General features: G+C 60.8%; 195 protein-coding genes, 2 tRNA genes and 1 pseudogene (2 of these 198 only partly in view). 83 read left to right on the forward strand and 115 right to left on the reverse strand.

Annotated features, from left to right (window positions below; genetic code table 11):
* Window positions 1-1,181: the 3' portion of a T9SS type A sorting domain-containing protein gene (locus IPJ76_12465; GenBank protein QQR85419.1), read on the forward strand. The gene continues 1,039 nt to the left of window position 1, outside the view; only the last 1,181 of its 2,220 coding nucleotides appear in the window; its start codon lies off the left edge, out of view; the stop codon is at window positions 1,179-1,181.
* 75 nt (window positions 1,182-1,256) lie between these two features.
* Window positions 1,257-2,336: an RluA family pseudouridine synthase gene (locus tag IPJ76_12470; protein QQR85420.1), complete on the forward strand. Its 1,080-nt coding sequence runs from the start codon at window positions 1,257-1,259 to the stop codon at window positions 2,334-2,336.
* Window positions 2,337-2,666: 330 nt separating this feature from the next.
* Here the strand turns inward: IPJ76_12470 and IPJ76_12475 are convergent, their stop codons facing one another.
* The 8 genes from IPJ76_12475 to IPJ76_12510 all read right to left on the reverse strand — a co-directional run bounded on the left by IPJ76_12475 (window position 2,667) and on the right by IPJ76_12510 (window position 10,573).
* Window positions 2,667-3,737, reverse strand: a complete 1,071-nt coding sequence (locus IPJ76_12475) for an AMP-binding protein (GenBank protein QQR85421.1) — start codon at window positions 3,735-3,737, stop codon at window positions 2,667-2,669.
* Window positions 3,738-3,740: 3 nt separating this feature from the next.
* Complete coding sequence (locus IPJ76_12480; GenBank protein QQR85422.1) at window positions 3,741-4,796, reverse strand: o-succinylbenzoate synthase; 1,056 nt, start codon at window positions 4,794-4,796, stop codon at window positions 3,741-3,743.
* Window positions 4,793-5,767, reverse strand: a complete 975-nt coding sequence (locus tag IPJ76_12485; protein ID QQR85423.1) for a 1,4-dihydroxy-2-naphthoate polyprenyltransferase — start codon at window positions 5,765-5,767, stop codon at window positions 4,793-4,795. The genes IPJ76_12480 and IPJ76_12485 overlap by 4 nt, the downstream gene beginning before the upstream one ends.
* Window positions 5,704-6,237, reverse strand: a complete 534-nt coding sequence (locus IPJ76_12490) for a hypothetical protein (protein QQR85424.1) — start codon at window positions 6,235-6,237, stop codon at window positions 5,704-5,706. The genes IPJ76_12485 and IPJ76_12490 overlap by 64 nt, the downstream gene beginning before the upstream one ends.
* A 232-nt stretch (window positions 6,238-6,469) precedes the next feature.
* A complete protein-coding gene (menB, locus tag IPJ76_12495) occupies window positions 6,470-7,291 on the reverse strand; it encodes a 1,4-dihydroxy-2-naphthoyl-CoA synthase (GenBank protein QQR85425.1) in 822 nt (273 codons plus the stop codon).
* A gap of 51 nt (window positions 7,292-7,342) precedes the next feature.
* A complete protein-coding gene (gene menD / locus IPJ76_12500) occupies window positions 7,343-9,037 on the reverse strand; it encodes a 2-succinyl-5-enolpyruvyl-6-hydroxy-3-cyclohexene-1-carboxylic-acid synthase (protein QQR85426.1) in 1,695 nt (564 codons plus the stop codon).
* A 19-nt stretch (window positions 9,038-9,056) separates the two neighbouring features.
* Window positions 9,057-10,157 carry a chorismate-binding protein gene (locus IPJ76_12505; protein ID QQR85427.1) on the reverse strand — a complete coding sequence of 367 codons (1,101 nt, stop codon included), beginning with the start codon at window positions 10,155-10,157 and terminating at the stop codon, window positions 9,057-9,059.
* Window positions 10,154-10,573: a hotdog fold thioesterase gene (locus IPJ76_12510; GenBank protein QQR85428.1), complete on the reverse strand. Its 420-nt coding sequence runs from the start codon at window positions 10,571-10,573 to the stop codon at window positions 10,154-10,156. Before IPJ76_12510 ends, IPJ76_12505 begins: the two co-directional genes overlap by 4 nt.
* A gap of 40 nt (window positions 10,574-10,613) precedes the next feature.
* Here IPJ76_12510 and IPJ76_12515 point away from each other — a divergent pair, with 40 nt between their 5' ends.
* From IPJ76_12515 to IPJ76_12525, 3 genes are all read left to right on the forward strand, one after another.
* On the forward strand, window positions 10,614-11,315 hold the full coding sequence (locus tag IPJ76_12515) for a response regulator transcription factor (protein ID QQR85429.1): 702 nt from the start codon (window positions 10,614-10,616) through the stop codon (window positions 11,313-11,315).
* Between the two features lie 378 nt (window positions 11,316-11,693).
* Window positions 11,694-15,005: a PQQ-dependent sugar dehydrogenase gene (locus tag IPJ76_12520; GenBank protein ID QQR85430.1), complete on the forward strand. Its 3,312-nt coding sequence runs from the start codon at window positions 11,694-11,696 to the stop codon at window positions 15,003-15,005.
* 10 nt (window positions 15,006-15,015) lie between these two features.
* Entirely contained in the window at window positions 15,016-15,783 is a 768-nt protein-coding gene (locus IPJ76_12525; GenBank protein ID QQR85431.1) for a T9SS type A sorting domain-containing protein, read from the forward strand.
* Between the two features lie 49 nt (window positions 15,784-15,832).
* Here the strand turns inward: IPJ76_12525 and IPJ76_12530 are convergent, their stop codons facing one another.
* The gene (locus tag IPJ76_12530) at window positions 15,833-18,568 is read right to left on the reverse strand and encodes a PD-(D/E)XK nuclease family protein (protein ID QQR85432.1); all 2,736 of its coding nucleotides are present in this window, start codon (window positions 18,566-18,568) and stop codon (window positions 15,833-15,835) included.
* A 30-nt stretch (window positions 18,569-18,598) separates the two neighbouring features.
* Here IPJ76_12530 and IPJ76_12535 point away from each other — a divergent pair, with 30 nt between their 5' ends.
* Both IPJ76_12535 and IPJ76_12540 read left to right on the forward strand, forming a co-directional pair.
* Window positions 18,599-18,865 carry a hypothetical protein gene (locus IPJ76_12535; GenBank protein QQR85433.1) on the forward strand — a complete coding sequence of 89 codons (267 nt, stop codon included), beginning with the start codon at window positions 18,599-18,601 and terminating at the stop codon, window positions 18,863-18,865.
* Window positions 18,866-18,919: 54 nt separating this feature from the next.
* Entirely contained in the window at window positions 18,920-21,049 is a 2,130-nt protein-coding gene (locus tag IPJ76_12540; GenBank protein QQR85434.1) for a gliding motility-associated C-terminal domain-containing protein, read from the forward strand.
* 3 nt (window positions 21,050-21,052) lie between these two features.
* Here the strand turns inward: IPJ76_12540 and IPJ76_12545 are convergent, their stop codons facing one another.
* Genes IPJ76_12545 through IPJ76_12555 form a run of 3 tightly spaced genes read right to left on the reverse strand, consistent with a single transcriptional unit; the run spans window position 21,053 to window position 24,840 of the window.
* Window positions 21,053-21,502, reverse strand: a complete 450-nt coding sequence (locus IPJ76_12545; protein QQR85435.1) for a GNAT family N-acetyltransferase — start codon at window positions 21,500-21,502, stop codon at window positions 21,053-21,055.
* A gap of 2 nt (window positions 21,503-21,504) precedes the next feature.
* Window positions 21,505-24,639 carry a UvrD-helicase domain-containing protein gene (locus IPJ76_12550; GenBank protein ID QQR85436.1) on the reverse strand — a complete coding sequence of 1,045 codons (3,135 nt, stop codon included), beginning with the start codon at window positions 24,637-24,639 and terminating at the stop codon, window positions 21,505-21,507.
* Window positions 24,640-24,687: 48 nt separating this feature from the next.
* On the reverse strand, window positions 24,688-24,840 hold the full coding sequence (locus tag IPJ76_12555) for a hypothetical protein (protein ID QQR85437.1): 153 nt from the start codon (window positions 24,838-24,840) through the stop codon (window positions 24,688-24,690).
* Between the two features lie 481 nt (window positions 24,841-25,321).
* Here IPJ76_12555 and gcvP point away from each other — a divergent pair, with 481 nt between their 5' ends.
* Window positions 25,322-28,180, forward strand: a complete 2,859-nt coding sequence (gene gcvP / locus IPJ76_12560; GenBank protein QQR85438.1) for an aminomethyl-transferring glycine dehydrogenase — start codon at window positions 25,322-25,324, stop codon at window positions 28,178-28,180.
* Between the two features lie 3 nt (window positions 28,181-28,183).
* On the opposite strand, the gene IPJ76_12565 is transcribed toward gcvP, so the two are convergent.
* Genes IPJ76_12565 through IPJ76_12575 form a run of 3 tightly spaced genes read right to left on the reverse strand, consistent with a single transcriptional unit; the run spans window position 28,184 to window position 33,031 of the window.
* Window positions 28,184-29,311 (reverse strand): amidohydrolase, encoded by a 1,128-nt coding sequence (locus tag IPJ76_12565; protein ID QQR88459.1) that lies wholly within the window; start codon window positions 29,309-29,311, stop codon window positions 28,184-28,186.
* A gap of 50 nt (window positions 29,312-29,361) precedes the next feature.
* Window positions 29,362-29,730 (reverse strand): sulfite exporter TauE/SafE family protein, encoded by a 369-nt coding sequence (locus tag IPJ76_12570; protein QQR85439.1) that lies wholly within the window; start codon window positions 29,728-29,730, stop codon window positions 29,362-29,364.
* A gap of 52 nt (window positions 29,731-29,782) precedes the next feature.
* Complete coding sequence (locus IPJ76_12575; GenBank protein ID QQR85440.1) at window positions 29,783-33,031, reverse strand: PD40 domain-containing protein; 3,249 nt, start codon at window positions 33,029-33,031, stop codon at window positions 29,783-29,785.
* A 77-nt stretch (window positions 33,032-33,108) separates the two neighbouring features.
* Here IPJ76_12575 and IPJ76_12580 point away from each other — a divergent pair, with 77 nt between their 5' ends.
* On the forward strand, window positions 33,109-33,792 hold the full coding sequence (locus IPJ76_12580; protein QQR88460.1) for an MBL fold metallo-hydrolase: 684 nt from the start codon (window positions 33,109-33,111) through the stop codon (window positions 33,790-33,792).
* 102 nt (window positions 33,793-33,894) lie between these two features.
* Here the strand turns inward: IPJ76_12580 and IPJ76_12585 are convergent, their stop codons facing one another.
* The 6 genes from IPJ76_12585 to IPJ76_12610 form a co-directional block, all read right to left on the reverse strand.
* Entirely contained in the window at window positions 33,895-34,737 is an 843-nt protein-coding gene (locus IPJ76_12585) for a hypothetical protein (protein ID QQR85441.1), read from the reverse strand.
* A gap of 73 nt (window positions 34,738-34,810) precedes the next feature.
* The gene (locus tag IPJ76_12590) at window positions 34,811-35,110 is read right to left on the reverse strand and encodes a type II toxin-antitoxin system RelE/ParE family toxin (protein ID QQR85442.1); all 300 of its coding nucleotides are present in this window, start codon (window positions 35,108-35,110) and stop codon (window positions 34,811-34,813) included.
* Window positions 35,111-35,115: 5 nt separating this feature from the next.
* Entirely contained in the window at window positions 35,116-35,370 is a 255-nt protein-coding gene (locus IPJ76_12595; protein QQR85443.1) for a hypothetical protein, read from the reverse strand.
* Window positions 35,371-35,779: 409 nt separating this feature from the next.
* Complete coding sequence (locus IPJ76_12600) at window positions 35,780-37,129, reverse strand: FAD-dependent monooxygenase (protein ID QQR85444.1); 1,350 nt, start codon at window positions 37,127-37,129, stop codon at window positions 35,780-35,782.
* Window positions 37,126-38,400: a kynureninase gene (kynU, locus tag IPJ76_12605; protein ID QQR85445.1), complete on the reverse strand. Its 1,275-nt coding sequence runs from the start codon at window positions 38,398-38,400 to the stop codon at window positions 37,126-37,128. Before kynU ends, IPJ76_12600 begins: the two co-directional genes overlap by 4 nt.
* Before the next feature lie 71 nt (window positions 38,401-38,471).
* Window positions 38,472-39,104, reverse strand: a complete 633-nt coding sequence (locus IPJ76_12610; protein QQR85446.1) for a hypothetical protein — start codon at window positions 39,102-39,104, stop codon at window positions 38,472-38,474.
* A 74-nt stretch (window positions 39,105-39,178) separates the two neighbouring features.
* Between IPJ76_12610 and IPJ76_12615 the strand changes: the two genes are divergently transcribed.
* Genes IPJ76_12615 through IPJ76_12635 form a run of 5 tightly spaced genes read left to right on the forward strand, consistent with a single transcriptional unit; the run spans window position 39,179 to window position 44,242 of the window.
* Complete coding sequence (locus tag IPJ76_12615; protein ID QQR85447.1) at window positions 39,179-39,760, forward strand: DUF479 domain-containing protein; 582 nt, start codon at window positions 39,179-39,181, stop codon at window positions 39,758-39,760.
* Window positions 39,761-39,786: 26 nt separating this feature from the next.
* The gene (locus IPJ76_12620; protein QQR85448.1) at window positions 39,787-41,253 is read left to right on the forward strand and encodes a transglycosylase SLT domain-containing protein; all 1,467 of its coding nucleotides are present in this window, start codon (window positions 39,787-39,789) and stop codon (window positions 41,251-41,253) included.
* Between the two features lie 29 nt (window positions 41,254-41,282).
* The gene (locus IPJ76_12625; GenBank protein QQR85449.1) at window positions 41,283-43,046 is read left to right on the forward strand and encodes an agmatine deiminase family protein; all 1,764 of its coding nucleotides are present in this window, start codon (window positions 41,283-41,285) and stop codon (window positions 43,044-43,046) included.
* A 60-nt stretch (window positions 43,047-43,106) separates the two neighbouring features.
* Window positions 43,107-43,487 carry a DUF1883 domain-containing protein gene (locus IPJ76_12630; protein ID QQR85450.1) on the forward strand — a complete coding sequence of 127 codons (381 nt, stop codon included), beginning with the start codon at window positions 43,107-43,109 and terminating at the stop codon, window positions 43,485-43,487.
* A 38-nt stretch (window positions 43,488-43,525) separates the two neighbouring features.
* Entirely contained in the window at window positions 43,526-44,242 is a 717-nt protein-coding gene (locus IPJ76_12635; GenBank protein ID QQR85451.1) for a hypothetical protein, read from the forward strand.
* Here IPJ76_12635 and IPJ76_12640 read toward each other — a convergent pair.
* The 8 genes from IPJ76_12640 to fahA form a co-directional block, all read right to left on the reverse strand.
* Window positions 44,235-44,459 (reverse strand): hypothetical protein, encoded by a 225-nt coding sequence (locus tag IPJ76_12640; protein QQR85452.1) that lies wholly within the window; start codon window positions 44,457-44,459, stop codon window positions 44,235-44,237. The two genes, IPJ76_12635 and IPJ76_12640, sit on opposite strands and share 8 nt — an antisense overlap.
* Before the next feature lie 68 nt (window positions 44,460-44,527).
* Window positions 44,528-45,274, reverse strand: coding sequence for a hypothetical protein (locus IPJ76_12645; GenBank protein QQR85453.1), 747 nt, complete (start codon window positions 45,272-45,274; stop codon window positions 44,528-44,530).
* A gap of 32 nt (window positions 45,275-45,306) precedes the next feature.
* Window positions 45,307-46,629, reverse strand: a complete 1,323-nt coding sequence (locus tag IPJ76_12650; protein QQR85454.1) for an rRNA cytosine-C5-methyltransferase — start codon at window positions 46,627-46,629, stop codon at window positions 45,307-45,309.
* 6 nt (window positions 46,630-46,635) lie between these two features.
* Complete coding sequence (locus IPJ76_12655; protein ID QQR85455.1) at window positions 46,636-47,898, reverse strand: adenylosuccinate synthase; 1,263 nt, start codon at window positions 47,896-47,898, stop codon at window positions 46,636-46,638.
* A 2-nt stretch (window positions 47,899-47,900) separates the two neighbouring features.
* Entirely contained in the window at window positions 47,901-48,269 is a 369-nt protein-coding gene (locus IPJ76_12660; protein QQR85456.1) for an STAS domain-containing protein, read from the reverse strand.
* A complete protein-coding gene (locus IPJ76_12665; GenBank protein QQR85457.1) occupies window positions 48,266-48,751 on the reverse strand; it encodes a transcriptional repressor in 486 nt (161 codons plus the stop codon). The genes IPJ76_12660 and IPJ76_12665 overlap by 4 nt, the downstream gene beginning before the upstream one ends.
* Window positions 48,752-48,816: 65 nt before the next feature.
* Window positions 48,817-51,042, reverse strand: coding sequence for a bifunctional (p)ppGpp synthetase/guanosine-3',5'-bis(diphosphate) 3'-pyrophosphohydrolase (locus IPJ76_12670; protein QQR85458.1), 2,226 nt, complete (start codon window positions 51,040-51,042; stop codon window positions 48,817-48,819).
* Window positions 51,043-51,072: 30 nt separating this feature from the next.
* A complete protein-coding gene (gene fahA / locus IPJ76_12675; protein ID QQR85459.1) occupies window positions 51,073-52,353 on the reverse strand; it encodes a fumarylacetoacetase in 1,281 nt (426 codons plus the stop codon).
* Between fahA and IPJ76_12680 the strand changes: the two genes are divergently transcribed.
* From IPJ76_12680 to IPJ76_12690, 3 genes are read left to right on the forward strand one after another with little or no spacing between them, the layout of a single operon-like run.
* Window positions 52,352-52,852: a hypothetical protein gene (locus IPJ76_12680; GenBank protein QQR85460.1), complete on the forward strand. Its 501-nt coding sequence runs from the start codon at window positions 52,352-52,354 to the stop codon at window positions 52,850-52,852. The two genes, fahA and IPJ76_12680, sit on opposite strands and share 2 nt — an antisense overlap.
* Window positions 52,849-53,643: an HTTM domain-containing protein gene (locus IPJ76_12685; protein QQR85461.1), complete on the forward strand. Its 795-nt coding sequence runs from the start codon at window positions 52,849-52,851 to the stop codon at window positions 53,641-53,643. The genes IPJ76_12680 and IPJ76_12685 overlap by 4 nt, the downstream gene beginning before the upstream one ends.
* 25 nt (window positions 53,644-53,668) lie before the next feature.
* The gene (locus tag IPJ76_12690) at window positions 53,669-54,340 is read left to right on the forward strand and encodes a YdcF family protein (protein ID QQR85462.1); all 672 of its coding nucleotides are present in this window, start codon (window positions 53,669-53,671) and stop codon (window positions 54,338-54,340) included.
* Between the two features lie 12 nt (window positions 54,341-54,352).
* Here IPJ76_12690 and IPJ76_12695 read toward each other — a convergent pair whose 3' ends face one another.
* The 5 genes from IPJ76_12695 to IPJ76_12715 are packed head-to-tail and all read right to left on the reverse strand — an operon-like array spanning window position 54,353 to window position 58,920.
* Complete coding sequence (locus tag IPJ76_12695) at window positions 54,353-55,708, reverse strand: hypothetical protein (GenBank protein QQR85463.1); 1,356 nt, start codon at window positions 55,706-55,708, stop codon at window positions 54,353-54,355.
* 31 nt (window positions 55,709-55,739) lie between these two features.
* Window positions 55,740-56,573, reverse strand: coding sequence for a hypothetical protein (locus tag IPJ76_12700; GenBank protein QQR85464.1), 834 nt, complete (start codon window positions 56,571-56,573; stop codon window positions 55,740-55,742).
* Window positions 56,567-57,871 carry a serine hydroxymethyltransferase gene (locus tag IPJ76_12705; GenBank protein QQR85465.1) on the reverse strand — a complete coding sequence of 435 codons (1,305 nt, stop codon included), beginning with the start codon at window positions 57,869-57,871 and terminating at the stop codon, window positions 56,567-56,569. The genes IPJ76_12700 and IPJ76_12705 overlap by 7 nt, the downstream gene beginning before the upstream one ends.
* 54 nt (window positions 57,872-57,925) lie before the next feature.
* Entirely contained in the window at window positions 57,926-58,384 is a 459-nt protein-coding gene (locus IPJ76_12710; GenBank protein ID QQR85466.1) for a hypothetical protein, read from the reverse strand.
* Window positions 58,381-58,920 carry an archaeosortase/exosortase family protein gene (locus tag IPJ76_12715; GenBank protein ID QQR85467.1) on the reverse strand — a complete coding sequence of 180 codons (540 nt, stop codon included), beginning with the start codon at window positions 58,918-58,920 and terminating at the stop codon, window positions 58,381-58,383. The genes IPJ76_12710 and IPJ76_12715 overlap by 4 nt, the downstream gene beginning before the upstream one ends.
* A gap of 446 nt (window positions 58,921-59,366) precedes the next feature.
* On the opposite strand from IPJ76_12715, the gene IPJ76_12720 reads away from it, so the two are divergent.
* The 8 genes from IPJ76_12720 (at window position 59,367) to IPJ76_12755 (ending at window position 67,207) form a co-directional block, all read left to right on the forward strand.
* Window positions 59,367-61,811: a polysaccharide biosynthesis tyrosine autokinase gene (locus IPJ76_12720; protein ID QQR85468.1), complete on the forward strand. Its 2,445-nt coding sequence runs from the start codon at window positions 59,367-59,369 to the stop codon at window positions 61,809-61,811.
* A gap of 18 nt (window positions 61,812-61,829) precedes the next feature.
* Complete coding sequence (locus tag IPJ76_12725; GenBank protein QQR85469.1) at window positions 61,830-62,693, forward strand: ABC transporter permease; 864 nt, start codon at window positions 61,830-61,832, stop codon at window positions 62,691-62,693.
* Entirely contained in the window at window positions 62,690-63,949 is a 1,260-nt protein-coding gene (locus IPJ76_12730) for an ABC transporter ATP-binding protein (protein ID QQR85470.1), read from the forward strand. The genes IPJ76_12725 and IPJ76_12730 overlap by 4 nt, the downstream gene beginning before the upstream one ends.
* Complete coding sequence (locus tag IPJ76_12735; protein ID QQR85471.1) at window positions 63,931-64,740, forward strand: sulfotransferase domain-containing protein; 810 nt, start codon at window positions 63,931-63,933, stop codon at window positions 64,738-64,740. The genes IPJ76_12730 and IPJ76_12735 overlap by 19 nt, the downstream gene beginning before the upstream one ends.
* Window positions 64,741-64,800: 60 nt before the next feature.
* The gene (locus IPJ76_12740; GenBank protein QQR85472.1) at window positions 64,801-65,949 is read left to right on the forward strand and encodes a DegT/DnrJ/EryC1/StrS family aminotransferase; all 1,149 of its coding nucleotides are present in this window, start codon (window positions 64,801-64,803) and stop codon (window positions 65,947-65,949) included.
* Between the two features lie 106 nt (window positions 65,950-66,055).
* Window positions 66,056-66,469 carry a 30S ribosomal protein S6 gene (locus tag IPJ76_12745; GenBank protein QQR85473.1) on the forward strand — a complete coding sequence of 138 codons (414 nt, stop codon included), beginning with the start codon at window positions 66,056-66,058 and terminating at the stop codon, window positions 66,467-66,469.
* 5 nt (window positions 66,470-66,474) lie between these two features.
* Window positions 66,475-66,741 (forward strand): 30S ribosomal protein S18, encoded by a 267-nt coding sequence (locus IPJ76_12750; GenBank protein ID QQR85474.1) that lies wholly within the window; start codon window positions 66,475-66,477, stop codon window positions 66,739-66,741.
* Between the two features lie 19 nt (window positions 66,742-66,760).
* Complete coding sequence (locus IPJ76_12755) at window positions 66,761-67,207, forward strand: 50S ribosomal protein L9 (protein QQR85475.1); 447 nt, start codon at window positions 66,761-66,763, stop codon at window positions 67,205-67,207.
* 63 nt (window positions 67,208-67,270) lie between these two features.
* Here IPJ76_12755 and IPJ76_12760 read toward each other — a convergent pair whose 3' ends face one another.
* Window positions 67,271-68,290 carry a multidrug transporter gene (locus tag IPJ76_12760; GenBank protein QQR85476.1) on the reverse strand — a complete coding sequence of 340 codons (1,020 nt, stop codon included), beginning with the start codon at window positions 68,288-68,290 and terminating at the stop codon, window positions 67,271-67,273.
* Between the two features lie 56 nt (window positions 68,291-68,346).
* Between IPJ76_12760 and IPJ76_12765 the strand changes: the two genes are divergently transcribed.
* Window positions 68,347-69,474, forward strand: coding sequence for a dipeptide epimerase (locus IPJ76_12765; protein ID QQR85477.1), 1,128 nt, complete (start codon window positions 68,347-68,349; stop codon window positions 69,472-69,474).
* Window positions 69,471-70,778, forward strand: a complete 1,308-nt coding sequence (locus tag IPJ76_12770) for a threonine/serine exporter family protein (GenBank protein QQR85478.1) — start codon at window positions 69,471-69,473, stop codon at window positions 70,776-70,778. The genes IPJ76_12765 and IPJ76_12770 overlap by 4 nt, the downstream gene beginning before the upstream one ends.
* Here IPJ76_12770 and IPJ76_12775 read toward each other — a convergent pair whose 3' ends face one another.
* Window positions 70,779-71,000, reverse strand: coding sequence for a hypothetical protein (locus IPJ76_12775; protein ID QQR85479.1), 222 nt, complete (start codon window positions 70,998-71,000; stop codon window positions 70,779-70,781).
* Between the two features lie 185 nt (window positions 71,001-71,185).
* Here IPJ76_12775 and IPJ76_12780 point away from each other — a divergent pair, with 185 nt between their 5' ends.
* A complete protein-coding gene (locus IPJ76_12780) occupies window positions 71,186-73,459 on the forward strand; it encodes an aconitate hydratase (protein ID QQR85480.1) in 2,274 nt (757 codons plus the stop codon).
* Here the strand turns inward: IPJ76_12780 and IPJ76_12785 are convergent, their stop codons facing one another.
* From IPJ76_12785 to IPJ76_12800, 4 genes are all read right to left on the reverse strand, one after another.
* Window positions 73,460-74,140, reverse strand: coding sequence for a hypothetical protein (locus tag IPJ76_12785; GenBank protein ID QQR85481.1), 681 nt, complete (start codon window positions 74,138-74,140; stop codon window positions 73,460-73,462).
* Window positions 74,124-74,501, reverse strand: coding sequence for a hypothetical protein (locus tag IPJ76_12790; protein QQR85482.1), 378 nt, complete (start codon window positions 74,499-74,501; stop codon window positions 74,124-74,126). Before IPJ76_12790 ends, IPJ76_12785 begins: the two co-directional genes overlap by 17 nt.
* A gap of 22 nt (window positions 74,502-74,523) precedes the next feature.
* Window positions 74,524-74,793, reverse strand: a complete 270-nt coding sequence (locus IPJ76_12795; protein ID QQR85483.1) for a hypothetical protein — start codon at window positions 74,791-74,793, stop codon at window positions 74,524-74,526.
* 65 nt (window positions 74,794-74,858) lie between these two features.
* Window positions 74,859-75,596, reverse strand: coding sequence for a PorT family protein (locus tag IPJ76_12800; protein QQR85484.1), 738 nt, complete (start codon window positions 75,594-75,596; stop codon window positions 74,859-74,861).
* Window positions 75,597-75,726: 130 nt separating this feature from the next.
* On the opposite strand from IPJ76_12800, the gene IPJ76_12805 reads away from it, so the two are divergent.
* The 3 genes from IPJ76_12805 to lhgO all read left to right on the forward strand — a co-directional run bounded on the left by IPJ76_12805 (window position 75,727) and on the right by lhgO (window position 79,603).
* Complete coding sequence (locus tag IPJ76_12805) at window positions 75,727-76,902, forward strand: OmpA family protein (GenBank protein ID QQR85485.1); 1,176 nt, start codon at window positions 75,727-75,729, stop codon at window positions 76,900-76,902.
* 81 nt (window positions 76,903-76,983) lie between these two features.
* Window positions 76,984-78,333, forward strand: coding sequence for an MFS transporter (locus IPJ76_12810; GenBank protein QQR85486.1), 1,350 nt, complete (start codon window positions 76,984-76,986; stop codon window positions 78,331-78,333).
* A 40-nt stretch (window positions 78,334-78,373) separates the two neighbouring features.
* On the forward strand, window positions 78,374-79,603 hold the full coding sequence (lhgO, locus tag IPJ76_12815) for an L-2-hydroxyglutarate oxidase (protein ID QQR85487.1): 1,230 nt from the start codon (window positions 78,374-78,376) through the stop codon (window positions 79,601-79,603).
* Window positions 79,604-79,671: 68 nt separating this feature from the next.
* Here the strand turns inward: lhgO and IPJ76_12820 are convergent, their stop codons facing one another.
* Complete coding sequence (locus IPJ76_12820) at window positions 79,672-80,214, reverse strand: hypothetical protein (protein QQR85488.1); 543 nt, start codon at window positions 80,212-80,214, stop codon at window positions 79,672-79,674.
* A 114-nt stretch (window positions 80,215-80,328) separates the two neighbouring features.
* On the opposite strand from IPJ76_12820, the gene IPJ76_12825 reads away from it, so the two are divergent.
* A complete protein-coding gene (locus IPJ76_12825) occupies window positions 80,329-80,814 on the forward strand; it encodes a DinB family protein (protein ID QQR85489.1) in 486 nt (161 codons plus the stop codon).
* A 3-nt stretch (window positions 80,815-80,817) separates the two neighbouring features.
* Here the strand turns inward: IPJ76_12825 and purB are convergent, their stop codons facing one another.
* Window positions 80,818-82,185, reverse strand: a complete 1,368-nt coding sequence (purB, locus tag IPJ76_12830; protein QQR85490.1) for an adenylosuccinate lyase — start codon at window positions 82,183-82,185, stop codon at window positions 80,818-80,820.
* A 152-nt stretch (window positions 82,186-82,337) separates the two neighbouring features.
* Between purB and IPJ76_12835 the strand changes: the two genes are divergently transcribed.
* The 3 genes from IPJ76_12835 to IPJ76_12845 all read left to right on the forward strand — a co-directional run bounded on the left by IPJ76_12835 (window position 82,338) and on the right by IPJ76_12845 (window position 87,520).
* Entirely contained in the window at window positions 82,338-83,192 is an 855-nt protein-coding gene (locus tag IPJ76_12835; protein QQR85491.1) for an EI24 domain-containing protein, read from the forward strand.
* A 129-nt stretch (window positions 83,193-83,321) separates the two neighbouring features.
* Window positions 83,322-84,785, forward strand: coding sequence for a vanadium-dependent haloperoxidase (locus IPJ76_12840; GenBank protein QQR85492.1), 1,464 nt, complete (start codon window positions 83,322-83,324; stop codon window positions 84,783-84,785).
* 122 nt (window positions 84,786-84,907) lie between these two features.
* Window positions 84,908-87,520 (forward strand): response regulator, encoded by a 2,613-nt coding sequence (locus tag IPJ76_12845; GenBank protein QQR85493.1) that lies wholly within the window; start codon window positions 84,908-84,910, stop codon window positions 87,518-87,520.
* A gap of 12 nt (window positions 87,521-87,532) precedes the next feature.
* On the opposite strand, the gene IPJ76_12850 is transcribed toward IPJ76_12845, so the two are convergent.
* The 6 genes from IPJ76_12850 to IPJ76_12875 all read right to left on the reverse strand — a co-directional run bounded on the left by IPJ76_12850 (window position 87,533) and on the right by IPJ76_12875 (window position 100,038).
* Window positions 87,533-88,597: a T9SS type A sorting domain-containing protein gene (locus IPJ76_12850; GenBank protein ID QQR85494.1), complete on the reverse strand. Its 1,065-nt coding sequence runs from the start codon at window positions 88,595-88,597 to the stop codon at window positions 87,533-87,535.
* Window positions 88,598-89,061: 464 nt separating this feature from the next.
* Complete coding sequence (locus tag IPJ76_12855) at window positions 89,062-91,098, reverse strand: hypothetical protein (protein ID QQR85495.1); 2,037 nt, start codon at window positions 91,096-91,098, stop codon at window positions 89,062-89,064.
* On the reverse strand, window positions 91,095-92,258 hold the full coding sequence (locus IPJ76_12860; protein ID QQR85496.1) for a T9SS type A sorting domain-containing protein: 1,164 nt from the start codon (window positions 92,256-92,258) through the stop codon (window positions 91,095-91,097). Before IPJ76_12860 ends, IPJ76_12855 begins: the two co-directional genes overlap by 4 nt.
* Window positions 92,259-92,623: 365 nt before the next feature.
* Window positions 92,624-94,150, reverse strand: coding sequence for a T9SS type A sorting domain-containing protein (locus IPJ76_12865; GenBank protein ID QQR85497.1), 1,527 nt, complete (start codon window positions 94,148-94,150; stop codon window positions 92,624-92,626).
* A 201-nt stretch (window positions 94,151-94,351) separates the two neighbouring features.
* The gene (locus IPJ76_12870; protein QQR85498.1) at window positions 94,352-95,875 is read right to left on the reverse strand and encodes a T9SS type A sorting domain-containing protein; all 1,524 of its coding nucleotides are present in this window, start codon (window positions 95,873-95,875) and stop codon (window positions 94,352-94,354) included.
* 2 nt (window positions 95,876-95,877) lie between these two features.
* A complete protein-coding gene (locus IPJ76_12875) occupies window positions 95,878-100,038 on the reverse strand; it encodes a hypothetical protein (protein QQR85499.1) in 4,161 nt (1,386 codons plus the stop codon).
* A gap of 357 nt (window positions 100,039-100,395) precedes the next feature.
* On the opposite strand from IPJ76_12875, the gene IPJ76_12880 reads away from it, so the two are divergent.
* A complete protein-coding gene (locus IPJ76_12880) occupies window positions 100,396-100,617 on the forward strand; it encodes a hypothetical protein (protein ID QQR85500.1) in 222 nt (73 codons plus the stop codon).
* A gap of 966 nt (window positions 100,618-101,583) precedes the next feature.
* Entirely contained in the window at window positions 101,584-102,708 is a 1,125-nt protein-coding gene (locus IPJ76_12885) for a hypothetical protein (protein QQR85501.1), read from the forward strand.
* Window positions 102,709-102,800: 92 nt separating this feature from the next.
* Here IPJ76_12885 and IPJ76_12890 read toward each other — a convergent pair whose 3' ends face one another.
* From IPJ76_12890 to IPJ76_12910, 5 genes are all read right to left on the reverse strand, one after another.
* Window positions 102,801-103,478 carry a response regulator transcription factor gene (locus IPJ76_12890; protein QQR85502.1) on the reverse strand — a complete coding sequence of 226 codons (678 nt, stop codon included), beginning with the start codon at window positions 103,476-103,478 and terminating at the stop codon, window positions 102,801-102,803.
* A 231-nt stretch (window positions 103,479-103,709) separates the two neighbouring features.
* The gene (locus IPJ76_12895) at window positions 103,710-105,911 is read right to left on the reverse strand and encodes a S46 family peptidase (protein QQR85503.1); all 2,202 of its coding nucleotides are present in this window, start codon (window positions 105,909-105,911) and stop codon (window positions 103,710-103,712) included.
* A gap of 222 nt (window positions 105,912-106,133) precedes the next feature.
* Window positions 106,134-106,637, reverse strand: a complete 504-nt coding sequence (locus IPJ76_12900) for a hypothetical protein (GenBank protein QQR85504.1) — start codon at window positions 106,635-106,637, stop codon at window positions 106,134-106,136.
* A gap of 31 nt (window positions 106,638-106,668) precedes the next feature.
* Window positions 106,669-108,576, reverse strand: a complete 1,908-nt coding sequence (yidC, locus tag IPJ76_12905; protein QQR85505.1) for a membrane protein insertase YidC — start codon at window positions 108,574-108,576, stop codon at window positions 106,669-106,671.
* 117 nt (window positions 108,577-108,693) lie between these two features.
* On the reverse strand, window positions 108,694-109,203 hold the full coding sequence (locus tag IPJ76_12910) for a metallophosphoesterase family protein (GenBank protein ID QQR85506.1): 510 nt from the start codon (window positions 109,201-109,203) through the stop codon (window positions 108,694-108,696).
* 139 nt (window positions 109,204-109,342) lie between these two features.
* On the opposite strand from IPJ76_12910, the gene purL reads away from it, so the two are divergent.
* Together purL and IPJ76_12920 are read left to right on the forward strand one after the other, a co-directional pair.
* The gene (gene purL / locus IPJ76_12915) at window positions 109,343-111,604 is read left to right on the forward strand and encodes a phosphoribosylformylglycinamidine synthase subunit PurL (GenBank protein ID QQR85507.1); all 2,262 of its coding nucleotides are present in this window, start codon (window positions 109,343-109,345) and stop codon (window positions 111,602-111,604) included.
* Window positions 111,605-111,736: 132 nt separating this feature from the next.
* A complete protein-coding gene (locus IPJ76_12920) occupies window positions 111,737-112,120 on the forward strand; it encodes a hypothetical protein (GenBank protein ID QQR85508.1) in 384 nt (127 codons plus the stop codon).
* Between the two features lie 5 nt (window positions 112,121-112,125).
* On the opposite strand, the gene IPJ76_12925 is transcribed toward IPJ76_12920, so the two are convergent.
* On the reverse strand, window positions 112,126-113,331 hold the full coding sequence (locus IPJ76_12925) for a proline dehydrogenase family protein (protein QQR85509.1): 1,206 nt from the start codon (window positions 113,329-113,331) through the stop codon (window positions 112,126-112,128).
* Window positions 113,332-113,414: 83 nt separating this feature from the next.
* On the opposite strand from IPJ76_12925, the gene aroB reads away from it, so the two are divergent.
* The 4 genes from aroB (at window position 113,415) to IPJ76_12945 (ending at window position 117,701) form a co-directional block, all read left to right on the forward strand.
* Window positions 113,415-114,497, forward strand: coding sequence for a 3-dehydroquinate synthase (gene aroB, locus IPJ76_12930; protein QQR85510.1), 1,083 nt, complete (start codon window positions 113,415-113,417; stop codon window positions 114,495-114,497).
* A 4-nt stretch (window positions 114,498-114,501) separates the two neighbouring features.
* The gene (locus IPJ76_12935; GenBank protein ID QQR85511.1) at window positions 114,502-115,800 is read left to right on the forward strand and encodes a hypothetical protein; all 1,299 of its coding nucleotides are present in this window, start codon (window positions 114,502-114,504) and stop codon (window positions 115,798-115,800) included.
* Between the two features lie 99 nt (window positions 115,801-115,899).
* Window positions 115,900-116,994 carry a histidine kinase gene (locus IPJ76_12940; GenBank protein QQR85512.1) on the forward strand — a complete coding sequence of 365 codons (1,095 nt, stop codon included), beginning with the start codon at window positions 115,900-115,902 and terminating at the stop codon, window positions 116,992-116,994.
* The gene (locus tag IPJ76_12945; protein QQR85513.1) at window positions 116,991-117,701 is read left to right on the forward strand and encodes a response regulator transcription factor; all 711 of its coding nucleotides are present in this window, start codon (window positions 116,991-116,993) and stop codon (window positions 117,699-117,701) included. Before IPJ76_12940 ends, IPJ76_12945 begins: the two co-directional genes overlap by 4 nt.
* A gap of 75 nt (window positions 117,702-117,776) precedes the next feature.
* Here IPJ76_12945 and IPJ76_12950 read toward each other — a convergent pair whose 3' ends face one another.
* Window positions 117,777-118,133: a hypothetical protein gene (locus IPJ76_12950; protein ID QQR85514.1), complete on the reverse strand. Its 357-nt coding sequence runs from the start codon at window positions 118,131-118,133 to the stop codon at window positions 117,777-117,779.
* A 186-nt stretch (window positions 118,134-118,319) separates the two neighbouring features.
* On the opposite strand from IPJ76_12950, the gene IPJ76_12955 reads away from it, so the two are divergent.
* Window positions 118,320-118,880, forward strand: a complete 561-nt coding sequence (locus tag IPJ76_12955) for a sigma-70 family RNA polymerase sigma factor (protein QQR85515.1) — start codon at window positions 118,320-118,322, stop codon at window positions 118,878-118,880.
* A complete protein-coding gene (locus tag IPJ76_12960) occupies window positions 118,859-119,248 on the forward strand; it encodes a hypothetical protein (GenBank protein ID QQR85516.1) in 390 nt (129 codons plus the stop codon). The genes IPJ76_12955 and IPJ76_12960 overlap by 22 nt, the downstream gene beginning before the upstream one ends.
* 102 nt (window positions 119,249-119,350) lie before the next feature.
* On the opposite strand, the gene IPJ76_12965 is transcribed toward IPJ76_12960, so the two are convergent.
* From IPJ76_12965 to tsaE, 4 genes are all read right to left on the reverse strand, one after another.
* The gene (locus tag IPJ76_12965; GenBank protein QQR85517.1) at window positions 119,351-119,653 is read right to left on the reverse strand and encodes a GIY-YIG nuclease family protein; all 303 of its coding nucleotides are present in this window, start codon (window positions 119,651-119,653) and stop codon (window positions 119,351-119,353) included.
* 161 nt (window positions 119,654-119,814) lie between these two features.
* Entirely contained in the window at window positions 119,815-120,300 is a 486-nt protein-coding gene (tpx, locus tag IPJ76_12970; protein QQR85518.1) for a thiol peroxidase, read from the reverse strand.
* Window positions 120,301-120,354: 54 nt separating this feature from the next.
* A complete protein-coding gene (locus tag IPJ76_12975) occupies window positions 120,355-121,581 on the reverse strand; it encodes an alanine dehydrogenase (GenBank protein QQR85519.1) in 1,227 nt (408 codons plus the stop codon).
* Window positions 121,582-121,607: 26 nt separating this feature from the next.
* Window positions 121,608-122,036, reverse strand: coding sequence for a tRNA (adenosine(37)-N6)-threonylcarbamoyltransferase complex ATPase subunit type 1 TsaE (tsaE, locus tag IPJ76_12980; GenBank protein QQR85520.1), 429 nt, complete (start codon window positions 122,034-122,036; stop codon window positions 121,608-121,610).
* Window positions 122,037-122,218: 182 nt separating this feature from the next.
* On the opposite strand from tsaE, the pseudogene IPJ76_12985 reads away from it, so the two are divergent.
* From IPJ76_12985 to IPJ76_13000, 4 genes and pseudogenes are all read left to right on the forward strand, one after another.
* Window positions 122,219-123,415 (forward strand): annotated as a pseudogene (locus IPJ76_12985) (IS256 family transposase).
* Window positions 123,416-124,027: 612 nt separating this feature from the next.
* Window positions 124,028-125,860, forward strand: a complete 1,833-nt coding sequence (locus IPJ76_12990; GenBank protein QQR85521.1) for a T9SS type A sorting domain-containing protein — start codon at window positions 124,028-124,030, stop codon at window positions 125,858-125,860.
* 228 nt (window positions 125,861-126,088) lie between these two features.
* Window positions 126,089-127,981, forward strand: a complete 1,893-nt coding sequence (locus IPJ76_12995; protein QQR85522.1) for a T9SS type A sorting domain-containing protein — start codon at window positions 126,089-126,091, stop codon at window positions 127,979-127,981.
* A gap of 175 nt (window positions 127,982-128,156) precedes the next feature.
* Window positions 128,157-129,968: a choice-of-anchor J domain-containing protein gene (locus IPJ76_13000; GenBank protein QQR85523.1), complete on the forward strand. Its 1,812-nt coding sequence runs from the start codon at window positions 128,157-128,159 to the stop codon at window positions 129,966-129,968.
* Window positions 129,969-130,034: 66 nt separating this feature from the next.
* Here the strand turns inward: IPJ76_13000 and recQ are convergent, their stop codons facing one another.
* The gene (gene recQ / locus IPJ76_13005; protein ID QQR85524.1) at window positions 130,035-132,233 is read right to left on the reverse strand and encodes a DNA helicase RecQ; all 2,199 of its coding nucleotides are present in this window, start codon (window positions 132,231-132,233) and stop codon (window positions 130,035-130,037) included.
* Between the two features lie 199 nt (window positions 132,234-132,432).
* Between recQ and tatC the strand changes: the two genes are divergently transcribed.
* From tatC to IPJ76_13025, 4 genes are all read left to right on the forward strand, one after another.
* On the forward strand, window positions 132,433-133,338 hold the full coding sequence (gene tatC, locus IPJ76_13010) for a twin-arginine translocase subunit TatC (GenBank protein ID QQR85525.1): 906 nt from the start codon (window positions 132,433-132,435) through the stop codon (window positions 133,336-133,338).
* 2 nt (window positions 133,339-133,340) lie between these two features.
* Complete coding sequence (locus IPJ76_13015; protein ID QQR85526.1) at window positions 133,341-135,836, forward strand: carboxypeptidase-like regulatory domain-containing protein; 2,496 nt, start codon at window positions 133,341-133,343, stop codon at window positions 135,834-135,836.
* A 231-nt stretch (window positions 135,837-136,067) separates the two neighbouring features.
* Window positions 136,068-136,802, forward strand: coding sequence for an LPS export ABC transporter ATP-binding protein (gene lptB, locus IPJ76_13020; GenBank protein ID QQR85527.1), 735 nt, complete (start codon window positions 136,068-136,070; stop codon window positions 136,800-136,802).
* Window positions 136,803-136,850: 48 nt separating this feature from the next.
* Window positions 136,851-137,240, forward strand: a complete 390-nt coding sequence (locus IPJ76_13025) for a four helix bundle protein (protein ID QQR85528.1) — start codon at window positions 136,851-136,853, stop codon at window positions 137,238-137,240.
* Between the two features lie 89 nt (window positions 137,241-137,329).
* Here IPJ76_13025 and purS read toward each other — a convergent pair whose 3' ends face one another.
* Window positions 137,330-137,584, reverse strand: a complete 255-nt coding sequence (gene purS / locus IPJ76_13030; protein ID QQR85529.1) for a phosphoribosylformylglycinamidine synthase subunit PurS — start codon at window positions 137,582-137,584, stop codon at window positions 137,330-137,332.
* A gap of 87 nt (window positions 137,585-137,671) precedes the next feature.
* Window positions 137,672-138,466, reverse strand: coding sequence for a CDP-alcohol phosphatidyltransferase family protein (locus IPJ76_13035; GenBank protein ID QQR85530.1), 795 nt, complete (start codon window positions 138,464-138,466; stop codon window positions 137,672-137,674).
* Between the two features lie 104 nt (window positions 138,467-138,570).
* Between IPJ76_13035 and IPJ76_13040 the strand changes: the two genes are divergently transcribed.
* The 3 genes from IPJ76_13040 to lnt are packed head-to-tail and all read left to right on the forward strand — an operon-like array spanning window position 138,571 to window position 146,476.
* Window positions 138,571-139,644, forward strand: coding sequence for a PorV/PorQ family protein (locus tag IPJ76_13040; GenBank protein QQR88461.1), 1,074 nt, complete (start codon window positions 138,571-138,573; stop codon window positions 139,642-139,644).
* Window positions 139,641-144,788 (forward strand): hypothetical protein, encoded by a 5,148-nt coding sequence (locus IPJ76_13045; GenBank protein QQR85531.1) that lies wholly within the window; start codon window positions 139,641-139,643, stop codon window positions 144,786-144,788. Before IPJ76_13040 ends, IPJ76_13045 begins: the two co-directional genes overlap by 4 nt.
* A 23-nt stretch (window positions 144,789-144,811) precedes the next feature.
* Window positions 144,812-146,476 (forward strand): apolipoprotein N-acyltransferase, encoded by a 1,665-nt coding sequence (lnt, locus tag IPJ76_13050; GenBank protein QQR85532.1) that lies wholly within the window; start codon window positions 144,812-144,814, stop codon window positions 146,474-146,476.
* 52 nt (window positions 146,477-146,528) lie between these two features.
* On the opposite strand, the gene IPJ76_13055 is transcribed toward lnt, so the two are convergent.
* Entirely contained in the window at window positions 146,529-147,869 is a 1,341-nt protein-coding gene (locus IPJ76_13055) for a hypothetical protein (protein ID QQR85533.1), read from the reverse strand.
* Between the two features lie 247 nt (window positions 147,870-148,116).
* On the opposite strand from IPJ76_13055, the gene IPJ76_13060 reads away from it, so the two are divergent.
* The 8 genes from IPJ76_13060 (at window position 148,117) to IPJ76_13095 (ending at window position 156,609) form a co-directional block, all read left to right on the forward strand.
* The gene (locus IPJ76_13060; GenBank protein ID QQR85534.1) at window positions 148,117-149,373 is read left to right on the forward strand and encodes an anthranilate synthase component I family protein; all 1,257 of its coding nucleotides are present in this window, start codon (window positions 148,117-148,119) and stop codon (window positions 149,371-149,373) included.
* Window positions 149,351-150,679 (forward strand): tRNA lysidine(34) synthetase TilS, encoded by a 1,329-nt coding sequence (gene tilS, locus IPJ76_13065; GenBank protein QQR85535.1) that lies wholly within the window; start codon window positions 149,351-149,353, stop codon window positions 150,677-150,679. Before IPJ76_13060 ends, tilS begins: the two co-directional genes overlap by 23 nt.
* 47 nt (window positions 150,680-150,726) lie before the next feature.
* Complete coding sequence (locus IPJ76_13070; protein ID QQR85536.1) at window positions 150,727-151,017, forward strand: hypothetical protein; 291 nt, start codon at window positions 150,727-150,729, stop codon at window positions 151,015-151,017.
* A gap of 110 nt (window positions 151,018-151,127) precedes the next feature.
* Window positions 151,128-151,601 (forward strand): sugar transporter, encoded by a 474-nt coding sequence (locus tag IPJ76_13075; GenBank protein QQR85537.1) that lies wholly within the window; start codon window positions 151,128-151,130, stop codon window positions 151,599-151,601.
* A 119-nt stretch (window positions 151,602-151,720) separates the two neighbouring features.
* Entirely contained in the window at window positions 151,721-153,667 is a 1,947-nt protein-coding gene (locus tag IPJ76_13080) for a thioredoxin family protein (GenBank protein QQR88462.1), read from the forward strand.
* 77 nt (window positions 153,668-153,744) lie between these two features.
* Window positions 153,745-154,320, forward strand: a complete 576-nt coding sequence (gene lpcA, locus IPJ76_13085; GenBank protein QQR85538.1) for a D-sedoheptulose 7-phosphate isomerase — start codon at window positions 153,745-153,747, stop codon at window positions 154,318-154,320.
* Window positions 154,317-155,855: a YifB family Mg chelatase-like AAA ATPase gene (locus tag IPJ76_13090; protein QQR85539.1), complete on the forward strand. Its 1,539-nt coding sequence runs from the start codon at window positions 154,317-154,319 to the stop codon at window positions 155,853-155,855. Before lpcA ends, IPJ76_13090 begins: the two co-directional genes overlap by 4 nt.
* A gap of 91 nt (window positions 155,856-155,946) precedes the next feature.
* Window positions 155,947-156,609, forward strand: coding sequence for an energy transducer TonB (locus IPJ76_13095; GenBank protein ID QQR85540.1), 663 nt, complete (start codon window positions 155,947-155,949; stop codon window positions 156,607-156,609).
* A 76-nt stretch (window positions 156,610-156,685) separates the two neighbouring features.
* Here the strand turns inward: IPJ76_13095 and secA are convergent, their stop codons facing one another.
* The 27 genes from secA to IPJ76_13230 all read right to left on the reverse strand — a co-directional run bounded on the left by secA (window position 156,686) and on the right by IPJ76_13230 (window position 178,846).
* Window positions 156,686-160,057 carry a preprotein translocase subunit SecA gene (gene secA / locus IPJ76_13100; GenBank protein QQR85541.1) on the reverse strand — a complete coding sequence of 1,124 codons (3,372 nt, stop codon included), beginning with the start codon at window positions 160,055-160,057 and terminating at the stop codon, window positions 156,686-156,688.
* 234 nt (window positions 160,058-160,291) lie between these two features.
* The gene (locus IPJ76_13105; GenBank protein QQR85542.1) at window positions 160,292-160,513 is read right to left on the reverse strand and encodes a DUF2795 domain-containing protein; all 222 of its coding nucleotides are present in this window, start codon (window positions 160,511-160,513) and stop codon (window positions 160,292-160,294) included.
* A 126-nt stretch (window positions 160,514-160,639) separates the two neighbouring features.
* Window positions 160,640-161,191 carry a cob(I)yrinic acid a,c-diamide adenosyltransferase gene (locus IPJ76_13110; GenBank protein ID QQR85543.1) on the reverse strand — a complete coding sequence of 184 codons (552 nt, stop codon included), beginning with the start codon at window positions 161,189-161,191 and terminating at the stop codon, window positions 160,640-160,642.
* Window positions 161,191-161,979, reverse strand: a complete 789-nt coding sequence (locus tag IPJ76_13115; protein ID QQR85544.1) for a class I SAM-dependent methyltransferase — start codon at window positions 161,977-161,979, stop codon at window positions 161,191-161,193. Before IPJ76_13115 ends, IPJ76_13110 begins: the two co-directional genes overlap by 1 nt.
* Window positions 161,980-162,054: 75 nt before the next feature.
* A complete protein-coding gene (locus IPJ76_13120; GenBank protein QQR85545.1) occupies window positions 162,055-162,747 on the reverse strand; it encodes a lycopene cyclase domain-containing protein in 693 nt (230 codons plus the stop codon).
* Window positions 162,748-162,751: 4 nt separating this feature from the next.
* The gene (locus tag IPJ76_13125; protein ID QQR85546.1) at window positions 162,752-163,234 is read right to left on the reverse strand and encodes a sterol desaturase family protein; all 483 of its coding nucleotides are present in this window, start codon (window positions 163,232-163,234) and stop codon (window positions 162,752-162,754) included.
* Window positions 163,231-163,701, reverse strand: a complete 471-nt coding sequence (locus tag IPJ76_13130) for an SRPBCC family protein (protein QQR85547.1) — start codon at window positions 163,699-163,701, stop codon at window positions 163,231-163,233. The genes IPJ76_13125 and IPJ76_13130 overlap by 4 nt, the downstream gene beginning before the upstream one ends.
* Window positions 163,701-163,865: a hypothetical protein gene (locus tag IPJ76_13135; protein QQR85548.1), complete on the reverse strand. Its 165-nt coding sequence runs from the start codon at window positions 163,863-163,865 to the stop codon at window positions 163,701-163,703. The genes IPJ76_13130 and IPJ76_13135 overlap by 1 nt, the downstream gene beginning before the upstream one ends.
* A 5-nt stretch (window positions 163,866-163,870) precedes the next feature.
* On the reverse strand, window positions 163,871-165,217 hold the full coding sequence (locus IPJ76_13140) for a deoxyribodipyrimidine photo-lyase (GenBank protein ID QQR85549.1): 1,347 nt from the start codon (window positions 165,215-165,217) through the stop codon (window positions 163,871-163,873).
* Complete coding sequence (gene idi / locus IPJ76_13145; protein ID QQR85550.1) at window positions 165,214-165,747, reverse strand: isopentenyl-diphosphate Delta-isomerase; 534 nt, start codon at window positions 165,745-165,747, stop codon at window positions 165,214-165,216. Before idi ends, IPJ76_13140 begins: the two co-directional genes overlap by 4 nt.
* Window positions 165,747-166,589 (reverse strand): phytoene/squalene synthase family protein, encoded by an 843-nt coding sequence (locus tag IPJ76_13150; GenBank protein ID QQR85551.1) that lies wholly within the window; start codon window positions 166,587-166,589, stop codon window positions 165,747-165,749. The genes idi and IPJ76_13150 overlap by 1 nt, the downstream gene beginning before the upstream one ends.
* Window positions 166,586-168,070, reverse strand: a complete 1,485-nt coding sequence (crtI, locus tag IPJ76_13155) for a phytoene desaturase (protein ID QQR85552.1) — start codon at window positions 168,068-168,070, stop codon at window positions 166,586-166,588. Before crtI ends, IPJ76_13150 begins: the two co-directional genes overlap by 4 nt.
* A gap of 75 nt (window positions 168,071-168,145) precedes the next feature.
* The gene (locus IPJ76_13160; GenBank protein QQR85553.1) at window positions 168,146-169,294 is read right to left on the reverse strand and encodes a DUF2029 domain-containing protein; all 1,149 of its coding nucleotides are present in this window, start codon (window positions 169,292-169,294) and stop codon (window positions 168,146-168,148) included.
* 102 nt (window positions 169,295-169,396) lie between these two features.
* Window positions 169,397-169,663, reverse strand: coding sequence for a GIY-YIG nuclease family protein (locus IPJ76_13165; protein ID QQR85554.1), 267 nt, complete (start codon window positions 169,661-169,663; stop codon window positions 169,397-169,399).
* 90 nt (window positions 169,664-169,753) lie between these two features.
* Window positions 169,754-170,020 (reverse strand): GIY-YIG nuclease family protein, encoded by a 267-nt coding sequence (locus tag IPJ76_13170; protein QQR85555.1) that lies wholly within the window; start codon window positions 170,018-170,020, stop codon window positions 169,754-169,756.
* A 54-nt stretch (window positions 170,021-170,074) separates the two neighbouring features.
* Window positions 170,075-170,149: transfer RNA gene (locus IPJ76_13175), tRNA-Val, on the reverse strand.
* Between the two features lie 138 nt (window positions 170,150-170,287).
* Window positions 170,288-170,362 (reverse strand) — tRNA-Val (locus tag IPJ76_13180).
* Between the two features lie 283 nt (window positions 170,363-170,645).
* Window positions 170,646-171,863, reverse strand: coding sequence for a bifunctional folylpolyglutamate synthase/dihydrofolate synthase (locus IPJ76_13185; GenBank protein QQR85556.1), 1,218 nt, complete (start codon window positions 171,861-171,863; stop codon window positions 170,646-170,648).
* Window positions 171,864-171,865: 2 nt separating this feature from the next.
* Window positions 171,866-172,642: an energy transducer TonB gene (locus IPJ76_13190; GenBank protein ID QQR85557.1), complete on the reverse strand. Its 777-nt coding sequence runs from the start codon at window positions 172,640-172,642 to the stop codon at window positions 171,866-171,868.
* The gene (locus IPJ76_13195) at window positions 172,639-173,091 is read right to left on the reverse strand and encodes a biopolymer transporter ExbD (protein ID QQR85558.1); all 453 of its coding nucleotides are present in this window, start codon (window positions 173,089-173,091) and stop codon (window positions 172,639-172,641) included. Before IPJ76_13195 ends, IPJ76_13190 begins: the two co-directional genes overlap by 4 nt.
* A 1-nt stretch (window position 173,092) precedes the next feature.
* Window positions 173,093-173,488, reverse strand: coding sequence for a biopolymer transporter ExbD (locus IPJ76_13200; GenBank protein QQR85559.1), 396 nt, complete (start codon window positions 173,486-173,488; stop codon window positions 173,093-173,095).
* Between the two features lie 4 nt (window positions 173,489-173,492).
* The gene (locus IPJ76_13205; protein ID QQR85560.1) at window positions 173,493-174,197 is read right to left on the reverse strand and encodes a MotA/TolQ/ExbB proton channel family protein; all 705 of its coding nucleotides are present in this window, start codon (window positions 174,195-174,197) and stop codon (window positions 173,493-173,495) included.
* A 50-nt stretch (window positions 174,198-174,247) separates the two neighbouring features.
* Window positions 174,248-175,471 (reverse strand): Glu/Leu/Phe/Val dehydrogenase, encoded by a 1,224-nt coding sequence (locus IPJ76_13210; protein QQR88463.1) that lies wholly within the window; start codon window positions 175,469-175,471, stop codon window positions 174,248-174,250.
* A 100-nt stretch (window positions 175,472-175,571) separates the two neighbouring features.
* Window positions 175,572-176,639, reverse strand: a complete 1,068-nt coding sequence (locus IPJ76_13215) for an anhydro-N-acetylmuramic acid kinase (protein QQR85561.1) — start codon at window positions 176,637-176,639, stop codon at window positions 175,572-175,574.
* A gap of 23 nt (window positions 176,640-176,662) precedes the next feature.
* The gene (locus IPJ76_13220; GenBank protein ID QQR85562.1) at window positions 176,663-178,228 is read right to left on the reverse strand and encodes a hypothetical protein; all 1,566 of its coding nucleotides are present in this window, start codon (window positions 178,226-178,228) and stop codon (window positions 176,663-176,665) included.
* Between the two features lie 95 nt (window positions 178,229-178,323).
* Window positions 178,324-178,698: a type II toxin-antitoxin system VapC family toxin gene (locus IPJ76_13225; protein QQR85563.1), complete on the reverse strand. Its 375-nt coding sequence runs from the start codon at window positions 178,696-178,698 to the stop codon at window positions 178,324-178,326.
* Window positions 178,688-178,846, reverse strand: coding sequence for a hypothetical protein (locus IPJ76_13230; GenBank protein QQR85564.1), 159 nt, complete (start codon window positions 178,844-178,846; stop codon window positions 178,688-178,690). Before IPJ76_13230 ends, IPJ76_13225 begins: the two co-directional genes overlap by 11 nt.
* Before the next feature lie 121 nt (window positions 178,847-178,967).
* On the opposite strand from IPJ76_13230, the gene IPJ76_13235 reads away from it, so the two are divergent.
* The 3 genes from IPJ76_13235 to IPJ76_13245 are packed head-to-tail and all read left to right on the forward strand — an operon-like array spanning window position 178,968 to window position 182,918.
* The gene (locus IPJ76_13235; GenBank protein ID QQR85565.1) at window positions 178,968-179,369 is read left to right on the forward strand and encodes a hypothetical protein; all 402 of its coding nucleotides are present in this window, start codon (window positions 178,968-178,970) and stop codon (window positions 179,367-179,369) included.
* On the forward strand, window positions 179,366-180,976 hold the full coding sequence (locus IPJ76_13240; protein QQR85566.1) for a CotH kinase family protein: 1,611 nt from the start codon (window positions 179,366-179,368) through the stop codon (window positions 180,974-180,976). Before IPJ76_13235 ends, IPJ76_13240 begins: the two co-directional genes overlap by 4 nt.
* The gene (locus IPJ76_13245; GenBank protein QQR85567.1) at window positions 180,954-182,918 is read left to right on the forward strand and encodes a right-handed parallel beta-helix repeat-containing protein; all 1,965 of its coding nucleotides are present in this window, start codon (window positions 180,954-180,956) and stop codon (window positions 182,916-182,918) included. Before IPJ76_13240 ends, IPJ76_13245 begins: the two co-directional genes overlap by 23 nt.
* A 185-nt stretch (window positions 182,919-183,103) precedes the next feature.
* Here the strand turns inward: IPJ76_13245 and IPJ76_13250 are convergent, their stop codons facing one another.
* Window positions 183,104-183,772: an OmpH family outer membrane protein gene (locus IPJ76_13250; protein QQR85568.1), complete on the reverse strand. Its 669-nt coding sequence runs from the start codon at window positions 183,770-183,772 to the stop codon at window positions 183,104-183,106.
* 118 nt (window positions 183,773-183,890) lie between these two features.
* Entirely contained in the window at window positions 183,891-186,011 is a 2,121-nt protein-coding gene (locus IPJ76_13255) for a T9SS type A sorting domain-containing protein (GenBank protein QQR85569.1), read from the reverse strand.
* A 119-nt stretch (window positions 186,012-186,130) separates the two neighbouring features.
* Between IPJ76_13255 and IPJ76_13260 the strand changes: the two genes are divergently transcribed.
* Together IPJ76_13260 and IPJ76_13265 are read left to right on the forward strand one after the other, a co-directional pair.
* A complete protein-coding gene (locus tag IPJ76_13260) occupies window positions 186,131-187,054 on the forward strand; it encodes an isoaspartyl peptidase/L-asparaginase (protein QQR85570.1) in 924 nt (307 codons plus the stop codon).
* A gap of 93 nt (window positions 187,055-187,147) precedes the next feature.
* Window positions 187,148-187,579 (forward strand): DUF2141 domain-containing protein, encoded by a 432-nt coding sequence (locus IPJ76_13265; protein ID QQR85571.1) that lies wholly within the window; start codon window positions 187,148-187,150, stop codon window positions 187,577-187,579.
* Window positions 187,580-187,584: 5 nt separating this feature from the next.
* On the opposite strand, the gene IPJ76_13270 is transcribed toward IPJ76_13265, so the two are convergent.
* The 9 genes from IPJ76_13270 to recR all read right to left on the reverse strand — a co-directional run bounded on the left by IPJ76_13270 (window position 187,585) and on the right by recR (window position 198,033).
* Window positions 187,585-188,280 carry a phosphatase gene (locus IPJ76_13270; GenBank protein QQR85572.1) on the reverse strand — a complete coding sequence of 232 codons (696 nt, stop codon included), beginning with the start codon at window positions 188,278-188,280 and terminating at the stop codon, window positions 187,585-187,587.
* Window positions 188,281-188,286: 6 nt separating this feature from the next.
* On the reverse strand, window positions 188,287-189,309 hold the full coding sequence (locus tag IPJ76_13275) for a CBS domain-containing protein (GenBank protein ID QQR85573.1): 1,023 nt from the start codon (window positions 189,307-189,309) through the stop codon (window positions 188,287-188,289).
* A 51-nt stretch (window positions 189,310-189,360) separates the two neighbouring features.
* Window positions 189,361-190,206 carry a 3-deoxy-8-phosphooctulonate synthase gene (kdsA, locus tag IPJ76_13280; GenBank protein ID QQR85574.1) on the reverse strand — a complete coding sequence of 282 codons (846 nt, stop codon included), beginning with the start codon at window positions 190,204-190,206 and terminating at the stop codon, window positions 189,361-189,363.
* A 15-nt stretch (window positions 190,207-190,221) separates the two neighbouring features.
* Entirely contained in the window at window positions 190,222-190,842 is a 621-nt protein-coding gene (locus IPJ76_13285; GenBank protein ID QQR85575.1) for a fumarylacetoacetate hydrolase family protein, read from the reverse strand.
* Between the two features lie 3 nt (window positions 190,843-190,845).
* The gene (locus IPJ76_13290; protein ID QQR85576.1) at window positions 190,846-191,613 is read right to left on the reverse strand and encodes a 3'-5' exonuclease; all 768 of its coding nucleotides are present in this window, start codon (window positions 191,611-191,613) and stop codon (window positions 190,846-190,848) included.
* 90 nt (window positions 191,614-191,703) lie between these two features.
* Window positions 191,704-193,929 (reverse strand): PD40 domain-containing protein, encoded by a 2,226-nt coding sequence (locus IPJ76_13295; protein ID QQR85577.1) that lies wholly within the window; start codon window positions 193,927-193,929, stop codon window positions 191,704-191,706.
* 83 nt (window positions 193,930-194,012) lie between these two features.
* Window positions 194,013-195,353 carry a 2-oxo acid dehydrogenase subunit E2 gene (locus tag IPJ76_13300; GenBank protein QQR85578.1) on the reverse strand — a complete coding sequence of 447 codons (1,341 nt, stop codon included), beginning with the start codon at window positions 195,351-195,353 and terminating at the stop codon, window positions 194,013-194,015.
* Between the two features lie 80 nt (window positions 195,354-195,433).
* Window positions 195,434-197,341, reverse strand: coding sequence for a glycosyltransferase (locus IPJ76_13305; GenBank protein ID QQR85579.1), 1,908 nt, complete (start codon window positions 197,339-197,341; stop codon window positions 195,434-195,436).
* Between the two features lie 68 nt (window positions 197,342-197,409).
* Complete coding sequence (recR, locus tag IPJ76_13310) at window positions 197,410-198,033, reverse strand: recombination protein RecR (GenBank protein QQR85580.1); 624 nt, start codon at window positions 198,031-198,033, stop codon at window positions 197,410-197,412.
* A 131-nt stretch (window positions 198,034-198,164) separates the two neighbouring features.
* Between recR and IPJ76_13315 the strand changes: the two genes are divergently transcribed.
* Together IPJ76_13315 and IPJ76_13320 are read left to right on the forward strand one after the other, a co-directional pair.
* Window positions 198,165-198,875, forward strand: coding sequence for a hypothetical protein (locus IPJ76_13315; GenBank protein ID QQR85581.1), 711 nt, complete (start codon window positions 198,165-198,167; stop codon window positions 198,873-198,875).
* A gap of 46 nt (window positions 198,876-198,921) precedes the next feature.
* Window positions 198,922-199,866 (forward strand): hypothetical protein, encoded by a 945-nt coding sequence (locus tag IPJ76_13320; protein QQR85582.1) that lies wholly within the window; start codon window positions 198,922-198,924, stop codon window positions 199,864-199,866.
* On the opposite strand, the gene IPJ76_13325 is transcribed toward IPJ76_13320, so the two are convergent.
* Window positions 199,845-201,851, reverse strand: a complete 2,007-nt coding sequence (locus tag IPJ76_13325) for a KUP/HAK/KT family potassium transporter (protein ID QQR85583.1) — start codon at window positions 201,849-201,851, stop codon at window positions 199,845-199,847. The two genes, IPJ76_13320 and IPJ76_13325, sit on opposite strands and share 22 nt — an antisense overlap.
* A 126-nt stretch (window positions 201,852-201,977) precedes the next feature.
* Window positions 201,978-202,928, reverse strand: a complete 951-nt coding sequence (gene trxB, locus IPJ76_13330) for a thioredoxin-disulfide reductase (GenBank protein ID QQR85584.1) — start codon at window positions 202,926-202,928, stop codon at window positions 201,978-201,980.
* A gap of 168 nt (window positions 202,929-203,096) precedes the next feature.
* On the opposite strand from trxB, the gene IPJ76_13335 reads away from it, so the two are divergent.
* A complete protein-coding gene (locus IPJ76_13335; GenBank protein ID QQR85585.1) occupies window positions 203,097-204,956 on the forward strand; it encodes a T9SS type A sorting domain-containing protein in 1,860 nt (619 codons plus the stop codon).
* 22 nt (window positions 204,957-204,978) lie between these two features.
* Here the strand turns inward: IPJ76_13335 and IPJ76_13340 are convergent, their stop codons facing one another.
* Window positions 204,979-205,287, reverse strand: coding sequence for a rhodanese-like domain-containing protein (locus tag IPJ76_13340; protein QQR85586.1), 309 nt, complete (start codon window positions 205,285-205,287; stop codon window positions 204,979-204,981).
* A gap of 384 nt (window positions 205,288-205,671) precedes the next feature.
* Here IPJ76_13340 and IPJ76_13345 point away from each other — a divergent pair, with 384 nt between their 5' ends.
* The 4 genes from IPJ76_13345 to IPJ76_13360 are packed head-to-tail and all read left to right on the forward strand — an operon-like array spanning window position 205,672 to window position 208,795.
* Window positions 205,672-206,661: a hypothetical protein gene (locus IPJ76_13345; protein ID QQR85587.1), complete on the forward strand. Its 990-nt coding sequence runs from the start codon at window positions 205,672-205,674 to the stop codon at window positions 206,659-206,661.
* 21 nt (window positions 206,662-206,682) lie between these two features.
* Entirely contained in the window at window positions 206,683-207,330 is a 648-nt protein-coding gene (locus tag IPJ76_13350) for a hypothetical protein (protein QQR85588.1), read from the forward strand.
* Window positions 207,331-207,333: 3 nt separating this feature from the next.
* Window positions 207,334-208,125, forward strand: a complete 792-nt coding sequence (locus IPJ76_13355; protein ID QQR85589.1) for a sensor histidine kinase — start codon at window positions 207,334-207,336, stop codon at window positions 208,123-208,125.
* Window positions 208,100-208,795, forward strand: a complete 696-nt coding sequence (locus IPJ76_13360) for a response regulator transcription factor (GenBank protein ID QQR85590.1) — start codon at window positions 208,100-208,102, stop codon at window positions 208,793-208,795. Before IPJ76_13355 ends, IPJ76_13360 begins: the two co-directional genes overlap by 26 nt.
* A 3-nt stretch (window positions 208,796-208,798) precedes the next feature.
* Here IPJ76_13360 and IPJ76_13365 read toward each other — a convergent pair whose 3' ends face one another.
* The 6 genes from IPJ76_13365 to IPJ76_13390 all read right to left on the reverse strand — a co-directional run bounded on the left by IPJ76_13365 (window position 208,799) and on the right by IPJ76_13390 (window position 213,662).
* Complete coding sequence (locus IPJ76_13365) at window positions 208,799-209,329, reverse strand: hypothetical protein (GenBank protein ID QQR85591.1); 531 nt, start codon at window positions 209,327-209,329, stop codon at window positions 208,799-208,801.
* Between the two features lie 70 nt (window positions 209,330-209,399).
* On the reverse strand, window positions 209,400-209,678 hold the full coding sequence (locus IPJ76_13370) for a hypothetical protein (protein QQR85592.1): 279 nt from the start codon (window positions 209,676-209,678) through the stop codon (window positions 209,400-209,402).
* A 68-nt stretch (window positions 209,679-209,746) separates the two neighbouring features.
* Window positions 209,747-210,508: a hypothetical protein gene (locus tag IPJ76_13375; GenBank protein QQR85593.1), complete on the reverse strand. Its 762-nt coding sequence runs from the start codon at window positions 210,506-210,508 to the stop codon at window positions 209,747-209,749.
* A 264-nt stretch (window positions 210,509-210,772) separates the two neighbouring features.
* Complete coding sequence (locus IPJ76_13380) at window positions 210,773-211,510, reverse strand: hypothetical protein (protein ID QQR85594.1); 738 nt, start codon at window positions 211,508-211,510, stop codon at window positions 210,773-210,775.
* Window positions 211,507-211,884: a hypothetical protein gene (locus IPJ76_13385; GenBank protein QQR85595.1), complete on the reverse strand. Its 378-nt coding sequence runs from the start codon at window positions 211,882-211,884 to the stop codon at window positions 211,507-211,509. The genes IPJ76_13380 and IPJ76_13385 overlap by 4 nt, the downstream gene beginning before the upstream one ends.
* A 5-nt stretch (window positions 211,885-211,889) precedes the next feature.
* On the reverse strand, window positions 211,890-213,662 hold the full coding sequence (locus tag IPJ76_13390; GenBank protein ID QQR85596.1) for a hypothetical protein: 1,773 nt from the start codon (window positions 213,660-213,662) through the stop codon (window positions 211,890-211,892).
* 147 nt (window positions 213,663-213,809) lie between these two features.
* On the opposite strand from IPJ76_13390, the gene IPJ76_13395 reads away from it, so the two are divergent.
* From IPJ76_13395 to IPJ76_13405, 3 genes are all read left to right on the forward strand, one after another.
* Window positions 213,810-213,977: a hypothetical protein gene (locus IPJ76_13395; GenBank protein QQR85597.1), complete on the forward strand. Its 168-nt coding sequence runs from the start codon at window positions 213,810-213,812 to the stop codon at window positions 213,975-213,977.
* Window positions 213,978-214,434: 457 nt separating this feature from the next.
* Complete coding sequence (locus IPJ76_13400) at window positions 214,435-215,976, forward strand: hypothetical protein (GenBank protein ID QQR85598.1); 1,542 nt, start codon at window positions 214,435-214,437, stop codon at window positions 215,974-215,976.
* A gap of 228 nt (window positions 215,977-216,204) precedes the next feature.
* On the forward strand, window positions 216,205-216,663 hold the full coding sequence (locus tag IPJ76_13405) for a thioesterase family protein (protein ID QQR85599.1): 459 nt from the start codon (window positions 216,205-216,207) through the stop codon (window positions 216,661-216,663).
* Here the strand turns inward: IPJ76_13405 and IPJ76_13410 are convergent.
* Complete coding sequence (locus IPJ76_13410; GenBank protein ID QQR85600.1) at window positions 216,660-218,639, reverse strand: T9SS type A sorting domain-containing protein; 1,980 nt, start codon at window positions 218,637-218,639, stop codon at window positions 216,660-216,662. The two genes, IPJ76_13405 and IPJ76_13410, sit on opposite strands and share 4 nt — an antisense overlap.
* 268 nt (window positions 218,640-218,907) lie before the next feature.
* On the opposite strand from IPJ76_13410, the gene IPJ76_13415 reads away from it, so the two are divergent.
* A complete protein-coding gene (locus IPJ76_13415) occupies window positions 218,908-220,050 on the forward strand; it encodes an acyl-CoA dehydrogenase (protein QQR88464.1) in 1,143 nt (380 codons plus the stop codon).
* Here IPJ76_13415 and IPJ76_13420 read toward each other — a convergent pair.
* From IPJ76_13420 to IPJ76_13430, 3 genes are all read right to left on the reverse strand, one after another.
* A complete protein-coding gene (locus tag IPJ76_13420) occupies window positions 220,047-221,348 on the reverse strand; it encodes a UDP-N-acetylmuramoyl-tripeptide--D-alanyl-D-alanine ligase (protein QQR85601.1) in 1,302 nt (433 codons plus the stop codon). The genes IPJ76_13415 and IPJ76_13420 overlap by 4 nt on opposite strands.
* Window positions 221,349-221,416: 68 nt before the next feature.
* Window positions 221,417-223,171, reverse strand: coding sequence for an SUMF1/EgtB/PvdO family nonheme iron enzyme (locus IPJ76_13425; GenBank protein QQR85602.1), 1,755 nt, complete (start codon window positions 223,169-223,171; stop codon window positions 221,417-221,419).
* A gap of 24 nt (window positions 223,172-223,195) precedes the next feature.
* The gene (locus tag IPJ76_13430; GenBank protein QQR85603.1) at window positions 223,196-224,182 is read right to left on the reverse strand and encodes a type IX secretion system membrane protein PorP/SprF; all 987 of its coding nucleotides are present in this window, start codon (window positions 224,180-224,182) and stop codon (window positions 223,196-223,198) included.
* A 177-nt stretch (window positions 224,183-224,359) separates the two neighbouring features.
* On the opposite strand from IPJ76_13430, the gene porU reads away from it, so the two are divergent.
* From porU to IPJ76_13445, 3 genes are all read left to right on the forward strand, one after another.
* Window positions 224,360-228,268 (forward strand): type IX secretion system sortase PorU, encoded by a 3,909-nt coding sequence (gene porU / locus IPJ76_13435; protein ID QQR85604.1) that lies wholly within the window; start codon window positions 224,360-224,362, stop codon window positions 228,266-228,268.
* Window positions 228,269-228,331: 63 nt separating this feature from the next.
* Window positions 228,332-229,642 (forward strand): type IX secretion system outer membrane channel protein PorV, encoded by a 1,311-nt coding sequence (gene porV, locus IPJ76_13440; protein QQR85605.1) that lies wholly within the window; start codon window positions 228,332-228,334, stop codon window positions 229,640-229,642.
* Entirely contained in the window at window positions 229,642-230,121 is a 480-nt protein-coding gene (locus IPJ76_13445) for a 2-C-methyl-D-erythritol 2,4-cyclodiphosphate synthase (GenBank protein QQR85606.1), read from the forward strand. Before porV ends, IPJ76_13445 begins: the two co-directional genes overlap by 1 nt.
* Here the strand turns inward: IPJ76_13445 and IPJ76_13450 are convergent.
* A protein-coding gene (locus IPJ76_13450) for a DUF4956 domain-containing protein (GenBank protein ID QQR85607.1) crosses the window boundary here: on the reverse strand, window positions 230,118-230,686 show its 3' portion. It continues 88 nt past the right edge of the window; the window shows 569 of its 657 coding nt (coding positions 89-657); the start codon falls outside the window, past its right edge — the gene reads right to left on this strand; its stop codon occupies window positions 230,118-230,120. The two genes, IPJ76_13445 and IPJ76_13450, sit on opposite strands and share 4 nt — an antisense overlap.

The raw sequence follows: 230,686 nt of genomic DNA on the forward strand, positions 1-230,686 counted from the left end.
ATGTGCGCCTCGGCCGTCAGCGCGCATACGACGACACTGTCCTCGTGGACGTGACACATGTGATGCCGGAGAGCACGTTGCTCGGTGCGTATACCAGCATGCCTTACTCGCATTTCGCGGCGAGCCCCAGTGCCTACATGGCCAGTAGTCTTACCGCGAGCCAGAAGAACAACCGGTTGGATCCTGCTTTCGTCACCTACGGCTATCAGGTGTTCGATGCGGACGGAAACCTCATCCACGATTACGACCAGGGAACCAACACCGCAGCACCGCCGACTTCATCCTTTCCTGTGAATTACCCGGTGACGAACGACGGGTTCACTTACCCCGCACCGGTCACGGACACCTGTGCATACTTCGACGTGCACTTCTGGACGAACGCTACGCCCGACATCAACCGCTGCAACGACACCATCCGGTTCAAGCAGGAGTTCACCAGCTACTACGCGTATGATGATGGCAGCGCCGAGGCCGGCTACTTCGTGAATACGGCTGGAGCCAGGATCGCCCACCGGTTCGACATGAACGGCAGCGACACGTTGCGCGCCGTGCGCATCTACTTCGATCCCATCTTCGAGGATCCCAGCAACAGTTCGTTCCTGCTCACCGTGTGGAGCAGCGTGAGCCCCGAGACCGTTCTCTTCCAGAACGTGAGCTTCAGCAACCCGGAGTACGTGCGTTGGGGCCCGAACAAGTTCGTTGAGTACCCGTTGGACCAGGAGGTCGTGGTCAGCGGCACGTTCTATGTCGGCTTCGTGCAGTCGGCGGCCACCAAATTGAACGTGGGCTTCGACCGCAATCGCGACTTCGGAGACAAGGTGTACTACAAGGTGAGCGGTGCTTTCCAGCAGACCACTCAGGAAGGCGCGCTGATGCTCCGTCCGGTGTTCAAGGCGAAAAAGGACCCGTTCCTGGGCATCGAGCAACCGGTTGCTTCAACCACCACCGTGCATGTGTTCCCGAACCCTGCACAGGATGTGTTGAACGTGACCTTGACCGGCGTCAACAGCGGTGTACAGTTGCAGGTCGTGGACGCCACTGGTCGCGTTTTGATCACCGAAAGCGGCTCGCGCATGGCATCCATTGCCACCAGCACCTTCGCTTCAGGCCTGTATGTGCTGCGCGTGCGCGACTTGTCCGGTGCATTGCTGGCGACGGAGCGGTTCATGGTGCAGCGTTAGTGTTCAGCCCGGATCGTTCGTGCCTGCCTAGCGCGGTGTTGGCGACATTTGCCGCCCCTGCACACCTGGGCATCCATGACCACTGACGCCAACGAGGCCACCATCGGCGAGAGCCCGGACGAACAAGAGCTCTTCGAGCATCATCGCATCGTATGCGATCCCGGGCAGTCGCTCATGCGGTTGGACAAGTTCCTGGGCGAACGCTTGGCCAACACATCGCGCACCCGCGTGCAGGCTGCTGCCAAGAGCGGCAACGTGCTGGTGAACGACAAGCCCGAAAAGCCGAGCTACAAGGTGAAGCCCGGCGATGTGATCAGTGTGGTGCTGCCGTATCCGGTGCGGGAAGTGGAGATCCTTCCGGAGGACATCCCGCTGGAAGTGCTGTACGAGGACGATGACCTGCTCATCATCAACAAGCAACCCGGATTGGTGGTGCACCCCGGTCACGGCAACTGGACCGGCACATTGGTGAACGCGCTGATGTTCCACTTCGGGAAACTGCCCAGTGCGAAGAACCAGCCCACGCCACGGCCCGGTCTTGTGCACCGTTTGGACAAGGACACCAGCGGTGTGATGGTGATCGGGAAGACCGAGGAAGCCCTGACGCACCTTGCGCGCCAGTTCTATGACCGCACGAACGACCGCCGCTACTACGCATTGGTATGGGGCGACTTCGCCGAGGACGAAGGCACCATTGAAGGGAACCTCGGCCGCTCCTTGAGGGATCGTACCGTGATGCAGGTGTTCCCGGAGGGCGACCAAGGCAAGACGGCCATCACGCACTGGAAAGTCGTTGAGCGCTTCACGTACGTGACCTTGGTGGAGTGCAAGCTGGAGACCGGCCGCACCCACCAGATCCGAGCGCACATGCGGTGGATCGGCCATCCGCTCTTCGGTGATGCCGACTACGGGGGTGATCAGGTGTTGAAGGGCACCGTGTTCACCAAGTACAAGCAGTTCGTCATGAACTGCTTCAAGGCCCTGCCCCGGCAAGCCCTGCATGCTCGCATGCTGGAACTGGACCATCCCACTACCGGCAAACGCATCGTGTTCGAGAGCCCTCTGCCCGCCGATATGCAAAGCGTGCTGGAGAAGTGGCGCACTTATGCGAATGCGCGGCCGATGGTGGAGGAGGAGGAAGGGGAGGAGGAATAGGCAAGGCTATGGGACTACTTGTTCTTGCATTGCTGGCCGCCTACTGGTATTCTTTCTCCAAGGTGTGGCGGGGAGGGTTTGCTGCCAGTGGCTGGATTCGCGCGAACGGGCTCGTAGCCCTTGTTCTGTTGGTGCCGGCCCCGATCGTATTGGCCGGTATCTACTACTTCATGATCATGGATTGGCCCATGAACATTGGCGGCAAACCGAACTATTCGCTCTACCACAACCTGCCGATTTGGCCTGTTGTACTAGTGGCTTGGGTCGGTGTACTTCCGTCTTGGTGGTACCTACGGAGGCGCATCCGTAGAGCCCGACGGAACGGGAACCTCACACCGCCCTGATCACTTTGCCGTTCGGCGTGCGCTCGAACAAGCGCCGCGCCATGACCCGTCGTGGTAGCTCGTGCTCATCGAGGACATCCTTCAGGATATCGAGCACCTCCTGCACCACCTTCTCATCGGGATCGCTCATTTCCAGCACGAGCATCACGCCCTCGCCCAGCTTGTCATCGGGGAAGGCAGCGAAGAAGTGCGGGTAGGGCACGAGCCCCGAGGTCTTCGCCTCCAGTTGCTCCGGGTAGATCTTCTTGCCCCCACTGAGGATCACGTTGTCGTGGCGCCCGAGCCAGCGGAAGTGGCGGTTGTCCAGCAGGTCCACCATGTCGTTCGTCACGTGCTCCTTTACGGTAAGGTGCGGCGTATGCACGATGAGGCATCCGCGTTCGTCACGAGCGAAGGTGATGTCGCCCAATGCAGTGAACATGGTGCTGCGCTCCGGGCCGTTCAACTGCCGCAGGGCCACGTGTGTGATAGTCTCCGTACTGCCGTAGCCCAGATACACACGTGTGCGCAGTCCTTGTAGATCCTCGATGAGCGCATCGCTTACGGGACCACCGCCGAGCAGTACGGTATCGAACTGGCGCTCCACGCGGGCTTTGTCTTCTTGGATAGCACGGTAGAGTTGTAGAGGCACCATGGCCGTGAAACGGAAGCGGTCCTCGGTGCGCAGGTTCTCCAATACTGCCCCGCGCGGATCCACGATATGCAGGTCGAGGCCGATGACGAACGCGCGCACCACCATCATCTTTCCCGCGATGTATTCGCACGGCAGGCAGAGCAACGACCGGTCACCCTCGTGCAGCTTGAAGGCTTCGGCCGTGAGGCGCGCGCTGGCGATGAGGTCGCGGCGCGGAATGGAGAGGGCTTTGGGCGGGCTTGTGGTGCCACTGGTGCGCACGGCGAGCGGCCCCTTGTGCAGGCTCAGGTCGGTGAGCAGTGTTTCGAGGATCACGCTCCAGCTCGCGCCGCCCGAAGCGGCATGCAGTTCCGTGGCCTTGCGCCGGACCGCTGCCCCTTCATAGGCCGTACCGTCGATGATGATGCGGTGGAAGCGGTCCATGGTTCAGGAGATGATGCGCGACAGGTCCCACTCGAGCTCGGGCCGGTATCGCAGCTCGCCGCGCGCTGCCACCAGCGGGCAAGGGATGTTGTTCGCATAAACGTTGCCGGTGCCCAATCCTTGTGCACCGTGGGTAGCGAGCGTGGCGGTCCATTGCGCAATGGCGTTGAGCCCGATGCTGCTCTCCAGCGCGCTGGTGATCCACCAACCGATCTTCCGTTCGTTGGCCAGCGCGATCCATTCCTCGGCCGCTGCCCATCCACCAACGAGGCTCGGTTTAATGACGATGCGTTGCGGCTTGACTTGGTCCAGAAGGTCGGACTTTGCGTCGCGGGTGTTGAGGCCGATCAAGTCTTCATCCAAGGCGATGGGAAGCGGAGCGGACGCGCACAATTCCTCCATCACTTCATAGAGCCCAGGCGGTACGGGTTGTTCGATGCTCTCCACGTCCAGGTCAGCCAGCCTCTTCAGAACGTCGGGCGCACTGCGCGCATCGAATGCGCCGTTCGCATCCACGCGCAGGGTGATGTCCTTCGTGCTGAACTCCGAACGCACGGCTTTCAAGAGCGCCAGTTCGTCCTCGATGCCGATGGCCCCGATCTTCATCTTCACGGTGGTGAAGCCCTTGTCGATCTGCTCCCGTATGCGCTGCTGCATGGTGGACTTGTCGCCCATCCATACCAAACCGTTGATCAGTATGCCATGCTGGCCGAGCGTGAAGGCCGAAGGGTAGAGCATCTTGCTACCGCTGGCATCGAGGTCCTTCAGGCACTGCTCCACGGCGAAGCGCACGCTGGGGACTTCCACCAGATCGCCGTTCAACCGTTCGCGCCAGTTGCTGGTGTCCAGGCACAGCTCCAGCAACTTGGTCTTCACCTCCGCCGGGAACTCCTTGCTGTGGCCGGGGAAGAGCGCCGCCTCGCCGATACCGCGCACCTCGGGCCGGTCGGCGTGCCAGGCGATGAGGTACCACACCGTGCGCGCGTTGATGGCGCCTTTCGAGGTGCCGAGCTCAAAACGCGGGGTGAGGGTGATCTCCTTCCAGGCGGCGCGGATCATACCGCTAAGATCAGGCCTAGTGAGAACAGCAACGCCGTGAGGAAGGTGCCCATTGCCAACACCTTGAGTTGGGGATCGAGCGCGCGTGGCTCCGGGACGGTCCAAACGCGGCGCAGGTGTATGATGAAGCCCGGCAGCACCAGCATGAAGAGCCATGCCTGCCATTGGTGGACCATCCAAGCGAAAACGCTCAGTGCGACAACCCCGCCAAGTACAAGAATGGTGTGGTACACCTTGGCGTAGTGGGCACCCATGCGCACCACCAGTGTCCGTTTTCCGCTGGCCGCATCGTTGTGGATGTCGCGCATGTTGTTCACGTTGAGGACACCGGTGCTGAGCAAGCCGAAGGCGATGGCGGGAAGCATCAGCACCGGATGAAAGGCGCCTGAGTGCAAGTAGAAGGTGCCACAGACCCCCACGATCCCGAAGAAGATGAACACGCTGATGTCGCCCAGCCCGGCGTAGCCGTATGGGTTGCTGCCGAAGGTGTACTTCACTGCAGCGCCGATCGCGAGGATGCCAAGCAACAAGAAGAGCAATGTCTTCAGCGTGAAGCCGAGCGCTACCGTGATGAGCGCACACCCACCGATGAAGGCCAGCACGCCGCAGATGAGCATCGCGCCCTTCATGCGCGCCGGTGTGATGGCACCGCTCTGCACCGCTCGTTGCGGGCCCACCCGATCGGCGTTGTCCGTGCCGTGCTGGTGATCGCCCAGATCGTTGGCGAGGTTGCTGAGGACCTGGAGGAGGATGGCGGTGAGAAGGGCGAGCACTAGCACTGGTGGATGGAACTGGTCCGGCCCGCTGTACCTGAATTGATCGGCCACGTACGCCAACGCGCTCCCCACAAGTATGCTGCTCACCGCCAAAGGCAGGGTGCGCAGGCGGAAGGCGTGGAGCCAGTGTTTCATCGGTTGGACTCGAGGAACTCCTTCCAGTTTGCGGTCCAGTATTCCCGAATGAAGTCCCATTTGGAAACACCCGAACTACAGCCAGCATCAAAGACCAAGGAATCCATCACGACAAGGTCATCCGATGTTCCGGAATCTGCGGCATAGCTGATCCTAGCGAGCGTTCTGGTTATGTCCTCACAACCCTCGCCGTGGATGTTCCCTACACGCACGGCCATGCTGTCATCGAGGAAGAACAAATCAGAATCCCAGTTCATGTCGGCACATCCAGAGCGATGGTATGAGTAGAAAAGGCCCGTTCCTTGAAGCTCAGTGGAGGACGGGAACGAACTGAAGAGTTGGACCTCAACGAACCCGTTACTATGCGTGGAGTATCGTATCAGTTCCTCGATACCCGGCATATTGGTAATATGATGGATTATAATGTCGTCATGCCCGTCACTGTCAAAATCGCGGACCGTCAAGCCGTTCGTTGGGCCACGGAACCGGAATACTGTGTCGAGGTCTTTGACAACAAGCAGAGTGTCCAAGTTGGCGTAAACGGTATAGCGTGCTCCACCCGCTTGCAAGGAGTCAACCGTTGTGAAATGGCTTCCCTGGGATGTGCTTGGGAAAGTTGATGGGGCACGACGCCGGTGTGAACAAGAAACGAACACAAGCCAAGAACATGATGCGATTGTCCATGTCCAAAGTCGGAACGCCTGGAGCCAGTGCTTCATCTCTGTGAACCTCTGTGCCCTTCGTGCCTCTGTGGTGAACCTGTCACGGGAACTTCGGGAACTTCTGGAAGTCCGGTGCCCGCTTCTCCAGGAACGCGTTGCGCCCTTCCTGTGCTTCGTCCATCAGGTAGTACATCAACGTGGCGTCGCCAGCGAACTCCATCAGACCGCGTTGACCATCGAGTTCGGCATTCAAGCCACGCTTGATCATGCGCAAGGCGAGCGGGCTGCGCTGCATCATGATGCGACACCACTCCACGGTGGTATCCTCCAGCTCGGCCAGTGGCACCACCTTGTTCACCATGCCCATGTCGAGCGCTTCTTGCGCACTGTACTGCAAGCACAGGAACCAGATCTCCCGGGCTTTCTTCTGCCCGACATGTCGCGCCAAGTAGTTGCTGCCGAAACCAGCGTCGAAGCTGCCCACCTTGGGACCGGTCTGCCCGAAACGCGCGTGGTCCGCGGCGATGGTGAGGTCGCACACCACGTGCAGCACGTGGCCGCCGCCAATGGCGTAGCCGTTCACCATGGCCACTACGGGTTTGGGCAGCTCGCGGATGCGCTTGTGCAGATCGAGCACGTTGAGGCGCGGGATGCCATCCGTGCCGATGTAACCGCCGCGTCCCTTCACGTTCTGGTCGCCGCCGCTGCAGAAGGCCTTATCGCCTGCGCCGGTAAGTACCACTACACCAATGTTCGGGTCTTCCCGCGCGATGTCCATCGCATCGATCATCTCCTTGTTGGTGTCCGGGCGGAAGGCGTTGTACACCTCGGGCCGGTTGATCATGATCTTGGCGATGCCTTCGAAGAACTCGAACTTGATGTCCGTGTAGTCTTTGATGGTGGTCCAGTTGCGGGAACTCATTGAATGCAGATTAACCGCGACGGCGCGACGAACGCAATGGATGCGCAACGATCATGTCGAGCGGAGTTGTTGGAAGTACTCGCGCAACACCTTGGGTGAGGTATGCGCGTCGGTGGTGATGTGGAGAACAGCAGGGCGTTCGTGTACCGCGTACAACTTGTCGAGCCCAGCTTCCAACGAGGCTTGGTCATTGGCGTGGCAGTACGGCAGGTCGTAGCTCTTCACCAGCCTCTCAATGTTACGGGTGTGCGGTGCCTCGAACCACTTGAGCAGTTCGGGGTCCTTGTCAGGCCCATCGATGTAGCGGAAGATGTTGCCGCCACCGTTGTCGATGACGATGATCTTCAGGTGAGGCGACAGGTGCTCATTCCAGAACGCATTGCTGTCGTAGCAGAAGGCGGTGTCGCCGGTGATGAGAGTGGTGGTTTTCTGTAATGCGAATGCCGCGCCGACCGCGGTGCTCGTGCAGCCATCGATGCCGCTCGTGCCACGGTTACTGAACCAACGGATGCCACGCACCCGATCGAAGAGCTGCACGTAGCGCGCGGGCGTGCTGTTCGCCACGTGCACGTCGCTGTCGCCGGGGATACGATCGTTGAGCGTGTTGAACACGGTAAGGTCACAGAACGGCGCCGAGGCAACGATGCGGTTGTGCAGGCCCCGTGTGCGTTGGTCCACCATACGCCAGGCCTCGCCGTAGATGCTCTCGTTCCCTTGTGCGCCGTTCATTACTTGGGCGAAGAAGATCTCCGGGTTCACGGCAATGTCGTGCGTCAAGCTCTGGTATGTGTCGTAGTGCCGTTGGCCCACGTCCACGTTCCAGTGCTGTTCCGGTCGCCACTTGCGGAGCAGGGTCTTCACGCGTTTGCTCACGATCGCACCACCGAAGGTGATGAGCAGGTCCGGCTTCAGGTCGGCTTCATTGCTATCGTTCACACCTTCAATTGCACGGTCGATGCAACCGATGAACGCGGGGTCTTCAAGGTTGCTGGTCGCTTCCGTGTGCACTGAAACCTGCGGCAAGGCTGCAAGCCTTTGGAGTTGCGCCTTGAGCCCCTCGCTCCACAGTCCTTGGCCGGCGAGCACCAGCACCTTTTTCCGTGCGCTCACCTGTCCGATGAGCCAGCGGGCATGGTCCGGGAGGATGAACGGCTCGGTCATCACCGGCGCGATCAGTCTGGACGGGCGTCCCGCCTGTCCATCCCCGACCATGCCATACAGCGGCTCTGCGAACGGTACGTTAACATGCACCGGTCCCGGCACGGGCAGCAATGTGGCATCGATGGCTTCGTTGATCAAGCGCCCGCAATGCCAGCGGGAAAGCGGATCAGAGGTGATCCGCGGCAACTGCACGCTGCGCTTCATGTGCAAGGCGAGCACGCCCTGTTGCCGGATGGCCTGGCCCTCGCCTTGGTCCACCCATTCCTCGGGCCGGTCAGCCGTGATCACGAGCAGGGGCACTCGCTGGTAGAATGCTTCTGCTATCGCTGGTCCGTAGTTCAGCACGGCACTACCACTGGTGCAAATGAGCGCCACCGGCGCATGCAGCTGCTGGGCCATGCCCAATGCGAAGAAGGCAGCACTGCGCTCGTCGATCACTTGAAGGCATTGCATGCCCTCCTGCCCGTTGAACGCTACGACCAGTGGTGCACTGCGCGAACCCGGACTGATCACGGCATGGCGGACTCCTTTCGCGAAGCAAAGCCGCGCGAGCTCTGCGGCGGCGAAGTGGTCGCTTGTTGCCATCGGGCCGCGAATGTACCGGCTACTTCAGGGCGGCAATGGGAGCCAGCCAGGTGCGCGCCTTCTCCTCCGTTTCGCGCAGCTCTTTGTCCGGGTCGGACGCTGCCGTGATGCCCGCACCGGCATGGATGGTCGCCGTCCCTTCGGCATGCTGCAGGCAACGGATGTTCACAAAGAGCTGACCATCACGCACAGAGCGCCATGGCCCCCAAAAGCCGGCGTACAACCCTCGTTGCACGGGTTCGTTGGCCAGAATGAAGGACATTGCTTCACTCCTCGGTGTTCCGCAGACGGCCGGTGTCGGGTGCAGCTCGCGGACCAAGGATGCAGGAGAACGATCACCGACGGGGGCTGACACGGTGGTGAGCAGATGTGCCACCGGGCCTGCGGTCACCACGTTCGGTCCGTTCGTGTTCACATCGGTGTAGCCTGTTGCACGGAAGGCCCCCACAACACCCGCGGTGACCATTGCTTGCTCTTCGCGCTCTTTGCTGCCCCATGCGCCTACTTCATCGTTGAACGTTCGGACCGGAACCGTACCGGCTAGACTGTCCACTCTGATCCGGTCTTGGGATACGTTGATCAGACGCTCAGGAGAAGCACCCAGCCAAGTGCCGTGTTCTGGAAGCGACACCAGAGCCACCAGCACTTCCGGTGAGGACTGTAGGGCGTGTGCGAAGAGATCGGGAAGCTGCTCGGGGGCAAGGTCCACTTGTTGCGCGCGGGACAACACCACTTTGGCCATGCTGCCGTGGGCCATGCGCTTCTTGGCAGAATCCACGCTCTCGGTGAAGATGGAGCTTGCATCCGCCGGAACAACCTGTTCGTGTTGATGCAGTTCGTTGGTGCCCAGGCAATCGGTCAAAGCAGGATCTGCATCAGCCGCGCTCCCACTTAGAATGCGCACATCGGGAGCGATCCCCAATGGACCACGGGGATCGGCCACGAAAGGCATCACCAGGAACCGGTTGACCATGGCATCCAGTGCCTCCCACGATATGCGTTCGGTCTCCGGTTGATGTTGCACCCACAGCTCAATGGGACCGTGAGGCGCGCGGAAAGCAGCGAACGTCAATCGGCGCTTGAGGCATACATCAAGGAGGTGCCGGAATGACCGCGTCATGCCCGCCGCTCAATGACCAGGTTGGTCAATCGGCACAACGCCACCAACGCTCCCTGTTCATCCTCCACGCGGATGTCCCAGACATGGGTTGTTCGTCCTTTGTGCGCCAGTCTGCCGATGGCTTTCACCAAGCCGGAACGCACGCCACGCAGGTGGTTCGCGTTCACTTCAATGCCCACCACGGCATGCCGCTCACGGTCGATGAGCATATAGCTGCCCGTGCTGCCAAGCGATTCGGCCAGTGCTGCCGTGGCCCCACCGTGCAGAAGGCCCATGGGTTGGTGCGTGCGCGGCTCAACCGGCATGGTCGCGCAGAACGTTCCTGGTTCACCCGCAACAAAACGGATACCCAGCGCGCTGATCATGCAGTGGGCACTGATTGCGTTGGCTTGCTCGATCTCTTCTGAAGTGAACATGCTTTTCGGTGGGTAAACATAGCCGCACCACCTTTGCACCATGCCCGCTATTGCACCCGGCCGCTTGTTGCTTGTGGAAGATGAACCCTCACTGCGGAGCACGCTGAAATTGAACTTGAAACTGGATGGCTATGAGGTGACCACTGCAGCTGATGGCGCAGAAGCCTTGGCTCGTGTGCGAGGTGCTCGTTTCGACCTGGTCGTCCTCGATGTGATGTTGCCCGAAGTGGACGGTTTCACGGTGTGCGAGACCATGCGGGTGGAAGGGAACACGACGCCGGTGCTGTTCCTCACTGCACGGAACGCCCCGGCAGATCGCATCAGGGGCCTGAAGACCGGCGATGATCACCTGGCCAAGCCGTTCGAATTGGAGGAGCTGCTCTTACGGGTGAGGAAGCTGCTTGCCCGTGCAGGCGGAGAGCGCCGGTCGGTTGTGGAGGACACTTACAACTTCTCCGGTCATTCCATCAATTTCAAGGGATATTCGCTCACGGACAGGGAGGGAGGACTTCACCCACTGAGCAAGCGCGAGGCTATGCTCTTGCGGCTACTGGTAGAGCGCAAAGGCGAAGTGGTGAGCCGTGAGGAGATCCTGCAGAAGGTTTGGGGCTACGACGTCTTCCCCAGCACCCGCACGATCGACAACTTCATCCTCAATTTCAGGAAGTATGTCAAGGACGACCCCAAGGCTCCCCGGCATTTCCATTCCATCCGCGGGGTTGGCTACCGGTTCACGGAGTAGATTTTTTTGACCTCGGGCGGCAACCCTGTTCTGAGGAGGGCGTCTTCCCATTGTTCGCGGGCAAGGGCGATCCTCCGAACCCGCGATCGGTTCCATCAATTTTTCCTTGCAGGTACCGACAGGGGCTCCATCCGGGCCCCTGTTCGGTTTTCTGACCTGTCGTTCATCATGGTGGCGCCCCCCAGCGGACCCCAGTACATTTGCCCGCCGGGAGTCAGCACGCGGGGTCTGTGTGCAGGAACCCTTGGTCATGTGGCCCGTAAACGGCACAATATCATGCAGTTGAGCACCGTGCACAGCCTGTTCCGTTCGCTTGCCTTGGCTTGCACATGTGCGGCGTCTTCCTTGTCCCTTGAGAGCAGAGCGCAGCTTCCCGGCATGCAGCACCAGTTGCTGCTCGATCAGGTGAGCAATCCGAGCAGTGTGGCCGTTCTCCCGGACAACAGGATGCTGGTTGCCACCCTTGGGGGTGTGGTCTTCATCACCAGCCCCATCGATCAGCCTCCGTTGGACCTGTCCATCTACATGGCGTTGTCCAACATCAACTTCACTGCCGAGCACGGCCTGGCTGAACTCGTGTTGGACCCTGACTTTGCCAACAACGGCTACTTCTACATCTACTACAGCACCTTCGCCAACAAGAACCGGGTTTCGCGGTTCATCCACCACGACAGCGTGGCTGATCTGAGCGATGAGTTCGTCGTCTGGGAAACGGTTGCTCCGTTCAGCGATTGTTGTCATACGGGTGGCGCTCTGAACATCACCCCTGATGGGAAGATCCTCCTTGCGGTCGGTGACGATTTCACGCCTGCTCTTGCACAGAGCACGTCAAGTCCCTACGGCAAGGTCCATCGCTTCAACACCGATGGCACGGTACCCGCCGACAATCCGTACTACGATGCCACGCCCGGGCTGTTCAACGCGAACGGCGCGCTCAAGACCATTTACAGCATGGGCTTGCGCAGCCCTTTCCGCGGTGCATACGATGCGGTGAACGCCCGCTTCTACGTCAGCGAAGTGGGCGGCAACGATATCAATGTGTCCTGGGAGGACCTTCATCTCTGCACGCCAGCGGCCAACTTCGGCTGGCCAGCCTGTGGTGATGGTGGCAGGGGCATTGGGGGAGACTGCTTGGACCCGGCATTCAGCGACCCCGTGTTCACATACCAGCACAACGGCGTAGGTGCATCCATCATGGCGGGCTTTGTCTATGACGGGACCATGTTCGGTCCGGCCTACGAAGGCAAGTTGTTCTACGCGGACTACGTGAGGAATTGGATCCGCTGCTTGACGCTTGCGCCGAATGGATCCGTGATCGGGGACGAGGTGTTCCTGGACCCCGATTCGATGGGCGGGGTGGAGCCGCAGAGCGTGGTGAAGCTCCTTCAGGGACCCGATGGCTCGCTCATCTATGTATCGTTCGCTGATGGTATTGGTGGGCTTACAGGGTCGGTTCACAGGATCTTCATCGCCCCCGACTATTCACCCGTTTGCGGTACCATTTCAGCAACGCCCCAAAACGACCCTGGTCCGACCGTGCAAGTGCAGTTCAATGCTTCCGCCACCGATCCTGAAGGTCTGCCGCTCACCTACACATGGGCGTTCGGTGATGGGTCGGGAACGTTCGTTGGCGCAGCGCAAACGCACACTTTCAATGGGGAAGGCGTGTACGAGGCCATCGTGGTGGTAAGCGACGGAAACAGCAGCACCGTGTGCGAAGCGCCGCCGATCACCGTCGGGATCCCTCCTACGGTCCAGATCATTTCTCCCGCGAACGGTTCGTTCTTCCAAGCTGGGCAGGTGGTGGAGTTCACGGCGCTTGCAACGGATGACGAACCGGTGCCACCGACGACCTACGTGTGGACCGTGCAGTTCCAACACGATGCCCACACGCACCCGGAAGCCGGTGCGAGCGGCGGCGCAACGTTCGACCTGGTGGTGCCAACGGACGGCCACGGCTTCAGTGGGAACACATGGTACCGGGTGACGGTCACTGTCACCGATGCCGATGGCATCCAAGCTTCCACGTCGATCGAGGTTTTTCCACTGAAGGTCCAACTGGGGATCCAAACCGTGCCGCAAGGGCTGGAAGTGATCGTTGAAGGCTTGCCATTGGTCGCGCCTTCGATGCTGGATCATGCAGTGGGCAGTAAACTCGTGGTGAGCGTACCGCTCTCAACACAATGCTTCAATGGCGTGAGCTACGCCTTCACCGGGTGGAGCGATGGCGGCGCCTTGACGCACGAGTACACCGTTGGCGACGCCAATGCTACGCTCACCGCCTTTTACACGCCCGTGGGTGCTTGCGGAGAGTGCGGGCACGCGTTGTCCTTCGATGGTGCCGACGATCTGGTGTCTTTCACCCCGTTCACCATCGTGGGCGATTTCACGCTCGAGTTCTGGATGAACGCTGCAGCTGGTTTGAGCTCCGCGGACGCCATCGTTGGAAACAACAGTGATTTCTCGCTGGACCTGGACAACGGTAGGATCCGCTTTTTCAAGGTGGCCGATCGGTTGACCGGCTCCCAGCAGGTCATCCCCGGTCAGTGGCATCACTATGCGATCACACGTGCGGGCAACGCGCTGAAGCTTTATGTGGACGGTGTTCAGGACGTTGCCGCAAGCGCTTCACCGTTCACGGGCACCATTTGGTCGCACGCCTTGGGCAAAGGCGCGTTCGCCGGTTCCTTCAATGGTGAACTCGATGAAATGCGGTTGTGGAACAATGCGCGATCGGCAGCGTTGATCGCGGCGAACCGGAACGGTCCTGTGGACCCTGCCTCCAATGGGCTGGTGGGTTATTGGTCTTTCGATGCCTTGCCTGTTCAGCAGGAAGTGAGCGACCATTCCCAGGCTGGCCGCAACGGTGTTCGCGGGTACACCGCCAGCACCGAGAGCAGCGATCCGTCCGCGGTGCTGTCCAACGGGCCCATGTCCCAGCACTGCCCGCGCGCCAAGTCGTTCATGTTGCGTACCTATTTGCAAGGTCCGTACGACACCAACGCGGGACTTATGCGCGACGATCTCCGTGCAACGGGAGCCCTGCCCTTCACGGAGCCGTACACCCAGCTTGGATTCCTGCGCGCGGGCACGACAGGCGAATCGACGGCCCCTGGTGTGCTTGCCGTGAACGGACCGGATGCGATCGTGGATTGGGTCCTGCTCGAGTTCCGTTCAGCCGTCAACCCCGCCGTTGTCGTCGCCACGCATGCGCTGCTCCTTCAACGGGATGGGGACCTCATTTCGCCCAGTGGCCAATGGCCGGTGATGCTGCCAGTTGAAGAACCGGCCTATTATGTCGCTTTGCGGCACCGGAACCACTTCGGAGTGATGACCGCCGCACCCGTGGCAATGGACGGTTCAGTGGCCCTTGTCGACTTCACCTCGACAGGTCAGACCGTATACGGCACGAACGCGTTGACCTCCGAGGGGGGGGTATTGCTCCAGTGGGCGGGCAACACTACTTTGGACGCGCTGCTGAAGTACGTAGGCATGTCGAACGACCGCGATCCGATCCTGCAAGCCATCGGGGGGAACGTTCCCACGGCTGTGGTGAACGCCTACTCCGTTTGTGATGTGAACTTGGACGGAGCGGTGAAGTACGCCGGTGCCGCTAACGACCGCGACCCCATTCTCGTAAACATCGGTGGCTCCATCCCCACCAACGTCGGCCACGAACAACTACCGTAACCCCATCAACATGTTGAAGCATAAACTCCTCGCCGTTCTGGGTCTTCTGCCGGCCGGTCTCATGGCGCAGAGCCAGGTGGACATCGGCATCTACAACAACCGCGACGGACAGGTCGAAGTGCGCCTGCGTCCGCAGGAGAACTTCAATGGGATCCTCTCCAGCGTGGTGTTCACCCTGCGTTGGGACAAGAACAGCGGCGCAACCCTTGGGGACATTGCCCAGGAACAGGACATGGTAGGTGCCATCAATATGAACGCCAGTGGCGCGGTGCGTGAGAACGGCAACTACAACTACCAGGTGTTCGCGGGCTTCGGTTTCTCGCCCATGAGCGATGCCGGTCTTGCCCTTGAGGCGGGCAAGGAGATCACCTTGGCGGTGGTTCCCGTGAGCGGCAAAGCCGAGATCGAACTGGTGAACGACGCTTGGACCGGTGAGCTCGCCAACAACGGCGATTACTATGTCTCGCTCGGCGGCCAGGACCGCACGGGCCTCATCTACAAGGATCTTGCGAGCGCGGCGGATACGGACGGGACCGTGGTCATTCGGCCGAACCCGAACGATGGCTTGTTCAGCTTCCAGTTCACCGTGCTTGAGCCGACGGATCTGCAGGTTGAGATCGTGAACGCCCTTGGCCAGGTGGTCTTCACGGAGCGTCAGGCGAAATTCGTTGGCGCTTATCGCAAGGAGATGGACCTGACGGCGCAGAGCAACGGGGTCTACTACTTGAAGGTGACCCGCAACGGGGAGCAGAGCGTGCACAAGGTGGTGTACCGCTGATTATTCATCTTGAGGATCCGGCGGGGGCTTTCGGGCCCCCGCTTCATTTTCAGGCCATGCAGAACCGGCAATACGAACTCTTCGGGTCGTGCGTGAAAGGCACCGCGGTGTCGAGGATGCTGCTGGCGATACCAGTGAAAGTCTCTGCCAGTGTTGCGACATGCGCTCGGCCGATGTTGGCATCACCGTTTATCCGCAGGTCGGAACGGTCGTGCAGGGAGGGTTTGCGCAACGCGACCAGCCCTGCGTTCAACTGGCTCAGACCCGGATCGGCCACCAGTTTCATCAGGGCATAGGCCGCAAGTTGAAGTGCCTTCTCTTTCGGTTTGCCCGAGGTCGGTAATTCCAGGACCAGGTCGCTCTCTTTCACGGATCCGGTCTTCACGTCCACGATCCGGTGCACGCCGTTCCTGAGCTCCGTGCGGTCCAAACGCCCGTGGAGAGCAAAGGGGACACCAAGCGTGGCCCGTCCGTCAGGAACCTCGATGTTCAGCTGTTCCTCCAACGACAGGATGGTGATGGATGTGCCATTGTCGATGGAACCAGCATCGTTGAGCAAACATCGCTCGATCGCGTTCCGGGCCATGTCCCATTGCAGATGGGCGTGGCCCTTGGCGGGATCGATGTGCGGAGCTTCCGCCAAAATGCGTGCTACCAACACCGGCCCGGCTTGCTGCGCTGCCTCACGCAGGTATTGCGCCGCCAGCGGCTTGCCTATCGTAGGCGCCAGCAGCATTTCAAGGGTCTTGTGGACCGCAGTGCCCATGACGTCGCTTCCAACGTCGTTGGTGAACACCTCCGGTTCGCGCAACCCGATCACGTGCTTGAAGTAGAAATCCAGCGGGCACCGCAGGAACGTGCCGATGGCGCTTGGCGAAAGGCCTATCGCCAAGCGCTCATGCAACAGCGCGATCATCGTTGCGCTCTTTTCCACGACCAGGAGAGCCTCTGGTCGCTGCCGCGCAGGGACTTGGTAGGACCCTTGCTCGAATTGCGTGAGGCTGCTCTTCAGCGACGATCTAAGTTGATGGATGTACCGTGTTTCGCCCGCTTCGCCGCCCGGACCGGCCGTTGAGCGGATCAAATGCACCTCGCGGGCACGCTGCACCGCGCGATGGAACGTGTAGGCTTGAAGCGCATCAGCATCCGAGGGCAGGGACATCTTCCGCATCAACCGGATATCGAACGGGATGAACGACCGGTCCACGCTTGGGGGCGGCAACGTGCCTTCGTTGCAGGACAGGATGATCAGGCGCTCGTGATCGACCGCGCGGGTGTCGAGCATGCCCATGATCTGCAGGCCTTGCAACGGCTCGCCCGTGAAGGGGATGCGCTGCTCCCGGGCCATGCGTGCGAAGAGCCGGTAGAAGGTATCACCATCCGTATGGATGGCAATGCGACCGAGTTCGTTGGCAAGCTGTTCCAGCATTCGCGCGGCGCGGAAGAGCTGCTCCCGCTCGAACGGACCGTGTGCGCCATCGGCGAGCGCAAGGCTGATCAATGAACTGTATCCTGCGCGTTCCGTTGCGCTGCGCCCGGTTGCGCGCAGCGCGCTGAGCAAGGCCTCGCCAACGGCATCGCCGGACCATGCGGCGGAGAGCGTGGCTGGCGATAACCAACTTTGCGTGAACAGATGCGGACGAAGCTCCGAACGCAGCACAATGCTCCTGGCCAACGCCGGTGCCAACAAGGGGTGTTCGAGCAAAGCGTGCATATCCTCGGCCCGGACCCGGCCGCCTGCGTTCCATGTTGTACGGAGCTTGAAGAACGCCTCCAGCAACCCGAAAACCGGGAGCTTGCTCAGGCGCAGGCCCATGGTGATGTTGAGCGGGCCGATGTCAGCGGGCAGATGTTCCAGCAAGGGCAGGAGCAAACCCTCGTCAGTAAGGACCACCGCGGTTTTCGCACGCTCTGCCGCGCTCAGTTCGGACAGGAGGCGCCCGGCGTGGATGCACTCGGCGATGGGCGTGGGCACTTCAGCGATCCGCAGTTGCCGTACGATCGTGCGCAGGTGATCTCCCATCGGGACCAGGCCGGTTCCGTGCCGAGCGACCACACGGCGCAGTGAACGTCCCGCCTCCTGGTCATCCTCGCCCATGTACGACAAGTCCCCGTCGAAGCATAAGCGGGCGATATCCGCTCTCTGCAAGGATGAGAGCACGCTGTGCTGGGCCGGTGTCATGGCATTCAGGCCCACGAACCACAGCGCCTTCCACGGCGATGATGCTCCCTTGGCGAGGTTCTCCGCAGCTTCCCGCGCTACCATTCCCGTGGTCCCGGCCTTCACTGCCTTGAGGTTCTCCTTGAAGCGGTGGTGGAGGTCGCGCTGCTTCAACCACCGGTCAAGCAAGCGCGACTGGGACGGGCTCATTCCTGGTCGATCGAAGGACCATTGCTCTATCCCCTCCACTTGTCGCAGGTCGACGTAGAACGCCTCCACATCCAGCAGGTCCGATTCGATGGCGTTGATGTCCGATAGGATGATGGGTGCCCGGTCCAGGAAGGCATGCAGATCCTCGGATGCCCGGTCTTCTTCGGTCTGGGCACTGCGCAGTGCGAACAGGGCTTCGATGTCATGGACGGGCCGCGCTCCTGAAAGCCGCTCGCAGAGCGTTTCCCAGGACAGGATCTCAGGGCTCCAAAGGGCACCGCCGTTCAACGCCGCCAAGTGCTTGCGCAGGTGAAGGCCCGAACGCGAGCTCGGCATCACCACTGCGACATCGCACAGCGCCGGGCCGTGCTCTGCGAGCATCAGCTCCGCTACGGTGCGCAGGAAGGGCTCCACGGCGACAAGATAGAAGCGCACCTTTGGGCCGTGGAGCAGCCGGTCTATCGTCGTTCGGCGAACGGGAGGAACTTCTACAGGATACTGTCCGGGACGGCGTTCACGGAGGTGCAACTGATCGGGAGCCGGTCCATTGTGCATGACGTGGTGGCGGCCACCTACCCCGAACGCGTGCTCATTGCCGATATGGTGGCCATGACCGACGGGCACTTCCTGCCGTGCACCCCGGCCGAGTTCGACGAGGCGATGGGACGGTCCGGGGGCTCTGACCTGTTCAGACCGGCCGACAATAGGTAGAGCCCGGGCGTCGCGGTTCCGGTCGGTTGCGTCCTACCTTTTGCGAGCCGTTCCATGAAGTTGCGATCGATCATAGGAGCCTTGGCAGGTGCGCTTTGCCTTCAAGCGGGCGCAACCCACATCCTCGGTGGGGAGATGTTCTATGCCCACTTGGGGAACGACGACTACGAGGTGACCTTGGTGATGTACCGTGACTGCGGGCCGGGCAACGTTAACGGCACCGGGTTCGATGCCTCTGCTGAGCTTGCAGTGTACGATGCCAATGGCAGCTGGCTGTTCAGCGAGTTCCCGCAATTCACGGCTCCCATCCTCGTGCCGGTTCAATTGAACAACCCTTGCCTGCTGGTATTACCGGTGATGTGCGTTGAAGCCGCGGAGTATGTGGTGGTCATGAACCTTCCGCCGATCCCCGGTGGCTATCATATCACCTATCAGCGCTGCTGCCGCACTCCCACGATCCTCAATCTTCAGACGCCCGACCAATACGGCATCGCCTGCGCAGTTCACGTGCCCGATGCGAACCAATCGGGCTACAACAGTTCCCCGCAGTTCAACCTGTTACCGCCCATCGCGTTGTGCAGCAACGATCCCTTCGCGTTCGACCATGGTGCCACAGACCCCGATGGTGATTCACTATCGTTCGAACTGGTGACACCTTGGAACGGCGGTTCGCAGTTCGATCCCATGCCTTCGCCGCCGGACGCGCCGCCGTTCGTGGACGTGCCATGGGAATTCGGGTTCAGCGCAGCGAACGCCATGAACACGGCTCCACCGCTCACCATCGACCCGCTGACCGGGGCATTGAGCGTGCTCCCCACCTCGCTTGGCCAGTACGTGATCTGTGTCCGTGTACAAGAGTTCCGCAACGGGGTGTTGCTCACCGCGATACGGCGCGACTTCCGTTTCGAGGTAGTGCCTTGCCAGTTGGCGGTGGTGAGCGCGATCCAGCAGCAGGTGTCCACATGCGATGGTCTCACCGTCGACTTCGACAACCAGAGCGTGAACGGAAGCAGTTACTGGTGGGATTTCGGCGACCCCAATGCGGGCAACGACACATCGGACCTCGCAACACCGGCCTGGACCTATGCCGATAGCGGCACGTACACGGTGACGCTGATCACGCAACCGGGCTGGCCTTGCGCGGACACGGCCACCTCCGTGTTCGAGGTTTACTTACCCATCGCTCCAGCGTTCGCTGCACCGGACCCGCTGTGCTTGCACGCACTGCCAGTGCAGTTGGATGCCACCGGCGTCTTCGGCAACAACGCGCAGATCGGATGGGACCTGGGTCCGAACGGGGCTGTACCTCTTATGACCGGCGACCCCGTCATGGCCGATTTCACCGCACCCGGGAACCACGCGGTTGAACTAACGATCACTGATCACGGATGCACGGAGTCCTACACGGATACCGTGCGGTTGTACCCGGCGCCAACGGCCGTTTTCACGCCGGACACCTCGGGATGCGTGCCACTGCCGGTGCAGTTCGGTAACCAGAGCACCGCTTGGACACCCATGCAATACCGGTGGGAGTTCGGCGATGGAACGACATCCGCACAAGCCGCGCCGCTTTACACCTACCAAGTGGACGGTTCGTATGATGTGAAGCTCACGGTGATGACCACCAGTGGTTGTGTGGACACCGTTGAGGCTTTCCATCCCAACGCGGTGCGCGGTTACCCGCAACCCGTTGCAGGTTTCTCCGTGCATCCTCCCACAGTGAACGTCATGGACCCGGTGGTGCTCATCACCGATCAGAGCCAGGAGGCGCAGACCTGGACCTATTGGATCGATGGTGAACAGGTCACCGATCCGACCTTCCTATGGAGCTTCAGCGATGCCGGCGAGTACACCGTCGTGCAGGAAGTGGGCACATCGAACACTTGTGTGGACCGCACGGAACTGACAGTGATCGTGCGCGACCACCTCTTCTACGCGCCCAACGCGTTCACCCCGGACGGTGATGGCGTGAACGACGTGTTCTGGCCGCGCGTGGTCGGTGCGGGCTCTTACGACCTGCGCGTGTTCGACCGCTGGGGTTCCGTCATCTTCAGCACGGGCAGCACGGAACAAGGCTGGGACGGGGCAGGGCTTCCGCCCGAGGTCTATTCGTACAAGGCCACCATCACCGACAAGGGCGGCAAGCACCGCGAGTATTTCGGCAGCGTGACGTTGGTGCGCTGATCATCAGGCATCGAGCACCATGTCGATGTGCATGATACCGTCCCAATCGTAGGGCGCGCTTACCGTGCGGTAGCCCAGGCGTTGATAGAACCGCTCCAAGTACTCCTGTGCCGCGATATGGTTCGCGTGCGATCCGTGGATATCCTCCAACACCTTGAAGCACGCACGCATGAGCGCTACGGCCTCACCGGTGCCGCGCATCCGCGGATGCACCACCACGCGGCCGATGTGAGCAGCGCCTTCGCCGTGCTTGGGCAGCACGCGGGCGTAGGCCATCAACGCGCCTTGGCTGTCGAGACCGAGCACATGCCAGGCATCGGTGTCCTGCCCGTCCACTTCGGCATAGGCGCATTGCTGTTCCACCACGAAGACATCCACGCGCAGCTTCAGGATGGCATGCAACTGCGCAGTGGACAAGTCGCGGAAGTGGGAATGGGAGAACCGCAGGCTCATGCTTACGTGCCAACGCGCTCCAGTTGGCCGCTTTCCAGGTAGAACAAATGGCCATCGAGGACGGTTTCCCCGGCTTCGCGCAGCACCTGCATGTAAGTAAGGACCTGCTTGCGGTGGCCGTGCCGGGGTGCACCGGTCTTCAGGTCCAGCACGCGGATGCCCTGCGGTGTGAACGCCAGCCGGTCGGGGCGCACAGTGTGTCCATCAGCAGTGATGAGCGCCACCTCTGAGCGCACCTCGTTGGTTCCGTCGAACCACGGCGCGAGCGCAGCGCTCGACAACGCCGGTGAAAGTTGCGCCAGAGCGGCTTCCTGCTCGCTTGCGGGAAGAAGGCCTTGCCGAACTGCGCCTTCCACAATGCTCGGCAAGTCCTGCGCTGTGGTTGTGCGCGCCACGATCTCGTGCAGTGCATTGCCGCGCGACCGGAACGGGTCGGGGTTGGCGGGATCCCATTCCTGGGGTGCTTCCATGCGCAGCAGCATTGGCGGTCGCCGTGCCGAGGTGTCGATGCCGACCAACGCTTGTGCGGTGGACGATGCGGTTCGTGCGATCTGCTTCGAGCGCTCGCCACTGATGTACTTGCCATCCGCCACGCCTTGTGCCTCCACATGTGCAATGACGCGCTGCGTGAGTTCGCCGCTCGCCGGGTCGAGCAGCAAGTAGAGACGTTCCTCGGCGCGTGTGCATGCCACGTAGAGCATGTTCAACTTGTCCAAGGCTTGCTCCTCTTGTTCTTCGGTTGCTTCGGGCACATCGGCTTCGGTCAGCTCCTTGGTCAACGCCACCAGCGCTTGCGGTCGCTGCGGTGCCACAGTGCCCGGGTTCATCCAGATGAGGTCTTCGCGCCGACCGCCCTTCCGCTCGGTGTAGGGCAGGATCACCACAGGGTATTCCAAGCCCTTCGACTTGTGCACCGTTACGATGCTGATGGCCGTTGGCGAAGGCGGTATTTCCACGACACCCGTGCTGCCCGTGCGCTCCCAGTGCTCCAGGAACCCGAGCGCATCATCGCCGTGCTGCACACTGAAGGCATGCGCTTGGTCCAGCAGGAAGAGCACATGGGCATCGTTGGTGTGGTCCAGGCCGGCGGTGCGGGCCAGGGCCATGAGCAGTGGTCGTAGTCCCTTGTCCGCGCCGGTGAGCTGGGCCGCTTCGTCGAACCGGTCCATGGGGGCCAGCGGGTCTTCCGTGTCTTCGACTTCCCAAGTGAGGGGGCCTTTCTGCGTGTTGCCGTGGATGAGCGCCAGCGCTTGAATGGCGCGCATACCGGCCGTCGGATCCAATAGCGTAACGTAGCGCAACAGGTCGATGAGCAGGGTAGTGGCCTTATCCGCACCCAGTCGCATGGCATCGGCGCTGGTCACTTCATGCCCTGCGCCCGAAAGCCATGTGGCGATGCGCGCACCTTGGCTGTGCGCTTGCACGAGCACGGCGATATCGCCCGGCGCGAAACCGTCCCCCAACGCTTGCTGCACGCTCTCCAATAGGAACTGTTTTTCCACTCCGTCCTCGTTCACGCTCTGTTCCTCTTTCGAGGTGATGCGCACGTGAACCAGACCGGTCTGCTCGTTCTTCACGCGTTGCTCCTGTCCGGCATAGGCAATGGCCAGTTGCGGCGGTAGTCCCTGCGCCAAGTGCGCGAAGAGCGCGTTGTTGAACTCCACCACGGTGCGCGTGCTGCGGTAGTTGAAGGGCAACGGTTCGGGCTCTTTGCTGGCCAGCACCAGGGCGTTCTCCCGCGCGGCGCCATCAGGGAAACCATCCCTATCGTGCAAGCGCGGCAGTGCCATGAACTGGCGCACATCGCCGTTGCGCCACCGGTAGATGGCCTGCTTGGCATCGCCCACGATGAGCGCGCTGCCGTTGTTGCCGAGCGCGTTCTCCACGAGCGGCAGCAAGCTGGTCCATTGCAGGCGGCTGGTGTCCTGGAACTCGTCGATCAGGTAGTGCAGGTAGCGTTCGCCAATGCGCTCGTGGATGAAGCTCGCGTGTTCCTCGCGCACCAGTTCGGCCACTTTGCGTGTGAGGTCGCTGAAGAAAGCCACGCCGTCTTCCTGTTTCGCGGCGTCGAGGTGCTCATCGAGTGCTTGCAACGCGGCCGTGGGCATCAGCTTGCCAAGCACGGCTGCCGAAACGATGAACCGTTTCCCGTTGGTAGCATGCTCCGCTTCCGCGCTTTGCACAATGCTCAGCACCCCGGGCGCCAACGCGTTCACGCGCGCGGCTTTCGGCTTGGGCACTTTGCTGCCCGCGAGCTTTCCCACCTCCAGTCCCTGCTTGCGCGAGGGCGGCAGTGGTGCGAAGTCCTCCTGTGGAAAGCGCGCGACTTTCCGGAACCAGCTCAGCACGCCCTTGTCGCCGAAGGCCAGGTTCCCCGCGCCCAGGTCGTTGTCCGCGCAGAACGCCAGGCCCTGCTTGCCGAATGCCCGCATGCGCTGTGTATGGGCCTTGCACCATGTGCGCAGATCGTTGGCCAATGCGATCGCATCCTCAGGGCGTTGATCACGCAAGGCCTGCAATGGCCCCACCGCACTTTCCTTGATCAGTTCCTTGGCCAGTGCGTGCAGCGGTTTCCGCGCGTTCCAATCCTGCTCGTCCTCGAGCAATTGGCGGCATGTCTCCGTAAGCACCTTGCGCAGCCAATCGTCTTCCACGGCTGCTTCCAGCAGGCGGTCCACGGCCGCTTGCAGGTAGTAGTCCTCCTCGGTGGTCATCTCCAGATCGTTGTCCAACCGCAGGTCGCGGGCGAAGGGCCGCGTGATGCGCCGCGTGAACGCATCGATGGTGCTGATGGCCAGCTGCGACCAGTGGTGGAGCATGTGGTGGTGCATGGTCTTCGCGCGCGCAGCCAATTCATCATCGGAAAGGCCGGTGCGTTGCAACAGGTCAGCGCGCACATCGGCCAGGCGGCCATCGGTGGTGTTGCCGTTGGCGAGGCCCTGCAGGTAGCTCAGCACCCGCTCCTTCATCTCGCCGGCCGCCCTGTTGGTGAAGGTGAGGGCAAGCACCCGGCGATAGGCGCCGGGATCGGGACTGCACAGGCAGGCACGCAGGTAGTGCTTTACCAGCGCATGGGTCTTGCCCGCGCCCGCGCTACTGCGCAGCACGAAGAAGCCGATCGGGGCACCTGCCGTCATGGTGCACAAGGTAGAAGTCGATCAGCAGGCCGATGGGGAACGATCGCCTCAACGCAGCACGAAGCGGTGGTAGAGCACGCGCTCTTCGCGCACCAACAGCAGCGTGTAGGTGCCCGCTGCTGCGCGCGACAGGTCGAAGGTGGAACGGGCGCCATCTTCCGGCAATCGTTCCAGTTCAGCCACCAGCTCCTTGTTGCTCATGCGGCTCAGGTACGTGGGCTGATACGCCCGAGTGCGATGCCGCTTTGGAGCCGATAGGTGCCAACAGCGTAAGTGCAAAGTGCAACCCGCCGCCGGCCGGACCGTTCTTCAGGTATAGGTCAGGAGTTGATGCAGCAAGTACACCATCGCCCAGAACACTTCGCTGCCAACCTTAACTTGACACTTGAGTACAATGTTGTGCACCTCAATTTTGAGTTTCATTTCCTTCGGAAAAACGTATGCGCAGTTTCAGGGCCGCCTTGTCGCCCAAAGGCACTTGTTAGGGTGTGCGGAACCCAAAGGCCCTCCAAAGGGCGCACAAGTACACAATGCCGTGGATGATTGTGAGCACCCGGGGCGGCTCGTGGATGAGCAGACCTGGATCCGATACGTACGCGTGAAAAAGCCGCCATCCTCCTGACCTCCCTCACCCGTCCCCGCCCGCACCCCCTTCTATCTTCGCCGCCCCTACGACAAAACCATGTCAGCCAACTACCAGCAGCGCCACATCGGCCCGGATGCACAGGAGACCGCCGCCATGCTCAAGACCATCGGCGAGCCCAGCGTGAAGTCCCTCATCGAGAAGACCGTTCCCAGCGGCATCCGCACCAAGGGTGCCTTGGCCACCGGCGATGCCCTGAGCGAGCACGAGCACCTGGCCAACATGAAGGCCCTCGGCGCGAAGAACAAGCTGTTCCGCAATTACATCGGCCTCGGTTTCCATGGCACGCTGGTGCCGCCGGCCATCCAGCGCAACGTGCTGGAGAACCCCGGTTGGTACACGGCCTACACACCTTACCAAGCGGAGATCAGCCAAGGCCGCCTGGAAGCGCTGCTCAACTTCCAAACGATGGTGAGCGAGCTCACCGCGCTGCCCATCGCCAACGCCAGCTTGCTGGATGAGGCCACGGCTGGAGCCGAGGCCATGTTCCTGCTGCACAGCGCGCGTCCCAAGGAGCTGGCCAATGCGCACAAGTTCTTCGTGGACAAGAGCCTCTACCCGCAGAACATCGATGTGCTGCACACGCGTGCTGTGCCCGTGGGCATTGAGCTCGTGCACGGTGACATCAAGGACTTCAATGCCGATGGCAGCTTCTTCGGCATCATCGTTCAATACCCCGCCGTCGATGGCAGCGTGAACGACCTGCGCGCCATCGTTGCCAAGGCGAAGGCAGCCGGTGTGCGCGTGGCGGTATGCACCGATCTGCTCGCCCTCACGCTCCTGACACCTCCGGGCGAGTGGGGCGCCGATGTATGCGTAGGCAACAGCCAGCGCTTCGGTGTGCCCATGGGCTATGGTGGTCCGCACGCAGGTTTCTTCTCCTGCGCCGACGAATTCAAGCGCGTCATCCCCGGCCGCATCATCGGCATGAGCCAGGACCGCCGCGGCAAACGCGCGTTGCGCATGGCACTGCAAACGCGCGAGCAGCACATCCGCCGCGACAAGGCCACCAGCAACATCTGCACGGCGCAGGCGCTGCTAGCCGTAATGGCCAGCATGTACGCGGTGTACCACGGCCCCGATGGCCTCAAGAGCATTGCGCAGCGCACGCATAGCGCCACGCGCGCATTGGCCGAAGGCGCGAAGGCGCTCGGTTGCACGTTGGTGAACGCGTCGTTCTTCGACACTATCACCATTGGCGGCATTGACGTGAAGAAGGTGCGCGAAGCCATGGGGAAGCGCAGTATCAACCTGCGCTACGGCAAGGACAGCGTGTCCGTGTCCTTCGATGAGACCGTGCGCGAGCAGGATGCGAACGATGTGCTGGCCGCGTTGGCGGAAGCGCTCGGCAAGAAGGCCAGTGCCACCAGCCTCAACGGCGCTTCACTCGCAGTGCCCGCCGACTTGCAACGGAGCAGTGCGTACCTCACCCACCCGGTGTTCAACACGCACCGCACGGAGACGGAGCTGATGCGCTACATCAAGCGCTTGGAGAACCGTGACTTCAGCCTGACGCACGGCATGATACCGCTCGGGTCTTGCACCATGAAGCTGAACGCCGCCAGCACCCTCATGCCGCTCACATGGCCGGAGTGGGCAAACATGCACCCTTTCGCTCCGGTGGAGCAAGCAGGCGGCTACCAACAGGTGTTCACCGAACTGAGCGACATCCTCGCCAAGTGCACCGGCTTCACCGGTGTGAGCCTGCAGCCCAACAGCGGCGCTCAGGGCGAATACGCGGGCCTGCTCGTGATCCGCGCTTACCATCATGCTCGCGGCGACAAGCAGCGCAACGTTGCCCTCATCCCCAGCAGCGCGCACGGCACCAACCCCGCCAGCGCGGCCATGGTGGGCATGAACATCGTGGTGGTGAAGGCGGACGAGGAGGGTCACGTGGATGTGGCCGACCTGAAGGCCAAGGCAGAGCACTACAAGGACACGCTCAGCTGCCTCATGGTCACGTACCCGAGCACGCACGGTGTGTACGAGGAGACCATCAAGGAGATCACCGGCATCATCCACGCCAACGGCGGCTTGGTGTACATGGACGGCGCGAACATGAACGCCCAGGTCGGTCTGACCAGTCCCGGTGAGATCGGCGCCGACGTTTGCCACCTCAACCTGCACAAGACGTTCGCCATACCGCACGGCGGCGGTGGCCCCGGCATGGGCCCCATCTGCGTCAACGACAAGCTGAAGCCGTTCCTCAGCGGCCACACGCTGGTGAAGACGGGTGGCGAGAACGCCATCGGTGCCGTGAGCAGCGCACCGTGGGGCAGCGCGCTCATCCTGCTCATCAGCTACGGCTATAGCAAGATGCTCGGCGGCGTTGGTCTCACCGCAGCTACGGAAAACGCCATCCTCAACGCCAACTACATCAAGGCGCGGTTGGAAAAGCACTATCCCATCCTCTACGCGGGCACCAACAACACCGTGGCCCACGAAATGATCCTCGACTGCCGCGAGTTCAAGCGTACTGCCGGGGTGGAGGTGGAGGACATCGCAAAGCGCCTGATGGACTACGGCTTCCACGCGCCCACAGTGAGCTTCCCCGTTGCGGGCACGCTGATGGTGGAGCCCACCGAGAGCGAAAGCAAGAGTGAGCTCGACCGGTTCTGCGAAGCGATGATCGGCATCCGCAAGGAGATCGCCGCCATTGCCGATGGCACCGCCGACAAGGCGGACAACGTGCTGAAGAACGCGCCGCACACCAACGAGGAAGTATGCGCCAACGAGTGGAAGCATGCTTACAGCCGCGAGCAGGCCGCTTTCCCCACGCATACCCAGCGCGAGTGGAAGTACTGGACGGTGGTGAGCCGAGTGGACAACGCATACGGCGACCGCAACCTGGTGTGCACCTGCCCGCCGGTGGAAGACTACGTGACGCAGGAGGCGTAAGCCTCAGCCGAGTTCCGCCAACGCGCCAGCCACCATCATGGCGCAGCCTATGGACAACGCGCGTTCGTCAATGTCGAAGGTGGGCGTGTGCAGCCCGCGCGGTGCCGTTTCGTCCGGCGCTCCGGTGCCAAGGCGGAAGAAGCACCCGGGCATCGCATGCGTGTAGAAGGCGAAGTCTTCGCTGCCCATGCGCTGGTCCATCAGCACCACGTTCTCCGCACCGATGAGCGCCTCGGCCACGCGTTGCATGCGCGCCGTCAACGCTTCATCGTTCACCACCACGGGATAACCCTTGCGCACCTCGAAGTCGCAAGCACCGCCCATGGCTGAGCAGATGGCACTAGCCCGTACCGGTAACCACGTGTGCATGTCGGTGCGCAGCGCTTCATCGAACGCGCGCAAAGTCCCGGCGATGCTCACGTCGTTCGGCACAACGTTCGTAGCGCCGAGCGCTTCCACGCGCCCGAAGGCCAGCACGGTCTTTTGGCCCGCATAACGCGCGGCGAACTCCTCCTTCAGCTGTATGAGCAGCCGCGCGGTGATCATGATGGGATCGATAAGCCGCTCGGGTTGAGCCGCGTGCCCGCCCTTGCCGCGCACGGTCACGTACAACTCGTCGCTGCTGGCCATGAACGGGCCTGCACGGAAACCGAGCTTGCCGTTGGGCAGTTCCGGTGTCACATGTTGACCGAGGATGCCATCAGGAAGCCGCGCGCCGAAAGCGCTCTCGTTCAACACCAGCGAAGCACCACCGGGGATCTTCTCCTCGCCGGGTTGGAATACAAGTTGGACGGTGCCTTTCCATGAGCCGCGCAGGGCATGCAGCACACGCCCGGCGCCGAGCACCATTGTGGTATGCGCATCGTGGCCGCAAGCGTGCATCACACCGGTGTTCGTGCTGCGATAGTCGCAGATGTTCTGTTCGTTGATGGGCAGGGCGTCGATGTCGGCACGAAGTGCGATCGTCCTGCTCCCGGCGCCGCCTTCCCCGTGGATGGTGGCGATGACACCGGTTCCAGCGACCCCCGTGCGGTGGACGATGCCAGCCTCGGTGAGTTCCTGCGCGATCCACGCCATCGTGCTGCGCTCCTGGAAGCTCAGTTCAGGGTGCGCGTGCATGTGGCGGCGCATGCGCACCAGCTCGGGCTGCAAGCGCTCAACGGTTTCCTTGATGTGTGCGATCACTTGCCGAAGATGAGCTTCAGCGCCGCAACGATCATCAACACACCGAACACCTTCTTCACGGCTTCCGGTGAAAGCGCCAACGCACCCTTGCTGCCCATCCAGCTGCCCGCCATGAAGGCCACGGCGATGATGCCAACGGCTTTGAAGTCGATCGGGTATTGCTTGTGGTAGTTCCACACGGCCAGGAACACCACCGGCAGTACGAGCACCGCCAAGCTGGTGCCTTGTGCCTGGTGCTGGCTATAGCCCAGCAACCACACCAATGCGGGCACCATGATGATGCCGCCGCCGACGCCGACGAAGCCGCTCAGCGTGCCTGCCAACAATCCCGTAAGGACCAACAGCAGAATGGTCGAGGTCGACATGCGTTCCTGGATGCTTGAAGCTGGGGACTTGGGTCTTTGGACTTTAGACTTGTCAGATGTCCAGCGACAAGGAGAAGTAGAAAACTGGGTCGAGGATCACACCATCATCGATGCCCCACGCCCAATCGGTGCGGACGAAGTAGCCCAGCAAGCGGGTGCGCAGCCCGAAGCCGTAGCCTGCCACGATCGGCTCCCGCTGATTGTCCACCGTGATGGTGAGCGGGTTGTTCTCGTAGGTCGTCGTGTTGAACGTGTTCTCACTGCTGTATGGGTCCGGACCGGTCCAAGCTGCACCGGCATCGACGAAGGTGGCCACCTGGAAATTGTGCAGGAAGTCGCTGCGGATGGGCCGGTTCATCAGCCAGCGGAAGATCGGCACCCGCAGTTCGCTGTTGAGCACTCCGAAGCTGTTACCGTTGCGGGCGTTGTAGAAGAAGCCGCGGACAGGGGTTGATAGGCCCTGGTAGAAATAGGGTTGCGTGAAGTCGATGGGGATGCTGGGGTCGAAGCGCGGGAAGAGCCAGTTGTCCACGCCACCGAGGAAGAACAGCACACGCCGAGCGCCGATGCTGCTGCTGCCCGCCAACCGGTTCACCCAGATGATCTCGCGGTGCACGCGCAGGCTGTGGCGCAGGTCCAGCCCGAGCACGGTCATCTCACCTGTGTTCTCGTCAACGCTCCTGTAGTACTCACCGAAGAGCTTGGCTTTCCAGCCGGTCCAGAGATTGAGGCCGCGCGGAAGGCTGCTGTCAAAGACATATTCGAGCTTCACCCCGGAGGTGATGTCGTACTGGTTGCGTTCCTGCAGGCTGAACAGGTCTGTGCTCTGGAACACACGCCGGTCGTACCGCTCAATGAGCGAGAGCCGCACGCTGCTCAGTTCATTGAAGGGGTAGGTCATCCGATACGTGAAGACGTGCGTGTGCGTCTTCACGACGTTGAACCCAATGAACGATTGTATCGCCTGCCGCGTGAACGTGATGTCCTTGTCCACCCGCCGCTTCAGGTTGATGTATTGGAGCATCCAGTCGTTGTTGTTCAAGTCCAACGCAAGCCGGTAGCCGCCCACGATCTTGTGGTCCTCGAACAGGTCGCTCACGGCCATCTTGATCAGGCCGCTCAGGCCGGGGTTCAAGTTGTCCGCACCGTTTATGGGTTGGTAGAACCCGTTGTTGTAGCTGTTGTCCACCTGGCTCTGCACCTCGTCGGTGGTGAAGTTCAGGTTGTAGTTGCGCTGCTCGGGGAAGGCGAAGGCCTTCTGTGCGGAATCAACACGCGCGACAACGGTGCCGCCTTGGTCCATCACGGTGTTGCCTGCGGTGTTGGTGCCGCTACCATTTGCCGGGGCATCGGTCTCGCCCAAGAAGCGGTAGTTGCTCACGTCCACTTCATCGGGCTTGGCCACGCGTGGCACCAGTGGATCCACCTTCAGCACAGGGCTCATATCGTCGGTAACCGCACCGCCACCGGGCGTGCCGCGCGGATCGGGGGCTCCGGGATCCGTGGCGTTCTGCTGCGCGGTTCGTCCTTCATCGGTGCGACCCACGTGGAAACGGTACTTGCCCTCGCTGAAGAACAGTTCGCTGTACCGGCCACCGCGCGCGTCCACTTCCTGGTCCAGCGCGCCGCGGTTGAAGTCAGTCACTCGTTCGTTGCGGGTGAAGTACCGGTAGTGCACGGTGGTGTCCACGTGGCTCACGGCGCTGTCGTAGCGCACCAGCCAGCGGTTCATGGTGCCGCCCGCGTCGCTCAGGTAAGTGTAGCTCGCGCTGTCGAAAGCCGCTGGACTGGTCTCGTTGGCGCTGGGTGTGTTGCTGAGGCGGGTGAGCAGGAGGCTGCGCGTGTCGAGGTCGTAGAGGAAGATGTCCTTCATACCGGCCGTAAGCGCAACATCACCGTTCGCCCGCAAGGTGTCGTCCGTGCGATCGCTGCTGAAGATGAGCTGTGTGCCATCACTGGTGAAGCGCGGGTCGAGGTCGTCCCATTGGTCGTCGGTCAATTGTTCCTGCCGGTTGCCGATGATGTAGTGCAGGTAGAGGTCGGTGCGGCCTTCGCGCACTGCGCTGAAGACGATGGTCTGCCCGTCAGGGCTGTAGGCGAGGTCCAACACCTTCTCCACGTTCAGCACCGGTTTCACCGTGGTCTTCTTGTCATCGAGCGAGTATGTGCGCATGAACGGTTCGCCCTTGCGCTCCACGATGTAGCTGAGGCCACGGCTGCCGGGGTGCCAAGCCAGTACGGGGTAGCTCTTGTCGATGATGCGGTTCAGGCGGTGCTCGCCGCGCGCGATCACCGTGCGCTTCTTGTTGCTGATGTCGTACACGAAAACCTTGTAACGCCCGAGCTCGTTGCTCACCCACGCCGCGTACCGCCCGTTGGGGCTTACTTCGAACTGCGTATAGGCGATGGTGCGCTTGTGCTTCATGGGGAACTCGTCGAACACCAACGGCTTGCGCAAGCGGTCCTGCTCGGTGAAGCGATCGCGGTAGTAGGCCACGCACTCCTCGCTCAGTGTTTTCAGACTAACGCCCAGCACGAATAGGAAGCCGCTCTCGGCGTTGCGGCTCACGCGGGTCATGTACAGGATGTTGGGCACCACGCTCTCGCCGTACACATCGCTCACGTACCTCCAGATCATGTGTCCGGCCAGTGCTGCTTCATCGCCCTCCAACCGGTTGAACTTGTCGAAGCGGCCGGTGAGCACGCCGTCCTTGATACGCATCTCGGTCTCCGCGTCCCATCCGCGTCCCACATGGTCCACAAGGCCCTTGGTGTACCACTCGGGAAGGTTGAGCAGTGTGCTGTTGCGGATCACCTCGCGCCAGTTGCCGCCGTACATCATCTGGTCCAGCATCACTTGCGCAATGCCGCTTCGTACCTGCTTGTCCAGCAGTGCACGGTCGCCCTCGTTGTACACGAAGATCTTGGTGCCCACGATGCGCGTCACCCCACCGATGTTGAACTGCTCTTCGTTGCTCAGGCCGATGTTGCTCTGGCGGAAATCGGTGAGCGAATTGTACACCACGAACTGAAGGCGCTCGTCCAGCGCGAAGTCGAACACGCGCTCCAGGTCCTTCAGGTGTTTGTGCGCGCTGATGGCAGTATAGCGTGCGACATCACGGCCACCCTTGTAGAAGTAGGTTTCCAGCGCACCGAACTTGTACTGCTGCCAAAGGAAGTCCTGGTACTGCACCCGGTTCTTGCCGAACTGCTGGCGACTGCCGTTGTAGAACTGCGCCTGTGAGACCGTTGCCGTGAGCAGGGCAACGAGAACGAAGAACGTGCGGACAAACAACTTCATGGACGCCTTGTGCGATGCAACTTTGGCCACCCTTTCCCGGGCAGGACCCCGCGAAGTTGGGTCATATTTCCGCAATGCTGACGGTCCGCTCCTTCACTTTCAATCCGTTCCAGGAGAACACCTACGTGGTGCACAACGGTAGTGAGGGTATCCTGGTGGATCCGGGCTGCTGGAAACTGCATGAGGAGCAGGAGTTGGCCGACTGGCTGGAGCAGAACGGCATCACCCCGGTGCGTCTTGTGCTCACCCACGCCCATATCGACCATGTGCTGGGCTGTGCTTGGGTTCTTGAGCGGTTCGGGCTGAAGCCGCAAGTCCACAAGGCCGATCTGCCTTTGCTCCAAGCCGCGCCGCATCAAGGTGCTTTGTGGGGCATCCATTGCGACCCGGTGCCCGAGCCGGAGGTGTTCCTGGAACCCGGTGGAAGTCTTGCTTTGGGCGAAGACAAGCTGGACATCCTGTTCGTGCCTGGGCATGCACCGGGTCACATCGCCCTATACCATAACCCCCTCTCCACTCCTTCGGCTTCGCTCCGGACAGGCTCCGAGGGCAGGGGTGAGGCCTTCGTGGTCAGTGGCGATGTACTGTTCAACGGCAGCATTGGGCGCACCGACCTGCCGGGCGGCGACTTCGATGTGCTGGCCAAGAGCATCCGCGAGGTGATGTACCCGCTCGGCGACGAAGTGATCGTGTACAGCGGCCACGGCGATCCTACCACCATCGGCAAGGAACGGCGTACCAACCCGTTCGTGAAGGGCTGAGCTGCTGTCCCTCATTCCGCCTTTGGCGAACCCTCCATTTGGCGCCCTGAATACTCTGTGAGGCTCCGTGCTCTCTGTGCCTCTGTGGTGTTCACCTGCCCTCTATGGCCTCTCGTACTGCGGGTTCACCACCTTGTGCCGTTCGAACTCGTTGTTCTTCACCGGCACACAATCGAACCCGTTGGGATAGCGCAGGAAAAGGAAGCGGATGCTGAGGATGAGCGGCCGGTAAGGACTGCTGAACCATTGCAGTTGCCCGAAGCCCTGGTCCTCCGGTAGTACGCTGAACACTGGTGTTTCGATGGCGGGAATGACGAACAAGCGCTGCGTCATCTTGAAGCCGTACCCCAGTTTGAGGTGGGCCTGTGCTATGATGCTGGGCGGATACTCCTGCCGATTGAGGATGGGGTCGCCGGTATGGGCGCGCCGCGAACCGATGTCGAGATCCCCGTTCGCGCCGAGCGAAAGCTGCACGAACTGGTACCGGCCCGTCTGGAAAAACTTGTTCGCGTTCACGTGCACGGTGAGATACTGATCACGGAATGCGCCGCTGCCCGCTATGGTGGCGATGCTGTCGCCGCGCTGCAGGATGCCGGTGAAGTCTTCGGTGCCCTTGAGTTGCTTGTAGGCAATGCCGAAATCCCAGTAGTCCAGGATGACGGGATCGCGTGTGGCATGGAACCAGCCGGCCTCCAGGTAGAGCCCGATGCGGCCGTTGGGGTCGTATATCGCTGTGTAGCTGGTGTCGCCCGCGCGGAAGACCTCCTCCTCGCGGTCCTTGGCGTTGGCCAGCGCGTAGGTGATGCCCGGCGCGAAGTAGAGCCCGCCGCGTTTCATCTTACCGTCCAGCGGGATCAGGTCGGGCCATTTGCGCTTTGCGAAGCCTTGGGCGGAGAGCTCAAGGAGCAGCGGAAGGCACAGGAGAAGGGCAAGCACACGCTTCATGCAACGAAGGTGAAGGACGTCTGGACCATAACGCGCCAGGGCCGGGGGAAAGTGTCAACGGGGGGAGGTGCGATCAGCCACGCATCTTGCCCGGGTGCTGCCGCGCATCGAAGATGTCGGTGATCACTATCCGGTCTTCAACGACGAGGTAGATCAACTTGTAGTTCCCGACCACCCATCGCCTGTGGCCTTTGCCGAGATGATCCAATAGGATCTCGAACTGACCTGCGCCGGGATGCTTGGCAAGGAACCGCATTCCATCATCCAGCAAGTCGAGCGTTCGTTGGGCGTAGTTCTCGTCATACGCTTCCAACATGAAATCCCAATGCCGCTCCAGATCCTCTGCGGCCAGCTTGGTGAGAAGGACCTTCATGCCCGCTATTGCCGTTTCGCTTTGGACGCACGGCTCTTGTCGATCTTCGACTGGAGCTTGGTGCGGACCTCTTCCCAGGGCACCACATCACCTTTGGCGGTGGCCCACTCGGAAAGGAGTGCTTTCTCGGTCATTCTACGCTGCTCACGCGCTTCATCCGTGTCGTTCTTCAACAGGATGTCGATGGACTTGAGGATGCCTTTGTCCGTCTCCTTGGTGATCTTCTTCTTCAGCTTGGTGATGAGCGCGGAGGTGGTCATGACTTCCAGTGGTCAAGCAAAGATAGTGGCGTGTGCACAGGCCTTTTGTGGACTGCGCTTTAAGGTTTTCGGTCGGGATCGGTGCAGAAGTCACGGCTCTCCCAATTCGAGCCAGGGTGGTTGAAATGGATGCAACCTTCATTCCATCTAAATTGAAATGTCGCCTTGGTCCCAGAGTCGACCATCTCTACATAGTCCCCCCAATCCGAATGGAACACGCCCCAGCTACCTTTTGATATCACAACATCATGCTTGCGAAAAAGGTAGGACCTATTGCATGCAAGCAACAATTCTTCACCTGCCGCAGGAGACAGAAAACGATGCCGCGCACATAGCTGCAACTCCAGCGTTGTTGCCCTCCGGCTGCAACCAAGTAAGAGCAAACTGAACGCAAAGCACAACCGGAATCTCATATGGGGCCCTTAACCATCCCCATCACCTTCTTCTCCACCTCTTCGCTCTGCCACTTCTCTTCGATGCCGGGCAGCGCCAGCACTTCTTCCATGATGCGGTCGTGGCGCAGGCCCTCGCGCCAGGCATCCTTGTATTCGATGTCGCTGAACTTCACCTGGCTGTACAGCGGCAGCCACTGGTCCGGGTGTTTGGCCTGCAGGTGGCCTTCGATCTTCTTGCGCAGCAGGAAGCGAGGATCGGCCACCAGGTCGCGCATCTCCACGAAGTTGCGCAGGCTCAGGTCGGCAATGGCATCGCCGTTGGGTTTGCGCAGTTTGCCGTAACGCTCCAGCACCAGCGGCCAGTTGTCGTCGCCGTGTTCGTTGAGCAGATCGTTCAGCACCTTGCAATCCTCGTAGCCCGCGTTCATGCCTTCACCATAGAACGGGACGATGGCATGTGCCGCGTCGCCAATCAGTGCCACCTTGCCGTTCATCGTCCACGGGTTGCAACGGATGATGGCCAGCGTGCTCTGTGGATTGCGCATGTATTGTTGCACCACATCGGGGATCAGCCCGGGCACGTCGGGGAAGTGCTGCGCGAAGAAGGCGGTCACCTGTGCTTCCGCCTTCACGGTATCGAAGCCGGGCGCGTTCTCCGTGTGCGTGTTGGGCATGAAGAGCGTGCCGGTGAAGCCGCCGTCCTGGTTGGCCAGGCCCATCAGCATGAACCAGCGGCGCGGCCAGATGTGCAGGCAGTGCGGGTCCATCTTCGGTGAGCCATCAGCGTTCGATGGGAAGGCGATCTCCTTGTAGTCGTGTTCGATATACTCCTGCGAGTAGGTGAACCGCTGGCCCATCATTTTCTGGCGCACAGCGCTCGGCGCGCCATCAGCACCGAAGACGACATCCGCCGGAACGACCACGGGCTTGCCCTGGTGTTCGAACGTGCATTCACCTCGCGACAGGTCAACGTCCGCGCACTTGTGGTCGAAGTACAAGGACACGTTGGGGAACTTCTCTGCTTCGGTGAGCAGGCGACGGTTCAGCTCGCCACGGCTTACGCTGTAGATGGCGCGGTTGTCGATGCTGTACGGAACGCGGTTCAGGTTACCGCTGGCATCGTGGACCATGCGCGCGTAAACGGGCACGGAGATGGCCTTCACCGCTTCCTCCACACCGGCCGCCCGCAGAGCCGTCCAGCCGCGGTGCGATACCACGAGGTTGATGCTGCGGCCTGCGTACACATCGGTCTTGCGCGGGTCGCCGCGACGCTCGTACACGCGTACCGTGTGACCGCGCTTTGCCAGGAAGATGGCCAGCAAGCTGCCGACCAAACCGCCGCCTACTATGGTGATCTTGCTCATGACAAACTTGCTTTCAACGCTTCGCCGAACCGGAACACGTCCTCGAAGCTGTTGTACATCGGCACGGGTGCCATACGCAGTACGTCAGGCTCGCGCCAGTCGCACACTACTCCGCGCTCGGTCAGTCGTTTGAAGATACCACGGCCATCGCCATTGACGAGGATGGAGAGTTGCGCTCCGTTCTGCGCCGTGTCCTTCGGCGTGATGATGTTGAACATGTTGCCATGCGCGGCGGAGATGCCCTCGATGATCCAGCGCAAGTAACCGGTCAGTGCGATGCTCTTCGCGCGCAAGCGCTCCATGCCCGCACGGTCGAACTGTTCCAGCGCCACGCGGTGCACCGCCATAGGCAGCACAGGCGCGTTGCTCACCTGCCATGCTTCCGCAGTTGGCATCGGTTTGAAGGTGCGTTCCATCTTGAACCGCTCGTGCTTATCGTGGCCCCACCACCCTGCGAAGCGCGGCAAGTCCTTGCCCAGGTGGCGCTGATGCACGAAGGCCCCGGCCACGCCGCCCGGGCCGCTGTTCAGGTACTTGTAGCTGCACCAGCACGCGAAGTCAGGACCGTCATCGTGCAACTTCAACAGCAGGTTGCCGGCTGCGTGCGCCAGGTCGAAGCCCGCTATGGCGCCTACCGCATGCGCCGCCGCTGTGATGCCCTTGATGTCGAACGCCTGCCCGGTGAGGAAGTTCACTCCGCCGAAACAGACCAACGCCAGTTCATCGCCCAGTTCGTTGATCCGCGCAACGATGTCCTCTTGGCGCAAGGTGTGCTCGCCAGCACGGGGTTTCATCTCCACCAAGCACTCCTCGGCAACAAGCCCATGGTACTCGATGTGTGAAGCAAAGGCGTAAGTGTCGCTGGGGAAGGGGCGCTGCTCGGTGAGGATCTTCACGCGTTTGCCCTTCGGCCTGTAGAACGAAACGAGCAGGAAGTGCAGGTTGCTTGTGAGCTGGTTCATCACCACCACTTCCTCCGGCAGTGCACCAACGAGGCGTGCCGTGCTGGCGTTCAGCTCTTCGTGGTAGCTGTACCATGGATGCTTGGCGTTGAAGTGGCCTTCAACCCCGTGCACGCTCCAGTCGTCGAGCTCCTGCTTCAGCGCCGCAGCCGCTGCTTTGGGTTGCAACCCCAGGGAGTTCCCGGTGAAATAGACGGTTGGTTTCCCGGCGTGTTGCGGGAATATGAACTCCTCCCGGAAGACGCGCAACGGATCGGCGGCGTCCTGTGCCCGCGCAAAGTCGAGCGTGTTCTGGTACGTGATCGTCATGAGCGGAGGCCGAAAGTAGCTGACCGGTTTCCGTTGGAACTGACGGACGTTGGAATGACCCGTGCCCTCGACTACTGCACGATCTCCTGGTTCGGCTTGATGATGAACTGGTTCACCGCGTAGCCGGTGAGCACCCCGGCTGCGCTGCTCAGGAGGGTGCGCAGGATCCGTTTGTTCTTCCCCGCGCGGGCGTACCCGTATGCGTAGAAGTCATCGCCGTCCATCAGCGGGTTGGTGATGGAGCCTTTGGTCACCCGCACACGGGGCAAGGCCATGCTGAGCGAGTACACCGGCGGGATCACCAACGCCATCACTTCGATGTCCAGTCCGATGACCAGCCCGGCCCCGGTGACGAAACCGCCGATCATCGGTAGGATGGGTTTGTAGCCTTTGCGCGCGTCCTGCTGCCCTGCTATGTAGTGGCGCATCTGCTGCACCGAGAAGTCGTTGCCGAAGAGCGTGTCGTGGAAGTACCAGATCCGCTCTCGGCCCAGACTATCAGTTGTGCTGAAGACGTTCTCCGTCGGTTCGGAGCGCTCCTTCACCTTGGTGCCTTTGATGAGGGCGTAGCGTACCTCCAAGGTGCTCTGGCCAATGATGCGCGCGTCGATCGTCTGCCCGTTCATCAGTAGGATGCGGTCCTGGGCGAGCGCGGCCCAAGCGCATTGGACCAGCGACAACAGCAACAGTGTTCTGAGGAACATCGGCGCCGAATGTAGTTGGTGCCTTTGGAGGTATCCGGTCGGTAACACTGATCGCGCGCCTCATCTTCACCCCCATGAACTACCTCGCGCACTTGTTGCTCAGCGGCGATGACCCGCTGGTGATGGTGGGCAACTTCATGGCCGATGGGGTGAAAGGCCGCGACCTGTCCGCTCATCATCCGGATGTGCAACGCGGGATCAGGCTCCACCGCCGCATCGACACCTTCACCGATCAGCATCCGCTAACGGCAATTGGCCGCAAGCGTCTGCACCCGAAGTGCGGCAAGTTCGCCGGTGTGGCGCTCGACCTCTTCTATGATCACCTGCTCGCGAGCGAATGGGAACGGCACAGCAACGTGCCTTTGCCGCAGTACGCCCAAGAGTGCTACGTTGTTCTTGAGCGGGAGATCGCCCGCATGCCGGAACGCACGCAGCGCATGTTGCCCTACATGGTGCGCGGCGATTGGTTGACCGGGTATGCGCAAGTGGAAGGACTGGCCGATGCGCTGTACGGATTGAGCATACGCGTACCGCACGGCATGGTGCTGGCAGGGGCCGAAGCGGTGCTGGTGGCGCACGAGGCCGATCTTCGTCGCGAGTTCCGCACCTTTCTGGGGGAAATGCGCGAACGTCTGGCAGCAACATGGGAAGAGTGAGCGGGGTCTTGTTATCATGTTGGCTGATGGCCTGCCTGATCGGTTGCGGCACGTATGAACATCGGGCGGTCCAAGACCGAGCGGCCGTGCAGCGCGATCTGGATGCCATTGGAAAAGACACCCTGCGCGTGGGGGTCATTGAGGATGCGCTCACATGGGAGCATCGCACCAGCGGCCAGGCTGGCCTGGAATGGGACCTGCTCAGCGACCTGGCGGCCACCTGCCACGTGCCCATTGCAGCAGTGCCGTTCAACACCTTGGACAGTTTACACTTGGCCTTGCGGAACGGATCGGTGGATGTCCTGGCCGCTCAGCTTTCCGCGCAGACGCTCCAACAAGAAGGGATATCGGTGACATCACCTTATGCTGAAGTGCGCCCTGTCGTGCTGCTGCGACGGCCGATGGACGGTGGTCGCAGTGTTTCCGTTCGCAGCGTGCAGGTGCCGTGGCCGAGCCCGTTCATGGACCCGCTACCGCTGCCCGCCAAACGGTTCGCCAAGCTGGATTGCCAGCGTGTTCAGGAACCCGCGAACCGCGCGCTCGATCTGCTCATCACCGGTGGGTTGGACGGTATCCTGGTCACCGATCTTGCCGCGGCACAAGCCATGAAGCAATTCCCCTTGCTCGGCGCGGCGTACTGGTCGCAGGAGCGCTATCCGTTGGTGTTCGCCGTGAGGTCCAATTCACCGGCGCTGCTGGCTTCCATCGATCATCACCTGGCCGATAAACGGGTCCGCCTCCGCCTACGCGAAGAGCTGGCCCAGCTGCGTTTCGCGGAACGGACCGGAGCGCACGGGTCCCGTTCACCGGACGTGAAAGAAGGAAAGGCATCTGAATTCGATGCGCTCTTCAAGCGTGTTGCGGCAAAGCATGGATTGGACTGGGAACTGTTGGCTGCGATCGCCTTCCGTGAATCGGGCTTCGATACCACGGCCAACAGCGGTGCCGGCGCGCAAGGCCTTATGCAACTGATGCCGCAAACGGCCGTCCGTTTCGCAACCGGGGATGAGGAGGGTGTGGCGGGCCATGTGGAGGCGGCGGCGGTATACCTGAAGAAGCTCGATACCCTGTGGCAGCGCACCGTACCGGATGCCCTTCACCGCCTGCGGTTCGTGCTGGCCAGCTACAACGCGGGTGAGGGCCACATTTACGATGCCCAGCGACTGGCCGGTAAATGGGGGTTGCGCACCGATCGGTGGGAGAACCATGTGGAGCGTGCACTGCTCCTGCTCTCATGCCCGCGGCATTGGCGCAGCGAGGATGTCCGCAACGGATACTGCCGGTCCAAGGAGACGTTCAACTTCGTGCGGAACGTGGTGGCCACGAGCGCGCACTTCGGGACGATCCCGGATGAAGGCCCGCCCATTGATACGGCTGCCGTGGTGCTGCCGATGGATACGCTCGGTTTCTCCGGCGATCCGGCGGATGGCTTGGTCGTGCCTCCCCAAGAACCGGTTGATTCCGTGCATGCACCGGCCGGGGAGGGCGGCTAACTTGCCGCCGTTGCACACCCACGGACCCCATGCGCTTATCACTCCTCGGCCTATTGCTTTTGCCGCTTTCCCTGATCGCCCAGCGAACAGGTCTGCCCCACGAAATGGCCCCGCATGAGCGGGCGCTCATCAGCGATTACCGTTCATCGCGCGACGCCGGGCGCGGCATCACCACCCCGCCGTCGTTCCCCGTGCGCACCATGGCCGAATGGGAGGAGGTGCAATCGCTGTGCATCACTTGGGTCAGCTATCCCACCATCCTCAAACAGATAGTACGTTATGCGCTTGACGAGGTGGAGGTGATCCTCCTCTGCGACGACAGCAACGCCGTGGCCACCTACCTCAGCGGCAACACCGCTGGCGGGCCCATCGCTGACCTCACCAACGTCACCTACTTGCAAGTGCCGTTCAACAGTGTTTGGATGCGCGACTATGGCATGGAGACCTTGTACGCCAACGAAGTGGACAGTTTGTTGCTCATGGATTGGATCTACAACCGGCCACGCCCCGAGGACGATGTTTCGCCGGACGCCATCGGCGGCTTGAAGGGCATCCCGGTTTTCAGCAGCAGCCAGGCACCGTACGATCTGGTGCACACGGGCGGCAATTTCATGGCCGATGGTTTCGGCACGGCCTTCAGCAGCGAACTGGTGGATGACGAGAACGGTGCGCAAGGCGACTTCAACATCACGGTGCGTACGCCGCAAGGTGTTGATGACATGATGGAGCAGTGGATGGGCATACAGCAAGGACGTTACATCAAGATGAACACCTTGCCCTACGACGGCATCCACCACATCGATATGCACATGAAGCTGCTCGATGAGGAGACCCTGCTCATCGGGGAGTTCCCCAACGGAGTGAGCGACGGGCCACAGCTCGAGAACAACATTGCGGACATCCAGGCGAACTTCAACAGCGTGTTCGGTACGCCCTATCGCATTGTGCGGATCCCAATGCCCCCGAGCACGGGAGGCAACTATCCGCCCAACGCGAGCTACCGCACTTATGCGAACAACATCATCATCAACGGCACCATTCTGGTCCCCACCTACCGCGAGCAGTACGACACCACCGGCCTGCGGATCATCCGCGAGGCCATGCCCGGATACCGCGTAATCGGCATTGACTGCGACAATTCACCGGACAACATCATCAGCGCGAGCGGAGCCTTGCACTGCATCACCAAGTGCATCGGTGCGGAAAGCCCGCTGTTGATACGGCACCAGCGGCTCGCGGACACGTACGAGACGGTGGTGCCTTACACCGCCACGGCGTACATACGCCACAAGAGCGGCATCGCCTCGGCCGAGCTGTTCTGGACCACGGATACCGTGCAGGGTTACGCACCCATCAGCATGACGGGCATCGGCAACAACGAATGGACGGCCGATATTCCTGCGCAACCGGTGGGCACCGAGATCTTCTACTACATCCACGCTTCGGCGAACAGCGGCAAGCAACAGGTGCGGCCCTTGGTGGCGCCGGACGGTTACTGGAAGTTCAAGGTGCTTGATATCGGTTCGGGGGTCGAAACCGCTGAAGTTCCTGCCCTGGGCAAGCCCTTTCCGGTGCCAGCTCAGCAGTGGCTCTGCATTCCCGTGCTGACCGGTCGCGGGTTGACCGTCTGGATCGAAGATGCATTGGGCCGGCGCGTGCTGGACGTGCATACCGGCAATGCACCTTCCGCCGGACGCATCTACGCGCACGTTCCTTCGTTGGAAGCCGGATGCTATTCCGTGGTGGCCGTGGCCAATGGACAGCGTTCCGTGCAGCAGTTCGTCAAAGAGTGATGGAGGGTGTGGCGCGGAGGCACGCGCCTGCATCTATCTTCGCCACAACCAGAGCAACGCATGAGATTCCTGCACCAGCAATACCAGGCCAAGAAGAAAGAGATCCTTGAAGTGGAGATCGATCAGCCGACCAAGGTGAAGTTCATGAGCGGCATGGACTTCAAGAACTACAAGCTGGGCCGCACGTACAAGTTCTTCGGCGGGTACTTCGAGGAAAGCCCCGTCCGCTTCGTGTTGCCTTACGATGGCGTGTGGAACGTGATCGTGGAAAAGGGCACATGGCACCAGCCCATCGACGTGAAGGCCAACTGCCGTGTTCTCCAGCCCAACCGCAGCGCATTGTCGAGCATTGCGGCCGATGCGCCCGACAGCGTAAGGCTGGCCTTCCAGCTCGACCAAGGCGAACCCGAAACCGTTCCGGATGAAGAGAATGCCGGCTGAGCACTAAGCTGCTCGGTCAGGCGTTGAAAACACGGTCCATGGCCATGCAACGCCGATCGCACCTGGAGGAAGAACTGCGCAGCCTGCGCGGTTCAACGGCTTTTCTCGAAGCCGTGAAGGGTATCCTGGAAGAGGAGCAGAAAACGGACGATGTGCTGCGGGCCATGGTGCTCAGCGGTCATGGCGACCGGCCCAACAGCATCAAAGGCCTCGACCTCGATCGCGTGCACCATGAGGACGCCATCCGCAACGTATGCATCAAGTACCGGTTACGGTTCCTGGAGAGCGGCCTGTTCAAGGGCAGCATCCCACTGCAGGCCGTTCATGAACTTAGGCAGTTGGAGGCCCGTGCAAGTGCACCACTGGCGGGTTTCCGCATCATGGCCCCTTCAACGCACTTCCGGTTGTGCGATGCGGAGGGGGATCCGTTGTTGTTCGTGCCTCTTGGCAACGGGCTTTACTACCTGGTGCACCAGTGGGGCGGTGATCTGTCTTGGCACCGTTCCTTGATCAACTGGCCAGTGCGCACGGCATACCATTTGGCGGCCACCGTGCTGTTCGTCGCTATGATCATCGCAGCCGTGGTCCCTGTCGGTTTCGTCAACACGCCCGGGACCTCCGGTTATTGGACGGGAGGGCGCATGTTGTTCTGTTTCTGGACGGCCATGGTGCTCATGGGCTTCACCGCGTTCAGTTGGATGGCCTTCTTCGGGAAGTTCAGCGCCGACGCGTGGAGGAGCAAGCACTTCAACTGATCGGACGTTCGGCACGCACGGCCACTGGGAGCATGGTTTCGCCCGCCAGGTCCACTTTGCACACGCAGGTGGTCCTGAACCATTGCTTCAGTTGCTCGCGTTCTTCGGGCAGCAGATTCCGGAAGGCCTTCCGGAGCTCCTTGCGGAAGATGGATCGGTCAACCAGGCTGATCTTGTCCAGTACGCTGGTGTAATAGGTGAGCAGGTCGATCTTCATGCGGCGGTGGTAACGAGCGCGGAACGGCCTTCGGAACGCCCGGGTTCCGGTGCTTCGACGAAAATGCGCTACTGGGCGACGAACGTGAACCTGATCCAGCCTTTCTGCCCGCTTGGCGCATTCGCGGCCGGAGAGAACGCAGCGTCGCGAGCGGCGGACTCGGCCAGTTCGAGCATGCATGGTTCGGTGGTCGTACTTCCGCTGGCATTGATCTCCGCACGGCGCACCTGTCCATCGCGGTCAACCTCAATGTCCACGAGCACCGCTCCGCCTGTTTTGCATTGGTAGGCGGGTACTTTGATGTTTGCTCCGCGCTTCGGTTCGCCGATCAGGTCGAACGCGACGGTCACGTTACCCGCGACCTTCACGGGTTTGGCTGGTTCCATGTACAGTTTCTTGTCCCACTTCTCCGGCGTAAGCTCCGGCACCACGATCTCTTCCCCGCGTTCCTGGCGCTCTTTCGCCAAACGATCGAACTCTTCCTGCTCAATGGCCTTCAGTTCCTCCATGCTTTTGGAGGCATACCGCTCCAGCATGGCCTCACTGGGTTTCGCGATCTCCGCGCTCACATTGCTCAAGGCGTTGACAACAGGTTGATCCGCTTGAGGGTTCGCGTTCCTTTCCAGCAGCTGCTCCAACTCTTGTTCGGTCATCGGTGGTAGCACTTCCACATCGCGCAAGTTCAGTTCCACCTGTGCAGTTCGCCCTTTCATTTGGGCCAAGGACATGCCCAATAGAGCCACTGAATGCAGCAAGAGGGTGCCAATGACACCGTATTTGTGCCGGTCGAACCAAAGGTCGAACTTGTCCCACATGGCTTAGCCACAAAGTAAGGCGCGCATCCCTTCTAACGCATTCTGATGCGCCAAGGTGCAGGCCACCGATTGTTCCAGCGGTTGCCGGCACCTTTCAGCCAGCCCAGAACGTTGCCTTCGTGGACGGCGAGCACATGGCCGGAAGCGTTGGCCGCCGGTAGGGTTTCGCCGCGCAGGTAGCGCAGGGCATCAGCGTTGTTGAGGTCCATTCGCGGGGTGCGTTCGTGCAACAGCGAAGGGCACAAGGCCAATGCAGCGTGTGGTGCCCATTCGTTGCCCTTGCGTACTGCCATGGGGGTTCCCTGGGCGATCGTCCGGACGGTGGATACGATGCGTTGTGCGGCATGACCCAACGCTGCACCGAGCGCATGCGCCACACCTTCCTGCTCGGTGATGCGGATCTCCACGGACGGATCGATGAAGTCGTGCATGTCTTTTGCAGGCGGCGCCGGGCTCGGCGCATTGTGCACAGGTCCTGTCCGATCACCCGGTTTAAAGAGCACCGCCATGAACAATCCTTCACCGCGCACGCTCGGCGGAATGCAGCGGATGCCAGTTCCATCGCGGCCGCGCACCATGCCCCAGGCAACATCCAGTTGCACGTCGATGTGCAGCGCGCCCGACATGTCCATCATGCGCGCCACCTGATCTTCGTTCTCCGCGGGCTCGAAGGTGCAGGTGCTGTAGATGAGTACGCCGCCTGGTTTCAACGCTGGCCAGATGGCATCCATGATGGAATTCTGGCGCATCGCGCGATCCCGCACCAGGCGTGGGCTCCATTGCTCCACGGCGAAGTCGTCCTTGCGCATGAGACCCTCGCCACTGCACGGTGCGTCGACCAGAACAACATCGAAAGTTGGTCCTAGCGCGCCGAAACGCCCGGGAACATCGTTGGTGATCACCGTATCCGTGGCTCCCCACTTCCACAGGTTCTCGCAAAGAATTGAGGCGCGCCGCCGGTCAACTTCGTTGCTCACCAACAGCGAACCGGCAGGCAACAGGCTCCTCAAGTGCGTTGACTTGCCACCGGGTGCAGCGCACAGATCCAGCGCCACCATCGGAGTGTTCGGGAAGCCCGCTGCCCTGAAGCACTGCTCCAACACCATACTGCTCGCCTCCTGTACATAGTAGGCACCGGAATGCAGTCGTGGGTCGAGGGTGAATTTGGGACGTTCATCCAGGTAGATGCCATGTGAACACCATGGCACGGGCTGGCCGGAGATGTTCCCCGGCTTGGAAGGGTTGATCCGGATGCTGACCGGTACCGGACCACCGATCGAACGTTCGAAAGCACTGGAACCGTCACCCAGATTGTTGCGCAAGGCTTCAACCAGGTCGGGTTTCAGCGTGCGCATGGGCGCTCAGTGCACGGCTGCTCGATCGCGTAGCACCATTTGCTCGCGGCCGGGCCCAAGGCTCACCATGGTGATGGGTACGCCAACGGCATGTTCGATCCTCTCAACGAAACCGGAGAGCTGAGCATCGACATGATCGCTGGCTTTCCAGCCGTTCATGTCCTCGTAAACCGGTTCAATGGCGGTGGTGATGTCGTAGGGCATGCGGTCGGTCAACTTGCCGTTCACCTTGTAGTGCGTGCAGATCTTCACTTCACCCATGCCGCTCAGCACGTCCGCCTTCGTCATGGCGAGTTCGGTGATGCCATTGATGAGCACCGCGAAACGCAATGCTGGCAGGTCGAGCCAGCCGCAGCGCCGCGGACGGCCCGTGGTGGCGCCGAACTCTCCTCCGGCCTGGCGGATGCTCTCGCCAAGCTCATTGTCCAGCTCGGTGGGGAAGGGGCCGGAGCCCACGCGCGTGCAGTACGCCTTGAAGATGCCGATGACCTTGCCGATGCGCTGCGGGGCCACACCAAGACCCGTGCAGGCGCCAGCCGAGATGGTGTTGCTGCTGGTGACGAAGGGATAAGTGCCGAAATCGATGTCGAGCAAGGTGCCTTGCGCGCCTTCGGCCAATAAGTGCTGACCACTGCGCAGGGCCTCGTCCACGAAGTGCTCGCTGTCCACCAGAGGCAGTTCGCGCAGGCGCATCACGGCATCGAGCCATTCCTGCTCGTTGAAGGTGGCCGACGGTTGCTCAGGGTACATGGCCAACAACCGCTCGTGCTTCTTCTTCAGCGTCGTGTAGCGGTCCTTCATGTCGGCCATCTCAAGATCGCCCACGCGCATCCCATTGCGCCCGGTCTTGTCCATGTACGTCGGGCCGATGCCCTTCAGTGTGCTACCGATCTTGCTCTTGCCCTTGTCCGCTTCGCTGGCCGCATCGAGCGCGCGGTGGCTCGGCAGGATCAAGTGCGCGCGCCGACCGATGCGCAGGTTCTCACGCACATCGATGCCGATGGCCTTCAGGCTGTCCACCTCCCGCATGAAGATGATCGGGTCGATGACCACGCCGTTCCCTACGAGGTTGATGATGCCCGGACGGAACACCCCGCTGGGGATCGTGTGCAGCACATGCTTCCGCCCGTTGATGATCAGCGTATGCCCGGCGTTCGGGCCGCCTTGGAAGCGAGCCACCACACCGTAGTCGGGGGTGATGGTATCAACGACTTTCCCTTTGCCCTCGTCGCCCCATTGTGCGCCCAGCAGCACGTCAACGCGTGCCATGGTCAGGCGAGCGTCCGCATTTTCTCCACGGCGTCCGTCTCGCTGGGGAAGATCTGGAACACTTGGTCGAGCTTGGTGACGAGGAACAGCGTGCGCACGCTCTGGCTCAGGCGGCAGAGGTACGTGTCACCTCCGGCGTTGCGCGTTTTGGTCAACACGCTGATGAGGATATTGAGGCCGGTGCTGTTCATGTACTGCAGGTCGTGCAGATTGAGGATCACTTTGTTGTGCCCCTTGGCCACCACATCGTCCAGGGTGGCCAGCAATTGATCGGCGTGCACCTGGTCCATCAGGCGGCCGAAGAGTAGGAAGACCTGGCAGCCTTCACGTTCTTTCACGGTGATCTCGAAGGGTTGCACGCTGGTGCTCATGCTTTGCGTGCCGACATGGTCGGCGGGTTGGTGTTGTTCTCCGCGCAGGTGCGGCACTGGCCGTAAAGATGCAACGCATGGTGATGCACCCGGAACCCGGTGACTTCCGCCACGGTATCGCGGATGTTCTGGATGCGCGGGTCGCAGAATTCCTGCACTGCGTTGCAGGTGGAGCAGATCAGGTGATCGTGCTGGCGGTAGCTGTGGGCCTTCTCGAACTGGGCCTGGGCCTGCCCGAAGCGGTGTTTGCGGACGAGCTCGCATTCCACCAGCAGGTCCATGGTGTTGTACAGCGTGGCGCGGCTCACACGGTAGTTCTTGCCCTTCATGCGGGTGTAGAGCCGGTCGATGTCGAAGTGCCCGTCGTGGTCGTACACCTCGCTCAGGATGGCGAAACGCTCGGGCGTCTTCCGGTGCCCGTTGCGTTCCAGGTACTCGGTGAAAATGCGCTTGACGTTCTCCTTGTGCACGGCGGGTGCCATGGGGCGAAAGTACCCCTCGCCACCGCACGGGCTGATACCCGGTCGGCTCCGGGAAGGACTTTCGATCAATTGTCGATGCGCTCCACGCTGCGCACCCCTTCCACATCGCGCAATTTGGCAATGAGCTGTTGCAGGTGGTCGGTGTCCTGCACGTAGGCCATCACCTTGCCCTCGAATATGCCGTCCTTGCTCTCGAAGCTGATGGAACGCATGTTCACGTTGTGCTGGCCGCTGATGATGGTGGTGATGTTGAGCACGATGCCGGCGCTGTCGATCCCGCTGAACTTCAGGCCGGCGAGGAATTCCATCTGGTCTTTGCCCCTCCATCGCGCCTTCACGATGCGATAGGCGAAGTTGCTCATGAGCTGCACGGCGTTCGGGCAGTTCACGCGGTGCACCTTGATGCCGTCGTGCTGGGTGATGAAGCCGAACACGTCATCGCCCGGGATCGGGTTGCAGCACTTGCTCAGTTGGTAGTTGATCCGTTGCAGATCATCGCCCAGCAGCAATGCGCCGCCCTGTGTGCCCCGGATCTCCGCCACCACTTCCTCCAAAGGGCGTTCCTCCGGTTGTGCCGAGGGCACGGGCAGTTCCAGCCGCCCCTTGGGCCCCACCGCGGGCGAAAGTTTGTCCAGGTCGTAGCGGCCGCGTGCCACGTGCCAGAAAAGGTCGTTCTCGGTGGTGGCGCGGTAGTGCCCGGCCAGCGTGGCGATGTTCTGCTTGTTCGGCTTCACGCCCCAACGGCGGAAGTGGTCCTCCACGCTTTCGCGCCCCACCACGGCCAGTTTCTTTTTCTGTTCGCGCAGGTTCTGCTTGATGCGGTGCTTCGCCTTGGCCGTCACCACGTAGTTCAGCCAGTCCTCCTTGGGCTGCTGTTTCTTGCTGGTGATGATCTCGATCTGGTCGCCGTTGCGCAGCGCGTGGCTCAAGGGCACCAGCTTGTGGTTCACCTTGGCGCCGATGCATTGGCGGCCCAGGTCGGTATGGATGTCGAACGCGAAATCCAGTGCGGTGCTTCCCGCGGGCAACGTGCGCATGTCGCCGCTCGGGGTGAAGGCCACGATCTCCTCGCTGAAAAGGTTCAGCTTGAAATCGTTCACGAAGTCGATGGCGTTCGCACTGGGCTCTTCCAGCATCTCGCGGATGCGGTCCACCCATGCGTCCATGGCGCTCTGCTTATCGTCGTTGTCCTTGTAGCGCCAATGGGCCGCGTAGCCCATCTCGGCCACCTCGTCCATACGGCGGCTGCGGATCTGCACTTCCACCCAACGGCCGCCCGGGCTCATCACCGTGGTGTGCAGGCTTTCGTAGCCGTTGGCCTTGGGCAGGCTGATCCAATCGCGCAGGCGATCGGGGTTGGGCTGGTAGTAGTCCGTGACGATGGAGTACACCTTCCAGCAATCGGCCTTCTCCAGTTCAGGCCGGCTGTCCACGATGATGCGGATGGCGAACACGTCGTACACCTCCTCGAACGTGACGTTCTTCTTCTGCATCTTGTTGTAGATGCTGTGCACGCTCTTGGGCCTTCCCTTGATCTCGTACGTGAAGCCTTCTTTTTCCAGTGCCGCGGCGATGGGCAGCGAGAAGCGGCTGATGAAGCGCTTGCGCACCGGTTCGCTCTTCTTCAGCTTCGTGCTGATCTCCTCGAAGATCTCCGGCTCCTTGTACTTGAGCGACAGGTCCTCCAGTTCGTTCTTGATCTTGTAGAGCCCCAGCCGGTGGGCGAGCGGCGCGTACATGAAGAGCGTTTCGCTGGCGATCTTCAGTTGTTTGTCGCGGGCCATGCTCTCCAGCGTGCGCATGTTGTGCAACCGGTCGGCGAGCTTGATCAGGATCACGCGCACGTCCTGCGCCATGCTCAACAGCACCTTGCGGAAGTTCTCCGCTTGCGCGCTGTCGGCCATGCTGAGGCCGCTGATCTTGGTGAGCCCGTCGATGATGATGGCTTCCGTGGGCCCGAAGATCTCGCGCACGTCGTCCAGCGTCAGGTCGGTGTCCTCCACGGTGTCGTGGAGCAATGCGCACAGCACGCTGGTGGGCCCCAGGCCGATCTCTTCGGCGCAGATGCGCGCCACGGCGATGGGGTGGTAGATGTAGGGTTCCCCCGTCTTGCGCCGCTGTTCCTTGTGCGCCTCCAGGGCGATGTTGAACGCTTTGCGGACACGCAGCACATCCTCGCGTTTGCGTTCGCCTTTCAACGAACGCAGCAGACCGCGGTAGCGTGAGAGGATCTCGCGCTTCTCCTTCTCCAGATCGATGACGGGGGCGGTGGCGCCTGCTGTGTTGTCCATCGTCCACAAAGTAAGCCTGTGCGGTGGCCCTTACAACGCGGGCAGCACACGGGCGCGCACTTCGCCGAAACCGATGCGTACCCCGTTGCGTTCGGCATGCCCGCGCATCACCACCGTGTCGCCGTCCTCGATGAACTTACGCTCGCTGCCGTCGTTCAGTTGCAGTGGTTTGGTGCCTTTCCAGGCGAGCTCCAGCATGCTGCCATAGCTGTCCGGCGTGTCGCCACTGATGGTGCCGCTGGCCATCAGGTCGCCGGCGTTGATGTTGCAGCCGTTCACCGTGTGGTGCGCCAACTGCTGCGCCATGTTCCAGTACTGGTGCTTGAAGTTGCTCCGGCAGATCACCGTCTCCTCGGTGCTCCCCGCCGGTTGGATGGCCACTTCCAACGGAATGTCGAAGTGCTTGTTGCCAGCGTATTGCAAGTAGGGGAGCACTGCTGGATCTTGTGTGGGGCCGGGAACGCGGAAGGGTTCCAGTGCATCGAGCGTCACCACCCACGGTGAAATGGACGTGGCGAAATTCTTCCCGAGGAAGGGGCCTAGCGGGACGTATTCCCATGCCTGGATGTCGCGCGCGCTCCAATCGTTCACCAGCACCAGACCGAAGATGTGCTCTTCCGCGTCGGCTGTGCCGATGGAATGCCCAAGACCTGTGCCGTGGCACGTGAAGAAACCGACCTCCAGTTCGAAGTCCAACTGGCGTGTGGGGCCGTAGATGGGCGCCTCGTCCGGGCTGGGTTTGTATTGCCCTTTCGGGCGGTGGAAGTCCCTCCCGCTCGGGATGATGCTGCTGGCCCGACCGTGGTAGCCGACGGGCAAGTGCAACCAGTTCGGAAGCAGTGCGTTGCTGGGGTCGCGGAACATGCAACCCACGTTGTAGGCGTGTTGGCGGCTGCTGTAGAAGTCGGTGTAGTCGCCGATGAGAACGGGCAACTCCATGGTCAATTCTTGCACGGGTACGAGTGCCTTGCGCACGGTTGCGCGTGCCGCTTCGTTCCCCGGATCATCGCGCAGGAGCCACGACAGGTCTTGGCGCAATTCGCGAGCGAACGAACGATCGGAGAACAAGCTGTTCAGCTGTTCGGTCATGATCTCGTGAGCGCGCCCTTCCGTGCAAGGAAGCAAGCCGCGCTCCGAAAGCCCGAAAAGATCGATGGCCATGTTCCCGATGCGGCTCCAGGCCGAGCTCGGCTTCTGGCCATGGCGGCCACTTCCGAAGGGCAGGTTCTGGATGGGGAAGTCGCTGTCGGCGGGAACATCGACCCAACTGCGGAGCGATGGGTCGTTGGGGGATATTTTCGGCGATGACATGGGCCAAAGGTCATTCTTCCACGCCAACCCCGGTAGGACCGATCGACGTGCGGTTGCGCGGATCATCGCGTTCGGGTTCGTGGCGGTCCATGCAGTATTGCTTGTGGCCTACACCTTCCCGGCGGAGCAGGTGCCCGTGCGTCTGCGCTTCTGGTCGCAAGCATACGCTCGTGTGCTCTTCCACCAGGACTGGCGGCTTTTCGCGCCCGATCCGCCGGCGTGCGGTTGCACGTTGCAGGTGAAGGGGACGGACGACGGGGCATGGACGGACCTCAGTGACCAAAGCCGCCATTTCATCTGGCAGCGCATGTGCGCGAATGCCTGCCGCTATGCCGAGGCGGGCCTTGCGCCAGGTGCTTCCACGGTGAATGCGCCATTGCCGCTCACCCGGACCTTGGAGACCATGGCCGAACAGGTGCCGCGCAAGGGACCCTTGTTGGTGCGCATGATGCGGTGCGAAGAAGCTCTGGTGACCATCGAACTCGTTGCGCACCGATGAGCAACACCATTGCGCTGTTCCGCTGGTCGGCGATGGCATGGCTTGCGGCCTATGCGTTCAGCATCCTGTTGCTCGGCGATGGTGCGTGGATCAGCGCGCCAGTGCAGTTATCGCCACGCGGTGGTGTCCTGCAAGCGATCGGCGAGCTGGTGTTCGCGCTGCCGGTGCCGGTGTGCACGGGCCTTGTCGTTTGCATGCTGTTGTTGGTAGCGTGCTTGGCGTGGAAACCGCGCTGGCACCTGGGCCTCGTTGTCTGGCTGTTGTTCCGCGTGGTATCGCACCGCATGTGGCTGGCCAGCAACGGTGGTGTTCAGCTCATGGAGAACATGCTTTTGTGGCTCCCGCTCATGCACGTTCGCCCTGGTGGCGCGATCAGCACCACGGCATTCCGGTTGGCCCGCTTCCAATTGCTGCTGGCTTACGCGGCCGCGGCGGCGCACAAGTTCACCGGCTCGGCGTGGCTCGATGGCACAGCGGTCGTGCTCGTCGCAACCGATGCGCAGTTCCACTTGGGTTGGTTGCTGCGCATGCCTTGGCTTTGCACGGTGCTCACGTACGCGGCCCTGGCGTGGATGACCACCTTCCCGTTCGCGCTATGGTGGCGGGGCACAAGGCGCCCGTGGTTGCTGATCGGGGTGCTGTTCCACATCGGAACGGCCGTATTCATGGGTATCCCGCAGATGGGACTGGCGTTCATTGCGTGCTACGCGCTCTGGATGCAGGACGACGAGGCCGAGCGGATCATTTCTTGGTTGCGTCAACGTGTGCGCCGCTCCCCAATGGCCGCGTGACTATCCTTGTTCCATGCAGAGGCCGATGAGCTGGACCGCGGTACCGTGGGCGTTGCTGCTTGCGCTGTTGTTCAACGGCTGCGTGATCACCAACCCGGCCAAGTACTACGCCGCGGCGGAAGCGAAGAAGCCGTACGATGCCGTGATCGTGCCGGGCGTGCCGTTCAACGGCGTTGCTTGGGACAGCACCATGAAGCTGCGTGTGCACTGGGCCGTGCACCTGTACGAGCAGGGCATTGCACGCAATCTCATCTTCAGTGGTGGTGCCGTTTACACGCCTTACTTGGAGGCCAACATCATGAGCCTCTACGCGCAACAGCTCGGTGTGCCGCCCGAGCATTGCCACTTGGACCCGATCGCGGAGCACAGCACCGAGAACCTGTTCTACGGCTGGCGCAAAGGACGCGCACTGGGTTTCACGCGCATGGCCGTGGCCACCGACATCTTCCAGAGCAAGATGACCAAGGCGTTCGGCAAGAAGATGGAACGGCGCCTGGGTGCGGTCATCGACATCATCCCGGTGGTCTGGGACACGCGCAAGGGCCCGCTCAACTTGTCCGATCCCGTCATCGACCCGTCGTCGGCGCGGATGATGGGCGCGTTCGTGTCCATCCTTGATCGCGAGAAATTCTGGAAGCGCTTCCGCGGCACGTTGGGCAAGAACGTGGATTGGGAGGCGCCGGTCGTCACACCGTGATCACCGGCGGGGTCAGGGTGTGGGGCCTACGGCGTTACCGGGCTCCAGTTCGCCGATGAGCCCTTCAGCCATTACAGTGCTCAGTTCATCAACGATCAGGGACCCATCGCGTTTGGACTTGATCAGGATCACTTGGTCGTGAAGGACCTTGGTGTCCAAGTACACCGTCCGTGGCGCACTTGTCCCGCAGCGCACTTCCACCGGCAAGGCATCGGCACGGCGCAACGGTTCGTATTCGTAGTGCTGCCCCGGGCGCAGGCACGTTTCGCGGCCACCGAAAATGAACAGGCACGCGGTGGTGTCCGATGCACTATGCTTCGAGTGGATGAAATAGCAACGTGCCCGGGAAGGAGCGCCATTGATCGTCCTGTCGAGCAGGGGTTCGATCCGGCCGGAAAGCAGGTCCACCCGTACGGTCGTTTCCGTGACGACCGTGGTGCGGCTGAGCAGTACGGCGGAGGCGCCAACGAGACCGAACATGCCCATGGCCGGGCTGATACCGGTGGCAACATCGCCCAAGGGAACACGGGCGGTGAAGTCCTGGCCATCCCATTTCAATGGCACGTAGAACGGCCCTAGGTTCATGTACAAACGTTCCCCATCGCTGCAGCCCCATGCTTCGCGCTGGTGCAGGTCGGCCGACTTGCCGAAGCTTCCTTTGATCGGCGCGCCGTCGACGGTGGTGATATCGAAACCCGACATGCTCGCCAAGGTGTCGATCTTGTCCGATCGGAAATCCTGGAAGGTCGTGTAAATGCCCGGCCGGAGCGCCTGAGCACGAGCAATGGGCAGATCGAGCGCGACCGCGGGTGTGCGTGCATTGTTGAGCGGCGCAGGTGTCCTGTTGAGCAAGCCATTGCGGTGCGCGGTCCAAGCGCCATGGAACACTTCTTCGATGCACCGGGCCAGCAACGTGGTGTGATGCCAGCGGTCCACACCGGCCCGATCGCTGCTCAGGCTCGTGCCGTGATCATAACAACGCACCCAAGAAGAGCCCGATCGTTCAAAGAACTCGATGTGCAACGAGCAGAAAGCGATCTCCTGCTTGCCGATCATGTTGTCCTCCAGTTGCAGTACGTTCACTTTCAGCGCCACGTGCCATGCTGCACTATCGCTGGCCAAGCTCCGCCGCAGCAGCGTGCTGAGGGCTTCATCGATCGGTTCTTTCGAGGAGAGGCGTTTGTCGTTGCCCGAGATCGAAGCGTGCAAGGTGCCCAGTGGTGCGTCGGCGCCGAACCCCAATACAACGGTGTCCACGGCGATGCGTATGCCGCGGAGATCCGGCTCCGCGGCGCTCAGATCGATGACGCGTTGAGCCGGAACCACGAGGCAATGCGCAAGAACCAGAACGAAGAGCGGGGTCCGCATGCAAGGCGAAGCTATCGGATGTTCATCCCGGTCACTTGAACCTGAACTGCGCACCCAGCACCACGTTCCACTGTGCGAACCAGAAGTGCTGGGCGGCCCGATCGGCGTCATCACCGGTGGTGAGCACATCGAGCAGGTCGATGTAGCCACCGCGGACGGTGGTGCGCAGGAAAACATGTTGGAAGAACGTAGCGTGCACCCCGGCTTGTGCACCCGCTCCCCAGCCACCGAGGTTGAACTTGTTGTTGCGGCCCTCGCCGAACAAGCGCACATCCGTTCGGAGCACGACACCACCGGCGTGCAGGCCACCGAACGCTTGCACATGGTGCTTGGCGTTGGCGGATCTCCACAACAGGTCGTAGTGGTCCGCATCGAACGAGATGAGGTTCAGGCCGTCGGTGTGCTCGAAGCGGAGCACATCCTCCGTGAGCCTCAATTCCTGGCTCCCGTTGAAACCGCCCGTTTCACCGGTGCCCGTGGGCCTCGCATAGCCGTCGCTGCGTACCACTTGATCGTGGTCCACCACGTACTTCATATGGTCCATGCCGAGCGAGAAGCTCCACCGCTCGCGCCAGAACCAGCCGAGCCGGTAGTTGTATTGCGGTATCCAGATGGTGTTGGGCGAGAAGTAGGTGCCCGCATCGAAGTTGGTCGCCCGGTCGTGCGCCACCACATCACGCAACGTGAAGTCATGGTCGTCGCCCTCGAAGCGGATGTCGCTCTTGGTGTACCACGCCCGGTTGTAGCCCCAGTAAACGAACCAACGGCCCTTGTTGCCTGCGGCGTCCTTCGGGTGCTGCGCGGTAGTTCGCGTGCCCAGGAGCACGACCACCGCGATCATCAGAACGCGGGCTGAGCTCACCATGCGTTCAACGGCCGCAGGCGCATCATGCCGCCCACTTGGAACCGGACGCGGTCCAGTTCGGCTTTGTCGCTCGCGTGCGTCAACGCGGTGTCGATCATCTGGGCCACCTGCGCGCATTCCGTTTCTTTCAGACCGCGCGTGGTAACGGCCGGTGTGCCGATGCGGATACCACTGGTGACGAAAGGGCTTTGCGTATCGAAGGGCACCATGTTCTTGTTCACGGTGATGCCTGCCATGCCGAGCGCGGCCTCGGCGTCCTTGCCGGTGATGTCCTTGTTGCGCAGGTCGATGAGCATGCAGTGGTTGTCGGTACCTCCGCTCACGATGTTGTAGCCTTTGGCCACCAACGCTTCGGCGATGGCTTTCGCATTGGCGATCACTTGTTTGCCGTAGGTGACGAACCCCGGTTGCAGTGCCTCGGCGAACGCCACGGCCTTGGCACCGATCACATGCTCCAGCGGGCCGCCCTGCGTTCCGGGGAACACGCCGCTGTCCAGCAACGCGCTCATCTTCCGCACTTCACCCTTCGGGGTTTTCAGTCCCCATGGATTGTCGAAGTCGCGGCCCATCATGATGAGGCCACCGCGCGGACCGCGCAACGTTTTGTGGGTGGTGGTGGTAACGATGTGGCAGTGCGGCAGCGGATCGTTGAGCAGCTTGGCGGCGATGAGCCCGGCGGGATGGCTCACATCGGCCAGGAGCAGTGCGCCCACTTCATCGGCGATGGCCCTGAAGCGGGCGTAGTCCCAATCGCGGCTGTACGCACTGGCGCCGCAGATGATCAGTTTCGGTTTCTCCTTCCGTGCCGTCTCGGCCACCAGGTCCATGTCCACACGGCCGGTCTCCTTGCTCACCCCGTAGAACGTGGCGTGGTAGAGCTTGCCGCTGAAGTTCACCGGGCTGCCGTGCGTGAGGTGGCCGCCATGGCTGAGGTCGAACCCGAGGATCGTATCACCCGGCTTCAGGCACGCGAGCATCACGCTGGCGTTGGCTTGCGCGCCGCTGTGCGGTTGCACATTGGCCCAAGCAGCCCCGAAGAGCTTCTTCACCCGGTTGATGGCCAGGTTCTCCACTTCGTCCACCACTTCACAACCGCCGTAGTAGCGTTTGCCGGGCAAGCCCTCAGCGTATTTGTTGGTGAGCACGCTGCCCATGGCCGCCATCACCTGCGGGCTCACGAAATTCTCGCTGGCGATCAGCTCCAATCCGTTGGTTTGGCGGATGCGTTCGCGTTCGATCAGATCGAAGATGGCGGCATCGGCATGCTGCACCGGGGCTGCGGTGGTGGTTCCTTCCATGGGTGGCTTCCGGCAAGTGCGGAGATGGGCCGAAAGTAGGAGCGGAACGGTGGATCAGCCGGTCCTTGGCCTGCTGAGGCTGCTGCTGACGAGGAGGACCAGCAGGACCACGGGATATTGCACCATGTGAAGGAGCATCACCGCGATGCCCATGCCACCAGTGAAGAGGTAACCCAAGGCATGGAACAGCAAGGCCGCAAGCGCCACGGCGCCGATGATGAGCAAAATGGGCTTTGCGTAGCGGTGGTCTCCGTGGAGCAACCGGGCCAGGGCCAACGCCAAAAGCGCGTTCACCGCGATGTAGACCAATGACATGCACCACTTGAGCGCGGTGAGCGCCTGCAGGGACCAACCGGCCACGAACGATCGGAACGCCGAATGCGCATACGAGAACGGGGTGCCGCGCGATAGATGATCGATCTGGTAGTTGAGGTTGATGAAGAGGAACTCGCGGCGCTCGGCGAGCAGGACGGCAACAAGCAGCACCGCACCGATGAGCAGCCTCCGCTTCATGCTGCAGCGTTCAGAGCTGGCCCCCCGGCGCGGCGCACCCACCACCACCAGAGCAGCAACACCCACCCGTAGACCACGATGTAGAAGACATAGTCGTGATTGAACTCAAGCCATCCGTAGTCGTGTTTCACCACGAGAGCGAGCACCACCACGCGAAGCGTGTTGATCAGATGGATGCTCAGGATGCCGACCGGCAGGAACCATGCACGTTGCGACCAACGGCCCGGGTACGCGATGATGAAGATGCTGAACACGGCCATCACGGTAACACCGTTGCAGGGGTCACCGATCCACAGGTTGTGCCCCCCCTGCACGCCGATGGTGCGATAGTTCGGGTCGGGCTCCGGAAGCAATTGCTCCCCCAGCGCTTCGAGGGTGCCCCCGGCCAGCCACATGATGCCATCGATGACCGTGCGGTCCAGGGACGTGCGCGGATGCAACACCCAGTGATAGACCATCAACCAACCTGCGAAGAGCAGGACCCCGGTGACCAGGAACCGGAGCAGAGGGTCTTCCTTGAACGGAAGACGGGCCATCAGGCCGTGACCTTACGGGCGCGACGGGCTTTCAGCGCCATGCGGCCACCCAACAGCGCACCGGCCGCGGCCAGCAACGAAACACCACCGTCGATAGGGATGCAAGGTGGAGGCCAACAGGGCGGCGGACCACCCACAGGCGGCCCGCCTTGGGCCAACAAACCACCCAATACAGGCACAACGGCGAGGAGGAGGAGGAGTACGGTGCGTGCGTAGGGTCGCATTACGGGGGCCAGCAGGGTCAGGTTCCGAGGCGCCAAATGTAGAAGAATTGACATGGTGCGTCCTATCGTTCACCAAGAGGTTATCACCACGTTTCGACAATGCAGTGCTGGGAACCGGCGAAGTGGGGATGCCGGACCTCACCAAGGCGGGGTGCCCGGCTATATTCGCCGCCTCTTTTCCAGAAACGGTCCTGATCTCACGGACCAGTACCTGCACTCTGAATGGCCACAGCGAAGGCTCCCGGCAAGGGAGGCGTGATCGATGTCAACGATCTGCGCTTTTTCGCCCGTATCGTCTCGAAGAACTGGTACCTGGTGGTGCTGGCCGTGGGCCTCTCGGCCGCGCTGAGCTACCTCTACGCGTACAAGCTTCCGGAAGTGCACGGGGCCAGCACCCAGATCCTGCTCAAGGACCGGGACGTGTTCAACTACCAGAGCCAGATCTACCAGAACATCGGTTACTACGCCGCCTACGGCGACATCGTGAACCAGAAGCGCGTGCTCACCAGCTACGACATGATCAATGAGACGCTGGACAAGCTCGATTTCGATGTGAGCTATTACATCCTGGGCCGTCTCAAAGCCACCGAGGCCTATCACGACCTGCCCTTCGAGGTGAAAGCCAGGGTGCAGAACAAGGCACTGTTCGAAAAGCCCATCGACCTGAAGGTGGTGGATGCGGACACGTACACCATCACCTACGATGTCGGGAAGGAAGGCGCCGTGAGCCATACCCTGCCGTTCGACAAGGAGGTGGCCGCTGGCAACGACATGCTCATCAATGTGCGCCGGGTGAAACAGATCACCCGCGGCGACATTGCATCGCTTGCCGATGGCGACTACCAGTTCGTGCTGCACAGCCGGCCTTGGCTGGTGAACAAGTACAAGAACAACATGGCCATCGAGAACCTCGAGTACACCAGCATCCTGGAGATCAGGGTGGAAGATGAGGTGGCAGAGCGCGCGAAGTTGTTCCTGGACAGCCTGAGCAAGGTCTATATCGATTACACGCTCCAGAGCGAGTTCGAGATCAACGGGAACACCATGGGCTACATCGACAAGCAGCTCGATGAGGTGACCGTGATCCTGAACAAGTTCGAGGACGACCTCCAGGCGTACAAGGAAAACAAGAACATCCTGGACCTGGGCCGGGAGCAGGAACGCTACTTCGATCAGCTCGTCAACTTCGACAATTCCCGCCGACAGTACGAATTGATGATCGAGAGCCTGGACAACCTGGAAGACTACGTGCTCAACATAGGCGACGAGGAACTCCTGCCGCCCAATTTCTACCTTCTCCAAGGTGACGAGTTCCTCAACGTGGCGGTGAGCGAGCTCTATTCCATGCAGATGAGCCGCAACCGTATGCTGCAGGATGCAACAGATGAGAACCAGGCCATCAAGAAGCTCGATGAAACGATCGGGCTGCACCGGCAGAACCTGCTCACCTACATCACCAATTCCAGGATCGCGATCAAGCAGAAGATCGGCGATGTGACCATCCAGATCTCCGACTACGAGGGCATGATCCGCCAGGTGCCGCAGCGGCAGCGCGATATGCTCAACATCGACCGCAAGGTGCAGGTGAACGAGAAGCTCTACCTCTTCCTGTTGGAGAAGCGCGCGAACACGGTGATCGCCCGTGCCGGTATCATTCCGCAGACCAAGGTGATCGAGAAGGCCCGTGGCCTCGGGATCGTGCGGCCGGACAAGCTCAGCATCCTTTATTCGTTCATCGTTGGCGGCCTGATCCTATCGCTCATCGTGGTCTTCATCCGTGTGATGTTCTACGACCGCATCGAGAACGCCGACCAGCTCCGGTCCATGACCCCGGTACCGGTCTTCGGCGAGATCATCGCCAGCGAAAAGGCCGAGGAGAACTACGTGGTGGTGGACAGCGATCCGAAGGCGGCCATCACGGAGAGCTTCCGCACGGTGCGCACCAACTTGGAGTACCTGCCGCAAACCCCTGCGGGCAAGGTGGTGATGGTGACAAGCTACCGGCCCAACGAGGGGAAAACCTTTTGCAGTGTGAACCTGAGCGCCATCCTGGCCAAGGCCGGCAAGAAGGTGCTGCTCCTCGAGCTCGATCTGCACAAACCGAAGGTAGCGTCGGGTCTGGGCATGAGCAGCCCCATCGGCATCAGTAACCTGATGGTGGGAAAGGCGGCCATCCCGGACGTGATCATGCCCACGCACATCGAGAACTTCCACGTGATCCTGAGCGGTCCTACGCCGCCCAACGCCAGCGAACTGGTTTTGAGCAAGCACATGGCCGAGCTCTTCGAGTACGGCAGGCAGCACTACGATTACGTGATGATCGACACACCGCCCGTCGGCCTCATCAGCGATGCGCTGGTGATGATGAAACTCGCCGATGCCACGCTCTTCGTCGTGAACACGCGTTTCGCGAACAAGGACCACCTGAAGAGCGCCCTTGAAGTGCACCTGGCCAATCCGGTGCACAACTTCGGCTTCATCCTGAACGGGGTGAGAATGAAGAAGAGCAAGTACTACTACAACACGAACTACGGCTACGGCTACCGCTACGCCTACGGCTATGGTTACGGTAGTGGTTACGGTTACGGATACGGCTATGGCCGCAAGCGCCGAGGCAAGAAAGAGGGCGACGAGAAGGACAACAAGAAGCCCGATACGCGCGCCTGAGCGCGGTCCTTGTGAACGATGTCGAGCACTGCCGCTGAGCGCGAAACACTGATCGGTCCGGACGGTCCTTGGTGGAAGTTGGACCTGGCCGCGCTCTGGCACTACCGCGATCTGGTGGCGCTGCTCGTGCGGCGGGACATCACAGCCGTTTACAAGCAGACCGTGCTCGGCCCGCTCTGGCATGTGATCCAGCCGCTGCTGACGAGCTTCATGTTCGCGCTCATCTTCGGCAGAGCGGCTGGTTTCGCGCCCAAGGAGATCCCCGGCATGCTGTTCTACCTGAGCGGTCTCGTGCCCTGGTTCTTCTTCGCGAACGTGGTGAACAAAACCAGCAAGACGTTCACGGCCAACGCTGCGTTGATGGGCAAGGTGTACTTCCCGAGACTGGCCGTGCCGCTCAGCGTCGCCATCAGTAACCTGGTGAGCTTCGGCATCCAGTTCCTGGCCTTTCTGGTGCTGCTGGTGGTGTACCACTTCCTGCACGTCGATGGTTTCTCATGGGCGCCTTCACCCGCATTGCTCTTGCTGCCATTGCTCGTGGTGCTCATGGGCCTGCTCGGCCTGGGCGCAGGTGTGCTTATCAGCGCGCTCACCACCAAGTACCGCGATCTGAGCTTCCTCGTCGGCTTCGGGGTGCAGTTGCTGATGTACGCGAGCCCGGTCATTTTCCCGCTCTCGCGCCTGGAGCAGTTCCCCGTCCTGCTGAAGCTCTTCAACCTGAACCCGATGACCAGCGTGATCGAAAGCACGCGTGCGGTGTTCTTCGGTCAACCCATCCCCTGGGAAGGCCTGGGTTACACATCGCTGTTCGCCGTCGTTCTGCTTTTGCTCGGTACGGCCGTGTTCAACAAGGTCGAGCGCTCCTTCGCCGATATCGTATGAAGCAGGGCGTGGCCATCAGCGTGCACGATGTGCACAAGCAGTACCGCTTGGGCGTGTTCGGTGGCACCACGCTGGCCGAGGACATCAAAGCGTGGTGGGCCAAGGTGCAGGGCAAACCCGACCCGCGTATCCCCATCGGTCAGGAGCACATGGCACAACGCGCCGGTGAGTACTTCCTCGCGTTGCGCGGTCTTTCGTTCGACATCAAGCAGGGCGAAGTGGTGGGTGTGATCGGGCGCAACGGCGCTGGCAAGAGCACGTTGCTGAAACTCATGTCGCGCATCACATCGCCCACGCGCGGTGCCATCCGCATCCGTGGTCGTGTGAGCAGCCTGCTCGAGGTGGGGACAGGGTTCAATCCTGAACTGACCGGACGCGAGAACATCTTCCTCAATGGTGCCATCCTCGGTCTGCGCAAGCACGAGATCGAAGCGAAGCTCGAGGACATCATCGCCTTCAGCGGCATCAAGCACCACATCGACAGCCCGGTGAAACGCTACAGCAGCGGCATGCGCGTGCGGTTGGGTTTCGCCGTGGCCGCGCACCTGGAACCCGAGGTCCTGATCATCGATGAAGTGCTGGCCGTGGGCGATGCGGAATTCCAACGCAAGTGCTTGGGGAAAATGAAGGACGTGGCCAGCAGCGGACGGACCATCCTGTTCGTGAGCCACAACATGACATCGATACGCAGCCTGTGCACGCGCGTGATCTGGCTGCAGGACGGCAAAGTGGCCATGGACGGCCCGGCCGAAGAAGTGGTGACCGCGTATTTGCGCACCTATGCGAGCAACAATGACTCCGTGGAATGGAGCGAAGCGGATGCCCCGGGCAACGAGCATGTACGCTTGCGTGATGTGGCTGTGGAAGACCACGGATCGGAGAGCCTGCTCACATGGCGGTCACCGTTCACCATCCGCATCGGGTTCGACAACAAGGACATAGCTGACGGCACGCTCAACGTCGGCATCCTGCTGTTCAACGGCGACGACGTGCTGCTGTTCTCTTCATCGCTCATGGAACGTGCGGCGGTGAGCACCGGTTTGGGCCGTAACGTGGCGCGCTGCACGGTGCCCGCTGAATTCCTCAACGTGGGGGATTACCGCGTGACGGTGATGTTCTACCACAACGGCAAACGGCTCTTCCGGAAGGACGATACGGTGGCCTTCGCGGTGCACGACACCGAACGCGAGGGCGCATGGCACGGTCGCCGCAAAGGCGTTGTGATCCCGGCATTGGAATGGCGGCTGGAGGCGTGATCGCGGGCATCGGCCGGTTGTTGCAGCCTTGGCGGCCGAAGCTGTTGCCGAGCATTGTGGTGGTGGGTGCACAGAAAGCGGGCACATCGGCACTGTTCACCATGCTCGCATCGCACCCCAAGGTGGTGCCGCCGCGGATCAAGGAGTTGGACTTCTTCGGGAACGACGAGCACTATGCAAAGGGCATTGCATGGTACAAGCGCCTGTTGCCCGCCAAGCCCTGGCAAGGCGAGGGATTCGTTACGCTCGATGCCACCCCGGGCTATTTGCCGCACCCGTTGGCGGCCCAGCGCATCAGGAACGACCTGGGCGATGTACTGATCGCCATGGTCCTGCGGGATCCGGTGAAGCGTGCCCACAGCGACTGGAACATGTTCCACCAGTTCAAGGGCCACGCCAAGTACGCGCACCTGTACGACCCGCGCTCGTTCGAGCAAGCAGTGGAGGAGGAACTGGCTGCTTCGGCGCCAAGCACGCACTATGTGGATCGCGGCCACTACGCCGCGCAGGTGCGCCGGTACTTCGAGGTCTTCGGTCGCGAACGCGTACTCGTGTTCGGCTACCCGCAGTTCAAGCGCGACGCAGCCAGCATTTATGTCGCCATTGAGCGCGCCGCAGGGCTCCCGGCGCGCACCGCCACGCAAGCTCCCAAACGCACCAAGGCCAACGTCCGCAGCTACGAAGCGCCGCTCTCCGACAGCATGCGCCAGCGCCTTGTCGAGCACTATGGTCCGCACACCACGGAACTACGAACACTGCTCGGATATGCGCTCGATCTCGACGAACAGTAGCACGCACCAGCACCCAGGCTGCCCGCGATAGTCCTAAGTTTGACGACCAACCCGACCACGATGACCAACGCTCTTCAGGCCGAAACGGGCATCACCCCGAAGCGTGCCGCCAAGTGGCCCGAGCCCATCTTCGTCACCAAGGCCTTCCTGCCTCCGCTGGAGGAATACAACGCCTTGATGAAGCAAGTTTGGGACAATGGCTGGGTGACCAACCACGGCCCCATGGTGCGCGAGTTCGAGAAGACGCTCGTGGAGCGGTTTGGCCTGCAGCATTCCGTCTATATGGTCAACGGCACCATCGCGCTCAACATGGCCATCCGTGCGTTGGAACTGAAGGGCGAGATCATCACCACGGCGTTCACGCATCCTGTCACCACCAGCAGCATCCAATGGGAGAACTGCGAACCGGTGTTCGTTGATGTGGAGGAAGGGGGATTCAACATCGACGCCAAGCGCATCGAAGAGCGCATCACATCGCGGACGAGTGCCATCATGGCCACCCACGTGTACGGTCTTCCGTGCGATGTGGACGCCATCGACGCCATCGCCAAGCGCCACGGTCTGAAGGTGATCTATGACGGTGCCCATGCCTTCGGTACCACGGTGAACGGGCGCAGCATCCTGCACGCCGGCGACGTGAGCACCACCAGCTACCATGCGACCAAGGTCTTCCATACGGTGGAGGGTGGCAGCATGCACGCCGCCGATTTCGCCGTGCACGAGCGGATCCGCCTGATGCGGACCATGGGGCAGGTGGATGAGAATTTCCTGACGCCCGGCCTCAACGCCAAGACCAGTGAGATGCACGCGGCCATGGGCATAGCCAACCTGCCTTACTACGACGCCATCCTGGCCAACCGCAAGCACCAATGGCGGCGGTACCATTCGGCGCTTGAACCCCTCCCGGTGATGTTGGCCGCCATACCCGGGAGCAACGTGGAGTACAACCACAGCTACTTCCCGATCGTGTTCCGTGATGAGGAACAGTTGATGCGCGTGCGCACCGACTTGAACACTGCGAACGTCTTTCCGCGCCGCTACTTCCGCCCCGCCACGACACTCCTGCCGTATGTGGACCGTGCAGGCGAATGCCCTGTGGCAGAACGCCTGAGCGCAAGTGTGCTCTGCCTGCCACTGTTTCATGACCTGAGCGACGAGGCCATCGACCACGTTGTGGCCAACATCGCCGATTCGCTGGCGAAGGGTTGACCTTGGTCGTCCTTTTGGGGCTGGACAGGTCAGGCAACACCGCACACCGGGTTGTTCATATCCCCGATCCAGCTACATTCGCGCCCCATTCTACCAACCAGTCACTATGACCAACCGGTACGAGACCATCTTCATTTTAACTCCCGTTTTGTCTGAGGACCAGACAAAGGAGGTGGTCAAGAAGTTCAAAGACCTTGTGAAAAAAGGCAGTGGTAAGGTCCACCACGAGGAGAGCTGGGGGATGCGCAAGCTCGCGTATCCCATCCAGAAGAAGTCCACGGGCTTCTACCACCTGTTCGAGTTCGAAGGCCAGTCGAGCTTCATCGACAAGCTGGAGACCGAGTACCGCCGCGATGAGCGCGTGATCCGCTTCCTGACCGTGAAGATGGACCAGCACCACGTGGCCTTCGCAGAGCGCCGACGCAACAAGGCCAAGAGCGAGCAGCCCGCAGGGGAGGCCGCTGAGAAGCCCGCCCGTGCGCCCCGCAAGAAGAAAGAGGAAACCGAGACCAACGCCTGAGCACCATGAGCGACAACAGCGAGATCCGTTATCTCACCCCCATCGCCATCGAGACCAAGAAGGCGAAGTACTGCCGCTTCAAGAAGCTCGGCATCAAGTACATCGATTACAAGGACAGCGACTTCCTGCTCCGTTTCGTGAACGAGCAGGGCAAACTGCTGCCCCGCCGCATCACCGGCACCAGCCTGAAGTACCAGCGCAAAGTGGGCCAGGCCGTGAAGCGTGCCCGCCACTTGGGCCTGATGCCGTACGTTGCAGACATGATGAAGTAACCCGCAACACGACCGACCCATGGAAGTCATCCTGAAGAAAGACGTGGAGCACTTGGGCTACGCCAACGACGTGGTGAAAGTGCGCGACGGGTATGCCCGCAATTTCCTGTTGCCCCGCGGCCTGGCCGTGAGCGCAACGGAGAGCGAGAAGAAGCAGCTGGCCGAAACGATGAAGCAGCGTGCCCACAAGGAAGCCAAGATCAAGGCGGAAGCCGAGAAGATGGCCGACGGGCTCGCAGCCAAGACCCTGAAGATCGGCGCCAAGGCCGGCGAGAAGGGCAAGATCTTCGGCAGCGTGAACACCATCCAGATCGCTGACGCCATCCGCGCGCTCGGCTTCGAGGTGGACCGCAAGAGCATCAAGCTCAAGGGCGATATGATCAAGACCCTCGGCAAGTACGAGGCTGAGGTCGCCTTCCACCGCGAGGTGGTGCGCACCATCCCCTTCGAGGTGGTGGAGGAGTGATCGCAGAACGCAATTACTTGGAAGGGCTGCCACGAGGCGGCCCTTCTTCGTTGGCGTGTTTCCTCACATGAGGATGTTGTTCACCGGTGCCAGCGGTTTGGGCACATCCTTCTCGCCGAGCATCTCGCGCAGGTCGATCTCGATGGTGCGTGTGATGGCCGTGATGGGCACGTCGTTGGCACCGCCCTCGAAGGGATTCTCACTGGCTTCGCCGATCTTCTCCATCATGTTGAAGACCCAGGCCACCAGCGCACTGAACGGGATGGTGAGCCACACGAACCCATCGCCCACTTTGGCGAATTCGTTCAGCATACCGAAGGGTACCAGATTGGTGAAGAGCCTGGTGAACATGAGGTTGAGCGTGCCGTACTGCTTGGGGTAGGGGAAGTTCTTGATGCGTTCGCACTTGCCCTGCTGCGTGTAGAGGTCAACGAGGAGCTTCTCCAGTTCCATGTGGCGGAAGTCCTCGATCAGGCCGCGGTCCAGGAGTTCACGCAGATCGCGTGATTGCTCGGCAATGAGCTGGGTGGCCCGGTTGCTTTTGGCGAGGACCCTCGCTTGCTCATCTGCTGTGATCAGCCCGCTGAGCGCATCCTCCAGTTTGTTCTCCACTTCGTCGATGGTGTACCACTTGCGGTATTCGCGGTTGTACGATTTGACCAAATGCTCCCAAACCCGGGGTTGCCGAAGCTGGAAGCGCAACGCATGCAACCAGGCCAGGTGCCGATGGATGAGCCGCGTGTGGATGCGCTGCAGTTCCGCCTCGCTTACCGACGCTCCCGCGTGCTTGGCGGTAATGAAGTCCACTACCATGATACCCCAGCTCCTGCTGGTGTTGACAATGGCACCGTAGATCTGGCGGGCCTCCCACAAACGATCATAGCAGGCATTGTTCTTGAAGCCGGTGAGAAAGGCCACCGCAGTGCCCACCAAGGCGATGGGTACCCACGGCAGGGTGAGCCACTTCAGGCCGGCCACTTCGTACAGCACCGTGGGTACGATGGCCAGGAGGAGGAACCAGTAGATGTCGCGGCGTGTCCAATACAGGACTTCGCGTGTCGTGAACCGTCGTCCGGCGTGCATGTGCTCTGTTGATCCCGTTGGTAGGCAACGAACATAGGAGGCGTTCCGATCAGTCCATGCACCTTCGCGCCGTGCCCGCTCGCATCATCCGTATCGCACTCGACCAACTGAGCATTCCGCTCAAGGCGCCCTTCATCACTTCGTTGGGTTCGCTCCACAAGGTGGAAAGCGTGGTCGTGATCATTGACACCGAGGACGGCTTGGTCGGTCAAGGCGAGTGCAATCCGTTTTGGGCCATCAATGGTGAGACGGTCGGAACCTGCGTTGCTGTTGGCGCTCATTTGGCCCAGGCCATGTTGCGCCGTGATGCGCTGGACATTGATGGGGCTCATGCCGTCATGGACCGCCTCATCTTCGGCAACAACAGCATCAAGAGCGCGTTCGACATTGCCTTGCACGATATCGCAGCACAGCACGCTGGCAAGCCCTTGGCCGACTTCCTTGGTGGTGACCGAAGGTTACAACTCGTGACGGACTATACGGTGAGCATCGGAAGCCCTGAACGGATGGCGCAGGATGCGCGGGCGATCGTCGATGCGGGCTTCACGGTGGTCAAAGTGAAGGTCGGTGGTGATCCGAACGAAGACATCCAGCGCATCCTGGCAATTCGAAGTGCCATCGGCGAACGCATCCCGTTGCGCATCGATGCCAATCAAGGCTGGTCGACGGAGCAAGCGATCCTCGTGTTGAACGCTTTGCGCGATGCGGGCATCCAGCATTGTGAAGAGCCCATCCCGCGGTGGCAGTTCATGGAGCTGCGCGGCGTGAAAGAGGCATCGCCGATCCCCATCATGGCCGATGAAAGCTGCTGCGATCACCGCGACGCCGAGCGGCTCATCGCATTGGGCGCATGCCAGCGGTTCAACATCAAACTGGGCAAGAGCGGTGGACTGCACAAAGCACGCAAGATCATCGCGTTGGCCGAGGCCGCCGGTATGTCCGTGCAGGTGGGCGGATTCCTGGAATCGAGGTTGGCATGGAGCGCCGCCGCTGCATTGGCAACGACCAGTTCATGCGTGCAGTATTGCGATATGGATACGCCACTGATGTTCACCGAGGACCCGGTGGAGGGCGGCATCACATACGGAAGTGCGGGAACCATCACGATCCCCGAAGGCCCCGGACTTGGGGCGCGCATCAAGGGGTCATACCCGTTGGATGCGTTTCATGTGGTTTCAACATGAGCACCACTGACCGCACCACGCTATTGCGTTTCCTGAGCCGCTTGGGCCAGGCAGAGCTTGCGGCGGGCAATGCCGTGGCGCTGATCGAACGGGACCTCGGCCAGATCGCGCACCGCAACGGCGTGCACGACCTCACGGCCTCGGTGCTGCCCACGGTGATGTTCCTGCAATTGGAGGACGGCACGGAGCATCGCCTGCAGCTCACCTTGGGGCCTTATCGCTCCGGTGGCCTGCGCTTCGATCAGATCGAAGGCGTGCTGACGGTGGCGCGCGATGCCCGCAGCGGGAGGATCACGCCATCCGAAGGTCTTCGTCGCTTGGATGCCATTTGGAAGATGAAGCACCGCTACCGCGATGTGGGCTTCGTGTTCGGTTACCTGATCACCACCATCGGCGTTGGCCTCATGATCAGGCCCACATGGCAGGCGTTGAGCGCTGTGAGCGTGCTCGGACTGGTCTGTGCCCTGCTGCTGGTCATGGTGCGTCGCCAACCGTCGTGGAGCGCGGTGATGCCGGTTGTTGCGGCCTTCGTGCTTTCGTCAGCCGTGGCACTTGCGTACCGGATGGGTTTCGAGCAGCCGGTCATGGATCTCCTCATACCGCCGCTCATCGTGTTCCTGCCCGGTAGCATGCTTACGGTGGCCATCGTTGAACTTGCGTTCGCCAACGTGGTGAGCGGTGCCACGCGCTTGGTGGCCGGGTTCGCGCAGTTGATCCTGCTGGCCTTTGGCATCCTTGGCGGCTTCCATGCCTTTGGCGGCTTACCCACGGTGACCCATTTGCCGGTGGATGAACGCCTCGCCTTGTGGATGCCTTGGCTAGGCGTGCTCCTGTTCGCCGTGGGGCTGCACCTCTACAAGAGCAGCCGGGCCCGTTCGCTCGTGTGGATGATCGCCACCATGCTGATGGCCTACCTGGGCCAAACGCTCAGCGATCTGGTGCTCGACGGCGCATCGACGGCGTTCTTCGGTGCCGTGCTCATGACGGTGAGCGCATTGACGATCGAATACCGCTTCAATGGACCGCCCGCATTGATCACCTTCCTGCCCGCTTTCTGGCTTCTGGCGCCCGGCTCGCTCGGTTTGGAAAGCGTGACCAGTATCACCACAACCGGCACGGGCACGGCGATGAACATCCTCCAGTTCCTTTTCACCCTAACGGCCATTGCCACTGGATGCCTCATCGGTGCGTTCATCTACAGCGGCGTGTTCCATTTCCGCCGGGTGCGCTGGTTCGGGCGCGAGCATATGCCCGCTTCCACAACGGAACCCGCACCGGACAATTTCCCCGAACGGCTCGATTGATCAATGCTGAACGCCGAACCCCCGCCGCGCCTTCCAAAGGAGCGTGAGCAGACCCGCCATTACTAGGCAGTCGACGGTCACCGCCACCGTCACGAGCTGTTTGTGGTTCACCGGATCGACGCGGCTGGCCCACAGCACCCCGAGCACCGTTGCGCTGATCAGCGCGGCTGACCAGAACAGGCGCTTGCGAGCGCTGTTTCCTGAACGCAGTGCAGTGGTCATGGGGACGACGCCGAAGCTACTTGCGGATCGATCCCTTGTTGCTATTGGACGCCGGAAGTCGCATCCGGATCGACGGGCAGCCGTCTGTGGATAGACGCAGCGGCAGGTGGGTTTTCGCGATGCACGCTGAGGCTACCTTCGCGGCCGCCTGCAGGCAGGCGAGCAAAACCCATCCGCATCCGTAAATGAGCCAGATCTTCGACCTCGACATGATCAAGGCGGTCTACAGCCGCTTCCCTTCGCGTATTGCCGCTGCCCGCAAGGCCGTAGGCAAGCCGCTTACGCTTACCGAGAAGATCCTCTATGCCCACCTCTGGGACGGTGAGGCGAAGCAAGCGTTCGGCCGCGGGAAGGACTATGTCGATTTCGCGCCGGACCGGGTGACCATGCAGGACGCCACCGCGCAGATGGCCCTGTTGCAGTTCAGCACCACTGGTCGCCCCAAGGTTGCCGTGCCCAGCACCGTGCACTGCGATCACTTGATCCAAGCGCGGGTGGGAGCGAAGCAGGACCTGCAGGAGGCGCTCAACAAGAGCAACGAGGTCTTCAACTTCCTGGAGAGCATCAGCAACAAGTACGGCATCGGCTTCTGGAAACCCGGCGCGGGCATCATCCACCAGGTGATGCTGGAGAACTACGCCTTCCCCGGCGGCATGATGATCGGTACCGACAGCCACACGGTGAACGCCGGCGGTCTCGGCATGGTGGCCATCGGCGTGGGCGGTGCGGATGCGTGCGACGTGATGAGCGGCCTTCCGTGGGAGCTCAAGTTCCCCAAGCTCATCGGCGTGAAGCTCACAGGCAAGCTGAACGGTTGGACCGCACCGAAGGACGTGATCCTGAAAGTCGCCGGCATCCTCACGGTGAAGGGCGGAACCGGTGCGATCGTGGAGTACTTCGGGGAAGGCGCCGTGAGCATGAGCTGTACCGGCAAAGGCACCATCGCCAACATGGGCGCTGAGATCGGTGCCACAACCAGCACTTTCGGGTACGATGACAGCATGCGCCGCTACCTGAAGGCCACCGGCCGCACAGAAGTGGCCGCTCTCGCCGATGGCATCGCTGGCGACCTCACCGGTGATCCCGAGGTGTACGCCGACCCGGCCAAGTACTTCGACCAGGTGATCGAGATCGACCTGAGCACGCTGAGCCCGCACCTGAACGGTCCCTTCACGCCCGACCTGGCCACGCCGGTGAGCGAGATGAAGGCGAAGGCCGCCAAGAACGACTGGCCGGTGGACATCGAGTGGGCGCTGATCGGTTCCTGCACCAACAGCAGCTACGAGGACATCAGCCGCGCCGCCAGCATCGTGGCCGACGCGGTGAGCAAAGGCGTGAAGCCGAAGTCGCACTTGGGCATCAACCCCGGCTCCGAACAGGTACGCTCCACTATCGAGCGCGATGGGTTCATCGAGACCTTCGAGAAAAGCGGCGCCACCATCTTCACCAATGCCTGTGGTCCTTGCATCGGCCAGTGGGCGCGCGAGGGTGCCGACAAACAGGAGAAGAATTCCATCGTCCACTCCTTCAACCGGAACTTCGCGAAGCGCGCGGACGGCAATCCCAACACGCATGCCTTCGTGGCCTCGCCGGAAATGGTGGCAGCCATCGCCCTCAGCGGCAAGCTCACCTTCGATCCGGTGCGCGATACGCTCACCAACGACAAGGGTGAGCAAGTGAAGCTGGCCGAACCCACCGGCTGGGAATTGCCCCCGAAAGGCTTCGCAGTGGAAGATGCCGGCTACCAGGCACCAGCGGCCGATGGCAGCAAAGTGAACGTGGTGGTGAAGCCCGACAGTCAGCGATTGCAACTGCTCGAACCCTTCCCCGCATGGAACGGGAAGAACATCAGCGATGCGGTGCTGCTGATCAAGGCCAAAGGCAAGTGCACCACGGACCACATCAGCATGGCCGGTACCTGGCTGCGCTACCGCGGACATCTCGACAACATCAGCAACAACACGCTGATCGGGGCCACGAACGCCTTCAACGGCGAGGCCGACAAGGTGAAGAACCAGCTCACCGGCGAATACGGTCCGGTGCCGGCGACGCAGCGCGCTTACAAAGCCGCAGGCATCACGAGCATCGTAGTGGGCGATCAGAACTATGGCGAAGGTTCAAGCCGCGAGCACGCCGCCATGCAGCCGCGGCACCTAGGTGTGGCCGCCGTGCTGGTGAAGAGCTTCGCACGGATCCACGAGACCAACCTGAAGAAGCAGGGCATGCTCGCCCTCACCTTCAGCAACGAAGCCGACTACGACAAGATCCAGGAGGACGACCGCATCGACTTCACGGACCTCACTTCGTTCGCGCCCGGCAAGCCGCTGACGCTCGTGCTGAAGCACAAGGACGGCTCGAAGGACAGCATCCTGGTGAACCACACGTACAACGATCAACAGATCGAGTGGTTCAAGGCCGGCGGTGCGCTCAACATCATCCGCGCGCAGCAGAAGGGCTGATCACTCTTCTTCGGGTGGCGCTGGTAGCCGTTTCAAGCTGAAGCGATAACCTACCGTGGCGGTCAAGGTGTTCACGAACACGATGTGCCTTGTGCTGGAAAACAGGCTGTTGGCGGCGGTGAACATGATCTCACCGAAGACGCCGCCCCAAGGACCGTTGATCTCGGCTCCACCAGTGAGCCGCACCAAGGCTTGGTCATAGCCCCGGTCCTTCGCGGACACTGCGTTGATGCCCAATGCGTCGGTCAGCGTGCGTTCATCGCGTAGCCATGCGTGGCGCCAACCGGCACCTACCATCAGATAGCCGCCCCGGAAATAACCGTTCGGGCAGAACGTGCAGCCGTAGGGCACCTTCACATCCACTGCGGCGTCGAACCTGTTGAGCACGTAACGATGAACCTCCATCACCTCGTTGGGCGGTTCACCGGGTATCGAATAGTTCGACGCTGTGGACCACGTGCTTGGCCAATGGAACGCCGTTGAGCCGCGGAGCACGAACCATGTGGTGTCCTTCACCCGGCCTTCCACGAGCAGACCGCCCATGGTGCCACCGCGCCCCCATGTATGGTCGGTGCCCGCGGAAACGAAGGCACCACCGGACCACTGGGCCGAGAGTGTTGGACCCAGGCCAACAAGCGTGATGATCGTAGCTGCAAAGCGGTGTTCAACGGCTCGGCCCATGGTCTTTCTTGTTGTGAAGTATGGTATGCACGAAACCGAAACGCAAGCCGTATTCCTGGAACCACACCAGTGGGGTGCCTTCCGGATCATCGGGCAGGTAGGTGAACGGATCGCAGATGAGGCCGAGGAACACTTGGGATGGTCGCCAACCGTAGCGCAATTCCAGTCCGGCCCGGTGCGCCCATCGGTCGCGCAATGAACGGCCCGACCGCACGATCGGTGCACCGGTCACAGCATCGCTGGTCCGTGTCTCGAAATCGTAGCGTTCGTGCCGATAGCCGATCCCGGCACACCCCCACAGCTGCAATCCGGAAGCACCGATCGTGCCGAAGCGGAAAAGCGGTTCCAGGTCTACCGCCACGCTCCAGTACCGGTCGTAGGTATTAGGAATCAGCCCCGCTGGCGAAGCTCACCGGTTGCGGATCCCCGTTGAACGCCCCTTCGTGGCGACCTTGGACCGGCAGGTGCGCGAACAGTGCAGCGCGGATCGCCAAGCGTTCATTGCGGAACGCGTGCTCAGCGCAAGCGCCCAGGCCCACGTTCGACCGGAACCAATGGTCGTTGCGGCTGTAGCCTACCAACGCACCGATGCCGGTCTGCGCACCGGAGGTGGTCGCGAAGGGGAGGAGGAACAGGAGCGTTCGCGGTCGCAAGTCAGGCGTTCGTGTGAACGGCCTAACAACGTGCTGGAGCGCTCAGTATTGCCGTGCGTAAGGGCTCAACGACGGCGCTTGGTCTCCCAGCCGAAGTAATACGTGGCGCCGAACTGCAGCCCCATGTTGATCGTTCGGCCGGAGGGCTTGGTCAGCGAATTGACGAACAACGTATACGTATTGTACTGGTCCATCATGCCCATGAAACCGCGCAGCCCTAGGCCGAAGCCCCCTTTGGAGATCCAGCCTGCCCCGAAGGTGAAGCCGACGTCCAGAGGGATGTACTGCGATTCCTCGATGTCCACATAGTTGTACAGTTCATCGGTGTCATAGCGGCTGTCGTCCGTGGAGAACTTGGTGGCCGCTGCAATGGAGGTGTAGATCCCGGCTTCACCGTAAACACCCATGTTCAAACGGTAACGGAACAGGATCGGCCAGTCGATGCACATCCGCGTCACCGTTTCCTTGTGATCGTACTTCTTGTTCACCGTGTCGCTCCCCAGCGTGTAGTAGTCCTCGTACACGTAGGTGCCGCCTTTCATGCTGAAGAGCAGGTCCGTTACAAGGCTTGCGTTGCCATGGCGGCCGAAACCGAGGCTGATGGTCGGGCCGACGTGGGCGCCCGCCTTGTACTTCGGCGTCCTAACGAAGCCCTCATTGATCTCCAGCCACGACCGGTCGGTGGTGGGCATAGTGGTCAGATTAAGGCCGGCCTTCACGCCGAATTTGAAGCCCCGTTGCGCGTTCATCGCGCCGGGCAGCAACAGGGCCACTAGGGCCAGCATCTTCATCACCTTGCTCATGGTCACTAGGTTGGTGGGCTAATGTAGACGCCTGCCCCCAACCCCGTGTTGCCTTTCGGGCACGCGGCTTGCAAACGGCGCCCGCCTGCATCGCTATTTTGGCCGCGGGCTTCACCCCCGAACGCAACGCATGAACTTCACTCCCCGCTCGTTCCTCTTGGCCTCGGCCTTTGCTTCCGGCTCAGTGCTCCTCGCCCAGGAAACCCCTAACCCCGACTCGTTGAACCTGGTGCCCAACGGCAGTTTCGAGGAGGTGGAAGGCAAGCTCAAGCGATTGGGCAGCATCGAAATGGCCAAGGGTTGGAAGAGCCCCACAGCGGCAAAAGCTGATCTCCTGAGCGAGACGGTCGCCAACTCCCCGATCAGCGCACCGCGCAGCCAGTTCGGCGACCAGAGCGCCCTGAAGGGCACCAACTACGCCGGCCTCCGTTGGTGGAGCTACCAGAACAAAGCTCCGCGCACGTACCTGCAAGCCAAACTGAAAAAGGTGCTGAAGAAGGGCCAGAAATACTGCGTGCGCTACTACGTGAGCCTGAGCGACCTGAGCAAGTACAGCAGCAACGAGCTGGGCGTTTTCATGAGCAAGATGCTGGTGAACAAGGACGACAACATGTCCCTCACCTACAATGCCCAGGTGCCCAACCTGCGCACCGAGATCTACGGCGATCAGTTCGGCTGGAAGGGTGTATGCGGTGTGTACGAGGCTCAGGGCGATGAGCAGTACATGATCATCGGGAACTTCGCGTCCAATGAAAAGACCGTTACCGGCAAAGCAAAGCGCCCCAAGGGCGAAACCCGCCAGCAAACGCTCGACGCCTACTACTTCATCGACGACATCAACGTTTGGCCGATCAAGCTGATGAGCGAGTGCTCGTGCACGCAGCTCGACAAGGCCGAGAGCGAGTTCATCTACAGCAAGAAGGTGGCACTGCCGTTGAACCTGAAGCCCGTGGATGCCATTGAACAAGCCACCATCTACTTCAAGCGCTTCACCCGAAGCATCGACGGGTCCATGGACCAGATCATTGCCGACATGGCCAAGTTGATGACGGAGAACAAGGAGATCAAGATCAAGCTCACCGGTCACAGCGACGCGCTCGAGCACGACCGCATCCGGATGCGCCCCGACCTTACCGAAATGGCCAAAGAGCGGGCGGACGAAGTGAAGGCAGCGCTGGTTGAGGCCGGTGTTGAGGGCGAGCGTATCACCACGGCAAGTGCAGGCCACGAGAGCCCGGCGGACGGCGGCGATGACGATGTTGCCCTGAGCAAGAACCGCCGCGTGGAAGTGGACATCCTCCAGTAATCCCCAGCAACAAGAACACGAACGCCCGGCCCCAAGCCGGGCGTTCGTGTTGGCGGCTACTTTCCCGGCCGGTCCATCACCATGCAGAAGAACGATCCCAAGGTCATCCGCGCGTGGACGTTCTACGACTGGGCCAACTCGGTTTATTCGCTCACCATCACCAGCGCGGTGTTCCCGCTCTTCTATGCGGGCATCACCAAGAAGGACGGTGTTGACCTTGTGCGCGAAGGCCCGATCGGCATTCCGGCGCAGTCGCTCTATTCCTACGCGCTTTCGGCCGGTTTCCTCATCGTGGCCTTCATTGCACCCTTGCTGAGCGGCATTGCTGACAGTCGCGGCAACAAGCTGGCCTATCTCAAAGCCTTCTGCTACGTGGGTGCTGCGTCCTGTGCGGGTCTGGCCTTCTTCACCTTCGATGGAATTTGGTGGGGTTTGGCGCTGGTGGCCATGGCCTGCATCGGGTTCAGTGGCAGTTTGGTGTTCTACGATGCCTTCCTGGTGGATATAGCAGGAAAGGACCAGCACGACAAGGTGAGCGCCCGTGGCTACACTATGGGCTACATCGGTAGCGTCATTCTGCTCATCGTCAACTTGCTCATGGTGATGATGCCGAAGGTGTTCGGACTTCCGGATGAGATCACCATTGGGGGCGTGTCGTACGGCGGCGTGCCTGCGCGCGCAACCTTCATCACCGTGGCCATTTGGTGGGCAGCGTTCGCGCAGATCGCTTTCCGTCGCCTGCCGAAACGGACGCCTGTCGTGGAAGGAAAGGATAGCGTGTTCTGGAACGGCTACGCGGAACTGCGCAAAGTGTGGAGGCAGATGCAGGCCACGGTGCGGCTGAAGCGTTTCCTCTTGGCCTTCTTCGTCTTCAACATGGGCATACAAACCGTTATGTACCTCGCGGTGAGCTTCGCCGAGCAGGAGATCAAACGCGTGGACGAGAACGGCGCCATCGTCAAGATCGCGGACGAGAGCCTGATCATCAGCATCCTGCTCATCCAACTGGTGGCAGCCGTAGGGGCGAGCATCTTCGTTCGGCTCAGCGCGCGCTTCGGCAACGTGAGGGCCTTGGTGATGGGCGTCAGCGCGTGGGTGCTGATCTGTATCGGCGCCTACTTCACGCGGTGGACCAACGAGTTCTACATCCTTGCCAGCTGCGTGGGACTGGTCATGGGCGGTTGCCAGGCCTTGAGCCGCAGTACCTACGCCAAGTTCCTGCCGCCCACGCGGGACACGGCCAGCTTCTTCAGCTTCTACGACGTCAGCTACTACTTGGGCACGGTGCTCGGTACGCTTGCTTACGGGCTTGTCTTCCACCTTACTGAGGACCTGCGGAACACTGTCATCGCCATTGGGAGCTTCTTCGTCATCGGGCTCATCCTCCTGCTGCGCGTTCCGAAGGTGGAAGTAGGAGAGGCTGCTTCGTGAAGGCCGGTACTTTCGCCGCCGCCTTTTCCGGCGCACGAGCATGGCAGACACCAATTGGGACGTGATCATCGTTGGCGGCGGCATCGTGGGTGCAGCCACCATGCACAAGCTGCAGGCACGGTTCCCGCAGTTCCGGATCCTGCTCATTGAAAAGGAAAAGGAACTCGCCGATCACCAGACCGGCCACAACAGTGGCGTCATCCACAGCGGGATCTACTACAAGCCCGGAAGCTGGAAGGCGAAGAACTGCGTGCAAGGCCGTCGTGAACTGGTCGCGTTCTGCAAAGAGCACCAGGTGGCGCATGACGTCTGCGGCAAGATCATCGTGGCAACGGACAAGGAAGAGCTGCCGCGTTTGGAGAAGATCTTCAACACGGGCCAGGCCAACGGCATCGAGGACATGGAGATGATCGGCCCGGACCGCATCAAGGAGATCGAACCGCATTGCGCGGGCATTGCGGGCATCCGGGTGGGCTGCACCGGTATCGTTGATTTCCGAGGCGCGACGAGGAAAATGACGGAGCTGGCCGCTGGCAAGGGAACCGGTAGCAAAGTGCTGTTAGGGGAGGAGGTGACCGGCACGCAGGTGGACGGAGACTTGACATCGGTGAGCACGAGCAAGTCGACGTACAAGGGCCGCTACGTGGTCTTCTGCGGTGGCTTGCAGAGCGACCGCCTCGCCAGGCAGGACGGCGCGTCGCTCGATGAACGCATCGTCGGCTTCCGCGGCGACTACTACGAGCTCACCGAGCAGGCAAAGCACAAGGTGAAACACCTCATCTATCCTGTGCCCGACCCGCGTTTCCCCTTCCTCGGCGTGCACTTCACGCGCATGACCGATGGCAGCATCGAATGCGGGCCGAACGCCGTGTTCACCTTCAAGCGCGAGGGCTACGGCAAGACCGACTTCAGTTTGCGTGATACGGCCGATGCGCTGAGCTACCGCGGAACCTGGAAACTGTTCTTCAAGAACATGAGCTACGGCATCGATGAATACCGCAGGGCATTCAGCAAGCGGCTCTTCCTGAAGACCCTCCAGCGGCTGGTTCCTTCATTGACGATGGATGATATCCACCCCGGCCGCGCAGGCGTGCGGGCCATGCTGCTCGGCACCGATGGCAACATGGTGGATGACTTCCGCATCGAAACGCGCGGCAATCACATCCATGTGCTGAATGCGCCGTCCCCCGCGGCCACGGCGTGCCTCTCCATTGGTGAGCGCATCGTGGAGATGTGCGTGGAGAAGTTGGGGATGCAGGAGAAAAAGTGAAAACAGAAAGCTGAAAACCGAAAGCCCGCCTCGGCTTTCCTCTTTCAGATCTCCTCTTTCAGCTTTCCTCAAACCACCTTGTACTCACCCATGAATTCTTCCCAGTTCCAGAGGAAGAACGCCATGAGGGTGTCGATGCGGCGCAGCACGATCGGGTTCGGTGCTTTCAGCTCGCGGAAGTACTCGTCCTGGAAGCGGAACAGGCCATAGTGGTGGAAGACGGCCTTGCTCATGGCATAGACCGGGTTCTTGCTCGGGTGGTTGAGCCTTCCCATCAGGCTCTTCATCTCCTGCACCTGCTCCTCGGTCTTTGAGCAATCGCGCCCCGTGGCCTCGCTGAACTTGCTGATGCTGAGCGATACGAAGCGCTTGTCCTGCCCGGCACTGAGCCAACGCGGTGCTTCCATGAGATTTCCGGCAAGGACGATCAACGCGAAAAGGTCTTCGTCCTCCGGGCCGAACGACGGTGCGGTGACGAACTCGGGTGCTTCGCTGAGTTCCGCGGCCACATTGGGGAATCCGTTCTCGGTGAGGGCGAGTATGGAGTTCACGAAGGCGTTGGACAGCTTGTCCACGGTGATCTTTTTCTTCCCGAACAGCGTGGCGATCATTCCGTCATCTTCGTGAACGCGAACGTAGAGGAGCGCCGGATGCGGCGCCAGTCCGATACGCCTTGCCGTATCAACACAGTTATCCACTTCGCCGCAACACAACGATCATCCATCATGCAAGTACGAACGCTCATCGATCAATACGCTGCGTACGACCTGTGGGCCAACACGCTCTTCGTCCGGCGCCTGGACCGCGAACCAGCGGAACTCCTGGACCGCAACACGCCCAGCAGCTTCCCCACGCTGCGCCAGACGCTCCTGCACATACGCAATGCGGAACACGTGTGGCTGAAGCGCGTGCGCAATGAGGCTTACACGTGGCCAGCTGAGGCGGATGATGCCATCGGATCGCTGCTGAAGCACTGCGCGCTTTTGCACGATCATGCAGCTTCGCTCGATGATGGAGCTTTGGCGGGCGTGGTACAATTCAAGGACCTGCGCGGCAACGAACACAGCAGCCCGGTTTGGCAGATGCTTCTGCACTGCTTCAACCACAGTACTTATCACCGCGGGCAATTGGTGACGATGATGCGCGCATTAGGGATGGACGACATCCCGGCGTCGGACATGATCGCCTACTTCAGGTCGCGCACCGAATAACTCTCAAGCCACCACGCGGCCAAGAAGGTCGATGCCGGTGTACGTGTGCGGTGTGAGCGCGCGCAGTTCGCCTTTCACGGCGTCATCCACGTCCAGATGGTCGATGAAGGCGCGGATGTCCTCCTCGCCGATCCTGTCCTTGCCGCGTGTCAGGGCTTTCAGCGCTTCGTACGGTTCCGGATAGCCTTCGCGGCGGAGGATCGTTTGGATACCCTCGGCCACCACGGCCCACTGCCCGTCCAGATCGCGCTTCAACGCAGCTTCGTTCAAGAGCAACTTGCCCAGGCCCTTGTGGATGCTGCGCAGTGCGATCTCCGTATGCGCTAGGGGCACGCCGATGTTGCGAGTCACCGTGCTGTCGGTGAGGTCGCGCTGCAGGCGGCTGATGGGCAGCTTCTCGCTGAGGTGCGCGAACAGCGCGTTCGCGATGCCGAGATTACCCTCCGCGTTCTCGAAGTCGATGGGGTTCACCTTGTGGGGCATGGCTGAGGAGCCCACCTCACCGGCTTTCACGCGCTGGCGGAAGTAGTCGAGGGAAACGTAGCTCCACACGTCGCGGCAGAGGTCAGTGAGGATGGTGTTGATCCTTCGGCACGCATCGAAGAGCGCTGCCAGGCTGTCGTAATGCTCGATCTGCGTGGTGAACTGCTGGCGTTCGAGGCCGAGCTTCTGGTCACAGAAACGGTCGGCTTCCTTCACCCAATCGATGCCCGGATAGGCCGCATGGTGCGCGTTGAAATTGCCTGTGGCCCCGCCGAATTTGCAACTGAAGGGAACGGCGCGCAGCAGTTTCACCTGGGCATCGAGCCGCTCAACGAACACTTGGATCTCCTTGCCGAGCCGCGTGGGCGATGCCGGCTGCCCGTGCGTGCGTGCGAGCATGGGCACCATGGCCCACTCCAGTGCCAGGCCGTGCAGCGCATCGCGCAGGGCCACCATATCGGGCAGGTAGCGTTGGAAGAGAAAGTCCTTCACCATGAGCGGCAGGGCGGTGTTGTTCACGTCCTGGCTGGTGAGCCCGAAGTGCACGAACTCCTTGTGCGCGCCAAGTCCCGCACCATCGAGCAACTCCTTCAGGAAGTACTCCACGGCTTTCACGTCGTGGTTGGTGGTGCGTTCGATCTCCTTGATCCGCTCGGCATCGTTGGGGCTGAGGTTGGTGATGCGTTCACGGATGCGCGCAATGCCATCCAAGTTGGCGCCCTTCAGCTCGGGTAGGGGCAGTTCGCAGAGGAAGACGAAGTAGTCCAGCTCCACCTGAAGGCGGTAGCGGATGAGCGCCCACTCGCTGAACCACTGGCCCAGGTCGGCGGTCTGGTTGCGGTAGCGCCCGTCGATGGGGCTGATGGCGGTGAGCGGGCTCAGTTCCATGGGAAGCGGCAAAGGTCGGCAATGCGGGCATGTGATCGCAGCGCCGGTCGTAGGGCCGTGCGACGGTTCATGGAATGCTCGGCCCGGCTTGGTCCTGGCCCGCGCTAATTCGCCCTGCGTTGCGTTCTTTCACGCGGCATCCGGCCACATCCATGAGGAAAGACCTTTCACTCGGTTTCACCACCTTCTTCCGCGCCTTCGGCTTCGCCCTGGACAACCGCATGTGGTGGATGTTCCTGGCCCCGGTGGTGCTTTGGTTGTTGCTTGTTTTCGGGGTGGTGGCCATGCTCAGTGGTCCGGTGGACGAGTTCAGCAAGTGGCTGGCATCCCTCTTCAGCATCCCCTTCGACCCTACGGTGCACGAAGGCGTCAAGGGCGTTTGGAACACCGTGAAGGCCTTCTTGGAGGGCGCGCGCGTCGTCGTGGTCGGTATCCTGTTGAAGATCATGGTAGGTTACGTGCTCTTCTCGCTGAACAAGTACATCGTTCTTGTTCTGCTCAGCCCCATGCTGGCCTATGCGAGCGAACGCACCGAGCAGATCCTAACTGGCCGCGACTACCCCTTCAGCTGGCGCCAGCTGGCCAAGGATGTTTGGCGCGGAGTGCTCATCGCGGTGCGCAACGGCATCCTTGAACTGTTCGTGGTGGTCGGCTGCTGGGTCGTCACGCTCTTTTTCCCGCCGTTGGCGGTGCTCACGGCCCCGTTCCTGTTCATCGTTTCGGCGTGGTTCTACGGCTTCAGCATGTTCGATTACGTGAGCGAGCGCCGCCGTTTGCGCATGAGCGAAAGCATCGATGCGCTGAAGGCCAACAGGGGCATGGTGCTCATGAACGGTGCCCTCTTCGCCTTGGTGATGAAACTGCCGTTGCTCGGCATGATGTTCGGCCCGGTCCTGGCCGCAGTGGGTGCTTCCATGGCCGCAGTGGAGAAAGAAAGGCACGGCGCGGCCGGGACGATCGCACCGCGTTCAACGGCTTTCGCACAAGGAAGCGGCCATTCGGCATGAGGTGCGGCTGAAAGTTCCGCGCACGCTGACGCTGAGGGTGCGCCACGTGCCGCCGATCCTTCATTTTCACGGCCCACTTACCTGACCCCTATGCGCTATTCGAACCCTGTTCCTGTACTTGGTCTTGCGATGATCGGCCTCCTTGCCGGGGGCTGCGGACAAGCCGACACCGCTTCCATGGAGACGAAGGACGTTGTTGAAGAACCCCGTGGAAAAGACAATGCTGCCTACTACTGGGGCAGCGTTATCCTGGAAGGCACCGCCAACGACACGGAGCGCAACAAGCCGCGCCCGCCGGTGAACAGCCGCATGGTGGCCTTGCCGTGCATTGCCATGTTCGATGCATGGAGCCGCTTCGATAGCGTGGCCGAGCCGTTCTACTTGAAAGCCGACCGCCGCCCCACCACTGAGCAGACCTTGGAGAACAAGGCCGCGGCCATTGGATACGCGTGTGCCCGTTTGCTGCAGAACGTTTACCCCGGCGACAGCTTGCTCTTCGCCAACAAACTGAAGGAAGCCGGCCTGGACCCCGCCAATTTCAGCGTGGACCCTTCGACCGCCGCCGGGGTGGGCAACCTGGCCGCTCAAAGCGTCATCGATGCCCGTCGAGATGACGGCAGCAACCAATATGGCCAGAACGCCGCCGCCGATACCATTTACGGGGATTACACGCATTACATGAGCGTGAACACTGCGGATGCGCAGAAGGAGATCAACCGGTGGGCGCCCAAGTATTTCACCAGGGCCGACGGGTCGAAATGGGCGCCGGGCGGCTTGGCCCCGCATTGGGGGCATGTGAAGCCTTTCCTATTGGACAGTGCCAGCCAGTTCCGCAGCCCACCCCCGCCGGTCATGGGCGACCCATTGCTTGAGAAGGAGATCCGCGAGGTGGTCGAACTACAAGCCAACCTCACCAACGATCAGAAAGCCCTGGTGGAATTCATGCGCGATGGGCCCCGCAGCGTGCAGCAGGCTGGCCACTGGCTCATTTTCGCCCGCGATGTGAGCTTGCGTGACCAGCACACGCTCGACGAGGAAGTAAAGATGTACTTGCTCGTCACCGGCACTGCCATGGATTGTTTCATCGCTTGTTGGGACACGAAGTACTTCTACGACAACTGCCGCCCATATCAGCAGGTGCACCACATCATGGGCGACGAGGACATCGTGGCCTGGGCCGGACCGAACAAGGGCATGCAGAAAATGAAAGGCAAGGATTGGCGGCCCTATTCCCCCGACGACTTCCTGTGCCCACCGTTCCCCGCTTACGTGAGCGGGCACAGCACGGTGAGCGGTGGTTGTGCCAAGGCCTTGGAGCTTTTCACCGGTAGCGATACCTACGGTGTGAAGGTGCACCTGCTGCCCGGCTGGCTCACCGAGCCCGGCATCACCACGGACAGCATCACGCTGGACCTGGCCACCTTCAGCGGGACCGCTGATATGGCCGGACGCAGCCGTGTGCTCGGTGGCTACCACATCGAAACCGACAACCGCGAGGGACTGGCCATGGGCCGGAAGGTCGCGGAGTTGGTGGTGGCCCGCTGCATGGAGCACATCAACGGGAAGAAGGGCGGGGCTGTGGCGGCGCGTTGAACACGTCTTCGTGTGGTGATAGCTCCAAAGACTTGCAGGGGCTGGCGTTCGGGCGTTCACCTTTGAGGTGATCTTTCCGTGCCATGTCGTCGTACCCTGTCCCTCGTTTCCGACGTTCCTCCATGGTCACGCGCATCACGCTGGTGCTCGTGTTCCTGGTGGTGGTGGCTGCGGCATTGAGCGGTTGGCTGGTGTATCGCGGCAGCGCCGACCAAGCATTGGCCAATGCGCGGCGCGAGATGCGGCACACCCTGCAACTGGCCGAACTGCGGTTGCAAGCGTTTTCGGCCACCATGGCCGCCGACATCGATTTCCTGAGCGACAACGACCCCGTGAACGACTGGGCAGCGCTGGCTGATACCGTTGACACCGCCGCCATGGGGGTGGTGGTGGAGCGGGCGGCGCTTCTCTTCAACAGCTTCATCCGTTCAAGGCCAGAGTACGCGCAGGTCAGGTTCATTGTCGCGGACAGCCTTGGTAAGGAGGCCGTGCGTTTCGACCGCAGCGGAACGACGGTTTTCCGCACGCCTGACAGCTTGTTGCAAGCCAAGGGCGACCGCGATTATTTCCTCGCCACCATCGCCCTGCCACGTAGCGGCCGCTACCACTCGCGCATCGACCTGAACAAGGAGCACGGGGCCATTGTGCGGCCCTTCATGCCCACCATGCGATCGGCGGCGCCGGTTTATTCGCCATTGGGCAAGGTCGTCGGCATCGTCATCATCAATGCCGATCTGCGTCCGCTCTTCCGCGAACTGCTGGCTTTGTCGCCGCACGATGGCCAGCTGATGCTGGCCGACGCGCAGGATGAGTTGATCCTGCATCCGGATACCTCGAAGACCTTCCGGTTCGACCTGGGCTCATCCTCACCCTTCCCGCTCGCATTGACGAGCGACAGTCTTCCACGGTCCTTGGGCGCTTGGCCGGACCACATCTCGCAGGCCTATTTGCTCGAGGTACCGAGCACCGGACAGCGTTATACCGTGGGCCTGGAGCGCAGCACCTCAGCACTTCTTGCCGGACTGCGGGAGGTGCGCGATCGGCAAATGCTCACCGTGGGCGGAGTGGCCCTTGCTTGCATCGGCATCGGATTGCTCTTTGCGCGCGGCATCTCGGGGCGGCTCGATCGCCTCACCAAGCGCGTGGAAGCGTATGCAGATGGTGCCGCGAGTGCGCCGTTGCCGGTTGAACGTGCCGACGAGATCGGCCGCCTTGCACGGACCGTGCAGCACATGCAGGAGCGCATCGATGCGCGCATGCGCGACATTGAACAAGCACGCGACAGGGCGCAGCGGGCCGAGCAGGTGCAGAAGGATTTCCTGGCCAACATGAGCCACGAACTGCGCACGCCGCTCAATGCCATCATCGGCATGGGGCAGCAATTGGCCGATGGCGCCGCGGACGAAGCGCAACGCGAGCGCGCCGCCATTGTGCTGCGCAGCGCCCAACGCATGCAGGCCTTGGTTGGCGACCTTCTCGAGCACGCGCATTTGGCCGAGGGCAAAGTGACCCTTCGCAAGGAAGCGTTCGCACCGGAGCAGATCATCCGCGACCTGCTTGCGGTGCACGCCGTGGCCGCCCAGGACAAGGGCATCGCGTTGTTGGCCGAAGTGGAGCAACTGCCCGCCGCTTGCTCGGGCGACGCGCTCCGGTTGCACCAGGTCATCGACAATCTCCTTGGCAATGCCATCAAGTTCACAGCGAAAGGGCAGGTGAAGCTGACCGCCCGTTATGCCGATGGACAATTGGTGATGGCCGTGAGCGACACGGGTGCCGGCTTGTCGCCCGAAGAGCAGGACCGTGTCTTCGCAAGGTTCGAGCGGGCCGCGGCCAGCGAGGGCAAGGAAGGCGTGGGACTGGGTCTGGCGATCACGCAGGCCCTGGTGAAAGCCATGGCGGGAACACTTGCGCTGGAAAGCACGGTCGGCATGGGCACCACCTTTACGGTGCACCTGCCAATGCCGCAGGTGGGGCAGCCGCTACCTACGGTTCCGGTGGCGGCGCCTGCTGCGCGAGCGACAACTGGCTTGAACGTGCTCTACGTGGAGGATGTGGAGACCAACCGCATGCTCATGACCGACTTGGCGAAGGCATGGAAATGGAAGCTGGACCTGGCCACGGGCTCTGAAGATGCTCTGGCCCTCTGCCGTGAACGCTCGTACGATCTCTTCCTGATCGACCTTGATCTAGGCGACGACATGAAGGGTACGGAACTCGCCTTGCGCATCCACGGAATGGCCCGCCACCGCTACGTGCCGGCCATTGCGGTAACGGCTTTCGCCGATGCCGACCACGATGCCCAAGTGCGTCAGGCCGGGCTCAACGATCGGATCACCAAGCCCATCGATCGCAACGAGCTGGCCACCAAAGCCGCCTTCTGGACCGACCCCTCGGTGGACACTGCGATAGACCTTGCCGGCCTTCTGGACCAGTACGGCGCGCAGGGCGAAAAGGCCATCACCGTGCTGCAACAGTTCCGCAAGGAATTCGCGAAGCACCGCACCGCGCTGCAACAAGCCATGGCCCATAACGATGCCGACCTTCTGGTGCGTACCCGGCATCAGCTACGCCCGCATTGGCAACTGCTCGGGCTCGCCGATGGTCTCGCCGTACTTGATGCCCTCGGCACCGATGTCAGCGCTCAGGACAAGTCAGCGGTGCACGTGTGCTTCGACAGGTGCGATAGAGCGATGATGCAGGAGCAGCGGCGCGTGCAGCAGGGGTTGATGGGGTGAGGGGAAGACGGCTTACTCCACCACCAGTTTGGCCCCGCTGAGCCATGTTGTGCCTTGGGCAAGGTGCACGTAGTACAACCCGGCCGTAGCGTTCGACAAGTCGAGGATGTTCGCGCCGTCTTGCGCTGTTTGCTCGCGCACCACTTGCCCTTGTGCATTCACAAGCACCAAACGCAACGCCTTGCCTCGCATGCTCTGCGGCAATTCCACCTGTACAGTGGTTGAACCGCTCGCAGGGTTCGGGAACACGCTCAACGCCCCGCCCAAGTTGGTAACCAACTCCTGCACACCAACGCCATCGCAGCCCGGCACAATGCAGCCCATGCTATCCACCTTCACAACCCAGGTATCCTGGCTGTAGCCCGGTGGGTAGGGCGCACCTGCGGGGTTGTAGGCCGAGCCTGCTGCTATGAAGCCACCATCCGGGGTGGGCAGCACATCGTAGAAGCGCCCTTGACCCGTGGTAATGAGGGTATCCTGGTAGTAAAAGCTGCGCATCCAGATGCTATCGCCCGTGCTGGTGGTGCGCAGCAGAAGACCTTGTTGGGCAAGATTCGCCCATGTGACACCGCATGCGATGATGTCACCGTTATACCGCTCTTTGGCGGCGAAGAAGGCAGCGCCATACGCCACCGGCCCGTACTCGCGGTCCCAGATGGTGCTGCCGTCCGTTGAATCCAGTTTGGCCAAGTATGTGCGCGCCGCGCTGAAGTCATCGTCATAACCCCATGCGCTGGCTACTAGCGCATGTCCATCGACCAAGGTGGTCAAGTGTGCGTTCGGCTCATCGAAACCACTACCCCAAGATCTACTCCAGCGAACGGCACCTACGCTATCTATCCGAAGCAGCCAAAGGTCCTTGTCGTCAGCGGTGATGCGTTTCTGGCCACCGAGCAAATAGTCGCCTCCATCTGCCTTGTCAACGGACACTACATAGTCCGAAAGGCCACCACCGCTGTAGATCTCCCTCCATTGCTCGTTGCCCGAGCTATCGGTCTTCAGGGCAAAGGCATCAACATTCCCGTTCGCATCGGTATCGCCCACGATGATAAAACCACCATCGAGTGTGCGCTTCACTTGGCGGCCTATCCAACCCTGATTGGGATTCCCAAAACTCCTCGTCCATGTCGTATCCCCATTCTCGTCCAACCGCATAAGGTAAACTTCATCGACATCCGCAAACGACTCCCGCCCACCTCCGACTATCCATCCCGCTCCCGGAACAGGATCGCAACAATTCGCCCACCCTGGGTAGATCCCGTAGCCCGGCAAAGAGTGCTTCTTGTGAAAGACCGTGTCCCCGTTTGCGTCAACGCGGCTGATGAAGATGGCCGCGTAGTACACCGCACTATCGGGGCCGAGTGTATCGATCTCACTGCTTGCGCTGAACACGAAGTGTCCAACACCATCAAATTTCTCAATACCCCATGCTGTCTGTGCCCGGCCTAGGCTATTAGGATCATAGCGCCGGTTGTAACCCTGGCCCTGTGCCAGGGTTACAACCAATGCGCCGAGCGCCAAAGTGCCAAGGCGCAGTTCCATCAGTGCTGCACACCCAGCTTCAATGCTGCGACTTGCTCTTCAGCAAGCCATAGCTCAGCAACGTAAAGGCCGCTAGGCCAGGTAGACGTGTCCAGGTCCACTAGTCGCTGGCCCGCACCAAGTATTCTTTCATGGACCATACGTCCAATAACATCTAAAACACGAAGTCGCACTTCACCGTTCGACTCCTGCAGGTGTACGTCCAAGATCGTGCCCACATTCGTCGGATTCGGGTAAGCCGTCAAACCCACATGATGCGTCACCGTCCAGATTTCAACTTCACTCTCGGCGCTGCGCGGACTTCGGTCCATGGGCGGCAACAAGATGATTTCCGGCAGACTCGGATGGCCCAAGGCTAAAAGCCAGGCTTGCGCATGGGCTGAGCCGATGACGTTGCGTTGTGCGGCGGTGCCTACCAGCCAATTTTCGTCCGCAGCCGTTAGCACCGTCCACTCGGCATCATCCAATCTACTAGCGTAGCGCTTCAGTACCCCATACACCTCCGGGGTCGGTGCCGTTAACTCGGTGCTTTGGGCCAACGCGAACAAGGCGGTTTCATTGCCCTTTGCTGCCAAAACACCCCCGATCGCAGAAGCGTTGTTCCCGGCAGATAAGCTCTCGTGCCAGGTCTTCAGTTCATCGAGTGAGGTGCTCAAGTTTACTTCATCTAACCAAGTCAAGCGGCCAAGGTCAGTGAGGGCTGTTGCTTTCTCGCTCGCGGCAAACGCTATAGTACTTTCCAGAAGGGTAAGAATACTCACAGAACCATCCTGGGCACTCCAAACCAACTGCTTATAGTAGGCGTTGAGCCCGCTGTCGTTCATCAGCTTGAGAACCTCTGCTTGCAAGGGACTGTTGGTGAGTAACGCTTGCGTCAAATGCAACTGGCTCATGGCCGGAGTGCGATCGAACGCTGCATGCCATACCTCTTCGCTGACCTTGGGAGCAACGTTCTGTAAGGCGTTGCGCACTTGGATGCTACTCTTGCTGCCGTCGCTCACATAGCTCAACAATGAGTAGGTGTCGCCGTTGTCTTTCGTCGCGTCATAGGCGTCCTCCGCATTCTGCCTTTCGGCATCGGCATTGACACTTGCGAGTCGCTTCGCTTCGTGTTCGGAGTCCTTCGAGAGGTCGCTAGGACAGGCAACGTTTTTACCTTGCCATTGGACGTTTCCATCGGTCACAACGGTGTACAGTGGATCACGCCAATCAGGAACCAAGCGGTCGGTTCCGTTTGGGCTATGGTGGATGTACTCAACGGGATTCGACACTAACTCAACGAACCAATCCTCCTGCGGATCAAAGGTTCCGTCGTGATCCAGGCTGAAACGGTTGCCTGCGGGAGCATCCGGGTCAAGAGCGGGGCTGCCTTGCATATTTTGCACGCTCACATCGGGCCCGGTCAGCCCCACATCGAAGCTGTTCTTCACCACCTGTCCGTAGTCGTTGCACTTCACCTCCAAGCCTTCAATGTAGTTGTTGTTGGCATCGGCGTTCATGCCTTCAATGATGCTGCCTGTGCTGTTTTCCACATCGAAACCATCGAAGCTGTTGTTGTAGAAGCGGTTGCTGTAGGGCCCGCTGTCCTTGATCACCAAGCCCACCATGGGTTTGGTGGCGGTGTTGGTGGCCGTGAAGGTGTTCTCCTCTATTTCGTAGCCGGTGCATTGGTCAGAGTACACGCCGTAGGGCACGTTCTCCCAATCGCCCTGCTGCGGCTCGCCCACCAGGAAGGTGCTGCGCGTTATTGCAGCGTCCTGTATGCCTTCCATGCGCACACCGCTGTAGCAGTGGTGGAAGTCGCACTCATCCACAATGAAGGTGCGACTGGGGTCGAAGGTGCTTACATACATGGCTTGGGCCAGCCCCTCGAAACGGCCGCGCTGGAAGTTGGCCGGTGGACAGGGAAAGCCTTGTTGCACGATCACATCTCCCGCACTGCCTCGGCTGTACCGCGCGGGCAGCCGCTCGGGTTTTTCCCGAGTGGCTCTGGGTTTAAGGCCTCTGGCCTGTTGTCGTTGTTCAAGTGCGTTCATTCAACAATGAGTTTGGTGCCACTGAGCCAAGTTGTGCCGCTGGCCAGATGCACATAGAAAAGCCCCGCTGACAGCTGGGACAAGTCGAGTGCGTTAGCGCCTTGCTGTGCGCTCTGCTCATGCACAATACGGCCCTGCCCATCCACTACGGCCAAGCGCAGCGCTTTGCCACGCATGCTTTGCGGCAGTTCCACCTGCACGTTGGTTGAACTACTCGCGGGGTTCGGGAACACGCTCAGCGCATTGCACAAGTTGGTAACCACCTCCTCCACGCCAACCCCATCGCAACCCGGCACTATGCACCCCATGCTGTCCACTTTTACCACCCAGGTGTCTTGGCTGTAGCCCGGTGGGTAGGGCGCACCGGCCGGGTTGTAGGCCGAGCCTGCTGCAATGAAGCCGCCATCTTGGGTGGGCAGCACATCGTAGAAGCGCCCTTGGCCCGTGGTGATGAGCGTGTCCTGGTAGTAGTAGCTGCGCATCCAAATGCTATCGCCTTGGCTGGTAGTGCGCAGTAGTAAGCCCTGCTGGTTGCCGCTCGCATAGCTCACGCCGCAGGCAATGAGGTCGCCGTTGGGGCGCTCCTTGGCTGCGAAGAGCACGGTGCTCGGTGCTTCTGGTCCGTATTCGTGATCCCACAGGATGGTTCCATCGGTGCTGTCCAATTTGGTTAGGGCAACACGGAACTGGGTTCCATTGAAGTTGTAGCCCCTTGCGTTGGCCACGATCACATGGCCATCGGACAGGGTGGCCATGTGCCCGCTGCCATCATCGTACTGGCCGCCCCAGCTTACGCGCCATAGCAGGGTACCGGCGGAATCCGTGCGTTGTAACCACATGTCCCGATTGTCGTTGTTCAGGTAGCGGCTGCCGGCCATATAGAGGGTATTGGCTGGGCCGTCATCACACGACAGAAGCCCATCGATCTCGCTGTTGCTCCAGCCGTAGGTCTGCCGCCATTGCTCATTACCCAAGCTGTCGGTCTTCAACGCGAACCCATCCACAAAACCGCTGGCATCGGTATCACCCACAACAAGGAAGCCGCCATCGGCGGTGCGTTTTACTTGGCGGCCTATCCAGTATTGGTTCGGCCCGCCGAAAACGCGCGTCCAGAGAGTGTCGCCTTGTGGATTTACGCGCTGAAGACAAACCTCGCTCACTTGGTTTATGGACTGAACACCACCACCTACAGCATACCCTCCACCTGGTACTGTGTCGCAACAGTTGGCCCAGCCTGGGTAAGTGCCTCGCCATGCGCGAAAGATCCTGTGCTCGGCGAGCTTAGTGCCATTCGGATCTAAAAAGGTGAAAAGAGTACTTGCGTGGAAAAAAGATGAATCGGGCGAGATGCTGTCGGCGTCGTATGAATAGGATATGACCGTATACCCGGTTGCAGTGCGTTCAAGGCCCCATCCAACCTGCTCACGTCCCTGATCAAAAGCGTCATAACGCTGGTTGAAACCCTGGCCCATTGCCAGGGTTCCAGCCAACATGTTCAGCGCTATGCAAGCTTTCCGCATTCGGTTCAGTGTTGCACCACCAGTTTGGCCCCACTTAGCCAAGTTGTTGCGCTCGCTAAATGCACGTAGTAGAGTCCAGCAGCAACGATGGACAAGTCGAGTGCATTGGCGCCCTCTTGTGCCGTTTGTTCGTGTGTTACTTGCCCTTGCGCATTGACCAGCACCAAGCGCAGCGCCGTGCCGCGCATGCTTTGCGGCAGTTCCACTTGCACGGTGGTTGAACCACTCGCGGGGTTCGGGTACACGCTCAGCGCATCGCTCAAGTTCGTCACCAACTCTTGCACGCCAACACCATCGCACCCCGGCACAATGCAACCCATGCTGTCCACCTTCACCACCCAAGTGTCTTGGCTATAACCGGGTGGGTAGGGCGCACCGGCGGGGTTGTAGGCTGAGCCTGCTGCTATGAAGCCACCATCCGGGGTGGGCAGCACATCGTAGAAGCGGCCTTGGCCCGTGGTGATGAGGGTGTCCTGGTAGTAGTAGCTGCGCATCCAAATGCTATCGCCTGCGCTGTTGGTGCGCAGCAGAAGACCTTGCTGGTTGCCGCTGGCGTAGCTCACGCCGCAGGCAATGATGTCGCCGTTGGGGCGCTCTTTGGCTGCGAAGAGCACCGTGCTCGGTGCTTCTGGTCCGTATTCGTAGTCCCAGAGGATGGTTCCATCGGTGCTGTCCAATTTGGTGAGGGCTACGCGGAACAGGGTGCCGTTGAAGTTGTAGCCTCTTGCGTTGGCTACGATCACATGCCCATCTGACAGCGTGGCCATGTGCCCGCTGCCGTCGTCGAACTGGCCGCCCCAGCTCACACGCCACAAGAGCGCCCCAGAAGTATCCGTGCGTTGCAGCCACATGTCCCTGTTGTCGTTGTTCAGGTAACGGCTACCAGCCATGTAGTAGGTGTTGGCCGGGCCCAGATCGCACGACAACAGCCCATCAATTTCTGAGTTGCTCCAACCGTAGGTCTGCCTCCATTGCTCATTGCCCAAGCTGTCGGTCTTGAGGGCAAAGCCATCCACAAAACCGCTGGCATCGGTATCGCCCACAATGAGAAAGCCACCATCGGAGGTGTGCTTCACTTGGCGGCCTATCCAGTATTGGTTGGCACCGCCGAAAACGCGCGTCCAGAGGGTGTCGCCCTGTGGGTCGGCAACGAAGAGGTACGTCTCGATAACAGAGGCGAGCGATTCCGTGGCGCCCCCAATTACAAAACCACCACCCGCTATAGTGTCACTACAATTCGCCCAACCTGATGTGGTACCATGCCAAGGTCTGAAGACACGACTTTCATTCACTTTGTCACCATTGATGTTTAGCTCCGTGAAGAGCACCGAGTAGTGGAAGAAGGATGAGTCGGGGGAGATGCTGTCGGCATCCGAACTCACAGAGATCGCCATGTAACCGTTAGCAGTGAATTCGATGTCCCAAGCACCTTGGGCCCGGTCAAGGCCAAAGGCATCGTAGCGCCGATTGAAGCCTTGGCCATGGGCCAAAGCTCCAACCAGCACCACGATACCGATAACCAAGCAACGCATTCGCTCAGTGTTGCACCACCAGCTTCAGGGCGACGGCTTGCTCGCCATTGAGCCAAAGCTCGGTGAAGCACAAGCCGTTCGACCAACTTTGGGTTAGCAGCCCCCGGCAGCGCCTCGGCTGTCGCACGGGCAGCCGCTCGGCTTCTCGCCGAGTGGCCATCGGTCTAAGGTCTCCGACCTGTCGTGCATCCCCATGTGCGTTCATTCCAAGATCAGTTTAGTGCCGCTCAGCCATGTTGTGCCACTGGCCAAATGCACGTAGTACAACCCGCCGCTCAACGCAGACAAGTCGAGCGTGTTGGCGCCGTCTTGTGCTGCTTGTTCGAGCACCACTTGCCCTTGCGCATTGACGAGCACCAAACGCAGCCCACTGCGCTGCATGGATGCGGGCAATTGCACTTGCACGGTTGTGCTGCCGTGTGCAGGGTTGGGGAACACGCTTAGCGCACCACCCAAGTTCGTCACCAACTCTTGCACGCCAACACCATCGCACCCCGGCACAATGCAACCCATGCTGTCCACTTTTACCACCCAGGTGTCTTGGCTGTAGCCCGGTGGGTAGGGCGCACCGGCCGGGTTGTAGGCCGAGCCTGCTGCTATGAAGCCACCATCCGGGGTGGGCAGCACATCGTAGAAGCGGCCTTGGCCGGTGGTGATGAGGGTGTCCTGGTAGTAGTAAGTGCGCATCCAGATGCTATCGCCTTGGCTGGTAGTGCGCAGTAGCAGCCCTTGCTGGTTGCCGCCGGCATAGCTCACGCCGCAGGCAATGATGTCGCCGTTGGGGCGCTCTTTAGCGGCGAAGAAGGTGGTGGTGAACGCGATGTGACCATACTCTCTTTCCCACAGAGTTTGACCGTTGGCGGAATCGAGTTTGGCCAAGTAGGGCCGGTAGGTGTCGGAGTTGTTGGAGTAGCACCACCCGCTCGCCACCAGCACATGACCATCAGCAAGGGACACGAGATGCCCTGAAAACTCGTCGAAGGCACCGCCCCATGAACGCTGCCACTCCGTGGTGCCAGTGCTGTCCACGCGATGTACCCAGAAGTCCCGGTCGTTGGCGGTGAGGCGTCGTTGTCCGCCCAAGAACAGATCGCCATCGGCCGCCAGGTCCACAGCTAGGAAATAGTCCGACAAGCTACCCCCGCTGTAGGTCTCTCGCCATTGCTCATTGCCCAAGCTATCGGTTTTCAGGGCAAAGGCATCCACGTTGCCGTTGGCATCGGTATCGCCCACAATGAGGAAGCCGCCATCGGGGGTGCGTTTCACCTGGCGGCCGATCCAATATTGGTTGGGGCCACCGAAGACCCGCGTCCAAAGGGTGTCGCCTTGAGGACTGATCCGTTGTAGGCAAATCTCATTCACTTGGTCAATGGATTGAACACCACCCCCTACTGCATAACCCCCGCCCGGTACGGTATCGCAGCAATTGGCCCAGCCTGGAAATGTTCCACGCCATGCGCGGAAATTGCGGTGTTCGGAGAGCTTCGTCCCGCTCCCATCAAGAAATGTGAACAGGGTCGTGACATGGAAGAATGAGGAATCAGGTGATATGCTATCCGCATCGTAGCTACCTGATATGACCGTGTAACCCTGTGCGGTACGCTCAATGCCCCAAGCATCCTGCGGACGCTGCTGGTAAAAGGCATCATAGCGCCTGTTGAAGCCTTGGCCCATTGCCAAGGCTCCAACAAACACCGTAAAGCAGCCAGCGGATCCGCGGAGCATATTCAGTGTTGTACCGCGAGTTTGAGCACAGCCGCAAGATCATTCTCCAGCCACACTTCCGTGAAATACAAACCGTTCGGCCACTCCCCGGTTTCAATATCCAACAAACGCTGGGAGCCGCCAATGCTCTGTTCAACCAGCACGCGTCCTGTCACATCCCCAATACGCAGTTGCGCAGCTTCGCGGCCTTCCGGCAACCGAATATCCAATACGGTTCCAGAGTTGGTCGGATTTGGATAAGCCGTCACTGAAACGTCTTGGGATGCTGTCCACGCCAGAGGCTCTGCGACGGCTGGCCGAGGTGCCCTGTTCATTGGCGGCAGGTGGATGATCTCCGGAACTGCCGAGTGACCCAAGGCGTTCAGCCACGTTTGAGCGTGGGCGCTGCCGATCACATCGCGCTGCACAGCAACACTTTCCAGCCATGTTTCATCCGCAACAGAAGGTGCCGTCCAATCGGCATCCTCCAAACCACTGGCATAGCGCTTCAACACACCATATACCACAGGTGTTGGCGCCGTTGCCTCCGCAGTGTTGGCCAATAGAGCGAGGTTGGTTTCGTCTGCCTTCGCAGCCAATACACCACCAATGGCGGCTGCATTGGTAGCGGCGGGCAACCCTTCATGCCACGACTTCAAAGCGGCCAGTGCGGCGTTGAGATCAGTCTCTACCGTCCATGACAAGCGGCCCAAGTCGGATAGGCTTTCTGCCTTCGTACCGGCTGCGTAAGCGATGGCACTTTCAAGCAAAGTGAGAATGTTGGCGGTGCCGTCTTGGGCATTCCACACCAACTGCTGGTAGTAGGCCCCCAAACCGCTCTCGCCCATCAGTTTCAGCACCTCGCTTTGTAGTGGGCTGTTACTGAGCAAGGCCTGGGCAATATGCAACTGGCTCATGGCCGGGTTGCGGGCAAAGGCAGCCGTCCATACCTCTTCGCTCACCTTCGGTGCCACACTTTGCAAGGCATTGCGCACCTGTGTACTGCTCTTACTGCCGTCGCTCACATAGGCCAGCAACGAATATGTATCGCCATCGTCCTTGGCGGCGTCGTAGGCATCTTCGGCGTCTTGTTTCTCGCCGTCGGCCGCGAGACTGGCAAGGCGCTTTTCTTCCGGGTCTTCGCCGTGCGACAGGTCGCTCGGGCAGGCCGTGGTCTTGCCTGGCCACTGGCTCGTCTGCTGGTTGAATCCAAGCCAACCTAAATCACGGTATGTAGGCTCCGTCCTGTTGGTTGCAGAGGGGGTGTGATAGAAGTACTCCACGAAGTTTGAAACGTCCTCCACGAACCAATCCTCCTCAGTATCGAACGTGCCGTCGTGGGCCACGCTGAAGCGGTTGCCGGCGGGTTTGTCGTAGTCCGTTTGCAGTACCATCGGCTCCCCCTGTGCATTCTTCACGCTCACATCAGGCCCGGTAAGCCCCACATCGAAACTGTTCTTCACCACCTGTCCGTAGTCGTTGCACTTCACCTCCAAGCCTTCCAGGTAGTTGGTGTTGGCATCGGCGTTCACGCCTTCAATGATGCTGCCGGTGCTGTTGTCCACATCGAAGCCATCGAAGCTGTTGTTGTAGAAGCGGTTGCTGTAAGGCCCGCTGTCTTTGATGACCAGGCCCACCATGGGTTTGGTGGCGGTGTTGGTGGCCGTGAAGCTGTTCTCCTCTATTTCGTAGCCCGTGCACTGGTCGGAGTACACGCCGTAAGGCACGTTCTCCCAATCGCCCTGCTGTGGCTCGCCCACCAGGAAGGTGCTGCGCGTTATGGCAGCATCCTGTATGCCCTCCATGCGCACACCGCTGTAACAGTGGTTGAAGTCGCACTCATCCACGATGAAGGTGCGGCCGGGGTCGAAGCTGCTCACGTACATGGCTTGTGCCAGCCCTTCGAAGCGGCCTCGCTGGAAGTCGGCCGGTGGGCAGGGCGTGCCCACGGGTACAAGCACATCGCAATGGCCTTGAACACGCAGCGTGGTGTTGATGGCGGTGATGCCCGTGCCCGCGAATCGATCAGAGGTGACCATTTCGCCATCCACCTGGGCCGGGAAGGGCCCGTAGTTGATCATGGTGTTGCCCAGGAAGTTGACGCCGCGCACGCCCAAAAGGTAAGCATGCTCAATGGGGTAGCGCTGATTGTCCGTTAAGGTGGCACTGGTCTCGAACCGGCAACGGTGGAACCACGAGCGGTTGGGCCGCACGTTGGAGTTATCGCCGGGCTGGAAATTCTCGTAGGGACCCATGACCACGTTGCGCACGTTGTTGCTGAAGAGGACGTTGCTGGCGCGCACAACGCCGCCTCCGGCAAACTGGAGTTCGTGGGCCGGTATGGTTTCGCCGTCCACGAAGTGGCTGTTGCAGGCCACGGCAGTGCGAGCGTTCTCCACGGTGCAGTTCGCCAAGGAGACATAGCCCTGCTGGGAGAAATTGCTTTCGTCCTGGCTGAACTTGGAGCCCATGTTCACAATGCCGTCCCACATACTGCCGGGGCATTGGTCCATGCTGGTGAGCAGGGCATCGCCTTCCACCACCAGCTTGCCGCCCACCTCCACATGGATGCGGGTGGGGTAGTTGAGCTTGCGGCTATCGGCGAAGCGGATCTTGGCGGCATCGGTGATGGTGAGCGTGGCACCGTTGGGCACCCGCACAATGCCGTGTATGTCCATATCCTGGTTCCAGCTTTCGCCTGCGGCGGCCACGGTGTAAGTATGGTCGGCAGCTGTGTACGTGCCGGGCATGTTGCCGTAGTCGATAAGGGAAACAGCGCGGCCCATACAGTCGCTGTGGAGCTTGGCCAAGTAGTAATCGTCGAAGTTGTGGCTGGTGTTGCCGCATACCACCAACCCTCCGTCCGGGGCTTCCACGACTTTGTACATGCACTCTTGCTTGCGCATATCATCGGGATAGCATCCGGCTTCGGTGGTCGGGTCGCTGTCAAAGTCTGTTTCCCACACCACTGCGCCGTTCAGCGTGTTGAGCTTTGCCACGTATGCATTCGTGTTCCAATAACTGAAGTGGTACTCGTCCGCCGCCCAAACTCCTGGCCCTTGGGAGAAGTTGGTCTCCAGGCAGGTGAAGGTGGTCGGCGACAAGTCATCTGAGTCGAAGCGGTCATCATCAGGACCGGAGCCGCCGGGAGCATGAACGAACGGTGCTGGCCACTTGGTGCATACCACCGAATAGGTGTTCCCGCCATCCGTGCTGCAGCCATCGGCTTGAAGGTCGTAGGCCCTCGCCTCGCCGAGGTCGCTGGACCATTGCAACGCTCCGGCGGTGCTCAGGGCATGCACTTTCAGTGATGCAATGCTCTTCCTTGCATAGATCGAATTGTAAGCGGACTCACTGTGCAGCAAGAAGTTCGAGACAACAGGCCAAAGGATGCGCCAAGTGCCACCCGAGTTCACATAGGTTACGCCAGTAGTGTTTTGTTGGCGCGCTGTCTCGTTTCCACCCTGCGACACGATTGGGTCATTCGGATCGCCCGTGTTGCGGTAGAAGTCCGGCTCATACCAATTCACTTGGGACAGATCGAGCTGCATAAGGATACAATGCGCTTTGTACTTGATGTCCAAATTGCCACCGGCTTCCGCATCGGACAGTACGTTGGTGTACAAACCACTGATGGCTACCTGCTGTGAGCCGGGCTTCGAATCCACCGCGTGGAACGCACCACCCCGCGAATCCGTGCCGCTGAACCATGCGGAGGGAACCATACCGTCCCAGGTGCTTTCACCAGAGCGATACGAGTGTTTGCGCAACACGTTGCCGTTTACATCCGTGTGCACCACAAAACCCCACTTGTCGCCGTTCGATTGCGGATGCTCGCTGTCACCGACCACAACGTACGTGGGTTGCCCCGCAATGGTCACCTCGCAGACATCCCAGAAAATGCTCTCCGTGCCCCAGCCGTCTTCTAAATCATCGAAGGCCGTGTAGAAATTGAGCCAAAGCAGGTCGCCTTGGGCATTGTATTTGGCCATATACGCCTTGTTGCCGAAGGAACCGTAATCCTCTATTGAGAACCCGGAGACGTCGATATCGCCTGAACCAGAGGGGTTGACGTAGGTGGGCACATCGTTCATGTCAGGCAAGGGCTCGTTGGTGCCAGCGTAGCCGACCACGACAACATTCCCCTGCGCGTCCTGAATGACGTTGTACAACCAGCGGGGCATGAGCGCCGTGTACCACAGTAGTTTTCCGTTGAGGTCGAATTTGGACAGCTACCGCGTTGACCTCCTTTAACCCTGTCGGTTGTGGTGAACTCAGTAGCCGATATATCGTCATCCATTCCAAGGACCGCAGCCCCCTGTTCCCCGGGCGCCCAGTTCGCCCAGAAGGCATATCCAACAGCATAGTATCCCATGGTAACGCCGTTCACTTTCCAAGGTGTCACAGAGTACCACCGCTCTTCGCTGCTCTCTTCGCGGCTTTGCTCTTCTCCGTTCGGGCTGCCCACCGGTTCAAACTGGCTCGTCTGGCTATCCCACTGGTAGTTGATACCAAAGGTGGGCTGATCATCCTCATAAGTAATGCTGCGCCATTCCACTGTTGGGGGTGGCACGACTTGCCCGACGGTATTGATGGCAGAATTCATGGTCAGCACCACTAACAACGCGCCGTTGCTCCATTTGCCCGCGCGCAATGCCGCGAGCCTGTTCCTCCCCAACGTTCTGTTCATCGGCTTCATGTTCATCAGGGTATTAGAGTTGGGCGCCAGATGGACCGGTGGTGCCCTTCCGGGTTATCGGTGAACCTATGGGCGGCGCACCAGCCGCCTTCGGTTTGCTGTTGCCATTGTGCGGTGGTTGTGTACAGGTCAGGGGTGTTGGCCATTTGCAGCGGTTGCGCCCATATTGCGATCGTTGAAGACTTCCTACCGAGCATCGGCAACACCCACTTAGCACCGTGGTCAGTTGAAGTTTTCGGTGCCGTGGCAAACCAGCGCACTCCGCCGCTCGGAACCAAAGACCGCTTGTCGTCATTTTTGAGGACAAGCCCACAGCCGTGCTCCCGGTGTTGTCCTCATTTCTGAGGACAAGCCGTCGGGGGCATCCTTCTTCTTCCCTGCTTTAAGCCGGTGTGTGCCGTATGGCACCAGACTTGAGAGGCGCTCCGGTTCATTGGCAGATTGTTCCCAGCGGACCGCCCGGCGGCCCTGTCTCAACACGGCACCCGACCAACGGAAGTGCGGACACTTCCAACGGAAGTGCGCACCCGACCAACGGAAGTGCGGACACTTCCAACGGAAGTGCGCACCCGACCAACGGAAGTGCGGACACTTCCAACGGAAGTGCGCACCCGACCGACGGAAGTGCGGACACTTCCACCAGAAGTGTGCACCTGTCCGACGGAAGTATGGACACTTCCGTCGGGTTCGTCTGGCAAACCGTTGGAAGCATCTGCCAAACCGTTGGAAGTGTGGGGACTTCCGCCGGTTTCGTGCGCCAGGTTGGCAGGTTCTTACCTAAGGCAGCACTCCCGGAGCCCCGATCGGACAGTCGGCTGTGCGGGTCCGAGCACAGTAGCACCCTTCTCGTCGGCGTCGCCTGCGATACCAGCTTTCCGCCACCAAGCCGCCGTGCAATGCACTCTGCTCAGCGAGCCGGGTTGATCCACGCTCGTCCGCCGGGCCTTCGCATGATCGTTCCGGGGTTCCGCATGCTGACGCACGTCATGTCGGGGCATCCGGCGAGTTTCGATCTCCTTCTTACCAACCCATGGAACGTAAACTCATCCCCCTGCTCAGCGCAATGGTGCTCGGTGTGACCGCACAGACGAGCGCCCTCGGACAAGGCTGTGTAGCCATCCGCAGCTTCACGGCCTGCAACCCCAATGCCTTCAGCAATGGCAACGTGCTGGGCAAGGGCTTCATGCTCAGCACCAACTACCGCTACTTCGAGAGCTTCAGGCATTACAGCGGCACCGAGGAGAACGAAGCCCGGCAAGAGCTGAAGACCGCGGTATTCAACTGGACCAACCAAGTGAACCTCGGCCTCACCTACAACCTGAACAAGCGCGAAGGCATCACGTTCGTCCTGCCGTACTCCTACAACACGCGTTCATCGTTGTACGAGCATGGTGGCAAGGGCCGCTACAAGAGCCGCAGCGCCGGGATCGGCGACATGCGAGTGACCTACAACCGATGGATGTGGCATCCGGATAGCACGGCCACGGGCAACCTTCAATTGGGTGTTGGCCTCAAGCTGCCCACCGGCGATTTCAACGCGAAGGACTTTTTCTATAACGAGGGCACGGACACCATCCCGAACACGGCCACCAACCCTTGGGGGCAATACCAGCCGGTGGATCAGAGCATCCAGTTGGGAGATGGTGGCCTCGGTTTCACGCTGGAGATGCAGGGCTATGTGAAGTTCTTCGGTCCGTTGTACGGCTACATGAACGCGTTCTACCTCTTCAACCCCATGGACGTGAACGGCACGTTGACGTTCCGCTCACGGACCAACGAGCAGATCATGAGCGTGGCCGACCAATACATGGCGCGCGCTGGCCTCAGCCTTACGCTGAGCAGGAAGGCCGGGCTCAACCTCTTCGGCGGTGGTCGCATCGAAGGCATCCCGGTGGAGGACCTCATCGGCGAGAGCAACGGTTTCCGCCGGCCCGGCTATGTGATCCTGGCCGAACCAGGGGTGGATTGGATGCGGGGGCGTCACGATATCAACCTCAGCCTGTCCTACGCGCTTTATCGCAACCGCACGCAAAGCGTGACCGATAAAGAGAACACGGCGAACAGCACCTCCGGCCAGATCGTGCACGGCGATGCGGCTTTCGCGGACACCGTTTTCAACCTGAGCTGGAGCATCCGGCTGGGCTCGGGACATTGAACCGACCAACGAGCTGCAAGGGCACGCCCATGCAGCTCGGTTGTCGTGGCATTGGCGGCTGCGCGGACCCCGGGTCCCGCAGCCGTAAATGCTTAGAGCAGTTCGAGCTGCTTGAGCAACTGCGGCCGGTAGGTCTCGCTCACGGGGATCAGCTCGCGGCCCACTTTGATGTCGCTGGTGTCCAGCTTTTCGATGTGGCGCAGGTTGACGATGAAACTGCGGTGCACGCGCACGAACGACTTGGGCAGCTTCATGTCCAGGTCCTTCATGTTCATCAGGCTCACCACTTCCTTGCCGTCCAGCACGTAGCGTACGTAGTTGCTCTCGCTTTTCACGTAACGCACTTCGTCCAGGTCCACCTGAACAATGTCGTTGCCACTGCGCACGAAAACGCTGTTGCCAGCTGTGGCAGGAGCTGCGGGCGCAGTGCGTTCCAGCGCGCGCCAGGCCGAGGCGAAGCGCTCGAAGGTCACCGGCTTCACCAGGTAGTCGCGCACATGGAACTTGTATGCCTCGAGCGCGAAAGCAGGGTCGCCCGTGACGATGATGACGGGCACGCGCTCACCGATGCCTTCCAGCAGGGTAGGCCCGTCCACCTTGGGCATGTTCAGGTCAAGAAGAAGAAGGTCCCAGTGGCCCGCGCGCAGTTGGGCCATGGCTTCGGCGCCATCGTTCACGTGCACGGTTGCCCCGGTGGGGTCGAGCTTGGCGCAATGGGCCTTCAACAGGTCGGCGCTCAGCGGGTCGTCGTCGGCGATGAGGATGCGCATGGCGGGGAGGTGCACAATGTTACCAAGGAAGGCGTTCGGATGCCCGTTGTTCAGGGCAAGAGGCTGGATCGCTTCGGCCGCAGGGCCGGCCTCGCGATGACGGTGGCCGGACCGTCATCGCGAGGCATCCGAGGAACGAGGAGCCGAAGCGATCCAGCAGTGCGCTATATCGCACGCCAAAAACGAAGGGGAGCCGTTGCGGGCTCCCCTCCTTGGAAAGTCGTAGGCCGATCAGTTCTTCACGGCCGTGCCCATAGGGCTGCCGGCCTCCACCTTGGCGCTTGGTGTTGGCGCAATGGTCATCTCGTTCACCAAGTGCGTCGCACCAGCGAACACATCGATGGTCCAGAGCACGTAACGGATATCGACGCTGATCGTGCGTTGCAGTTCGGGCTCGAAGGCGATGTCGCCGCTCATGGCCTCCCAGTTGCCGTCGAAGGCGATGCCGATCAGCTCACCATTGCCGTTGATGACGGGGCTACCGCTGTTGCCGCCCGTGATGTCGTTCTTGCTGATGAAGCAGGTGATGAGTTCGCCCTTCGCATCGGCGTAGCGGCCGTAGTCCCGCTTCACCAGCAGTTCGTGCTGCTTCTTGGGCACCACGAACTCGTCGTTGGTGTTGTCCTCCTTCTCCAGGATGCCATCGGCGGTGGTCTCCATGTCGTAGTGCATGGCATCGCCGGGCTTGTAGTCGCCCACCTGGCCGTAGCTGCAACGGATGGTGCTGTTGGCATTGGGGTACCACATGCGGTTCGGCTCGCGCTCGCGCATGGCGGCCAGCATCAGGCGGTAGCCCTTGTCGATGTCGGGTTGTGCAGCCTGCATTGCTGGGTTCAGCTTGCCGCGGTAGAAGTCGAGGTCGCTGTGCATCGTCTGCATCACCATGTCCTTCTGCAACACCTTTAGCGAGGGCTTGGCCAGGAAGGCGTCCAGGCGGGCGCGGTCGGTCATCACGCTCGTCTTGAACATGGTGGCCGCCCACAGGTCGTAGTTGCCCTTGTACTTCTTTTCGATGGTCTCCATCACGTCCGGCTGCAGGCTCTTGTCCACGTCGTTGCGGAGCATGCGGTACATGGCCGCGGTGATCTTCTGGTCGGTGCTGGCGTTGTAGTCCTTGAAGAAGGGCTCAGCGGCTTCCTTGATGGCGGTCACCTGCGCGGCCACCGCTGCGGCATCAACGGGTTTTGCTTTCAACGCTTCTTCCAGGCCCATGAAGTTGAAGGCGAACTCAACGGCTTCGCTGCCGAACGCTGCTTCGTTCATGTAGGTGGCGGCCTTGTCGTACTTCTTGCGCTCGGCGTAGCCTTTCTCAAGCAGGCTCAGGAAGTCGCCGTATTTGGCCATGCGGCCTTGGTCGGCCTGTATCCAGGCCATCAGGTCAGCCTCTTGCTGCTTCTTCTTGTCGTGAACGTGCAGGCGCTTCAGTCCGCGTTGCTGCCCGATGAAGTACTTCCAGTAGTTGGCGATGCTCGCGTACTTGCTGGCGTATTTGATGCGCACGGCGGCGTCGGCGTTCATGTCCTGCTTCATGATGTCGAGCAGTTCGGTGCGCACCTTCACCACACTGGGTTGCTTCTCGCTCAGTTCATTGTCCACACCGTGACTGCTCAAGAAGCGGTTGGTTCGGCCGGGGCAGCCCATCACCATGGCGAAGTCGCCTTGCTTCACGCCACTGAGGCTGATGGGGAAGTGCCACTTGGGCTTGTAGGGCACGTTGTCGGCGCTGTACTTGGCGGGTTCGCCGTCCTTGCCCATGTAAACGCGGAACATGCTGAAGTCGCCGGTGTGGCGGGGCCACATCCAGTTGTCAGTATCGCCGCCGAACTTGCCGATGGCGCTGGGCGGTGCACCCACCAGGCGCACGTCGTGGTAGTCCTTGTAAACGAACACGTAGAACTCGTTGCCGTCGTACATGCTCTTGAAGTCGGCGCTGATGTTCGGTGCGTTCTCGCGCTCCTTTTCCAGATCGGCGCCGAGCTTTTTGATGGCGGCCTTGCGTTCCACCTCGGTCATGTTGTCGTTCACGGCGCCCAGCACCTTGTCCGTCACATTGTCGATGCGCTGCAGGAAGCTCACATAGAACTCCACGGGCAGTTCCTGCTCGCGTGTCATGGCCCAGAAGCCGTCGGTGAGGTAGTCGTGCTCCACGCTGCTGTGGCCCTGGATGGCATCGAAGCCGCAGTGGTGGTTGGTGAGCATGAGGCCTTCAGCGCTCACCATCTCGCCGCTGCAGAAACCGCCGCCGAGGCGCACCACGGCGTCCTTCATGCTGCTGTTGTTGATGTCGTAGATCTGGTCGGCGCTCAGCTTGCAGCCCATGCGCTGCATGTCGGCTTCGTTGATCTGCTTCAGCGTGTTGAGCATCCACATGCCTTCCTGGGCATGCAGCGTGGCGGCCAGGAGCAGCGCCACCATAGTCAGGAGTTTCTTCATCGTTAAGTCGAGGTTCGTGTTCTGGTTTTGCCGTGGCAACGTGCCGTAGGCGTGCATCAAGGGGCGGCTAATGTAGCCGCCGTGAAGCGTGCGACTGTCGTGGAACTGGGATGAGCGGTTGGGGCTGTGCCAAGGGAGCGTGGCCATGGAGTTTAGGAGTGCATTCCGCGTCACAGACGCGTTTCCCGGACGACCGCGTTGCAAACGCGGTCGGGCACACGTTCAATCCTGCGCCTTTAAGGGCTTCCATGCCACGGGCTGCAGCAGACCTTCGGCGTAGGCCGCAAAGTCCTTGAACTGCTGGGGCACTTGATGACGCGCCTTCACTTGTTTGCTCCTGCCACCGGCCGCAACCACAATAGTTGTTGAGGGCAGGTCCGTCACCTGGCTGTCATACACGTCTTGCAGGTCGAAGAAGCCGATGGCTTCGGCCTTGGCCAGCAGGAGTGCCAGCGTGTCCATGCCGACATGTGCCATGTACTCCCCCGTCTTCTCCACATGGCTCTTGCCGTTGTAGGTGGCATAGCCGCTGCGGTACACGTTCACCGTGTAAGCCGGGCACTTGCCGAAGCAGGGCGTTTTCGTGAGGGTGAAGAAAAGCGAATCGCCCGGCGATGAACCTCCGTAGATGGCGGAACTGGTCGCGGCTTTCTTGCCGTTGCACGCAACGAAGAACGCGGCAAGCACCACCGGGAGAAGAAGAAGAGTGGATGGCGTGTACTTCATACGGAACGCATTCCCGAACACCGTGCCGATCTCACTTCCGACGCGCGGCCTGCTGCTGTTTCTGCATGTCCTCCAGGCGCTGTTGCCAGCGGCTCTTCTTCTTCGGCTTCTTCATGTTCTCCAGCAGCTCGGCGCGCAGCTTCTTCTCGTCGATGAACCAGCGGCTGAACACCGTCATCTGCAGGATGGATATGATGTTGGCGAGCAGGTAGTAGAGGCTCAGTCCCGCTGGCAGGCTGTTCATGAAGAAGAGCATCATGATGGGGAATAGCCAGATCATCAGCTTCATGCTGGGCATGCCCTGCTGCTGAGGCATCTGCTTGCTGTTGAGCAGGCTGAAGCCGATGGTGCTGATGGCCATCAGGATGGTGAACAGGCTCACGTGGTTGCCGTAGTTCAGCGGCACAGTGAAGGAGAGGTTCGCGATGCTGTCGTAGGTGCTCAGGTCGTCGGCCCAGAGAAAGGGCTGCTGGCGCAGTTCGATGCTGCTGGGGAAGAACATGAACATCGCGTAGAGCACCGGCATCTGGATGAGCATGGGCACGCAACCGCTGGCCGGGTTCACACCGGCCTTGCGGTACAGTTCCATGGTGGCCTGCTGTTTTTTCAGTGGGTCGCTTTCCTTGTGCTTCTCGTTGATGGCTTCGATCTCCGGCTTCAGCGCACGCATGCGCGCGCCGCTCTTCTGGTTCTTGTACGTGAGCGGCATCAGGATCACCTTGATGGCGATGGTGAGCAGCAGGATGATGATGCCGTAGTTGAGGTTGAACTTGCTGAAGAAGTTGAAGATGGGGATGACGATCCAGCGGTTCATGTAACCGAAGATGCCCCAGCCGAGGTCGATGATGCGGTCGAAGTCGGGGATCTCCGTGCGGCGCAGCGTGCCGTAATGGTTGGGGCCGAAGTAGAAGCGCAGGGGGATGTCCACCATATCATCCGCTTTCTTGTCGAAGGCCAGCCCCGCGCTGAAGGCTTTCACGTGGGCAGTGTCGTTGGGCAGCATCCGCACGCCGATGTTGCACCCGCTGCTGGCGAACCCTTCGTTGCTGACCACCGCCGCCGTGAAGAAGTGCTGCTTGAAGGCGATCCAATTGGTCTTGCCCTCGAGCTTCTTGGTTTCATCGCCGTTCTCGGGCAGGTACTCGCGATCGGCGTTGACGTATTTGTAGAAGACGGAGCTTTTCGCTTCCTCGTGCGGCTTGTGCTTCTCATGGCGCAGGCTCACCACGTCCCACTTCAGTCGCACTGTGGCCGGGTCCACTTCGGCTTTGAGGTTCTCGAAGCGCACGTTGCTCTTCATGAACCAGCCAGCACTGTCGAGGCTGTACTCCATCACCAAACGCTTGCCGGGCACGGCCGTGTTGGCGGTGAAGGTCACGGAGCGCGGGTCCTTCTGCTCGGCGGTGAAGAACAGGTCGGCTGTGCTGGTGCGACGGCTCCCGCTGTGCGAGAAGTCGTAGGAGAAGCGGCCGCTGTCAGGGTCCTGCAGCAGCAGGGGTTGGTCGTGCTGGGCCTTGTACGGCTTCAGGCGGATCCACAACGGACGCGCGCCCAGTGTGCTGAACCGCACTTCCAGGTCGTCGTTCTCGATGGTAATGGTCTTTGCTTCGCCTTGGGCAGCGGTGTGGAAGAGGCCGAGCTCATCCGCTCGTTTGGCGGCCACCTGGGCCGTGTGCAGGCTGTCGATGTTGAGCGTGGTGTCGCTCTTCAGGCTGTCGGGGATGACAACATCCACTGTGGTGGCCTGGGTTACCTCGGCGTTCTTCGCCGCGGCTTCCTGTTTGGTCTGCTGTTCCAGTTCGTGGGCATGCACCTCTGCGATGCTGTCCTGGTAGTGCTGCGCTGCTGCGCGTTCAGCTTCCGAAGGCGCCTGCCAGATGCCGTAGCCCACCACGATGAGGGCGATGAGGCCGATGCCGATGAGTTGGTTCTTGTCCATTGCATGCGCCTATCGGCGCCGGTCCTGCTTTTGAAAGGGCGACGAAGATATCCGGGCACGCCAATGCGGGCAGTTGGACGTCGGATGGCCGGTTGTGCTGCTTTTCCGGTGGGGCAGTCAGGGCGCCAACGTTCCCCGCGGCCCCAGTTCGACCACCTCAAGGTCCTTCACCCTGCCAGCATCCAGCGAGAACCGCAGCAGCGTGCGCACGTGGTGGAAGCCGTGGCGGCCGCAGGCGCCGGGGTTCATGTACAGCATGTTCAGCCGCTCATCGAACTGCACCATGCACAGGTGCGTGTGGCCGCAAACGAACAGGGCAGGAGGGGAGCTGCGCAATTCCTCCTGCACGGCACGGTCATAGCGCGGCGGGCGCCCTCCTATGTGCGTCATCCACACGCGCACACCTTCCAGCGTGAACCGCTGATGTTCCGGGTGGGCTTGCCGAACCTTGGTGTCGTCGATGTTGCCCCACACGGCGCGCAGGGGCTTCCATGCGGCGAGCTCGTCCGTTACGTGCAGCCCGCCGATATCACCGGCGTGCCACACCTCATCGCATTGCGCCAGATGCTCGCGGATGCGCGGGTCGAGCCAGCCGTGCGTGTCGGACACGAGACCGATGCGGGACATGGGCGGTGAAGATGCGCCAGTGATCGCTCATTGCTTGGGCATGCGGCTTAGCCCTTCGGACCGTTGGGGCAAGGAGGGTCGGATCTGTTCACATTTCCCCCTCCCGCCACAAGCCCCCGTCATCTTCCTTTGTGCCCCGATGCCAACCACCGCCACCGACCCCGCCCTGAAGGCCGAACTGGCCCCTGCCACCAAGGAAACCGCCGTGAAGCTCGGCCTTCGCGAGGAGGAGTTCGAGAAGATCAAAGAGATCCTGGGGCGCACCCCCAACTTCACCGAGACGAGCATCTACAGCGCCATGTGGAGCGAGCACTGCTCGTACAAGAACTCCATCAAACTGCTGAAGACGCTGCCGCGCACGGGCCCCAAGCTGCTGGCCGAGGCCGGGCAGGAGAACGCTGGCCTGGTGGACATCGGCGATGGCTGGGCCTGCGCCTTCAAGATCGAGAGCCACAACCACCCCAGCGCACTGGAGCCCTACCAGGGTGCAGCCACAGGCGTTGGGGGTATTAACAGAGACATCTTCACCATGGGTGCGCGGCCCATCGCGCAACTGAACAGCCTGCGCTTCGGCGACCTGAAGGAGGAGCGCACACGCTGGCATTTGCGTGGCGTGGTGAAGGGCATCGGCGACTACGGCAACGCGTTCGGCGTGCCGGTGCTCGGCGGCGAAGTGGTCTTTGACAAGTGCTACAACACCAACCCGCTGGTGAATGCCATGAGCGTTGGTATCGTGCGCACCGACAAGGTGATCAGCGCCACGAGCCACGGTGTCGGCAACCCCGTGTTCATCGTGGGCAGCAGCACCGGCAAGGACGGTATCCACGGCGCGTCGTTCGCGAGCAAGGACATCACCGAAACGAGCATGGACGATCTGCCGGCCGTGCAAGTGGGCGATCCCTTCATGGAGAAGTTGCTGCTGGAAGCATCGCTCGAGCTCGCGCAGACCGACGCCATCATCGGCATGCAGGACATGGGTGCGGCGGGCATCACATGCAGCACCAGCGAGATGAGCGCAAAGGGCGAGAGCGGCATGGACGTGCACCTGGACCGCGTGCCCATGCGCCAGGACGGCATGCGCCCATGGGAAGTGCTGCTGAGCGAAAGCCAGGAGCGCATGCTGGTGGTGGTGAAGAAGGGCCGCGAGAAGGAGGTGAAGGCCATCTTCGACAAGTGGGACCTGAACTGCGTGGAGTGCGGCACGGTGACCAAAGGTGGCACGTTGCGGTACTTCTGGCACGATGAACTGGTTGCCGAAGTGCCTGCCGAAAGTCTTGTGCTGGGCGGCGGCGCACCGGTGTACACCCGCGAAACCCGCGAGCCGGCGTACATCGCCGAGAACAAGGCGTTCGACATCAACGAGATCGAACAACCCGACGACTTGAAGGCCATCGCGTTCAAACTGTTGAGCAGCCCGAACCTCGCCAGCAAGCGTTGGGTGATCGATCAGTACGACAGCATGGTGCGCACCGGCAACATGAGCACCAACGCACCGAGCGACGCTGGCCTGATGTTGGTGAAGGAAACCGGCAAGGCGCTGGCCGTTACTGTGGACTGCAACAGCCGGTACGTGCACGCCGATCCGTACGTAGGCTCCATGATCGCCGTGGCCGAGGCCGCGCGCAACATCGCCTGCACCGGCGGCGAACCCTGCGGCGTCACCAACTGCCTCAACTTCGGTAACCCCTACGATCCCGAGGTGTACTGGCAGTTCAGTGAAGTGATCCGTGGCATGGGGGATGCCTGCCGCGCGCTGGAGACACCCGTGACCGGCGGCAACGTGAGCTTCTACAACCACACCGTCACCGACAAGAAGAACATCCCCGTGTTCCCCACACCGACCATCGGCATGGTGGGTGTGGTGCCGGACATCAACAAACGCATGAGCCTCGACTTCAAGGAGAAGGGGCAGCTCATCTACCTGCTTGGGAAAGTCACGGAGGACCTGGGCAGCAGCGAGTACCTCTACCGCCTGCACAAGGAAGAGCGTTCACCGGCGCCGTACTTCAACATGGAGGAAGAGCGCCGCCTGCACACCATGATGCTGATGCTGATCCGCAAGGGCCTCATCAACGCCGCGCACGACGTGAGCGATGGTGGGCTCTGGCAGACGCTCATCGAAATGGCCATGCCGCGCAACCTCGGTTTCGACATCGTCACCGACAGCGAGATCCGCCCGGATGCCTTCCTCTTCGGTGAAGGTCAAGGCCGCGTGGTGGTAACAGTGACCGAGGAAACGGAGATCCCCTTCCTGGACCTGCTCGGCGCCAGCCATGTACCGAGCATCCTGCTGGGGCACGTCACGAAAGGCAAGCTCGTAGTGGATGACGAGCCGTTCGGCTTCATCGAGGACGCGAAGAAGATCCACGAGGAAGTGCTGCCGAAAGCGATGGCGGTATGATGAAGGTTCAAGGGACAAAGTCCAAGTAGCAAGTGTCAAGATCCAAACGAGCACTGGTCCAACTTGAGCCTTGACACTTGCTACTTGGATCTTGACACTTGCTACTTGGATCTTGACACTTGACCTCCACCCATGACCCTCGGCCGCCGCATCCGCCTCTTCCTCATCGGCATCGTGCTGGGCTGCGTGGCAGCGTGGTTCTTTTTCGGTGAGCGCCTCACCAGCAGCGCCTGGATGCCGGAGGACCGCATCAAGCTGCGTTTGAAAACGACCTTGGTGAAGGCCACACCGCAAGGAGCGGCGGATCTCAGCGCTTGGCCGAGCACCTTGGACAGCGTGCGCAGCAGCATTGCGCGCGGTGAAGTGGTGCTGAAGGAAACCCGCCGCCACGGCGATAGCCTCACCTACACCGTGGATGTGGTGCTTGCGGGACGCAATGCGCGCGTGAAGGCCGTGGTGCTCGAAGACCTACGGGTGGATACGTTGGCAGCGTTGGTGGGCTTGGCACCGCGTTGACCCACCTACAAGTTCCTTCTCCGCCTGCGCTCCTGAGCGATCAACGCCAGTTCGCGGCCGCTCTGCCCACGTGCGCTTGTGTTCTCGGCCGCGCGGCGCAGCAGGTAAGGCATCACCTCGCGCACAGGGCCATAGGGCACGTACTTGGCCACGTTGAAACCGGCGGCGGCCATGTTGAAGCTCAGGTTGTCGCTCATGCCCAGCAACTGCGCGAAGTACACGCGCTCGTCGTTGTGCGTTATGCCGTGTTCGTTCATCAACCGGCCCATGAGCAGGGTGCTCTCGTCGTTGTGGGTACCCACCACCACATGGATGCGGTCCAGGTGCCCGGCGCAGTAATGCAGCGCAGCGTCGTAGTCGCGATCGCTGCTCGCTTTGTCAGGTTGGATGGGATCGGTATAGCCCAGTTCAGCGGCCCGCGCCCGCTCTTTCTCCATGTACGCGCCCCGCACGAGCTTCACGCCGAGGATGTAGCCGCCGCTCAAGGCTTTTTGGTGGCTTGCCTTCAGGAAGGCCAGGCGGTCGTGCCGGTAAAGCTGCACGGTGTTGTAAACAATGGCGCGGGTGCGGTTGTGCTGCGCCATCATGCGATCGGTGATATCGTCGATGGCCTGTTGCATCCAGCTCTCTTCGGCATCCACCAGTACCCGCACATTGGCTGCTGCTGCTGCGTTGCAGATCTTCTCCATGCGTGCCACCACGCGCAGCCACTCCTCCCGTTCGGTAGCGCTCAGCACACGGCCTTCGCTCATGCGCGCCCAGATGTCCAAACGCCCGATGCCGGTGGGCTTGAAGACGCAGAACGGAATGTCCGCGCGCTGCCGGGCCAGCTCGATGGTGCGCACGGTTTCCGCCACGGTGCGATCGAGCGCACCCTCGTCCCCGTCCTTGCCTTCCACACTGTAGTCGAGGATGGTGCCCACGCGGCTCTTCTTCAGTCCCGCTGCGGTGTCAAGGCTTCCCTCCATGGTTTCGCCGCCACAGAACTGCCGGAAAATGGTGGCCTTTATGAGCCCCGCGATGGGCAGGTGCAGGTTGAGGGCGAACTGTGTCAGCTTGCCGCCGATCGCGCTGAGCCAGGGATCGCCGATGACCTTGAACAGCCAATACGCCCTCCGGAGATCATCGTTGCTCTTGTGCGCGAAGGCCGTGCGCGTATCGCGCAGATCGGGCAGTGCTTGCGGAGGCGCGGCGGTGGCCGGTGGAGGCATCGGGTTGCGTTCCTTTGAAGGCCGCCCGCCTTCGCCCCGGCAACATGCACGTGGCTTCGGCGAGCGCGGCCAAATGTAGAGGCATGCCCAAACGCAAACAGCTATTGGAGGTCAAGGCTGGAGACCATCCGGTGTTCTTGGGCGGAAGCGCGCTGGATGCTTTGGCCGGTCTGGCCAGGACCCGAAAGGGCAAGGTGTTCGTGCTGTGCGATCGCAATACTGCCCTGCATTGCCTGCCGGAACTGCTTGGCGCATTGGAAGGGCTTGCCCCCATCGCCACAGTGGAGGTGGAACCCGGTGAGGCCAGTAAGAGCATCGGGACCTGTCAGGGATTGTGGGAGCACCTGCTGGTGCACGAAGCCGATCGGCACACATTGCTCATCAACCTCGGCGGAGGGGTGGTCACGGACCTCGGAGGTTTCGTGGCCGGCGCGTACAAGCGCGGCATCGACTGCGTGCACGTGCCCACGACGCTCATGGGCATGTGCGATGCGGCCATCGGGGGCAAGAGCGGTATCGATATGGGAGGGGTGAAGAACGCCGTGGGCTTGATCACGGGTCCGTTGGGCGTGTACGTGCACGTGCCGTTCCTGCGCACGCTGGGCAAACGCGAACTTCTGAACGGTGCCGCGGAGATGATGAAGCACGGCCTCGCCCTGGACGCACAGCACTGGCACGACCTGCAGGATGCGCCGTTGCACGACCTCGACGTGTTGGCCCAGCTCATTTCCCGTAGCGTTCAGTTGAAGGCCGCCGTAGTGACCGCCGACCAGCACGAGAACGGCGTGCGCAAGAAGCTCAACTTCGGGCATACCATCGGCCATGCCCTTGAGGCGCACAGCTGGGAGAGCGGCCAGCGCGAATTGCTCCACGGCGAAGCGGTCGCGATCGGTATGATCGCCGAAGCGTGGCTCAGCTGGCGCATGAGGACCATAGGGCGCGAGGAACTGGAAACAATTACCGCGCGATTGCTTTCGTACTACAAGCCCTACCCGCTCATGGCCTCCGACCATCACCGCTTGCTTGAACTGATGCGCAACGACAAGAAGAACACTGCTGGTGGTTACCGCTGCACACTGTTGGAGCGCATCGGCTCGGCGCAGGTGGATGTGGAGGTGAGCGCCACCTTGATGGGCGAAGCCATCGACCATCTTCGGCACCTCTGATCCAATGGCATCCATCACCATCACCGCACCGGCCGATCGCCCCAACGGCGTCGTTACGCTACCGCGCAGCAAGAGCGTTGCCGCGCGCGCAGCCATCATCAGTAGCATGGCCAGGCCATCGGGCCCACGCTTGGCCGAGGAAGAGTTCGAGGCCGAACTGACCCACTACCCCGATGTCGAGGACAGCCTGATCCTGCGCCGCTTGTTGCAGGGGAACCCCGAAGTGATGGATTGCGGCATGGGCGGCACAACGCTGCGTTTCCTCATGGCCTGGGCGGCCATCCGCGCCGGCGAAGAGCACCTCCTCACCGGTGCCCCGCGATTATTGGAACGGCCGCACCAACAGCTCGTTGATGCGCTGAAGTCCATGGGGGCCGACATCACGGTGCGGCCCGATGGTTACCTGGTGCGCGGCAAAGCCCTTGAGGGCGGAAGCGTACTCTTCGATCATGCGGTGAGCAGCCAGTACATCAGCGCCGTTATGATGATCGGCCCCATGCTGCCCGACGGCTTGCGCGTCTACTGGACCGGTCCCCGCCTCAGCGAGCCGTACGTGAGGATGACCATGACCATCATGGCCCACTACGAGGGTTGGTGTTCCATGAAGCCCGCAAAGGAAGAACCCATCATCATCGAAAGCGGCGGTTACAAACTGGCGCCGTTCGAAGTGCCGACGGATTGGAGCGCAGCGGCCTTCCTCTACCAAGTGGTCGCGCTGAAGCCGCGCACGCGCATCGTCCTCGCGGACCTCACCATCCATGGGATGCAGAGCGATGAATCCATTGCGCACCTGCTGAACGATGTGGTGGAAACCGAAGCGTGGGAAGAAGTGACGATGCCCGAGATCCGCGGCTTCACACTGGTGCACCGCAACCTGCGCAAGCTGGCCTTGGACAACAAGCCGATCGATCTGCAATGGTTCCCTGACGTGTTCCCGTCCATTGCCATAACGCACGCTGCATTGGGCCGCACCACCACGTTCACCGGCGTGGACAACTTGTACTTCAAGGAGAGCGATCGCATTGCGGCCGTGCGTGGTGCCTTGGCGCAGCTGGGCATTGCATGCGAGGTGAGCGAGGGCACGGTAACGGTACGTTCAAGCCCTGAACAGGTCGAAGCGCTCCGCGACCGGTCCTTCACGTTTTCGTCCAGCAACGATCACCGCATGGCCATGGGCCTCGCCTCGCTATGTCTCGTCTGCAAAAGCGTTACCATCAACGACCCGCAAGTGGTGGCCAAGAGCTATCCGGCATTCTGGGACGAGTTGGAGAAGCTCGGTTTCAAGTTGGAGCGCGGGGAATAGCGGGTCTAACCCCTTGTTCTATCCTCCATCAGCCATCGGCAATGGCCGCTCATGGAAGGCGTCGGCACCCGGCTCGGGCCTCGGGTACATTCGCCGTGCATGTCCGCTGTGCAACGCCATAAGCTGGTTTATTGGAGCACCCAGTTCGGTGCCTGGGGCATGTGGGTGATCGTGGTGGCCATCTACGACTCCCTGGACGACCAACCTCACCCGGGGCTATGGAAGAGCCTGCTCATCATCCTGGCCACTGCCGTCGGGCTGAGCCACTTGCTGCGCAACCACATCAAACGCGAAGAATGGCTCGAGATGCGCATCGACCGAGCGCTGAGCCGCATACTGTGGGCGTCCATGCTGCTGGGCGGGCTGTCGTACTCCCTGCAAGCGCTCACGAACGACCTGTTCCTGCCCGGCATGCCCAGCATGTTGCAGCTGAGCGCGCGCGAAGTGTTCTCGCTGGTCCTCAACTGGACCATCATGTTCGTGCTGTGGAGCTTCGGCTACTTCGCTTACCACTGGTTCGTGGCGCACCGGCGTGAAGAAGTCCGGAACCTGAGGCTCGAAAGTGCCATGCGCGAGAACGAGCTGAACATGCTGCGCAGCCAGATGAACCCGCACTTTATCTTCAATGCCATGAACAGCATCCGCGCGCTGATCGACGAGGATCCGGCAACCGCAAAACAGGCCATCACGCAGTTGAGCGGCATCCTCCGGAACAGTTTGCTCATGGGCCGCAAGCGCAGCGTGCCCTTGAACGAAGAATTGGCCGTGGTGCATGATTACCTCGCTTTGGAACGCATCCGGTTCGAAGAGCGCCTCGCCGTGGAGTGGGACATCGACCCGGCCACTGAACAATGCCCCGTGCCGCCCATGATGGTGCAAACACTTGCCGAGAACGCCGTGAAGCATGGCATCGCGAAGCTCACCAAAGGCGGCGTTATCCGGATCAGCGCGCAGCAAGGTGCAGGCGAAGTGGTGCTTACCGTGAGCAATACCGGTACGCTGGACACCAACGTGCACCAGCGCTCGGGCACCGGCATCGGCCTCAGCAACACGCGCAAACGCCTGGCCTTGCTCTACGGTGAACAGGCCGTGCTTTCCATCACCGAACACAGCGGCATGGTCACCACACGGGTGAGCCTGCCGCAGGTCCGCATCCCGTCACTCACCGCAACCCCACAAGCCGTTACCGCATGAAAGCCCTGATCGTTGACGATGAACGCCTTGCGCGCAAGGAACTGATGAGCCTCTTGGCCAAACACCCCGAAGTGGAGATCGTGGGCGAAGCGGCCAACGCCGATGACGCCGAGAAACTGGTGGCCGAACTGCGGCCCGACCTCTTGTTCCTCGACATCAACATGCCCGGCCGCGATGGCTTCCAATTGCTCGAAGCGCTTGACCCCGCACCGCACGTGATCTTCGTTACGGCCTACGATGAACACGCCTTGCGCGCCTTCAAGGTGAACGCCTTGGATTACGTGATGAAACCCGTGGAGCCACAGCTCCTCGAGGCCGCGCTGAACAAGGTGCCGCGTATCACCGAGGAAGGCTCGCCGCAGCGCGACATCCTCCGCGCCGACGATCAGATCTTCCTGCGCGATGGTGAGAAGTGCTGGTTCTGCACGCTGAAGGACGTGCGTTACTTCCAGAGCGAAGGCAACTACGTGCGCGTGTTCTTCAACGACCAGAAACCCATGGTGCTGCGCAGCCTGAACACCTTGGAGAAGCGCCTCGACCCGCTCGTCTTCTTCCGCACCAGCCGCAAGCACATCATCAACCTGCAATGGGTGGAGAAGATCGAACCATGGTTCAACGGCGGGCTGATGGTGAAGCTGAAGACCGGCGAGCAAGTGGAGGTGAGCCGCAGGCAGGGCGCCCGCTTCAAGGACTTGCTGAGCCTGTAAGCTGAACGGGGCGCGACTTCCGCCGCGCCCCGCTGATCGTTCGCCAAACCTCTACCCTTGTTGCGCGGCGGTCGATCAAACTGATGCTGGTCCCTTGGTCGTGGCGCGTCGTGCCTCCGCCACCTTCTTGTGCGCCATGATCAGCGCGAGGCCACTGCAGATCAGGATGCCGATGAAGTATGAAGCCGGGTTGTCGGTATCTGTTCCGCGATGGATGATGCTGTCGGCGAACCAGCCGAGACCGAGGCCCGCACCAGCTCCGATCGCCATGTAGCCCAGACGAAGGCCCGTGTATGACATCAGTGATGCGGCGTCCACGCCTTTCTCGATCATCGCCATGCGTTCACGGTGGCGAGCGCTGAGGGCTACGTAAAGGATGCCGAACGTGGAGGCGAAGAAGGCAATGCCGGTGATGGCTTCAGTGGCGAGCATGTCGTGTGTTGTTGTTCGAAGCATCTGACGCACCCCGGAACGCGTCGGTTACAAAAGCGCCATCCCGCGGTTGAGCCGTGCCTTGTGGAAGCGCTGGCCGTTGGTGTATGTCCCGACCACCGTTCAACCGTGCACCAGCACATTCGTAACCGCTAAAGGGTTGGGAGCGTCCCATCCGCGCCACAAGTGAACGAGCATGAAGCCATATCGCAAGCGCGCCAGGGCGATCAGCGTGCCTTCGCGTGGCTGGTCCGCCAGTACCAGCACATGGTGTACACGGCGGTGCACCGCATCCTGCGCGATCGCGAAGGATCTGAGGAAGCCGCGCAGGACACCTTCGTGAAGGCCTACCAGAACCTGGGCACCTACCAGGGCGGCAGCAAGTTCAGTACGTGGCTCTTCAGCATCGCCTACCGCACGGCCATCTCGCAATTGCGCAAGCGGCGCGAGGCCACCGGATCGGTGGACGACCTGGGGGTGCACGAACCGGCCGCGGTGGAGGTGAGCCGCGTGGAGCAGGGCGACCGGGCCGCGGCCCTGGAGCGCGCACTGGCCGAACTGCCCGCCGAGGACGCGGCCGTGGTGAGCTTCTATTACCTGGAGGAGATGAGCGTGGAGGAGATCGTAACCGCCACGGGTTTGGGTGCGTCCAATGTGAAAGTGAAGCTGCACCGCAGCCGCAAACGGCTGATGGACATCTTGCAGCGCGAACTGAAGGAGGAAACATGGACGCTCATCGTCGATTGAACACCGCCCAAGGGGACAACGCCCTGCGTGAGCTGTTCCGTGAAAGCGGGCACCACAGGGCGCCCGAGGGCATGGAGGCGCGCATCCTGCAGCGCCTCGCCGTGATGCCTGCACCTGTGCGGTCGGCCGAACCGGCATTGATCCCCAAGTGGATGTGGTCCGGTGCCGGTGCGTTGATGCTGGTGTGCATGGGGTTGCTGTTGGCGCAACCCGGACAGAGCGGGGACGGATTGTTACAGCGCTACGTGCCAGAGGTGCCTTCGCTATCCCTGGATGTGTTCACCTCCGGGTGGTTCTTGATGGCCGCCAGCTGCGGGCTGTTGCTGCTCGCCGCGGACACGCTGCTGGCGCGGCGCGCGGCGCGGTAAGGAGTTATTCCCAAGAGTTCCATCAAGGAGCTACCACCACGTTGTCACCCCGCGCTCGACGCGGGGTCTCCAAAATGGCGCTACCGCGCCATCGTACCCCGGTCATTCACGAAAGTCCACTAAGAGGTCCTTCCACTCCGGGTTCATCCCATTGACCAGGTCCCTCTTCCATTCCTTGCCCCATCGCTTCACTTTCTTCTCGCGGGCAATGGCTTCGTTGATCCATTGGTGGCGTTCGTAGTACACGAGCTTCAGCACGCGGTAACGAGCAGTGAAGGACTCCTTGTCCTCCATCGCTCGGTGTTCGTGGACGCGTCGGTGCAGGTCGTTCGTGACCCCGACATAAAACATGGAGTGCCCCGCGTTCGTGAGGATGTACACCCAGTATTGATGGATGCGGACCATGGTGAGGGAAGGTAGGCGAGACCTTGCGACATGCGTGCTTCAATGGCGCGGTAGCGCCATATCGGAGACCCCGGGGCGAGCCCGGGGTGACACACGCGACCAGACAAGGACGACAACCACGCGTTCAGAACGTGTGAGGGACTGACTTCCCTCAGATCCGCTCACAGCAACCCCTTCACCACGGCGATGGCCGCCTCGTAGTCGGGTTCGGCGCCGAGCTCGGGTGCTGCTTCGCAATGGCGGATGATGCCTTGCGGGTCGATGACCCATGTGATGCGGCCCAGCGTGTTGGCCAACTTGCCTTCCATGAGTTCCGCGCCCCACACGCGCGCGCAATCGCGGTAGCGGAAGTCGCTGCCCGTTACCACCTTGTCGATGCCTTCGGCGGCACAGAACCGCTTCAGCGCGAAGGGCAGGTCCATGCTGATGGACAGCACCGTGGCGCCAAGACCGGTCGCGCGCTGATTGAAGGTGCGCGTCTCCAGCGCACAAGTGCTGGTGTCGACACTGGGGAACGCGATGAGCACCACCACCTCGCCCTTGTGATCGGCAAGGCGCGCTTCGGTGCGATCCTGCTTCACGTAACGGAGCGTGGGCGCAATGGTGCCGGGTTGGGGAAGCGGGCCGTGGAAAGGAGGTTGGGGCATGTCTTGAAAACAGTTGCAGCCAAAGGCCATTGGCCAATAGCCATTGGCTTTTGCTCACTGGCCAAAGGCAGCAAGCATCAAGTTCAGATCGGTGTAGGGCAGCTTGAAAGCCTCGCTGAGGATCTCGCTGGTGAGCGAGCCGTTGTACAGGTACACGCCGTGGCGCAGGCCGAGGTCTTTCTTGATCAGCTCTTCGAAACCTCCTTGGTCACCCATGTTCAATAGCAACGGACTGAAGATGTTGCTGAGCGCGTAGCTGGCCGTGCGGGGCACGCGGCTCGCGATGTTGGGCACGCAGTAGTGGATCACACCATATTCCTTGTACACGGGATCGGTGTGCGTGGTGACACGGCTCGTTTCGAAACAGCCGCCACGGTCGATGCTCACGTCCACGATCACGGCGCCGCTCTTCATGCACTGCACCATATCGGAGGTCACCACCATGGGCGTGCGACCATGCTCGGGCCGTAGCGCACCGATCACCACATCGGCATTGGTGAGGGCGTGTTTGAGTTCATCGGGTTGTATGACGCTGGTGTAGATGCGCGTGGCCAGGTCGCTCTGCATGCGGCGCAGGCGGTAGATGCTCTTGTCGAACACCTTCACGCTGGCACCCAGGCCCAGCGCGGCCCGTGTGGCGAACTCGCCCACGGTGCCCGCGCCCAGGATCACCACATTGGTGGGCGCCACACCGCTGATGCCGCCGAGCATGAGCCCCGGACCGCCCTTGTCGGTGCCCAGGTATTCGCTGGCGATCAGGATGCTGGTGTTGCCCGCTATCTCGCCCATGGTGCGGATCACGGTGTAGATGCCTTCGCGGTCCTTGATGAAATCCCACGCCACGGCATGCACGCGTTTCTGCATCATCTGCTTCAGGGCATCCTTGGGCTGCACGGTCATCTGCAGGGCGGCGATGAGCAGCTGCTTGGGCCGCAGCATACCGATCTCTTGCGTGCTGGGCGGCGCCACCTTTAAGATAATGTCCGCCTTGAAAACCTCTTCGGCGCTGTCCACCAGCATGGCCCCGGCCTCAGTGTAGTCGCTGTCCTGGAACTGCACGGCCTTGCCTACCCCACGCTCCATCACCACGTCGTGACCGCGACCGGTGAGGACCCCCACAGCGGCGGGGGTCAGCGGCACGCGGTGCTCTTGGAAAGAGACTTCTTTGGGAATGCCGATGAAGAGGTTCTGCTTCTTGCGGCGTGTTTCCAGCGCTTGCTCTTGCGGGAGCAGGGCCACCTCGCTGGCCAGTTGCCGGATGAGTTCGCTATGGGCGGTCATGATGGTGTTGAGCCGATGGCCATTGGCTAATGGCCATTGGCTTTTGGATCGACGGTCAAGATACGGTGGTCACCTTCCACTTCAATTCTGATGTAGGCGGTGCCATCGGGCAGCAAGTGGTCGGCCAGCTCGGGCCACTCGATGAAGCAGTAGGCGTCGCTGTCCACATATTCGGTGAAACCGATGCCCTCCAGCTCGCGGGCGTCGCGCAGGCGGTAGAGGTCGAAGTGGTACACAGGCCCGTCGTGGGCGCTCCAGTACTCGTTCACCAAGGAGAAGCTGGGGCTGCTGGTGCTGTCCACAACGCCCAGCGCCCGGCAGAATCCTTTGATGAGGGTGGTCTTTCCAGCGCCCAGCTCGCCGTGCAGCGCAAAGACGCGCACCTGCGGAAAGTCGCGGAGGATCGCTTGCGCGACGTCCGCAGCTTCGGCAGGCGAGATGAGTTTGTAAGCCATTGGCGCGCGAAGATGCGGGAGGAGGCAAGACACTTGGCACAAGTCACAAGGCTCAAGGCCCAAGTCCGAATGGGAAGAGACGGTGTGGAAAAGGAGCGAGTTTCCGCCACGGAGCACCGACCACGTTGAGACTGTTCAGTAAAGTGTGTCAGGCCGGAGTTGCGAACTTCAAACCCTGACCCATGGAAGACAAGACGGACAAGTTCGATTACGAAGCCTTCGAGAAGGAGGCCATGAAGCAATTGCTTCTGGGCAAGCCGCTCAGCGGCAGCGAAGGGGTGCTGACGCCCTTGGTAAAACGGCTGATGGAAGCCACCCTACGGGGAGAGCTGAGCGCGCATCTGGAAGAGGACACCGGCAAGGCCAACCGGCGCAACGGGCACGGCCGCAAGCGGGTGAAGACCGCACACGGGGAGGTGGACATCGCCACCCCGCGGGACCGGAACGGGACCTTCGACCCACTGCTGCTGCCTAAACGGGAACGGGTTCTGAACGCCGAGCTGGACCTGAAGATCATCAAGCTCTATGGACTGGGGATGAGCCAGCGCGACATCAGCGACCATGTGCGCGACCTCTACGGCATCGAAGTGAGCGAAGCCACCATCAGCGCGGTGACCGACCAGGTGGTCGCCGATGTGCAGGCATGGCGGCAGCGCCCCTTGGAAGCGCGTTACGCCATCGTATGGCTCGATGCCATCCATTTCAAGGTGAAGGAAGAGGGTCGCGTGGTGAACAAAGCCGTTTACACCGCCCTTGGCGTGGGCCCCGATGGCCACAAGGACCTGCTTGGCCTCTACGTTGGCCAGCACGAAGGCGCCAAGTTCTGGCTGAGCGTGCTGCACGACCTACGCCAGCGCGGGGTGGAGGACATGCTGATCGCGTGCATCGACAACCTCAGCGGCTTCTCCGAGGCCATCGCGCTGGTGTACCCGCAGAGCGACATCCAGCTGTGCATTGTGCATCAGGTGCGCAACACCTTGAAGTACGTGAGCTACAAGCACTACAAGGAAGTGGTCAAGGACATGCGGGCCATCTACCGGGCACCCAACGAGGAGCGTGCCCTGCAAGCACTGGAAGTGTTCAGCGACAAATGGGGCGAGCGCTATCCGCAAGCGGTGAACTCCTGGCGCATCAACTGGCCGCTTCTGGCCAGCCAATACCGGTACAGCGAGCGTATCCGGCGGCTGATCTACACCACCAACCCCATCGAGGGCTTCCATGCCCAGTTGCGCAAATACACCAAGACCAAGCGCGTCTTCGAGAACGACATGGCCCTGCTCAAACTGCTCTTCTTGGCCCAGCAGCGCATCGTGGAGAAGATGGCCGCAAAGCCCATCTTCGCCTGGCGTGAGATCGCAGCCGAGTTACGCTTGCTCTTCGGACCGCGCTTCGATCCACAACTGGCCAACACCGATCAACACGTTATCAGTCTCCCCCAGACCCCCTCGTTGAAAACCCAACTACATCAACAACATCAGTGATCAAGATCGTGACACACTTAATCTAACAGACCCACCACGTTGTCACCAAGGAGCTACCACCACGTTGTCACCCCGGGCTAGCCCCGGGGTCTCAGGTTTGGCGCTCCCGCGCCAACGAAGCTTTGCACGCATTCTTCAATGGCGCCGTAGGGCCATGGTGGAGACCCGCTCCCGCATCCAGTGCGGGGTGATAAACACGCGCTCCGGCACCAGCGACAAACACGCGACCAGACGGTGTGGACGAGCACGTCTCCCGCGCTGAGGCCTGCGCGCCGCACCAACAACTCATCTCTCCTTCATCCCCCTCCTCACCACTGCTCCCCGGTTGACATTCGTTCACACGGGATAGTTCCACCTTTCGGTTTATGTGGCCTTGCGAACGCTGCGGCCCTGCGGCCGCGGTGCGTCACATTCCGCTACCAGAGCGGGTTTGCGTGCGGGTAGGTTCGCCTTCGACAACGCCGGTTCCCCTTGGCTGGCCGCAACGAACGAACCGAAAACCCGCAAGCCATGAGCCGCACGCATTTCCTCTTTTCATCCGCCATCCTCCTGTTGTTGGGAGCGTGGCCGTTCATTCCAGTTCGCGCCCAAAGCGCCGCCGACCGTCACTTGCGCCAAGGGGCGCCCACCGCGCAGAGCTCAGGCAAGGCGCTGCACCTGCGCGCCGCTGGTACCACCCTGTGGAGCGAAGACTTCGAAGGGGGCCTGAACGGTTGGACCGTGAACACCAGCGCAGGCAACGTGGATTGGCAACTCACGACCACCGGCAACACTGGCGGCTATACGCCCGGCCCGCTCGAAAGCACTACCGGCTTCCCCGGCGGCCAATGGATAGTGGCCGACAGCGATGCCGATGGCTCGCCCGGCACGGACGAGAACACCAGCATCATGAGCCCCGCCATCACCGGCTTCGACACCGTGCAGTACATGCTGCTCAGTTTCGAGCAGAGCTTCAGGCAGCTGAACGACGATGAGACGGTGGTGGAGGTGAGCGGCAACGGGGGCCTCAACTGGACCACCTACCCGGTGAACACCGATGTGCCGGGCAACCAGATGACGCCCGGCGCTCCGGCATCGCAGCTCATCACGCTCAACATCAGCGATGCGCTGGTGGGCGGCAGCAGCGACATACGCCTGCGTTTCCGTTGGATCAGCTCCGAGGGCTACACCTACAGCTGGCAGGTGGACGACATTGAACTGACCGAGGCCAGCGACAACGACCTGAAGATCCTCAGCGCAACGCACGCCGCTTGGGACCTCAGCGAGCCCGACTTTGCCGGCTTGCCCTACACCGTTTACCCGGTGAACGAAGTGCGCGAGCTGAAGTTCAGGGCGCAGCTGGTGAACAACGGTTCGCAGACCCAGCACAACGTGCGCTTGCGCGCCACGGTGGACGGGCCCGGCGGCAACGATGCCGTGCTCTACAGCGATCCCATCGATGTGGCGCCCGCGCAGAAGGACAGCTTGTTCATCACCGGTTGGACACCGCCCGCCAACGTAGGTACGTACTACGTGACCTATGCACTGGAGCAGGACGAAACCGAGGATGATCCCGCCGACAATGAAATGGCGCGCGAGTTCGCCGTGAACGATTTCATCTTCGCCAGGGACGAGGGCATTACCACTGGTGGCTACGACAACGAGGGCGATGAGTACGAACTGGGCAACTGGTTCCACGTGAACGATTGGGACAATACGCTCTACGCCATTGATGTGGCCGTGACCAACCAGAGCGATGTGGGCGCGCCCATCCGCGGAATCGTTTACGACGCCGAGCGCGACTTCTTAACGGAGACGGATGAGTACTTCATCCAGGCCGGCGATCTGAACGATGATGGCGAGGCCAATTTCATCACGCTCGTATTGCCCGATCCACTGCCGCTGGAAGAGGATGCCGACTACCTGGTGGCCATGCACCACTATGGCGGCACCGAGGACGTGTTCTGCGCTACCAGCGGTATCTCAATGGAGCAGACCAGCCTGATCCTGGACTACACGAATGCCACCTGGTTCTATGTGAACAGCACACCCATGGTGCGCATGAACTTCTCGCCGTCGGTCGGCGTGCACGCGCATCAGCGCCGCACGGGCCTCGCAGTGGTGGCCATGCCCAGTGCGTTCGTTGACCGTACCACCCTGCGCATGGACTTGGAGCGGCCGGCCGCAGTGCGCATAGATGTGCGCGATGCCACAGGCCGGATGGTCTGGAACCAGGACATGGGCCGCATGGGCCACGGCCAGCAGCAGGTAGAGCTTGGACTATTGCACCTGGCTGCGGGTACATACACCTGCACGGTGATGGCCGGCGACGAACTGACAACGGTGCGCCTGCTCAAGCGCTAAGAATGGACCTGATCATCTGAACGGCCGGGGAACTACCCCGGCCGTTCGGCATTCAACACCGGATGTGTATATAACAGGACGGGATCCGTATTGAGCTGTGCAGCGGCAGGGAAAGGTTGTGCGTCAAACCGTCGGATGCACGTTCGGCCCCAATGTGACCGGTCACAGGTCGGTGCCGATCACCCATCCGGCTACATTCGCAACCCTTCAACACAACAACCAACGATCATGAAACTGAAGTACTCTGCTCTTCTGTTGGTGGCCGTGGCCAGCGCTGCACAAGCGCAGTACGCCACCAAGCGGCCGCTACGCCTGAGCCCTGCGGGGGTGTCGCCCTCGCCGAACGTCATCGACGTTCCTCCCATGACGGCCAAGGCCGCCGGTGACACCGTCTTCAATGAGGACTTTGCCAACGGTTTTGCCGGCAACAACGGTTTCGGCGCTTGGACCACGGCTGAGGCCGATGGCAACTGGTGGGTGTACAGCACCACAGGTCCCAATGGCGCCTACAGTGTCCCTGCTGAGGCCATTACCGGTGGCAGTGCTGCCAACGGCTTCATGATCTTCCAAGCCGACAGCGGAAACAGCGATTTCAGTGGTGGTGCGCCTACCGCGCTGCCCTCTTTCACGGATTGGACCGGTGCTTTGGTGAGCCCCGTGATCGACCTGAGCGCTACGCCTTTTGTGCGCTTGGAGTTCCGCCACAAGCAGCGCTGGTGCTGCGGCGAGGTTCCCCAGTTGCTCCAAGTAAGCAATGACGGTGGTGCCACCTGGACCACCGACTACAACGTGGTGAGCGAGGCCGCCAACGACGACAACGGACCCTTCACAACATCCGTGAACATCAGCAACGCCATCTCGGCCAACCCTTCGCAAGCCCGGTTCCGCTTCCTGTTCAACGGTGGCGACCAAGGCACCAGCCACTACCACTGGCAGGTTGATGACATCAACATCATCGAGGTGTTCGACTTCGACATGGTGGTGCAAAGCGCCAAGAGCCACAGCTTCGACCTGGATCTCTCCGCCACCTACGATTCGTTGAACTACACTGTGTTCCCCTTCGCACAGCTGCGTCCGCTGCCGATGAACATGACCGTTCTCAACAACGGTAGCGCCACGCAGGACGTTACCGCCAACTTCACGGTGACCCAGGGCGGCAACCCTGTGCTGGACCAGGACCAGAACATCATCGGCTTCGGTGCTGGTACCATCCAGACCGTCTTCGCCGACCCCGACTTCACGCCGCCCCAAGTGGCAGGTACCTACGACATTTCCTACAGCGTTGAGACCACCAACCCCGATCTGGTGCCAGGGGACAACACGGGCAGCAGCAGCTTCGCTGTGGACGCCTACCAGTACGGTCGTGACGGCGGCGTAACCTCGGCGTTCGAGGACGGCGACGGTGCCGGCGGACCTTACGAGCTGTGCAACATCTTCGGTTCGCCGAACGAAGCCGACCTCTATGCTGTGAGCGTGGCCATCCGCAGCGGAACCGGCACCGCTGGCACGGTCATCCGCGGTTCCATCCGGAACGTTGACGCGGACTTCTCGCTCATCGACAACACCGAGGAGTACGAACTGACGAGCGCCGACCTGAACTCGGCCACTGGCACGAAGTTCATCAACCTCGTGTTCGCCAACCCGGTGACGTTGGACGCAGCAGGTGCATACATGGTGTGCGTGGAGCACTTCGGTGGCAGCACCATGCGCACCGGTGTGAACGGCACCAGCGATGCACAGACCTCGTTCATCTACTTCGATCCCCCCGGTGCTCAATTGGAGGATTGGTACTTCACCACCACCACCCCCATGGTGCGCATGAACTTCGATCCCGCGGTCGGCATCAACGAGGAAGCAGCACGTGAGCTGGCGCTCCGCGCTGTGCCCACCGTGTTCGACGAGGCCACCACGGTGCGCTTCCAGCACGCAGGCGGTATCGCCAGCTGGAGCCTGATCGATGTTACGGGCCGTGTGCTCCGTACCATGAACATGGGCAACCTTGGCGCTGGCGTGCAGAGCATCGACATCGACGGCACGGACCTGGCCCAAGGCCAGTACATGGTGCGCGTGGTAAGCAACGGCGTGGCCGCCAGCGTGAAGCTGGTGAAGGCTGCGAACTGATCCGCAACACGTCCGACAAGCGCCCCGGTGGACATCCACCGGGGCGCTTCTTTTTTCGCAGGGCTGCGCGTTTCATCCCGCGAGCAACAATTGACCACAATTGGTCCCCGTCCATCCCTTGCCCTGAACGGGGCACGGCCTGGCGGCACACCTTCGCACAAATCCCTTGTTGAACATGAAACATGCTTACACCAGCGTGCTGGCTGTGCTTTGCCTGAGCACGTCGGCACAACAGGTGCGCTCGGGCTTTCCCGCGCACCCCATCTCGAAGTCGGATGCAATTGCGGCCCCTGTGGTCACCACCCCCTTGGCGCGTGCAAAGAACCTGGACTACTACGCGGAGGATTTTACGAGCAGCCTCAACGGCTGGACCATCGTGAACAACGTGGGCAACCTGGACTGGGCGTGGACCGATGTGGGGCCGGGCACGACCACCAGCCAATACCCTGTGCCTGCTTTGGGCACGAACACCGGTGGTTGGGCCATCATTGATGACGATTTCCTGGGGCAGAACGGCGTGGAGACGGACACTTGGCTGGTTTCACCGGTCATCGACCTGAGCGCTGCGCCGCCGTTCCTCAAGCTCGAGTTCGAGCAGTACTTCCAGGAGTTCCAGAACGACACGACTTTCGTAGGGGTGACCGTCAACGGAGGGCAGGATTGGAACTGGATCGCGCTGAACGACGATGTGGGCCGCGATGGTCGCCCGAACCCGGAACTGATGGACGTGAACATCAGCGATTGGGTAGCCTTGGGCCCGAGCACCGTACAGATCGCCTTCCGCTATCTGGCCACTTGGGATTACGGCTGGCAAGTGGACAACGTGCGCATCACCGATCTGGAGGCGAACGATGTGGCCCTGTTGAACACGCACTTCACCGGCTTCGATTTCAACAACACGGGCTTCAGTGACATCGAGTACTCCATCTATCCGCAGGAACAGGTGCGACCAATGCTCTTGCACGCCGATGTGAAGAACAAGGGCTACGCCCAGCAAACGGGGATCAACTTCAACGTGGAGGTAGTGGGGCCGGGCGGTTCTGAGTACACCGGAACGGAGGTGGTGGGCGATCAGGTGCCCGGTCAAACGGACTCCGTGGCCAACGAGGGCTTCACGCCGAGCGCGCTGCTCGGAACGTACGAGGTGGCGTTCGGCGCCGTGGCGGATCAGGTTGACGATAACCCGGACGACAACGACAAGACCATGACGTTCCAGGTGAGCGCCGATGTGTTCGCGCAGGACGATGGTGTAGTGTCCAATCGTCTCACGCAAGGCATCAACAACGTAGGCGACCAGTTCGAAGTGGGCAACTACTTCGAGTTCGTCAACGACCAGGACCTGCTCAGCATCCGCGTTGCATTGCACGAGAACACCGCCGTTGGAACGCTGGTGTACGGTATTGTATACGACGACCAGAACCCGCCCGTGCAGATCGATCAGACCGACGACTACGAGGTGACGGCTGCCGACATCAATCCCATTGGTGGCAGCACTTTCGTTGATATCCCATTGAACGCTCCATTGAACATGACCGCCGGACAAGTGGTGCTGGTGATGGCGGGTAGCTATGGTGGCAGCGAGCAAGTGGCGTTCGGGATCAGTGGTGTGAGCGCCGCACAGGTGAGCATCATCAACTATCCCACTGCAGGTGAGATCTTCTTCGTCACCGGTACGCCCATGGTTCGGGCCATTGTGGAGAACACGACGTCGGTGGCCGAAGTGACGGGCATCAATGGCCAAGTGTTGGTGCAGCCCAATCCCATCGAGGAGTCCGCTGTGCTTGCCTTCACCACGGAGCGCAGCGGTCGCGCGCGCCTGGAAGTGCGCGACATGACAGGTCGGTTGGTGATGAACGAAGATCTCGGTGTGCGCAATGCTGGAGTGCAGCAATACCGCATGGATGCCACCGGCCTGGCCGCTGGTACGTACACGTACAGCCTGGTCCTGGACGGTGCGCGCCGCACGGGCAAGCTGGTGAAGCAGTAACACGGACGACGTGAATGCGAAGGGGCGGCCATTGGCCGCCCCTTCGTGCTTTATTGTTTCGGGGGCTCAGTTGGCCACTTCGCTCAAGAACTTCAGGCGCATGAAGCGAAGCTCGGTCTCGCTGTAGTCGTTGCCGAACTCCTTCACGGCGGCCTCCAGGCTGTCGGTCTCGCTCTCGCGGAAATAGTCCATGATCTCCTCCTGCTGGTCACCCTCCAGCACCTCGTTCAGGTGGTAGCTCACGTCCAGTTTCGTTCCGCTCATCACAATGGTTTCCATCTCGGTGAGCAGTGCGTCCATGGTAAGGCCCTTCGCTTTGGCGATGCTCTCCATGGGCAGTCGTTTATCGATGTTCTGGATGATGTGGACCTTGTGGCCGCTCTTGTTGGGCACGCTCCGGATCACCACTTCCACATCGCGCTCGATGTCGTTCTCTTCCACGTAGCGGGCAATGAGCTCCACGAACGGTTTGCCGTATTTGGCTGCTTTGCCCGGGCCCACACCGCCGATGAGCTGGAGTTCCTCCATGCTCACCGGGTACTTCAAGGTCATCTCCTCCAGGGCCGGGTCTTGGAAGAGGATCCAAGGCTGCAGCTTGTATTTGTGGGCTTCCTTCTTCCGCAGGTCGGTCAGCATCGCCATGAGCTTCTCGTCGAGCGCGTTGCCGCCCTTGCCCGGCGTCAGGATATCATCATCGTCGCCGCCCTCGGTGTCGGTGTAGTCGCGCTCTTTGCTGAACTCGACTTTCCAAGGCTTCTTCAGGAACTTCTTGCCCTCGTCGGTGAGGCTGAGGTTGCCGTAGGTCTCGATGTCCTTGTGGAGGAAGCCGCCCACGGTAGCCTGGCGGATGACGGCCATCCAGTAACCGTGGCCTTCGTCCTTGCCCACGCCCCACGCCTCCATGCTGCTGCCCTTGTAGGTCTTCATCTCACTGGTCATGGTGCCGGTGAGCAGGTCCGTGATGAAACGTCCTTTGTGGCGTTGCTTGCTCTCCTTTACGGCCTCCAGCACGGTGGTCAGCGCCTCGGTGGCGTCGAACATCGTCTTCGGGTTCATGCAGTTGTCACAAGCGCCGCAGTTGTCGCCCGGCAGGATCTCGCCGAAGTAGTGCAGCAGGAATTTCCGGCGGCACATGCTCGTCTCGCTGTAGCTCACCGTGTCGGCCAGCAGCTGCTTGCCGATCTCTTGTTCGGCCACCGGCTTGCCTTGCAGGAACTTCTCCAGCTTCTCAATGTCCTTGTAGCTGTAGAACGCCACGCACTTGCCTTCACCGCCATCACGACCACCGCGGCCGGTCTCCTGGTAGTAGCTCTCCAGGCTCTTGGGTATGTCGTGGTGGATCACGAAACGCACATCGGGTTTATCGATGCCCATGCCGAACGCAATGGTGGCGCAGATCACGTCCACGTCCTCCATGAGGAACTGGTCCTGGTGGTCGGCGCGCTGGGCGGCGTCCATGCCGGCGTGGTAGGGCAGGGCCTTGATGCCGTTCACGTTCAGCATCTGGGCCATCTCCTCCACCTTCTTGCGGCTGAGGCAATAGATGATGCCGCTCTTGCCCTTGTGCTGGCGGATGAACTTGATGATCTCCTTGTTCACGTCCTTCTTCGGGCGGACATCATAGAACAGGTTCGGCCGATTGAAGCTCGCTTTGTAGGTGACGGCGTCGTCGATGTTGAGGTTCTTCAGGATGTCCTCCTGCACTTTCTCGGTGGCCGTGGCCGTAAGGGCGATGACGGGCACCCGCTGGATCTCATCGAAGATGGTGCGCAAGCGGCGGTATTCCGGGCGGAAGTCGTGGCCCCACTCGCTGATGCAGTGGGCCTCGTCGATGGCGAAGAAGCTGATCTTGATCTCCGAGAAGAACTCGGTGTTCTCCTTCTTCGTCAGGCTTTCGGGTGCCACGTACAGGAGTTTGGTGAGGCCGCTACGGATATCGTCCTTCACTTTGAGCGTCTCCGTGCGGCTGAGGCTGCTGTTGAGGAAGTGCGCAATGCCTTCCCGGTCGCTGAACCCGCGGATGGCGTCCACCTGGTTCTTCATGAGCGCGATGAGCGGGCTCACCACGATGGCGGTGCCCTCCATCATGAGGGCCGGCAATTGGTAGCAAAGGCTCTTGCCACCGCCGGTGGGCATGATGACGAAGGTGTTACGGCCTTCAAGCACACTGTTCACAACAGCTTCTTGTTCGCCTTTGAACTTGTTGAACCCGAAGAACTGCTTGAGGGCGTCTTTGGGGGATAGGTCTACGTTGATGATCGACATGACTGACTTCGGTTCCGGAACTCCGATGGTTTGTTGTTCGGTGCTTAAAAGTAGGTCACGCGCATGGATCGTCAACCGACTTCCATCGATCCCCGGAAAGAGTTCGTTGTATGGTGTGAACGCACCGTTGGAAGCGTTGAAAAGTGCTATCTAGCGATCGGGGACCTGCCCACGGGTGCCGGATATCTTCGGCCCGCACATGGCCGCAGCCAATGACCGCCGGACCAACGGCGGCCCCCAAGCCACCCCGCAGGACGCAACTTCCCGGGCTGCCAAGGAGATGACCTTCCTGGAGCACTTGGAGGAGCTGCGCTGGCTCGTCTTCCGCAGTGCTTGCGCCATCGCAGTGGGCATGGTGCTGGCCTTCATCTATCCGGCCTTCTTCTTCGATACCGTGCTCTTCGCCCCCATGCAGCCCGACTTCGTCACCTACAAGTGGCTTTGCTTGCTCGGGCAGCAGAGCGGCCTGGCGGACATGTGCATCACGGAGATGAACTTCCGCATACAGACCACCGAGATGAGCGGGCAGTTCATGGCCCACATGGCAGTGGCCTTCACTGCTGGGCTCATTCTCGCTTGCCCCTATGTCCTGTGGGAGCTTTGGCGCTTCGTTGCACCTGGCCTGAAAGCCAAGGAGAAGGCTGCGGCGCGGGGCATTGTGGCGTTCATCGTCCTTCTGTTCGCCATCGGCATCGTGTTCGGCTACTTCGTGCTGGCACCCCTGAGCGTGCAGTTCTTCGGCAACTACCAGGTGAGCAAATTCGTGGAGACCGTGCCGCGCTTGAACGATTACGTGAGCACAGTGACTTCCGTGACCCTTTGGACCGGCATCGTCTTCCAATTGCCCCTCATCATCGTGTTCCTCACCCGCATCGGCATCGCAGGTCCCGGTTTCTTGCGCACCTATCGCAAGCACGGGTACGTCATCATTTTCGTCCTGGCGGCCATCATCACCCCGCCCGATGTGGTGAGCCAAATGCTGGTGGGCCTGCCGCTGATCCTGCTCTACGAGGTGAGCATCTTCCTCAGTGCCCGCACGCAACGCCGCATGGAACGCAAGCGGGCGGAGGAGGACGCACCGCGGACAAGTGCGCAACCCGGATGATCATGGTCGGAGCAAGGTTGAAAGGCTTGGCGGCCGGGGCGATGTCCCTGCTCTTTCCGTTGGCGGCCATGGCGCAAACGACCAAGGTCACCGGTGTGGTGAGCGATGCCGTAACGGGGGAACTGCTGCCCTTCGTGAACGTGATGTTCATCAACAGCCGGATCGCGACCCAGACCGACTTCGACGGGGCCTATGTGCTCGACACCTACTATGCCACCGACAGCCTCTTTTTCCAGTGCGTGGGTTATCGGCCTGTTACGGTAGGCGTGAAGAAGGACAAGGCGCAGGTCATCGACGTGAAGATGGAGACCGCCGGGAAGGAGCTGACCGAGTTCAAGGTGACGGCAAAGGGCGAAAACCCCGCGTTCGTCATCCTGCGGCGCACCATCGCCAACAAGCCGGCCAACAACCGCGAGAAGCTCGGGGCCTACGAGTACGAAGCCTACAACAAGATCCAGTTCGACCTGAACAACATCACCGAGAAGTTCCGCAAGAAGAAGCTCTTCAAGCCTTTCGCGTTCGTGTTCGACAACCTCGATACCACCAACGCGAAACCCTCGCTGCCCATCTTCATGACGGAGAGCCTGAGCGAAGTGTTCTACCGGCAGAAACCCAGGACGCGGCGCGAAGTGATCCGCGGCACCAAGGTGAGCGGCATCGAGAACGAGAGCGTGAGCCAGTTCATGGGCGACATGTACCAGAACGTGAACATCTACGACAACTTCCTGGTCATCTTCGGAAAGAACTTCATCAGCCCCATCGCCGACGGCGGCAAGGGCTACTACGACTACTTCCTCACCGACAGCACGTGGATCGGCACCAACTGGTGCTACAAGCTCGAGTTCAAGCCGAAGCGCCCCCAAGAGCTTGCCTTCGCCGGTGAGATGTGGATCAACGACACCACCTATGCGGTGAAGCGCATCGCTTGTGGTATCGACAAAGGCGCCAACCTCAACTTCGTGATGGGCTTCGCCGTGAAGCAGGAATACAGCCAGGTGAAGCCCGAGGTATGGATGCTCACCCGCGATGAGCTATGGGTGGACCTGAACATCGTACGTGACAAGGAGGAGCTGAAGAAGCGGGAAGTGCAGGGATTCTACGGGCGGCGCACGGCCACGTACAAGGACTTCAAGATCAATGAGCCGCGCGAGGACGTGTTCTATGAAGGGCCCGATGAGGTGGTGATGGCGGTTGATCCGCTAAGCCTGGGCGCCGATTACTGGGATACGCACCGCCACGAGCAGCTCAACAAGCAGGAGGCGATGATCTACCACATGGTGGACACCATGAAGACCATCCCGCGCTTCCGCACGTACGTGGACATCGTGAGCATGATCATGACCGGGTACTACACCCGCGGCAAGATCGAGCTGGGTCCGTACTTCACGGTGTTCAGTTACAACCCTGTGGAGGGCGCGCGGTTCCGCTTGGGTGGGCGCACGAGCAATGCCTTCAGCAAAAAGGTGGAGTTCGAAGCGTATTCGGCATACGGCACCACCGACGAACGCTTCAAGTTCGGTGTGATGACGCGCGGCTTTATCACCAAGGTGCCGCGCACCCTCTACCGCGCTGCGTACAAGAACGACCTGGAGCAGCTCGGCCAGAGCGTTAACGCATTCCGCAGCGACAACATCCTGGGCAGCGCGTTCCGTCGTGGGCCCAACACCAAGCTCACCAACGTGGAGGAATACCGGGCCAGCCTGGAACGCGAGTGGTTCAGTGGCTTCACCAACGAGGTGATGTTCCGCTACCGCACATTGATCCCCAAGGGTGATCTGGAGTACCTCTCCCTCAACGACGAACTGGTACCCATGAGCGTCGGCAGCATCCGGACGGCGGAAGTCTCGCTCAATACACGTTTCGCCTATCGCGAGAAATTCGTGAGCGGCGAATTCGACCGCATCAGCATCGGGCACTTGAAATGGCCCACGCTGGAGCTGCACCTGGCCTACGGACTACCGGAGACCTTCGAGAGCCAGTACGAATACACCAAGGTGATCGGCCGCATCTACAAGCGCTGGCAGCTCGGAACCTTCGGCTGGATGCGCACCACGTTCGAGGGCGGCCGCATCTGGGGCACTCTGCCATACCCCTTGCTGATGATCCACAGCGGCAACGAGACCTACTACTACGACAACATCGGCTTCAACACCATGAACTTCTTCGAGTTCATCAGCGACCGCTACGCGCAGGTAATGGCCGAGCACCACTTCGAGGGCTTGTTCCTCAACCGCATTCCGCTCATGCGCCGCCTGAAGTGGCGGGAAGTCGCCACCTTCAAAGGTGTGATGGGCGAACTGGATCCGAAGCACTCCAATGCCATGCTGTTCCTGCCCGGCATGTACGACCTCAGCGGCGGGCCTTTCATGGAAGCCAGCGTGGGCATCGAGAACATCCTGAAGCTCTTGCGGGTGGACATTGTCTGGCGCCTGCGCTACCTGGAGAACCCCAACACGGCACCGTTCGCGATCAGGGGCCAGATCAGCATCAACTTCTAGACCTCACCCTACCGCAGGGCCGAGGGCCTCACCCTGCCCTCTCCAGAGGAGAGGGTCAGAGTCGGCTGAAACAAGTTCTGCGACTACGCGCAGAGCAGCTCCTTACGGGCTGGCTCGCACGGCGCTGATCGCTTGCACGCATTTCCCCTCTCCTTTGGAGAGGGGCAGGGGTGAGGCCACCTTTCCCCTCTCCTCTAGAGAGGGTAGCGTGAGGCCGCCTTTCTTTGCCCCATGCGCCTAGGAGCCACCGACATCGTGAAACGCTACAAGCGCCGCACCGTGGTGCAGGGCGTGAGCGTGCATGTGGACCAGGGCGAGATCGTTGGGCTGCTCGGCCCGAACGGCGCCGGCAAGACCACCAGCTTCTACATGATCGTAGGCCTCATCAAGCCCAACAGCGGCACGGTGTACCTGGACAACGAAGACATCACCGAAATGGCCATGTACAAGCGCGCTCAACGTGGCATCGGTTATCTGCCGCAGGAAGCGAGCGTATTCCGCAAGCTCAGCGTGGAGGACAACATCAGCGCAATCCTGGAGATGACCGGCAAGCCGAAGGAGGAGCAACGGCACAAGTTGGAGTCGTTGATCAGTGAGTTCAACCTGCACAAGGTGCGCAAGAGCAATGGCGACACCCTTAGTGGCGGTGAGCGGCGCCGCACGGAGATCGCACGCGCCCTGGCCACGGACCCGAACTTCATCCTGCTCGATGAGCCCTTTGCCGGTGTGGACCCGATCGCCGTGGAAGACATCCAGAGCATTGTCAGCAAGCTGAAGGAGAAGAACATCGGCGTGCTCATCACCGACCACAACGTGCAGGAAACGTTGAGCATCACGGACCGCGCCTACCTACTGTTCGAAGGAAAGATCCTCAAGCAAGGCACCGCGGAAGAACTTGCTGCGGACGAACAGGTGCGCAAGGTGTACCTGGGGCAGAACTTTGAGTTGAAAAGAGCGAAGGCGTAGGGGTTTCAAGTGTCAAAGTCCAAGTAGCAAGTGTCAAGTGACAAGGGCATGGTCCAAGCAGGGCCCAGTGGTGGTGGAAAGCCGAACGACCTGGGCGATCGCTTGACGGTTTTCGCCGCGCGCGTGGTTGTGTACGTGGACCGAATGCCACGGACGCTGGCCGGTGCGTACTATGCCGGTCAACTCCTTAGGAGCGGCGGCTCACCTGCGCTGCACTACGGCGAAGCACAAGGTGCGGAGTCGGTGAGCGACTTCATCCACAAGTGCAAGATCGCGCTGAAAGAACTGAAGGAATCGCTCGTCAATCTGCGCATTCAGTCATTGTCCCAACTGATGCCTCCGGATGACGTCGACCTTCTCTGGTTGCTCGATGAATGCGATCAGCTCATCCGCATCGTCGGCAAGATCATCTCGAACAGCCAGCGCGGAGGCAGGTGAGGGCCACCTAATCAGCCCGGTTGCACCGGCTCAAGGGCATTTCACCTTTGGATCTTGACACTTGCTACTTGGACTTTGACACTTAGGCCTCACGCTTCCTCTACCGAGAACGCGAACTTCTCCATGATCTGGTTGGCCAGCAGCTTCTTGCACGCGGCTTCCACCTTGGCTTCAGCGGCTTTCTTGTCGGCGGCTTCCACCGTAAGGGTGATGTGCTTGCCGATGCGCACGCCGGTGATCTCGGGCAGGCCAAGGTTCTTCATGCTGCCGCTCACGGCCTTGCCCTGCGGATCGAGCAGGTTGTCGTGCGGCATAACGTCGATGGAAGCGCGGAAAGACTTCATTTTGTTGGAGTGTTCAAGTATCAAAGTTCAAGTAGCAAGTGTCAAGGTTCAAGCGGTGCGGTGTTTCCTTTTGGATCTTGACACTTGCTACTTGGACCTTGTCTCTTGCCTGAACAGCTTGCCCCACAGCGGGCTCAGCAGGTAGATGACGAGGATCAAAGGAACGGCAAGGATGCCATAGAGCAGCACCAGCACCAGCCCGATGCCCAGGAGGCAGTAGATGACCTCGTTCCCCTTCCACCCGAAATGCTTGAACTTGAGCGAGGGGAGGGGGAGCTCGGAGAGCATCAGAAAGGCAAGCACGAGCGCGGTCGCCAGAGCCGCATTCGGCTGCATGGTGAAATACCGGCAGAAACTCTCCTGAAGGACCAAGGCGGCAGGACCGTGGAGCACTGCTCCGCTTCCGACGATCAATGGAACACTGGCCCAAAAGAGCGCGTTGGCCGGTGTTGCGAGTCCCAAGAAGCCGTGCGATTGACGTTTGTCCACATTGAACTTGGCCAGCCTCCAAGCGGAAGCGACCGGGACCACCATAGCAAGGCCACTAACGATGAGCGATGACCGGCTCTCGGCAGAAAACCCAAGGAAGACGCCATCTTCCCGAGTCCACATTATTCCTGTCTGGAAAGAAAAGTACATAAGCATCCCCGGCGCCACCCCGAAACTCACCATGTCCGCCAAGCTGTCCAGCTGCGCCCCCAGCGAGCTTCCACCGCCCATAGCCCGGGCCGCCAACCCATCGAACACATCGAAGACCGCCGCCAGGAAGATCAGCCCACAGGCTATTGTGAGTTGTCCTTGCGAGGCCAGGAGGATGGATAGCACCCCGCAGCATAGGTTCGCGGTGGTGAGCAGGTCCGGAAGTCGCGGAAGTCTCGGCACGGCGCCGAAGTTGGTCACTTCCGGGCAATAAGACAGGCCACCGACAGTTACTAGCTGCGTCAAATCGCACACGCATGAAGATCGAACGGACATTGGGGGGACGGATGGCAGTGGCTCTTGTGGCGGCCAGCGCGGCATTGGGCACCCTCGCCCAGAGCGACGCGCCCAAGTACAGCAACGAGTTCCTGGCCATCGGCGTGGGGGCGCGCGGTCTGGGCATGGGCTACAGCATTGTGGCCGCCAGCCGCGATGTCACGGCAGGCTATTGGAACCCGGCCGGTCTGGTTCGGGCCAGCGGCGACCTGCAGATCGGTGCCATGCACAGCGAGTACTTCGCCGGCATCGCCAAATACGATTACGTGGGCCTGGCCAAGCGCATCGACAGCGTGAGCACCATCGGCATCAGCTACATCCGCTTCGGTATCGACGACATCCCGAACACCATCGACCTGGTGGATCCCAGCGGCAACGTCGATTACGACCGTATCACCTCGTTCAGCGCGGTGGACAACGCCTTCCTCATCAGCTACGCCCGGAAGCTGAAGATCGAAGGGCTCCGTTTCGGGGCCAACGCCAAAGTGATCTACCGCCGCGTGGGCGAGTTCGGCAAGGCATGGGGCTTCGGCCTCGATGCCGGTTTGCAGTACGACAAGGGCCCGTGGAAGTTCGCCGCCATGGCACGCGACATCACGAGCACCTTCAACAGCTGGACCTACACGTTGGACCAGCGCACCATCGATGTGTTCCAGACCACGGGCAACGAACTGCCGGAGAACAGCACCGAGATCACCCTGCCACGGTTGGTGCTCGGCATCGCGCGCGATGTGAAGCTCGGCACCAAGTTCAACCTGCTCGCCGAGGTTGATCTGGAGAACACCTTCGACGGTCGCCGTAACACGCTGGTGGCCACCGACGCCTGGAGCATGGACCCGCGGGCGGGTATTGAAGTGAGTTATGCCGGTATCGTCTTCGTCCGCACGGGCGTGAACAACTTCCAGTACATCGAAGAGGTGGAAGGCGGGCGCAGGCTCGACTTCCAGCCCAACCTCGGCCTCGGGCTGAAGATCAAGAGCGTTGCCATCGACTACGCGCTCACCAACATCGGCACCGTAGGCAATGCGCTCATCAGCAACGTGTTCTCGTTGCGGTTCGACATCAACAAGAAGACCTCGTCATGAGAAGACCCGTACTGCTGGCGGTCCTGTTGTTCATCGTTGGTGTTGCCAAGGCCCAGCCCTATGGCAACGAATGGATCGACTTTGGCAAGCAGTACTGGAAGGTGGGCGTTGTGGTGCCGGGGTTCGGTCTTGAGTCCATTTTCCGCATTGACAGCACCGCGCTGGCACAGAGCGGCTTCCCCGTTGGGGAGGACCCGCACCGCTTCCAGCTCTGGGGCCGCGGCCAGGAGTGGCCCATTTTCATCCAAGGTGAGGCGGACAGTGTCTTCAACATTGGCGACTTCATCGAGTTCTACACCGAGGACAACAACGGCTGGAACGAGGCGGAGCACTGGGAGAACCCGGCTTACCAGAACGGGACGTCAATGAGCCTTTATGAGGATTCGATCTTCTACTTCCTCACGCTTGCCGACCCGGGCCAATCTCCATTGCGCATCCATAGCTACCAGAACACCGACTTCGGCGGGTTGGCCTTGCGCACATGGGCGTTCGGCGAAAGCGTTGTGATGAACACGAACGGCTATGTGAAAGGCGAACGCGACGGGTGGTCCGGTGCAAGCACCGGTTTCATGGGCAGCGGCGAAGGCTGGCTCTACAGCCATATCAACGACGTGTCGAACAATACCGCCGCCGCGTTCGACATGAACTTCCCGGCCCCGGGTTGGAACTACTACAACGGACCGGGAGCACCTGACGCTCAGCTCACCACCAAGGTGTTCGGCGGGTCGGAGAACTGTTCATTCTACCCCACGCACAACGTGCAGTTGCTGTTCGGGCCCACGGGCAGCCAAACCGTTGTGATGCACGATACGCTGGGTCCATGGGAAACACGGCCCGTCGATATCACCATCCCGAACGCGCTGCTGCAGCCCGGTTCCAAGGTCACCTTGAATTCGCTGGACGGCCTTAACCTGAACTGCGTCCCGCAGAACCCGACCTTCATAAGCACCATCACGGACGTGCGTCTGGAGTTCCCACGCACCATGGACATGCTGGGCTCAGGCTATTTCAAGCTCTGGTTCCCTGATGACTCCCAGGAGAACGACGCCAACGTGGCGTTCACCAACGTCGGTGGGAATCCGGTCTTTCACGTCATCAACACCGATTCGGTTTTCCGAGTGGTGCCCACCTGGAACGGGGCCGCATGGCAAGCGCGCTTCCCCGCGAACAGCGCAGGGGATCGATCGTTGGTGGTGAGCGTGCCCTTCCCGATAGGCATTACGGGCATCAAACCGGTTTCCGCAACGGGCTATTTCCCCGATCTCGTGGCGAACCAACTGGACAGCGCGTGCATCATTGTCACGCACAAGTCGTTGCTGGGTGCTGCACAGCAGTACGCAACGATGCGTGAGAGCAGTCCGCGCAACCCCATGCCCACCATGGTGGTGGATGTGGAGGACCTTTACCTGCAGTACGGTGGTGGCGTGCCGAAAAGCGCCATGGCCATCCGCAAATTCGCGAAGCACCTGCTGGATGCTTGGAGCACCGATCCCCAAGCGTTGTTCCTCATTGGTAAGAGCGTGGTGGGCCCCACCATCGGCACCGATGGCGGCAGCCGCAGGCCCAATCCACCCAGTGCCTACACGCGCAATCTGGTGCCCACCTTCGGCTATCCGCCCTGCGACGTTTGTTTCACCATGGGCCTCAATGGGGATCCGAAACAGATGGCCATTCCCGTGGGCCGCCTGAGTGCCGAGACCGAACAGGAAGTGTTGGACTACATGGGCAAGATGCAGGCGTTCGAGAGCGATGCGGAGCCCGAGGAATGGATGAAGAACATCCTCCATTTCCGGGGTGGCTTCACGCAAGCGGAATGGCAGCTGTTCGATTACTACCTCAGCTCGTGGGAGAACATCGTCGAAGACAGCCTGCTGTTCTCCGGTGAGGTGACCAACTTCAGGAAGAACACCGGTAACCTCTTCGACCAGGCATCGGCCGACAGTGTCCGCACCTTCATCGAGGACAAGGGCGTAACGATGATGACATTCCTTGCGCATGCCAGCGGGCAAGGCTTCGACATCAACATCGACCAGCCTGGAGGCTATCAATGGAAAGAGCACCCGCTCATCCTTGGTAACAGTTGCTACAGCGGCAACATCCACCTCAACTACCAAGGTGGGGCGGGCAGCGCAAGCGAGAATTATGTCATAGCGGGCGACGCTGGCGCCATCGGGTTCATTGCTTCGGTGGACATCGGCACCACGAATTACCTGGGCCCCTATACCAACTACTTCTACCGCAGCTTCTGCTATGCCAACTACGGCAAGAGCGTCGGGCAGCACATGAAGTACGCCATTTTCGAGCAGCTGAGCGATTTCACGAGCATCAGCAATACGCACAACACCCATACCATGACACTTCATGGCGATCCTGCCATGGCACTGCCCAGCTGGCCCAAGCCGGAGTTCACCATTGCCGATGCGGACATCCGCATCATCCCGGAACAGGTCACTGCAGAGCTCGATACGTTCGTGGTGCAAGCGGTGGTGGAGAACATCGGCCGCGGATATGGCGAGCCCGTGGTGGTGCGCATGGACCGCACGTTGCCCGGCGGCGGCCTGGAGAGCTACCAGGTGCAGTTGGACAGCCTGCTGCTGCGCGATACCGTGGAGTTCAAGGTGCCGTTGTTGGACGACCAATTGGGCTCCAACACCTTCACGGTGATGATCGATCTGCAGCCCGATGAAATCCCCGAGCAGTGGCAAGAGGATCTCAACAACATGGCGTTTGCCACCACCAACATCATCAGCGCCGAACTGCTGCCCATCTGGCCTTACAACTTCGCCATCACCCCGGATGCCTCGCCTGTGCTGAAGGCCAGCACCAGCGACCCCTTCGCGCCGAGCGCTGCCTACGTCTTCCGGATCGACACTACCGACCTGTTCAACAGTCCGGTGATGGAGCAGGGTACCGTGACCGCCCCAGGCGGTGTGATCACTTGGCAGCCGCCCTCCATCTTCAACCTGAACAACAGCATCGATAGCCTCGTGTTTTTCTGGCGCTGCAGCCCTGATAGTGTGGACGCCACGGGCTACAAATGGCGTGAGAGCAGCTTCCAGCACATCCCCAATCGCGAGGGCTGGGGCCAGGCGCACTACTTCCAGTTCAAGAACGACAACTATAACAACGTGGTTTATGACCGCCCGAACCGCGAGTTCGACTTCTTCACCGGCAACCACGAGCTCAGGGTGAACGTGCTGGGGAACAGTGTGGGTGCGGGTAATGCGGTGAACGAGTGGTATATCGATCTGGAGGTACAGGAAGGTGGAGGATGTCAGAACGGACCCGCTTTCGTGGTTGGGGTCGTTGACCCAGGAACGTTCACAGCGTGGCGATCAGGACCGCGTGTCGGCCCGGGTTATTATGGGAACTTCAATTGGGTAAACAGCCCGACGCATTTTGGATGTCGACCGAGGTCTGAGAAGTACTTCATGTTCAAGCAGAACCTAGCACCGTCCTTGGACAGTCTGAGAGCGATGCTGGAGGACAGCATTCCGGTCGGCCACTATTTCGTGCTCTACACTTGGAAGAATTTGAACCGTAGTGCAACGGATGTTGGACTTGGTGCCGGATTCTACGACTACATGGTCTCCCTTGGTGCCGACAGTATCCGTAGTTGTCCGGACTTCGTTCCATACCTCTTCATCACCCGCAAAGGCTATCCTGGTGCCACTGAGGTCTGGGGCCAGACTTCCACCGACTTCATTTCCGGCACTTTCTTCTGCACCGTGGAAGGCAACCAAGGCCTGATGACCGGCCCGCCCACCATGCAGTTCACCGAGTACGAGGCGTTCTACTGGGACGAGAAACCGCTCAACGTGAACGACACCACCACCATGAAGCTGTGGAAGCGGGATGCCAGCGGGGCAGAGACGCTGGTGCAAGACCTCGCATCGCCCTTGGATTCATTGAACGGCCTCGATTCCATCGTGGACGCCGAGCAGTACCCCGAACTCCGCGTCGGCGCTTTCCTCACCGACTACCAATGGCCCGATGCAGTGCCAGCACAGATGAAGCGTTGGCAGATCATCGGCGAACCTGCTCCGGAGTGCGCCATCGACCCGCCGCTGGGCTATTTCGTGAACGTGGACAGCCTCTACGAAGGCCAGAACGGGCGTGTCGCGGTCGCTGTGCACAACATCAGCAACTACGCCATGGACAGCCTCTTGCTGGCCGCGTGGATCGTCGACGAGGCCAACAACCGCCGAGGCATCCACTACAAGCGCAATCCTCCACTGCCCGTGGGCGGCGTCATCATGGACACCATTTCCGTGAGCACAGAAGACCTGGGCGGCGGCAACTTCCTATTCATCGAGGCCAACCCCGTGGACAGCGCGACAGGTGTCTATGACCAGCCGGAACAGTACCACTTCAACAACTACGCCTCGTTGCGCTTCACCATCCAGGAAGACCTGGAGAACCCACTGTTGGACGTCACCTTCGATGGTGTGCACATCCTTGATGGCGACATCGTAAGCGCCAAGCCGGAGATCCAAATGACCCTCGACGATGAGAACACCACGCTCATCATGGACAGTCCCGCGGACACGGCCCTTTTCAAGGTGTTCCTCGCAGACCCCTCCGGAACGCTCAAGCGCATTTACTTCGTTGAAGGCGGCCAGGAGGTGATGCAGTTCGTACCGGCCGAGAACGGAAAGAACATTGCCAAGATCCTTTACCGACCCGCGCTCATCGCGGACGGCAAGTACTCACTGCAAGTTCAAGCGTCCGACGTCAGCGGCAATGCAAGCGGTGACAACACCTACAAGATCAGCTTCGAGGTGATGAACAAGCCGAGCATCACCAGCGTGCTCAACTACCCGAATCCGTTCACCACCAGTACGCGCTTCGTGTTCACCGTCACCGGTAGCGAGCCACCAACGCAGATGCGCATCCAGATCATGACCGTGAGCGGCCGCGTGGTGCGCACGGTAGATGCCGCTGAACTGGGCCCTATGCACGTGGGCCGCAACATCACCGAGTTCGCATGGGACGGCACCGACGAGTTCGGCGACCGCCTTGCGCGCGGCGTATACCTATATCGCGTGGATGCCCGCCTCAACGGACAGGACATCGAGCACCGCGATAGCGGCGCGGACCCATGGATCGAGAAGGGCATGGGCAAGATGTATTTGCTGCGGTAGTCCGGGGGCTACTTTCACCGCGCATGAAGCTGTTGGACCGGCGCGGTGGCCGCTATGCTTTCTCAGTTCTCTCGGGCCTGCTGCTGGCCGGTGCTTGGCCATGCATCGGCGACCTCACCCCACTGATCTTCATCGCCTGGGTGCCGCTCCTGGTGCTTCAGGAACACCTGCTCGAACGAGGTGCGCCGCCACGGACCGTCTATCCGCACATCCTGTTGGCCATGGCCGTCTGGAACCTCTGCACCACGTGGTGGTTGTGGTGCGTGAGCGAGCCGCTCGGCACGAAGGCCTTCACGCTCATCGGCCCCAATCTGGGCAACGTGCTGTTGATGTCCGTTCCGCTGGTGCTGGCGCGGCTGGTGCGCCGGTGGACCGGTCGCGGCCTCGGTGCGGTGGCCTTCGTGGTCTTCTGGCTGGCCTTCGAGCATTTCCACATGGATTGGGACCTCACATGGCCATGGCTCACGCTGGGCAATGTGTTCGCCAACCGCGTGGAATGGGTGCAGTGGTACGAATGGACCGGTCACATGGGTGGGTCGCTCTGGGTGCTGGTGTGCAATGCGCTTGTGGCTGTGACGGTGTTGCGGTGGAAGTCGGAACGGAGGTGGCGCGTGGCGGCTGCCCCGTTGGCGTGGGTGATGGTGCCGCTCCTCGGCTCAACTTGGTACGATCTGAACATCACCAATTGCGCTTGGGGTGATCGGAGGATGGAGGTCGTAATCGTGCAGCCCAATATCGACCCGTACAACGGCAAGTTCGCGCTGGACCCACTGGTGCAACTGGAGGGCATGCTGGCCCAGGCCGAAAGCCGGATGACCGACAGTACAAGGCTCGTAGTGCTACCGGAGACCGCCTTGCAAGAGGACTATGGTGCGCACATGGAGAACGGCCGTGTGGTGCTCGATGGGTTATGGGAAAACGACATCAATACTTCGCGTAGCGTATGGATGATCGAACGCTGGTTACAGAAGCATCCCAAGGTGCAGGTGCTAGCGGGCATGTCGGCGGGTCGCTTCTACCCTGCCGGTGAACCAGCGCCGATCACTTCGCGACCGTTCGGGCCCAACGGCGAGCACTACGATGCCTACAATGCTGCCGTGCTGATCGACACTTCCGGGGCCACACACCTGTACAACAAGAGCAAGCTGGTTCCCTTTGTGGAACTGATGCCCTTCGAGGAGGTGACCGGCTCCTTGGATGCCCTGGCGCTCGACCTGGGCGGAACCACGGGAAGCTTGGGCACACAAGAAGAGCGTTCCGCGTTGCCAGTGGCCGATGCCAGTATTGCACCGATCATCTGCTACGAAAGCGTCTATGGCGATTACGTGACGGGCTACCTAACCAACGGTGCCGACCTGCTCGTGATCATGACCAACGATGGATGGTGGGATGAGACCCCTGGCCACTTGCAGCATTTGGCGTATGGCCGCTTACGCGCCATCGAAACGCGCCGTAGCATCGTGCGGTGCGCGAACACGGGCATCAGCTGTTTCATCGATGCTTGCGGTCGGGTGGAGCAGCCCACGGCGTGGTGGGAGCCTGCTGTGATCGCGCAGCGTGTATCGCTCAATAGCGGGATGACCTTGTTCGCACGCACCGGTGATCTCATCGGGAAAGGTGCCTTTTGGGCCGCACCGCTCTTGTTCGCGGTGGCATTCTTGATGCGCCGTCGCAGTAGGATGGATTGAAAATGGAGAAGCCCCGACTCGTCGGGGCTTCTCCACAAGATCATTTGAAGGATCAGTTCAACACCACCTTCCTGCTGAACTGCTCGGTGGCATTATGCATGCGCACCATGTACACGCCGGTGGCGATGCTGTTCTTGGGGATCGTGAGGTAGGTGATGCCCTTGTTGATCTGCTGGTTGCGCAAGGTGGCCATGCCCTTGCTGTGCGCGTCCATCAGCGTCACATCGTACACGCCCTCCACGGTGCTGCTCACCATCAGGTTCACCTCGGTGCCATTGTCCCAAACGTTCACCAGTTCAGTGCCATCAACAACATCGCAACCTGCGCTCACCAAATTGGTGTAGTTGGCCGCACCATCGTTGTCCACCTGCTTCAGGCGGTAGTAGGCGGTCGTGCTGCTCAGGTCGCTGTCCACGAAGCTGTACTGCACCGTCTCCTGGCTATTGCCACTTCCGTTCACCACGCCGATCATGTTCCAAGCTACCCCGTCCGTGCTCTTTTCCACCTCGAAGTGGCTGTTGTTCGTCTCACTGGCCGTGCTCCACTTCAGCTCCACGCGGCTGTCCACGCAGGTGCCATCGAAGGAGGTGAGTTCGACAGGGAGGGGATTGTTGAGGTCGGACAGGGTCCATGAACGGAAAAACTGGGCCGAAGGCACGTTGGCAACTACTGTGCTCGTAGCGACAAGATTCGTATAAGCACTGGTAGGCAGATAATCCGCCCAGTGGTTGTTGGTGTTATTGAACCGTTGGGCCGCCAAAGTGGTGGCCGCAGTAATCGTATTGCCCGGCGTGATCTCGGCAGTTACGTTGGTGAACGTAATGTCCGCGCTAGGATTGGTAGTGTACGCAAAGCCAGCTGCCTTGGTATCCAAGATCCAGAAGCGATCAACTGCCAGAGGAGAACCTGAGTTGAATGATGTGTTCGTCATGTTATCCGAAACGTGAGTAACATCACTTGGCCGGTACTGGAAGTTGTCCCATTGCGCGACTGTCGCACCATAGTTGTACGTAGCAAAGACCGTAGATCCCGCGCCAGCGCCCGCTCCAGTGATCGCATAGGTCAGCCGGATATTGGTATTACCAACCGGCGAGTTGAAAGGGACGAAGTAGGAGCCAACAGCGGTCCCAGTTGCCCAGCGGATCCTGTTGTACTCACTCTCCGAACGAATACCCGCCGACGTTGCCAGGTTCGGCAGGTTGGGGATCCCCACAGGACTGTTATGGTCGATTACCAACCACGTCTGATTGCCCGGACCAGGAGCATTCACCCCGCCGTTGTTGTTCATCACCATGTAGATGCTACCGGCTGTGTTATCGAACACGATGCGGGCTTGACCGAAGGTGCTCAGCACGGTGGCGAGTGCTGTGGAGGTGAGTAGTGTTCTCATCATGGCAACGTCAAATGTAGTCCGCACGGAACCCCGTGCAAGACTGTTCTGAAACCTTTTTTGTCAAGTCACCGTCGCTCCCTATGGCCGGGCACATGTTCGAGGGGGAACACCCATGGCCAATGCTAAGGCCTCGTGCGATGGAGCGCATGCGGGGGAGGGATGGGGCCGGTGCCAAAGCGCTTAGGTGACGTTGGTTAGACGGGGGGGCGGAAAGGAGGTTGCCCCGTGGGGATATCTTGCCCCTGCCATGCTTGCGAAAGTCGAGGCCATTGTTTCCGGAACGCCCAACTGGCGTGCATTGCGGAGGTTTTCAACCGCCCAAGCGGTCCGCCTGCGGAACGGGGGCGGATGGTTGATGGGGTTGGGCGCAGCCCGGGTTGTGGAGCACGGCGCCCCCGGCGCAGCTTTCCACGCGCTGGGCAGATTTTGCGCCGGAGCGGCAGGGCCGGTCTTTTTCCAAGTGGCCTACGGTGCGGGGGAAGAGGTGGTGCAGGGGCTCCGTTTGAAGCCGCCTGCACAGCCGGGGCCTTGCATGCTGGCCTTTGCGCCCCGCTTCATTGTACGCTGGGCCGGTGATCTGTGTGCCGTCGAACACGAAGCCAACGACCGTTTTCAAGCCGAAGAACTGTTGAAGGCCCTCACCGAAGGGGCCGAAGTGTCGGCGCCCACAAGCACCGAGTGGTCCGTTCCTGACCGCGCCACCTACCTCTCCGGGGTGGGGGAACTGATGGAGCACATCCAGCGTGGCGACATCTACGAGGTGAACTACTGCACAGAGCGGAACGCCGTGGACCCGGCCTTCGACCCCTACGATGCTTTCCACAGGCTCGATGCGCGTTTGCAAGCGGCGCATGCGGCATTTGCGAAGCACGATGGGCGCTATGCCCTGTGCCAAAGCCCGGAGCTATTCCTGGATGTTACGGGCCGCAGGGTCCGTGGTGAACCCATGAAGGGGACGCGGCCACGTCAGGATGATCCGATCGTGGACGCTCAGCTGGCCCGCGAGCTTGCCGCCGATCCGAAGGAGCGCAGCGAGAACATCATGGCGGTGGATGTGCTGCGCCACGACCTTAGCCAAGTGAGCATGCCGGGCTCTGTGCAGGTTCCGGACCTTTGCCGGGTGCGCACCATACCTGCGGTCCACCAAATGATCAGCATTGTTGCGGCCGACCTGCTGCCCGGAAAAGACGCGATGGATGCCATGAGGGTTTGCTTCCCCCCGGCAAGCATGACGGGCGCCCCGAAACGCCGGGCCATGGAACTGATCGATGCCCATGAGGAGCGCGGGCGTGGTCTTTACTCGGGCACTATCGGTGTAGTGGATCCGGACGGTAGCGCGCACATGAACGTGGTTATCCGGACGATCCTGTTCGACGCATCCACGGGTCGGCTGTCGCTGAGCACGGGCAGTGCGCTCACGGCCACCTGCGACCCGCTGAAGGAATGGGACGAGTGCGAGGTAAAGGCCCGCTCGGTAATTGATGCGCTGCACCATGGAGGCTGAGGTATTGCGCTACATGCGTCTGCACGGCATGCCGATGCCGCCGGCCGCCATTTGGGTGGCTGTGAGCGGAGGCGCGGACAGCATGGTGCTGCTGCAGGTGCTGGAACGGCTGGGTTTTGTCTGCCGTGCGGCCCATGCCGACCATGGTTTGCGCGGTGCAGAGAGCGAGGCGGATCGTGCGTTCGTTGTTGACCAATGCGGTCGGATGGGCATCGGGGTGGAGACCACGACGCTCGATGTTGTCGCACACGTCAAGGCCGGGAACTTTTCCGTTGAAATGGCCGCTCGTGAGCTGCGCTACGCTTGGTTCAGGACGTTGCTGGCGGGCGGACCCGGCCAAATGGCTTTGGGCCACCATGCCGACGATGCCGTGGAAACCCTTCTCCTGAACTTGATGCGCGGGCCCGGCTTCAAAGGATGGGAGGGCATTGCGCCAGTGGCCGGTCCGTTCTTCCGCCCGTTGATGGCCGTGGATCGCACGGCTGTTCGGGCCTACGCCGCTGAACACCATGTGCCTTACCGCGAAGACAGCAGCAATACCGACCCTGCTTTCCTGCGCAACCGCGTGCGGCACGAACTCATCCCGCTCATGGAGCAGTTGCGCGCGGGCAGCACAAAAGTGATGGCGCGCAGCCTGCCGGACCTGGCGGAACTGGTGGCGCTAGGTGAAGCCGAGCTGGAAGCCGAGCTGCAACATCTGCCGGTCATTGCCAGTGATGACGTGGTGTTGTCCAAGGACCGCATCCTGCGTTCGCGTGTGCCGCGTGCTCTGTTGCTGCGCCTGCTTGCGCCGCATGGCTTCCATCCTTCGGTCATCGACCAGCTGCATCTGGCCCTTCTGGAAGGCTCTGTCGGCGCGCGTTTCTACGGGACCGCCTACCGGATCACCGTTGAGCGGGATACGATCGTACTGGAGTGCCAGCCTGCTGCGCCCGCTCCAATGGGCAGCATTGCTGCGGACCTTTCCACCGATGCGCCGCTCGGCCTCTCCATGCGTTATTGCAACCCACAGGATGAAGGGGTTCTGCGTACCCCTACCGTTGCCCGGCTCGATGCCGACAACGTGCACTTCCCCTTGCTCGTGCGCCCTTGGCGGCCCGGCGACCGCATGCGCCCGATGGGGCTTGGGGGCAGCAAGCTCATCAGCGACATCCTCACCGACGCCAAGGTTCCCAACACCGAGCGGGCTCGGCAGCGTGTGGTCGTTTCAGGGAACGAGATCGTTTGGTTGGTCGGCCACCGCGTCGCGGAAGGGCACGGTACAAGGGAGTCCACCCAGCGGGTGTTGGAGCTGTCGGTGGTGTAGGCGTGGATCGGTTGCCCCATTACCTTACAACCCCAACCGTAGAGCCAATGATCTCCAATCATGCCGTTGCGATCCCCAAGGAACGTGTGGCCGACCTGGTGTTCCCGCGCGAACCCGTGCAGTTGAGCGACGAGCACCGTCAGCGCTTGGACAGCAAGATCCAGCGTGCCCTGCAACTCGGCAATGCTGAGCACGGCAAGTGCCGCATCCTCTTCAAGGACGCTGAGGGCTTGAAGGTGGTGGAGACAACGGTGTGGTCGTTCGACAAGGACAACATCGTGCTCAAGTACGGCCTTACGATACCGGTGTCGCGCGTGCTTGATATCGAAATGCCCTAGTGGCGTTAAGCGCTGTTAAGCCCTTGTCTGTCGCGGTTGGATGGGATCCCACTGAGGCAGGCCCGGAAGTGAAAGGCTGGCGATCGTCGCCGTCTATTTTCGCCGCCATCATGCTTCGCCCCGCCCTAACGTTGTTGGCCTTTGGAACGCTGGTCGTTTCCACTGCGGCCCAAGGACCCGCGCAGAAAGTGCCGGTGGCATGGAGCACAACCGTGGAGACTTCCGGCAAGGAGGTGCTGTTGAAGGCCACGGCCCGCATCGATGAGGGCTGGCATGTTTACGCCCTTACCCTTCCCAGCGACCAAGGCCCACTTCCCACGGTGCTCACGTTCGAGCCGAGCAAGGCGTATGCGCTGGTGGGTGGTGTTGCGGAGCCGAAGCCTGAGGAAGTCGAAGACCCCAACTTCATGATGCTCGTGAGGCACCACTCCCACGATCCGGTGTTCGTGCAGAAAGTGGCGCGAACAGGGAGCGAAGCGTTCGAAGTGAAAGCGACGGTGGAGTACATGGCCTGCAACAACAGCATGTGCCTGCCACCGGTGCAAGTGCCCCTCGTGTTCCACGTTGAAGCCGCAGTGAAGTGATGAAGAAGTTCCTGGGTCTTGCCGTTGCGGTCGTTGTTGTGCTCGTCTGTGTTTGGGCAGGCTGTGGAAAGCAGGCTGCGGGGCCGACCAGCTGTGATCCGATCAAGTTGGACCCCGCCATGGACAAAGTGGCTTGGTGCGTGCGTGCCGAGAACACAGGCGGAACAGCGTACGACATCGTTTTCCATGCGGCCATCGATGAAGGATGGTCCGTGTACTCCGTTGAGAACTTCGGTGATGCCGGCCCGTTGCCCAGCCGGTTCGAATTCGATACGCTGGGCCATGTGGTGATCAAGCCAGGGGTAGTGGAGAAAAGCGAACACACCGTGCAAGGGCACGATGCCGTGTTCGACATGGAGGTGAAGAAGTTCAAGCACGATGTGGATTTCGTGCGGCACTTCGAGACCAGCGGCGGCGAGTTCCCCGTTACCGGCCAGTTCGAGTACATGACCTGCAACAACGAGATGTGCCTGCCGCCGGCCCTCGTGTTCTGGCGTGTAGTGCCGGACAGTGGCACGTTCCAGCTCAGCCCGGTGCCTTTCGACTTGTCGGGCATTCCGGTGAAGACCTGCGCCGACGGCACCTACAAGATGAAGTCGGTGGACCTGGAGAGGCCAGTTGTGTCGGGCCCGTCCAAGGACAACCCTGCCGGCTTGTTGGCGATTTTCCTTCTCGGCTTTGCCGGTGGGCTTGTAGCGCTGATAACGCCATGTGTCTTCCCAATGGTGCCCCTCACGGTGAGCTTTTTCACAAAAGGAAGCGAGGATAAGCGAAAGGGTTTGATGAACGCCATCCTCTATGGCACGTTCATCTTTGTCATCTATGCCGCCTTCAGCATTCCGTTCCATTTGATCGGTTCCGTGAATCCGCAGATCTTCAACGAGATCAGCACGAACCCCTGGCTGAACATCTTCTTCTTCGTCATCTTCATCGTGTTCGCCATCTCGTTCCTAGGCTACTTCGAGATCACGCTGCCCAGTAGTTGGGTGAACAAGATGGACAGCAATGCCAGCAAGTTCGGTGGCAGCTTGGGCATCTTCTTTATGGCTCTGACGCTAGTCCTAGTCTCATTCTCTTGCACAGGCATGATTCTCGGTTCATTGTTGGCTGGAGCGCTCACCAGCGATGGTGGCCCAATGCAACTGACAATGGGACTTTCGGGTTTCGGTCTGGCTTTGGCGTTGCCTTTCGTACTCTTCGCTCTATTCCCCGGTTGGCTCAACAATCTTCCGCGCAGTGGTGGTTGGCTCGATACGGTGAAGAAGGTGCTCGGCTTCGTGGAACTGGCCTTGGCGGTGAAGTTCCTCAGCAACGCCGACCTGGTGATGAACTGGGGCCTGCTGAAGCGTGAGGTGTTCATCGGTCTGTGGATCATCATCGGTATTGCGCTCGTGCTGTATTTGATCGGGCGCCTGCGCTTGCCGCACGATGTGAAAGGAGCGCCGATCAGCAAAGGGCGTTGGACCACGGCGGTGCTCGTGTTTTCTTTCGTGGTGTACCTGGTTCCTGGTCTTACCAATGCTCCGTGGCGTAACCTCAAATTGCTGAGCGGCTTCCCACCACCGCTGTTCTACAGCCTTTACGAGCAAAAGAATGAGTGCCCCGAAGGCGTGACCTGCTACCACACGCTGGCCGAGGGCTTGGAGCAGGCCAAGCGCACCGATCGCATGGTGATGATCGACTTCACGGGTTGGGCTTGTGTGAACTGCAGGAAAATGGAGGAGACCGTGTGGACCGAACCGGCCATCCACGAGATCCTTGCCAAGCAAGTGGTGCTGGTGTCGCTGTACGTGGACGATAAGCGCGAACTGCCGCAAACCGAGCAGCACGTGTACATCAATTGTGCGGGCAAAAAGACCTTCATCCGTTCCATCGGCGACCAGTGGTCGAACCTTGAGTTGGAATCGTTCGAGCAAGCCAGCCAGCCGCTCTACGTTCTGCTCAGCCCCGATGGTAAGCTCCTCACCGACCCCGTGGGCTACACCCCGGACGAGGATGAGTACGCCGCCTTCTTCGCCCGCGGCCTGCAAGGCATGGAGCGCTTGAAGGGCGTTGCAACGAAGTGACCATCACGTGTTTGGTAGTCTTGATGTCGCATTTTGCGACTTCAAGTTCCACGTACCAAACCGCATCTTAGCGGCCGATGAGCACCGATCGCATCCGTTCGCACTTTGCCGAGGCCGCTTCCGTGCTGGACAAGTTCCTGGCCGACCCGGCGAACGTGGAGGCCGTGGAACGCGCCGCCGCCTTCATGACCTACTGCCTGAAGCAAGGCAACAAGATCATCAGCTGTGGCAACGGCGGCAGCATGTGCGATGCGATGCACTTCGCCGAAGAACTCACCGGCCGCTTCCGCGATGACCGCAGGCCCATTGCTGCGCTCAGCATCAGCGACCCCAGCCACCTCACCTGCGTGGGAAACGATCACGGGTTCGAGTACGTGTTCAGCCGTTTCGTGCAGGCGCACGGCAACGACGGTGATGTGCTGCTGGCCATCAGCACCAGCGGCAACAGCCCCAACGTGCTGCGCGCAGCCGAGATCGCACGCGACAAAGGCCTGCACGTGATCGCGCTCACCGGCAAGGATGGCGGCAAACTGGCCGAGCTCAGCACGGTGGAAGTGCGGGTGCCGCACAACGGCTACGCCGATCGCATACAGGAGATCCATATCAAGGTGATCCACGCCTTCATCGATCACATCGAACAGGCTCTCGCATGATCGTCAAGAACTACGGGTGCGCGGTCTTCGGCATCAATGCCACCATCGTGACGGTGGAGACCAACGTTAACCCGGGAACGGCGTTTTTCATGGTGGGCCTGCCGGACAGTGCCGTGAAGGAGAGCCACCAACGCGTGGGGGCGGCCATCAAGAACAGTGGGCTGCATATGCCGCGCGGTCGCGAGATCACCGTGAACCTCGCACCGGCCGACATCCGCAAGGAGGGCAGCGCCTACGATCTGCCCATTGCCATCGGAATGCTGGCGGGCAGTGGCCAGCTCAACCCCGAGCGGCTAGGCGATTACGTGATGATGGGGGAGCTTTCACTCGACGGAGAAGTACGTCCCATCAAAGGAGCATTGCCCATCGCGCTCGAAGCGAAGAAACAGGGGTTCAAGGGTGTCATCGTCCCCAGCGCGAACGCGCGTGAGGCGGCCATCGTCACCGGTCTGAAGGCATACGGGGTTGACACGCTCCTGCAAGTGACCGGCTTTCTGGAAGGTGCTGATGACCTGCAACCCGTAGAGGTGGACATCGAGAAGGAGTTCGCTGAAAGCAGCCGCAGCTACCCGGTGGACATCAGCGATGTGAAAGGGCAGGAGAACATCAAGCGCGCGTTCGAGATCGCGGCGGCCGGTGGTCACAACGTCATCCTCATCGGGCCGCCGGGCGCTGGCAAAACGATGTTGGCCAAACGCCTGCCCACGATCCTGCCACCGCTCACCATCGACGAGGCGCTTGAGACCACGAAGATCCACAGCGTTGCGGGCAAGTTGCGGAAGGAGGATTCACTGTTGAGCGTGCGCCCGTACCGCAATCCGCACCACACCATCAGCGATGTGGCATTGGTGGGTGGGGGCTCCTTCCCCCAACCCGGCGAGATCAGTCTTGCGCACAACGGTGTGCTCTTCCTCGATGAGTTGCCCGAGTTCAAACGCACGGTGCTTGAGGTGTTGCGCCAACCACTGGAAGACCGGGTGGTGACAATCAGCCGGGCCAGGTTCAGCGTGGAATATCCCGCGAGCTTCATGTTGGTGGCCGCGATGAATCCTTGCCCGTGCGGCTACTACAATCATCCGGACAAGGACTGCGTGTGCGCTCCTGGAGTAGTGCAGAAGTACTTGAACAAGATCAGCGGGCCATTGCTGGACCGCATCGACATCCACATTGAGGTCACGCCCGTCCCGTTCAAGGAGCTGAGCGCCGAACGGAGCGGGGAGCGGAGCGCGGACATGCGGGAGCGCGTTATCACGGCCAGGAAAGTCCAGCAGGAACGCTACGCTGGAAAGAACATGCACTGCAACGCGCAGATGAGCAGCAAGCAATTGCGCGAGATCTGCCGCATCGACGACGCGGGCCAGGCACTGCTGGCCAAGGCCATGGAGCGCTTGGGCCTCAGCGCCCGTGCCTACGACCGCATCCTGAAGGTGAGCCGGACCATTGCCGATCTGGCGGGCAGTCCGGACATCCGCACCGAGCACTTGGCGGAGGCCATCCAGTACCGCAGTTTGGACCGCGAGGGCTGGGCTTCCTGAGTTTTTTCCGTGCCTGACGTAACCCTGGGGAACGGGGCTCCGTTATACCGGACGATCGCTATCACTCATGCGACACCTCAGCACAGCAAACATGGTCCTCAGCCTCCTCCTTTGCCTTGGTCTCGTCAATGCCTCTGGGCAGGAGCGCACGTACCTCAGCGCCACCCTGGATGCAGCCCCAAAGTCGCAGGCCGCGTTCTACATGGAATCTGCTGGCCAGGATGGTGACCGCTTCATCGGCAAGATCTACTCGATGGACGGCAAGCTGAAAGCCGAAGGCCGTTTCGTGGATGCCGCGCTGACCATCGAGGACGGTGCGTTCAAATTCTACCACACCAACGGCAAGCTCGAGAGCGAGGGTGCCTACGCACAGGGATGGAAGAGCGGCGTTTGGAAACGCTTCGACCAATGGGGCCGCCCGCTGAGCGAGAAGGTCTATGACCCCGAAGTGATGGCCAACGTGATCTTCTCACAGCCGGACATGATGCCCCAATACCCGGGTGGCGATGCAACATTGCAGGCCGAGGTGAAGAGCAAGGTGGCGGAGAAGGCATCCACCCGGCCGCGCGGCAAACTGAAGGCCACTATCGTTGTGGAGAAGGACGGCACCGTGAGCGACGTGAAGGTCGTGGAAGGCGTTGGTGGTAGCATTGACGCACTGGCGATGGCCGCCATCAAGGACACCAAGTGGAACCCAGGCTTGGCCAAGGGGCGCCCGGTGCGCGTGCAGATGACCCTGCCGCTCCAGTTCTAGAACCACTTTCCATACACATAGCCGAAGGGGCCCCGACTTGTCAGGGCCCCTTCGGCGTTCATGGCATCAGCGTTGGTCAGGCGTCCTTGCCGTGGCACTGCTTGAATTTCTTGCCGCTCCCGCAAGGGCATGGGTCGTTGCGGCCCACTTTCTTTTCCACGCGCACGGGTTGTGTATTGCGCGGTGGGGGCGGCCCCATCGGCCCGCGCGGAGGTGGCATCGGGCCTCCTACGGTTGGTGGTGGTGCCTGGGTCCGTGAGGCGCCACCGGAGTACTGCGGCACTTCCGTGCGGCTGGTTTGCAGGCGTTGCTGTGGAGCGCGCTGGGCCGGCGCTTGTTGCACGTTCGGCTGTGCCGTAGGCAGACCTGCTTTCGTCAGGAAGCCAACTACCTCGCCGTTGATGCGCTCTATCATCGCCTTGAACAGGTTGAACGATTCAAGTTTGTAGATGAGCAGCGGGTCCTTCTGTTCAAGGGCTGCGTTCTGCACGCTCCGGCGCAGCTCGTCCATTTCGCGCAGGTGCTCCTTCCACTCGTTGTCGATGATGGCGAGCACGATGTACTTCTCGATGGTGCCCGGTAATTCGCGGCCCTCGCTCTTGTAGCTCTTCTCCAGATTGGCCACCACCTGCATGGTCTTGATGCCGTCGGTGATGGGCACCACGATGTTCTCGTACTGGCCTCCCTGGTTCAGGAATACGTCGCTGATGACGGGCAAAGCCTGTTGTGCTAAAGCGGCACCACGGCGCTCGTAGCCCGCCAAGGCCAGGTCGAACAGCTTGTCGGTGATCTCCTCAGCCTTCAGGTCCTTGAACTCCTGCTCGTTCACCGGGCTTTCGCAGTTCAACTTGCGGAACACGTCCAGTTCGAATCCGCCGAAGTCGTTCTGTTCGTGGTATTCGTTCACGATGCTCTCGGCAACGCCGTGGAACATGTTCAGCACGTCGAGCTTCAGGCGTTCGCCGAACAGTGCATTGCGGCGGCGCTTGTAGATCACCTCCCGCTGGCTGTTCATCACATCGTCGTACTCCAGCAGGCGCTTGCGGATGCCGAAGTTGTTCTCCTCCACCTTCTTCTGCGCGCGCTCGATGCTGCCGGTGACCATGCTGTGCTGGATCACTTCACCTTCCTTCAAGCCGAGACGGTCCATCAGTTTGGCGATGCGTTCGCTGCCGAACAAACGCATCAGGTCATCCTCCAAGCTCACGTAGAACTGGCTGCTGCCGGGATCGCCTTGGCGACCCGCACGTCCTCGCAGTTGACGGTCAACGCGGCGGCTTTCGTGCTTCTCCGTTCCGATGATGGCCAGGCCACCGGCCTCTTTCACGCCTGCGCCGAGCTTGATGTCCGTACCGCGGCCAGCCATGTTGGTGGCGATCGTTACGGTTCCCGCCTGGCCCGCGTGCGCGACGATCTCCGCTTCGCGTGCGTGTTGCTTGGCATTGAGGACGTTGTGCGGGATGTTCTTCATCTGCAGCATCCGCGCCATCAGTTCGCTGACTTCCACGGATGTGGTGCCGACCAGCGTGGGGCGGCCAGCGGCCCTCATCTTCTCGATCTCCTCGATCACGGCGTTGTACTTCTCGCGCTTGGTCTTGAAGACCATGTCTTCGGCATCCTTCCGCACCACCGGCCGGTTCGTCGGAATGCTCATCACATCGAGCTTGTAGATGTCCCAGAGTTCCTGGGCCTCGGTGCTGGCCGTACCGGTCATGCCGGCCAGCTTGTGGTACATCCGGAAGTAGTTCTGGAGCGTCACCGTCGCATAAGTCTGCGTGGCGGCTTCCACCTTCACGTTCTCCTTGCTCTCGATGGCCTGGTGCAACCCGTCGCTGTACCGGCGTCCGTCCAGGATGCGGCCGGTCTGCTCGTCCACGATCTTCACCTTGCCGTCCATCACCACGTACTCCACGTCCTTGTCATAGAGCGCGTAGGCCCGGATGAGCTGGTTCACGGTGTGGATGCGTTCGCTCTTGATGGCGAAGTCGCGCAGCAGCTCGTCCTTACGGCGCGCCTTCTCTTCGGTAACGGCGCCGCTTTTCTCGATCTCGGCGATGCCCGCGCCCACATCGGTCATTACGAAGAAGGCCGGATCGTTGACGTCCTTGCTGATGAGCTCGATGCCTTTCTCCGTGAGCTCGATGCCGTGATGCTTCTCGTCGATGGTGAAGTAGAGCTCGGCGTCCACCTTGGGCATTTCCTTGCCTTGCTCCTGCAGGTAGAAGGTCTCGGTCTTTTGCAGGTGGGCCCTCATGCCGGATTCGCTCAACAGCTTGATGAGGGCCTTGTTCTTCGGAAGGCCACGATGAGCGCGGAGCAGCGCCATGCCCCCGGCTTCCAGTTGCTCCTTGGTGGCGGATCCGTTCTCAAGGCCCTTGAGGTTCTCCTTTGCGGTGGTGAGCGCACCGTTGATGTAGCTGCGCTGGGCGTTCAGCAGGCGCTCGATGCGCGGCTTGTACTCGTCGAACTGGTGCACGTCGCCCTTGGGGGTGGGACCGCTGATGATGAGCGGCGTGCGCGCGTCGTCCACCAGTACGCTGTCCACTTCATCCACGATGGCGAAGTGGTGCTTGCGTTGTACAAGCGCGTTCGGTGCATGCGCCATGTTGTCGCGCAGGTAGTCGAAGCCGAACTCGTTGTTCGTGCCGAAGGTGATGTCGGCCAAGTAGGCGTTGCGGCGCTCGGGGCTGTTGGGCTGGTGCTTGTCGATGCAGTCCACGCGCAGACCATGGAACTCGTACAGCGGTCCCATCCATTCGCTGTCGCGCTTGCTCAGGTAGTCGTTCACGGTAACCACGTGCACGCCACGTCCGGCAAGGGCATTGAGGAAAACGGGCAGCGTCGCCACGAGCGTCTTGCCCTCGCCGGTCGCCATCTCGGCGATCTTTCCGCGGTGCAGTGCCGTGCCGCCGATGAGCTGCACATCGTAGTGCACCATGTCCCAGGTAACTGGGCTCCCCGCTGCGGTCCATGTGTTCTTCCAAACGGCGGTGTCCCCATCAACGGTCACCGCGTCGCGCTTGGCCGCTATGTCGCGGTCCAATTGCGTGGCGCGCACGCGGAGTTCCTGGTTCTCCTTGAAGCGCCGGGCCGTCTCCTTCACGATCGCAAAGGCTTCCGGCAGGATCTCTTCCAATGACTTCTCCACCTTCTCCACGATCTTCTCCTCCAGCTTGTCGATCTCTTGGTAACGGTCCTCGCGCGCGTGGATGTCCATGCGCGGGTCGGCATCGATCTCCGTGCGCAAAGCGGCCACCTTGTCATCCTCTTCCTTCACCCGCTCCCGGATGCGCGCACGCAGCGCGTTGCTCCGTTCACGCAGTTCGTCATTGCTCAGCGCTGGGAGCTTCTCGTGCTCGGCCTTGACCTTCTCCACCACCGGTGCGGTTTCTTTCAGGTCGCGCGCTGCTTTGTCGCCGAAGACTTTCTTGAGGAGGTTGCCGAACATGGATGAAGGAGAATGTGGAAATGATGCGGGTGTGGAAAAGCGCCGGGGCCGAGAGTTAGGAGGGGGGCAAATGCCTGTCCGGAAAAGGCCGCCAAATGTACCCGCCTGCCGTTAGGCTGGGGCACCGCTCAAGAGCACTTACCGGACCGTGCAACGCAGGACTGACGCCTTGTCATTGTCGGAAAGAAGAAGCCCCGCCAAGGTCGTCGGCAGGGCTCCAAGCGTGCGCGGGGTTCAGTATTCGTCCTCGTTGAAGAAGAAGTCCTCCTTCTGTGGGTAATCGGGCCAGATGTCTTCAATGCTCTCGAACACTTCTTCGTCGTCTTCGATGGCCTGCAGGTTCTCCACCACTTCGAGCGGAGCGCCGGTGCGCATGGCGAAATCGATGAGCTCGTCCTTCGTGGCGGGCCAGGGGGCGTCCTCGAGGTACGAGGCCAATTCGAGCGTCCAGTACATGAGACCTAGTGCTGAGGTTCTTTTTTCAGGGCCGCAAATATAGACGGGTACCGATGCGGCCGAAGGCTATTTCCCAACAGGTGTTGACCGGTCTCTTTCCTTAGAGCCACAAGCGTTTGCGCCAGTTCAGCCACGGGGCTTCCAGGGTATCTCGGGTGCATTGAGGGTGTGGCCGGACCACCTGGCGAGCACGAAAAGCAGGTCGCTGAGCCGGTTGAGGTAACGCACAATGACCTCCGGGAGTTGCTCCTGTTCGGCAATGCGCACCACCAACCGCTCGGCCCGGCGGCAGACGGTGCGGCAGATGTGGGCTTGCGAAACCGCCACATGCCCACCAGGAAGGATGAAGTTCCGCATCTCCGGCAGCTCTCGGTCCATATCGTCCATTGCGCCCTCCATGGCCATGATGTCCGCATCCTCCACATGCGGCACTTTGAACTTGTCCGCCTCCTGTTCGCTTGCGGATGCGAGGCGCGAGCCGATGCTGAACAGGTTCTGTTGTATACCGATGATGAGTTCGTGCTGCCGCCCGTTGAGCAGATCACGCAACATGCCCAAGTGGCTGTTCAACTCATCGATCGTGCCGTAGGCTTCTATGCGCACATGGTCCTTGGGCACGCGCGTGCCGCCGAGCAAGCTGGTCTGCCCCTTGTCGCCGGTTCGTGTGTAGATCTTCATCAGTAGCGCAGCCTGAAGTGCTGGGGTGCTTGTTCGCTGCGGACGAAAGCGAGCCCCATGTCGAAGAGGTCGATGGTGACATGGATGCGGTCATCGGCCTTCACGCTTTCCCACGCTTCCTCCATGCCGCGGCTCCAATGGATATCGTCGAAGATGAAGACCGTGCCTTCGTGGGCCTTGTTCATCAGCATCCCGAAGTACTCCAGCGTGGGCTCTTTCGCATGATGACCATCAATGTAAGCCATGTCCACGGCATCCACCCGCTTGAGCACTTCGGGCAAACGGCCCTTGAAGCTGCCCAGGTGTGCGTGCACGTTGCGCTGCTTGAGCCGGTCGATATTATGCTGTGCGATGCGCAACGTCCGTGGGCATCCCTCGATGGTGTGCACTTCAGCATCGGGTGCGCCGTTGGCCAAGTACAGCGTGCTTATCCCGAAGCTCGTTCCGAGTTCCACGATGTTCGATGGCGCGAAGTGACGGGCCAGCCTGTAGAGCAGTTGGGCTTGGCGTTCCGGTTTCAGTGCGGTGCTGGCGATATCGCTCACAGCGCGTGCATTGTTGGTCAGCGCGCGAGAACCGGCGCCGAGGTCGTTCACACGAATGGTCTGGTCACTGTCCAGCAACTCTTCGCGCAACACTTCGATCGTGCCGAAGACGGCGGGCTCATCCTGTGCGCGCAGCACACGGTCGCTCAGGTCGTATACGAACGGGCTGTGCACGCCGTGCCGAGAGCGGGCCTTTACCAAATGGTTCAGCCAGCTTCCAACACGTTGCAGGTCCGTCATCATCAGCGTTCGCTTCCGTCGGCCGAATTTACCGGTGCAGTGTGATCCCACCGTTCACCGGTCTTGTTGCTGTTCACACTATGCCGTGGAAGCCTTGCGCGTGCGCACCATCTCGAAGAACGTGACGGCCATCAACTGCATGAGCAGCCCGTACGTCGTGTCCTCGATGGGGATGGTGAGGATGCGGATGCCGAGGTTCTCCGCACCATTGTACCACACCACCTCTTCGGCAACGCCCGTCCCCGTAAGGATGCCGTTCACGATAATGAAGGGGATGAGCAGCACCAGGTAAGCGAAGTAGAAGCGACCAAGCCATAAGGGCTTCATCACCAACGCCACGAACAGCATGAACGCAGCACACAACAACAGCGTGGTGGAGGTGTATGCGCGATCCAGGTTGAGCAGGCCGATGCCGATGAGCAACGCTCCCAACGCGATGGAAATGCTGCGCGCATGCGGCCCAAGCATGTCGCGCTTCACTTGCAGGTTCAGGCAGTGGTACGTGAAGAGGCAGCAGTAAGGGATGCAGATGAAGAAGCCCCATTCCTCCAGCGGAAGGCCAAGGAGCTTTGTGTCCCAGACATGCTGTTCATTGAAGCGCCACACGCCGTTCGCCGTGAAGAACATGTCCCACGGGATGAACAAGCCCATCATGGCCACGATCCCTACGGCCGCCGCTTTCCATTCCCGATGGAACCTGGTGCGGGGGTGGAAACTGAAGATGAGCGGGAAGAGAACGCTCAACAGGTTGACCCACGCGTAGGTGCTCATGCCATCAACCAGCTTGCGACCGCAGCATCCTCGCGGCCTCACGGAAGAACTTCAACGGCACCCACAACATGCCGAAGCACTCGCCGTCCTCCTTGCCCAAGTGCTTATGATGGGCCTTGTGTGCGCGACGAAGACCGAGGAAGTAAGCGCTCTTGCTATTGCGCAACCATTTGATGCGTTGGTGGATGAAGACCTCGTGCACCAGGAAGTAAGCGATGCCGTAAAGCAGGATGCCCAAGCCGATCCACAACCAAGGCGTATGCAGGCCAAGCACCGTGCCCACGATGAACAGCACCATGCTCGGCACGGCGAAGATCAGGAAGAAGGTGTCGTTCCGTTCCAGGAAGCCGTAGTGGTCCTTTTTGTGGTGATCGCGGTGCAGGCTCCACAGGAAACCGTGCATGACATACTTGTGCGTGGCCCAAGCCACCCCTTCCATCAGAACGAAGGTGCAGGCAACGATCCCGATGATGGCCCAGATGCTCATGCCGCTTGTGTGCCGAAGATGTGTTCCAAAGCCGTCTTCCGGTAGTCGAAGATCGCCTCCACCTTCCGCTTGACCAAAACCACGTGCGCCAAGGCTCCCAAGGGTCCCAAGGGCAGTGCATATTCCACCTTGTCGTGCACCAGTGTGCCTGCATCCTTCGGGGTGAAGGTGTGCGTGTGGCGCCAGAGCGCGTATGGGCCCTTGCTCTGCTCATCGGTGAACGAACGGGGTTCGTCCACCTCGGAGATCAATGTCTCCCATTGCAGCGGGATGCCGAAGAGCGGTCTTACCGTGTAGCGGATGCGCTGGCCTTTGAACACAGGCTCATCGTTGAACGGCGGATGGATCACGAAACGCATTTCAGGCGGCGTGATGCGGCCCAGATCGCGTGGTGAACTGAAGAACGACCAAGCCTCCGATGGCGGGACCGGCAGCCATTGCTCCCGCTCCAGCACATGGATGCGCATCAACCGATGATCTCTGCCTTCGGATACTTCTTCTTCCAGGCCTCGAAGATCTTCATGTTGCTTACCGTAATGATGGTGCGCGCGTCCAAGCGCACTTTCAACCCCTTCGGACCCTTGCGCACCGGTTCGGTGAGGATCGGATTCTTCTTCTTCTTGCTTCCCATGGGGGTCAAATGAACAATTGTGGCTGGGATATGGAAGCGCCGTTCGTGGATGCGAGGCCTTTCTTATAAACATCCAATGCTCTTTTCCGGGCAAAGTCGTGATCCACAATGGGTTCCGGGTAGTCGGGAGAACCCAGCTCGGGCACCCAACGCTTGATGTAGGCCAGCTTCGGGTCGAACCGCTCGGTTTGGGCGGCCGGACTGAAGACACGGAAGTACGGGGCAGCGTCGCATCCGCTACCGCTGGCCCATTGCCAGTTGCCATTGTTGCTGCTGAGTTCATAGTCCAAGAGCTTTTTGGCGAAGTAGGCCTCGCCCCAGCGCCAGTCGATGAGCAGATGCTTGGTAAGGAAGCTGGCGGTGATCATCCGGACGCGGTTGTGCATGAGGCCCGCGGTGTTCAGCTCGCGCATACCGGCATCAACGATCGGATAGCCCGTGCGGCCTTCGCACCACGCCGAGAACTCCGCTGCACTGTTCCGCCAAGCGATGTTGTCGTAGGCTGGTTTGAACGCTTTGGTCACTACGCGCGGGAAGTGCCAGAGGATCTGCATGAAGAACTCCCGCCAGATGAGCTCGTTGGCGAAGGCAGGACTGCTGCTCCAGCACGCCCTCAGCACTTCACGCACGCTCACCGTCCCGAACCGCAGATGAGTGCTCAACCGGCTGGTGCCCTCAACTGCTGGGAGGTTGCGCCGGTCGGAGTAGTTCCGCAACAGGTCCACATCAAAACGTGCCGCGGGTTCGGCGAGGTCGGTACGAATGAAGCCGATCTCCTCCCAGGATGGCAGGGGCTCCGGAGCGCATTGGTGCAGCTTGTCCAGCACCTTTTCGCTCAAGAAGGGCTCCAGCAGGTTCGGATGGAAGTGCGCCCGCCACTTGCGCATGTATGGCGTGAAGACCGTGTACGGAAGGCCATCGTCCTTGAGCACCTCGCCGCGCTCGAATACCGATTGGTCCTTGTGGTGGTGGAATAGGATGCCGCGTTCCGCAAGGAGACGTGCTATGCGTTCATCGCGTTGAACGGCGTATGCTTCGTGGTCGCGGTTGGTGTGCACCACTTTCACATCGAAGCGCTCCAGGATCCTAAGCCAAGCTTCCTCCGGAGTGCCCACGTCTACGAGTAGCGTGCTGCCCTTCGCTTCCAGCTGTTGCTTCAATCGCACCAAATGCCGGTGGATGAAGTCCACCCTGCGGTCGTGCTTGTCCGTGAGTTCGTCAAGGATCTCCGTGTCGAAGATGAAGACCGCGAGCGTGGGTGCGCCGGATCGTAGCGCGTGCCAAAGCGCATGGTTGTCGTTCAGCCGCAGGTCGCGGCGGAACCAGTGCACCGATACCGCGGGCTTGCTCATGCGGCGTTGGCGAGGTGGAGCATCACCTGTGGAAAGCAGGCCCGCAGCCACGGGGTGAAGAGCGCCGGTGTTGCGCGGATCTCGTTCAACAACGCAGCGGGTTCAACCCAGCGCCATTCCGAAGCTTCGTTGGGATCGGGCTGCGGTTCGATGTCGGTGAAGCCGAAGAAGACGTGGTCGAATTCGTGCTCGGTGAGACCGTTGCCCACATCGGCCTTGTAGGTGAAATCGAATTGCGGACGCAGAGTGCAGGATATGCCCATTTCCTCGCCCAAACGGCGCCAGGCCGCATCAGTGACGTGTTCGCCGGGCCGTGGGTGCCCGCAGCAGGTGTTGCTCCACTGACCGCCGCTGTGGTACTTGCCTTCTGCGCGGCGCTGCATCAACAGCTGGCCCTTGCTGTCGAACACGAACACGCTGAAGGCCCGGTGCAACCTGCCCGATCTGTGCGCTTCAAGCTTGTCCATGGTGCCGATGGCGCGATCATGCTCATCCACCAGCACCAACAGCTCGTGTTGTTCCTTGTTCATCAGAGGACGCCGATGCTATGGCGCAAGTAGCTCCGCATCAGCAGCGACGCTTTTATCGCGTTCGGCACACTGATCCGCTCCGCCAGGATGCGTTCGCTGGGAAGTGAACGGATACGCTCGTGAAGCGCTTTGTAATAGCGGTAAGCCACATAGACCCCGAAGCGCGCACCACGAGGAAGTTCCTTGATCCCCTTGAAGGCTTCCTCGAAATCCTCATCGATGGACCGTTCGATCGCACGTTTGGCGGTCGTGTCCAGCTTGCTGACGTCCAAGCCGGGGAAGTACGTGCGGCCCAGGTTCTGATGGTCGTGTTGCAGGTCGCGCAGGAAGTTCACTTTCTGGAACGCTGCACCCAGCCGCATCGCGGAAGGCTTCAGGCGTTGGAACTCCGCGTCGTCACCTTCGCAGAAAACACGCAGGCACATCAAGCCAACGACTTCCGCGCTGCCGAGTATGTACTCCTCGAACGAGGGTTGATCGTGAGAGCCTTGGTCGAGGTCCATGGCCATGCTGTGAAGGAAGGCCTCGATACTGCTGTGGTCGATGTTGTACTTCCGCACCGTCGCTTGGAAGCTGTGGAGGATCGGGTTCAAGCTGATGCCCTCTTCGATCGCCCGCCAGGTCTCAGTGGTGAAACGCTCAAGCAGTGCGCGCTTATCGTGGCCGTGGAAGGTGTCCACGATCTCGTCAGCAAAACGCACGAACCCGTAGATGGAGTGGATGGGCGCGCGGAACCGTTTGTGCAGCGACCGAACGCCCAGCCCGAACGAGGTGCTGTAGCTGAAGGTGGTCGCTGTGCTCGCCTTCAAGCAAACGGAGTCGTAGAGGGCAAGGCTCGTCATGCGTGCGAAAGTTGAAGGTCCTTGGCGATGAGGTCGGCAACCACCTGGCCGCTGATCAACGAAGGCGGAACGCCTGGTCCAGGAACGGTAAGCTGTCCGGCGAAGTACAGACCGGCCACGCGCTTGCTTTTCATACTCGGCTTCAGGACGGCGGTTTGTTTCAGCGTGTTCGCAAGGCCGTACGCATTGCCGCGGTAGGAGTTGTAGTCGCTCACGAAATCGTTGATGCAATAACTGCGCTCGACCACGATGTGTTCCGCAATGGCGACGCCGGTGACGGTAGCGAGCTTGCGGAGCACCATGGCCTTGTAATGCTCGCGCACCTTGGGCGTATCGCTCAACCCTACCGCTATGGGGATCAACACGAACAGGTTTTCTTTTCCGGGCGGGGCGACGCTCGGATCGGTAATGCTCGGGCAGCAGACGTACATCAACGGTTTGCTGGGCCATTGCGGATCCGTGTAGATCTCGTGGCTGTGCTGGTCCAGCGCTTCGTCGAAGAAGAGGTTGTGGTGAAGCACCCCGGGCAACCGCCGGTCAATGCCGAAGTAGAAGATCAAGGAACTCGGGGCCATGGCCCTGGTCTGCCAATAGGCCTCGGTGTGATCCCGTTGAGGATCGGCCAGCAGGTCGGCCTCGACGTGGTGGTAGTCGGCGGCTGCCACGACCACATCGGCATGCAGTTCCTCTCCGCCTACTTTCACGCCGACCGCTTGACCGTCCTTTACAACGATCCCGTTCACGGGGGAATTGAATTTGAAGCGCACGCCTTGGTCCTCGGCCACCCGCACCATGGCGTCCACTAACCGGCCCATTCCACCCATAGGATACCAGGTGCCCAGTGCCATGTCCGCGTGGTTCATGAGGCTGTAGAGTGCAGGCGTGTTCTGGGGTGCGGCACCTAGGAAAAGAACAGGGAATTCCAACAGCATCCGCAGGCGTTCGTCCTTGAAGTGCTTCTTTACATGACTGCGCAGGCTCTTGAACACTGAGCTGCTCAGCAAGCCGGAAACAACGCGCCATTTGGCGTATTCCATCCACGACAGCGCGGGCTTGCGCACCAGGTCGTTCATGCCCAGCTCGTACTTCAGGCGGGCTTCCGCCAGGAATTTGTCCAGCGCAACCCCGGCACCCGGCTCGATGCGCTCGAACATGTCATGGAGCGCATCCACCCCTGCGGGGATCTTCCAGACGGTCTTCCGGTCGAAGACGACTTGGTAGCTGGGGTCCAAACGGCGCAGGTCATACAGGTCTTCAACACGTTTGCCGAACGTGCCGAAGTACTCTTCGAAGATCTCCGGCATCCAATACCAACTAGGACCGAGGTCGAAGACGAAGCCTTGTTCGCGCCAAACACGGGCCCGCCCACCGGCACTTTCGTTCTTCTCGATCACCGTTACAGAGAACCCCTTCCGCGCAAGCGAGGCTGCTGCGGATAGTCCGGCGAACCCGGCACCAATGACGATGGCTGTGCGTGCCATGAATGTGACAACGAGGATACGAGGGCGAAGATGAAGATTATGTCCAACAGAACATGTTAAAAGATTAAACAGAATTCAATCAGCTTGCTTATCCCTGGCTTCGATCATGAGCGCGACGATGACCAGTGCCACGTTGGCCAAGCCAAGCAGACCCCAAGCGTTCACCCGATCAGAAAGATCGTGGCCAAGGAGGTCGCTGCTGTTTGCGCCGTGGGCCAGAGCGACCAGGATCAACAACACCACGACCGGCCAAGAGAGCGTGCGGATGCGGTGCAGCACGAACATGAACAACGGTAGCGCGAGCAGGAAGTGCTGCGTGTCGGTGATGACCAGGTTGGGGATGAGCGCAAGGGCGCCGAAGTGCAGGAGGTAGTGCTGTGCATATGCGCTGTTGCTGCGCCAACGCCAAGCCAGCACAACGATCCCCAAGACCGCCACACCGATAATGCTGAGCTGCAAGCCCGCGCTGTCGGGAACACCAGCGATCCGCGACACGATAGAAGCGATGGTGTTGCCGCTGGTCAGGTAGTCGCCGTGCGCGGACATGCTCATGAGCCATTCGCGGTGAAGGGAGATCGCCTTTCCCGGACCAAGCATGGACGGGACGAGCAACATTCCACAACCCGCCACCACCGCCGCACGCACAATGTGCCACCGACCATGCACTAGATATGGCAGTGCAACCAGCCCGAGATAGGGCTTCACCATGAAGAGCAAAGCCATTGCAGCTCCTGCCATCCAAGGCTTCGCTGTGCGCCATCGAAGGGCCAGCGTGGCCAACAACAACAAGGGCAGATTGATGTTGCCCAAGTGCAGCTCGCGCACAACGTGATTGCCGATGCACAACAGCGCCAAGCACAACAGCGCATTGTCGTTCAGACGGGGCTCGATGGGTAGCTCGAGCAGGATGCGGTGCAGTTGCAGCAGCACGGCCACCAGTGCAAGCGAAATGCACACGAACCAGATGATGCTCGCCACCTCGAACGGCAGCGCAGCCAACGGGGTGAAGAGCAACGCAACGAACGGCGAGTACTTGTAGTACCCGGTGGATTCCCCGAATGGCACTCCATACACGGCCTTGCCGGTGAGCAGCGCATCGGCTGCGCCCCAATAGACCTTGAAGTCGCTGAGCCAGAACCGCCCGTTGATGTGTTCCAATGCGAACATCAACACGATGAACGCCGAGGTCAGCAGAATGAATGGACGGTAGGGGCGGAGGCTCACGGTCCGAAGGTGATCAGCGCGAAGCGACCAGCAACAAAAAAAGCCCCGGCAGGAACCGGGGCTTGGTGGGACGTACTGGATCCGGACCAGTGACCTTCCCGCCTATGAGGCGGGACGCTCTGGACCGCTGGCGCAAAGGGTTTGCAACCTGACCCGGGATTTCCAGTTCTTGATCTCGCGCTCTCTGCGCATGGCGGCGCTCTTATTGGGATGATGCTCTTGGTAGACAACCTCCCAGTCCTTGGCACGGCCGGTCCATGCCTTGTGGTTGCCAAGGTGTTTCTGAAGTCGTTCGGCTACTGAATGCTCAGTATGCCCGATATAGTAGCGGTCGAGCTGCTGTGAGAACAGAATGTAGAGCCAAGCCATGGCCACCCGCAAAAAGCACCAAGCCCTCCGGAATCCCAGAGGGCTTGTGCTGAGTGGGACGTACTGGATCCGGACCAGTGACCTTCCCGCCTATGAGGCGGGACGCTCTGGACCGCTGGCGCAAAGGGTTTGCAACCTGACCCGGGATTTCCAGTTCTTGATCTCGCGCTCTCTGCGCATGGCGGCGCTCTTATTGGGATGATGCTCTTGGTAGACAACCTCCCAGTCCTTGGCACGGCCGGTCCATGCCTTGTGGTTGCCAAGGTGTTTCTGAAGTCGTTCGGCTACTGAATGCTCAGTATGCCCGATATAGTAGCGGTCGAGCTGCTGTGAGAACAGAATGTAGAGCCAAGCCATGGCCACCCGCAAAAAGCACCAAGCCCTCCGGAATCCCAGAGGGCTTGTGCTGAGTGGGACGTACTGGATTCGAACCAGTGACCTCATGCGTGTGAAGCATGCGCTCTGAACCAGCTGAGCTAACATCCCGTTCAGTGGACCAGTGACCTTCCCGCCTGCGAGGCGGGACGCTCTGAACCAGCTGAGCTAACATCCCGTTCAGTGGACCAGTGACCTTCCCGCCTGCGAGGCGGGACGCTCTGAACCAGCTGAGCTAACATCCCGGAGTGGAGGCAGCCGGATTCGAACCAGCGACCCTCTGCTTGTAAGGCAGATGCTCTGAACCAGCTGAGCTATGCCTCCGTGAGTAGGGAAGCACAGTTCAACCAGCGATCCTCCCGCCTTAAGCGGGATGCTCTGAACCAGCTGAGCTATGCCTCCGTGAGTAGGGAAGCACAGTTCAACCAGCGATCCTCCCGCCTTAAGCGGGATGCTCTGAACCAGCTGAGCTATGCCTCCGTGAGTAGGGAAGCACAGTTCAACCAGCGATCCTCCCGCCTTAAGCGGGATGCTCTGAACCAGCTGAGCTATGCCTCCTGTTGGAAAGAACGATTCCCCGAAGGGGCCGCGAATATAGCCGGAGGCATCAAAGCACCTCGGCCACCACGAAAACGCTGCCTGTGATCAAGACCAGATCTTCGTGACTTGCCGCGGCCTGAGCAGCGGTGAAGGCCGCCACCACGCTTGGATGCACCGTGCCATGCAGCCCGATGGCTTCGGCGCGCGACTTCAATTCGTCGGCATCCAAGCCTCGTGGGATATCCGCCTTGCAGAAATAGTAGGTCGCGTGGGGCGGTAGTTCAGCCAGGAACCGCCCGAGGTCCTTGTCGCCAACGCAGCCTAGGACGATGTGCAAGTGGTGGTGCGGCGTTCGCGTCAGCTGGGTTTTCACTACCCGCATGCCATCGGCGTTGTGCCCAACATCGGCTACTATGAGCGGGTGCTGCCCCAGGATTTCCCAGCGGCCACGCAGGCCCGTGTTGGAACTGGTGGATGCCAGCCCGCGACCAATAGCACCGTCAGGAACGGTCCATCCCTTCGAGCGCAGAGCGTCCACGGATGAAAGCACCTTGCGCGCGTTGCGTTCTTGGTGCTCGCCCAACAGTTCAATGGGGAGGGGCACGGGTTCCGCGTGCTCAACGAAGTGGATCGGCGCGGCTTCTACTTCTGCCTTCTGCCTGAAAACTTCGGCAAGGGCGCCCGACGCTTCACCGATGATGACGGGCACGCCGGGTTTTATGATACCCGCTTTCTCCGCAGCGATCGCCTCCAGGCTTCCGCCCAAAAGGTCGGCGTGGTCCCAACCGATGTTGGTGATCACGCACACTTCGGGGGTCACCACGTTCGTGCTGTCCAGCCTGCCGCCCAGCCCGGTTTCGATCACGGCGATGTTCGTCTTTTCTGCGCGGAACCAATCGAAGCAGAGGGCCACGGTCCACTCGAAGAAGCTCGGCTTGATCGCGTCGAACGCCGCGCGGTGTTCTTCAACGAAGTGGACCACGCGTTCCTCGGGGATCATAGCGCCGTTGATGCGGATGCGCTCGCGGAAGTCCTTCAGGTGCGGCGACGTGTAAAGGCCCGTGCGGTAGCCGGCTTCCTGCAGGATACTGGCCAACATGTGGCTGGTGCTGCCCTTACCGTTGGTGCCAGCGACATGCACGCACTTCAGGTTGCGCTCGGGGTGCCCAAGCAGGTCCATGAGCGCGTGCGTGTTGTTGAGGTCGGCCTTGTACGCCGCCTTGCCGATGCGATGGAACATCGGCAGTTGTTCGTAGAGGTACGCCAACGCGGTGGCGTAGGTCATGCTCAACTGAGTGTGAAACGCATCGTCACCTTGCCCTGCTGTTCCGCCGGGGCTTTGGGATCCGAGCTGAAGGTCATTTCCAACAAGGCCTTTTTCGCTTTGGCGAAGAGCTGCGTGCTCGTTGTGCTGCTTTCGGATAGAATGGGTTCGGCGCGGGTCACCTTGCCGTTGCGATCGATGTAGAAACGGAGCACCACTTTCCCTTCCTCCGTATGATCATTAGTGAAGCGGGGTTTGCCGTTCGGGGAGCGGCCGTTACCAATGGTGATTGAGCCCCATTCACCGCCAAAGGTTCCAATGCCATCCTTGTTCCCATCGGGGTTGCCTTCGTTCAGTCCCGGACCTGTTTTTCCGTCAGAACCCTCGCCATCCTTGTTCGGCTTCTTCCAAGCATCCATGGCGTTGCTCAGGCCGGTGCTCACTTGTTCCTTCGGTTTCTCCGTGGTCGGTTTCGGATCTTTGGGCTTGGTCACGGGCTTGGGCGGCTTCACCACTTCCACATCACTGGCTTCGTCGGTGGCCACATCCAAGGGATCTTCTTGCGAATTGGCAGCAGTGGTGGTCTCGGTCTCGCCGGGGTTGTCGGTCTCCACTTCGCCGCTGCCGGTTTCGCTAACGCCCCAATCGGCCATGGAAGCCACCACCAGCATTTCCTCCTTCGGGCGCGGGTCGGGCTCTTTCAATCCCACGTAGAGGAACAGCGCCAGCAACCCAGCATGGATCAGCGCGGTGGCGATCATGCTGATTCGGCGGTCCTGTTCGTCGTACACCGTGATCATGGCGTGGTGGCAGTTGCAGGTGTCGAGCCAGTTGCAACCGCCACAGGGGGCGGAGTGCTCTGGGCGGCCAGAACGATGCGCCACTTGTTCCGCTTGGCAATGTCCAGTGCTTTGACCATCGCACCCGTGCCGGCCGCCTGATCCACATAAAGGAGGATCGGTTGTTGGGCAGAGTGCTTGGCCATCTCGGTCTTCAAACTGCTTTCCAAAGCTTCCACGGCAATGGCGGCATTGTTCACACTGAACACATCGCCCTCGGCAACGCGCAGCACCACTTTCGGTTTTTCCGCGCTGCCGCCCTTCTTGCCCTTGGGCAGTTCAACGGGTACGGCGTAGGGGCTCACCATGGTGCTGATGATGACGAAGAAGATGAGCAGAAGGAACACGAGGTCCGTCATGCTGCTCAGGCTGAAGCCGGCGTCGATCTTGTGCGTGCTGCGCAGTCCCATCCTACTCGGGTCGTGTGGCGATGATGGCGTTCCACTGGTTGCGCTTGGCGATCTCCAGCACGCCCACGGTGACGCCCGCAGGCACGCTCTGGTCCACGTGCAGCACGATGCTCGGTTTGCCGTTGCCCGCCTTCATCCGGTCTTTCAGTACACCCTCCAGGTCCAGCGGATCGATGAGCTCGTTGTTCACGCTGAAGTTGCTCTCTGCATCGATGCGCACGGCCACAATGGGTTTTTCCTTGGTCTTGTTGTCGCTCACGGGCAGGTCCACCGGCAAGCTGTTGGGGCTCACCATGGTGCTGAGGATGACGAAGAAGATGAGCAGCAGGAACACGAGGTCCGTCATGCTGCTCAGGCTGAAGCCCGCGTCGATCCTATTGTTGCTCCGCAGGTTCATGCGCTCACTTCGCCGGTGCGTCCAGCACTTCCATGAACTCGATGCTGCGCGCCTCCATCTTCTGGACCACCTTGTTGACGCGCGCCACCAATAGGTTGTAGCCCACGTAGGCAGGGATACCGATGATGAGACCGGCCACAGTAGTGATCATCGCCTGCATCATGCCGCCGCTCAGTTCGCTCACCTCCACGCCGGCGCCCGCCACTTCCATGGTATGGAAGGTGACCACCATGCCGACCACCGTGCCGAGGAAACCGACCATGGGTGCTGCACCCGCGATGGTGGCCAGGATGGGTATGCCTTTTTCCAATTGGTACACCTCCATCTTGCCTTGGTTCTCGATGCTCACCTCGATGTCCTTCATCGGTTTGCCGATGCGGTTGATGCCTTTCTCGAGCATACGGGCCACCGGCGTTGCGGTCGTCTGGCAGAGGTTGCGCGCGCTGTCGAGCTTCCCTTCGTGGATGTAGTCGCGGATCTTCGCCATGAAGTCCTTCTCATCGCGCAGCGCACGGTTCATGGCCATGGTGCGCTCGATGATGATGTACACGGCGAGGAGCGACATGAGGGCGAGCGGCCCCATGATGTACCAGCCGCCGTATTGGATCAGCTCCCAAACGCTCAGTGTCTTTTCCGTGACGGGCGCACCGTCCTTCAAGGTCTCGAGCGCTTGGCGTGCGCTGTCGGTTGCGATCTGCAGCAGTGTCATGCGAGGGGTTCCGGTTGATTGCTAACGTTGAATGGCTCCGTGCGATTATGTCAGGTAAGTTGTTCGAGGGCGATCTCGAAGGCGCGTTGCGTAATGCCGGTCTTTTCAGGTCCGCGCTCGTGCACCTTGTCCAGTGCGTTGCCGATGGTCCGGCTCACATCGGCGAAGATGGCCTGGTCGGTGAGCACGGCGCCGTCCAACATGCAGTAGGCGAACACGCGCGCCATGCCGCAGTTGGCGATGAAGTCCGGGATGACGGCCACGTTGTTGTCCGCATGCTCGGCAATGGGGCCGTAGAAGATCTCCTTGTCGGCAAAGGGTACGTTGGCACCACTTCCGATCACTTCCAGACCAGCGGCCTTCATGCGGTCCACTTGTTCGCCGGTGACGAGCCGGCTGGCCGCGCATGGGATGAAGATGTCCGTCGGGATGTCCCAGATGAGCCGCTCCACCTCGTCGAAGGGCCGCACGCCGTTCGCTGTAAGTGTGTTCTCTTCCTTGTTGATGAAGAGGTCGTGCACTTGCTGCTGTCCGAGCCCGTCCGTGCTGATGATGCCGCCCTTGCGGTCCAGGATGCCCACGATGCTGACGCCCATACGGCTTAGGTAGTAGGCGGCAGCGCTGGCCACGTTGCCCCAGCCTTGCACGATGGCGCGCTTGCCCTGTGGCTTGCCACCCCAGATGCGGTAGTAATGGCGCACGCTTTCGGCCACTCCGTAGCCCGTGATCATATCGGCCACGGCGTACTGCCCGATCATCGGCGTGAAGGCGGGGTCTTCGATCATTTTGCTCACACCGCTGCGCAACTGTCCGAGCTGGCGCACCTTAGCCCCTTGGTTCGGCGCATGATGGCCGTTCACCACACCTTCCTGTGGGTGCCACAGGCCGTAGTGCTCCGTCATCGGGATCACCTCGTGCAGTTCGTCCACGTTGAGGTCGCCGCCGGTGCCGTAGTAGGTCTTCAACAAGGGGATCACAGCGCGGTACCAACGGCGCAGCACATCGCGTTTGCGCGGGTCCTGCGGGTCGAAGTCAATGCCGCTCTTGGCACCACCGATCGGCGGGCCGCTCACGGTGAACTTGACCTCCATGGTCTTGGCAAGGCTTTCCACCTCGCGACGGTCGAGCCCCTTGCGCATGCGCGTGCCGCCACCGGCTGCACCACCGCGCAGGCTGTTGATCACCACCCAACCCTTGGCGCCGGTGGGCGGGTCGTTCCATTCGAACACGATCTCAGGGCTGCGCTGCTCGAACACCTTCAACAATTCCTTCATCGCGCTGCTCGTCATACTAACCGCTTCTGGCATTGGGCGAAAGTACCCGCAGCCCAAAGCATGGCCGGGCACCGTTCGACCAGTTTCTACTGACAGCCTGTTAATTGGGCAGGTACACCGCGCCGCCAATACTGTCGCGCTCGGCACCGGTTACGCTACAGAGCGTGTTCACCTCACCCTTCCAGCGCAGCACGCCGAGCAGTGCGAACACGAGGGCCTCCTTGAAGTTGATCGTCAGCGTGTCCGGAACGATGATCTCTGTGGTCGTCAACGCTCGTAGCCGCTCCATCAAGAAGCTATTGTGCGCACCACCACCGGTCACCAGCACCCGCCCGGCAATGCGCTTGTCCAAATGCCGCACGATCTGTTCCGCCATGTGCTCAACGCAGGTGCGCATCCGATCGGCAAGCGGCACGGTGGTGCTCTCGATCAATGGCAGCATGTCCACCTCGAAATGTTCCCGGCCCAGCGAACGTGGGGTCTGTTTTTGCAGGAAGGGGAGGTCGTGCAAGCGCTGAAGCAGTTCGTTGTCCACTGTGCCGGAACGCGCGATCGCACCATCGTTGTCAAATGACTTGCCCGCTTCGGATGCCAGCGCGTTCAGCGCCTGGTTGCACGTGCAGATGTCATAGCCCGTCGCGCCAGTACTGCCATGGAACGATACATTGGCAATACCACCGAGGTTGATGAACGCATCGTATCCGGGGAACAACAACCGCTCGCCCAGTGGAACAAGCGGAGCACCCTGCCCACCCAGCGCAATGTCCTTGGTGCGGAAGTCCACAACGGTGGGAATGCCGGTGATGGCTGCGATCTGTGCGCCGCATCCGATCTGTGTGGTGAAGCCGGTCGGCCCTGGTTGATGGAAAATGGTGTGGCCGTGCGAAGCGATGAGGTCTGCCGGACCGCGCGCCGCCATGAAGGACTTCACCGATCCTCCGATGAACGCACCCAGGTCGCGGTGCATGCGCGACAGGTCGAAGGCCGAAGCCGAGGAGGCGTTCAGCAATCGATCATGCCAAGCACTGTCGAACGGCACGGTGGTGGCTTTCTCGATCCAGTAGGTCCAGCGCTTATCGACGCCCGCGAAACCGCACAAGGCAATATCGATCCCATCAAGAGAGCTTCCGCTCATGACGCCGATCGCTTTGATCATGGAGGTAGGCATGCGACGAAACTACCGGACGGCCATCAGTGCGCGAAGATCCCTGCGCGGTCCAGTGGCCTGCGGTGGGCATGCCATTGGAAACCGGGCAAACGCTGCTCGTCCGTGGGTGCTTTACCGATCGGCCAGAAGACAGCGTCGGGCCGCGTAATGAAGCTCACCGTATGCACCGTGGCTTCTCCGGAGCTGTCCGCTGCAATGGCCACATCAATACGGCTGCAGTCGGCGGTGTTCATGCCCATGATGCGCTCCACGCTGTCCTTGGTCTCCTTGGCGAAGTAGATGGTGCGGCTGTTGCCTTCGGCCACTACGGTGCGCAGTTCATTGTCGTGGAAGAAGCCCGTGATGGTGGTGCCTACCACCTGGTCGAAGTGCGTGCTGTCCGCCATGGACGCCATGAAGCCGTTGCCACGCACAAAAAGCCGGTGCGCGCTGCCGTTGGCCATCAGGATGCGCACGCTATCCCCTGTGATCTGATCGTTGCCGCTCCATAGCACCGGCTCGCTGAACAGATGGATCGTACTGTCGGCCTCGCCGTATACCAAACTGTCGCATACCCCCTGAAGGTCGCTCTTGAAAAAGCGCACGCCGTGAAAGGCCCGGATGGTGCGTTTGTCCAGCACCGTGTCCGAAGTCGCGAACAGCGAATCGCCATGGAGGAACAGCGAATCGCCGCCGACCAGCATCACCAGTTCCGCACGGCCGGTGACGATGCTCTTGTCGCGCACTTCGTCGTACCAGGCACGGTCGCCGCGCACCACCATGTCGTTGATGGTATCGATGATGGCCACGTTGCCGAACGCCTCGCCGATGCCGGTGCGCTGGTCGTAGCGGATGCTGTCGCCTGCGATCTCCTGGTCCTTGCCCACGATGCGCGCGCCCTTGCCGAAGCGGGCCTGGTCCTTGCGCGTGTCGTACCAGCCCTCGTTGCAGCGCACGGTGCTCCCGTCGCGCTGCGCGATGGTGGTGGGCCCGAAGAACCGTGCGATGCCCGTTGCGGTTTCGTAACGCAGGGTGTCGCTCTGGATGGTGCGCTGCGGATGCACCAACGACACACTATCGCTGAAGAGGAAGGCCCGCTCCGCGGCCATGTACACCCCGCGCCCGCTGGTGAGTGTGTTGTTCTCCTTCCGGCTCACGATGGTGCCGCCGTTCGCGTACACCGCCACGCGCGAGCGCAGGTCGTACACCAGGGCATCGGTCGTGAGCTGCATGTCAGGGTTGGTGAGCGTGACGCCGGAATTGTCATGCCGGGCTTGACCCGGCATCGCGCCCTTACCCGAGATGGATGCCCGCCGGTCTTTTCCGACGTAGTCCAGACGGTGCCCCGTGATGCGTAGCGTATCGCCTTGGGTGATGGCCACCCGCCCGAAGGCCTTCACGCTCTGGTCCTCATAGAGGTACGCACTGTCGCAGGTCATGATGGCCCCGGCATGGCGGAAGCGCGCATTACCGATGAGCCGCTGGGCGCCCGGTGCCAGGCTATCGTCGTACACCAGCTTGTCCACGCTCAGGATCTCGATGCGGTCCTCTTGGCCTGTAGCGCAGATAGCCAACAGGAGCGGTAGCAACGTGAAAGAGCGCAGGTTCATCTTCCTGATGCGGTCGGATGAGCACCTTGGCAATAGCCATGCCCGCGAAACAAGCATCGCATCATAAAGCACTCGGTCAAATGATCTGCTGCGCATCACGGCTGGAACATCCAGATATCCAGATCCTCTTTCGCGCGGTAGAGCTTCTTGTCGGCGGTCACCAGGGGTGCCCCTAGTTCCAAGGCGGTGGCAGCAATGATGGCGTCGGGCAGTTTGAACTTGTACTTCCTGCGCAGGTGTATCGTTGATCGTTTGATCCCGGGATTCACCCCTTGGATAATGCAATCAGCAAGCAGGCGGCGCACATGTATGTTGTCGGCAGGTGCGATGCCCGGGAAAATGAACAGTTCGATCTCAGTGGCGAAGGACACATTTAGGTCCATACCGGCAACCACGTTGCCAAGTCCTTGGTTCCCTGTCAACAGAAGGACTGCAACGCTGGTGTCGATAACCAGGCTCTCACTCGCCATCTCGCAGCTTTCGCTGGACTTTCACCGGGTCCAACTTGTATTCGAGAACTCCAGCGTGCTTGGTCGGGTCGAAGCCGCTGCGCTTACGCCGCACCTTCAAGCGCTTTGTTTGAACTGCGGTGAGCCGTTTTTTGATGATCGTACCCATGATGGCTTGGCGAATGTACCACGACCTTGATGCAGTTCAGAACTGATTCTCTCATACGGGTGTTTGAAAACTAGCCCGACAGCAATGGCCGTTGGCGTCGGTCAATCCCATCTTCGCGCTCATGGGCCGCACCTTCGATCATTTCTGGGAAGGCGTTTACCACGCTGCCATCGAGCGGCTGGTCCTGTTCCTTTTCCTCTTCGTGGTGCTGCTGGTTTGGGGATGGCTCAACAACCGCCGCTTCAAGACCAGTGAGCGCGGGAGCACCATGCCTTGGCTGCTGTTGCTGCTGGCATTCGCATTGGTTCTTGTGCTGCGGGCCTTTGGCGATGAACTCGTGCCGTCCATTTCCGTTGCGGCGGCACTGATGGTCGCGGGCTTCGTAGCGCGGGCGGTCAAGGAGCGCGATCTCTGGTTGCCGGGTGTCCTTCTGGCCACGCTGATGGGCATGGGCTTCATGCTCAGTACCCTGTTGGTGGCCTTGGTCGGTGCCCTTGTCCTCTTGTTCACAGCGCGCCGATGACCAAACGCTCGGACAACGGCATTTCCGTTTGGACAGCGTTGCTCGTTGGCGTTCTCGGCATCATCGGGGTCGGCTTCCTGTGGTTCGGTGTGCACCGCGCCAGTGGTATGGCCGGGGCGGCGGCCCTCAACGTGCTGGCCGATGGCCTCTTGGAAAGTCCGGCGCCGCACCGCCTGCGCATTGTGGAGGTCGAGGTGGACCCGCATGACCTCGACAGCCTCCAGAGCAACCTGCCGTACAGTGGCACCGACTGGAAGAAGGCCCGCCTCATCGACAACGGCATCAGCTATCCGGCGGAGTTCCGCTATCGCGGCTACGGTGCGGTGCACCACATCGGGGAGAAGAAGTCGTTCCGGTTGAAGTTGAAGCGCAATAGCGCCTTTGCGCCCTATGAACGCGTGAATTTCCTCAACCCGAAGAGCTTCAACATGATCAACGTGCACATGTCGTACTGGATCGCGGCGCGCATGGGCGTGGCCGTGCCGTGGGACGACATGGTGTTCATGCGGCTCAACGGACAGGACCATGGCGTGATGCACGCGTGCGAGCAGGTGGACGCCGATTACGAACGCAACCGCCGCATGGCCCCCGGCGATGTGCCCATGTTCAAGGGCGACTTCGCACCGACCAACGAGCGTGACACCGTGAAGCACGGGCTGCTGTGGAAGGATGCCGACCATTGGGAATTCCTCGGTGATGCCGACAGTACCGACGCACGGCGCAAGCTCGAAGGGCTCATCCACCTCATCAACGCGAAGGACATGCCGTGGCAGCGGCGGCGTGATTCGTTGGAGAAGGTCATCGAGGTGGACGCCTTCCTGCGGTTCGCTGCAGCAATGAAGGTGCTGGAGACGCGCCACATCGATAACTACCACAACCAATTGCTGGTGCTGAGCCCGCGTACCGCCAAGGTCTATCCCGTGCTGTGGGATCCCATCTTCAAGTTCGCCCCGGCCGATGAGCCGCTGTACCCGATGTACGACGCACTATCGTACTGGCTGTTGCACGACCCGGAATGGCGCTGGCAACGCGATCGCTACATCATGGAGGCCCTTGCGGCGCTGCACACCGACAGCGCCGCCTACCGCTACATGGACGACGTAGTCGCACGGATCGAACCCAGCGTGCATGCCGACCGCAACAAATACGGCGTGCTGAGCATGGCCGGGCAGGACGTGGACCGCTACAGCGTGCTCCACTGGGCCTATTCCACCGAGCAACTGGGCAGGCAGATGCGCGAGCATTGGGCCGGTCTGCTGAACGCGTTGCAGGAGAACACCATCGTGGCGAAGCGGGAAGGTGATTCGGTGACCATCACTGGCAGCGGTGTGCCGCCCGTGGAAGTCACGCTGGTCGGTGACTCGCTTCAAGTGGACCCCGGCAGCGCAGGCAAGGACTACCGCCTGCAGGTGCTGGAAGAGAGCGCTACGCAAGTGCGCGTGCGTCTGTTCCCGCTCACCGCCACCAACGTGAAAGGCAGCTTGTACAACGACAAGCAACGCTACGAACTGCAGCCGTGGAACGCCACGGTGCGCATCACCTCCGGCCGCTTGCGCGATGCATCGGCCACAACCTGGTTCGCCCATGGCACGTCGACGCCGCGTTAGCGCGCTGTTCCGCTGGCTGGTCTGCTTCGGCCTGCCGGTGGGCGGGCTCTTCGCGTTGTTCAGCAGCGGGGCGCACCGCTCGGGACCGTGGCCGTTCGCTATTGGAGCCCATGAAGTGCAGGCCTATGCGAGCGTGTTCGATGTGCGCAAGAAGCCTACTGAGCGCGTGGACCCCGATGCATGGACGATCACCATCGGGCACCACACGGGAACGAAGAAGCGCAAGAAGTTGAGCGATGCCGACTGGCGCGCGGCATGGTTCGTTGCAGAGGACTACCGCGACAGCATCGAAGTGCGGCGCCTTGCGGATGCCAACGGATGGGAACTGCGCTTCCCCAAGCAGCACTACTTCAAGGAGCAACGGCGCCTGTTGTTGCTCGCTGTGGATGATCGCACCACGCAAGTGGACGAGGCCACCGCACTTGCCAAGTCACTGGGGCTGCATGTGCCGGAGCGCACGCGTGTGACCGTCGAACTCGATGGTGCAAGGGCGGTGTTCGTCGCCGAGGAGAACTTCGACGATGTGTACTTGGACAAGCGCAGCTACGCTGATGCCGTGCTCTTCACACAAGGTTTCGGTTCGTTGCATCCGGAGCACTGGCGACCCGATGCCGATGGCGACTCAGCGCTCGCCGAGGAGATCCTCTTCAAGCAGGCGGCCATCATGCAGGGGAAGGGCGATGTTGGCACGCTCATCGACCTCGACGCCACCGCCGCATGGTTGGTGATGATGGAAGCCGAAGGCCGCCGTGAAGACGTTCTGGACGAAGCCACGTTCGTGTTGGACCGCACGACCGGCCGTATCGCGCCGCTCTATACGCCGCGCAGGAGCAGTGCTGACTGGCAACAAGCCGGGACCCCCGTCGCGAACATCTTCCGCCGGTTGATGAATTTCGAAGGCTTCCAGGAACGGATGCAGAAGGTGCGGGACAAGGCGACCGCGAACGTGTCGTTCCCGAGCGGTACGGTTGCCAACCTCCAGAGGCCTGAGGGTTTGAACTGGCTCATGGGCGCACCGATGGTCGTGCCCTCGAACCCGGAGAGCGGCGGACCTGTCGCGGCTGCTGCGGTGGAGAGCTTGAAGGCTATTGCTGAACGCCTGGGCGGAACGGCCAGCGGCGACACGCTGCGTTTCGTGCGAGGCAAGTACCCGATCACTGCGGATGTTACCACACCGCCGAACGCGGTGGTGATCCTGGAGAAAGGCACGCGCTGGTTCCTCGGCTCGGGTGTGGAGGTGGTGGTGAACGGCACCATTACCATGAACGGCACCGGACCGAACCCCGTCTTCATCCGGCCTGCCGACGATGCACCGCACGGCGGCATGACCGTGAACGGCATCGAGGGCTCGCGCTGCGTCATCAACGGCTTGCAGATGAGCGGTGGCGGCAGCAGGGACGGCATGCTGGTGTTCCGCAACACCGATGTGCACATGGAGAAGAGCATCCTCAATGGTTCATCGAGCGCGCTGGTGAGCGCGCAGCGTGGCAACGTTGAGCTGGTCGGCTGTGCGTTCATGCGCACCGAGGGCGATGGTGTGCACCTGACCAACTGTAACGGCACCGTGGACGCCTGCAACTTCCAAGGAGCCAACGGTCAGCAGAAGGGCGATGGATTGGTGGCGGTGGGAGGGAAGGTCGTGGTGTCGAAGACGGTGTTCCGCAGTTTACCGGGCACGGGGCTCATCGCCAGTAGCAATGCCATTGTGGATGCCAACACCGTGGATGCGCTGGAGTGCGGTACCGGCTTCGCAGCGGTGGACGGAGCGCAGATCGGCTTGTCCCAAGTGACCATCAGCGGGAACAAGGTTGGCCTGCGCGCGTCGCGCACCCAACAGCACCGCAAAGGCGGCGCGTTCACGCTTGCAGGCTGCACGTTCAATGGCAACACCATGGAGCGCCAGGTCGACGAAGCCTCACGCGTGGTGGAACAGGCTGACTGAGCCTGGGTGTATCATCTTTTACTACTGCTGGCGCGCTTCACTCGAAGGCTCGCTCGCTATGACGCACGCACCAAAGTCGTCACAGCCGCTAAGGTCGCTGGCTCGCACTACGTCATCGCGAGACCTTCATAGGTCGAAGCGATCCAGGTGCCAGCAAGGAGCTGCACTGCTCGAACGCTCAACCACTACTTCTTCGCACCGGCCTTCTCCGCCTTCTTCTTCGCGTAGGCCTCGTTCATGCCCTTCACCATCACATCGCTGACGTTGAGCAAGGGGTTGCCCGGCCATACCTGTCCGCCCGGCTGCATCATGATCACATAGTCGAAACCGGCGGTCTTGTTGTACTCCTCCAGGTAGTCCTTCAGTGAGGTGGTCATCTCTTCCATGATGCGCATCTCCAAGCGCTCCACCTCCTCGGCGGTCTGCGCGCCCAATTGCTTCAATTCATAGTCGAGTTCCTGCAAACGCATCATGTCCTTCTCCTGCTCGGCCTTGGTGCTGTACGTCTGGTCTTTCGACATCAGTGCATCGGCTTCCGCCTGGGCATCGCGCTGCCGCTTCATCAAGGTGTTCTGCTTGCGGCTCACCTCGCTCTCGTAGTGGGCGCGCTGGTCCTTGATCAACTCCAAGTGCTTCTCCAAGCTGTCCAGTTCGAAATAGGCGATGCGTGCATTGGCGGGCAGACCGGTCGCGGGCATATCGTCCGAGCTCACCACTTCCAAACCCGTGCTGTCACTGCCACTAACAGTTGTCGAAGAGCTTGTCTTGGACGAACGGCCCGTCATCAAGTAGACCACAAGTGCCGTCAACAGAGCGTTCCAGATGATGAGCAGGATGGAGGTGTTCTTCGACATGGGCGGGGTTTGAAGGCGGCGAAGGTATTGATGCCTTCACGCAGAGACGCGGAGAGCGCGGAGCTCGCAACCTCCTCGGTCTCCGCGTCCCCCGCGTCTCTGCGTGAGGTCTGTATTCCTACCGCGCGATCACCACCCGCTCCGTGCGCGCAGCATCCGCCGCCATCAGCATCAGCGAATAGGCGCCCGGTGCAAGCGTGGCCACGTCCACGTTCACCGCGCCGTTGACCACGAGCAATTGCTCCAGTACCACTTTGCCGTTCACGTCCACCAAGCGAAGCGTGAGATCACCGGCGGGAAGTCCTAAGATGGTCAATCGGTCGTTGGCGGGCACAGGCATCACGGTTAGCTGGGCGGCGTTCAATTCGTTAACGCCCACGAACCCGTTAATGCTCACGCACACCGTGTCGTTGGTCGCATCAGCATCGCCGGCGTAGGTGGGCCACGCGCAGATGTCGCCTGTTTCCGTTTCGGCAGGAGTGAACATCTGCGAGAAGGTGAAGAGCGAGCTATCGCCCGGCGCGAGCGCAGGACCGGTGTAGTTCTGGGTCACCGCCGGGTCGCTCTCGTATTGGTAGCTCATCGGGAAGTTGTTCATCGTTTGGTTGCCGAGGTTCTTCACCCAAGCGCGCACGCTCACGGGGCTGCCCACGTCGATGCCATCGATGAGGCCGAAGAAGCCCGTACAGCCCAGGTCGTACACGGGTGGTTGCACGGCTTGTAGGCCGAGGTGGAAGTCGAACAATGTGCGATCGCGGTACTCGGCCCACACGTTGTCCAGGCACTCGTAGCTGCGGAGGCTTATCGGCAGCTGCGGGTCCTGCGCGATGTTGATGTTGGCACCGCCCATGTACCACTGCACATACAGTCCGCCATCGTTGAGTGTGATGGGGTTGGCCAGCGGGATCACCTTATCCCCAGCGGTTGCGTTCGCCGGTGGAACGAACACACTGTCGAGGAGCGTGCCGGGACCACCGTTCGGGCCGTCGTCATCGTACACGCGCATGTAGAAACCGACAAGCCCCGCGTTGCTGGCGATGCGGCAGGTGGTTGCGTTGAAGTAGATCGGGTACCACGGTGGAACAATGTGTGTTCCCACGCCACCATTGCCGCCGTTCCAACCGATTCCGATGCCGTCATCGGCGGGACCGGCCCAATCGAGGTTGATGGTCGCGAGGGTGGTGTCATACACCTGAAGCTCCTGCACCCGGATGTTGTTGCTGCCCACCAGTTCGTTCGGAATACCGCTCAGCTCAGCGCGGTAGCTGTACGTGCCAGCAGGGTTCGGGGTGAATGCCGCGCTGTACGTGATGGTAGTATCGATGCCCGGCTGCAGCAAGCTGATGCCTTGCGATGAACTGGCTACCACCTGGCCCAGCGTGTTGATGACGCTGATGTCCGTGGCGAACGGCCCCACATCGACGTTGCCGGTGTTGCGGTAGTTGGCGGTGAGCGGGAAGTCCGGACCATAGCGCTTCAGCATGAGGCCGGCCGTGGTTTCCTCGGTGTTCCATTCAACACTGGCGTCGGGCACTTGTAGGAGTGGCACGGCCGGGTTGTAGTAGCGGATGGCATGGCCTGCTACGGGATATTGGTCGGCGCTGTGCGCGAGGCCGATGTCACCCGTGATGCTCTCGATGCCCAGGCTCAGGTCGTTGTTCTGGGTGAAGCCCTGCTGGTCCTGTATCTGCACGGTGATGGTGCTGTCCTGTTTGTTGAGGATCACCTGGAAGGTGTTGCTGCCCGTATAGCTCGGCGGCAGAGGGCTCCAGAACGGTACGTTGATCCAGCTCACGACGGTCACCGTCACATCGTCGTAGAGGTAGCACTGTGCCGGGTTGCCCGCACCGAAGAAGTTGAGGTCGGCCATCATGCAGGCCACGTAGTCGTTGGCGCCGCCAGCTTGCGGTATGAGCGGGAACAGCGAGGCGATGTTCACGCTATTGAAGGCGATGTAGCCGTTGCTGCCGATCCAGATCTTCTTGGGTGCGTACCAATAGAAGGGCATGTTGGTCTGCATCACGAAAGGACCCACCACGTTGTCGTCCGCAAGACCGGTCACAGGCGTGCCGATCTGCGTGATGTCGAACCAGTTGTACACCGGACCGCCGGGCTCGTTGCTGTCCTTCCAGGTATAGCCGTAGGTGTCGGGGCCGCCCTGCAGCGCATGCGCCGCGGTGAGGGCCGAGAAGGTGAGGACGCTGCAAACGGTTCGGAGCAGGGTTGGGGTTCTCATCATCGCAACGGATATTGGTCGTTCCGAATGTATGCGGAGAGAACACAACAAGCCGTATTCCATTGCTGAAAACCCCGGCCGACCGTCCTGCCTGAGCACACTTCTTTCCTGACCTTCGCGCCATGACGAACATTGCCATAGCCGTGCACGGTGGGGCGGGCACCATACCGCGCGAGAGCATGTCGCCCGAACGGGAGAAGGAGTACCGTGCGGGATTGGAGCTCGCCGTGCGCCGCGGCTATGCCATGCTCAAGGAAGGCGGCACTGCCATGGACGCCGTGGAAGTCGCTGTGGTGGCCCTGGAGGATTGTCCGCTCTTCAACGCCGGGCGCGGTGCCGTCTTCACGGCGGACGGCACGCACGAGTTGGATGCCAGCATCATGGACGGCAGCAACCTGGCCGCCGGTGCCGTGGCCTGTGTGCACAACGTCAAGAACCCCATCGTGCTCGCGCGCCGTGTGATGCTCCACAGTCCGCATGTGCTACTGAGCGGGCGCGGTGCCTTCGAGTTCGCGCACCAGCAGCGCGTGGAACTGGAGGATGATGAGTACTTCTTTGATCGCTTTCGCTATGATCAGTGGCAGGATGTGAAAGGCACCGAGGTCGTGCAGCTCGATCACAGCGACGGCAAGAAGTTCGGTACGGTGGGGGCAGTGGCCCTTGATACCCACGGGCACTTGGCCGCGGCCACCAGCACGGGCGGCATGACGAACAAACGCTTCGGCCGCATTGGCGACAGTCCCGTGATAGGGAGTGGCACTTACGCCAACGACCGCACCTGCGCCATCAGCTGCACGGGGCATGGCGAGAGTTTCCTGCGCGCGGTGGTGGCGCACGACGTGCACTGCCTCATGGACTACAAAGGCCTATCGCTCTCCGAGGCCGTGCGCACCGTGGTGCACGACAAGCTGCCACCGCTCGACGGCGACGGGGGCCTCATCGCCATCGACCGCAGCGGGAACGTGGTGCTCGACTTCAACTGCAGCGGCATGTACCGCGCGCACGCCCTTGCTGACGGTCTTGTCCACTCCGCCATCTGGCGCTGAGCGTTCTTTTCACGGAAGTCAGTGCGATCTTGAATTGCCACACCCTCGAGGCATCAACGTTGCATTGGGCGTTCGGTGCGCGACATTTGGACCATGCGATCAGTGACCCTTGCCCTGTTGATGTGGATCGTTTGCCGGGCCGCTGCACAAGGCACAGCCACCTTGGAAGTGGAAGTGACGCTCAACAAAGCCGCGGGTGGGCAGCTTATGCTGATGCTCTGCCCTGACAGCGCCAGTTACGAGGCTGAAGAAGGTTGCCACTTGCAGAAAGCCGATGCCGTCGGCACTGTGGTGAAGTTGGCGTTCACCGGGTTGAAGCCGGGGACCTACGCGTTGCGGGCTGTTCACGACATCAATGCCAACGGCGATATCGACGTGAACAAGCTGGGCTTGCCGATCGAGCCGTTCGCTTTCAGTAACGATGCGATGGGCCGTATGGGCCCACCTGGTTTCAACGAGGCGACTTTCGCGGTCCGTGCCGGTGCGAACTCCATCAAGGTGAAGATGCGTGGAGGCTCGAAGTAGGCGGCTCAAGGCCGCGTGCTTCGGATCACTTCGGACTGCACGGCCTGGCGCTGGGCCAGGTACCGTTGGTAGACGGCACTGTACCCGGCCCGGTTATCGATGGTCTCGCCGTAGCGCCCCATGATCGTGAGCAGCGCATCGGTGGCTTCCCGCAAGCCATTCTGTCCGCCGCTGAGCGCCGTGATCACGTCTGCGCATCCGCTGGTCACCGCGTGCTTCACGAAGAACTCACCTGCCTGGCCCCGCATAAGGATACGCAGCCCGCAACGCGCCGCGACGGGAAGGTCGATGGCATCATCGAAGAAGAACGCCACTTCTTCGTCGCGCAGCCGGTGCTTCTTCAGGAAGGCATCGAAGGCCTCGCGCTTGTCGATGAAGCCCATGTAGAGCCCGTGCAGCTTCTCACGTTGCGCAAAGCGCTCAGCATGGGGGTTGTGCTGACCGGTGATGATGCCGGCGAACGGTAGCTGCTCCTTGTTCTGCAACCACAGGCCGAATCGGAGCATGTTCACACCCATGCTGCCCACCTCGCTGAAGGGGCTGCCGCCTTCCAGGTCTTTCCACCCGTCGTTGAACACGCCGTCCCAGTCGAAGAGCACGGCGCGCACTGCGGAAAGGCGCTCCACCATTTCCGGTTGCCCGAGCAGGACTTCAGTGCCCAGCTCCAGGAAAGGGTCGCGGTCGATGGGATGCTGGTGCATGGCCCGTCAGCCCGCTATCGCCTTCATCAGGTCCTGGATGTCGAGCATGCCGAGCTGCTTGCCGTTCTCACTCACGCTCAACGTGTCCACCTTGTGCTCCTTGAATGCCTTCTGGGCCTCGTCGAGCAGGGCTTCAGGGCTGATGGTGAAGGGCGCGTTGAACTTCAGCGTGCCGAGCTTCTTCGCCAGGAACTTGTTGCCTTCTTTCTCCAGACCACGGCGCAAACCACCGTCGGTAAAGACACCAACGTTCTTGCCTTTGGCGTCCGTGACCATCACCGCACCGAAGCCATGCTTGGTCATCTCCACCAGAGCTTCGCTCACTGTGGCGCTGTCCTTCACGGTCGGGTTGGTACGCGTGAGCACGTCCTTCACCTTCATGGTGATGAGGCGCGTGTCCACGTAGAACTGCTTGGTGCCGATGGCCGTGAAGTGGTTGTCGGTGAGCTGTTTCATCAGCTTCCAAGGCACGGTGATGGTGTGCACACCGAGTTCCACGGCGTTGCGCACGTGCTCCACGGTGCGCACGCTGCTGAACATGATCTTGGTGTTGTACCCGTAGTAGTTCACGGCGTCAACGCACTGCTTCACCAAGCTGAGCGCATCATGGCCTTGGTCCTGCAAGCGACCGACCAACGGGCACACGTACGAGGCTCCGGCTTGCATGGCCATGTAGGCCTGCTGCAGCGTGTACACCAAGTGCACGTTCACCATGATGCCTTCGTTGCGCAGCATCTTGCAGGCGCGCAGGCCCTCCAGGCTCACGGGGATCTTGAAGACGGTGGTCTCCTTCTTCAGGCCCATCTTCAGCTGGCGCTTGGCCTCCTTCACCACCTCCTCGGCGGTCTCGCCCAGGGCCTCCACCTGCAGGATGGGGACCTTCTTGGCGAGGTCGAGGATCATCTTGTCGATGTTGGTGACCCCGCCCCGGTGCATGAAGGTGGGCGTGGTGGTGAGGCCGGTGAGGAATCCGAGCTTGAAGGCTTCGTCGATCTCCTTGATGTCGGCGCTGTCGAGGTAGAGCTCCATTGGAAAAACTGAAAGGTGAAAGTGGAAAAATGAAAGGCCTGACGCGCGGGCCTATGCAGTTACTGGTGTTTGGCGGTGCTTCAATTCCACGGCGTGGAGATCGAGCAGGGGCTTGAGGAATTCCTCCAGGTCGTACACGCCGAGCTGGCTGGCCGCGTCGCAGAGCGCTTTGCTCGGGTCGGGATGCGTTTCAATGAACACACCGTCCACGCCTGCGGCCACGCCGGCACGGGCGATGGTGGGCATCACATCGCGGTTGCCGCCGCGCGGGTCGGCACTGGGGATGCCGTACTTGCGGATGCTGTGCGTAATGTCGAAGACCACCGGATAGCCGGTTCTGCGCATGTGGTAGAACGCGCGGGGATCGACGATCAGGTCGTTGTAGCCGAAGGTGTAGCCGCGCTCGGTGAGGATGATCTTGTCGTTGCCGACGCTCTTGCACTTCTCGGCCGGCTTGATCATGTTGTCCGGTGCCAGGAATTGCGCGTGCTTCAGGTTGATCACCGCGCCGGTCCTCGCGGCCTCGGTCACCAAGGTGGTCTGCATCACCAAGTAGGCCGGGATCTGCAGCACGTCCACAACTTCCGCGGCGGGCTTGGCCTGGCTGGGGTAGTGGATGTCGGTGAGGATGGGGAAGCCGAAGTCCTTCTTGATGCGCGCGAGCACTTTCAATCCTTCATCCAGGCCGGGACCTTGATAGAAGTCCACGCTGCTGCGGTTGTCCTTGGTGAAGCTGCTCTTGTAGATCACGGGCACCTTCATGCGCTCGCTCACCTCCTTGAGCTTCTCGGCGGTGCGCAGCATCACGTCCTCGGTCTCGATCACACAGGGACCGGAGATGAGGAAGAGCTGGTCGCTGCCGCACTTGATGTTGCCGACGTTGATGATCCTGGTCATGATTGGGGCGCAAACTTACCCTTTCGCCACGGCCACGTTCAGCAAGCGCTTGCCGTCCATGTATCCTTCCAGGGTATCACCCGGCTCGACCGGTCCCACGCCTGCAGGAGTGCCCGTGTAAAGCAGGTCACCGGGCTCCAAGGTCATGTAGCGCGATACATAGCTGATCAGTTCAGCCACCGGGAAGATCATGTCCCGCGTGCGGCCTTCCTGCACGGTCTGTCCGTTGCGGTTCAGTTCGATCGTGTGGGTGAGGAGGTCCATACCGGCTGCGAGAGGCAGCGCCACATCGCCCACCACCGCACTGCCATCGAACGCTTTGGCCTTTTCCCAAGGCAGCCCTTTGGCCTTCATTTCATCCTGAACAGTCCGGGCGGTCAGGTCGAGGCCGAGGGTGTACCAGCCCACGAAGCCTAACGCCATGTTCGCCGGTATGTCCTTGCCGTAGCCGTCGATGGCCACCACCACTTCAAGCTCGTGATGTATGACGCCAAGGTTCGTGGGGAGCTTCAAGTCCTTGCCGGGATAGACAACCGCCGTCTCCGGCTTCAGGAAGAACACCGGCTCTGAAGGCACCGCATTGCCGAGTTCCATGGCATGGTCGGCATAGTTGCGGCCGATACAGATCACCTTCATGGTTCAAGCATGTATGCGGTCGATGACCGAGCGGATGACGGCCTTGGTGCTTGGCGGGAAATCGCTGCCCAGCATCCATTGCAGGTAGCCGGGTTCGCTGCGCATCAGGTCTTCGATGGCGCGGCCCTGGTGCTTGCCGAAGTTGATGGTGATCCGGCCCTTGTCGTCGCGACCGAGTTTTCCACCGGCGTCCGGTGGGCGTTGTGCATCGCCGCTGAGTTCGCCGAGGAAATCCACATCACCTTTCAAAGCCTCGTACTTGGCCAGTTGCGCAATGAGCACATCGGCGGTGGCCTCCACGTCGGCCAAAGCGTTGTGCGCGCCACCGTGTTCCTGGCCCAGGTAGTAGCGCACGGCCGCACTGAGGTCGCGCGGCTCCATCTTATGGTAGATGCGTGCCACATCCACGATGTGGGCTTCGGTAGTGTCCCATGTGCAGCCCACACGCGCCAGTTCCTCGGTAAGGAACGGCACATCGAAGCGCATGCAATTGAAACCGCTCAGGTCGCAACCGCTCAGCCGGTCGTGGATGGTACTGGCCAACGCTTCCAACGATGGTGCACCGGCCACATCCTCATCGCGGATGCCATGGATGCGCGTGGCATCCGGCGGAATGGGCATGCCCGGGTCGATGAGGCTTTCCCAAGCTTCGCGACTGCCATCAGGATGGAGCGTTACGATGCCGATCTGCACGATGCGGTCCTTGCCTATGCGCAGCCCTGTGGTTTCCAGGTCGAAGAAGGCGAGGGGCCGTGAAAGTTGGAGCGCCATGAGGAGCAATTGAATGCCCAGCTAAGGTGGTAACGAAAGTGCCCCCCGACAGGTCGGAGGGCACTCAAGTTCTTCACGATCCGACGGACCTTACCGCACCTTCAACTTCACGTACTGGTACTTGCCGTACTTCTCCGTGTTCTGGTAATCGCCGAGGTACTTGGGCCCCTGCACCTTGTTGTTGATGGCTTCGATGTAAACGTTGTCAGCGTTCTTGCCGCGCGCTGTAATGGCTTCGATGAGGCGCTTGCGGGCGTCTTCCATCCGCTGACGGCTCAGGTTCTCGTTCGTGCCGAAGGTCTTGGTGGGCACCTTCGAGGCGCTCGCCTCAATGACAACACTGGCCTTGCCGTCCTTGTCTATGGCGGCCACCACGGCATCGATGTACTTCTTCCAATCGGCCTCGTTCTGCTCGATGTCCTTCATGTTGTAGGCGTAGTACTTCGAGTACTCGCCGGCGTAGGTCGCATCGGGGGTAACATGCTTCTCGCCGTCGGTCTTTTTGGTGGCGTCGGTCTTGTTGCCGCCGGGGGCCGTGCCGTCGGTACCGCCTTTTTTCGGGTCGCCACCAGTGCCGGCAATGAGTTCATCCGGCTTCACTTCCTTGCCCTTCTCCTTCTTGCCGGGAGGCGCGCCCGGTGGCAGGTCCACCACGCTGGCCGGGTCGGTGAGCGCTACGGGGCTCAGGTAGATCTCCTTGTTGATCTCCTGGTATGCGCTTTCGCATTCCACGAAAACGTCCTCGGTGTGGATGGTCTTGTCGTCCACCCGGTAATCGAGGTTGTACTCCTTGCAGGGCGGCAGGATCACCACATAGACACCATCGCGCAGGCGGGGCTTGTAGGTTTTCACTTCCCCGGTGGCCTTGTCCGTCACGTAAAGCACGGTGCTGGGCGGAAGGGTCTGTCCCGGTGGGGGAACGATGAACCCTTTCAGCACCGTGAGCCCTTCGGCCTCCATGTCTGCCGGAAGGTCCACGAAGTAGATGTCCTTCTCACCGTAGCCACCGATCTTGTCGCTGCTGAAGTAGCCTCGACGGCCGTCGGCGGTGGTCACGAAGAACACATCGTCGTCCACCGTGTTGAGCGGGTAGCCGATGTTCTCGGGGGTGCTCCACGTGCCGTCGTCCTTCAACTCGCTCTTGAAAATGTCGAAGCCGCCCATGCTGTTGTGGCCCTTGCTGGCGAAGTAGAGGTCGCGGCCGTTGGGGTGGATGAAGGGCGCATCATCGTCATAGATCGTGTTGATGGGAGCGCCCAGGCTCTGCGCCTTGCTCCATTCGCCCGTGGGCAGCTTGGTCACCCGGTAGATGTCGCGCCCGCCCGTGCCGCCTTTGCGATCACTGACGAAATACAATGTGCTGCCGTCGGCGGTGAGGGCCGCGTGCGTCTCCCAGGCCTTGGTGTTCACGTCGCTGCCAACGAGCACGGGATCGCTCCACAATTCACCCACCAGCTTGCTTTCGTAGATATTGCCATCGCCGCCATCGTCGCGGTACATGAGCAGCGTCTGTCCATCAGCGCTCACGTTGATGGTGGCCAAGTGGCCGAGCGTGTTGATGTTGAGCAGTTCGGGCGCTTGCCAGTTCCCATTGCGGTCCTTATAGCTCACGAAAATGGCCTCGAACGGCAGGCCGGCGAGTTCATCGATGATGTCCAGGTTGCTGCTATCGGGACGGATGCGGCGGCTGGTGTAGAACATGGCGTTGCCGTCAACGCTCACCACCGGGCTGAAATCGGGGTGGTCGCCATTGATGACCGGGCCGACGTTGCTCACCATGTACGGCTTGGGATCCTTCATCAGGGCCCGCGCATTGGCGGTCTGCTCCAACCCGCGCACGGCGCTTTGGTAGAGGTCGTTCTTGTCGCCGGCGGCGTTCTTGAACTTCGTGTACTGGGCGTCGGCTTTGTCGAAGTCGCCTTTCAGGTGGTACGCCCGGCCGAGCCAGTAGTCCACTTCCGCCGGGCAGTTGGTCTCCTTGGGGTCGAACGGATCGTAGCCGGCCGTGTTGAAGCCACCGTATTTCTCGGTGCGCAAGGCCGCGGCCTTCTCCAGGTAAGGAAGGGCCTTGGCTTTCTGGTTGTAACTGTTGGCGTAGCTGTACCCCAGTTTCCAGTTCAGGTTGGCGTTCTCGGGCTGCTGCTGCACGAGCTCGTTCCAGATCTCCGCGGCCTGATTGAAGAATTTCTCTTCCATCAGCTTGGCGCCCTCTTCGAACTTCCAGTTGAAGGAGGTGTTGTCGCCTTGGGCGATCGCCGCAGGGGCTGACAACAAAAGTGTGGCGGCAAGCAGGGAAGTGTAGGAGTGTCTCATCATCGGTTTCCGGTTCGTTCCGTGGGGAGCGGAAGTGAGGGCAGGATGCGGGCTAAATGTAGAAATCCGGTCCAGTGGCGAACGGGTCAGAATTCCCTATCGATCGGCCATTGTTCCAACAGGTCGGCCACACGCCTCACGAAGCGCCCGCCCAGCGCGCCGTCCACCACGCGGTGGTCGTAGCTGTGGCTGAGGAACATCATGTGCCGTATGGCGATCACATCGCCGGTGGGGGTCTCCAGCACGGCGGGTTTCTTCTTGATGGCACCCGCGGCCATGATGGCCACCTGCGGTTGGTTGATTATGGGTGTGCCGAGCACGTTGCCGAAGGTTCCCACGTTGGTGAGCGTATAGGTGCCTCCGCTGATCTCGTCCGGGCTCAGTTTCCCTTCGCGGGCACGACTGGCCAGATCGTTCACGGTTTTGGCCAGGCCCACCAAGTTGAAGCGATCGGCCTGTTTGATAACGGGCACGATGAGGTTGCCGCTGGGCAGCGCTGCCGCCATGCCGATGTTGATGTCCTTTTTCTTGATGATCGTTTGACCGTCCACCTGCACGTTGATCAGTGGCATCTCCTTTATGGCCTGCACCAGCGCCATGATGAAGAGCGGCGTGAAGGTGAGCTTCTCGCCCTCGCGCTTTTCGAAGGCGTTCTTCACCTTGTCGCGCCAGAGCACCAAGTTGGTCACATCGGCCTCCACGAAGCTGGTGACGTGCGGGCTGGTGCGCTTGCTCATCACCATGTGGTCGGCGATGAGCTTGCGCATGCGGTCCATCTCGATGAGCTCGTCGCCAGGGGCGGGGATGAGCTTGGGCGCGGGCTTCTCGGCTGCCTTCTCGACTGCGCTCGAAGTGACAGCAGCAGCAGGCCCCAACGGTGCGCTCGCAGCTCGCGGCTCCGGGCTCGCGGCCTGGGCACCACGGTTCGGCAAGTAGTCGAGCAGGTCCTTCTTGGTCACGCGGCCGCCTTCGCCAGTGCCGTTGATGGCTTCCAGTTCGGCCATGCTCACGCCCTCGCTTTCGGCGATGTTGCGCACCAAGGGGCTGTAGAACTTGCCGCTGGCGCAGGTCTTGGCCACTGGGGCATGGGCCGCTGCGGGAGCGGATGCAGGAACAACCTTCGGGCTACCGTTGGAAGCTGCGGTTGGTGCTTTTGCGGGGGCGCTTGTGGTTGCTGCTGCACTTTCTGCTGTTCCCACATGGGCTATGGGCTGGCCTACCTTCACCACATCGCCGTCGTTCACCAGCTTCTTCAGTAGGATGCCGTCCTGGGGCACGGGCACTTCACTGTCCACCTTGTCGGTGGCGATCTCCACGATGGGCTCATCGGCCTTCACGGCCTCGCCTTCGTTCTTCAACCATTTGATGATGGTGGCTTCGGCCACGCTCTCGCCCATTTTGGGCAGCAGGATCTCGATGTGCGACATGGGTCGGTTGTGCGGCGCGAATGTACCCGTCCCGGCATGTGCTCATGTGGTCATGGGTCCATGTGCCCATGCAGGACCGGTCAGCTGCCCAACAGGTCGAAGCCTTTCCACACCAGCTTCACGTCTTGCCATGGCCGGTAGTCCTTGGCATAGGTGATGTTGACGCGCTGCACCGTGAGCGGGTCAGGCCTCAGGTGGCGCGCCACCACCGGGTCGATGACGCCCTGTAGCAGCTTGGGCAACTTGGCGGCGCCCAACGGATGGTATCCCACCCAGGTGCGCTGGCCGAACAGAACGCCGAAGCAGTTGCGGACGAACCCGGTCTTCTCCTTCACGAACCAGACGGTGACCGGCAACAAGAGGAGAAGGAGCATGGACAACGCGATGTCCAACGTGCGCTTGCGACGGCGGGCGGCGCTGCTGCTCACCGCGTGCTCCTCCAGGATGTTGAGGTCGTGGATGCTCTCAATGCTGCTGGGGCCTATGATGAACTCACGGGCCGGTTGCGCGATCTTGAACATGGCTCCCGTGCGGCGCAACTGCTCCATCAGCTCGATGATGCGGCCCCACTTCAGGTCCTTGGCGCAGAACACCACTTCATCGATGCCATGCTTGCGGATGCGGCGCCGCAGTTCCTTATCGGCCTCGGGCAGGTTGGCCATGGAAGCTTCCACTTGTTTCTGGCGGCCCAGGCCGAAGTGCGTTTGCCAGAGCAGGGCCAGCGCATGTTTCGTCTCCTCCGGTGAACCGATGGCAAGGATGCGCTGGCGCTTGCGATCGCGAAGGCTGTAGCCGCGGAGTGAGATGAAGTGCAGCATTATCCGGACAGCGCAGAAACAGAACGTGAGCCAAGCGGTCGCCATAAGCAGGAAGGACCACCTGTGCTCCAGTTCCGGAAGCACCACGAACATGGAGATCACGAAAACAGCGCCCATTCCCTTGGCCACGTTCAGGAGCCGGACGGGCCGGTCGTACCCTCCGAAGCAGGCGAGAACGCATTGGGTCAGGGCCGTTGGCCATGCGAGGCCGATCAGCAATTCCGCTGGGTCGTTGAACCAGCCCCATGGGCGGTAGAAGATCGCGAAAGCGGATCCGATGATCACTGCGAAGTCCAACATCGGCAACAGCATGCGCCTGAGGAACCTCGCCACGATGGCCGCCGCCGCGCTCAGGTAGATGCTGCCATTGATGAGCAGGCTGAAGAAATCCGTGCGCCGCCGCGTGAAGTGCTTCTGCGCGAAGATGGCCATGGCGTTGTAGAACACGAACACGTAGTTCACGCTGCTCTTCTTCGTGCTCTCGCCCTTGTAGTGGATGATGCGCGCGTCGGGGAAGTACCAGTTCTCGTAGCCGCCGAGCGTAATACGGTAGCTGAGGTCGATGTCCTCCCCGTACATGAAGAAGCTCTCGTCGAGCAGGCCCACTTTGTCCAGCGTTTCCTTGCGCAAGAACATGCACGCTCCGCTGAGGATCTCGATGCGAGCGGCTTCGTTCTCCTTCAGATGGCCCAGGTGGTAGCGCCCGAAGACCTTGCTGCGTGGGAAGAGGCGCGTGAGGCCGATGATCTTGTAGAAGGCCACGGCCGGCGTGGGAAGTCCGCGCTTGCTTTCCGGGAGGAAGGTGCCCGTGCCATCGATCATCTTCACGCCGAGCCCACCGGCTTTCGGGTGCGCGTCCATGAACGCGAGCACTTTGTGGAAGACGTCTTCGCCCACCACCGTGTCGGGGTTCAGCAGCACGACGTATTCGGCCTTGCTCTCGCGGATGGCCTGGTTGTTCGCGCGGCTGAAGCCGACGTTCTCCGTGTTGGCGATGAGGCGCACCTGCGGGAACTTGTCGCGCACCATCTCCACGCTGCCGTCGGTGCTCAGATTGTCCACCACGAACACCTCGCCATCGGTGCCCTCCAACGCCTTCAACGTGGTGCGCAGGCACTGCTCCAGGTAGGCCCGCACATTGTAGTTGACGATGATGACCGAAAGCTTCATGTGCTTATTTGTTCATGGGACCATCTGCTCATGGCCGCGTGGGCACATGGACATATGGGCACATGGCTTCACCTTCTCACGCTCTGCTCATACGGTTTGCGGTCGGCGATACTACGGCCCAGTGTGAGTTCATCCACGTTTTCCAGCTCACCGCCCACACTGATGCCACGCGCGATCATGCTCACCCGCACTACGGGGCTGTGCTCCGCCACCTTGCGGTTGATGTAGAAGCTGGTGGTGTCGCCTTCCAATGTTGCGGGCAGCGCCAGTACCACCTCCGTCACTTCGCCGTTGATGAGGCGCGCGAAGAGCTGCCGTGTGTTCAGGTCGTCGGGCCCGATGCCGTCCATGGGGCTGATGATGCCGCCGAGCACGTGGTACAGGCCTTTGAACTGGCGGGTGTTCTCGATGGCGATCACGTCGCGGATGTCCTCCACCACGCATAGCACGCTGCGCTCGCGGGCGGGGTTCGCGCAGATCTCGCAAGTAGGACGGTCGCTGATGTTGCAGCACTCGGTGCAGTACTGCACATGCTCGCGCAGTGAACGCACCGCATCGGCGAAGCGGTACACCTCGTGCGGTTCGCGGCGCAACAGGTCCAGGGCCAGGCGCATGGCCGTGCGGCGGCCGATGCCCGGCAGCGTGGCGAGCTGGTCCACCGCGTTCTCCAGGAGTTGTGAGCTGAGGGCCATTGGAGGTCGCCTTCATCAAGATTTCGGCGCCCGAAGCAAAGGAAAGGGAAGCGGCGCACGGCCCAGCACGAAAGCCAATGATCGCAATACGGTACGGTAACTGCCGTTGGCCAGGTGTTTCTTTGGTGCCGATGCGTTCGATCATCCTTTCAACATTGCTCCTGGCAACCGCTGGTGCCGTCGCTCAGGAAGTCACCATTGCAGGGAAAGTCATCAGCAGCGACCCGGAGCGCACGCTCTACGACCTGATGGTGGTGAACAAGCGCACCCGCGTAGGTGCCTTCGGCAAGGTGGACGGCAGCTTCAGCGTGAAGGCCTTGAAGTCCGACACCCTCATCATCGGATCGGCCGGGCACCAGAGCGTGTTCGTGTGCATGACCGACAGCACGCCGAAGGAGGCGTACACCGTGAACGTGCGCCTGATGCAGAACGTCATCCGCTTGCGCGAGTTCCAAGTGGTGCCCAAGCGCGATCTGGAGGACATCCAGAAGGAGATCTCGGAGCTGGGTTACAAAGAGGAGGACTACATGCTCAATGGCGTCAATGCGTTGGAGAGCCCCATCACCTTCCTCTACCAGTCCTTCAGCAAGCGTGAGGAAAGCAAACGCCGGGTGGCCGAGCTGCGCAACGAGGACCGCAAGCGCGCCCTGCTGAAGGAGCTGCTCAAGCGCTACGTGGAGTACGACATCATCAATCTCAGCAACGATTCGTTCGACGACTTCATCGACTTCTGCGCCGTGCCCGATGAGGTGATCAAGGGCCTCAGCCAATACGACTTCCTCATGCACATCAAGAAGAAGTACGAGTTGTACAGCAGCCTTGGGCCCACACGCAGGCATTGAGGGTGGTGGACCGCAGCGGCGCGAAGAGCGCAACGTTCAAATGCCCATGCTGAGAACCCGGGCCGTGTTCTTCCTGCTGGTGGTGCGAACGTTGTCCAGCGCACAATCCGACTCGCTCGTCATCCACAGTGTAACGCTCACCGAGGCGGTGGTGAAGGCCACCGGCAAGACACGTCCTTACGAAGGCATCATGCGGCAGGTGATGGCCGACACCACCTTCCATCAGGCCTTCCTCAACACGAAGTACCACCCGCACCAGCTGACATCGTTGCTGCGGGTGAAGAACAAGGACGAAAAGGAAACCGCCACGCTCTTCCGCAAGGGCCGGTTGGTGCGAGATGGTGCGATGGCCGAACTGGTGCTGGACAGTGTGGTGGAGATCGGCAAGCTGCGCCACCGCGACAGCACCTTCCGCTACCTCACAGCGGAGATGTACGATGACGTCTTCTTCCACAAAGGTCCTTATCGCGCCAGCAATCGTATCGCGCGGCACGAACAGAACATCGACCGCAGCAGCAAGTTCAACAAGTACAAGAGCGAACTGAAGAAGTTCATGTTCAACCCGGGGCAGGAGATCGGCAGCGTGCCCTTCATCGGCGACAAGATGGCCTTGTTCGACAGCACCATGGTGCCGTTCTACCACTACACGCTCGACATCGGTTTCCGCAACGGGCGCTCGTGCTGGCTCTTCACGGCCGCTGCGCGCGACAGTGTTGCAGGCAAACGCGCCGATGAGGACGATACCGTCATCAAGCGCATGGCCACCTGGTTCGATCAGGAAACCATGCAGGTGCTCGCGCGCGAATACCGCATTGCGCACGACGCTGTCTTCCTGGAGTTCGACATCACCATCAAGGTGGAGAACACGTGGATGCAGGAGACGTTATTGCCCGTTACCGTCCACTACGACGGTGTGTGGGACATCCCGTTCAAGAAGCGCGAGATCGTACGCTTCGACCTGGCGATGGATCACTGGGCGGTGGTGCCGTAGTCGGAGCCGTCCTGCCGTTTGCCCACACGCTTTAGCGGGAACTCGCGGACGGCGGCCAGCACCAGCGGCACTTGCTCCACCACGGTATTGTTCGGCTCCAGCCCGAAAGCATCGCGGTCGTTGAGCGCGATGCCCTTCAGGAAGTAGTAGATGTCCAGCACCGCATCCTTGCGGAAATTGAACTCGTTCTCCACGCTCAGGATGCGCTCCGTGAGCACGTAGCAGATATCGGTGTGGAAGTCGCCCTTCTTGATGCTCTCGTACTTGCTGCGGAACTCCAGTTCGTGGTCCCGTTCCATCTCCTCCAGCACGCGCTTGAAGAGCATGTTGATGCGCGGTTGCACGCGGAAGCCCAGGTTGAAGTCCACGCGGATCACCTTATCGTCGATGAGCTCGCGCACCTGGTATTCCATGGTGTACGGCGCGTCGGTGTAGTTGACGTGCACGAACCAGTAGATGTCGGCGCGCTTCACTTTCCGCGCCAGGATGGAATCGATGATGTGCTTCTCCACCTCGGCCGTGGAGTTGGCCTTGGTGAGATAGACCAGGTGCGTGGCGTACTTCGTGATGTCCTTGTCATCGCTCAGGTCGCGCAGCGCCTGGGCATGGTCGGCCAGCGGGGTGAAGTCCAGGAAGCGGTTGGTGATCTTTCGGCCACGGTACCAGATGAACATGACGAGCAACAGTGCGGCCACGGCGATGATGAGGTACGGGCTGTGGATGATCTTCCGGCCATTGGCCACGAAGTTGGCGCCCTCCATGGTGAGGAAGAGCGCCATGGCCGCGAGCACCAGTGCCATGTGCCACTTGCGGTTGAAGCGCAGGTAGCCGAACAAGAGCAGTGTGGTCATGATCATGGCCACCACGATGAAGAAGCCGTATGCCGCTTCCATGTTACCACTGCTCTTGAAGTAGAGCATGACGCCCATGCAGCCCGCCCACAGGATCCAGTTGATGCTGGGGATGTAGATCTGCCCGCGCACCTCCGTGGGGAACTTCACCATGACGCGCGGCCAGAAGTTGAGCGAGATGGCTTCGTTGATCAGCGTGAACGATCCGCTGATGACCGCCTGGCATGCCACTACAGCGGCCATGGTGGCAATGGCCACGCCCACCAGCAGGAACCACTGCGGCATCAGTTCATAGAACGGGTTGTTGTGGCCCAGCACCTGCCCTTCGTGCTGGAGCAGCCAGCCAGCCTGCCCCATGTAGTTCAGCACCAAAGCGGTCTTCACGAACGTCCAGGTGGCCTGGATGTTCTGGCGGCCGCAATGGCCCATGTCATTGTACAGCCCCTCGGCTCCGGTGGTGCACAGGAAAACAGCCCCCAGCAACCAGAACCCTTCGGGATATTCGGTGAGCAGCCTCACGGCCCACACGGGGTTGAGGCTGTGCAGCACTTCGGGAACCTGCACCACTTGGGAGAGCCCCAGGATGAGCAGCATGCTGAACCACACCAGCATGATGGGCCCGAAAGCATAGCCCACCACCTTGGTGCCGAAACGCTGGAAGAAGAAGAGGAAGCTGATGATGCCCATCACCACGCCGATGGTGGTGGCGTTGCCCGGCGCGATGATGCCTTCGAAGGCCTTCACCCCGCCGAGACCCTCGATGGCCGAGGCCACGGAGATGGGGGGTGTAAGGATGCCATCGGCCAGCAAGGTGGCCGCGCCGATCATCGCAGGGATGTAAGCCCACTTGCCGTAACGCCGCACCAAGGTGTAGAGCGAGAAGATCCCGCCTTCACCCTTGTTGTCGGCGCGCAGCGTGATGATGATGTACTTCAGCGTGGTCTGCAGCGTGAGCGTCCAGATGATGCAGCTCAGCGAGCCCAGCACCAGCAACCTGCTGATGGGGGTGTGCTCGCCCACGATGGCTTTGAACACGTAAAGCGGCGACGTGCCGATATCGCCGAAGATGATGCCAAGGGTAACGAGCATGCCCGCCCAAGTGAGCGGGTGCGTGTGGGGCTTCGACTGGGGCATGGGGCAAGGGCGGTGCGAATGTGCGCATGATCAGTGCACGCACCGCGGTCTGACGTACGAAGGGCAGCAAGGCCACATCAACCGCATGGCAATGGGCGACTTGTCAGGCGGGTGCACCTTTGCTGTTCAGTGCCTGCCGCTCGCCGCTAGGAAACGCTCGGCGTCCAACGCGGCCATGCAGCCCGTGCCGGCGCTGGTCACCGCTTGGCGGTACACCTTGTCCGCCGCATCGCCGGCCACGAACACGCCAGGGATCTTCGTGCTGGTGCGGTCGGGATCGTGCTTCAGGTAGCCGGCGTCGTCCATATCGAGCCAGCCGGTGAAGAGGTCGGTGGCGGGTTTGTGCCCGATGGCCACGAAGAGGCCGGTGACATCGAGCTTGCGCTCCGCGCCGGTCTTGTTGTTGATGGCGATGAGGCCCTCCACGGCGTTGGCGCCCAGCACGTCCTTTACCTCGGTGTTGAAGAGCACCTCGATGTTTGGCGTGTGCTCCACACGGTGCACCATGGCTTTGCTGGCGCGGAACTCGCCCTTGCGCACCAGCATGTACACCTTGGGACAGAGCTTGGCCAGGTAGGTGGCCTCTTCGCAGGCGGTATCGCCCGCACCCACAAGAGCAACGGTCTGGCCACGGAAGAAGAAACCGTCGCAGACGGCGCAGGCGGTAACGCCGCCGCCCATGTCGCGCAGGCGCAGCTCGTTGGGCAGGCCCAGCCACTTGGCGCTGGCGCCGGTGCTGATGATGATGGTATCGGCGTGGATCTCGGTCTTCTCGTCCACCCACACCTTGTGCACCGGTCCGGTAAGGTCCACCTTGGTCACCCAGCCGCTGCGGATGTCGGTGTCGAAGCGCTTGGCCTGCGCTTTCAGGTCTTCCATCATCTCCGGGCCGCTGCGGCCGTTGGGGTAGCCGGGGTAATTGTCCACCTCGGTGGTCTGCGTCAGCTGGCCTCCGGGCAGGGGGCCTTCGATCATCACGGGCTTCAGGTCGGCGCGGGCGGCGTAGATGGCTGCTGAATAGGCGGCGGGGCCCGATCCGATGATCAGGCATTTGACGTGCTCGGGGGTGGTGCTCATTGTTGGGGGCGCGAAGCTAGCTCGGCACTCGACTGACCGGGGTCATGGTGCAAGCCGGATCGATCCCTCGCTCCCATCGGACCGGTGGTCCGGATCATGTCCGTCCGTCAGGGGCTTCCGCGGAACAAGAAAAGCGTTCCGACGTATGAGCGGCCACATCCGTCGATCATGAGAAACCTTTTCCTGCTCGTTCTGGCCCTGCCGAGCGCCGTGATGGCCCAGGGGATCAATGCCTACGCGGAGATCACGGCCGTGAGCGGTACGACGCTCACCGTGGGTAGTTCCTATGAAACGGTCACGTCGTTCGCGGCGGGCAAGGACATTGTGATCATGCAGATGCAGGACAATGTGATCGGCGCGAACACGGCCAACAACGCGAGCTTCGGCAACCTCAGCGCCATCCAGCAGGCTGGGCTTTACACGGTGCGAGAGATCGCTTCCGTGGCCCGTACGGGTCCCACCCTGATGTCCATAACGCTCACGGCAGTCCCAGGGGTGAGCTTCAATACGTGCGCCAACTGCAGGGTGCAGGCCATCACGTTCGAACTGCTCGGTGGCGGCGGCAACCACACGGTATCCTCCCCATTGGCCCCCGCATTGGCGTGGAACGGCACCTTGGGCGGTGTGCTGGCCTTCCAGGTCGGTGGTACGCTCACCGTTGCGGCGAACATCACGGCCGATGCGGTCGGGTTCCGTGGCGGTGCACGTGATCGCTTCAGCTACACCTCCCCGTGCAACACCACGGATTATGTGTGGAGCAGTACAGCGGCCGGCACCGAGTTCTTCGCATCGAAGGGCGAAGGCATTTACCGCAATACCAACACCGCGCTGGACGACGGTCGGGGCAAGATGATCAACGGTGGGGGCGGTGCCAACCAGATCAACGCCGGCGGCGGCGGTGGCGGCAATTTCACTGCAGGCGGCAGCGCTCCTTTGGGCTGGAGCTGCACGGGCGATGCCGGTGGCATCGGTGGCGTGGCGTTGGGCGGGCACGTGTCCGCTGGCCGTGTGTTCATGGGCGGCGGTGGCGGGGGCGGCGAGGGCAACGACGATGTATCGACCAACGGTGCCAACGGTGGTGGCATCATCCTCATCGATGCGGCACAAATGGTGACAACGGGCACATGCTCCGTGCGCATCTCGGCCGATGGCGGTACCGCTGCCAATTCGGGCAATGACGGGGCAGGTGCCGGTGGGGCCGGTGGCAGCATCGTGCTCCAGGTGCCTTCCTATTCGTTCTCCGCTGCATGTCCGCTCACCATACGCGCCAACGGCGGCAACGGCGGCAGCGTGAACTCCAGCACGCACGGCGGCGGTGGCGGTGGCGGGCAAGGAGCCATCGTCTTTTCCGGCCCTGTGCCCACCACGAACGTGGTCGTGCAAACGAACAACGGAACTGGCGGATGCGATCAATCGGGCTGCAGCAGCCGCGCCGGCAACGGATCGGGCACCAACGGTGCGGGCATTGTGCCGAGCAGCTCCGGTCCGTTGCCCATCGAACTGCTCGACTTCGCCGCACGCCCCGAAGGAGAGCACGTGCACGTACAATGGGCCACGGCCACCGAACGCAACAACGACCACTTCACCGTGGAACGCTCGCGCGATCTCGAGTTCTGGGAAACCGTGGTACAAGTGCCCGGAGCCATCAACAGTTCAGCCGAGCTGCGTTATGCCGTTCTTGATCCCGCCCCGCTTCCAGGGCTTTCCTACTACCGCTTGGTACAGACGGACACGGACGGCTCCGTGGAGGTCTTCCCCGCAGTGGCCGTGAACAGGAACGGGAGCGATGCACCTTTCGTCATGTACCCCAATCCCGCGAACGACCGCCTAACGGTGGTCTTTGCCGGCATGGATGCCACAACCGCGCTGCGCCTTGTGGATGAACTCGGCCGAACGGTGCCGCTGCCGTTGCGCATGTCCAGCGGCATGGCCGAGATCGACTTGTCCTTCCTGACGCCGGGCGTCTACACGGTGAGCTTGCAGCACGGCAACGCGCAACAAGCGCAGCGTTTGGTGGTGCGGCACTGATCCTACGCGTTCACAACGCGCTTCACGGCTCCGTGGGCAGCCCGGCATCCTGCCAGCCGGTGATGCCCGCTTGCATGCAGTACACATCGGTGAAGCCCAGGCCCACGGCGGTTCCGGCGGCCATGCCCGCAGCAGGGCACTCAGGGCTCCAGCAGTAGAACACCAGCGTACTCGACTTGTCGGCCGGGAGCAGCTCGGCGGTGATGGCGTCATACAGCAGCAGCTTGGCGCCGGGCACGTGCGCGAACGCATAGTTGTCGGCCTCGTTCACATCAATGATGTGCACCTGCTCCAACCGGTCCTTCAGCACCTGCGGTGCAATGTCCTTCACCTGGGCCGCGGCCTGTCCTGTTTACGCGGCTGCGCCCAGCACCATGCAGAGCGTGAACAGGAGCAGGATCAGGCGGTGCATGAACTCTTGGCCAGCGCGGGCCCAGTGCCGGCGACCGCGCGCGGCGCCCGGCAACGAACGTGAGCAGGGTGTGGGGTCCGTGGGCAACATGGGGTCGTGTGTTCTGTGCAACAAAGAGGCAGAGGACGGACCGAACGGACAATACCCACTTGGGGTGATACGCTCAGGGCTTGCCCAATAGCCCCCAGCGGAGGGCGAAGAGGACCCGCTGGGCAAAATGCGTTGGTGCATACCGTGGAAAACCACGGTTGAGCGGATGGGAAAAGCGGGTTGGTTTGTGGACCCCCCAAAAAAACATCTCACATGCCCGTCTCCCTTAAGCTCAAGAAAATCAAGGATCAATTGGCGTCGCTTGCGCCGATCCTGACCATATCAATTCTCCTCATTGCGTGCGGCGGTTCGCCGACGGAACAAGGCGGGACCGTGCCCGAACAGAACGACCCGCGGGCTTTGGTGGTGCCTGCTTTGGCAGGAATACCGGATCCACCGGTCGCTGAGATCCCCCTGAGTTGCGTGAGGTCCGATTTCGACTCCTATTTCAAGAGCCGTCCTAGCGCTCACGATCCAATGCGCTCGGTGCTTCCGGCTCATGTTGATGTGCGCTGGGCCAGCTTGCGGCAGAAGGTTTCGGCCGTTACGGTCGTTGGCAACCAGAAGCGGGGGGTCCGAATTCATCATGGTCTATCTACCCAAGGCGCATCGGCAGGATCACATCATCGGTACATGATAGCGGTGGAGGTCGTTCTGTTGATACCAACCTCCAGCTCGCGCATCTGGGATGTTCGTGAGGTGAACGGCGCTACCTACGTGGTGGACATGGCGGGGGTTCTGCAATCGATCGGGGCGACCTGGAACGACACAGCGACCTATTTCAATTCGATGTTCGTGCGGCGTACGAACGAAACGGCCGCAGTCCATGAACAAGTGAGCAGGGGTTACGACACGAGAACATATCTTTTCGAGTGGGAGAACAGGTTGGAATTGTTGATGAACCATAACAACGCGGCCGCGTTGACCGACAATGACAAGGTTCGCTTCGCGAGTTTTGCCGAACCCCTGGAGCGTTTCACGTCGAACACACCTCCTCCGCCTGCTATCGAGTTCGACCTGCGGCATCACGTCTGTGCCATTGACGTGAACGGCACAGCGGAGAATGTCGACAATGAACCCATCGTTGCTGCTCAACCGTTCCGTGGCAAAGCTGCCGACATAGGCACCCCTTGCCCCCCACGTTGTAAGCTGAAGGCCGCGTTTCCGGACCACGGCATAGCTGTACGCACCCCCTGCCCATGATGAAGAGGAGTATTATTGGCCATGACCCTCGAACAGGTCCTGGCCGTAGGAAAAGTCGTCTTACCGTTCGTGTCCGCAACAATTCTGTGGCTAGACCACAGGCGGTCTCCTCCGCGTACCATATGGCTGGTAGTGCAGATGCTCTTGGCGGCGAGCGTGGAATGCTATGCGGCTTATCTGGCTTCCGGCGGCAGCAACAATCTGTGGGTCTACAACTGGTACGTGCCGTTGGAGTTCGTGCTGCTGCTCCTGTTCATCGGTCCCGGCATGACCGGGTTGCGATGGAAGATAACGATTGCTCTGGTTGCCGTTGCGTTCGTGGGGCTCTGGTGGGCGGATATCCACATTTGCACACCGCAACAACGATTTGTCAGTTCGACGTACATCGTGGGGGCGATGTTCCTCACGGCGATGTTCGTGGCGCATCTCGTGCGGCTGTCCGTTCACGCGGATGTACCGTTGATCCATCAGCCGATGTTCTGGAATTGCCTGGGCCATGTTTTCTTTTTCGCCGGCATGATCCCGACCCTTGGCTTGCTCAATGTCATGAACGAGCGCGATCCCGACTTAGCCGATAAGCTCTATCGGGTGAACGACGTGTTGTTCTTTTTGCGTTACGGACTGATTTCATACTCGCCATTTATGGCTGTGCAACGCTCATCGTTTTGATCGATGCTCCCTGAGAACGAACTGGTGCTCACGGTCATCGTTAGCACCCTCACCATCCTCCTCTTCATCGGCCTCGTCGTGCTCCTGCTCGTCATCAACCAGCAGCGGCGCACCAAGCACCGCGCCGAGCTGGCCGAGGTGGAGGTGAAGCATGCGCAGGAAGTGCGCGCGGTGGAGCAGGAGGTGATGCGCGACACCCTGGCCGAAGTGGGGCGCGATCTGCACGACAACATCGGGCAGTTGCTCAGCGTGGCCCGCATGGGCGTGGTGCAAATGGGCAAGGTCGCCCCCGACGATCCGCGACCGCCGCAGGTGAAGGAGACCCTGGACACAACCATCGCCGAGGTGCGCCGCCTCAGCAAAGCGTTGGTGGCCGAGCGTTGGAACGAACTGTCGTTGGCCGATATGCTGCGCACCGAGTGCGATCGCATACAGCGCAACGGTCCGGTGCTGGTGTCGTTCACCACTGCCGGCCACGAGCCGTTGGTGACCCCGGACCAGAAGCTGGTCATCTTCCGCATCTTCCAAGAGGCGGTGAACAACGCCCTGAAACATGCCGGCACCCAACGCATCAACGTTTCGTTAAGCGATGGTGATGGCATCCGCCTCAGCGTGCAGGACGATGGGCAGGGCTTCGACGTGCAGGGACGGATGGAGAGCGCCGCCGGGCAGGGCTTGCGCAACATGGTGCGCCGGGCGGAAATGATCGGCTATCATTGTGAGGTGACCTCCCGGCCCGGTGCGGGTACAGCGGTCACGCTTGCCCCGCATGCCCAGCTCCCCACCAGCGGCTAACGGCTCACCTGACGTTCCCGTTGCCCTCATCGACGACCACACATTGGTGCGAAAGGGGCTGGTGGAAGTCATCAACGGATTGGGCGGCTACAAAGTGGTGCTGGAGGCGGCCCACGGCTTGGACTACAAGGAGAAGGTGAACGGCGGACCGCGCATCGAACTGGCCATCGTGGACCTAAACATGCCCGTGATGGACGGCTACCAAACCCTCGATTGGATCCGCACCGCCTGCCCCGAAACACGCGCGCTGGCCCTCACCTTCGACGGCACCGACGATGCCATCATACGCGCGGTGCGGAGCGGCGCACGCGGCTTCGTGCTCAAGGACGTGGAACCCCATGACCTGAAGACGGCCCTGGACCACATCAGCGCCACCGGCTACTACCACACCGAACTGGTGCACCAGAGCCTGATGCACAACTTCGACAAGAAGACCAGCGACGAGCGTGCCCGCGACAAAGTGCTGGAGCAGATCACACCGCGCGAGCTGGAATTCCTGAAACTGGTGTGCGACCCCAAGGAATTTACCTACGAGCAGATCGGCGACCTCATGGGCGTGCACCGCCGCACGGTGGACGGTTTCCGGCAGAACCTCTTCGAACGCTTCGGCATCCGCAGCAAGACGGGGCTGGTGTTGTTTGCCGTGCGTTGGGGGGTAGTGAAGGTGTGACCTTCACTGAAAAGGAGGAAAGGGCCAGCGAGCGGTAGTGTCGGCCTTGAGATCCTGCACCGTGCGGATCCAGAGCAAAGCACCAGTGGAGTCGAAGGTCGCGATGCTCTCAGCGGCTGGCACTGGCAGCGGCACTGAGTGTGAACCGTGGGCAATCACCGGCGCTGCCGCGAACGAACAATGCACGTACAGCTTGCCCGTGTTGGCGATCGTGTTCACCATGCGGTCGTTGCCGGTGGACCCCAGCGTGCGGTGCCAACGGTAGTTGCCCGATGTGTCGAAGGCGGCCACCACCACGTCGGCGTCACCGAGCGCGGCCGACATGCGCACGCCATCACCGGGGGCCATGTCGCGCGGTTGCTCCAGGGTGCATGCGATGTAGTACATGGTGCCTGTGCCGTATGTGACACATGAGACGCCATCGACAGGGCGGATGCGTGCTGTGATGAGGGCATGGCGCTCGGCGGCTGTTGGTGCATCGAGAGCGCCTTTGCAGAAGAGCCGGATGATGAGCACCACGGAAGCAATGGCCATGCATAACGTGAGGACGATCAGCGCCCAGTGCCAACCTCGAAAGGCGGTTCGCCAGGATGCCATGCAGCAATCATCCTGAACCCGCCCAACCTCCGCCATCCTTGTTCGCCACATAGCGCGCCCTGCCCACGGCGGCCAGGGTTTGCAGCAGGCGCTCCATCTCCTCCAACCGCTTTTTCGTGCGCTTGCCTTCGAAGTGCCCGGCGATGTCCTCCACGGTGGCGGGTGCGCTTTGGGTGGCCTGCACATCGCACAACTCGGCCATGAAGAGCTGGGCGTTGGCCCTTTCGGCCGCGCCCGCCAGTTGCCACTTGGTAATGAAGGCTTGCAACGCAGCAGGGGTGGGCATGGGGGTGAAAGTAGGAGCGGGAGAAATCCCACGGACCAACGCTACCATGCCCAGCCAGGCGCAGCGAACTACTCGCTTGGCAGCGTACCCAAAACTTGGCGAGTGACCTCCTTGGTTTGGCGGTACTCGATACCATACTGCAACGAATCGCCGGGTACGGTTATACCGTCCACGGATAGGTCGAGCAGGCCTTTTCGGTCCGTCATTTCGGTGGTGTCGAGGATCAACGTGTGGCCGTAAGCCAACCAAACCCTTACGGTGTCCTTGGGTGCAAAGCTGCCGCGAAGGTGAACGGTATGATCGCGCTGGGCATATTGCACATCAACGAAACTGGTATCGGCTGTGGAGAGCAGCTTCTCCGCTTGCTCACATCGCGTCGTCTTGTCCCTGTCCAGTGCTTGCTTGTCGCGTTCAAGGAACATTTGCAGGACGAGCGCTGCAACCATGGCCATGGCCCCACAGTGTGCCATGAGCTTTGCAACCCGAAGCCGCTTGGCGAGCACGACGATCTGACCTGTCCGGACGGCCTTGCACTGTTCCCAGCTCTCAGGACTGAACTCCACCAATTCGCCGGGCAGCACGGCAATCGTGGTGTACCACTTCCCGATGACCGCGATCAGCACCGGTATCAACAGCACCCAATACTGCCAGCCGTGCGTTAGTTGAACAAAGTAGCTCTCGACCAGTGCGGTAATGGTGTAACCCGTGATAAGTCCTGTGAGGTAAGTGCCCACGGACTCCAAGCCGGTTGTCAGCCGATCATAAGCGGTGTCCACCAACTTATGGCCTTGTTCGCGCCAGTAGGCCTTGTAGTCAACTTCGTCAGGCATGACAGGTCAGTTTTTGCGTTGTTGGACCGGGCACTGCTCGTCGCCGAAGAAGTAGTCATGTCGGTGTCCACGATGGCAAACCAGATTGTACTCCGTTGGTGTTGGAAGCTCGAGCTTCGTATACGTGATGGTAGGTACCACAACCGTGGTCGGTTCCACGCACGCATCGCATGGGACGTGTTCGCCTTTGTCATTGACGGCGCCTTTGCACTTGAATCTCATGGGTGGTGGGGTTGGATGTTTGTGTTGACGCTTGTTCAACGGTCAGTCGTTGCTGTACAGAATGGTGAGCGTGTCGCTCTCTACGCCGGCACAGGTGGCCAACACCAGAACGGTATCCAGCGGAAGCAACGTGGGGGAAAAAAGGTCAAGGTTGATCTGGTACGTGGCTGAGCGGCTGGTCTGCGTGAACGGGGCAGTGGTGAAATTGCCAACAGGTGCTTCGCTTCCGTTGACCACATGCCAAGCCTTGTACGTGAGCGGCAACCCCGTGCTCGTGAAGCCTGTGTTCTTGAGCAGCGTTGCAGTTAGCTGTACCAGGTGGGTGGCCGAATCGCAAGTGACCGTGGGAGTGGTGAGCAATACCGTGTCGGGTGGGGAGGGGACTGTGGTGATGCGCGATGTTTCCATGTACTGGTCATCGTCACCTACCCAAGTGCTGAAGTGCACCGTCGTCGGCTCGCGACCCGGCAGCCAACGGGCTGTGGCATTCCCTTCTTCGTCAGCTTCAACGGTCACCTCAAGTGCGCTGGTGGAAGTCCCGGCAGGGGTGGTCCAGCGGCCACTTGACGCGTGGAAGTGGACCGTGCGGATATCGGCTGAGTTCTCGTCGGTAAGCTGCACCGTCATTTCCACCACCGTTGCGCTGTCTGCCGGTACCGAAGTGCTGGGCAGGTCTGCGATAAAGAGTTCAGGGGTCAGGAAGGTCTCCGGCTCCTTTCGGCATGCCACTAGCGCGAAGACGCCGATGATGAGAACCGATAGATGTGATAGCGGTCTCATGGGCAAGTCGATTTGTAGGTGATCGTGGCTTCTGCTTGGCTTGTGCCGTTGGTGTCGAACACGGTGTAGGTTACCTTGAACCAGTCGGACGGGGTTTGGTCTTTGAGCTCGTATTTGACCTTTCGCACCGCACCGTCATCCACAGAACCCAGGTTCACCTCTACTTCACTGCCCGTTGATGGCGAAGAGTTGGCATTGCCCACTTTCAACTTCCTGAACGACTGGCTAGGCCGATGTGTGACCTTGGCTTTGAGCTTTGCGTTCGTGACGGTACCGTTGGTCTCGATGAAGAGGTCGTCGATGAGTTCGCCGGAGGCCATGTCCAATCGGCGGCAGTTGCCGCTGGTGATGGTGACTTTTTTGATGTTCGGCATGGTGTTCAGTTTTCGGTGATGAGTTTTGCGGCCCGCGCTGAGTTGAGTTGTGTGACGTAGCCTTGTAGGTCGATGTCGAAGCTCAAGGCCAGGTACATGTTGGCGTGCACCTTGTAATCACTGCGCAGCGGATGCGGATCTTGTCGGCGCGACCAAAGCACCCCGCCGTTGAATCGTAGCATCTCCGTCAGTCGCAACCCGGCCCCGGTGAGCAGCCCGATCTTGTTTCCGATGGCACCCTTCCACTCAGGATTGTCGGTGGTGAAGTCGTTTGCCGTCAACCCGAAGTTGAGCGACCATGCTGTAGCCCAGCGGTTGCGCGTTGCCAGAAGCTTCCGGTTGCTACGGAGAATGCTGTATGGGACTTCGCGGTTGATGGGCACCGGATGGAACTGGATGCCGTAGAATGTGACGAAGGATGATGGTGCATAAGCACCGAAAGGAATGGCTACGCCGAGGTCCGGTGCGATGTACCAGTCCGCACGGGTCTTGAAGGTGCCGGTCGTATTCACGGTGACAGCCACCTGTGAATGCAGCTTCAGGTCCAAGTTGGTGATGGCATCCGCGACCATGGCGGTGATCTTCGTTGCATCATCCTTCAAGTCCGTGAACAGTTGCTCGTTGTCTTGGAGTTTCGTGATCAGAACCTCTTGTGTCAGCTTGATCAGATAGTCGAGCAAGGCCATCCGTGCCGTCGCGCTCTTCAGTTCCTTGGAACCTTTCTTGAGTCCCGGTAAGCGGGCTTTGACACGGTTGTGCTCCACCTGCCAAGTGGCTACGGCAGCAACTATATGTTCGCTGGAGGCCTTCAGATTTGCGATACGGCCCTCCAGGGTATTCAGACCTTTTGCGTTCTGCACCCATGGCCCGCCTTGATAGTTCGTATGGTCGTGGCTCAACGTTCCTTGTAGCAGTTCCGAGAGTGTGACGCTCTTTGCCAGGGAATCCTTCAGCATAGCCCTGAGAGTGTCCCGCTCGCCTTGGCGAGTGTTTCGCGGATAGTTCTCCAATGAAGGTATTTCGTAGTCGCGAGCTACAGTAAAGTGCTCTACCATTCCGGTGCCCGCGGGAACGAAAACTCTGGTAAGCGCGCCGGCGATGTCGTTCGTGTTCCCCACAGTACCCTGCGCTCCCAGCCGCGCCGCGATGACTTGTAGTTCCTTGTCAAGATCCGCGAACTGGGACTTAAGCACACGACCCAAACGGTTTCTTACGGTATCGAGATCGGATTGCCCAGTGAGCCCGGCCATCTGATCGGCCAAGTAGCCAGCCAAGTGAGCACGCATCCGCTTCACCACCGTGTCTCGAACGTTGTCAGGGAAAGCCATGCTTACATCCAGGCAAAAGAGGTAGTGCTGGTTGGGTTCAAGCGGTGGCACGGATAGTATGGGCTTGGCTTCCTTGGCCGCAGGATTGTAGTTCCATGCGGCAAGGCAGTTCGCCGAGTCGCAGTAAAGGCAATGCGCAACACAGCTATCACCCTTGCATGCGCCGCAGTCGCGCTTTGCTCCCAGCGGCACGAAAGCGAAGTCCTTCTTCCCCAGCTTGCGTACTTTCAATGTTGCGCACCGCAGGTTTTCCGTGCCGTCCAACCGCAATTGAAAGGGAACATCGAACGGCAGGTTGCGCTGGTTTTCGGTCAGGTAGCGTTGCGTATCGGCAGGCAGAATTTGCCCCGTTAGCATGTCGTAGACCCAGCCGCTACCCACCGCATAGCCCTTTGCCTTCTGTGCACTTAGGGTCAATGGTGTCGTGCTGCAAACGGTGAAGGCGACCAAGACAAGAAATGAGACGGTACGCATGGTGGGCGGATTTGTGCGCACAAACCTTCCCTTATCCACACCCCCTTACCAGCGTCCTACTCACACCCACCACCCGTGCTTTTGCACGGTAAGCCGGTGCGGGCGTTTGCGGTGGTTTGCCGCATGCACAACCAAAGCGCCGCTGTGCTTGCCGCCAAGGCCCAATACGGCCTTACCGACCGCGAGATCGAGTACATCAACTTGGTGCTGCGCCCCAACGAACCCAGTGTGCACGAGATCGCCGAGCACATGGGCCGCGGTGCCAATACCGAGGTAGCTCGCGTGACGTAGGGAGCGAGCGGAGCGCCCCCGCACCGCTTCGGGTGTAACGAGTGCTACACACCCGCAACGCCTCGGGTGTAATTCGATGCTCGCGCTCGGCTCTACCCCGTGTGAGAGTTGAGCATGTGGTTGCCGAGTGCGCTTCGGTCTTGGGTGTGCCGCCCGCCTTTGCCGCTCCGCCTACGCGCTTCTCTGGCCTACCTGCTCCCTGCGACTTTCTGTGGTCATCCTGTAAACGACAGCTCCCATCCTGTTCCCGTTTGCCGTCATCGTGTTGCCAACGGCGGCCATCGTGTGCAGCGGCCTCGACGCCACCAACGTCCTGGCCCCCTTCGGCAATAGGGCCCTGCACCCTGCGTTGCTGCGCCTGAGCGGTATAGACCGGCGCGCGATGCGCATGGTCCGTGGGACGGACAGCGCCGTGCCTACGCGACTTTCGGAACACGAACCCCAAACCTTCCACCTCATGCGCTCTCCTTCACTCATCCTCGCCCTTGCCCTGTCCGTTGGCCACGGCGCGTTGCGCGGGCAGGTCGCCGATCCCTCCTTCGGCACCGATGGCTACACCACCGTGGATGTGAACGGCGGCGACGAACAGTTCTTCGATGTGGCCGTGCAGCCCGATGGCAAGGTGTTGGCCGCCGGCACCGTTTGGGGGCTCAGCAATGGCCTGGCGCTCGTGTGCCGCTTCATGGCCGATGGCGCGCTCGATCCCACCTTCTCCGGGGACGGGGCCTTCATCGACGGCTTCGGCAATGCTGATGCGGAGATCCGCGGTGTGGCCCTGCAACCCGATGGCAAAGTGCTGCTGGCCGGCTCCGTGTCCTCGTGGGATTTCGGCACAACGCAGGCGTTCGTCCTGCGCCTCAATTCCAACGGTACCATGGACGGTTCGTTCGGCGTGGGCGGTTATGCCATGTTGCCCAGCACGTCGTTCACCCACTTCAACGAGGTGGCCGTTGATGGCGAAGGGAACATTGTTGCCGTGGGCATGCAGCACGACGGCGGTGGCGACCTGCTCGTGGTGCGCTTCGACCCCAATGGCGAGCTGGACGCCAGCTTCGATGATGCCGGGCTGCATGTTTCCGACATCGGTGCCTATTGGGACGAACTCTACGATGTGCGGATCATGGACGATGGCAGCATCGTATGTGCTGGCGGCACCAACGACGATGGGCAGAACACCACCGCCGTTCTGCTCAAGCTTTCCGACGAGGGTTTGGCGCACCCTGATTTCGCTGGTGGGGCAGGGTTCGTTGAACCGACGGGCGCCGGTGCGGCCACCGGTCTGCACGTTCTGCCCGACGGCCGCATTGTGGCCGCCGTGGCCCATGCACCCGGCATGCAACCCGCCGTGGTACGCGTGGTACGCACCCAGGCCGATGGATCACCGGACGCATCGTTCGGCACCGCCGGGCACACCGATCTGGCGCTCGGCACCGGCGATTGCATGTGGGCTGGTGGCGTGCATGCCGATGCGGCGGGCCATGTGCTTGTGGGCGGCAATGTGCGCGTCGGCTGCAACGGCGTAGGCAACTTCTTCCTGGCCGCGCTCTGGCCCGATGGCAGTGTGAACGATTTCTTCGGCAACAACGGGTACTTCGTCACCACCAATGCCGCGCTGGCTTCCGGTGGAGCGGTGGATGCGCCTGGCATGGCCATGTTGGACGGCCGCGTACTGCTGGCCTCCTCCACGATGGATGGCACGTTGGACGGCTTGGTGCTGGCCGTTGGTGGGGCAGCCTTGGGCGTAACTCCGACCAACTCGACGGTTCAACTGCAGCTGCGCCCGCAACCCGCCGGTGATGCCGTGTGGTTGCCGACCTCTTTGGGTCCTGTTGTGGACGAGGTGATCGTGTTCGATGCCACCGGCCGGGCCGTGCTGGTGGAGCGCCTTCGGTCCACGGCCGTCCCGCTGGATGTAAGCACATTGCCCAACGGGCCATATACCGTGGTGCTGAACAGTACGCTCGGGGTCCACAATGCCAAGTTGCTGGTGCAGCGCTGAGGCCTCCGGAACACGCCAGGGAACGCAACCGCGCACGCCCCGGAACGGCCGACTTGCGGTTGGGTCGTCAGTGCTCCATCAGCACCGCCCCACCGTTCGGGGCGTTCATTGGCCATGAGCAAAGTGCGCTTGCCAGGCATGGCAATTTCGTCAGAACGGTTTGCGTGCCCGATGCCGCACCATCGGGGCGCGCCAGGTATGCTTCTCTTTGCGCACCCCCCTCACCGCATGGATCCCATCCGCTATAGCATCAACCTGCGCTGGTCCGACATGGACCCCAACTTCCACCTGCGCCACGATGTGTACTACAGCTTGGGCGCACAGGCCCGCGTGGAGGCCTTGTTGCGTTCCGGCATCACACCGCAGGTGATGAAGGACGCCCACTTCGGCCCCATCCTGTTCCGCGAGGAATGCGTGTTCCGGCGCGAGATGCGACTTGAGGACCAAGTGGACGTGCATGTACGCCTGAGCAAGGCACGGCCCGATGGTTCGCGCTGGTCGTTCCGGCAAGAGTTCGTGCGCAACGATGGAACGTTGTGCGCCGTGTTGAGCGTTGACGGGGCATGGATGGACACGCAGCTGCGCAAGCTCACCGTGCCGCCGCAGGAGCTCATGGCGCGCTTCCTCGGCATTCCGCGCACCGATGATTTCGAGCTGTTGGCACCATCGGCACCACAGGCCGGTTAGCGGCCAACCAGCACGCGCCCGCTGCGCTGCGCGTTGTCAGTGGCAACAACGATCGTATAAACGCCCGGCGCCAGTGGCGCATCCACTGTGGTGCGTTCAGCCACGGTCGGGGCCGTCCACACGCAACGTCCTTGTGCGTCGTACAGCATCATGCGCGGAGCGTGGCACAGCAGATCGGCCGGAACGAACACCGTGAACGGACCATCGCTCGGCACTGGCACCACACGCAGCGGGGTTGTTCCTTCTTCCGTCGGCGCCAAGCCCACCGCACCTTCCACATCGGCACACGCGCTTTGCAGCACCCGCTTCGGTGCGATCTCTTCCACCCAAGCCACCACGGCCAGGTCGTCCATCTCCTCCACGAAGGTGCCCGACATGTCTGCGGTGAAGGGGTAGGAGAGCGTTTGCCCGGCGCTGAGCGGCCCGATGAGCTGGCCGCCGGAGGTGGGCAGTATCGTCATCATCACCTGGTGGAATTCCGTTTCGCCGTTGGTGCTGGCGTTGCCGGTGGTGAGGCGCTCAACCACCGCGGTGAGCAAGCGGATGTCGGTGGAAGGCTGATCGGCCACCACATGCAGTTGCACGGTGCCCGACACCTGCGTGCCTGTGAACACAGGGTCCACCACCTCCATGCTGATGAACGCGGGCAAGGCCTGGTAGTTCTGCACGTCCCCGGGTTCCAGGAACTGCGTGCCCTCTTCGTGGGCGTCGATGCGCAGGTCAGGTATGCCGCCCACGCCGTAGTGCGAGGAGCGTGCGCTGGCGGCGGGGATGTAATACGGATCACCGGGGTTGGGCCACGACATCTGGTACTTGATGAGGCAGTAGTGGTCCACGGCCGGAAGGATCAGCGTGTCGAGCTTCGCGTTGCTGCCCACGCACGGGCCGCAGGTGCTGCTCGTGAACATTTCGATGAGCGTGTTCCTGACCACGAAAGTGTCGAGCACGGCAATGGTGAAGTGCACCGTGTCGTTGGCGGGCCATTGGTCGGCCGTGCCGTTGGGCGCGTTGCACCAGAGATCGATGGTGTGCGTGCCCGCGGTGGTGGAACTGAACAACTGCGGGTGTTCCAGTACACCCACGGCACCCGTTGGCAATGGTGCGAAGAGCAAGGCGTTGGCACTTTGCACTGCTCCGCCGTCAACGCGGTAGTGCATCATGATGTCGCTGATCGTTTGCGAACCGAGGTTCCGGACTTCGGCGCGCAGGGCCACCGGGCTGCCGATCTGGGCAAAGCGGACCGTGGCGTCCTGTTCGGTGAACGCATCCAGCGTGTGCGCGGCGCCGGGTTTGATCACGTAGTAGGCATTGTCAGCGAAATCGACGTCGTAAGCCGCGCCACACACGCTGGCCACATTGGGCGATGAAGGCACCTGATAGGCCTCGGTACTGTTCACCTGCACGCCCACGGTAAGGCTGGTTTGGCTGGGCGGATAGCCGGTCTTCTGGTCTGCGATGTAGATGTGCCCAGTGGTTTCCTCGAAGACAATGGACCATTGCGTGAAGGCCACGCCATCGCTGCTGGCGAAGCACCACGTGGCCCAGAACTGCCGGTAGGGCGCAATGCCGAACGTCTTGGTATAGAGCCCGCTGCCGCCGTTGTTGAAGTACAGGCCCCACACGCACACCGAGTTGGGCGGCACCAATGGGCTGGGCAAGGCGAAGTTGGTTTCGGTGGGTTGGGTCAACGGGTTCGATGTGAAGGAGAGCACACCGGCCTGGTTGGCCACGAAACTGCTGTAGGCCGCTCCGTTGAACCACACCGGGAAGGGTAGGGCGATGGGCGGTGTAAAGGCGTCGGTGGCATTGGCGTCCAGGTGCTGTACCCAACCGCTGTCGATCATATAAAGGCTGATCTCGGCGTCGATGTTCAGTTCGCGCGGGTTCTCGCCAGCGTCGAGCACCGGCACAATGTGAAACTGGGCGGCAGCGTGCAGGGCAGCAGCGGCAAGGAACATTGTGAAGGGCGTGCGCATGGGACAGGGGTTTCCGTGGAGATGACGAAGATGGGCGCGCGGGGTTGTCGTTCCGTGCCCGCCCTTCCGCGCCGCGCCGGGTTATCGATCCGCACGCGCAGCACCAACGTTCGGCCCCCAGTTGGCATTCGGGCGCCGCGCCCGGCGTGAGCGGACCCGGAAGGGCTCAGCCGCCGGGGTAAAGTCTGTGCCCGCATACATTCGCGCACCCTGCACTACGCAGGTGCCATCCATGCCTACCATGCACGATACAGCCACCGCCACCGGAATGAGCTTCGAACTGACCGAAGAACAAAAGGCCGTCAGGGATGCCGCCCGCGATTTCGCCCAGAACGTACTGAAGCCCGGTGTCATCGAGCGTGATCGCGAGCAGAAGTTCCCCGCTGCGGAGATCAAGCAGCTCGGCGAACTGGGTTTCCTCGGTATGATGGTGAGCCCGAAGTACGGCGGTGGCGGGATGGACACCGTGAGCTACGTGCTTGCCATGGAGGAGATCAGCAAGATCGACGCGAGCTGCTCGGTGGTGATGAGCGTGAACAACAGCCTCGTGTGCTGGGGACTGGAACAGTTCGCCAACGAAGAACAGAAGCTGAAGTACTTGGTCCCATTGGCCAAGGGCGAGAAGATCGGTGCGTTCTGCCTCAGCGAACCCGAAGCCGGTAGCGACGCTACCAGTCAACGGACCACGGCCATCGACATGGGCGATCATTATCTGCTCAACGGCACCAAGAACTGGATCACCAATGGTGGCACGGCAAGCACCTATCTGGTGATGGCCCAAACCGATGTGGCCAAGGGGCACAAAGGCATCAATTGCTTGATCGTGGAGAAAGGCATGCCCGGTTTCACCGTCGGGGCCAAGGAAGACAAGCTGGGCATCCGCGGCAGCGACACCCACACCCTCATGTTCCAGGACGTGAAGGTCCCCAAGGCCAACCGCATCGGCGGGGACGGCTTCGGTTTCAAGTTCGCCATGAAAACCTTGGCTGGCGGGCGCATCGGCATCGCTTCGCAAGCGCTGGGCATTGCAAGTGGCGCCATGGAACTGGCCCTCGCATACAGCAAGGAGCGCAAAGCGTTCGGCAAGACGATCAGCGAGCACCAGGCCATCCAGTTCAAGTTGGCCGATATGGCCACCGAGATCGAGGCCGCGCGTTTATTGTGCCTCAAGGCCGCGTGGCTGAAAGACCAGCACCTCAATTACGACCAAGCCAGCAGCATGGCCAAGCTCTTCGCCAGCGAAGTGGCCATGCGCCACACCGTGGAAGCGGTGCAGATCCACGGTGGCTATGGCTACGTGAAGGAATACCACGTGGAGCGCTTGATGCGCGATGCCAAGATCACGCAGATCTACGAGGGCACGAGCGAAGTGCAACGCATCGTGATCGGCCGGAGCGTTTTGAGCGCCTAGAAGGCCGGAACGAGTGTTTCCAGTTTGACGCCTCGTGAGCCCTTCACGAGAATGAGATGGTTCTCCACTGGCGCGGCCGTGGCATGGGCCAGTGCTTCGGTTGCGTTCGCGAAGCGCAAATGGACCCTGCCCGGGCCCGTTCTGCCGAACTCCGGCCCCACGAGCCAGGCTTTGAGCTGCAGTTCCGTGAGCAGGGCAACGATGCCATTGTGCTCGTCCGCGCTTTCGGCCCCTAATTCGAGCATGTCGCCCAGCACCACGAGTTTCGGGCGGTCGCTTGGCAGTGCTGCGAAGTTCCGCAGCGCGGCCTGCATGCTGCTCGGGTTGGCGTTGTAGGCGTCAAGCACCAAGTGATTGCTGCCCGTGTCCTTGAACTGGCTGCGGTTGTTGCTCGGCGTGTACTCCGCCAGGGCGCCGGCGATCACCTCATCCGGTACCCCGAAATGCTGCCCGATGCACACGGCAGCCAATAAGTTCGGCACGTTGTAGTTCCCGATCAACTGCGTTGGCACATCGTAGTGGCCGTGTTCGTTCCGCACGTCGAAGCTGAAGCTCACGAACGCACCTGCGCCACCGCTGTCCCGGCCGGTAGTGTTGTTGCCATCTTGCGTGCCATAAGTGATGCGGGCAATGCCTGCGCTCTTCGCCATCAACAGTTCATCGTCGCCGTGGACGAACAACGTGCCGCCATGGCCCTTGATCCACGCGTACATCTCGGTTTTCGTTCGTACCACCCCATCGTACCCGCCGAATCCCTCCAGGTGTGCCTTGCCGATGTTGGTGATCATACCGTGCGAGGGCTCGGCGATGGCCATCAGTTCCGCGATGTCACCGGGCTTGTTCGCGCCCATCTCAACGATGGCGAAGCGGTGCTCGGCCGACATGCGCAACAGGGTAAGTGGCACCCCGATGTGGTTGTTCAAGTTGCCCGAGGTGGCCAGCGCAGGGGCGTAAGCGCCCAGGACGGCATGCACCAGTTCCTTGGTCGTTGTCTTCCCGTTCGATCCCGTTATTGCGATAACCGGTATGCTGAACGTGCGGCGATGGTGGCGGGCAAGCTCCTGGAGCGCCGAAAGAACATCGCTGACCAAAATGAACCGATCATCAGTGGCCACCTGCAGGTCATCCACAACGGCGTAACGACAGCCGCCCTGCAATGCCGCGGCGGCCATCGTGTTGGCATCGAAGTTGGGGCCCTTCAAAGCGAAGAACAGCCCGCCTTGGACCAATTGTCGTGTGTCCGTGCACGCGCCGGAGCACTCCAGGAAATGCTTGTGAAGATCGTTGGTGGTGATCATGCCGCGAAAGAAGAAGCCCCTCGGCAAATTGCGCGAGGGGCTTCCATACCGGTGCTGACGATCTCCGGTTACTTCTGCAACTTGCTGCGACGCTTATCGTCACCCAAGCCCGTCGGGCTGCCCACGCGTGTCATGGCGCAACGGAACCCGATGGTACAGGTGCTCTGCCGCTCATCGAGGTAGCGCCGCGTGCCTGGATTCGCGTAATAAATGCGGTCCGCCCAGCTTGCTCCCTTGTAAACCCGGGCACGGTCGTTGACCAGGGTGGTCTTGCCCCAATCGTACATGGCATTGCCTTCGAAGGACGGGTCTTCGTAGAAAATGCTGCTTTCCACATCACCATCGGTGAAGTCGATGTTGTCGGATTGCCGGTAATTGCGACGGTCAATGTTCTCCTCAACCGTCACATTGCGCATGCGGACATCCCCGGGCTGGTCGCTCTGGTAGTCGCTTATCGCGCTCAGCAATTTCGGGCAGATCTCGAGGTCCTTACCCTTGATCAGGTCCACCATGTCCTGCACGCGTTGCATTGCTGCGTCGCTCTTACGGGTGTTGTTGAATTCGATGGCCTGCTCAACCATGGTCAGCAGCTCATCGATGAGCTGGCCTTCTTCCGGGGTCGCCCGGCCGCTCATTTCACGCTGGAACTCGGTGAGGTGGTACTTGATGCCATCCACATCGTAAACAACGATGTCGTGCTTTTCCTGAATGGCGCCATCGCTGTTCAGGACCTTGGTCTTGAAGACATTTCCTCGGAACGGACGGAAGTCGTCCTTGTCCTCAGGGCTCAGCGGACGGTACACGTCCATTACCCATTCGCTCACGTTGCCTGCCATGTTGTACAGGCCGTAGTCGTTCGGCCAGTAGCTGAACACCGGTGTAGTAATGTCACCATTGTCGTTCAGGCTGCCGGCCACGCCCATGTAATCACCACGGCCCCGCATGAAGTTGCCGCGGAAATCGCCGTAGAACGCCCCGCCTTTCTTGCGGCTGTCGTAGCGGACCCAGTGGCCGTTCCATGGATAGATCCGGCGTTCAACCTGTCGCTCGTCCACGGTATTGCCGATCAGTCCGTATGCGGCGTATTCCCACTCGGCTTCGGTCGGCAACCGATAACGTGGGAGCAGGATGCCGTCCTCCATGCGCACGTTACGGAAATCGCGGTTGGGGTTGATGTCCTGCATGCCCTCCACACGCTTGCCGCTTTCGTATTGGGCCGCCAAATAGGCGTCCGTGGTGAAGTGGTCTTCGTTGATCTGGTTCGGGTTGTCTTCGAACAGGCCCTCGCGGATGAGGATCAGCTCGTTCACGCGATCCGTTCGCCAAGCGCAATAGTCGTTCGCCTGCAACCAATTAACGCCCACCACAGGGTAGTCGCGGTAGGCGGGATGACGCAGGTAGTACTCCACGTAGGGGTCGTTGAAGGCGAGTTTGCTCCGCCATACGAGCGAATCGGGCAGGGCCTTCTTATAGATCTCCGGATAGTCGGTGCCGAACACGCGGTCGGTCCAGTAGAGGTATTCCAGCCAGTAGAAGTTCGTTACCTCCACCTCGTCGATGTAGAACGAAGAAACCGTTACCGTGCGCGGGATGTTGTCCCAATCGTGGGTGAGTTCATCGGTTACCCGGCCCATCGTGAACTGACCGCCTTCGATCAGCACCAAGCCCGGACCATTCTCCTGCTCTTCGAACGGCGCCTTCTCAAAGCCGCCGTTCTTGCTGTCGTTGTAGTTCCAACCGGTGGCGCCGCTTTTCTCGAAGTTGCAGCTGGCCAGCAGCGCGGCCGATCCGCCGAGCGCTGCGAGTTGAAGGAGGTACTTCATGGTCGGTCTGTTTTTCCTGGCTGATCAGAACGTTGGGCAGGCCACTTGACGGAACGGACGCTTGCGGTTCTTGCACTTGAACCCGAGCTGTACGCTGATCTCGTGGCTGCCTGCTGTTGCCGTGGTCAATTTGCTGGTGGTGACGTCGTAGCTGTATCCGAACTTGAAACGCTCGGTGTGGAAACCTATGAGCACGATGAACGCGTCGCGTGCACGGTACCATACGCCTGCGGTGATCGGTCCGCGGTCCACATAAACGCCAAGGTTTATCTGTCTGAACGCTGCCTGCTGCTGGTACAGTATGTTGGGGCTGATCTTGGTGGTGGCTTCACCGATACGGCCTTTCTTCACCAACGGGATGGACGCGCCGGCATGGGCGGTGAACTTCATGGGCAGCTTGCTCGTTCCCACGATGAGGCTCTCGTTGGGCTGGGTAAGGTGGTGGGCGGCAAAGCCCGCGAAGAAGATATCCGTGTACCCCAGGATGCCCGCGCTGAAATCAGCTCCACCGACACTACCTCCCCGAGGCACATCGTTGGTGTTGTAGATGAAGCCACGGCGCGGATCGATCATATCCCCGAACGTGAGCTTGTTCCAATCGAGTGATTTCTGGAAGTAGGTCGCCTGAGCGGCGAACTTCATACTGAACTTCCGCGAAACAGTGAGCTGGTAGCTATAGATACCGCTCACAGTGGTGGTGTTCAGGGTGCCCTTACCGGCCTGATCATGCGTCACGAGAAAGCCAAGGCCTCCCGAAATGCTCTTGACGTGCTGGTCGTAGCTCGCACTACTGGTAACGAACGTGCCCGAGAGGGCCGGCCACTGGTTGCGGTAGTTGAGCACCACGCGTGGGCACCGGGCCGTACCCGCAAAAGCAGGATTGAGGTAAAGTGGATTGGCGTAGAACTGCGTGAATTGGGGGTCCTGTCCGAACGACTGGACCGCAACGAGTATGGCCACGGCTGACAATAGCGCCTTCCGTAGCGGTGTCTTGATCACTATGCTCCCCATGCTTCGTGCTCGATGCAAGCGCCAATTATACGGACCGTCCCGCAAGAAGTTCGCCCAGTTGGGAGCCATGGCAATATCCCGAGGGTACTCCCGTTACTGGCACGATCCACTGTAGAACGGCAAGGGCCGAAGCTAATTACTTTTCGTCCCGGCTGTTGATAACCTGTTGATGACGATATGAAGCTCTGCCACCTCACCCTGACCCTTTTGGCCGGATCGGCCATGCTCAATACGGTTTCGGCTCAACGTGCCATTGAGCGCCAACTGGAATGGACCAGTCCTGCCAACGTGCGCTCGACGGGTGTGCAAGAGCGACAGCCCGGTTTTGCCGGCGCCTTCCTTGATGCCGACCGCGGAAACCTGCCTTACTTTTTCGAGGCTTTTGATCTGCCGACCGGGGTGGATCAAGTGACGATTGGTTTGGTTGATGCGGTCTTTGAGCCACTCCCTTCAGGTGATATGGGCCATCTAGGAGACCTTGGCTGGGTTGGAACTGCTCCAGTCGTGAGTTCGAGGGTGGCCTACCACCGGAAAGAACCGGTTGCCCAGGTGTCCGTTTACCCGTACAGGCGCAATGGAGGTACTGGGTTACTGGAACGCTTGGTCTCGTTCAAGCTGGTCCTTGAACCGGGGCGGGGCCAAGGCGCGGCAAAGGGCGGCGGACGAAGCTACCCGGACCACTCGGTCCTGCAGTCCGGTGATTGGTTCCGGTTCACCGTACTGGAAGACGGTGTTCATGAATTGACCTACTCGCACCTGGTGGGCGATGGGGTGCTGAACGGACCGGTACCCAGCGATCAGCTCAACGTTTATGGGAACCACCTCGGCCAGCTGTCCTACCAGAACAGTCAGTTGCCGCCAACGGACCTCTTGCTCAACAATATCCAGGTCGATGATGGTGGCGATGGCCAGTTCGGACCGGGTGACCGCCTCTTGTTCTTCGCCTCCGGGGCCCAGCGATGGGACCTCCACGCCAACGGCAAGCGCTTCTACCACACGAAACATGTTTTCACCGACAGCGCGAGCTATTTCCTCGCGATCGGTGGCCCTGACGGCCCAGCGCGTGTGACGGACATCCCATTGTCCAATAATCCGGCGACGGACCTGGTAACAGCGTTCAATGACCGTCAGTTCGTCGAACGTGATCTGGTGAACTTCATCAAGAGCGGCCGGACGTGGTTCGGCGAACAGTATGATGTAGTGGACAAGTACAACTGGGTGTTCAGTGTTCCGTTCATCCGGCCCCAGGACACGGTGATCCTTGTGGTGGACGGTGCTGCACGCACTCTGGAACCCAATGCGGGCACTTCCTACGCGAGCGACTTCAACATTACCGCAGGTGGTTTCAGCGGCAATTGGAGCGTTGACGGCTTTATGGACAACTACGCATCCAACTACGCCATACCGTTCCAACAGACCTTCAATTTCGTGCACGGCCAGAGCACGCTGCCGATCAGCGTCCAGTTCGACCCGCATGATCCCATTACCAGCTTGGGATGGATGAACTACCTGGAGTTGAACTGCCGCCGCGATCTGAAGTTCATCGGCGACCAGTTGATGTTCCGTGATCTGGCTTCCGTCCAGCCCGGGGCCATTAGCGAGTTCTCCTTGGACCTTTCCCAGAACGTTCATCGCATTTGGGAGGTAACGGATCCGGCACATGTGGGCAATGTCGCATATACAAGCAGCGGCGCGGTCAAGTCGTTCCGTCTCGCAACTGATGGCCTCCGCCAGTTCATAGCGTTCCGGAACGGCAACTACAAGGTGCCTGTGATCCGGGGCCGCGTGGGCAATCAGGACCTGCATTCTGCAGGCACCACCGACTTGGTGATCATCTGTCCGGACCAGTTCCTGGGCGACATACAGCCGTTGGTGGACAAGCGTGTGAACGAGGGTTTGACCGTTGTGGTGGCCACACCCCAGCAAGTCTTCAACGAGTTCAGCAGCGGTATGCGCGATGCCACCGCCATCAAGCGCTTCATGAAGATGTTGTACGACGAGGCGGCCACCGCCGAGGACATGCCGCGGTACCTGCTTTTGTTCGGCGATGGGTCTTACAACAACTGGGCGCTTTCTGCCACGAACCAGAACCTCATACCCACTTATCAGACCAAGGACTCGTGGAACACAAGCAAGTCGTACAGCTCCGATGACTATTTCGGTCTGCTCGACGATAGCGAAGGCGAATACACCGGTGATCTGGTCGACATCGGCATCGGTCGGATACCAGCGAGCGACCGGGAACAAGCCCGCGCCATGGTGGAGAAGGTCCTCAACTACGACCGCCTGTTGCTCACCTCAGGTGCCGATGGTGTTTGCGCCACTACGGGTGATGGAGGTGCGAACGACTGGCGCAACTGGGTGCTCTTCGTCAGCGACGATCAGGAGGGTGCGGAAATTGAAGGCCCTGTGCACATGCAGAACAGTGAGGAGTTGGCCGGTGGGGTAGAATCGAACTACCCCGATCTGAACGTGACCAAGATCTATCTGGATGCTTATCAGCAGACATCGACCCCGGGAGGCGAGCGCTACTATGACGCTGAGGATGCTTTACGGGAGCGCGTGCAAAAAGGCCTGCTCCTCCTCAACTACATCGGTCACGGCGGCGAGGTTGGCTGGGCGCACGAACGCTTGTTGGACAATACCACCATCCTGGGTTGGACGAACGTGGACCGGCTGCCCCTGTGGATGACCGCCACATGCGAGTTCAGCCGTTGGGACGATCCTTCGCGTACCTCGGCCGGTGAGTACGTGCTCCTTAACCCGAATGGAGGTGGCATTGGTTTGATGACCACCACCCGCCTTGCGTACTCTGCCCAGAACCAAGCCTTGAGCCGGGATTTCTATGAGCATGTGTTCGAGACCCAGGACGAGGTTGGTCGGACAGCCCGCTTGGGTGATGTGTTCCGCCGCACCAAACGGCAGATCAGCGCTGAGCAGCCCGGACAAACCAATCACAGGAACTTCAGCCTCCTTGGGGACCCCAGCGTGGTGTTGGCCATGCCCCGAATGAACGTGGTCACCACCTCGGTCACCGATACGAACGGGGTTGTTCTCGATACCCTGCGCGCCCTTTCCGTAGTGCGGGTTAACGGTATGGTGGTGGACGGCAACGGCCAACTTCTCAACGATTTTGATGGGGTGGTGGTGCCGACCATCTTCGACAAGAAGAGCAGCGTGCAATCGCTGGCGAACGACCAGCCGTCCAACCCGTATCCTTTCCAACTCCGGCGCAACATCATCTACCGCGGCAAGGCGACGGTAACGGACGGTCTTTTCAGCTTCACGTTCGTGGTGCCCAAGGACATCGCGTACCAGTTCGGACCGGGCCGTATCAGTTACTACGTGGAGAACGCCACTACCAATGGCAATGGCGCGGACACGGGGATCATCGTAGGGGGGACGGACGATACCGCCACACCTGATGACGATGGACCAGTGGTGAAGCTCTTCATCAATGACGAGCGCTTCGTGCAGGGCGGTACAGTGAACGAGGACCCATTACTGATCGCCAAGTTGTTCGACGACAACGGCATCAATACCGCCGGTACCAGCATCGGTCACGATGTGCTGGCCATCCTGGACGAGAACACGGAGCAGGCCATAGTGCTCAATGATCGCTATGAGAGCGATATGGACACCTACAAGAGCGGCCGGGTGCTCTATCGGTACAACGACTTGGCCGAAGGCACGCATACACTCCGCCTCAAGGCTTGGGATGTCCACAACAACAGTGCGGACGCGACCACGGAGTTCGTTGTTGCCAACAGCGAGGAACTGGCGCTGGCCCATGTGCTCAACTATCCTAACCCGTTCACGACGAAGACCGATTTCTTCTTCGAGCACAACCGTCCCTGCAACACGCTGCGGGCACAGGTGCAAGTGTTCACGGTAGGTGGCCGTTTGGTGAAGACCTTGGACCGACAGCTGCAATGTGAGGGCACACGCAGCGAACCGATGGCCTGGGATGGCTTGGATGACCAAGGCGACAAGCTGGGCCGCGGTGTGTATGTCTATCGGCTCAGTATCACCACCCCGGAAGGTGAGAGCGCCGACAAGTTCGAGAAGCTCGTGATCCTACGCTGATCCTGCACAATAAGCCCCCCTGCACGAACGTATATTCGCCGTCCTTTTCACAGAACCTCCCTGATGACGCGCATCCTCCCGGCCTCGGCCGCCCTGTTCATTGCCCTATCCGGCGCGGCCCAGTTGACCGCCGACTGCGCCAACCAGATCGCCGGGCAGAACTGTGGCGACCGCTTGAACACCATCACCACGGCCGTGCCGTTCCTGATGATCAGCCCCGACTCCCGCGCAGGGGGCATGGGCGATGCCGGTGTGGCCGTGAGCCCCGATGTGAACGCCCTCCATTGGAACCCGAGCAAGCTGGCTTTCGCCGAGGACAAGGCCCAATTCGCTTTGTCGTACTCGCCTTGGTTGCGGAACCTGGTGCCGGACATGAACCTGGCCTACCTCGCCTTCTACAGCAAGCTGGGCGACAAGAAGAGCCGTACTGCAGCCGGTGCTTCGCTGCGCTACTTCTCCCTCGGTAACATCACGTTCACCGACGTCAATGGCGCCGTTATCCGGGATTTCAAGCCCACCGAGTTCGCCATTGATGCCGCTCTGGCGCAGCAGTTCAGCGACAAGTTCAGCGGTGGTATCGCCATCCGTTACGTGAACAGCAACCTCACTGGTGGCATCAGTGTGCAGGGTGCCAACAGCAAGGCCGGCCAGAGCGTTGCGGCTGATGTGAGCTTCTTCTACACGGACCGTGACATGCAATTGGGCGGCAAGGATGCCGAGTTCAACTTCGGGTTGAACATCTCGAACATCGGTGCCAAAATGCGCTACACCGAAACGAGCGAGACGGACTTCATCCCCATCAACCTGCGCTTGGGCCCCTGCCTGAAAGTGGAACTGGACGACTACAACTCGATCGCGTTCAACATTGATGCGAACAAGCTTCTGGTGCCCACACCGCCGGTTTACCTGATGGAGGAAGACACGGCCACCGGGAACCAGGTCATCGCCACCGATGACGACGGCGACTTCGTGATCGCCAGCGGCCAAGACCCCAACGTGGGTGTGGCCACCGGCATCTTCGGTTCGTTCAGTGATGCACCCGGCAACGTGTACTATGACGACAACGGCAACGTGCAGGTGGAGAGCGGCAGCAAGACGAACGAGGAACTGCGCGAGATCAACCTGGGCGGTGGTTTCGAGTATTGGTACGCCAAGCAGTTCGCTTTCCGCGGCGGTTACTTCTGGGAGCATGCCACCAAGGGCAATCGCAAGTACTTCACGTTGGGCGCGGGCCTGCGTTACAATGTCTTCGCCATCGACCTGTCGTACTTGATCGCCACCACCGTGCAGAGCCCGTTGGCCAACACGCTCCGCTTCACGCTGGGCTTCAACTTCGGCGCCAACAAGAAGAAGAAGGACACCGACGAGGGTTGATGGACATCCGCATCGGTCAAGGATTCGATGTGCACCGCCTGGTGCAGGGCCGCGAGCTCTGGCTGGGCGGTGTTCTCGTTCCGGCCGATCTTGGTGCGCTTGGGCACAGCGATGCCGATGTGCTCTTGCATGCCATCTGCGACGCGCTTCTGGGTGCCGCAGGGCTCGGTGACATCGGCAAGCACTTCCCCGATACCGATGCGCGCTGGAAAGGTGCTGACAGCAAGATCCTTCTGAAAGAAGTCGTGCGGTTGATCAACGCCGCCGGCTGGCGCGTAGGCAATGTGGACAGCACCTTGGTGCTGGAGAAACCGAAGATCGCTCCGCACATTCCGGCCATGCGCGCCGCTATTGCGCCGTTGCTGGGCGTGGCCGAGGATGCCGTTGGCATAAAGGCCACCACCAACGAGAAGCTCGGATACGTGGGAAGGCAGGAAGGTGTGTGCGCCTACGCCGTGGCGCTCATCAAGAAAGTCTAGTCGTCGTTGTCCTTGGGGATCTCGGTGAAGGTTCCGTGGCTCTGCTCGTCCTCGAAGTAGAACACACGCAGCTGGGCCGTGTCGCGCAACAGGTCGATCTTGCCCACTTCCACACGGCTCACTTTGATGCCCAGCCGTTTGCCAAGGTCAGCGAGCAGTTCCTCGCGCCGTGCACTTTGGATCAATTCGATCTTCTCATAGTTGACAAGGCGCATGGCCTCATGGCGCGTGAGCCATAGATGTTCCAGGATATAAGTGGTTGCAAGGATGACGGCATTGGTGAAGAACAACTCCGCCAAGCTCACCTTCTTTCCGAAAAGCGCGTTCACCACCGCCACTGCAATGACCGCCAGCAGGTATGTCATGTCCTTGATGCTGATCTGCTCCGTACGGTAGCGCAGGATGCTGAAGATGGCGAACAGCCCGAACGCGAAGCCGGTGCTCAATTTCACGCTGTTCAGCAGTCCGCACAGGAAGAAGATGAGCACATTGAACAGGAAGTAAGTGAAGAGGAAATCCTTTTTCCGGTGAATGGGATAGTAGATGAGCCGGATCAGCACATAAA

This window comes from Flavobacteriales bacterium (assembly GCA_016699575.1).
Classification (GTDB): Bacteria; Bacteroidota; Bacteroidia; order Flavobacteriales_F; family PHOS-HE28; genus PHOS-HE28.

Coding starts and splice junctions, on each gene's coding strand:
- IPJ76_12470 (QQR85420.1), top strand. CDS start 1,257: ATGACCACTGACGCCAACGAGGCCACCATCGGCGAGAGCCCGGACGAA.
- IPJ76_12475 (QQR85421.1), bottom strand. CDS start 3,737: ATGGACCGCTTCCACCGCATCATCATCGACGGTACGGCCTATGAAGGG.
- IPJ76_12480 (QQR85422.1), bottom strand. CDS start 4,796: ATGATCCGCGCCGCCTGGAAGGAGATCACCCTCACCCCGCGTTTTGAG.
- IPJ76_12485 (QQR85423.1), bottom strand. CDS start 5,767: ATGGGACTTCATTCGGGAATACTGGACCGCAAACTGGAAGGAGTTCCT.
- menB (QQR85425.1), bottom strand. CDS start 7,291: ATGAGTTCCCGCAACTGGACCACCATCAAAGACTACACGGACATCAAG.
- menD (QQR85426.1), bottom strand. CDS start 9,037: ATGGCAACAAGCGACCACTTCGCCGCCGCAGAGCTCGCGCGGCTTTGC.
- IPJ76_12505 (QQR85427.1), bottom strand. CDS start 10,157: ATGACGCGGTCATTCCGGCACCTCCTTGATGTATGCCTCAAGCGCCGA.
- IPJ76_12510 (QQR85428.1), bottom strand. CDS start 10,573: ATGTTCACTTCAGAAGAGATCGAGCAAGCCAACGCAATCAGTGCCCAC.
- IPJ76_12515 (QQR85429.1), top strand. CDS start 10,614: ATGCCCGCTATTGCACCCGGCCGCTTGTTGCTTGTGGAAGATGAACCC.
- IPJ76_12520 (QQR85430.1), top strand. CDS start 11,694: ATGCAGCACCAGTTGCTGCTCGATCAGGTGAGCAATCCGAGCAGTGTG.
- IPJ76_12525 (QQR85431.1), top strand. CDS start 15,016: ATGTTGAAGCATAAACTCCTCGCCGTTCTGGGTCTTCTGCCGGCCGGT.
- IPJ76_12540 (QQR85434.1), top strand. CDS start 18,920: ATGAAGTTGCGATCGATCATAGGAGCCTTGGCAGGTGCGCTTTGCCTT.
- IPJ76_12545 (QQR85435.1), bottom strand. CDS start 21,502: ATGAGCCTGCGGTTCTCCCATTCCCACTTCCGCGACTTGTCCACTGCG.
- IPJ76_12550 (QQR85436.1), bottom strand. CDS start 24,639: ATGACGGCAGGTGCCCCGATCGGCTTCTTCGTGCTGCGCAGTAGCGCG.
- IPJ76_12555 (QQR85437.1), bottom strand. CDS start 24,840: ATGAGCAACAAGGAGCTGGTGGCTGAACTGGAACGATTGCCGGAAGAT.
- gcvP (QQR85438.1), top strand. CDS start 25,322: ATGTCAGCCAACTACCAGCAGCGCCACATCGGCCCGGATGCACAGGAG.
- IPJ76_12565 (QQR88459.1), bottom strand. CDS start 29,311: ATGCGCCGCCACATGCACGCGCACCCTGAACTGAGCTTCCAGGAGCGC.
- IPJ76_12570 (QQR85439.1), bottom strand. CDS start 29,730: ATGTCGACCTCGACCATTCTGCTGTTGGTCCTTACGGGATTGTTGGCA.
- IPJ76_12575 (QQR85440.1), bottom strand. CDS start 33,031: ATGAAGTTGTTTGTCCGCACGTTCTTCGTTCTCGTTGCCCTGCTCACG.
- IPJ76_12585 (QQR85441.1), bottom strand. CDS start 34,737: ATGAAGCGTGTGCTTGCCCTTCTCCTGTGCCTTCCGCTGCTCCTTGAG.
- IPJ76_12590 (QQR85442.1), bottom strand. CDS start 35,110: ATGAAGGTCCTTCTCACCAAGCTGGCCGCAGAGGATCTGGAGCGGCAT.
- IPJ76_12595 (QQR85443.1), bottom strand. CDS start 35,370: ATGACCACCTCCGCGCTCATCACCAAGCTGAAGAAGAAGATCACCAAG.
- IPJ76_12600 (QQR85444.1), bottom strand. CDS start 37,129: ATGAGCAAGATCACCATAGTAGGCGGCGGTTTGGTCGGCAGCTTGCTG.
- kynU (QQR85445.1), bottom strand. CDS start 38,400: ATGACGATCACGTACCAGAACACGCTCGACTTTGCGCGGGCACAGGAC.
- IPJ76_12610 (QQR85446.1), bottom strand. CDS start 39,104: ATGTTCCTCAGAACACTGTTGCTGTTGTCGCTGGTCCAATGCGCTTGG.
- IPJ76_12615 (QQR85447.1), top strand. CDS start 39,179: ATGAACTACCTCGCGCACTTGTTGCTCAGCGGCGATGACCCGCTGGTG.
- IPJ76_12620 (QQR85448.1), top strand. CDS start 39,787: ATGGCCTGCCTGATCGGTTGCGGCACGTATGAACATCGGGCGGTCCAA.
- IPJ76_12625 (QQR85449.1), top strand. CDS start 41,283: ATGCGCTTATCACTCCTCGGCCTATTGCTTTTGCCGCTTTCCCTGATC.
- IPJ76_12630 (QQR85450.1), top strand. CDS start 43,107: ATGAGATTCCTGCACCAGCAATACCAGGCCAAGAAGAAAGAGATCCTT.
- IPJ76_12635 (QQR85451.1), top strand. CDS start 43,526: ATGGCCATGCAACGCCGATCGCACCTGGAGGAAGAACTGCGCAGCCTG.
- IPJ76_12640 (QQR85452.1), bottom strand. CDS start 44,459: ATGAAGATCGACCTGCTCACCTATTACACCAGCGTACTGGACAAGATC.
- IPJ76_12645 (QQR85453.1), bottom strand. CDS start 45,274: ATGTGGGACAAGTTCGACCTTTGGTTCGACCGGCACAAATACGGTGTC.
- IPJ76_12650 (QQR85454.1), bottom strand. CDS start 46,629: ATGCGCACGCTGAAACCCGACCTGGTTGAAGCCTTGCGCAACAATCTG.
- IPJ76_12655 (QQR85455.1), bottom strand. CDS start 47,898: ATGGCACGCGTTGACGTGCTGCTGGGCGCACAATGGGGCGACGAGGGC.
- IPJ76_12660 (QQR85456.1), bottom strand. CDS start 48,269: ATGAGCACCAGCGTGCAACCCTTCGAGATCACCGTGAAAGAACGTGAA.
- IPJ76_12665 (QQR85457.1), bottom strand. CDS start 48,751: ATGGCACCCGCCGTGCACAAGGAGAACGTCAAGCGCATTTTCACCGAG.
- IPJ76_12670 (QQR85458.1), bottom strand. CDS start 51,042: ATGGACAACACAGCAGGCGCCACCGCCCCCGTCATCGATCTGGAGAAG.
- IPJ76_12680 (QQR85460.1), top strand. CDS start 52,352: ATGGGCCAAAGGTCATTCTTCCACGCCAACCCCGGTAGGACCGATCGA.
- fahA (QQR85459.1), bottom strand. CDS start 52,353: ATGTCATCGCCGAAAATATCCCCCAACGACCCATCGCTCCGCAGTTGG.
- IPJ76_12685 (QQR85461.1), top strand. CDS start 52,849: ATGAGCAACACCATTGCGCTGTTCCGCTGGTCGGCGATGGCATGGCTT.
- IPJ76_12690 (QQR85462.1), top strand. CDS start 53,669: ATGAGCTGGACCGCGGTACCGTGGGCGTTGCTGCTTGCGCTGTTGTTC.
- IPJ76_12695 (QQR85463.1), bottom strand. CDS start 55,708: ATGCGGACCCCGCTCTTCGTTCTGGTTCTTGCGCATTGCCTCGTGGTT.
- IPJ76_12700 (QQR85464.1), bottom strand. CDS start 56,573: ATGGTGAGCTCAGCCCGCGTTCTGATGATCGCGGTGGTCGTGCTCCTG.
- IPJ76_12705 (QQR85465.1), bottom strand. CDS start 57,871: ATGGAAGGAACCACCACCGCAGCCCCGGTGCAGCATGCCGATGCCGCC.
- IPJ76_12710 (QQR85466.1), bottom strand. CDS start 58,384: ATGAAGCGGAGGCTGCTCATCGGTGCGGTGCTGCTTGTTGCCGTCCTG.
- IPJ76_12715 (QQR85467.1), bottom strand. CDS start 58,920: ATGGCCCGTCTTCCGTTCAAGGAAGACCCTCTGCTCCGGTTCCTGGTC.
- IPJ76_12720 (QQR85468.1), top strand. CDS start 59,367: ATGGCCACAGCGAAGGCTCCCGGCAAGGGAGGCGTGATCGATGTCAAC.
- IPJ76_12725 (QQR85469.1), top strand. CDS start 61,830: ATGTCGAGCACTGCCGCTGAGCGCGAAACACTGATCGGTCCGGACGGT.
- IPJ76_12730 (QQR85470.1), top strand. CDS start 62,690: ATGAAGCAGGGCGTGGCCATCAGCGTGCACGATGTGCACAAGCAGTAC.
- IPJ76_12735 (QQR85471.1), top strand. CDS start 63,931: ATGGCGGCTGGAGGCGTGATCGCGGGCATCGGCCGGTTGTTGCAGCCT.
- IPJ76_12740 (QQR85472.1), top strand. CDS start 64,801: ATGACCAACGCTCTTCAGGCCGAAACGGGCATCACCCCGAAGCGTGCC.
- IPJ76_12745 (QQR85473.1), top strand. CDS start 66,056: ATGACCAACCGGTACGAGACCATCTTCATTTTAACTCCCGTTTTGTCT.
- IPJ76_12750 (QQR85474.1), top strand. CDS start 66,475: ATGAGCGACAACAGCGAGATCCGTTATCTCACCCCCATCGCCATCGAG.
- IPJ76_12755 (QQR85475.1), top strand. CDS start 66,761: ATGGAAGTCATCCTGAAGAAAGACGTGGAGCACTTGGGCTACGCCAAC.
- IPJ76_12760 (QQR85476.1), bottom strand. CDS start 68,290: ATGCACGCCGGACGACGGTTCACGACACGCGAAGTCCTGTATTGGACA.
- IPJ76_12765 (QQR85477.1), top strand. CDS start 68,347: ATGCACCTTCGCGCCGTGCCCGCTCGCATCATCCGTATCGCACTCGAC.
- IPJ76_12770 (QQR85478.1), top strand. CDS start 69,471: ATGAGCACCACTGACCGCACCACGCTATTGCGTTTCCTGAGCCGCTTG.
- IPJ76_12775 (QQR85479.1), bottom strand. CDS start 71,000: ATGACCACTGCACTGCGTTCAGGAAACAGCGCTCGCAAGCGCCTGTTC.
- IPJ76_12780 (QQR85480.1), top strand. CDS start 71,186: ATGAGCCAGATCTTCGACCTCGACATGATCAAGGCGGTCTACAGCCGC.
- IPJ76_12785 (QQR85481.1), bottom strand. CDS start 74,140: ATGGGCCGAGCCGTTGAACACCGCTTTGCAGCTACGATCATCACGCTT.
- IPJ76_12800 (QQR85484.1), bottom strand. CDS start 75,596: ATGAGCAAGGTGATGAAGATGCTGGCCCTAGTGGCCCTGTTGCTGCCC.
- IPJ76_12805 (QQR85485.1), top strand. CDS start 75,727: ATGAACTTCACTCCCCGCTCGTTCCTCTTGGCCTCGGCCTTTGCTTCC.
- IPJ76_12810 (QQR85486.1), top strand. CDS start 76,984: ATGCAGAAGAACGATCCCAAGGTCATCCGCGCGTGGACGTTCTACGAC.
- lhgO (QQR85487.1), top strand. CDS start 78,374: ATGGCAGACACCAATTGGGACGTGATCATCGTTGGCGGCGGCATCGTG.
- IPJ76_12820 (QQR85488.1), bottom strand. CDS start 80,214: ATGATCGCCACGCTGTTCGGGAAGAAAAAGATCACCGTGGACAAGCTG.
- IPJ76_12825 (QQR85489.1), top strand. CDS start 80,329: ATGCAAGTACGAACGCTCATCGATCAATACGCTGCGTACGACCTGTGG.
- purB (QQR85490.1), bottom strand. CDS start 82,185: ATGGAACTGAGCCCGCTCACCGCCATCAGCCCCATCGACGGGCGCTAC.
- IPJ76_12835 (QQR85491.1), top strand. CDS start 82,338: ATGAGGAAAGACCTTTCACTCGGTTTCACCACCTTCTTCCGCGCCTTC.
- IPJ76_12840 (QQR85492.1), top strand. CDS start 83,322: ATGATCGGCCTCCTTGCCGGGGGCTGCGGACAAGCCGACACCGCTTCC.
- IPJ76_12845 (QQR85493.1), top strand. CDS start 84,908: ATGGTCACGCGCATCACGCTGGTGCTCGTGTTCCTGGTGGTGGTGGCT.
- IPJ76_12855 (QQR85495.1), bottom strand. CDS start 91,098: ATGAACGCACTTGAACAACGACAACAGGCCAGAGGCCTTAAACCCAGA.
- IPJ76_12865 (QQR85497.1), bottom strand. CDS start 94,150: ATGCGTTGCTTGGTTATCGGTATCGTGGTGCTGGTTGGAGCTTTGGCC.
- IPJ76_12870 (QQR85498.1), bottom strand. CDS start 95,875: ATGCTCCGCGGATCCGCTGGCTGCTTTACGGTGTTTGTTGGAGCCTTG.
- IPJ76_12875 (QQR85499.1), bottom strand. CDS start 100,038: ATGCCCCGCTGGTTGTACAACGTCATTCAGGACGCGCAGGGGAATGTT.
- IPJ76_12880 (QQR85500.1), top strand. CDS start 100,396: ATGCTGCGCCATTCCACTGTTGGGGGTGGCACGACTTGCCCGACGGTA.
- IPJ76_12885 (QQR85501.1), top strand. CDS start 101,584: ATGGAACGTAAACTCATCCCCCTGCTCAGCGCAATGGTGCTCGGTGTG.
- IPJ76_12890 (QQR85502.1), bottom strand. CDS start 103,478: ATGCGCATCCTCATCGCCGACGACGACCCGCTGAGCGCCGACCTGTTG.
- IPJ76_12895 (QQR85503.1), bottom strand. CDS start 105,911: ATGAAGAAACTCCTGACTATGGTGGCGCTGCTCCTGGCCGCCACGCTG.
- IPJ76_12900 (QQR85504.1), bottom strand. CDS start 106,637: ATGAAGTACACGCCATCCACTCTTCTTCTTCTCCCGGTGGTGCTTGCC.
- yidC (QQR85505.1), bottom strand. CDS start 108,576: ATGGACAAGAACCAACTCATCGGCATCGGCCTCATCGCCCTCATCGTG.
- IPJ76_12910 (QQR85506.1), bottom strand. CDS start 109,203: ATGTCCCGCATCGGTCTCGTGTCCGACACGCACGGCTGGCTCGACCCG.
- purL (QQR85507.1), top strand. CDS start 109,343: ATGCCAACCACCGCCACCGACCCCGCCCTGAAGGCCGAACTGGCCCCT.
- IPJ76_12920 (QQR85508.1), top strand. CDS start 111,737: ATGACCCTCGGCCGCCGCATCCGCCTCTTCCTCATCGGCATCGTGCTG.
- IPJ76_12925 (QQR85509.1), bottom strand. CDS start 113,331: ATGCCTCCACCGGCCACCGCCGCGCCTCCGCAAGCACTGCCCGATCTG.
- aroB (QQR85510.1), top strand. CDS start 113,415: ATGCCCAAACGCAAACAGCTATTGGAGGTCAAGGCTGGAGACCATCCG.
- IPJ76_12935 (QQR85511.1), top strand. CDS start 114,502: ATGGCATCCATCACCATCACCGCACCGGCCGATCGCCCCAACGGCGTC.
- IPJ76_12940 (QQR85512.1), top strand. CDS start 115,900: ATGTCCGCTGTGCAACGCCATAAGCTGGTTTATTGGAGCACCCAGTTC.
- IPJ76_12945 (QQR85513.1), top strand. CDS start 116,991: ATGAAAGCCCTGATCGTTGACGATGAACGCCTTGCGCGCAAGGAACTG.
- IPJ76_12950 (QQR85514.1), bottom strand. CDS start 118,133: ATGCTCGCCACTGAAGCCATCACCGGCATTGCCTTCTTCGCCTCCACG.
- IPJ76_12960 (QQR85516.1), top strand. CDS start 118,859: ATGGACGCTCATCGTCGATTGAACACCGCCCAAGGGGACAACGCCCTG.
- IPJ76_12965 (QQR85517.1), bottom strand. CDS start 119,653: ATGGTCCGCATCCATCAATACTGGGTGTACATCCTCACGAACGCGGGG.
- tpx (QQR85518.1), bottom strand. CDS start 120,300: ATGCCCCAACCTCCTTTCCACGGCCCGCTTCCCCAACCCGGCACCATT.
- IPJ76_12975 (QQR85519.1), bottom strand. CDS start 121,581: ATGACCGCCCATAGCGAACTCATCCGGCAACTGGCCAGCGAGGTGGCC.
- tsaE (QQR85520.1), bottom strand. CDS start 122,036: ATGGCTTACAAACTCATCTCGCCTGCCGAAGCTGCGGACGTCGCGCAA.
- IPJ76_12990 (QQR85521.1), top strand. CDS start 124,028: ATGAGCCGCACGCATTTCCTCTTTTCATCCGCCATCCTCCTGTTGTTG.
- IPJ76_12995 (QQR85522.1), top strand. CDS start 126,089: ATGAAACTGAAGTACTCTGCTCTTCTGTTGGTGGCCGTGGCCAGCGCT.
- IPJ76_13000 (QQR85523.1), top strand. CDS start 128,157: ATGAAACATGCTTACACCAGCGTGCTGGCTGTGCTTTGCCTGAGCACG.
- recQ (QQR85524.1), bottom strand. CDS start 132,233: ATGTCGATCATCAACGTAGACCTATCCCCCAAAGACGCCCTCAAGCAG.
- tatC (QQR85525.1), top strand. CDS start 132,433: ATGGCCGCAGCCAATGACCGCCGGACCAACGGCGGCCCCCAAGCCACC.
- IPJ76_13015 (QQR85526.1), top strand. CDS start 133,341: ATGGTCGGAGCAAGGTTGAAAGGCTTGGCGGCCGGGGCGATGTCCCTG.
- lptB (QQR85527.1), top strand. CDS start 136,068: ATGCGCCTAGGAGCCACCGACATCGTGAAACGCTACAAGCGCCGCACC.
- IPJ76_13025 (QQR85528.1), top strand. CDS start 136,851: ATGGTCCAAGCAGGGCCCAGTGGTGGTGGAAAGCCGAACGACCTGGGC.
- purS (QQR85529.1), bottom strand. CDS start 137,584: ATGAAGTCTTTCCGCGCTTCCATCGACGTTATGCCGCACGACAACCTG.
- IPJ76_13040 (QQR88461.1), top strand. CDS start 138,571: ATGGCAGTGGCTCTTGTGGCGGCCAGCGCGGCATTGGGCACCCTCGCC.
- IPJ76_13045 (QQR85531.1), top strand. CDS start 139,641: ATGAGAAGACCCGTACTGCTGGCGGTCCTGTTGTTCATCGTTGGTGTT.
- lnt (QQR85532.1), top strand. CDS start 144,812: ATGAAGCTGTTGGACCGGCGCGGTGGCCGCTATGCTTTCTCAGTTCTC.
- IPJ76_13055 (QQR85533.1), bottom strand. CDS start 147,869: ATGATGAGAACACTACTCACCTCCACAGCACTCGCCACCGTGCTGAGC.
- IPJ76_13060 (QQR85534.1), top strand. CDS start 148,117: ATGCTTGCGAAAGTCGAGGCCATTGTTTCCGGAACGCCCAACTGGCGT.
- tilS (QQR85535.1), top strand. CDS start 149,351: ATGCGCTGCACCATGGAGGCTGAGGTATTGCGCTACATGCGTCTGCAC.
- IPJ76_13070 (QQR85536.1), top strand. CDS start 150,727: ATGATCTCCAATCATGCCGTTGCGATCCCCAAGGAACGTGTGGCCGAC.
- IPJ76_13075 (QQR85537.1), top strand. CDS start 151,128: ATGCTTCGCCCCGCCCTAACGTTGTTGGCCTTTGGAACGCTGGTCGTT.
- IPJ76_13080 (QQR88462.1), top strand. CDS start 151,721: ATGGACAAAGTGGCTTGGTGCGTGCGTGCCGAGAACACAGGCGGAACA.
- lpcA (QQR85538.1), top strand. CDS start 153,745: ATGAGCACCGATCGCATCCGTTCGCACTTTGCCGAGGCCGCTTCCGTG.
- IPJ76_13090 (QQR85539.1), top strand. CDS start 154,317: ATGATCGTCAAGAACTACGGGTGCGCGGTCTTCGGCATCAATGCCACC.
- IPJ76_13095 (QQR85540.1), top strand. CDS start 155,947: ATGGTCCTCAGCCTCCTCCTTTGCCTTGGTCTCGTCAATGCCTCTGGG.
- secA (QQR85541.1), bottom strand. CDS start 160,057: ATGTTCGGCAACCTCCTCAAGAAAGTCTTCGGCGACAAAGCAGCGCGC.
- IPJ76_13105 (QQR85542.1), bottom strand. CDS start 160,513: ATGTACTGGACGCTCGAATTGGCCTCGTACCTCGAGGACGCCCCCTGG.
- IPJ76_13110 (QQR85543.1), bottom strand. CDS start 161,191: ATGAAGATCTACACACGAACCGGCGACAAGGGGCAGACCAGCTTGCTC.
- IPJ76_13115 (QQR85544.1), bottom strand. CDS start 161,979: ATGATGACGGACCTGCAACGTGTTGGAAGCTGGCTGAACCATTTGGTA.
- IPJ76_13120 (QQR85545.1), bottom strand. CDS start 162,747: ATGAGCACCTACGCGTGGGTCAACCTGTTGAGCGTTCTCTTCCCGCTC.
- IPJ76_13125 (QQR85546.1), bottom strand. CDS start 163,234: ATGAGCATCTGGGCCATCATCGGGATCGTTGCCTGCACCTTCGTTCTG.
- IPJ76_13130 (QQR85547.1), bottom strand. CDS start 163,701: ATGCGCATCCATGTGCTGGAGCGGGAGCAATGGCTGCCGGTCCCGCCA.
- IPJ76_13135 (QQR85548.1), bottom strand. CDS start 163,865: ATGGGAAGCAAGAAGAAGAAGAATCCGATCCTCACCGAACCGGTGCGC.
- IPJ76_13140 (QQR85549.1), bottom strand. CDS start 165,217: ATGAGCAAGCCCGCGGTATCGGTGCACTGGTTCCGCCGCGACCTGCGG.
- idi (QQR85550.1), bottom strand. CDS start 165,747: ATGAACAAGGAACAACACGAGCTGTTGGTGCTGGTGGATGAGCATGAT.
- IPJ76_13150 (QQR85551.1), bottom strand. CDS start 166,589: ATGACGAGCCTTGCCCTCTACGACTCCGTTTGCTTGAAGGCGAGCACA.
- crtI (QQR85552.1), bottom strand. CDS start 168,070: ATGGCACGCACAGCCATCGTCATTGGTGCCGGGTTCGCCGGACTATCC.
- IPJ76_13165 (QQR85554.1), bottom strand. CDS start 169,663: ATGGCTTGGCTCTACATTCTGTTCTCACAGCAGCTCGACCGCTACTAT.
- IPJ76_13170 (QQR85555.1), bottom strand. CDS start 170,020: ATGGCTTGGCTCTACATTCTGTTCTCACAGCAGCTCGACCGCTACTAT.
- IPJ76_13185 (QQR85556.1), bottom strand. CDS start 171,863: ATGACCTACGCCACCGCGTTGGCGTACCTCTACGAACAACTGCCGATG.
- IPJ76_13190 (QQR85557.1), bottom strand. CDS start 172,642: ATGATCACGGTGTACGACGAACAGGACCGCCGAATCAGCATGATCGCC.
- IPJ76_13195 (QQR85558.1), bottom strand. CDS start 173,091: ATGGGACTGCGCAGCACGCACAAGATCGACGCCGGCTTCAGCCTGAGC.
- IPJ76_13200 (QQR85559.1), bottom strand. CDS start 173,488: ATGAACCTGCGGAGCAACAATAGGATCGACGCGGGCTTCAGCCTGAGC.
- IPJ76_13205 (QQR85560.1), bottom strand. CDS start 174,197: ATGACACTGCTGCAGATCGCAACCGACAGCGCACGCCAAGCGCTCGAG.
- IPJ76_13210 (QQR88463.1), bottom strand. CDS start 175,471: ATGAAGGAATTGTTGAAGGTGTTCGAGCAGCGCAGCCCTGAGATCGTG.
- IPJ76_13215 (QQR85561.1), bottom strand. CDS start 176,639: ATGCCTACCTCCATGATCAAAGCGATCGGCGTCATGAGCGGAAGCTCT.
- IPJ76_13220 (QQR85562.1), bottom strand. CDS start 178,228: ATGAACCTGCGCTCTTTCACGTTGCTACCGCTCCTGTTGGCTATCTGC.
- IPJ76_13225 (QQR85563.1), bottom strand. CDS start 178,698: ATGGCGAGTGAGAGCCTGGTTATCGACACCAGCGTTGCAGTCCTTCTG.
- IPJ76_13230 (QQR85564.1), bottom strand. CDS start 178,846: ATGGGTACGATCATCAAAAAACGGCTCACCGCAGTTCAAACAAAGCGC.
- IPJ76_13235 (QQR85565.1), top strand. CDS start 178,968: ATGGGCCGCACCTTCGATCATTTCTGGGAAGGCGTTTACCACGCTGCC.
- IPJ76_13240 (QQR85566.1), top strand. CDS start 179,366: ATGACCAAACGCTCGGACAACGGCATTTCCGTTTGGACAGCGTTGCTC.
- IPJ76_13245 (QQR85567.1), top strand. CDS start 180,954: ATGGCACGTCGACGCCGCGTTAGCGCGCTGTTCCGCTGGCTGGTCTGC.
- IPJ76_13250 (QQR85568.1), bottom strand. CDS start 183,772: ATGTCGAAGAACACCTCCATCCTGCTCATCATCTGGAACGCTCTGTTG.
- IPJ76_13255 (QQR85569.1), bottom strand. CDS start 186,011: ATGATGAGAACCCCAACCCTGCTCCGAACCGTTTGCAGCGTCCTCACC.
- IPJ76_13260 (QQR85570.1), top strand. CDS start 186,131: ATGACGAACATTGCCATAGCCGTGCACGGTGGGGCGGGCACCATACCG.
- IPJ76_13265 (QQR85571.1), top strand. CDS start 187,148: ATGCGATCAGTGACCCTTGCCCTGTTGATGTGGATCGTTTGCCGGGCC.
- IPJ76_13270 (QQR85572.1), bottom strand. CDS start 188,280: ATGCACCAGCATCCCATCGACCGCGACCCTTTCCTGGAGCTGGGCACT.
- IPJ76_13275 (QQR85573.1), bottom strand. CDS start 189,309: ATGGAGCTCTACCTCGACAGCGCCGACATCAAGGAGATCGACGAAGCC.
- kdsA (QQR85574.1), bottom strand. CDS start 190,206: ATGACCAGGATCATCAACGTCGGCAACATCAAGTGCGGCAGCGACCAG.
- IPJ76_13285 (QQR85575.1), bottom strand. CDS start 190,842: ATGAAGGTGATCTGTATCGGCCGCAACTATGCCGACCATGCCATGGAA.
- IPJ76_13290 (QQR85576.1), bottom strand. CDS start 191,613: ATGGCGCTCCAACTTTCACGGCCCCTCGCCTTCTTCGACCTGGAAACC.
- IPJ76_13295 (QQR85577.1), bottom strand. CDS start 193,929: ATGATGAGACACTCCTACACTTCCCTGCTTGCCGCCACACTTTTGTTG.
- IPJ76_13300 (QQR85578.1), bottom strand. CDS start 195,353: ATGTCGCACATCGAGATCCTGCTGCCCAAAATGGGCGAGAGCGTGGCC.
- IPJ76_13305 (QQR85579.1), bottom strand. CDS start 197,341: ATGAAGCTTTCGGTCATCATCGTCAACTACAATGTGCGGGCCTACCTG.
- recR (QQR85580.1), bottom strand. CDS start 198,033: ATGGCCCTCAGCTCACAACTCCTGGAGAACGCGGTGGACCAGCTCGCC.
- IPJ76_13315 (QQR85581.1), top strand. CDS start 198,165: ATGCGTTCGATCATCCTTTCAACATTGCTCCTGGCAACCGCTGGTGCC.
- IPJ76_13320 (QQR85582.1), top strand. CDS start 198,922: ATGCTGAGAACCCGGGCCGTGTTCTTCCTGCTGGTGGTGCGAACGTTG.
- IPJ76_13325 (QQR85583.1), bottom strand. CDS start 201,851: ATGCCCCAGTCGAAGCCCCACACGCACCCGCTCACTTGGGCGGGCATG.
- trxB (QQR85584.1), bottom strand. CDS start 202,928: ATGAGCACCACCCCCGAGCACGTCAAATGCCTGATCATCGGATCGGGC.
- IPJ76_13335 (QQR85585.1), top strand. CDS start 203,097: ATGAGAAACCTTTTCCTGCTCGTTCTGGCCCTGCCGAGCGCCGTGATG.
- IPJ76_13345 (QQR85587.1), top strand. CDS start 205,672: ATGCCCGTCTCCCTTAAGCTCAAGAAAATCAAGGATCAATTGGCGTCG.
- IPJ76_13350 (QQR85588.1), top strand. CDS start 206,683: ATGACCCTCGAACAGGTCCTGGCCGTAGGAAAAGTCGTCTTACCGTTC.
- IPJ76_13355 (QQR85589.1), top strand. CDS start 207,334: ATGCTCCCTGAGAACGAACTGGTGCTCACGGTCATCGTTAGCACCCTC.
- IPJ76_13360 (QQR85590.1), top strand. CDS start 208,100: ATGCCCAGCTCCCCACCAGCGGCTAACGGCTCACCTGACGTTCCCGTT.
- IPJ76_13365 (QQR85591.1), bottom strand. CDS start 209,329: ATGGCCATTGCTTCCGTGGTGCTCATCATCCGGCTCTTCTGCAAAGGC.
- IPJ76_13370 (QQR85592.1), bottom strand. CDS start 209,678: ATGCCCACCCCTGCTGCGTTGCAAGCCTTCATTACCAAGTGGCAACTG.
- IPJ76_13375 (QQR85593.1), bottom strand. CDS start 210,508: ATGCCTGACGAAGTTGACTACAAGGCCTACTGGCGCGAACAAGGCCAT.
- IPJ76_13380 (QQR85594.1), bottom strand. CDS start 211,510: ATGAGACCGCTATCACATCTATCGGTTCTCATCATCGGCGTCTTCGCG.
- IPJ76_13385 (QQR85595.1), bottom strand. CDS start 211,884: ATGCCGAACATCAAAAAAGTCACCATCACCAGCGGCAACTGCCGCCGA.
- IPJ76_13395 (QQR85597.1), top strand. CDS start 213,810: ATGCACAACCAAAGCGCCGCTGTGCTTGCCGCCAAGGCCCAATACGGC.
- IPJ76_13400 (QQR85598.1), top strand. CDS start 214,435: ATGCGCTCTCCTTCACTCATCCTCGCCCTTGCCCTGTCCGTTGGCCAC.
- IPJ76_13405 (QQR85599.1), top strand. CDS start 216,205: ATGGATCCCATCCGCTATAGCATCAACCTGCGCTGGTCCGACATGGAC.
- IPJ76_13410 (QQR85600.1), bottom strand. CDS start 218,639: ATGCGCACGCCCTTCACAATGTTCCTTGCCGCTGCTGCCCTGCACGCT.
- IPJ76_13415 (QQR88464.1), top strand. CDS start 218,908: ATGAGCTTCGAACTGACCGAAGAACAAAAGGCCGTCAGGGATGCCGCC.
- IPJ76_13420 (QQR85601.1), bottom strand. CDS start 221,348: ATGATCACCACCAACGATCTTCACAAGCATTTCCTGGAGTGCTCCGGC.
- IPJ76_13425 (QQR85602.1), bottom strand. CDS start 223,171: ATGAAGTACCTCCTTCAACTCGCAGCGCTCGGCGGATCGGCCGCGCTG.
- IPJ76_13430 (QQR85603.1), bottom strand. CDS start 224,182: ATGGGGAGCATAGTGATCAAGACACCGCTACGGAAGGCGCTATTGTCA.
- porU (QQR85604.1), top strand. CDS start 224,360: ATGAAGCTCTGCCACCTCACCCTGACCCTTTTGGCCGGATCGGCCATG.
- porV (QQR85605.1), top strand. CDS start 228,332: ATGACGCGCATCCTCCCGGCCTCGGCCGCCCTGTTCATTGCCCTATCC.
- IPJ76_13445 (QQR85606.1), top strand. CDS start 229,642: ATGGACATCCGCATCGGTCAAGGATTCGATGTGCACCGCCTGGTGCAG.